General features: G+C 72.5%; 209 protein-coding genes, 1 tRNA gene and 4 pseudogenes (2 of these 214 cut by a window edge). 133 read left to right on the top strand and 81 right to left on the bottom strand.

The window, feature by feature from the left end:
- Positions 1-776, top strand: the 3' portion of a protein-coding gene (locus ACF1G2_RS05005) for a TIGR03842 family LLM class F420-dependent oxidoreductase (protein ID WP_391796885.1). The gene continues 241 nt to the left of window position 1, outside the view; only the last 776 of its 1,017 coding nucleotides appear in the window; the start codon falls outside the window, past its left edge; the stop codon is at positions 774-776.
- Between the two features lie 98 nt (positions 777-874).
- Entirely contained in the window at positions 875-1,630 is a 756-nt protein-coding gene (locus ACF1G2_RS05000) for a YhjD/YihY/BrkB family envelope integrity protein (RefSeq protein ID WP_391796884.1), read from the top strand.
- 65 nt (positions 1,631-1,695) lie between these two features.
- Here the strand turns inward: ACF1G2_RS05000 and ACF1G2_RS04995 are convergent, their stop codons facing one another.
- Entirely contained in the window at positions 1,696-2,076 is a 381-nt protein-coding gene (locus ACF1G2_RS04995) for a winged helix-turn-helix transcriptional regulator (RefSeq protein WP_391796883.1), read from the bottom strand.
- 119 nt (positions 2,077-2,195) lie between these two features.
- Between ACF1G2_RS04995 and ACF1G2_RS04990 the strand changes: the two genes are divergently transcribed.
- On the top strand, positions 2,196-2,603 hold the full coding sequence (locus tag ACF1G2_RS04990; protein WP_391796882.1) for a RidA family protein: 408 nt from the start codon (positions 2,196-2,198) through the stop codon (positions 2,601-2,603).
- Between the two features lie 21 nt (positions 2,604-2,624).
- On the opposite strand, the gene ACF1G2_RS04985 is transcribed toward ACF1G2_RS04990, so the two are convergent.
- Together ACF1G2_RS04985 and ACF1G2_RS04980 are read right to left on the bottom strand one after the other, a co-directional pair.
- Positions 2,625-2,918 (bottom strand): hypothetical protein, encoded by a 294-nt coding sequence (locus ACF1G2_RS04985; protein WP_391796881.1) that lies wholly within the window; start codon positions 2,916-2,918, stop codon positions 2,625-2,627.
- A 161-nt stretch (positions 2,919-3,079) separates the two neighbouring features.
- A complete protein-coding gene (locus ACF1G2_RS04980) occupies positions 3,080-3,463 on the bottom strand; it encodes a hypothetical protein (RefSeq protein ID WP_391796880.1) in 384 nt (127 codons plus the stop codon).
- A gap of 172 nt (positions 3,464-3,635) precedes the next feature.
- On the opposite strand from ACF1G2_RS04980, the gene ACF1G2_RS04975 reads away from it, so the two are divergent.
- Positions 3,636-4,052, top strand: coding sequence for a helix-turn-helix transcriptional regulator (locus ACF1G2_RS04975; protein WP_391796879.1), 417 nt, complete (start codon positions 3,636-3,638; stop codon positions 4,050-4,052).
- Between the two features lie 133 nt (positions 4,053-4,185).
- Here the strand turns inward: ACF1G2_RS04975 and ACF1G2_RS04970 are convergent, their stop codons facing one another.
- A complete protein-coding gene (locus ACF1G2_RS04970; RefSeq protein WP_391797046.1) occupies positions 4,186-4,734 on the bottom strand; it encodes an SRPBCC family protein in 549 nt (182 codons plus the stop codon).
- A gap of 188 nt (positions 4,735-4,922) precedes the next feature.
- Here ACF1G2_RS04970 and ACF1G2_RS04965 point away from each other — a divergent pair, with 188 nt between their 5' ends.
- The 6 genes and pseudogenes from ACF1G2_RS04965 (at position 4,923) to ACF1G2_RS04940 (ending at position 9,694) form a co-directional block, all read left to right on the top strand.
- Positions 4,923-5,459 carry an isochorismatase family cysteine hydrolase gene (locus ACF1G2_RS04965; RefSeq protein ID WP_391796878.1) on the top strand — a complete coding sequence of 179 codons (537 nt, stop codon included), beginning with the start codon at positions 4,923-4,925 and terminating at the stop codon, positions 5,457-5,459.
- 74 nt (positions 5,460-5,533) lie between these two features.
- Positions 5,534-6,214 (top strand): HemK2/MTQ2 family protein methyltransferase, encoded by a 681-nt coding sequence (locus ACF1G2_RS04960; protein ID WP_391797045.1) that lies wholly within the window; start codon positions 5,534-5,536, stop codon positions 6,212-6,214.
- Positions 6,198-6,458: pseudogene (locus ACF1G2_RS04955) on the top strand (CDGSH iron-sulfur domain-containing protein); the annotation flags it as partial. The gene ACF1G2_RS04960 and the pseudogene ACF1G2_RS04955, both read left to right, overlap by 17 nt.
- A 231-nt stretch (positions 6,459-6,689) precedes the next feature.
- The gene (locus ACF1G2_RS04950) at positions 6,690-7,667 is read left to right on the top strand and encodes an iron-containing redox enzyme family protein (protein ID WP_391797044.1); all 978 of its coding nucleotides are present in this window, start codon (positions 6,690-6,692) and stop codon (positions 7,665-7,667) included.
- A 2-nt stretch (positions 7,668-7,669) separates the two neighbouring features.
- Positions 7,670-8,161, top strand: a complete 492-nt coding sequence (locus ACF1G2_RS04945) for a flavin reductase family protein (RefSeq protein ID WP_391796877.1) — start codon at positions 7,670-7,672, stop codon at positions 8,159-8,161.
- An 81-nt stretch (positions 8,162-8,242) separates the two neighbouring features.
- A complete protein-coding gene (locus ACF1G2_RS04940) occupies positions 8,243-9,694 on the top strand; it encodes an amidase (protein ID WP_391796876.1) in 1,452 nt (483 codons plus the stop codon).
- 16 nt (positions 9,695-9,710) lie between these two features.
- Here the strand turns inward: ACF1G2_RS04940 and ACF1G2_RS04935 are convergent, their stop codons facing one another.
- Complete coding sequence (locus tag ACF1G2_RS04935) at positions 9,711-10,766, bottom strand: biotin/lipoate A/B protein ligase family protein (protein WP_391796875.1); 1,056 nt, start codon at positions 10,764-10,766, stop codon at positions 9,711-9,713.
- Positions 10,767-10,887: 121 nt separating this feature from the next.
- Between ACF1G2_RS04935 and ACF1G2_RS04930 the strand changes: the two genes are divergently transcribed.
- From ACF1G2_RS04930 to ACF1G2_RS04920, 3 genes are all read left to right on the top strand, one after another.
- Positions 10,888-11,724 (top strand): inositol monophosphatase family protein, encoded by an 837-nt coding sequence (locus tag ACF1G2_RS04930; RefSeq protein WP_391796874.1) that lies wholly within the window; start codon positions 10,888-10,890, stop codon positions 11,722-11,724.
- Between the two features lie 64 nt (positions 11,725-11,788).
- Positions 11,789-13,210, top strand: coding sequence for a phytoene desaturase family protein (locus tag ACF1G2_RS04925; RefSeq protein ID WP_391796873.1), 1,422 nt, complete (start codon positions 11,789-11,791; stop codon positions 13,208-13,210).
- A gap of 7 nt (positions 13,211-13,217) precedes the next feature.
- On the top strand, positions 13,218-13,736 hold the full coding sequence (locus tag ACF1G2_RS04920; RefSeq protein ID WP_391796872.1) for an O-acetyl-ADP-ribose deacetylase: 519 nt from the start codon (positions 13,218-13,220) through the stop codon (positions 13,734-13,736).
- A 31-nt stretch (positions 13,737-13,767) separates the two neighbouring features.
- Here ACF1G2_RS04920 and ACF1G2_RS04915 read toward each other — a convergent pair whose 3' ends face one another.
- Entirely contained in the window at positions 13,768-14,229 is a 462-nt protein-coding gene (locus tag ACF1G2_RS04915; RefSeq protein WP_391796871.1) for an Lrp/AsnC family transcriptional regulator, read from the bottom strand.
- Between the two features lie 138 nt (positions 14,230-14,367).
- On the opposite strand from ACF1G2_RS04915, the gene ACF1G2_RS04910 reads away from it, so the two are divergent.
- Complete coding sequence (locus ACF1G2_RS04910; RefSeq protein WP_391796870.1) at positions 14,368-15,366, top strand: DMT family transporter; 999 nt, start codon at positions 14,368-14,370, stop codon at positions 15,364-15,366.
- The gene (locus ACF1G2_RS04905) at positions 15,359-16,540 is read left to right on the top strand and encodes an aromatic amino acid transaminase (protein WP_391796869.1); all 1,182 of its coding nucleotides are present in this window, start codon (positions 15,359-15,361) and stop codon (positions 16,538-16,540) included. Before ACF1G2_RS04910 ends, ACF1G2_RS04905 begins: the two co-directional genes overlap by 8 nt.
- A gap of 29 nt (positions 16,541-16,569) precedes the next feature.
- Here ACF1G2_RS04905 and ACF1G2_RS04900 read toward each other — a convergent pair whose 3' ends face one another.
- Positions 16,570-18,489, bottom strand: coding sequence for a cellulase family glycosylhydrolase (locus ACF1G2_RS04900; protein ID WP_391796868.1), 1,920 nt, complete (start codon positions 18,487-18,489; stop codon positions 16,570-16,572).
- A gap of 180 nt (positions 18,490-18,669) precedes the next feature.
- On the opposite strand from ACF1G2_RS04900, the gene ACF1G2_RS04895 reads away from it, so the two are divergent.
- Entirely contained in the window at positions 18,670-20,727 is a 2,058-nt protein-coding gene (locus ACF1G2_RS04895) for a SpoIIE family protein phosphatase (protein ID WP_391796867.1), read from the top strand.
- 34 nt (positions 20,728-20,761) lie between these two features.
- Here ACF1G2_RS04895 and ACF1G2_RS04890 read toward each other — a convergent pair whose 3' ends face one another.
- A complete protein-coding gene (locus ACF1G2_RS04890) occupies positions 20,762-23,587 on the bottom strand; it encodes a SpoIIE family protein phosphatase (protein WP_391796866.1) in 2,826 nt (941 codons plus the stop codon).
- Positions 23,588-23,832: 245 nt separating this feature from the next.
- Between ACF1G2_RS04890 and ACF1G2_RS04885 the strand changes: the two genes are divergently transcribed.
- Together ACF1G2_RS04885 and ACF1G2_RS04880 are read left to right on the top strand one after the other, a co-directional pair.
- On the top strand, positions 23,833-25,314 hold the full coding sequence (locus tag ACF1G2_RS04885; RefSeq protein WP_391796865.1) for an AlkA N-terminal domain-containing protein: 1,482 nt from the start codon (positions 23,833-23,835) through the stop codon (positions 25,312-25,314).
- A gap of 15 nt (positions 25,315-25,329) precedes the next feature.
- Positions 25,330-25,827: a methylated-DNA--[protein]-cysteine S-methyltransferase gene (locus ACF1G2_RS04880; RefSeq protein ID WP_391796864.1), complete on the top strand. Its 498-nt coding sequence runs from the start codon at positions 25,330-25,332 to the stop codon at positions 25,825-25,827.
- Positions 25,828-25,846: 19 nt separating this feature from the next.
- On the opposite strand, the gene ACF1G2_RS04875 is transcribed toward ACF1G2_RS04880, so the two are convergent.
- A complete protein-coding gene (locus tag ACF1G2_RS04875; RefSeq protein WP_391796863.1) occupies positions 25,847-26,566 on the bottom strand; it encodes an NAD-dependent deacetylase in 720 nt (239 codons plus the stop codon).
- Positions 26,567-26,632: 66 nt separating this feature from the next.
- Between ACF1G2_RS04875 and ACF1G2_RS04870 the strand changes: the two genes are divergently transcribed.
- Together ACF1G2_RS04870 and ACF1G2_RS04865 are read left to right on the top strand one after the other, a co-directional pair.
- Entirely contained in the window at positions 26,633-26,842 is a 210-nt protein-coding gene (locus ACF1G2_RS04870) for a type II toxin-antitoxin system VapB family antitoxin (protein WP_391796862.1), read from the top strand.
- A gap of 4 nt (positions 26,843-26,846) precedes the next feature.
- Positions 26,847-27,353 carry an NUDIX hydrolase gene (locus tag ACF1G2_RS04865; protein ID WP_391796861.1) on the top strand — a complete coding sequence of 169 codons (507 nt, stop codon included), beginning with the start codon at positions 26,847-26,849 and terminating at the stop codon, positions 27,351-27,353.
- Positions 27,354-27,363: 10 nt separating this feature from the next.
- Here the strand turns inward: ACF1G2_RS04865 and ACF1G2_RS04860 are convergent, their stop codons facing one another.
- A complete protein-coding gene (locus ACF1G2_RS04860) occupies positions 27,364-27,858 on the bottom strand; it encodes an NUDIX domain-containing protein (protein ID WP_391796860.1) in 495 nt (164 codons plus the stop codon).
- Positions 27,855-28,922: an ADP-ribosylglycohydrolase family protein gene (locus tag ACF1G2_RS04855; RefSeq protein ID WP_391796859.1), complete on the bottom strand. Its 1,068-nt coding sequence runs from the start codon at positions 28,920-28,922 to the stop codon at positions 27,855-27,857. The genes ACF1G2_RS04860 and ACF1G2_RS04855 overlap by 4 nt, the downstream gene beginning before the upstream one ends.
- A 169-nt stretch (positions 28,923-29,091) precedes the next feature.
- On the opposite strand from ACF1G2_RS04855, the gene ACF1G2_RS04850 reads away from it, so the two are divergent.
- On the top strand, positions 29,092-30,246 hold the full coding sequence (locus tag ACF1G2_RS04850; protein WP_391796858.1) for a glycerate kinase: 1,155 nt from the start codon (positions 29,092-29,094) through the stop codon (positions 30,244-30,246).
- Between the two features lie 108 nt (positions 30,247-30,354).
- Here the strand turns inward: ACF1G2_RS04850 and ACF1G2_RS04845 are convergent, their stop codons facing one another.
- Positions 30,355-31,554: a PucR family transcriptional regulator gene (locus ACF1G2_RS04845; RefSeq protein WP_391796857.1), complete on the bottom strand. Its 1,200-nt coding sequence runs from the start codon at positions 31,552-31,554 to the stop codon at positions 30,355-30,357.
- 179 nt (positions 31,555-31,733) lie between these two features.
- Here ACF1G2_RS04845 and ACF1G2_RS04840 point away from each other — a divergent pair, with 179 nt between their 5' ends.
- From ACF1G2_RS04840 to ACF1G2_RS04815, 6 genes are all read left to right on the top strand, one after another.
- Positions 31,734-32,549: an ABC transporter ATP-binding protein gene (locus tag ACF1G2_RS04840; RefSeq protein ID WP_391796856.1), complete on the top strand. Its 816-nt coding sequence runs from the start codon at positions 31,734-31,736 to the stop codon at positions 32,547-32,549.
- Positions 32,546-33,337 carry an ABC transporter ATP-binding protein gene (locus ACF1G2_RS04835; protein ID WP_391796855.1) on the top strand — a complete coding sequence of 264 codons (792 nt, stop codon included), beginning with the start codon at positions 32,546-32,548 and terminating at the stop codon, positions 33,335-33,337. Before ACF1G2_RS04840 ends, ACF1G2_RS04835 begins: the two co-directional genes overlap by 4 nt.
- The gene (locus ACF1G2_RS04830; RefSeq protein ID WP_391796854.1) at positions 33,334-34,224 is read left to right on the top strand and encodes a branched-chain amino acid ABC transporter permease; all 891 of its coding nucleotides are present in this window, start codon (positions 33,334-33,336) and stop codon (positions 34,222-34,224) included. The genes ACF1G2_RS04835 and ACF1G2_RS04830 overlap by 4 nt, the downstream gene beginning before the upstream one ends.
- The gene (locus ACF1G2_RS04825; protein ID WP_391796853.1) at positions 34,217-35,344 is read left to right on the top strand and encodes a branched-chain amino acid ABC transporter permease; all 1,128 of its coding nucleotides are present in this window, start codon (positions 34,217-34,219) and stop codon (positions 35,342-35,344) included. Before ACF1G2_RS04830 ends, ACF1G2_RS04825 begins: the two co-directional genes overlap by 8 nt.
- Entirely contained in the window at positions 35,341-36,612 is a 1,272-nt protein-coding gene (locus ACF1G2_RS04820) for an ABC transporter substrate-binding protein (protein WP_391796852.1), read from the top strand. Before ACF1G2_RS04825 ends, ACF1G2_RS04820 begins: the two co-directional genes overlap by 4 nt.
- Positions 36,613-36,746: 134 nt before the next feature.
- A complete protein-coding gene (locus tag ACF1G2_RS04815; RefSeq protein WP_391796851.1) occupies positions 36,747-37,328 on the top strand; it encodes a GNAT family N-acetyltransferase in 582 nt (193 codons plus the stop codon).
- A gap of 79 nt (positions 37,329-37,407) precedes the next feature.
- Here the strand turns inward: ACF1G2_RS04815 and pssA are convergent, their stop codons facing one another.
- From pssA to ACF1G2_RS04770, 9 genes are all read right to left on the bottom strand, one after another.
- Positions 37,408-38,280, bottom strand: coding sequence for a CDP-diacylglycerol--serine O-phosphatidyltransferase (pssA, locus tag ACF1G2_RS04810; RefSeq protein ID WP_391797043.1), 873 nt, complete (start codon positions 38,278-38,280; stop codon positions 37,408-37,410).
- Positions 38,273-38,929, bottom strand: a complete 657-nt coding sequence (locus tag ACF1G2_RS04805) for a phosphatidylserine decarboxylase (RefSeq protein ID WP_260226710.1) — start codon at positions 38,927-38,929, stop codon at positions 38,273-38,275. The genes pssA and ACF1G2_RS04805 overlap by 8 nt, the downstream gene beginning before the upstream one ends.
- A 180-nt stretch (positions 38,930-39,109) precedes the next feature.
- The gene (locus ACF1G2_RS04800) at positions 39,110-40,315 is read right to left on the bottom strand and encodes an acyl-CoA dehydrogenase family protein (RefSeq protein ID WP_015037484.1); all 1,206 of its coding nucleotides are present in this window, start codon (positions 40,313-40,315) and stop codon (positions 39,110-39,112) included.
- 2 nt (positions 40,316-40,317) lie between these two features.
- Positions 40,318-40,842, bottom strand: a complete 525-nt coding sequence (locus tag ACF1G2_RS04795; RefSeq protein ID WP_030320137.1) for a MaoC family dehydratase — start codon at positions 40,840-40,842, stop codon at positions 40,318-40,320.
- A gap of 5 nt (positions 40,843-40,847) precedes the next feature.
- Positions 40,848-41,813, bottom strand: a complete 966-nt coding sequence (locus ACF1G2_RS04790) for a CoA ester lyase (protein WP_260226713.1) — start codon at positions 41,811-41,813, stop codon at positions 40,848-40,850.
- Positions 41,810-43,822, bottom strand: coding sequence for a protein meaA (locus tag ACF1G2_RS04785; protein WP_391796850.1), 2,013 nt, complete (start codon positions 43,820-43,822; stop codon positions 41,810-41,812). The genes ACF1G2_RS04790 and ACF1G2_RS04785 overlap by 4 nt, the downstream gene beginning before the upstream one ends.
- A 14-nt stretch (positions 43,823-43,836) precedes the next feature.
- Positions 43,837-45,174, bottom strand: coding sequence for a crotonyl-CoA carboxylase/reductase (gene ccrA / locus ACF1G2_RS04780; RefSeq protein WP_391796849.1), 1,338 nt, complete (start codon positions 45,172-45,174; stop codon positions 43,837-43,839).
- Between the two features lie 391 nt (positions 45,175-45,565).
- A complete protein-coding gene (locus ACF1G2_RS04775; protein ID WP_391796848.1) occupies positions 45,566-46,417 on the bottom strand; it encodes a TetR family transcriptional regulator in 852 nt (283 codons plus the stop codon).
- A gap of 121 nt (positions 46,418-46,538) precedes the next feature.
- The gene (locus ACF1G2_RS04770; protein WP_391796847.1) at positions 46,539-48,320 is read right to left on the bottom strand and encodes a 3-hydroxyacyl-CoA dehydrogenase family protein; all 1,782 of its coding nucleotides are present in this window, start codon (positions 48,318-48,320) and stop codon (positions 46,539-46,541) included.
- A 311-nt stretch (positions 48,321-48,631) separates the two neighbouring features.
- Here ACF1G2_RS04770 and ACF1G2_RS04765 point away from each other — a divergent pair, with 311 nt between their 5' ends.
- Entirely contained in the window at positions 48,632-49,228 is a 597-nt protein-coding gene (locus ACF1G2_RS04765) for a HEAT repeat domain-containing protein (protein WP_391796846.1), read from the top strand.
- On the opposite strand, the gene ACF1G2_RS04760 is transcribed toward ACF1G2_RS04765, so the two are convergent.
- A complete protein-coding gene (locus ACF1G2_RS04760; RefSeq protein ID WP_391796845.1) occupies positions 49,225-50,868 on the bottom strand; it encodes an alpha/beta hydrolase in 1,644 nt (547 codons plus the stop codon). The genes ACF1G2_RS04765 and ACF1G2_RS04760 overlap by 4 nt on opposite strands.
- Positions 50,869-50,978: 110 nt before the next feature.
- Positions 50,979-52,004: an Rv2578c family radical SAM protein gene (locus ACF1G2_RS04755; protein ID WP_391797042.1), complete on the bottom strand. Its 1,026-nt coding sequence runs from the start codon at positions 52,002-52,004 to the stop codon at positions 50,979-50,981.
- Positions 52,005-52,165: 161 nt separating this feature from the next.
- On the opposite strand from ACF1G2_RS04755, the gene ACF1G2_RS04750 reads away from it, so the two are divergent.
- Both ACF1G2_RS04750 and ACF1G2_RS04745 read left to right on the top strand, forming a co-directional pair.
- Positions 52,166-52,609, top strand: a complete 444-nt coding sequence (locus tag ACF1G2_RS04750; RefSeq protein ID WP_391796844.1) for an SRPBCC family protein — start codon at positions 52,166-52,168, stop codon at positions 52,607-52,609.
- A 237-nt stretch (positions 52,610-52,846) separates the two neighbouring features.
- Positions 52,847-55,258: an MFS transporter gene (locus tag ACF1G2_RS04745; protein WP_391796843.1), complete on the top strand. Its 2,412-nt coding sequence runs from the start codon at positions 52,847-52,849 to the stop codon at positions 55,256-55,258.
- A 94-nt stretch (positions 55,259-55,352) separates the two neighbouring features.
- On the opposite strand, the gene ACF1G2_RS04740 is transcribed toward ACF1G2_RS04745, so the two are convergent.
- Entirely contained in the window at positions 55,353-56,408 is a 1,056-nt protein-coding gene (locus ACF1G2_RS04740; protein ID WP_391797041.1) for a hypothetical protein, read from the bottom strand.
- 266 nt (positions 56,409-56,674) lie between these two features.
- On the opposite strand from ACF1G2_RS04740, the gene ACF1G2_RS04735 reads away from it, so the two are divergent.
- The 14 genes from ACF1G2_RS04735 to ACF1G2_RS04670 all read left to right on the top strand — a co-directional run bounded on the left by ACF1G2_RS04735 (position 56,675) and on the right by ACF1G2_RS04670 (position 74,572).
- Complete coding sequence (locus tag ACF1G2_RS04735) at positions 56,675-59,086, top strand: collagenase (protein WP_391796842.1); 2,412 nt, start codon at positions 56,675-56,677, stop codon at positions 59,084-59,086.
- Between the two features lie 133 nt (positions 59,087-59,219).
- Positions 59,220-60,410 (top strand): NAD(P)/FAD-dependent oxidoreductase, encoded by a 1,191-nt coding sequence (locus ACF1G2_RS04730; protein WP_391796841.1) that lies wholly within the window; start codon positions 59,220-59,222, stop codon positions 60,408-60,410.
- Between the two features lie 37 nt (positions 60,411-60,447).
- The gene (locus tag ACF1G2_RS04725) at positions 60,448-60,762 is read left to right on the top strand and encodes a (2Fe-2S)-binding protein (RefSeq protein WP_391796840.1); all 315 of its coding nucleotides are present in this window, start codon (positions 60,448-60,450) and stop codon (positions 60,760-60,762) included.
- Positions 60,743-62,227: an NAD(P)/FAD-dependent oxidoreductase gene (locus tag ACF1G2_RS04720; protein WP_391796839.1), complete on the top strand. Its 1,485-nt coding sequence runs from the start codon at positions 60,743-60,745 to the stop codon at positions 62,225-62,227. The genes ACF1G2_RS04725 and ACF1G2_RS04720 overlap by 20 nt, the downstream gene beginning before the upstream one ends.
- Positions 62,228-62,297: 70 nt before the next feature.
- Positions 62,298-63,206: a dihydrodipicolinate synthase family protein gene (locus ACF1G2_RS04715; RefSeq protein ID WP_391796838.1), complete on the top strand. Its 909-nt coding sequence runs from the start codon at positions 62,298-62,300 to the stop codon at positions 63,204-63,206.
- 88 nt (positions 63,207-63,294) lie between these two features.
- Complete coding sequence (locus ACF1G2_RS04710; protein WP_391796837.1) at positions 63,295-64,299, top strand: proline racemase family protein; 1,005 nt, start codon at positions 63,295-63,297, stop codon at positions 64,297-64,299.
- Between the two features lie 38 nt (positions 64,300-64,337).
- A complete protein-coding gene (locus tag ACF1G2_RS04705; RefSeq protein ID WP_391797040.1) occupies positions 64,338-65,726 on the top strand; it encodes an aldehyde dehydrogenase family protein in 1,389 nt (462 codons plus the stop codon).
- Between the two features lie 72 nt (positions 65,727-65,798).
- Positions 65,799-66,530, top strand: coding sequence for a GntR family transcriptional regulator (locus ACF1G2_RS04700; protein ID WP_391797039.1), 732 nt, complete (start codon positions 65,799-65,801; stop codon positions 66,528-66,530).
- Positions 66,531-66,647: 117 nt separating this feature from the next.
- On the top strand, positions 66,648-67,481 hold the full coding sequence (locus tag ACF1G2_RS04695) for a M55 family metallopeptidase (RefSeq protein WP_391796836.1): 834 nt from the start codon (positions 66,648-66,650) through the stop codon (positions 67,479-67,481).
- Positions 67,474-68,811 carry a M20/M25/M40 family metallo-hydrolase gene (locus ACF1G2_RS04690; RefSeq protein ID WP_391796835.1) on the top strand — a complete coding sequence of 446 codons (1,338 nt, stop codon included), beginning with the start codon at positions 67,474-67,476 and terminating at the stop codon, positions 68,809-68,811. The genes ACF1G2_RS04695 and ACF1G2_RS04690 overlap by 8 nt, the downstream gene beginning before the upstream one ends.
- A gap of 59 nt (positions 68,812-68,870) precedes the next feature.
- The gene (locus ACF1G2_RS04685) at positions 68,871-70,862 is read left to right on the top strand and encodes a prolyl oligopeptidase family serine peptidase (protein ID WP_391796834.1); all 1,992 of its coding nucleotides are present in this window, start codon (positions 68,871-68,873) and stop codon (positions 70,860-70,862) included.
- On the top strand, positions 70,859-71,791 hold the full coding sequence (locus tag ACF1G2_RS04680; RefSeq protein WP_391796833.1) for an LD-carboxypeptidase: 933 nt from the start codon (positions 70,859-70,861) through the stop codon (positions 71,789-71,791). Before ACF1G2_RS04685 ends, ACF1G2_RS04680 begins: the two co-directional genes overlap by 4 nt.
- A 132-nt stretch (positions 71,792-71,923) precedes the next feature.
- On the top strand, positions 71,924-73,693 hold the full coding sequence (locus ACF1G2_RS04675; RefSeq protein WP_391797038.1) for a CocE/NonD family hydrolase: 1,770 nt from the start codon (positions 71,924-71,926) through the stop codon (positions 73,691-73,693).
- Positions 73,694-73,846: 153 nt separating this feature from the next.
- The gene (locus ACF1G2_RS04670; RefSeq protein ID WP_391796832.1) at positions 73,847-74,572 is read left to right on the top strand and encodes a GNAT family N-acetyltransferase; all 726 of its coding nucleotides are present in this window, start codon (positions 73,847-73,849) and stop codon (positions 74,570-74,572) included.
- A 71-nt stretch (positions 74,573-74,643) separates the two neighbouring features.
- On the opposite strand, the gene ACF1G2_RS04665 is transcribed toward ACF1G2_RS04670, so the two are convergent.
- Together ACF1G2_RS04665 and ACF1G2_RS04660 are read right to left on the bottom strand one after the other, a co-directional pair.
- Positions 74,644-75,756: an adenosine deaminase gene (locus ACF1G2_RS04665; RefSeq protein WP_391796831.1), complete on the bottom strand. Its 1,113-nt coding sequence runs from the start codon at positions 75,754-75,756 to the stop codon at positions 74,644-74,646.
- 68 nt (positions 75,757-75,824) lie between these two features.
- The gene (locus tag ACF1G2_RS04660) at positions 75,825-76,574 is read right to left on the bottom strand and encodes a GntR family transcriptional regulator (protein ID WP_391796830.1); all 750 of its coding nucleotides are present in this window, start codon (positions 76,572-76,574) and stop codon (positions 75,825-75,827) included.
- Between the two features lie 157 nt (positions 76,575-76,731).
- On the opposite strand from ACF1G2_RS04660, the gene ACF1G2_RS04655 reads away from it, so the two are divergent.
- From ACF1G2_RS04655 to ACF1G2_RS04640, 4 genes are all read left to right on the top strand, one after another.
- Positions 76,732-78,168, top strand: coding sequence for an MFS transporter (locus tag ACF1G2_RS04655; protein ID WP_391796829.1), 1,437 nt, complete (start codon positions 76,732-76,734; stop codon positions 78,166-78,168).
- A gap of 124 nt (positions 78,169-78,292) precedes the next feature.
- Complete coding sequence (locus tag ACF1G2_RS04650) at positions 78,293-78,451, top strand: hypothetical protein (RefSeq protein WP_391796828.1); 159 nt, start codon at positions 78,293-78,295, stop codon at positions 78,449-78,451.
- A complete protein-coding gene (locus ACF1G2_RS04645; RefSeq protein WP_391796827.1) occupies positions 78,448-78,801 on the top strand; it encodes a hypothetical protein in 354 nt (117 codons plus the stop codon). Before ACF1G2_RS04650 ends, ACF1G2_RS04645 begins: the two co-directional genes overlap by 4 nt.
- Positions 78,802-78,970: 169 nt before the next feature.
- Entirely contained in the window at positions 78,971-79,513 is a 543-nt protein-coding gene (locus tag ACF1G2_RS04640; protein WP_391796826.1) for a GNAT family N-acetyltransferase, read from the top strand.
- Here ACF1G2_RS04640 and ACF1G2_RS04635 read toward each other — a convergent pair.
- Positions 79,497-79,829 carry a DUF6204 family protein gene (locus ACF1G2_RS04635; RefSeq protein WP_391796825.1) on the bottom strand — a complete coding sequence of 111 codons (333 nt, stop codon included), beginning with the start codon at positions 79,827-79,829 and terminating at the stop codon, positions 79,497-79,499. The genes ACF1G2_RS04640 and ACF1G2_RS04635 overlap by 17 nt on opposite strands.
- Before the next feature lie 102 nt (positions 79,830-79,931).
- Between ACF1G2_RS04635 and ACF1G2_RS04630 the strand changes: the two genes are divergently transcribed.
- Complete coding sequence (locus ACF1G2_RS04630; RefSeq protein WP_391796824.1) at positions 79,932-80,837, top strand: arginase family protein; 906 nt, start codon at positions 79,932-79,934, stop codon at positions 80,835-80,837.
- Between the two features lie 40 nt (positions 80,838-80,877).
- A complete protein-coding gene (locus tag ACF1G2_RS04625) occupies positions 80,878-82,830 on the top strand; it encodes a DUF5107 domain-containing protein (protein WP_391796823.1) in 1,953 nt (650 codons plus the stop codon).
- 59 nt (positions 82,831-82,889) lie between these two features.
- Here ACF1G2_RS04625 and ACF1G2_RS04620 read toward each other — a convergent pair whose 3' ends face one another.
- Entirely contained in the window at positions 82,890-84,278 is a 1,389-nt protein-coding gene (locus ACF1G2_RS04620) for an FAD-binding protein (protein WP_391796822.1), read from the bottom strand.
- 149 nt (positions 84,279-84,427) lie between these two features.
- Here ACF1G2_RS04620 and ACF1G2_RS04615 point away from each other — a divergent pair, with 149 nt between their 5' ends.
- On the top strand, positions 84,428-84,637 hold the full coding sequence (locus ACF1G2_RS04615) for a helix-turn-helix domain-containing protein (RefSeq protein ID WP_315894318.1): 210 nt from the start codon (positions 84,428-84,430) through the stop codon (positions 84,635-84,637).
- Entirely contained in the window at positions 84,637-85,194 is a 558-nt protein-coding gene (locus ACF1G2_RS04610; protein WP_391796821.1) for a Clp protease N-terminal domain-containing protein, read from the top strand. The genes ACF1G2_RS04615 and ACF1G2_RS04610 overlap by 1 nt, the downstream gene beginning before the upstream one ends.
- Positions 85,195-85,263: 69 nt before the next feature.
- Here the strand turns inward: ACF1G2_RS04610 and ACF1G2_RS04605 are convergent, their stop codons facing one another.
- The 3 genes from ACF1G2_RS04605 to ACF1G2_RS04595 all read right to left on the bottom strand — a co-directional run bounded on the left by ACF1G2_RS04605 (position 85,264) and on the right by ACF1G2_RS04595 (position 87,086).
- On the bottom strand, positions 85,264-85,611 hold the full coding sequence (locus ACF1G2_RS04605) for a VOC family protein (RefSeq protein ID WP_383166508.1): 348 nt from the start codon (positions 85,609-85,611) through the stop codon (positions 85,264-85,266).
- Positions 85,612-85,632: 21 nt separating this feature from the next.
- Positions 85,633-86,469 (bottom strand): methyltransferase domain-containing protein, encoded by an 837-nt coding sequence (locus ACF1G2_RS04600; protein WP_391796820.1) that lies wholly within the window; start codon positions 86,467-86,469, stop codon positions 85,633-85,635.
- Positions 86,470-86,567: 98 nt separating this feature from the next.
- Entirely contained in the window at positions 86,568-87,086 is a 519-nt protein-coding gene (locus ACF1G2_RS04595) for a GNAT family N-acetyltransferase (RefSeq protein ID WP_391796819.1), read from the bottom strand.
- Positions 87,087-87,223: 137 nt separating this feature from the next.
- Between ACF1G2_RS04595 and ACF1G2_RS04590 the strand changes: the two genes are divergently transcribed.
- The 3 genes from ACF1G2_RS04590 to ACF1G2_RS04580 all read left to right on the top strand — a co-directional run bounded on the left by ACF1G2_RS04590 (position 87,224) and on the right by ACF1G2_RS04580 (position 91,707).
- Positions 87,224-89,074: a transketolase gene (locus ACF1G2_RS04590; protein ID WP_391796818.1), complete on the top strand. Its 1,851-nt coding sequence runs from the start codon at positions 87,224-87,226 to the stop codon at positions 89,072-89,074.
- Positions 89,075-89,363: 289 nt separating this feature from the next.
- A complete protein-coding gene (locus ACF1G2_RS04585; protein ID WP_391796817.1) occupies positions 89,364-90,596 on the top strand; it encodes an aminotransferase class I/II-fold pyridoxal phosphate-dependent enzyme in 1,233 nt (410 codons plus the stop codon).
- Positions 90,597-90,636: 40 nt separating this feature from the next.
- On the top strand, positions 90,637-91,707 hold the full coding sequence (locus ACF1G2_RS04580) for an MBL fold metallo-hydrolase (RefSeq protein ID WP_391796816.1): 1,071 nt from the start codon (positions 90,637-90,639) through the stop codon (positions 91,705-91,707).
- Here ACF1G2_RS04580 and ACF1G2_RS04575 read toward each other — a convergent pair.
- Entirely contained in the window at positions 91,687-92,361 is a 675-nt protein-coding gene (locus tag ACF1G2_RS04575; RefSeq protein WP_391796815.1) for a DedA family protein, read from the bottom strand. The two genes, ACF1G2_RS04580 and ACF1G2_RS04575, sit on opposite strands and share 21 nt — an antisense overlap.
- Positions 92,358-93,131, bottom strand: a complete 774-nt coding sequence (locus ACF1G2_RS04570; RefSeq protein ID WP_391796814.1) for an MBL fold metallo-hydrolase — start codon at positions 93,129-93,131, stop codon at positions 92,358-92,360. Before ACF1G2_RS04570 ends, ACF1G2_RS04575 begins: the two co-directional genes overlap by 4 nt.
- Before the next feature lie 307 nt (positions 93,132-93,438).
- Between ACF1G2_RS04570 and ACF1G2_RS04565 the strand changes: the two genes are divergently transcribed.
- From ACF1G2_RS04565 to ACF1G2_RS04540, 6 genes are all read left to right on the top strand, one after another.
- A complete protein-coding gene (locus ACF1G2_RS04565; protein ID WP_352188096.1) occupies positions 93,439-93,843 on the top strand; it encodes a recombinase family protein in 405 nt (134 codons plus the stop codon).
- Between the two features lie 128 nt (positions 93,844-93,971).
- Entirely contained in the window at positions 93,972-96,152 is a 2,181-nt protein-coding gene (locus tag ACF1G2_RS04560) for a phage holin family protein (RefSeq protein WP_391796813.1), read from the top strand.
- A gap of 65 nt (positions 96,153-96,217) precedes the next feature.
- Entirely contained in the window at positions 96,218-97,690 is a 1,473-nt protein-coding gene (locus tag ACF1G2_RS04555; RefSeq protein WP_391796812.1) for an amino acid permease, read from the top strand.
- Positions 97,691-97,776: 86 nt separating this feature from the next.
- Positions 97,777-98,133: a hypothetical protein gene (locus ACF1G2_RS04550; RefSeq protein WP_391796811.1), complete on the top strand. Its 357-nt coding sequence runs from the start codon at positions 97,777-97,779 to the stop codon at positions 98,131-98,133.
- Between the two features lie 50 nt (positions 98,134-98,183).
- Positions 98,184-98,330: a hypothetical protein gene (locus ACF1G2_RS04545; RefSeq protein ID WP_391796810.1), complete on the top strand. Its 147-nt coding sequence runs from the start codon at positions 98,184-98,186 to the stop codon at positions 98,328-98,330.
- Between the two features lie 56 nt (positions 98,331-98,386).
- Positions 98,387-100,201: an alpha/beta hydrolase gene (locus tag ACF1G2_RS04540; RefSeq protein ID WP_391796809.1), complete on the top strand. Its 1,815-nt coding sequence runs from the start codon at positions 98,387-98,389 to the stop codon at positions 100,199-100,201.
- A gap of 12 nt (positions 100,202-100,213) precedes the next feature.
- Here ACF1G2_RS04540 and ACF1G2_RS04535 read toward each other — a convergent pair whose 3' ends face one another.
- Both ACF1G2_RS04535 and ACF1G2_RS04530 read right to left on the bottom strand, forming a co-directional pair.
- A complete protein-coding gene (locus ACF1G2_RS04535) occupies positions 100,214-101,419 on the bottom strand; it encodes a low temperature requirement protein A (protein ID WP_391796808.1) in 1,206 nt (401 codons plus the stop codon).
- A gap of 125 nt (positions 101,420-101,544) precedes the next feature.
- Complete coding sequence (locus ACF1G2_RS04530; RefSeq protein ID WP_391796807.1) at positions 101,545-102,219, bottom strand: beta-glucanase; 675 nt, start codon at positions 102,217-102,219, stop codon at positions 101,545-101,547.
- Between the two features lie 256 nt (positions 102,220-102,475).
- Between ACF1G2_RS04530 and ACF1G2_RS04525 the strand changes: the two genes are divergently transcribed.
- Together ACF1G2_RS04525 and ACF1G2_RS04520 are read left to right on the top strand one after the other, a co-directional pair.
- Entirely contained in the window at positions 102,476-102,871 is a 396-nt protein-coding gene (locus ACF1G2_RS04525) for a cyclic nucleotide-binding domain-containing protein (protein WP_391797037.1), read from the top strand.
- A gap of 160 nt (positions 102,872-103,031) precedes the next feature.
- On the top strand, positions 103,032-103,448 hold the full coding sequence (locus ACF1G2_RS04520; RefSeq protein WP_391796806.1) for a hypothetical protein: 417 nt from the start codon (positions 103,032-103,034) through the stop codon (positions 103,446-103,448).
- Here ACF1G2_RS04520 and ACF1G2_RS04515 read toward each other — a convergent pair.
- The gene (locus ACF1G2_RS04515) at positions 103,438-104,247 is read right to left on the bottom strand and encodes a helix-turn-helix domain-containing protein (RefSeq protein WP_391796805.1); all 810 of its coding nucleotides are present in this window, start codon (positions 104,245-104,247) and stop codon (positions 103,438-103,440) included. The two genes, ACF1G2_RS04520 and ACF1G2_RS04515, sit on opposite strands and share 11 nt — an antisense overlap.
- Positions 104,248-104,338: 91 nt before the next feature.
- On the opposite strand from ACF1G2_RS04515, the gene ACF1G2_RS04510 reads away from it, so the two are divergent.
- Both ACF1G2_RS04510 and ACF1G2_RS04505 read left to right on the top strand, forming a co-directional pair.
- Positions 104,339-104,644 carry a 4a-hydroxytetrahydrobiopterin dehydratase gene (locus ACF1G2_RS04510; protein ID WP_391796804.1) on the top strand — a complete coding sequence of 102 codons (306 nt, stop codon included), beginning with the start codon at positions 104,339-104,341 and terminating at the stop codon, positions 104,642-104,644.
- 36 nt (positions 104,645-104,680) lie between these two features.
- Positions 104,681-105,424: a class I SAM-dependent methyltransferase gene (locus tag ACF1G2_RS04505; protein WP_391797036.1), complete on the top strand. Its 744-nt coding sequence runs from the start codon at positions 104,681-104,683 to the stop codon at positions 105,422-105,424.
- Here the strand turns inward: ACF1G2_RS04505 and ACF1G2_RS04500 are convergent.
- Both ACF1G2_RS04500 and ACF1G2_RS04495 read right to left on the bottom strand, forming a co-directional pair.
- Complete coding sequence (locus ACF1G2_RS04500) at positions 105,411-105,878, bottom strand: hypothetical protein (RefSeq protein WP_391796803.1); 468 nt, start codon at positions 105,876-105,878, stop codon at positions 105,411-105,413. The genes ACF1G2_RS04505 and ACF1G2_RS04500 overlap by 14 nt on opposite strands.
- The gene (locus tag ACF1G2_RS04495) at positions 105,875-106,354 is read right to left on the bottom strand and encodes a hypothetical protein (RefSeq protein ID WP_391796802.1); all 480 of its coding nucleotides are present in this window, start codon (positions 106,352-106,354) and stop codon (positions 105,875-105,877) included. Before ACF1G2_RS04495 ends, ACF1G2_RS04500 begins: the two co-directional genes overlap by 4 nt.
- Before the next feature lie 39 nt (positions 106,355-106,393).
- Between ACF1G2_RS04495 and ACF1G2_RS04490 the strand changes: the two genes are divergently transcribed.
- Positions 106,394-107,443: a helix-turn-helix transcriptional regulator gene (locus ACF1G2_RS04490; protein WP_391796801.1), complete on the top strand. Its 1,050-nt coding sequence runs from the start codon at positions 106,394-106,396 to the stop codon at positions 107,441-107,443.
- Here the strand turns inward: ACF1G2_RS04490 and ACF1G2_RS04485 are convergent.
- Positions 107,397-108,233: an NmrA family NAD(P)-binding protein gene (locus ACF1G2_RS04485; RefSeq protein WP_391796800.1), complete on the bottom strand. Its 837-nt coding sequence runs from the start codon at positions 108,231-108,233 to the stop codon at positions 107,397-107,399. The two genes, ACF1G2_RS04490 and ACF1G2_RS04485, sit on opposite strands and share 47 nt — an antisense overlap.
- Before the next feature lie 99 nt (positions 108,234-108,332).
- Between ACF1G2_RS04485 and ACF1G2_RS04480 the strand changes: the two genes are divergently transcribed.
- Both ACF1G2_RS04480 and ACF1G2_RS04475 read left to right on the top strand, forming a co-directional pair.
- A complete protein-coding gene (locus tag ACF1G2_RS04480; RefSeq protein WP_391796799.1) occupies positions 108,333-109,265 on the top strand; it encodes a cupin domain-containing protein in 933 nt (310 codons plus the stop codon).
- A gap of 62 nt (positions 109,266-109,327) precedes the next feature.
- Positions 109,328-110,191 (top strand): class I SAM-dependent methyltransferase, encoded by an 864-nt coding sequence (locus ACF1G2_RS04475; RefSeq protein WP_391796798.1) that lies wholly within the window; start codon positions 109,328-109,330, stop codon positions 110,189-110,191.
- A gap of 15 nt (positions 110,192-110,206) precedes the next feature.
- Here ACF1G2_RS04475 and ACF1G2_RS04470 read toward each other — a convergent pair whose 3' ends face one another.
- Positions 110,207-110,671 (bottom strand): RICIN domain-containing protein, encoded by a 465-nt coding sequence (locus tag ACF1G2_RS04470; protein WP_391796797.1) that lies wholly within the window; start codon positions 110,669-110,671, stop codon positions 110,207-110,209.
- Positions 110,668-111,702: a GlxA family transcriptional regulator gene (locus ACF1G2_RS04465; protein WP_391796796.1), complete on the bottom strand. Its 1,035-nt coding sequence runs from the start codon at positions 111,700-111,702 to the stop codon at positions 110,668-110,670. The genes ACF1G2_RS04470 and ACF1G2_RS04465 overlap by 4 nt, the downstream gene beginning before the upstream one ends.
- A 105-nt stretch (positions 111,703-111,807) precedes the next feature.
- On the opposite strand from ACF1G2_RS04465, the gene ACF1G2_RS04460 reads away from it, so the two are divergent.
- A complete protein-coding gene (locus ACF1G2_RS04460) occupies positions 111,808-112,764 on the top strand; it encodes an NADP-dependent oxidoreductase (RefSeq protein ID WP_391796795.1) in 957 nt (318 codons plus the stop codon).
- Positions 112,765-112,818: 54 nt separating this feature from the next.
- Here the strand turns inward: ACF1G2_RS04460 and ACF1G2_RS04455 are convergent, their stop codons facing one another.
- The 6 genes from ACF1G2_RS04455 to ACF1G2_RS04430 all read right to left on the bottom strand — a co-directional run bounded on the left by ACF1G2_RS04455 (position 112,819) and on the right by ACF1G2_RS04430 (position 121,618).
- Complete coding sequence (locus ACF1G2_RS04455; RefSeq protein WP_391797035.1) at positions 112,819-113,658, bottom strand: aldo/keto reductase; 840 nt, start codon at positions 113,656-113,658, stop codon at positions 112,819-112,821.
- Between the two features lie 105 nt (positions 113,659-113,763).
- Positions 113,764-114,516, bottom strand: a complete 753-nt coding sequence (locus tag ACF1G2_RS04450; RefSeq protein ID WP_391796794.1) for an ABC transporter ATP-binding protein — start codon at positions 114,514-114,516, stop codon at positions 113,764-113,766.
- On the bottom strand, positions 114,513-117,272 hold the full coding sequence (locus ACF1G2_RS04445) for an ATP-binding cassette domain-containing protein (protein WP_391796793.1): 2,760 nt from the start codon (positions 117,270-117,272) through the stop codon (positions 114,513-114,515). Before ACF1G2_RS04445 ends, ACF1G2_RS04450 begins: the two co-directional genes overlap by 4 nt.
- A 13-nt stretch (positions 117,273-117,285) precedes the next feature.
- Positions 117,286-118,554 carry an ABC transporter substrate-binding protein gene (locus ACF1G2_RS04440; RefSeq protein WP_391796792.1) on the bottom strand — a complete coding sequence of 423 codons (1,269 nt, stop codon included), beginning with the start codon at positions 118,552-118,554 and terminating at the stop codon, positions 117,286-117,288.
- Between the two features lie 112 nt (positions 118,555-118,666).
- A complete protein-coding gene (locus ACF1G2_RS04435) occupies positions 118,667-120,490 on the bottom strand; it encodes an AMP-dependent synthetase/ligase (RefSeq protein ID WP_391796791.1) in 1,824 nt (607 codons plus the stop codon).
- A 237-nt stretch (positions 120,491-120,727) separates the two neighbouring features.
- A complete protein-coding gene (locus ACF1G2_RS04430; protein ID WP_391796790.1) occupies positions 120,728-121,618 on the bottom strand; it encodes a LysR substrate-binding domain-containing protein in 891 nt (296 codons plus the stop codon).
- Positions 121,619-121,744: 126 nt separating this feature from the next.
- Between ACF1G2_RS04430 and ACF1G2_RS04425 the strand changes: the two genes are divergently transcribed.
- The 3 genes from ACF1G2_RS04425 (at position 121,745) to ACF1G2_RS04415 (ending at position 123,895) form a co-directional block, all read left to right on the top strand.
- A complete protein-coding gene (locus ACF1G2_RS04425) occupies positions 121,745-122,788 on the top strand; it encodes a bile acid:sodium symporter family protein (RefSeq protein ID WP_391796789.1) in 1,044 nt (347 codons plus the stop codon).
- Positions 122,789-122,960: 172 nt separating this feature from the next.
- Complete coding sequence (locus ACF1G2_RS04420) at positions 122,961-123,482, top strand: isochorismatase family protein (protein ID WP_391796788.1); 522 nt, start codon at positions 122,961-122,963, stop codon at positions 123,480-123,482.
- Positions 123,479-123,895, top strand: coding sequence for a (2Fe-2S) ferredoxin domain-containing protein (locus ACF1G2_RS04415; RefSeq protein ID WP_391796787.1), 417 nt, complete (start codon positions 123,479-123,481; stop codon positions 123,893-123,895). The genes ACF1G2_RS04420 and ACF1G2_RS04415 overlap by 4 nt, the downstream gene beginning before the upstream one ends.
- 86 nt (positions 123,896-123,981) lie before the next feature.
- Here the strand turns inward: ACF1G2_RS04415 and fdhD are convergent, their stop codons facing one another.
- Together fdhD and ACF1G2_RS04405 are read right to left on the bottom strand one after the other, a co-directional pair.
- Entirely contained in the window at positions 123,982-124,830 is an 849-nt protein-coding gene (fdhD, locus tag ACF1G2_RS04410; RefSeq protein ID WP_391796786.1) for a formate dehydrogenase accessory sulfurtransferase FdhD, read from the bottom strand.
- Between the two features lie 4 nt (positions 124,831-124,834).
- Positions 124,835-124,957 (bottom strand): annotated as a pseudogene (locus tag ACF1G2_RS04405) (Fe-S-binding domain-containing protein); the annotation flags it as partial.
- Between the two features lie 171 nt (positions 124,958-125,128).
- Here ACF1G2_RS04405 and ACF1G2_RS04400 point away from each other — a divergent pair.
- From ACF1G2_RS04400 to ACF1G2_RS04305, 20 genes and pseudogenes are all read left to right on the top strand, one after another.
- Positions 125,129-126,076 carry a beta-ketoacyl-ACP synthase III gene (locus ACF1G2_RS04400; RefSeq protein WP_391796785.1) on the top strand — a complete coding sequence of 316 codons (948 nt, stop codon included), beginning with the start codon at positions 125,129-125,131 and terminating at the stop codon, positions 126,074-126,076.
- A 183-nt stretch (positions 126,077-126,259) separates the two neighbouring features.
- Positions 126,260-126,907, top strand: a complete 648-nt coding sequence (locus tag ACF1G2_RS04395; RefSeq protein ID WP_391796784.1) for a GntR family transcriptional regulator — start codon at positions 126,260-126,262, stop codon at positions 126,905-126,907.
- 267 nt (positions 126,908-127,174) lie between these two features.
- A complete protein-coding gene (locus ACF1G2_RS04390; protein WP_391796783.1) occupies positions 127,175-127,948 on the top strand; it encodes a hypothetical protein in 774 nt (257 codons plus the stop codon).
- 74 nt (positions 127,949-128,022) lie between these two features.
- Positions 128,023-128,667, top strand: a complete 645-nt coding sequence (locus ACF1G2_RS04385) for a class F sortase (RefSeq protein WP_391796782.1) — start codon at positions 128,023-128,025, stop codon at positions 128,665-128,667.
- A 164-nt stretch (positions 128,668-128,831) separates the two neighbouring features.
- Positions 128,832-130,013: an ROK family protein gene (locus ACF1G2_RS04380; RefSeq protein ID WP_391796781.1), complete on the top strand. Its 1,182-nt coding sequence runs from the start codon at positions 128,832-128,834 to the stop codon at positions 130,011-130,013.
- Between the two features lie 202 nt (positions 130,014-130,215).
- On the top strand, positions 130,216-131,736 hold the full coding sequence (locus tag ACF1G2_RS04375) for a sugar ABC transporter ATP-binding protein (RefSeq protein WP_391796780.1): 1,521 nt from the start codon (positions 130,216-130,218) through the stop codon (positions 131,734-131,736).
- Positions 131,733-132,740: an ABC transporter permease gene (locus tag ACF1G2_RS04370; RefSeq protein ID WP_391796779.1), complete on the top strand. Its 1,008-nt coding sequence runs from the start codon at positions 131,733-131,735 to the stop codon at positions 132,738-132,740. Before ACF1G2_RS04375 ends, ACF1G2_RS04370 begins: the two co-directional genes overlap by 4 nt.
- Positions 132,741-132,852: 112 nt before the next feature.
- Positions 132,853-133,890 (top strand): substrate-binding domain-containing protein, encoded by a 1,038-nt coding sequence (locus tag ACF1G2_RS04365; RefSeq protein WP_391796778.1) that lies wholly within the window; start codon positions 132,853-132,855, stop codon positions 133,888-133,890.
- Positions 133,891-133,981: 91 nt separating this feature from the next.
- Positions 133,982-135,208 carry a Gfo/Idh/MocA family protein gene (locus ACF1G2_RS04360; RefSeq protein WP_391796777.1) on the top strand — a complete coding sequence of 409 codons (1,227 nt, stop codon included), beginning with the start codon at positions 133,982-133,984 and terminating at the stop codon, positions 135,206-135,208.
- A gap of 13 nt (positions 135,209-135,221) precedes the next feature.
- The gene (locus ACF1G2_RS04355) at positions 135,222-136,226 is read left to right on the top strand and encodes a sugar phosphate isomerase/epimerase family protein (RefSeq protein ID WP_391796776.1); all 1,005 of its coding nucleotides are present in this window, start codon (positions 135,222-135,224) and stop codon (positions 136,224-136,226) included.
- A 275-nt stretch (positions 136,227-136,501) separates the two neighbouring features.
- Positions 136,502-140,185, top strand: coding sequence for a ThuA domain-containing protein (locus tag ACF1G2_RS04350; RefSeq protein WP_391796775.1), 3,684 nt, complete (start codon positions 136,502-136,504; stop codon positions 140,183-140,185).
- Between the two features lie 82 nt (positions 140,186-140,267).
- Complete coding sequence (locus tag ACF1G2_RS04345) at positions 140,268-141,380, top strand: inositol-3-phosphate synthase (RefSeq protein ID WP_391796774.1); 1,113 nt, start codon at positions 140,268-140,270, stop codon at positions 141,378-141,380.
- A complete protein-coding gene (locus tag ACF1G2_RS04340; protein WP_391796773.1) occupies positions 141,377-142,399 on the top strand; it encodes an SCO3242 family prenyltransferase in 1,023 nt (340 codons plus the stop codon). Before ACF1G2_RS04345 ends, ACF1G2_RS04340 begins: the two co-directional genes overlap by 4 nt.
- Entirely contained in the window at positions 142,396-143,286 is an 891-nt protein-coding gene (locus tag ACF1G2_RS04335) for a sugar phosphate isomerase/epimerase family protein (RefSeq protein ID WP_391796772.1), read from the top strand. The genes ACF1G2_RS04340 and ACF1G2_RS04335 overlap by 4 nt, the downstream gene beginning before the upstream one ends.
- The gene (locus tag ACF1G2_RS04330) at positions 143,280-143,834 is read left to right on the top strand and encodes an EboA domain-containing protein (protein WP_391796771.1); all 555 of its coding nucleotides are present in this window, start codon (positions 143,280-143,282) and stop codon (positions 143,832-143,834) included. The genes ACF1G2_RS04335 and ACF1G2_RS04330 overlap by 7 nt, the downstream gene beginning before the upstream one ends.
- The gene (locus tag ACF1G2_RS04325) at positions 143,834-144,682 is read left to right on the top strand and encodes a TatD family hydrolase (protein ID WP_391796770.1); all 849 of its coding nucleotides are present in this window, start codon (positions 143,834-143,836) and stop codon (positions 144,680-144,682) included. The genes ACF1G2_RS04330 and ACF1G2_RS04325 overlap by 1 nt, the downstream gene beginning before the upstream one ends.
- A gap of 12 nt (positions 144,683-144,694) precedes the next feature.
- Positions 144,695-145,864 carry a metabolite traffic protein EboE gene (eboE, locus tag ACF1G2_RS04320; RefSeq protein WP_391796769.1) on the top strand — a complete coding sequence of 390 codons (1,170 nt, stop codon included), beginning with the start codon at positions 144,695-144,697 and terminating at the stop codon, positions 145,862-145,864.
- Complete coding sequence (locus ACF1G2_RS04315; RefSeq protein ID WP_391796768.1) at positions 145,861-147,258, top strand: alkaline phosphatase family protein; 1,398 nt, start codon at positions 145,861-145,863, stop codon at positions 147,256-147,258. Before eboE ends, ACF1G2_RS04315 begins: the two co-directional genes overlap by 4 nt.
- A gap of 49 nt (positions 147,259-147,307) precedes the next feature.
- The gene (locus ACF1G2_RS04310) at positions 147,308-148,387 is read left to right on the top strand and encodes a sugar phosphate isomerase/epimerase family protein (protein WP_391796767.1); all 1,080 of its coding nucleotides are present in this window, start codon (positions 147,308-147,310) and stop codon (positions 148,385-148,387) included.
- A gap of 114 nt (positions 148,388-148,501) precedes the next feature.
- Positions 148,502-148,836 (top strand): annotated as a pseudogene (locus ACF1G2_RS04305) (aldehyde dehydrogenase family protein); the annotation flags it as partial.
- Between the two features lie 15 nt (positions 148,837-148,851).
- On the opposite strand, the gene ACF1G2_RS04300 reads toward ACF1G2_RS04305, so the two are convergent.
- Complete coding sequence (locus ACF1G2_RS04300) at positions 148,852-150,120, bottom strand: DUF2254 domain-containing protein (protein WP_391797034.1); 1,269 nt, start codon at positions 150,118-150,120, stop codon at positions 148,852-148,854.
- A 271-nt stretch (positions 150,121-150,391) separates the two neighbouring features.
- Here ACF1G2_RS04300 and ACF1G2_RS04295 point away from each other — a divergent pair.
- Positions 150,392-150,476, top strand: a tRNA-Leu gene (locus ACF1G2_RS04295).
- Positions 150,477-150,609: 133 nt separating this feature from the next.
- Here the strand turns inward: ACF1G2_RS04295 and ACF1G2_RS04290 are convergent.
- The 3 genes from ACF1G2_RS04290 to ACF1G2_RS04280 are packed head-to-tail and all read right to left on the bottom strand — an operon-like array spanning position 150,610 to position 152,235.
- Entirely contained in the window at positions 150,610-151,323 is a 714-nt protein-coding gene (locus tag ACF1G2_RS04290; RefSeq protein ID WP_391796766.1) for a class I SAM-dependent methyltransferase, read from the bottom strand.
- Positions 151,292-151,792: a hypothetical protein gene (locus ACF1G2_RS04285; protein ID WP_391796765.1), complete on the bottom strand. Its 501-nt coding sequence runs from the start codon at positions 151,790-151,792 to the stop codon at positions 151,292-151,294. The genes ACF1G2_RS04290 and ACF1G2_RS04285 overlap by 32 nt, the downstream gene beginning before the upstream one ends.
- 5 nt (positions 151,793-151,797) lie before the next feature.
- The gene (locus tag ACF1G2_RS04280; protein WP_391796764.1) at positions 151,798-152,235 is read right to left on the bottom strand and encodes an ATP-binding protein; all 438 of its coding nucleotides are present in this window, start codon (positions 152,233-152,235) and stop codon (positions 151,798-151,800) included.
- Positions 152,236-152,495: 260 nt separating this feature from the next.
- On the opposite strand from ACF1G2_RS04280, the gene ACF1G2_RS04275 reads away from it, so the two are divergent.
- From ACF1G2_RS04275 to ACF1G2_RS04265, 3 genes are all read left to right on the top strand, one after another.
- Positions 152,496-153,359 (top strand): helix-turn-helix domain-containing protein, encoded by an 864-nt coding sequence (locus ACF1G2_RS04275; protein ID WP_391796763.1) that lies wholly within the window; start codon positions 152,496-152,498, stop codon positions 153,357-153,359.
- On the top strand, positions 153,360-153,596 hold the full coding sequence (locus ACF1G2_RS04270) for a DUF397 domain-containing protein (protein WP_137992288.1): 237 nt from the start codon (positions 153,360-153,362) through the stop codon (positions 153,594-153,596).
- Positions 153,597-153,673: 77 nt separating this feature from the next.
- Positions 153,674-154,480 carry an SAM-dependent methyltransferase gene (locus ACF1G2_RS04265; protein ID WP_391796762.1) on the top strand — a complete coding sequence of 269 codons (807 nt, stop codon included), beginning with the start codon at positions 153,674-153,676 and terminating at the stop codon, positions 154,478-154,480.
- 176 nt (positions 154,481-154,656) lie between these two features.
- Here the strand turns inward: ACF1G2_RS04265 and ACF1G2_RS04260 are convergent, their stop codons facing one another.
- Both ACF1G2_RS04260 and ACF1G2_RS04255 read right to left on the bottom strand, forming a co-directional pair.
- Positions 154,657-156,528, bottom strand: coding sequence for a M64 family metallopeptidase (locus ACF1G2_RS04260; protein ID WP_391796761.1), 1,872 nt, complete (start codon positions 156,526-156,528; stop codon positions 154,657-154,659).
- Positions 156,529-156,630: 102 nt separating this feature from the next.
- Entirely contained in the window at positions 156,631-157,974 is a 1,344-nt protein-coding gene (locus ACF1G2_RS04255; protein ID WP_391796760.1) for a 6-phospho-beta-glucosidase, read from the bottom strand.
- Between the two features lie 17 nt (positions 157,975-157,991).
- Between ACF1G2_RS04255 and ACF1G2_RS04250 the strand changes: the two genes are divergently transcribed.
- The gene (locus tag ACF1G2_RS04250; protein ID WP_391796759.1) at positions 157,992-158,378 is read left to right on the top strand and encodes a VOC family protein; all 387 of its coding nucleotides are present in this window, start codon (positions 157,992-157,994) and stop codon (positions 158,376-158,378) included.
- Between the two features lie 13 nt (positions 158,379-158,391).
- Here the strand turns inward: ACF1G2_RS04250 and ACF1G2_RS04245 are convergent, their stop codons facing one another.
- A complete protein-coding gene (locus tag ACF1G2_RS04245) occupies positions 158,392-160,185 on the bottom strand; it encodes an FAD-dependent oxidoreductase (RefSeq protein ID WP_391796758.1) in 1,794 nt (597 codons plus the stop codon).
- Between the two features lie 168 nt (positions 160,186-160,353).
- Here ACF1G2_RS04245 and ACF1G2_RS04240 point away from each other — a divergent pair, with 168 nt between their 5' ends.
- Complete coding sequence (locus tag ACF1G2_RS04240) at positions 160,354-160,815, top strand: YchJ family protein (protein ID WP_391796757.1); 462 nt, start codon at positions 160,354-160,356, stop codon at positions 160,813-160,815.
- A 55-nt stretch (positions 160,816-160,870) separates the two neighbouring features.
- On the opposite strand, the gene ACF1G2_RS04235 is transcribed toward ACF1G2_RS04240, so the two are convergent.
- Both ACF1G2_RS04235 and ACF1G2_RS04230 read right to left on the bottom strand, forming a co-directional pair.
- Entirely contained in the window at positions 160,871-162,958 is a 2,088-nt protein-coding gene (locus ACF1G2_RS04235; protein WP_391796756.1) for an MDR family MFS transporter, read from the bottom strand.
- Positions 162,959-163,060: 102 nt separating this feature from the next.
- On the bottom strand, positions 163,061-163,312 hold the full coding sequence (locus ACF1G2_RS04230; RefSeq protein ID WP_391796755.1) for a hypothetical protein: 252 nt from the start codon (positions 163,310-163,312) through the stop codon (positions 163,061-163,063).
- Positions 163,313-163,761: 449 nt separating this feature from the next.
- On the opposite strand from ACF1G2_RS04230, the gene ACF1G2_RS04225 reads away from it, so the two are divergent.
- Positions 163,762-165,684, top strand: a complete 1,923-nt coding sequence (locus tag ACF1G2_RS04225) for an AMP-dependent synthetase/ligase (RefSeq protein ID WP_391796754.1) — start codon at positions 163,762-163,764, stop codon at positions 165,682-165,684.
- A gap of 3 nt (positions 165,685-165,687) precedes the next feature.
- Here ACF1G2_RS04225 and ACF1G2_RS04220 read toward each other — a convergent pair whose 3' ends face one another.
- Positions 165,688-166,746 carry an ATP-dependent DNA ligase gene (locus tag ACF1G2_RS04220; protein ID WP_391796753.1) on the bottom strand — a complete coding sequence of 353 codons (1,059 nt, stop codon included), beginning with the start codon at positions 166,744-166,746 and terminating at the stop codon, positions 165,688-165,690.
- A gap of 52 nt (positions 166,747-166,798) precedes the next feature.
- Here ACF1G2_RS04220 and ligD point away from each other — a divergent pair, with 52 nt between their 5' ends.
- The 4 genes from ligD to ACF1G2_RS04200 all read left to right on the top strand — a co-directional run bounded on the left by ligD (position 166,799) and on the right by ACF1G2_RS04200 (position 170,080).
- Positions 166,799-167,818, top strand: coding sequence for a non-homologous end-joining DNA ligase (ligD, locus tag ACF1G2_RS04215; protein ID WP_391796752.1), 1,020 nt, complete (start codon positions 166,799-166,801; stop codon positions 167,816-167,818).
- Positions 167,819-168,063: 245 nt separating this feature from the next.
- Entirely contained in the window at positions 168,064-168,813 is a 750-nt protein-coding gene (locus ACF1G2_RS04210; protein ID WP_391796751.1) for a class I SAM-dependent methyltransferase, read from the top strand.
- A gap of 78 nt (positions 168,814-168,891) precedes the next feature.
- Positions 168,892-169,698, top strand: a complete 807-nt coding sequence (locus tag ACF1G2_RS04205; protein WP_391796750.1) for a VOC family protein — start codon at positions 168,892-168,894, stop codon at positions 169,696-169,698.
- Between the two features lie 100 nt (positions 169,699-169,798).
- Positions 169,799-170,080 (top strand): WhiB family transcriptional regulator, encoded by a 282-nt coding sequence (locus tag ACF1G2_RS04200; RefSeq protein WP_391796749.1) that lies wholly within the window; start codon positions 169,799-169,801, stop codon positions 170,078-170,080.
- A 96-nt stretch (positions 170,081-170,176) separates the two neighbouring features.
- Here the strand turns inward: ACF1G2_RS04200 and ACF1G2_RS04195 are convergent, their stop codons facing one another.
- From ACF1G2_RS04195 to ACF1G2_RS04185, 3 genes are all read right to left on the bottom strand, one after another.
- Positions 170,177-171,151, bottom strand: coding sequence for an acyl-ACP desaturase (locus tag ACF1G2_RS04195; RefSeq protein ID WP_391796748.1), 975 nt, complete (start codon positions 171,149-171,151; stop codon positions 170,177-170,179).
- A 283-nt stretch (positions 171,152-171,434) separates the two neighbouring features.
- The gene (locus tag ACF1G2_RS04190) at positions 171,435-173,069 is read right to left on the bottom strand and encodes an ABC-F family ATP-binding cassette domain-containing protein (RefSeq protein WP_391796747.1); all 1,635 of its coding nucleotides are present in this window, start codon (positions 173,067-173,069) and stop codon (positions 171,435-171,437) included.
- Positions 173,070-173,358: 289 nt separating this feature from the next.
- On the bottom strand, positions 173,359-173,769 hold the full coding sequence (locus tag ACF1G2_RS04185; RefSeq protein WP_391796746.1) for an SsgA family sporulation/cell division regulator: 411 nt from the start codon (positions 173,767-173,769) through the stop codon (positions 173,359-173,361).
- Between the two features lie 183 nt (positions 173,770-173,952).
- Here ACF1G2_RS04185 and ACF1G2_RS04180 point away from each other — a divergent pair, with 183 nt between their 5' ends.
- Positions 173,953-175,062: a WD40/YVTN/BNR-like repeat-containing protein gene (locus tag ACF1G2_RS04180; RefSeq protein WP_391796745.1), complete on the top strand. Its 1,110-nt coding sequence runs from the start codon at positions 173,953-173,955 to the stop codon at positions 175,060-175,062.
- Positions 175,063-175,072: 10 nt separating this feature from the next.
- Here ACF1G2_RS04180 and ACF1G2_RS04175 read toward each other — a convergent pair whose 3' ends face one another.
- Entirely contained in the window at positions 175,073-175,372 is a 300-nt protein-coding gene (locus ACF1G2_RS04175) for a YciI family protein (protein WP_352188189.1), read from the bottom strand.
- Positions 175,373-175,474: 102 nt separating this feature from the next.
- On the opposite strand from ACF1G2_RS04175, the gene ACF1G2_RS04170 reads away from it, so the two are divergent.
- From ACF1G2_RS04170 to ACF1G2_RS04160, 3 genes are read left to right on the top strand one after another with little or no spacing between them, the layout of a single operon-like run.
- Positions 175,475-176,170, top strand: a complete 696-nt coding sequence (locus ACF1G2_RS04170; RefSeq protein WP_391796744.1) for an endonuclease V — start codon at positions 175,475-175,477, stop codon at positions 176,168-176,170.
- 57 nt (positions 176,171-176,227) lie between these two features.
- Entirely contained in the window at positions 176,228-176,362 is a 135-nt protein-coding gene (gene mmpA, locus ACF1G2_RS04165; RefSeq protein ID WP_391796743.1) for a morphogenic membrane protein MmpA, read from the top strand.
- The gene (locus tag ACF1G2_RS04160) at positions 176,359-176,733 is read left to right on the top strand and encodes a VOC family protein (RefSeq protein ID WP_391796742.1); all 375 of its coding nucleotides are present in this window, start codon (positions 176,359-176,361) and stop codon (positions 176,731-176,733) included. The genes mmpA and ACF1G2_RS04160 overlap by 4 nt, the downstream gene beginning before the upstream one ends.
- Before the next feature lie 59 nt (positions 176,734-176,792).
- On the opposite strand, the gene ACF1G2_RS04155 is transcribed toward ACF1G2_RS04160, so the two are convergent.
- The gene (locus ACF1G2_RS04155; protein WP_391796741.1) at positions 176,793-177,998 is read right to left on the bottom strand and encodes a saccharopine dehydrogenase family protein; all 1,206 of its coding nucleotides are present in this window, start codon (positions 177,996-177,998) and stop codon (positions 176,793-176,795) included.
- Between the two features lie 70 nt (positions 177,999-178,068).
- Entirely contained in the window at positions 178,069-178,293 is a 225-nt protein-coding gene (locus tag ACF1G2_RS04150) for a hypothetical protein (RefSeq protein ID WP_391796740.1), read from the bottom strand.
- A 91-nt stretch (positions 178,294-178,384) separates the two neighbouring features.
- Here ACF1G2_RS04150 and ACF1G2_RS04145 point away from each other — a divergent pair, with 91 nt between their 5' ends.
- From ACF1G2_RS04145 to ACF1G2_RS04130, 4 genes are read left to right on the top strand one after another with little or no spacing between them, the layout of a single operon-like run.
- A complete protein-coding gene (locus tag ACF1G2_RS04145) occupies positions 178,385-179,542 on the top strand; it encodes a CaiB/BaiF CoA transferase family protein (protein ID WP_391796739.1) in 1,158 nt (385 codons plus the stop codon).
- Positions 179,539-180,681 carry an acyl-CoA dehydrogenase family protein gene (locus ACF1G2_RS04140; RefSeq protein ID WP_391796738.1) on the top strand — a complete coding sequence of 381 codons (1,143 nt, stop codon included), beginning with the start codon at positions 179,539-179,541 and terminating at the stop codon, positions 180,679-180,681. The genes ACF1G2_RS04145 and ACF1G2_RS04140 overlap by 4 nt, the downstream gene beginning before the upstream one ends.
- Positions 180,682-180,726: 45 nt before the next feature.
- Positions 180,727-181,944, top strand: coding sequence for an acetyl-CoA C-acetyltransferase (locus ACF1G2_RS04135; protein WP_391796737.1), 1,218 nt, complete (start codon positions 180,727-180,729; stop codon positions 181,942-181,944).
- Positions 181,945-181,978: 34 nt separating this feature from the next.
- Positions 181,979-184,153, top strand: coding sequence for a 3-hydroxyacyl-CoA dehydrogenase NAD-binding domain-containing protein (locus tag ACF1G2_RS04130; RefSeq protein WP_391796736.1), 2,175 nt, complete (start codon positions 181,979-181,981; stop codon positions 184,151-184,153).
- 427 nt (positions 184,154-184,580) lie between these two features.
- Here ACF1G2_RS04130 and ACF1G2_RS04125 read toward each other — a convergent pair whose 3' ends face one another.
- A complete protein-coding gene (locus tag ACF1G2_RS04125) occupies positions 184,581-185,360 on the bottom strand; it encodes a MerR family transcriptional regulator (protein WP_391796735.1) in 780 nt (259 codons plus the stop codon).
- A gap of 123 nt (positions 185,361-185,483) precedes the next feature.
- Here ACF1G2_RS04125 and ACF1G2_RS04120 point away from each other — a divergent pair, with 123 nt between their 5' ends.
- The 3 genes from ACF1G2_RS04120 to ACF1G2_RS04110 all read left to right on the top strand — a co-directional run bounded on the left by ACF1G2_RS04120 (position 185,484) and on the right by ACF1G2_RS04110 (position 187,066).
- Entirely contained in the window at positions 185,484-185,966 is a 483-nt protein-coding gene (locus ACF1G2_RS04120) for an Appr-1-p processing protein (RefSeq protein WP_391796734.1), read from the top strand.
- Positions 185,967-186,068: 102 nt separating this feature from the next.
- Complete coding sequence (locus tag ACF1G2_RS04115; RefSeq protein WP_391796733.1) at positions 186,069-186,596, top strand: hypothetical protein; 528 nt, start codon at positions 186,069-186,071, stop codon at positions 186,594-186,596.
- A 14-nt stretch (positions 186,597-186,610) separates the two neighbouring features.
- Positions 186,611-187,066 carry an SUKH-3 domain-containing protein gene (locus ACF1G2_RS04110; protein WP_391796732.1) on the top strand — a complete coding sequence of 152 codons (456 nt, stop codon included), beginning with the start codon at positions 186,611-186,613 and terminating at the stop codon, positions 187,064-187,066.
- A 254-nt stretch (positions 187,067-187,320) separates the two neighbouring features.
- On the opposite strand, the gene sph is transcribed toward ACF1G2_RS04110, so the two are convergent.
- Complete coding sequence (gene sph, locus ACF1G2_RS04105; protein WP_391796731.1) at positions 187,321-188,295, bottom strand: sphingomyelin phosphodiesterase; 975 nt, start codon at positions 188,293-188,295, stop codon at positions 187,321-187,323.
- A gap of 174 nt (positions 188,296-188,469) precedes the next feature.
- On the opposite strand from sph, the gene ACF1G2_RS04100 reads away from it, so the two are divergent.
- Complete coding sequence (locus ACF1G2_RS04100) at positions 188,470-188,958, top strand: hypothetical protein (protein WP_391796730.1); 489 nt, start codon at positions 188,470-188,472, stop codon at positions 188,956-188,958.
- 282 nt (positions 188,959-189,240) lie between these two features.
- Positions 189,241-190,080, top strand: a complete 840-nt coding sequence (locus ACF1G2_RS04095) for an oxygenase MpaB family protein (protein ID WP_391797033.1) — start codon at positions 189,241-189,243, stop codon at positions 190,078-190,080.
- On the opposite strand, the gene ACF1G2_RS04090 is transcribed toward ACF1G2_RS04095, so the two are convergent.
- The 7 genes from ACF1G2_RS04090 to ACF1G2_RS04060 all read right to left on the bottom strand — a co-directional run bounded on the left by ACF1G2_RS04090 (position 190,055) and on the right by ACF1G2_RS04060 (position 198,934).
- Complete coding sequence (locus ACF1G2_RS04090; protein WP_391796729.1) at positions 190,055-191,422, bottom strand: GH1 family beta-glucosidase; 1,368 nt, start codon at positions 191,420-191,422, stop codon at positions 190,055-190,057. The genes ACF1G2_RS04095 and ACF1G2_RS04090 overlap by 26 nt on opposite strands.
- 254 nt (positions 191,423-191,676) lie before the next feature.
- Positions 191,677-192,516: a carbohydrate ABC transporter permease gene (locus tag ACF1G2_RS04085; RefSeq protein ID WP_391796728.1), complete on the bottom strand. Its 840-nt coding sequence runs from the start codon at positions 192,514-192,516 to the stop codon at positions 191,677-191,679.
- On the bottom strand, positions 192,513-193,481 hold the full coding sequence (locus tag ACF1G2_RS04080) for a carbohydrate ABC transporter permease (RefSeq protein WP_391796727.1): 969 nt from the start codon (positions 193,479-193,481) through the stop codon (positions 192,513-192,515). The genes ACF1G2_RS04085 and ACF1G2_RS04080 overlap by 4 nt, the downstream gene beginning before the upstream one ends.
- A gap of 149 nt (positions 193,482-193,630) precedes the next feature.
- Positions 193,631-194,938, bottom strand: a complete 1,308-nt coding sequence (locus ACF1G2_RS04075; protein ID WP_391796726.1) for an ABC transporter substrate-binding protein — start codon at positions 194,936-194,938, stop codon at positions 193,631-193,633.
- 157 nt (positions 194,939-195,095) lie between these two features.
- Entirely contained in the window at positions 195,096-196,124 is a 1,029-nt protein-coding gene (locus ACF1G2_RS04070) for a LacI family DNA-binding transcriptional regulator (RefSeq protein WP_391796725.1), read from the bottom strand.
- 113 nt (positions 196,125-196,237) lie between these two features.
- The gene (locus tag ACF1G2_RS04065) at positions 196,238-197,224 is read right to left on the bottom strand and encodes a hypothetical protein (protein WP_391796724.1); all 987 of its coding nucleotides are present in this window, start codon (positions 197,222-197,224) and stop codon (positions 196,238-196,240) included.
- A gap of 165 nt (positions 197,225-197,389) precedes the next feature.
- Entirely contained in the window at positions 197,390-198,934 is a 1,545-nt protein-coding gene (locus tag ACF1G2_RS04060; RefSeq protein ID WP_391796723.1) for a M1 family metallopeptidase, read from the bottom strand.
- Positions 198,935-199,149: 215 nt separating this feature from the next.
- On the opposite strand from ACF1G2_RS04060, the gene ACF1G2_RS04055 reads away from it, so the two are divergent.
- The 3 genes from ACF1G2_RS04055 to ACF1G2_RS04045 all read left to right on the top strand — a co-directional run bounded on the left by ACF1G2_RS04055 (position 199,150) and on the right by ACF1G2_RS04045 (position 204,301).
- Positions 199,150-201,150: a Xaa-Pro dipeptidyl-peptidase gene (locus ACF1G2_RS04055; RefSeq protein WP_391796722.1), complete on the top strand. Its 2,001-nt coding sequence runs from the start codon at positions 199,150-199,152 to the stop codon at positions 201,148-201,150.
- On the top strand, positions 201,147-202,466 hold the full coding sequence (locus ACF1G2_RS04050; protein WP_391796721.1) for a M14 family metallocarboxypeptidase: 1,320 nt from the start codon (positions 201,147-201,149) through the stop codon (positions 202,464-202,466). Before ACF1G2_RS04055 ends, ACF1G2_RS04050 begins: the two co-directional genes overlap by 4 nt.
- Positions 202,467-202,636: 170 nt before the next feature.
- A complete protein-coding gene (locus ACF1G2_RS04045; protein WP_391796720.1) occupies positions 202,637-204,301 on the top strand; it encodes a BCCT family transporter in 1,665 nt (554 codons plus the stop codon).
- 61 nt (positions 204,302-204,362) lie between these two features.
- On the opposite strand, the pseudogene ACF1G2_RS04040 reads toward ACF1G2_RS04045, so the two are convergent.
- A pseudogene (locus ACF1G2_RS04040) lies at positions 204,363-205,324 on the bottom strand (FAD-dependent oxidoreductase).
- A gap of 219 nt (positions 205,325-205,543) precedes the next feature.
- Between ACF1G2_RS04040 and ACF1G2_RS04035 the strand changes: the two are divergent.
- The 3 genes from ACF1G2_RS04035 to ACF1G2_RS04025 are packed head-to-tail and all read left to right on the top strand — an operon-like array spanning position 205,544 to position 208,313.
- A complete protein-coding gene (locus ACF1G2_RS04035) occupies positions 205,544-207,181 on the top strand; it encodes an ABC-F family ATP-binding cassette domain-containing protein (protein ID WP_391796719.1) in 1,638 nt (545 codons plus the stop codon).
- Entirely contained in the window at positions 207,181-207,909 is a 729-nt protein-coding gene (locus ACF1G2_RS04030; RefSeq protein ID WP_391796718.1) for a 2-phosphosulfolactate phosphatase, read from the top strand. The genes ACF1G2_RS04035 and ACF1G2_RS04030 overlap by 1 nt, the downstream gene beginning before the upstream one ends.
- Entirely contained in the window at positions 207,906-208,313 is a 408-nt protein-coding gene (locus ACF1G2_RS04025) for a hypothetical protein (protein WP_391796717.1), read from the top strand. Before ACF1G2_RS04030 ends, ACF1G2_RS04025 begins: the two co-directional genes overlap by 4 nt.
- 62 nt (positions 208,314-208,375) lie before the next feature.
- Here ACF1G2_RS04025 and ACF1G2_RS04020 read toward each other — a convergent pair whose 3' ends face one another.
- Together ACF1G2_RS04020 and ACF1G2_RS04015 are read right to left on the bottom strand one after the other, a co-directional pair.
- The gene (locus tag ACF1G2_RS04020) at positions 208,376-210,772 is read right to left on the bottom strand and encodes a Tex family protein (RefSeq protein WP_391796716.1); all 2,397 of its coding nucleotides are present in this window, start codon (positions 210,770-210,772) and stop codon (positions 208,376-208,378) included.
- A gap of 93 nt (positions 210,773-210,865) precedes the next feature.
- Positions 210,866-211,729: a hypothetical protein gene (locus ACF1G2_RS04015; RefSeq protein ID WP_391796715.1), complete on the bottom strand. Its 864-nt coding sequence runs from the start codon at positions 211,727-211,729 to the stop codon at positions 210,866-210,868.
- A gap of 125 nt (positions 211,730-211,854) precedes the next feature.
- Between ACF1G2_RS04015 and ACF1G2_RS04010 the strand changes: the two genes are divergently transcribed.
- Both ACF1G2_RS04010 and ACF1G2_RS04005 read left to right on the top strand, forming a co-directional pair.
- Entirely contained in the window at positions 211,855-212,838 is a 984-nt protein-coding gene (locus ACF1G2_RS04010; RefSeq protein ID WP_391796714.1) for a GlxA family transcriptional regulator, read from the top strand.
- Between the two features lie 10 nt (positions 212,839-212,848).
- Positions 212,849-213,490: a DJ-1/PfpI family protein gene (locus tag ACF1G2_RS04005; protein ID WP_391796713.1), complete on the top strand. Its 642-nt coding sequence runs from the start codon at positions 212,849-212,851 to the stop codon at positions 213,488-213,490.
- A 52-nt stretch (positions 213,491-213,542) separates the two neighbouring features.
- On the opposite strand, the gene ACF1G2_RS04000 is transcribed toward ACF1G2_RS04005, so the two are convergent.
- Entirely contained in the window at positions 213,543-214,295 is a 753-nt protein-coding gene (locus ACF1G2_RS04000) for an enoyl-CoA hydratase/isomerase family protein (protein WP_391796712.1), read from the bottom strand.
- Between the two features lie 303 nt (positions 214,296-214,598).
- Between ACF1G2_RS04000 and ACF1G2_RS03995 the strand changes: the two genes are divergently transcribed.
- Positions 214,599-215,123 carry an ATP-binding protein gene (locus ACF1G2_RS03995; protein WP_391796711.1) on the top strand — a complete coding sequence of 175 codons (525 nt, stop codon included), beginning with the start codon at positions 214,599-214,601 and terminating at the stop codon, positions 215,121-215,123.
- Here the strand turns inward: ACF1G2_RS03995 and idi are convergent.
- The 3 genes from idi to ACF1G2_RS03980 all read right to left on the bottom strand — a co-directional run bounded on the left by idi (position 215,089) and on the right by ACF1G2_RS03980 (position 218,238).
- Positions 215,089-215,697 carry an isopentenyl-diphosphate Delta-isomerase gene (gene idi, locus ACF1G2_RS03990; RefSeq protein ID WP_391796710.1) on the bottom strand — a complete coding sequence of 203 codons (609 nt, stop codon included), beginning with the start codon at positions 215,695-215,697 and terminating at the stop codon, positions 215,089-215,091. The two genes, ACF1G2_RS03995 and idi, sit on opposite strands and share 35 nt — an antisense overlap.
- 142 nt (positions 215,698-215,839) lie before the next feature.
- Positions 215,840-217,126 (bottom strand): bifunctional class I SAM-dependent methyltransferase/N-acetyltransferase, encoded by a 1,287-nt coding sequence (locus tag ACF1G2_RS03985; protein WP_391796709.1) that lies wholly within the window; start codon positions 217,124-217,126, stop codon positions 215,840-215,842.
- A gap of 170 nt (positions 217,127-217,296) precedes the next feature.
- A complete protein-coding gene (locus ACF1G2_RS03980) occupies positions 217,297-218,238 on the bottom strand; it encodes a cation diffusion facilitator family transporter (RefSeq protein WP_391796708.1) in 942 nt (313 codons plus the stop codon).
- A gap of 407 nt (positions 218,239-218,645) precedes the next feature.
- Here ACF1G2_RS03980 and ACF1G2_RS03975 point away from each other — a divergent pair, with 407 nt between their 5' ends.
- The 8 genes from ACF1G2_RS03975 to ACF1G2_RS03940 form a co-directional block, all read left to right on the top strand.
- Complete coding sequence (locus ACF1G2_RS03975) at positions 218,646-220,469, top strand: DUF5941 domain-containing protein (protein ID WP_391797032.1); 1,824 nt, start codon at positions 218,646-218,648, stop codon at positions 220,467-220,469.
- Positions 220,466-221,203, top strand: coding sequence for a sugar phosphate nucleotidyltransferase (locus ACF1G2_RS03970; protein WP_391796707.1), 738 nt, complete (start codon positions 220,466-220,468; stop codon positions 221,201-221,203). The genes ACF1G2_RS03975 and ACF1G2_RS03970 overlap by 4 nt, the downstream gene beginning before the upstream one ends.
- Complete coding sequence (locus ACF1G2_RS03965) at positions 221,191-222,252, top strand: iron-containing alcohol dehydrogenase family protein (RefSeq protein ID WP_391796706.1); 1,062 nt, start codon at positions 221,191-221,193, stop codon at positions 222,250-222,252. The genes ACF1G2_RS03970 and ACF1G2_RS03965 overlap by 13 nt, the downstream gene beginning before the upstream one ends.
- On the top strand, positions 222,230-223,009 hold the full coding sequence (locus ACF1G2_RS03960) for a CDP-alcohol phosphatidyltransferase family protein (RefSeq protein ID WP_391796705.1): 780 nt from the start codon (positions 222,230-222,232) through the stop codon (positions 223,007-223,009). The genes ACF1G2_RS03965 and ACF1G2_RS03960 overlap by 23 nt, the downstream gene beginning before the upstream one ends.
- 77 nt (positions 223,010-223,086) lie before the next feature.
- Entirely contained in the window at positions 223,087-223,965 is an 879-nt protein-coding gene (locus ACF1G2_RS03955) for a glycosyltransferase family 2 protein (RefSeq protein WP_391797031.1), read from the top strand.
- Between the two features lie 48 nt (positions 223,966-224,013).
- Entirely contained in the window at positions 224,014-224,943 is a 930-nt protein-coding gene (locus ACF1G2_RS03950) for an ABC transporter permease (protein WP_391796704.1), read from the top strand.
- Positions 224,936-225,721, top strand: coding sequence for an ABC transporter ATP-binding protein (locus ACF1G2_RS03945; protein ID WP_391796703.1), 786 nt, complete (start codon positions 224,936-224,938; stop codon positions 225,719-225,721). Before ACF1G2_RS03950 ends, ACF1G2_RS03945 begins: the two co-directional genes overlap by 8 nt.
- 120 nt (positions 225,722-225,841) lie before the next feature.
- Positions 225,842-226,180, top strand: partial view of a TetR/AcrR family transcriptional regulator gene (locus ACF1G2_RS03940; RefSeq protein WP_391796702.1) — the 5' portion only. It continues 333 nt past the right edge of the window; the window shows 339 of its 672 coding nt (coding positions 1-339); the start codon lies at positions 225,842-225,844; the stop codon falls past the right edge of the window.

The following is a 226,180-nucleotide window of genomic DNA, read 5'->3' as shown; positions in this document are numbered from 1 at the left end:
TCAACGACATGTACGGCAACCGGACCGTCTGCGGCATCGGCCGCGGCGACTCCGCCATGCGCGTCGCGGGGCGCAGGCCCAACACCCTGGCCAGGCTCGGCGAGGCCATCGACGTCATCCGCGACCTCGCCGAGGGGCGCGAGGCGCTCGTGGACGGCAACCCGGTCCGCATCCCCTGGGTGGCGGGCGGGAAGCTGCCGGTCTGGATGGCCGCGTACGGCCCGAAGGCGCTGGCGCTCGCCGGACAGAAGGCGGACGGCTTCATCCTCCAGCTCGCCGACCCGTTCCTCACCGAGTGGATGGTGAAGGCGGTCCGTCAGGCGGCGGTGGACGCGGGCCGTGACCCCGACGCGCTCGCGATCTGCGTCGCCGCCCCCGCGTACGTCACCGCCGACGACTCGCCCGAGGCGCTGGCCCACGCGCGCGACCAGTGCAGGTGGTTCGGCGGCATGGTCGGCAACCACGTCGCCGACCTGGTCGCCAAGTACGGCGAGCACTCCGGCATGGTTCCGGACGCGCTCACCGCGTACATCAAGGACCGGCACGGCTACGACTACAGCCACCACGGCCGCGCCGGGAACCCCTCCACGGACTTCGTCCCCGACGAGATCGTGGACCGCTTCTGCCTCCTCGGCCCGGCCGAGGCGCACGTCGAGAAGCTGAGGAGGCTGCGGGAGCTCGGCGTCGACCAGTTCGCCGTCTACAACATGCACGACGCGCGGGAGGTGACGATCGACGCGTACGGCTCCGACGTCATCCCCGCTCTCAACGCCTAGCCCCGGGAGGCGGGATGTCGTGGTCGACCCGGGTGCGGAGGTTCCGGACCGGGGCCGAGAGCCGGTTTCCCGTTCTCACCGAGGTGACGAGCAGGCTGGTGAGCGGGAACCTCCTGGACTCGGGCACCAGGCTCGCCGCCACGGCGTTCCTGGCCGCGGTGCCGCTGCTGTTCGTCCTGTCCGCGTTCGCTCCCAAGAGCGTGCGCGACCAGATGCACGAGTCGCTGCGCGCGATGTTCGGGCTGACGGGGCCGTCGGACCGCGAGCTCCAGCAGGTCCTCGACCCCTCCGCACCCGACGCGGTGCGGGAGACCACCGGTGTCGTCGGCGCGCTCGTGGCCCTGGTGTCGGCCACGAGCTTCAGCCGCGCCATGGCCAGGGTGTGCGAACGGGCGTGGCGTCTCCCCAGGGCACGGACCCGGATCGCCGCCTGGCGCTGGGCCGTGTGGCTGCTGGCCCTGATCCTGCTCGTGCTCCTCCAGGCGCCGATCAGGGGCGGTTTCGGAGTGGGGCTGTGGCTGGGCACGCCCGTGTTCTTCCTGGTGAGCACGGGCATGTGGCTGTGGACCCAGCATCTCCTGCTGGTCGGCCGGGTCCCGTGGCTGCCGCTCCTCCCCGGCGCCCTCCTCGCCGCGACGGCCACGACGGTCCTCGGGCTCACGGCACGGCTCTACATCCCCGGCGCGCTCAACCGGGCACTGGCGGAGTACGGCTCGCTGGGACTGGTCCTGACGATGTTCTCGTGGCTCATCGTGGTCTGCGCCTCCGTCACGTTCGCGTTCACCATCGGCGCGGTACTGGCGGTGGAACCCCCGCTGAACCGGCGCTTCGGCCTGGACCGTCCCGACACCTGACGCGTCCGGCCCCCCGCCGGCGACCCGAGCGGCCGGGGGCGGTCCGGGCGGGCGGTCGCCGGATGTCAGGTGTCGAAGCGGCGGCGGGATTCCTCGATGTGGCCGAGGTTCTGGTGGGTCCAGTCGCACAGGCCGTCGATGGTCTTGCGCAGGGCCCGGCCCGGCTGGGTGAGGGCGTACTCGACCCGCGGTGGCACGGTGGGGTGGACGGTTCGGCTGACCAGGCCGTTGCGCTCCAGCATGCGCAGGTTCTGGGTCAGCATCTTGTGGCTGATGCCCTCGACCTCGTTCCGCAGCTCGCTGAAGCGCAGGGTGCGTTCACCGAGGAACTCGATGATCAGAAGCGCCCACTTGTTGGCGACGTCCGAGAAGATCTCCCGCGCCAGCGAGTCCGCCCGCGCCAGGTCCGAGTCCTGGGGCGAGCCCCTGAACTGCTTGGTCACCATGTGGTTCCCCAGTCACCGAAAAGTGCGTTCTTCCATGTCAGGGGTCACTCTCCTACGGTTTCCAAGTAACCACAAGAGACCGAGTTCCGACCGGGGCTCGTGTCAAAGGAGGCGGACACATGGCCATCACCCTGGTGAACCCGAGCGGGCTGCCCGCGGTCGACGCGTACCGGCAGGTGTCGATCGCGACCGGCTCGAAGCTGGTCTTCGTCGCGGGACAGGTCGCCTGGGGCGCCGACGGCGTCACGGTCGGCGAGGGCGACCTCGCCGCACAGGTCGAGCAGTGCTACGTCAATGTCGCCACCGCCTTGACCGAGGTCGGCGCCTCCTTCGACGACGTGGCGAAGCTGACCGTGTACGTCGTGGACTGGACGCCCGACAAGATGCCGCTGCTCATGGACGGCATCGCTCGGGCGACCGCGAGGCTGGGCGTCACTCCCGTACCGCCCGCCACGCTGCTGGGCGTCGCGGCGCTCGACGTGCCCGACCACCTCGTCGAGATCGAGGCCACCGCGGTCGTCGACTGAGAAGGGAGCCGCGCCCGGGCGTCAGGCGGCGGCGCCCGAGGGAGCGGGGCCCGGGTCCGGTGTGGAGAGCCGGGCGGGGCCGACCACGGTCAGCGGGATGCCCAGGTGCTCGCAGAGGCGCCGGGCGCGCGTGAGCGCGCTCAGCGAGGCCGCCGAGGGATCGCGCGTGGGCAGCTGCACACGCACGTGTCGGGGGCGATGGGCGTGCACGAGCGCCTCGGTCTCCAGAGAGGCGGCCGCCCGGCTGCTGACATCGAGGTCGCGCAGAAACGTCACGTGCAGGACGCCGTCCTCGATGGCGTGGGTGATCAGCATTGACGGTCTCCTTCTGTGCCGACGCCCCAGCTGGACGGGACGTTCCATGCCCGACGGGGCGGCTCGGAGTAGGCCACCAACGAGTCATTCTCCGAGGAAACCGAGGTTCCCGCACGCTGCCGGGCGACGCCCGGAACGGGCCGTCGCGCCGATGCCGCAGGTCAGGAGGTGTCGCCGGGGCGCCTCTCCTGGCGCGAGGCGTGGGGGAGGTGCGTGATCCAGAGAGCCCCGGCTTCGAGCTGTTCCTGGTCGAGCCCGGTCTCCTGGCTGAGGGCCGCCATGCTGAGGCCCTGATGGTGCCGGCCCATCGCGCGGGTGATCTTCGCGAACCACAGTTCGGCGTCGTGGTACGGCCGCCCCCTCAGCTCCTCCTCGAGGAGCGCGAGATGCTCGACGCTGCAGGCCAGCAGGGGACGCTGGCCGTCGTGGAGGGGATCGTCGGGGTCGACGTACGAGGAATCGGGTGCGCGGCCGTTGTGCGGGCGGGGGCCGAGCGGGCATCCGCAGACCGCACACGGGGTGTGGCGGCGGGCTTCGGTGGTCATCGTGCACACCCCCCAGCAGGGTGGCGGGCGGCGAGTGCCGCCTGAGTCCGGTCGGATTCCGTGGGGAAGCTTCACTCGTCATGGTGCGCGTGCCCCAGACATACGTCAAGGATTACCTGAAAATCAGGACGTATAGAGCATGGATCGCGGTCGGTGCGGGCACAGGTAAGTCATGGCCGATGGTGCCCGCCACCACCCGAGCTGGACGTTTCTCACCAACCACGCTCGGGTGCTCCTGATGCTCTCCCGCGATCCAGGGATCCGGCTGAGAGATGTCGCCGCCGAGTGCGGGGTGACGGAGAGGACCGTGCAGGCGATCGTCGCCGACCTGGAGGCGGACGGATACGTCACCCGCGGGCGCGGTGCGGACGGCCGGCGGAACCGTTACGAGATCAACCCCAACGCCCGGTTCCGCCACCCCGCCGAGGCGGGGCACGAGATCGCCGGACTCCTCGACCTGCTGGGCGCCCACGTGCACTCCGGACCGCCCCACGGCGACCCCGAGCACGACCGTGTCGCGGCGGCCGGCGGAGGCGGTGGACCCGGCAGCCCGACGCGGGGCACCCCGCGGCGCGACCGCGAGACGTGAGCCCCCGGGGGCGGCGCGCCACAGGCGGGCGCGCGACGGACCGAGGGTGGCCGCCGACCCCGCGGGGTCGGCGGCCACCCTCGGTAGACAGGGCGATCGCGTAGGCCCGTCGGGCCCGCGAGGCCGCGCGAGGTCAGCCGTGCCGCATGTCGTCCGGGTCCACCGGCATCCGGCCGGGGCCCGGCATCGGAGGCGCGTCGCGGCCGGCCTGCCCGGACATGGCGTCGCGTTCCGCCGGCGTGATCCGGCCGCGCCATCCGCCGGTCTCCCGGCCGCGCTCCTCGATGAAGCCCTTGAACCGCTTCAGGTCGCCCTTCACCCGCCGGTCGAGCACGCCCAGCGCGTCTCCGGCCTTCTCCGCCATGCCCTCGGGCTGGAAGTCCATGGCCAGAATGACCCGGGTGTGGCCGAGGTCGATCTGCTCGAACGTGACGACACCCTTCTGCTGTACGTCGCCGCCCACCGTGCGCCAGGAGATCCGCTCGTCGGGCAGCTGGTCGACGATCTCGGTGTCGAACTCCCGCTGGACACCGGCGACCTTCGTCCTCCAGTGACAGTGCTGATCGTCCAGCTGTCGTACCGTCTCCACGCCCTCCATGAAGCTGGGGAACTCCTCGAACTGCGTCCACTGGTTGTAGACATGACGCAGCGGGACGTCGACTTCGATGGATTCCTTCACCATGCTCACGAGTCTCCTCCTTCACTGCTCCGGCCGGACATCTCCGGCCAAACGGTCGGCTGCCCGCCCTGTGGGCCTTCAATCCCCCGTCGTGCCGGAGCGCCCCGATCGGCCGGTTCAGGGGCGCCACTCGGCCCACCGCGCGGCATCGCCGCCCCGGCCGTGGCCGGGGCGTCTGCGAGGTTGGGGGGATGAGGAAGTCCGCGCTGGTCGTCGTCGACATGCTCAACCCGTACGAGCACGCCGACGCCGACCTCCTTCTGCCGTCCGTGACAGAGATCGTCCCCGTCGTCGAGGAACTGCTGCACCACGCTCGGGAGCACGGCGTCCCCGTGATCTACGCGAACGACAACTTCGGGCAGTGGCGCTCGCACCACGGCGAGATCCTCGACACCGCCCTCGCGGGCAGGCGCCCCGACCTCGTCGAACCGGTCAAGCCCGACGAGGACTCCCTGTTCGTGGTCAAGGCCCGCCACTCGGCTTTCTACGAGACGCCTCTCGCCTACCTGCTCGGCAGTCTCGGCATCGACCACCTCGTCCTCTGCGGACAGGTGACCGAACAGTGCATCCTCTACTCGGCCCTGGACGCCCACATCCGGCACCTGTCGGTGACGGTGGCCGAGGACGCGGTCGCCCACATCCATGAGGACCTCGCCCGGGCGGCGCTGCGGATGATGGAGCGGAACATGGCGGCGAGGGTGCTGCGCGCGGCGGACGTCGACTTCTGACGTCAGGGATATGTTCCACGCTTCGGGGAAGCCGCCGTGCTGATCGCCCCCTACATCGGAGGTGCCCGGTGTCCCTGACCGCCTCATCTGCGAGAAGCAGGCCCGAGCGGCTCGTCACACTGCCCGGTGTGTACCGCCCGCAGGCAGACACACGGCTGCTCGCCGACGCCCTCAGCCGCGAAGACCTGGGGCCGGAGAAGCACGTCGTGGAGATCGGCACCGGCACGGGCGCGCTCGCGTTGAGCGCGGCTGCGACCGGCGCGCACGTCACGGCGATCGACGTCTCTCTGCAGGCCGTCATCGCGGCCCGCATCAACGCGCTGCGACGTGGGCTGACGCTCCGTGTGCTGCACGGGGACTTCGCGGCCCGCACGCGAGGCCGCCGCTTCGACCTCGTCCTGGCCAATCCGCCGTACGTCCCGTCCCCGCATGCCCGGCCGCCGTCGCACGGCGCCGCGCGGGCGTGGGACGCGGGGCCGGACGGACGGGAGCTCATCGACCGGATCTGCGAGCGCGCCCCGGCTCTGCTGTCGCCGGGCGGCGTTCTCCTGCTCGTCCACTCGGAGATGAACGGGGCGGCGACCACGGTGCAGCGCCTGCGGCGCCTGGGCCTGCAGGCGCGCGTGACGCGGCGCGCCGTCGTTCCCTGGGGGCCGGTACTCCGGTCGCGGCGCGCCTGGCTGGAGCGGCAGGGACTTGCCCGAGCTGTCGAGGACCGGGAGGAATTGGTGATCATCCGTGCGCAACGCTCCTGAGCGCCACCCCGAACCCGAACGGCCGGACCGTGCTTCCGAGCCGGACGGTGCCCCCGAGGCCGACCGGGCGCACGATGCCCCGGCGGGCCCGTCTCCCCGCCGCGTGGCCGTGGATCCGCAGGGGCCGGTACTGGTCGAGGGGCCGGTGGAGACCGTACGGGACGACGGCACCGTGGTGCGATCGGACCGGTTCATGGTGGCCGTGTGCACGTGCCGCCGCAGCCGGACCCAGCCGTGGTGCGACACCAGCCATCGACACCGCCGGCGACCGGGCCCCGAGCGGCCGGATTCCGAGCGGCAGCCCTCCGAGCCGGAGCACTCCGAGCGACCGCGCCCTGGGGCTTCGGCGCCCGGGGCTTCGGCGCCCGAGCGCTCGGCCGCCGCCCTGCGCCCGAGCACGTCGCCCGCGCCGGCACCCGCGGACACCGGGCGGCGGACGAGCGGCCGCCCCGTCCTCCCCCGGGCGCGGGGGGAACTGTCCGAGGCCGTACGGGACGCCCTGTGTACGGGCTCCCCGCCCTCGTACGACCCCCGGGCCCTCCTGACGGCCGACCCCTGGGGGGAGGACCTCCAGCTCGCGCTCCATCTGCTGTACGAGCTCCACTACCGGGGCTTCGACGGGGTGGACGACGCGCGCGAATGGGATCCCGACCTGCTGCGGCTGAGGCAGGGCCTGGAGACCCGGTTCCTGCACGCCCTCCGTACCGAAGTGCCGGACGGCGACCGCTCGGTCGACGAGGTGTTCGCACCGCTGTTGGAAGAGCCGGTCGACCTGGGCGGCAGCGTCAGCCGCTTCCTCGAGACCGACGGCAGGCTCCAGCACCTGCGGGAGTACGCGGCGCTCCGCTCGGTCTACCACCTCAAGGAGGCCGACCCGCACGCGTGGGTCATCCCCCGGCTGACCGGGCGGGCCAAGGCGGGCATGGTGGCGATCGAGTACGACGAGTTCGGCGCCGGGCGGGCTCCGGACATCCACGCGCGGCTCTTCGCCGACCTGATGGAGGACCTGGGTCTCGACCCGGCCTACGGCACGTATGTGGACCACGCGCCCGCACCCCTGCTGGCCACCGTCAACGTCATGTCCCTGTTCGGTCTCCACCGCGCCCTGCGCGGCGCGCTGGTCGGGCACTTCGGCTGCGTCGAGGTCACCTCCTCGCCCGGCTCACGGCGTCTGGCGCGAGCGATGCGCCGCTGCGGCGCGGGGCCGGCCGCCGAGCGGTTCTACACCGAGCACGTCGAGGCCGACGCCGTCCACGAACAGGTCGTACGGCGCGAGGTCGTCGGCGGCCTTCTCGCCGACGAGCCCGGCCTGGAGGCCGACGTCGTCTTCGGCTGCGCCGCGACGGTCATGCTGGAGGACCGGCTGGCGGCGTTTCTGCGGGAGTCGTGGGACCGGGGACGCTCGGCCCTGCGGGTACCCCTGGCGCAGGAGCCTCGACGGACGGGAAGCTGACGGTGACCGACCTGGACGCCTTCACGGCGCTGCTCGACCACCCCGTGTGCGTGGTGACGACCGCGGCGCCGGACGGCGAGCGCGGCGGCTGCCTCGTCGGATTCGCCTCCGCCTGCTCCATCCGTCCGCCCCGCTTCGTCGCCTGGCTGTCGCGGGAGAACCACACCTACCGGGTCGCCTGCCGCGGCGAGTTCCTGGCGGTCCACGCCCTGGGGCCGGGGCAGCGGGAGACGGCCCGGCTGTTCGGTGAGGAGACCGGAGACCGTGTCGACAAGTTCGCGCGCGCCGCCTTCGCACCGTCCGCCTACGGGGGAGTGCCCGTCCTCTCCGACTGCCTCGCCTGGTTCGTCGGGCGGGTGGAGGCGCGGCTCGACGGGGGAGACCATGTGGGCTTCCTCCTGGCGCCCGTCGCCGAAAGCCCTCCCGGGAAGCCGGACGCGGCCCTGATCCGGCTGAGCGACGCGGTGGGCTTCGCACCCGGCCATCCGGCCTGAGCTCCCGGACGCCAGGCGGGTGGTGACAGGGAAGTTACGCTCCAGTAGGGTTCCGGCAGCCGAAGCGAGGAGGAGGCTGCCGTGACCGCGGGAGACCACACCGGACTGGCCGAACAGGCGCGGCAGTTGGCGGAGGGGACCGTCACCTCGACCGCCCTCGTCCAGGCCGCGCTCGACCGGATCGAGGCCACGCAGCCCACGCTCAACGCCTTCCGCTGCGTCCGACCGGAGGCCGCCCTCGCCGAGGCCGCCGACGCCGACCGCAGGCTGGCCGCGGGCGAGCGGCTGCCGTTGCTCGGCGTACCGATGGCCGTCAAGGACGACACCGACGTGGCCGGCCTGCCCACCCGCTTCGGCTGTGCCGGAGACATCCCCGACGCCACCGAGGACGGCGAGGCCGTGCGGAGGCTGCGGGCCGCCGGGGCCGTCATCGTCGGCAAGATCAACTCCTGCGAACTGGGCCAGTGGCCGTTCACCGAGGGCCCCGCCTTCGGTGCCACCCGCAATCCCTGGAACACCGCCCACACTCCCGGCGGTTCCTCCGGAGGCTCGGCCGCGGCCGTGGCCGCCGGTGTCCTGCCCGCCGCCCTCGGCTCCGACGGGGCAGGCTCCATCCGCATACCCGCCGCCTGGACCCACCTGGTCGGCATCAAGCCGCAGCGCGGCCGGGTCTCCGTCCACCCGTACGACGACTGCTTCCAGGGCCTCACCGTCAACGGACCGCTCGCCCGGACCGTCGGCGACGCCGCTCTGCTCCTCGACGCGGTCGCCGGGCCGCATCCCGGCGACCGCTTCCAGCCGACCGCCGTCGACGCCTCGGCCGCGGCGCGCCGGGAGCCCGGCCGGCTGCGGATCGCGCTCGCCTGGCGCGCGCCGTTCACGGCCACGTACAACCCCCTCGACGCAGGTGTGCGGCGGGCCGTCGCCGATCTCGCCGAAGCGCTCGCCGGACTCGGCCACACGGTGGAGGAGGCGCGCCCGCGCTACGGACTCATCGGGCTGAGCTTCCTGCCGCGCGCGACCGCGGGCATCGCCGAATACGCCGACCGGCACCCCCGGCCCGCGCTGCTCGACCCGCGCACCCGCAGCGCCGCCCGCAACGGCCGCCGCCTCGCCGGACGGGCCCTGCGTGCCGCCCGCGGCCGCGAGGCGCACCAACACCGCAGGATCGGCGCGCTCTTCGACACGTACGACGTCCTGATCGCCCCGACGACGGCGGTGCCGCCGCCCCGGATCGGCACCTTCGACGCGATGCCGGCCTGGCGCACCGACCTGACGATGGCGTCCGCCTGCCCCTACGCCTGGCCGTGGAACGTCCTCGGCTGGCCGGGCGTCAACGTCCCCGCGGGCTTCACGCCGGACGGCCTGCCGGTCGGCGCGCAACTCCTCGGCCCCGCCGGCAGCGAACCGCTGCTGGTCTCGCTGGCGGCCCAACTGGAGGACGACCGGAAGTGGTTCGCCCACCGCCCGCGGCTCGCCGGAGCAGGGGCGGGAGAAGGAGCGGGGGCCGGGGGCACGGCGGCGGCCGGCTGAGACAGGCCCTACGGGACTACGGGACCCGGGCCGTCCACTCCTGCGTCGCGAACTTCGACGCGGCCAACTCCTTTGCCAGCGCCGTCTCCTCGGCCGTCACCCCGCCTTCCGTCAGGCCGTACCGGTTCCGGAAGGAGTCGATCATCCGCTCGATGACCGCCACGCGCGGCAGGCCCGTCTGGCGGCGGAGCGGGTCCACCCGCTTCTTCGCGCTCCTGGTGCCCTTGTCGGAGAGCTTCTCGCGACCGATCCGCAGCACGTCCGTCATCTTGTCGGCGTCGATGTCGTACGCCATCGTCACGTGGTGCAGGACCGCGCCCTCGCCCGCCACCATCCGCTTCTGCGCCGCGCCCGCGATCTTGCCCGCGTCCGTCGCGATGTCGTTCAGGGGCTGGTACCAGGCCTTGACGCCCATGTCGCCGAGCGCGCCCAGGACCCAGTCGTCCAGATAGGCGTAGCTGTCCGTGAAGGAGAGCCCCTGGACCAGCGCGTCGGGGACGGAGAGCGAGTACGTGATGGTGTTGCCGGGCTCGATGAACATCGCCCCGCCGCCGCTGATCCGGCGCACCACCTCGATGCCGTACCGCTCGGCCGCCGCCCGGTCGACCTCGTTGCGCAGCGACTGGAAGCTGCCGATCACCACGGCCGGCGCGCCCCACTCCCAGACCCGCAGGGTCGGCGGGCGCCGGCCGGCCGCGACCTCGGCGGTGAGCACCTCGTCCAGGGCCATGTGCAGCGCGGGGGGCTGCGGCGGCTCGTGGATCAGCTGCCAGTCGTAGTCGGTCCAGTCCGTGGCGTGCGCGAGCGCCCGGCGCACGGCCACCCCGATGCCCTCCGTGGTGAGCCCGTACATCTCGGTGCCCGGGGGGAGCGCCGCGTCGATCCGGGCCGCGAGGCCGGACGCGTCGGTGTCGACGGGGGCGCCTTCGAGTGCGCGGTCGATGGCGAGGATGGCCTCGTCCGGCTCCAGGAAGAAGTCGCCCGCGACCCGGACGTCCGTCAGGACACCGTCACGCGCCTCCAGGTCGACGACCACCAGCTTTCCGCCCGGAACCTTGTACTCGCCGTGCACGGACCCTCCCTCGCCCGATATCCCCGTAAGGGGTGAACCGGTCCAAAGCGTACTCCGTGGGGAAACGGAGGGTTAAGGGACGGTCTCCCGGAATGTCAGAGCGTCGTGCTTAGCTGGACGCATGATCGAAGACTTCCTTGACCACGTCCTCTCCGGCGGCACGACCGAGGTGGAGGAGGCTGTCCGCAAGGCGGCCGCAGCCGAGATCACACCGCGCTTCCGCCAGCTCGCCGCGCACGAGATCGTCGAGAAGAACGGGCCGCACGACCTGGTGACGATCGCCGACCGGGCCGCGGAGGAGCACCTGACCGCGTCCCTGACGCAGCTGTTGCCCGGTTCCGTCGTCGTCGGCGAGGAGGCCGTCCACGCCGACCCGGCGATATACGACGCCCTTCAGGGCGACGCCCCGGTCTGGATCGTCGACCCCGTCGACGGCACCCGCCAGTTCGTGCGCGGCGAGCCCGGGTTCTGCACCCTCGTCGCGCTCGCCCGCCGGGGGGAGCTGCTCGCCTCCTGGACGTTCGCACCGGCGCTCGACCAGATGGCGGTCGCGGTGCGCGGCCGCGGCGCCACGCTCAACGGGCAGCCGATACGCTCCGGCTCGCCGGCGCCCGGCGCCGTCCTGGACGTCGCCACCTCCCACCCCGACTACACGACCGCGGACCAGAAGCGTGCCCTGCTCGGTCTCGACACCGAAGGTGTGCGCCCACGCCCCTGCGGCTCGGCCGGACTGGAGTATCTGGACGTGGCCAGGGGCCTCCTCGACGGCATCGCCTTCTCGTGGGAGTACTCATGGGACCACGCGGCCGGGCTGCTCCTGGTGACCGAGGCGGGCGGTGCGCACACGACGATCGCGGGCGAGCCGTTCCGTGTCACCGGTGGCAACGCGCTGCCGTTCACCGCGGCACGCGACCAGGCCACCGCCGACCGGATCCGGACACTGCTGCGGGGGCGATGAGGGCCGCGGGGGCCCAGGAAATATCCTGGGAGCCTTGGCCATCGGCTGACGAAGGAGTCCGAAGGTGCCATCGATGCTCGACGCCGTCGTCGTGGGGGCGGGCCCCAACGGACTGACCGCCGCTGTGGAGCTGGCCCGCCGGGGTCTCTCCGTCGCCGTGTTCGAGGCCAAGTCCACCGTGGGCGGCGGCGCCAGGACGGAGGAGCTGACCCTCCCCGGCTTCCGCCACGACCCCTGCTCCGCCGTGCATCCGCTCGGGGTCGGCTCGCCCGTCTTCAAGACGATGCCGCTCGACCGGTACGGCCTCGAATGGCTGCACCCGCGACTCCCCATGGCCCACCCCTGGGACGACGGCACGGCCGCCGTGCTCTCCCGGTCGGTCGCCGAGACCGCCGCGTCCCTCGGGCCGCGCGACGCCGGGGCGTACCGCCGCCTCGTCGCCCCGTACCTCGGCAAGTGGGACACCCTGGCACGGGACTTCATGTCCCTGCCGCTCACCGCACTGCCCCGGGACCCCGTCACGCTCGCCCGCTTCGGCATCGACGGACTGCGGCCGTCCACCTGGCTCATGCGCCGCTTCCAGGACGACAAGGCGCGTGCGCTCTTCGCCGGGCTCGTCGGCCATGTCATCGCCCCGTTGGGCGGGTTCGCCACCTCGGCGGTCGGTCTGGTCTTCGCGCTGGCCGCGCACGAGGGCGGCTGGCCGATGCCCCGCGGCGGCTCCCAGGCGATCTCGGACGCCCTCACCGCGTATCTGAAGGCGCTGGGCGGCGCGGTCCACACGGACTACGAGGTCAAGCGCCTCGACGACCTCCCGCCGGCCCGCGCCTACGTCTTCGACACCTCGCCGACCGCCCTCGCCAGGATCGCCGGGTTCGGCGGCACGTACGACCACTACCGCTACGGCGCGGCCGCGTTCAAGGTCGACTACGCGCTCGACGGCCCCGTGCCCTGGACGGCGAAGGAGGCACGCGAGGCCGGTACCGTCCAGATCGGGGCCGGGATGCGGGAGATCGGCACCGCCCTGGACCAGGCCTCCTCGGGTACGGCCCCCGGAAGGCCGTTCCTCATCACCGCGCAGCCCAGCCTCGTCGACCCGAGCCGAGCGCCCGAGGGCAAGCACGTCTTCTGGGCGTACGGCCATGTGCCGAACGGCTGGGAGGGCGACCTCACCGAGGCGATCGAGCGTCAGATCGAGCGCTTCGCCCCGGGCTTCCGCGACCGGGTGCTCGCGCGCGCGACGGCCGGGCCGGCCGAACTGGCCTCCCGCAACGCCAACTACGTGGGCGGCGACATCGCCTGCGGTGCCGCCCGGGGCCTTCAGCTGCTGCTGCGTCCCAGGCTGTCCCTCTTCCCGTACGCGACCCCGCACCCCGCCGTGTTCCTCTGCTCCTCCGCCACCCCGCCGGGCCCCGGCGTGCACGGCATGTCCGGCCACAACGCGGCCAAGGCCGTCTGGCGCAGCCTGCGCCGGGCGGGGCGATGATGACCGTATGAGTACAGAACCGGCCCTCGTCCTCGTCCGCGGCGACATCACCGAGCAGCAGGTCGACGCGATCGTCAACGCGGCGAACTCCTCGCTCCTCGGCGGAGGCGGCGTCGACGGCGCCATCCACCGCCGGGGCGGTCCCGCCGTCCTGGAGGAGTGCCGCAAGCTCCGCGCGGGCCACTACGGCCACGGGCTCCCCACCGGCCGGGCGGTCGCCACGACCGCCGGCCGGCTCGACGCCCAATGGGTCATCCACACCGTGGGCCCGGTCTGGTCCCGGGAGGAGGACCGCTCCGGGCAGCTGGCCTCCTGCTACCGCGAGTCGCTCCGGGTGGCCGACGAGCTGGGAGCCCGTACCGTCGCGTTCCCCGCCATCTCCACCGGGATCTACGGCTGGCCCATGGACGACGGCGCCCGCATCGCCGTCGAGACGGTGCGGGCCGCCGTGACGTCGGTGGCCGAGGTGCGGTTCGTCCTCTTCGACGCGGCGGCCTACGCGGCCTTCGAGTCCGCCGCCGGCTGACGCGAGGGTACGCGGGGGCCTCGCCCGGGCCTCACTTCACCGGCGCGCCGGGACGTGGATAGATCCGGGACTGCTTCACGCTGCCGAAGGCGAAGCTGGACTCGATCGACGCGATGCCCGGGATGGCGTGGATCCGGTTGCGCACCAGCGCCTCGTACGCCTCCAGGCTCTCGATCACGACCCTGAGCAGGTAGTCGCTGCTGCCCGCCATCAGATAACAGTCCTGGATGTGCTCGATCTCGCCGACGTGCCGCTCGAAGACGTTGACGGCCTCGGCGGTGTGGCGTTCCAGCCGGATCCGTACGAAGACGGTGATCGGCAGCCCGAAGGCGACCTGGTCCACCATGGCCGTGTAGCCGCGGATCAGCCCCGCCTCCTCCAGCCGGCGGACCCGGCGCAGACAGGGCGAGGGGGAGAGCCTGATCCGGTCGGCGAGGTCCTGGTTGGACAGCCGGCCGTCCTGCTGCAACTCGTGGATGATCTGCAAGTCCACCGCGTCCAACGTCGCTCCCTCGTCGCTTCCCGCACCGCTCCGCCCATCCTTGGCAGATTCTGCTCCCACGCTAGGGCTGGGGGGCATAACTGGCAATCGCCTGCCCCGCCGAAAGCTCTACCGTTGCGGGGATCAGTGGTGAACGAGCGGGAGGACCCTTCGGTGGGCGGGATACGTACGGCGGGGGCACCGCCCGTGGAGCCGGCACGCCGTGCCGGTCCGACCGGCAGGGCGCTCTCGCCGCAGACTGTGGGCCTCGTGGCCCTGCTCCTCACCGTGGCGATCTGGGCCGCGTTCGCCCTGAGCGCCCGGGCCCTGAGCACCTCGACGCTGCTGCCCGCCGACGCCGCGCTGCTGCGTTTCGGTGTCCCCCTCGCCGTCCTCGCACCCGCCCTGTGGCGGCGCAGGCGCCGGCTGGCCGCGGTCCGTCCCGGTCCCGCCCTCAAGATCGTCTGTGGTGCGGGCGTGCCGTTCTTCCTCGCCGCCATGTACGGCGGTTCGCTGACGTCGGCCGCGTTCGTCGGGGCGATCGTCCCCGGCATGGTCCCCCTCTTCGTCTCCGCCCTCATGGTCGCCGGCGGCAAGAGCGCCCCGCGCGGTACGCAGTCGGCGGGCCTCGCCCTGATCGTGGCCGGAGTCGCGGCCCTGGTCTGGCGCTACACCGCCGCCCTCGACGCGGACGTCCTGCTCGGCGCGGGAACGCTCCTCGTCGCCAGCGGACTGTGGGCGCTGTACACCGTGGGCCTGCGCGAGGTGGACCTCGACCCCGTCGGCTCCATCGGACTCCTCTGCCTGCCCTCCTTCGCCGTGATCGCACTCCTGGTCCTGACCGGCGTCCTGCCCACCGGCATCGCCCACGCGGCCGGTTCCGACATCGCGCTGTTCCTCGTCGTCCAGGGCCTCGGCGTCGGCCTCTGCGCCGGACTGCTCTACGCGTTCGCCATCCGCCGCCTCGGCCCGGAGCGCAGCTCGGTCGTCGGCAGCCTCAGCCCGGTCGCCGTCGTCCTGCTCGCCGTCCCCCTCCTCGACGAGTCGCCGACCCTGCCCGTCCTGATCGGCGTCCCCCTCATCACCCTCGGCGTCGCACTCGCCAACCGCCGCCCCCGCACCCGAACCGAGGTCTCCGCCGATGCTTGAGCTTCTCGCCGCCCCGCCCGTCGACCCGCTCTGGGACCTGTCGGCCGAGTACGCCGCCGACCCCCGTCCCGAGCGCCTCGACCTCGTCCTCGGCGTCTACCGAAACCACAACGGCGTCACCCCGGTCATGGCGGCGGTCAAGGAGGCCGAGATACGCCTCGCGGACCGCTCCGACTCCAAGGAGTACCGCGGACTCTCCGGCCACACGGCCTTCAACCGGGCCATGCTCTCCATGGTCCTCGGCACCGAGGCCAGGACCGCGCGCGCGACGGCCGTCCAGACCGTCGCGGGCACCGGCGCCCTGCGGCTCCTCGCCGACCTCGTACGCCAGACCCGGCCCGGCACGACGGTGTGGATCAGCGATCCCGCGTACGTCAACCACCGCCCCATCCTGGAGGGCGCCGGGCTCTCCGTCCGGACGTACGGCTGCGGCGACGGCATGCTCGACGACCTGCGCGCCGCCCGGCGGGGCGACGTCGTCCTGCTCCAGGGCTGCTGCCACAACCCCACGGGGATCGACCCCGACGCCGGGACCTGGGAGGCGCTGGCAGGACTCGCCGCGGCACACGGCTGGGTCCCCTTCGTCGACCTCGCCTACCACGGGCTCGGCGACGGCCTCGACGCCGACCTGGGGGCCACCCGCATGCTGGCCGACCGGCTGCCCGAGGTGCTGATCGCCGTCAGCTGTTCCAAGAACTTCGGCCTCTACAGCGACCGCACCGGATGTGCCATCGTGCTGGGCCCCTCGCGGCAGACGCTCCGGCACGTCGAGACGGCCCTGCAGAACGCCGCGCGCGTCATGTACTCCATGCCGCCCGACCACGGCGCCGCCGTCGTCGCCACCGTCCTGGACGACCCGGGGCTGCGGGCCGTCTGGCGCGAGGAGCTCGACGCCATGCGCGGACGCATCACGGCCAACCGGGCGGACCTCGTGGCGCACCTGGAGGCCCTCGGGTGCCCGGACGCGGCGGCCTCGCTCCGGCGCCAGAAGGGCATGTTCTCCATGCTGCCGCTGACACCGGAGCAGATGCGCCGGATGCGCCGCCAGTCCGCCATCTACGGCACGAACGCGGGCCGCATCAACATCGCGGGCGTCTGCGCGCATCGCATCCCGTTCCTGGCGCAGGGCATCGCCGCCGCTCTGGAGACGCCCCGCGCCGTTCCCGCGCTCTGAGCCCTGAGGCCTGTCCTTCGGATCAGGCCCTACGCCTCCGGGGGTGCCGGGCGGCACAGCAGGGCGGCCGGGGAGGGCCGGGAGCCGAACCGGGTGGTGAAGGCGATGCCGGCCGCGTACTCGGTGGGCAGGCACTGGCCCTTGTAGTGGCCGCTCGCGTACTCCCCGCCCGGCGCCCCCGCCGGCCGGTTGTCACCCCGGTCGAACCACACCGTCCGGCCGGCGCCCGCCGGGAGCGCCGTACGGGCCGGGGCGCACAGGGCGGCGGAGACCCGCTCCCCGCGCACGCTGTAACCGATCACGAACCCGCCCGCCGGGCACTGGAACTTGGTGTAGCCGCCTGCCCAGTCGCCGCCCGCGGGGACGTACGACTCGTCGCGGACGACCGTGTGCCCGCCGGCGCCCGCCCGCAGGCCCGAACTCGCGCAGAGCCCGCGGCCTCCGGTGTGGCTGAGCCCGGCCAGCCGGGAGCCGTCCGGGCAGACCGCCTTGCGGGCGCCGCTGTCCCAGTCCCCGCCCGCCCGGACGCGCAGCGAGGCGTTGTGGTCGCGGTGGTCGGTCGTCAGCTGGTACCAGGAGGGCGTGACGGGGACGGCTCCGGTGCGGCCGGGCGCGTCCGTCAGCCCGGTCCACAGCGGGGTGCGCCAGTCGCCCGCGTCGAGGACGCCGGTCCGCCGGCCCTCGGAGTCGTACCGCAGCAGCGCCCAGCTGTCCCCGCCGCCACCGCTCCAGCCGACCAGCGGCCAGTAGGCGTAGTCCACGTCGGCGTCGGCGAACAGCTCGGTCAGGTTGCGGAACCAGTCGCGCGGGCGGCTGTTCGCCTCGTCGGCCCCGATGCCGAACTCGCTGACCCAGACCGGTGCGGTGAAGTGCCGGCCGGTCTCGGCGGAGACGTAGAGCGCCTGGTCGTGGACGGTCCGGCGGAGCTGCTCGCGGGTGAGGTCCTGGTAGCGCAGGTCGCTGGTCTCGCCGATGCCCGTGGCGCCGCTGTGGTTCGGGCCCGTGTAGCCGTAGAAGTGGGCCGAGTAGACGAGCTTGCCCGACACCACCAGGGTGTGCGAGAGGGTACGGACCGGAGTGAGGGTGGGGCGGCCGTGCGGGAGACCGTCCACCGGAATGCCCTGCCAGTTGATGCCCTCGACGACGATCAGCAGGTCCGGGTTGGCCTCGGTCAGGATCCGGTCGCCGGCCTCCTGCGCGGCGGCGTGCCAGTCGCGGTTGTCGCCCAGGCCCCAGTTGGGGTCGTCCCAGACGTCACGGCGGACCTCGTTGTAGAGGTCCGCGCCGACCACGCGCGGATCGGCGCGGTAGCGCTTCGCCATGAAGACCCAGTCGTCGGCCCACCGGGCGGTGGACTGCCCGCTGCTGTTCCAGCGCTCGTTGCCGTCCACGCCGCAGCACCAACGGGTCGTCACGGTGTGGTTGTTGAGGATCACCGCGAAGCCGTCGGCGGTGAGTGCGGCGACGACGGCGTCGAAGACCTGGAGCGGCGTCCTGCCCCGCAGGGCCGGGTTGGCCGCGACGGCGCCGTCCGGCACGGGAGCCGTCGCCCGCAGCATCTCGTTGGAGAAGGGCAGCCGGATGCTGTTCAGACCCAGGGCACGGAAGTCGGCGAGGAGCGTCGGCAGCGGGGTGCGGTCCAGGCCGACCGGGATGCCGTGGGCGTTCTGTCCGGCGTGGTGGTTGGCCGGGTCGGCGATGTCTCCCGAGCCGTTCCAGGATCCCTGGGCGCCGTCCCAGTTGGCGGAGCGCAGCCGGAAGCGGTCGCCGTCCGCGTCGACGATGTGCCGTCCGCGGGTGGACAGCGGCGGTGTCCAGTCGGGGGCGGCGGTGGCGGCCGGTGCGTCGGCGGGTGGGGCGGGCCGCGCCGTGGCGGAACCCGGCAGGACGGGGACGAGGAGGGCGCCCACCAGAAGGGCGCCTCGGACCGTACGTAACAAGCGCTGCATCGGGTACCTGCCATGCCGTGGGGGAGTGGGCGGCGCCAAGTTACCGGCGGGTCGCCCAGGGAGGAACCCCCTGGCCGAAACGGGGCCACCACCGTCCGGAGCCGTACCGCAGGGCCCCGCGTCGAGGGCTCGGCTAGGGTGATCGGGTAGGAAGGCACCCCCCGGGGACAGGTCGGATCGTTGGACACTACGCAGTCGCCGAGCGAGACGCCGGAGCGACCACCGGCGGCCATCGGTTACGCCGGTGTCCTGCGCGAACTCCTGCCGATCGCCCTGTGGCGGGAGGACGCCGACGGGCGGGTCGTCGAGTGGTCGCTCGCCGCCCAGGACCTGCTCGGATACCGCCCCGACGACGTGCTCGGACGGGTCGCGACGCCCATCCTGGTGCCGGATGCCAACCGGGAACTCGCCGGACAGCTGACACGGCGGGTCCAGTCCGGCGAGACCGTGGTCGGCACCCTTCCCGTACGGCACCGCGACGGTCACGAAGTGACCATGGAGATGTGGATCGTCCCCGACGTCGACCCCCGGGGGCGGCCGGGTGCCATGCTCATCGCGGTCGAGACCTCCGAGGTCCTGCGGATGCGGGACTCGCTCGCCGCGCTCCAGAGCCTCTTCACCCAGTCCCCGATCGGCCTCGGGACCCTCGGCACCGACCTGCGCTTCATCCGCGTCAACGACGCCCTGGCACGGATGAACGGAGTCTCCGCCGCCGAGCACGTCGGCAGGCGGCTCACCGAGGTCGTGCCCGGCGTCAACGCCGTCGCCCTCGAAGCCACCATGCGCGAGGTCCTGGAGAGCGGCCGGGCCTCCGTCGACGTGCGCCGCACCGGCCGGACCCCGGCGGACCCCGACCACGACCGGACCTGGTCCTGCTCGTACGCCCCGCTCCTCGACGGGTCCGGCCGGCGGCTCGGGCTGATCGCCTCCCTCATCGACATCACCGAGGGCCAGCGCGCCCTCGTCGAGGCCGAACGGGCCAGGCGCCGCTTCGCCCTCCTCGCCGAGGCGGGCACCCGGATCGGCACCACCCTCGACCTGCTCCAGACAGCCGAGGAGATCGTCCAGGTCCTCGTGCCGCAGCTCGCCGACTCGGCCGACGTCCAGCTGCTCGAAGCCGTGCTCGAACCCGACGAGGCGGCCGCCACGCAGGGCCTGCTGCGCCGCCTCGCGGCCGTCTTCCCCGACCCCACCGCCCCCACGGCGCTGCTCACCCCGGGACAGACCTTCCAGATCCCGCTCGACACCGTGTACGAGCGGGTCATCAACGCCGCCCTGCCGCTGAACCTCTACCACTCCGACCTGCCCGCGCTCTTCCCCGACCCCCGCAGCGCACCCCTGCGCGACTACTTCGAGTCGCACATCGGATCGGCACGCCTCGTGCCCCTCGTCGCCCGTGGCACGGTGCTCGGCGCCGTCACGGTCACCCGGCTCAACGAGCGCGAACCCTTCGACGAGCAGGACTTCGTCCTCATCGACGAACTCGTCGCCCGCGCGGCCCTGAACATCGACAACGCCCGCATGTACACCACCCAGCGCGAGGCCGCCCTCACCCTCCAGCGCAGCCTCACCAACGACGCCCTGCCCACGGTCGACGGCCTGGAACTCGCCGGCCGCTACCTCCCGGCGAGCGACCACGACGTCGGCGGCGACTGGTACGACGTCATCCCGCTGCCCGAGGGGCGCACGGCGCTCGTCATCGGCGACGTCATGGGCCACGGCATCCACGCGGCGGCCGTCATGGGCCAGCTCCGTACGGCGGTACGGACCCTCGCCCGGCACGGCGTGCCGCCCGCCGAACTCCTCAGCTCGCTCGACGCGGTCGTCGCCGACGTGGGGGAGGACGAGATGGCGACCTGTGTGTACGCCGTCCACGACCCGGAGACCGGCCGCGTCGTCATCGCCCGGGCCGGTCACCCGCCACCGGCCGTCGCCACGGCCGACGGGGCGATCACCTTCCTGGAGGGGCCGCCCGGCACCCCGCTCGGCACCGGCGGGCAGGAGTTCGGGACCGAGGAGCTCCTGCTCCCGCCCGGCAGCCTGCTGGTGCTGTACACCGACGGCCTCATCGAGGCCAGGGACCGCGACCTCGACCAGGGCATGGACCAGCTCGCCGAGGTGCTGCTCCACCTCGAACAGCCGCTCAGCCGGCTCTGCGACGACATCCTCGAACAGCTGCTGCCTTGTGCCCCGGGGGACGACGTCGCGGTCCTGCTCGCCCGCACCGCGCTGGGCTGACCCGCGCCGGGGCGACCCGCCCGGCGCCGTCGGCTCACCAGGCGAGGTCCTCCAGCGCGTCCAGGTCCGGCGCCAGGGCCGGCAGCTTCGCGTCCTCGGTGGTCAGGGGCAGCTCGGCCCAGATGACCTTGCCCCTCTGTGTGTAGCGCGTGCCCCAGCGCTCGGCGAACTGGGCCACCAGGAACAGGCCGCGGCCGCCCTCGTCGGTGGTCGCCGCGTACCGCAGGTGCGGAGCCGTACTGCTGCCGTCGGAGATCTCGCAGATCAGCCTGCGGTCCCGCAGCAGCCGGACCCGGATGGGCTCGGCGCCGTACCTGATCGCGTTGGTGACCAGCTCGCTCAGGATGAGCTCCGCCGTGAACGCGATGCCGTCCAGCCCCCACGAGGCCAGCTGCGCCGCGCCCGCGTTGCGGATCCGGGAGACGTCCGCCGGATCGGGCGGAACGTCCCACTCCGCGATCCGCGCGGCCTCCAGCCGGCGGGTGTCGGCGACCAGCAGGGCGATGTCGTCGTCCGGCGCGGGCCCCAGCAGGGCCGTCAGCGCGTCCCCGCAGGCCTGCTGCGGACTGCGGCCCGTGGTGGCCAGCGCCTCGGCCAGCAGCCCGAGACCGGTGTCGAAGTCCCGGTCGCGGTCCACGAGCAGGCCGTCCGTGAACAGGACCAGCCGGCTCCCCTCGGGCAGGTACAGCTCCGTGGTCTCGAACGGCATCCCTCCCACCCCGAGCGGCAGCCCGGCGGGCAGCTCGGGAAACTCCACCCGGCCGTCCGGGTGGACGAGCGCGGGTCCCGGATGCCCGGCCCGGGCCATGACGCAGCGGCCGTCGGCGGGGTCGTAGATCACGTACAGACAGGTGGCGCCGGTGATCCGCTCGCTCCCCTCCTCGCCCTCGGCCGAGCCGTCCGCGGCCGAGGCGCCGTCCGCCGCACGGCCGGGGTCCGTACCGTCCGACCCCTCGGAGCCGCCCCCCGATCCGCCCGCCGGCTCGCCGTCCGATCCGCGGTCGATCCGGTCGATGCGGTCGATCAGCTCGTCCAGGTGGCCCAGCAGCTCGTCCGGCGGCAGATCCAGGGTGGAGAAGTTGTGCACCGCCGTACGCAGCCGCCCCATCGTCGCCGCCGCGTGCAGCCCGTGCCCGACGACGTCGCCGACGACCAGCGCCACCCGCGCGCCCGGCAGGGGGATCACGTCGAACCAGTCGCCGCCCACCCCGGCCTTGGCGGGCAGATACCGGTACGCGACGTCCACGGCGGACAGGTCCGGCAGGATCCGCGGCAGCAGGCTGCGCTGGAGCGTCACCGCCATCGCGTGCTCACGGGTGAACCTGCGGGCGTTGTCGATGGAGACCGCGGCGCGCGCGGTCAGCTCCTCGGCGAAGTTCAGATCCTCGTCCCCGTACGGCTCCTGCGTCTCGGCCCGCCAGAAGTTCGCCATCCCCAGGACCACCCCCCGGGCCAGCACCGGCACCGCGACGAGCGAATGCAGCCCGTACGCGAGCGCCTCGTCCGCGCCCGGGGGGTCCTGGGCGCGCCAGCCGTCGGCCTCGTTCAGCTGCTCCACCAGGACCGCGTGGCCGCTGTCCAGCGCCATCGCCATCGGTGTGGTCGGCACGATGCAGCGGATCAGGTCGCCGACCGGCTGGAACGGATGCTCGGCGCGGACGCCCGTCAGCGCCGTCCTGCGCATCTCGGTGAACGCGCCCGAGGGCTCCTCGCCCCGGAGCACCGGTTCGAGCAGCTCCACCGTGACGAAGTCGGCGAACCGGGGGACGGCGACCTCCGACAGCTCCTCCGCGGTCCGCACCACGTCCAGGGTGGTGCCGATCCGCACCCCTGCCTCGTACAGCAGCTGCAGCCGTCCCCTGGCCACCTCGGCCCGCCCCGAGATCGTGGCGAGTTCGGTCGAGTCGCGCAGCGTCATCACGGTGCCCGTGGGCCGGCCGCGATACGGGGCCGTGGGACGTACGTTGACGGCGAGCAGCCGGTCGCCCGCCAGGTGCACCTCGTCGGTGACGACCCGTCCGGAGGAGAGCAGCGCGGCGGTACGGGGATCGAGGCCCAGCTCGTTCACGTGCCGCTGCTCGGCGTCGGGAGCCAGGTCGAGCAGTCGGCGGGCCTCGTCGTTGGCGAGCAGCAGCCGCAGGTCCGCGTCGATGATGAGCACCCCCTCGCGAACGGCGTGCAGCACGGCCTCGTGGTGTTCGTTGATCCGGGTCATCTCGACCGGGCCCAGGCCGTGTGTCTGGCGCCGCAGCCGCCGGCTCACCAGGGCCGCGCCGCCCACCGCGAGCGCCAGGGCGCCCGCGGCCGTGCCGAGCAGCAGCGGCAGCTGGTCCTCGACCACGTTGCCGACGTTCTCGACCTCGATACCGGTGCTGACCAGGCCGACGATGTCGCCGTCCTCCGTACGGACCGGAACGATCGCGCGGACGGCGTCCGAGGGCTCCCCGTGGAAGATCTCCGTGAACGACTCGCCCTCGCGGGCGCGCGCGAAGTCGCCCGTGGAACGCTGGCCGATCAGCTCCGGCCGGGAGTCGGTGTAGCGGATCCCGTCGGGGGTCATCACGGCGAGGAAGTCGAGGCCCGAGGCCCGCCGGGCGTTCTCGGCCCGGGTCTGGAGCAGGGCGGTCGGATCGTCGGCGCGCAGGGAGTCGACCAGACCCGGGGCGTGCGCGAACGCCTCCGCCGCGGCGAGGGAGCGGTTCCGGGCGTCACGCTCCGTGTCGTAGCGGGCCTGGAAGATCAGGGCCAGCGCGCCCACGGTGACGAGCAGCACCACGATGATCGCCTGGAGGGCGAACACCTGTCCGGCGACGCTGCGCAGCCCAAGCCCCTTGGGCCGGTGGCCAAGCCGTCCGGTCATGGGGTGTCTCTCGCTGATTCGGCTGTCGTCGGAGCTGCTGGCGTCAGGGATTCTGCACTCACCCGTCCACTTCCTCGGTTCCTCGGCCCGCCGGCGGCGTCGGGAATCCGCTCCTTCCATGCTGCTCCAGTGTCGGCGGGATATCGAGACGGGGCGAGTCGCGACACCCGGACCGGGCTCGCTGCCGGAAGGTCCATGTCGTTTTCTCGCCAGCGACGGCCCCTCCGGTCCCCGACCATGGAGGCATGCACACCGACACCGAGCGCTGCGTGCGGGCCGTCCGTTCGAAGGACGCCCGCTTCGACGGCGTGTTCTTCACCGCGGTCCTCACCACCCGGATCTACTGCCGTCCCAGCTGCCCGGTCGTGCCGCCCAAGGCCGAGAACATGGTCTTCCACCCGAGCGCCGCCTCCTGCCAGCGCGCCGGGTTCCGCGCCTGCAAGCGCTGCCGCCCGGACACGAGCCCCGGCTCCCCTGAGTGGAACGTCCGCGCCGACGCCGTCGCCCGGGCGATGCGGCTGATCCAGGACGGGATCGTGGACCGTGAGGGTGTCCCGGGCCTCGCCGCCCGGCTCGGGTACTCCACCCGGCAGATCGAACGCCAGCTCCTCGCCGAACTCGGCGCCGGGCCGCTCGCCCTGGCCCGCGCCCAGCGCGCCCAGACCGCGCGGCTGCTCATCGAGACGACGCCGATGCCGATGGCCGAGATCGCCTTCGCCGCGGGCTTCTCCTCGATCCGGACGTTCAACGACACCGTCCGCGAGGTCTTCGCGCTCGCCCCCGGGGAGCTGCGTGCCCGGGCCACGCGGTCGCGGGCGGCCGACCGGGCCCCGCGCACCCCGGGCGTGATCGCGCTCAGGCTGCCGTACCGCTCGCCCCTCAACCCCTCCAACCTCTTCGGCCACCTCGCCGCGACCGCCGTCCCCGGGGTGGAGGAGTGGCGGGACGGCGCCTACCGCCGCACCCTCACCCTCCCGCACGGGCACGGCATCGTGTCCCTCGCGCCCCGGTCCGACCACATCGCCTGCCGGCTCTCGCTCACCGACCCCCGGGACCTGACCCTCGCCATCAGCCGCTGCCGCTGGATGCTCGACCTCGACGCGGATCCGGTCGCCGTCGACGAGCAGTTGCGTACCGACCCGCTGCTGGCGCCGCTCGTGGAGCGGGCGCCCGGCCGACGCGTGCCCAGGACCGTCGACGCGGCCGAGTTCGCCGTACGGGCCGTGCTGGGCCAGCAGGTCTCCACCGCCGCCGCCCGTACCCACGCGGCCCGGCTCGTCACCGCGCACGGCGTGCCGGTGGAGGACCCCGAGGGCGGGCTCACCCACCTCTTCCCGGCCCCCGAGGCGCTCGCCGGCCTGGATCCCGAGTCCCTCGCGCTGCCCCGCAGCCGCCGCGCCACCCTCCTCACGCTCGTCGAGGCCCTCGCCGACGGCTCACTCGGCCTCGGCCCGGCCACCGACTGGGACGAGGCACGGGCGCGGCTCCTGGCCCTGCCCGGCTTCGGCCCCTGGACGACGGAGGTCATCGCGATGCGGGCGCTCGGCGACCCCGACGCCTTCCTCCCCGGCGACCTCGGTGTCCGGCGCGCCGCCGAGGGCCTCGGCCTGCCCTCCACGCCCGCCGCGCTGACCGCCCGCGCCGCGCTGTGGCGGCCCTGGCGCGCGTACGCCGTCCAGTACCTCTGGGCCACCGACAGCCATCCGATCAACCACCTCCCCGCATAAGGAAGTCGTCCCGCCATGACCGCCGTCCGGCACACCGTCATCGACAGCCCGTACGACCCGCTGACCCTGGTCGCGGTCGACGGCGAGCTGAGCCGTATCCACATGACCGAGCAGCGCCACCGGCCCGCCGAGGAGACCTTCGGCGAGCCGGACCCACGCCCCTTCGGCGAGGTGATCCGCCAGCTCGACGCCTACTTCGCCGGTGAACTGACCGACTTCGACCTGCCGTTGAGGCTGATCGGCACCCCGTTCCAGCTCCGGGTGTGGGAGCGGCTGCGCCGCATCCCGTACGGCGAGACGCGCACGTACGGGGAGTTGGCGGAGGCCCTCGGCAGCCCCGGCGCCTCCCGGGCCGTCGGCCTCGCCAACGGAAGGAACCCGGTCAGCATCGTCGTACCGTGCCACCGCGTCGTCGGCGCGGGCGGCTCGCTGACCGGGTACGGCGGCGGGCTCGGCCGCAAGCGGCGGCTGCTCGCCTTCGAGTCGGGCGCGGAACCGGACGCGCTCTTCTAGCGGAGAGGCGGGGGCCGCTTCAGCGCAGCCCCTCGAGGAGCGCGGGCAGGGAGGTGCCGATCGGCTCGCGCACCACCTCGTCGGCGAGCGCGTCGTACGGCGTGGGCTCGGCGTTCACGATGATCAGCCGGGCCCCGTTCTCGGCGGCCACACCGGCGAGCGAGGCGGCCGGCTGGACCTTCAGGCTCGTCCCGGCGGCGATGAAGACCTCCGCCGCCTTGGCGATCGACATCGCCTCGCCCAGCACCCGCGGATCGAGCCGCTGCCCGAACATGACGGTCGCCGACTTCAGGATCCCGCCGCACACCCGGCACGGCGGATCCTCCTCCCCGGCCTCCACGCGTGCCAGCGCCTCGCCCATGGTGGAGCGGTCGTGGCAGGCCGTGCAGACCACCGACCGTGCGGTGCCGTGGAGTTCGACGACCTTGCGGTCCGGCATCCCGGCGAGCTGATGGAGCCCGTCCACGTTCTGCGTGAGGACGCGCACGGCGACCCCGGGCGCCTTTTCCAGCTCGGCGACGGCCAGATGGGCCGCGTTGGGCCGGGCCTTGAGCGCCGGGCTGGTCCGCCGCATCTGCCAGGCACGGCGGCGGATCTCGGGGTCGGCCATGTAGAAGTCGTACGTCACGAGCTTCTCGGCCTCGGGGTCCCGCCGCCAGAGGCCCTGCGGGCCGCGGTAGTCCGGAATCCCGGAGTCGGTGGACACCCCGGCCCCGGTGAGAATCGCCACGAGAGTCATACGACGAGCGTAGGCAGGCCGTGGAACCCACCGCGAGCCGATTTCGGCGGGTGCTAGGTTCCCGCCATGGCCAAGGTGAACGTCGAACTCGACGCCGAACTCGTCGTGGAAGTCATGGTCCTCGCGGGTGTCAACAACCCGCAGGACGCGGTCGAGGCCGTCGTCCGCGACTACATCGCCCGCGGACACCGCACGGAGGCCCGGGTGGCCACGCGCGAGGCCGAGGCCCCTCCCCGCGGCGGCAACCCGCTCACCACCGAACCCCCGCAGGGCTGACGCGATGCAGACGCCACGACGCACCCCGCGACGCGCCGCCCGGGTCGCCGTGCTGGACCCCGACGGCGCCGTCTTCCTCTTCCGCTACGACAACGAGGAGGTCGGCGTGCACTGGGCCATGCCCGGCGGCGGCCTCGAACCCGGGGAGAGCCCGCGCGACGGAGCCGTGCGCGAGCTCCGGGAGGAGACCGGCTGGGAAGGCATCGAACCGGGCGAGCTGCTCTGCACCTGGGAGCACGACTTCACCCGCGCCGGCGTCCCCGTGCGCCAGCACGAACACATCTACGTGGCGTACGGGCCGCGCCGTGAGCTCGCCGGTGACCTCGCGGCCGCGCACGCGGAGGACCGCATCCAGCTCGGGCGCTGGTGGAGCCCCGAGGAGCTCGCCACGGCCGACGAAGCCCTCTGGCCGCCGGACCTGGCGGACCGGCTCGCCCGGTTCGGGGCGTCGGGCGGTGACGGCGGCCGTAGTGGCGACGGCAGTGGTGAGGCCGGCGGGGGAGCGGTCTGAGCGGACGGGGTCACCCGCCGGCGGGGCGTCCGTTCTCCAGCTCTGCCGGGCCACGGCCGGAGCCGACGGCGTGGAGGGCCGCCAGGACGCGCGGCCCCAGAGCGCCCAGGAGATGGCCGGTCACCTCGGCGGGTTCGATCAGCTTCCAGGAGAGCAGTTCCTCCTCCTGGAGGCGGATCGCGCCGAGCCGCTCCTCGGACAGCACCCCGCCGTCGTACACGTAGGCGACGATCGGCGGCCGCCCCACGCCGAGCACCCAGTCGACCGCCAGGAGCGCCCCCGGCTCCACGTCGAGACCGATCTCCTCCGCCGTCTCCCGGCGCGCGGCCCCACGGGGCGTCTCGCCCTCGTCGGACTCGATGGTGCCCCCGGGAAGCGCCCAGCCCTCGCGGTAGTTCGGCTCGACGATCAGGACGCGGCCCGCCGCGTCCCGGAAGAGCACGGCGGCAGCGGCGAGGACACGCGGGAGGCCGGCGATGTACGTGGCGTAGTCGGTCGTCGTCATTCCGTCAGCGTAGCCAGCCGGAGCGTCCGCTCGGCCAACTCGCTGATCCGCACACCGTCGAAGCCGAACACGGCGCTGCGCACCCGGTCCCGCAGCGGCTCCGACCACTGCGGCGGGATCGCCGCCGCCCCGCACAGCACCCCGGCCACCGAGCCCGCCGTGGCCCCGTTCGAGTCCGTGTCCAGGCCGCCGCGGACGGTGAGCGCGATCGTGGTGGTGAAGTCACCGCCGCCGTACAGCAGTCCGGCCGTCAGGACCGCCGCGTTGGGGATCGTGTGGATCCAGCCGAGCCCGTTCGTCCGCTCGGCGAGTTCGGCGAGGGCGGCGGACCACTCCACGCCCGACTCGTGGAGCGCGATCGTGTGCCGCACCGTGCGCGCGAGGCGGCTGCTCGCCGGGATCCGCTCCAGCGCCGTCTCCAACGCGGCGCGGATGTCCGGCGCCGTGAAGGCGGCGGCGATGAGCGCGGCCGCCCACATCGCGCCGTAGACGCCGTTCCCCGTGTGCGACAGCACCGCGTCACGGCGGGCCAGCGAGGCGGCGCGGCGCGGGTCGCCGGGGGAGGTCCAGCCGTACACGTCCGCCCGGATCAGCGCGCCGATCCACTCCTGGTGCGGGTTGTCGTACGTCGCGGTGAGCGGTGGCTTCAGACCGTTCGCGAGATTGCGGTACGCGGTCCGCTCGGCCGTGAAGGTCTGCAGGTACGGCAGGCGCAGCAGCCAGAGCTCGCCCAGCTGCTCGGTGGTGAACGCGAAACCGTGCGTCTCCAGGAGGTGCAGACCCAGAACGGAGTAGTCGACGTCGTCGTCCCGGCAGCTTCCGTCGATCCGCCCGCGCACGCACCGGGGCCACTCGGGCCGCAGCTCGAACCCCGCGACGTCGGCGGGCGGCGGGGGCAGGTAGTCGGTGAGCGGCAGCGCGTCCGTCAGCCGCAGATACCGGTCGATGTGCTCGGGCGTCCAGTGGTCGCCCCGCTCGACGGGCTTGCCGAGCATGTTCCCCGCGATCCGTCCTGTCCAGCCGCCGAGGATGCGATCGGCGAGTTCGCCGTGCGTGAGCGCCATACGTCCGGTGTACCGAATCCCCGGCCCCGGCGCGCGCCGACGCGTTCGCGCGCCGATATGGACCCACTATGGTCCGGAATATCGTCTTATCCGGGGGTGGCATGGCGCCGGGGGGTCCGGATAGGGTCGGCTCGGCGCGACTGCACGTTCGAAAGCAAGGGATGCAAGGGTGACGGACGGAGCAGTAACTGAGGTCGCACGCGTACTCGTCGCGGCCGACAAGTTCAAGGGCTCGCTCACGGCCGTACAGGTCGCGGAGCGCGTCACAGCAGGTCTGCGACGGGTCGTCCCGGAGCTGGAAGTGGAGACCCTGCCGGTTGCGGACGGCGGCGACGGTACGGTCGCGGCCGCGGTGGCGGCCGGTTTCGAACGCCGTGAGGTACGGGTGGCCGGGCCCCTCGGCGAGCCGGTGACGGCGGCGTTCGCGCTGCGCGGGACCACGGCCGTCGTGGAGATGGCGGAGGCCTCCGGCCTCCAGCTCCTGCCGGCGGGTGTGTTCGCGCCACTGACCTCGACGACGTACGGCTCGGGCGAGCTGCTGCGCGCCGCGCTGGACGCGGGCGCCACGACGATCGTCTTCGGCGTCGGCGGCAGCGCGACGACGGACGGTGGTGCGGGGATGCTGGCCGCGCTCGGCGCGGTCTTCCTGGACGGCGCGGGCGAGCCGGTCGGACCCGGCGGAGCGGCGCTGGCCGCTCTCGCCTCCGCGGACCTGTCGGGCCTCGACCCGAGGTTCGCGTCGGTCGAGCTGATCCTCGCCAGCGACGTCGACAACCCGCTCACCGGGCCGAAGGGCGCGCCCGCGGTCTACGGTCCGCAGAAGGGCGCGACGCCGGAGGACGTCCGGACGCTGGACTCGGCGCTCGCGCACTTCGTGACCGTCCTGGAGAAGGCGATCGGCCCGAAGGCGTCGGAGTGCGCGGTCGCGCCCGGCGCGGGCGGTGCGGGCGGTATCGGCTACGGGGCGCTCGTCGGCCTGGACGCGAGCTTCCGCCCCGGCATCGAGCTCATGCTCGACGTCCTGGGCTTCGCCCCGGCGCTCGAGCGGGCCACGCTCGTCATCACGGGCGAGGGCTCGCTCGACGAGCAGACCCTGCACGGCAAGGCCCCGGCGGGCGTCGCGGCGGCTGCGCGTGCGGCGGGCAAGGAGGTCGTCGCGGTCTGCGGCCGCCTGGCCCTCCCGCCCGAGGCCCTGGGCAAGGCGGGCATCCGCCGCGCCTACCCCCTGACCGACCTCGAACCCGAGCCGGCCAAGTCCATCGCCAACGCGGGCCCGCTCCTGGAACAGGTGGCCTCCCACATCGCCCGGGACTTCCTGGCGTAACCCCGCGGTCCGCGGCCCACCCACCCCGGCGAGCCCTACCGCCCCGCCGGGGTGCGCCCCGTCGTCCGTTGCGGCGCGGGGTGGTGGGTGCCGCCCCGGACCACCCCCTCACGCCGTCGGCGTCAGCCGGAACGCGTCCAGGGCCAGGGTCATCTCCGTCAGGTCCCGGGGACGGGACAGGGACCTCGACGTGAGTTGTTCCAGGCGGCGCAGGCGGTTGAAGACCGTGTTGCGGTGGCAGTACAGGCGCGAGGCCGCCCGCCCCGCCGAGCCCTCGCAGTCGAGCCAGACGTCCAGCGTCTCCAGCAGGACCGCCCGGTCCGCCGGATCCAGTTCCAGCAGGCCGCCCAGCACGTCCGCCACCAGCAGACCCGCCAGTTCCGGCTGCCCCACCACCAGCGCCCCCGCCATCCGGCGGTCCAGGCGGACGATCTGCCGGGAGTCCGGCGGACTCGTCCGCAGCGCCAGCTCCGCGAGCCGCCGCGCCCGGCCGAGCTCCGCGAGCCCCGTCACCACCGGGCTGATCCCGCCCGGCCCCGGGCACCGCCCCTGAAGCAGCTCCGACAGCGCGTCCAGACCCGTGCCCTCCGCCAGCGACACCACCCCGATCTCGCAGTCCGCGCCCATCCGCCACAGGAACCGCACCCCGGCCCCCTGCACCCGCCGGTGGAACGGCTCCGGCACCTCCCGGCGGTCGTGCCGCAGCACCACCACCGCGTACCGCCCGTGCTCCGGCAGATCCAGGCCCGCCGCCGCCTGCGAGGTCACCTCGGGCGAGCGCTGCCCCTGCAGCAGCGCGTCGAGCAGCGCCTGCAGCTGCTCGTCCGTACGGCGCCGCAGCTCCAGCTCCGTCGCCCGGTACGCCTCCGACGCCGTGTCCGCCTGCGCGTCCACCGCCGACCAGACGATCGTCGCCGACTGCGTCAGCGCCGCGAGCCTGGGCGGGAACGCCGAGGCGTCCTCGATCAGCGCGTCCCACACCAGATGCCCGGCGTGCCGGTACGCGTGCACCACCAGCTCCAGCGGCATCCCCTGCTCGGCCCGCCGCCGTCCCATCTCGTCCGCGTGCTCCAGGTCCCGCCGGGGCGAGTCCCTCGGCGCCGAGATCATCTCGATCCCGATCCGCATCGCCTCATGGGCCTCCTGCCAGTGCTGGTCGTACGGCACGATCCGGCCGTACGCCGGCTCGTACCCGTGCAGGTCTCTCAGATGCTCGTCCACCAGCTCCGGCAGCCGCTCCAGAAGTGCCGTGCACGCCTCGGCAAGCAGCTTCCAGTCGTCACCGGTCCGCGGTCTGCGCCGTCCCATGCCCGGAGGATGCCACCCCCGACCCCGTCCCGACAGGCCCCTGACACGCGGTGTTGTGCGCGTGCACAACCCACCCCGGCGCCCGCTGGTCACCGGCAGCGTTTCGGCCGCCGCACGTGGACGGGCGGCCGTCCCGGTGCTGGGGTGAGCGCCACTGAACGGGCCACGGAAGGGGAACCATGGGAGGGACCGCACTCGCCCTCGAGGTCGCGGACCTGTCGGCGGGGTACGGACCGGTACGCGCTCTGAGGCAGGTGTCGCTCACCGTGCCGGAGGGCGACGTCGTCACCGTCCTCGGCGGCAACGGAGCGGGCAAGTCCACACTGCTGCGGGCCGTCTCGCGCACACTGTCGTTCCACGGCGGGGCCGTCACCTCGGGCACCGTGACCTACGGCGGTCGCCCCATCGGCGGGCTCCCGCCCGACCGGGTGGTCGCCGCCGGTGTCTGCCAGGTACCGGAGGGACGGCGGGTCTTCGCCCGGATGACGGTCGAGGACAACCTGCGGGCGGGAGCGCTCGGCGCACGGGGCGACCGCGCCGCGAAGACGGCGGCCCTGAAACGCGTCCACGAACTCTTCCCCGTCCTCGCCGACCGCGCCCACCAGCACGCCGGACTCCTCTCCGGCGGCGAGCAGCAGATGCTCGCCGTCGGCCGCGCCCTGATGGCCTCGCCGAAGCTGCTGCTCCTGGACGAGCCCTCCCTCGGCCTCGCCCCGCTCATGGCCGCCCGGATCGCCGACACGATCCGCGAGATCAACTCCCAGGGCACGGCCGTCCTCCTCGTCGAGCAGAACGCCGCGCTCGCGCTGCGGCTCGCCTCCCGGGCGTACGTCCTGGAGGTCGGCGAGGTCACCCTCTCCGGTCCGGCAGCCGAACTGGCCGCCTCCGACGAGGTGCGCCGCCGCTACCTGGGCGTCGTCGACGAGGACGCCGCGGCCGACGCGGCGACCGCCACCACCGCCCACCCCGTCCTCTCCCGCTGGGAGGGCCGATGACCGCGGCCGCGGAGCCCGTCCCCGCCCTCGACGTCCGCGACGTCACCGTCCGCTTCGCCGGACTCACCGCCCTCGACTCCGTCTCCTTCACCGTCCGCCCCGGCACGGTCCACGCCGTCATCGGCCCCAACGGTGCCGGCAAGTCCACCTGCTTCAACGTGCTCTCCGGTGTGTACAGGGCGACCTCCGGCAGCGTCCGCTTCGGCGCACACGAACTCACCGCCCTGCCCCCGCACAGGATCGCCGACCTCGGGGTCGCCCGGATCTTCCAGAACCTCGCGCTGCCGCCCCGCGCCACCGTCGAGGACAGCCTGATGCTCGGCCGCCACCGGCTGACCCGGAGCGGTTTCCTCGCCGCCGGGCTCCGGCTGCCCTCCGCGGCCCGCGAGGACGCCCGGCACCGCGCCCGCGTCCGCGAGATCGCCGCCTTCGTCGGACTGGAGAAGCAGCTCGCCCAGCCCGCCGGCTCGCTGCCGTACGGGCAGCAGAAGCTGGCCGAGCTCGCCCGTGCCCTCTGCATGGAGCCCAGGCTGCTCCTCCTCGACGAACCGGTGGCCGGCATGACCGCCGACGAGCGGCGCCGTACCGCCGCCGTCATCGCCGGCGTCCGCGACAGCCTCGGGATCTCCATCGTCCTCGTCGAACACGACATGGGGGTGGTGATGCGGCTCGCCGACGCCGTCACCGTCCTCGACTTCGGCCGTCGGATCGCCGACGGCGCCCCCGGCGACGTACAGAACGACCCGGCGGTCGTCCGCGCCTATCTCGGAGAGGAGACCGCCGAGTGACCACCTTCGCCGAACTCCTGCTCAACGGAGTCTCGTTGGGCTCGATCTACGCCCTCATCGCACTCGGCTTCGTGGTGATCTTCCGCGCCACCGAGGTCGTCAACTTCGCCCACGCCTCCCTGCTGCTCGCGGGCGGCTACTTCACGGCCGTCCTCCACGAGGACATCGGCTTCTGGCTCGCGCTGCTCGTCGGCATCGGCTGCGCGGCCCTGGTCGGCGCGGCCGTCGAGTTCCTCGTCATGCGCCGCTACCGCGGCTCCGACCACAGCGTCCTCGCCATCGTGACCATCGGCGTCGACATCCTGCTCGCCACCGAGCTGACCCGCCGCATCGGCACGGACATCCTCGCGCTCGGCGACCCCTGGGGCGACGCCGTCGTCACCTTCGGGCCGGTCAGCCTGGCGCAGACCCGGATCGCGGCCTTCCTCGCCGCCGCGCTGCTCATCGCCGCGTTCCTGCTCGCCTTCCGCCACACCTCCTGGGGCGTCGCCATGCGCGCCGCCGCCGAGAACCAGGAGACCGCGGCCCTGATGGGCATCCGCCTCGGCCGGGTCTCCCTCGGCGCCTGGGCGGTGGCCGGCGGACTCGCCGCCGTCGCCGCACTCTTCCTCACCGTCTTTCCGACGCCCGGCCTGGAGCGCAGCACCTCGTTCGCCGCGATGAAGGCCTTCCCGGCCGCCATCCTCGGCGGCCTCGACTCCACGAACGGCGCCCTCGTCGGCGGCCTCCTGGTCGGCGTCACCGAGTCCCTCGCCACCGGCTACCAGGGCGATCTGACCTTCCTCGGCCGGGGCATCGGCGACCTCGCCCCGTACCTGGTGATGGTCGCGGTGCTGCTGATCCGTCCGGCCGGACTCTTCGGCACGAAGGAGCCGGCCCGTGTCTGACGCGCTTCCCCGCCGTGGCGTCGCCACGCTCTCCCGCCCCCGTGTGTACGGCTGGGCAGCCGCCGGTCTCGTCCTCGCGGCCTTCCCCTTCTACCTGGACCGCTTCTGGCTCCAGGCCGGGCTCTTCGCCATGGCGGCCGCCATCGGCGCCATCGGCATCAACCTGCTGACCGGCGCCACCGGCCAGCTCTCCATGGGCCACGCCTTCTTCCTCGCCGTCGGCGCGTACGGCTACTGCGCCTTCGCCGGCGACGGGACGGACGGACTCGCCGGACTCGGCCTGCCGGGCTGGCTCGCCGCCGTCCTCGCCGTCGTCCTCGCGGGCCTGGCCGGCGGGGTGTTCAGTCCCATCGCGGGCCGGCTCACGGGGGCGTACCTCGGTATCGCCACCCTCGCGCTGATCTTCATCGGCCAGCACGTCCTCTTCAACGCGCACGACCTCACCGGCGGATTCAACGGACGGGCGGTCCCCCCGCTCAGCCTCTTCGGCCTCACCTTCGACGACACCGAACTCCTCGTCGCCCAGGTGCCGTTCGGCTCCGCGGAGAAGCTCTGGTACCTCGGTCTGATCCTCCTCCTCGCGGGCGCGCTCTTCGCCCGCGGAGTCCTCCGCGGCCGCCCCGGCCGGGCCATGAACGCGATCCGGGACCACCGGATCGCCGCCGGGGTCATGGGCATCCCCGTGGCCCGCTACCGCGCCGCCGTCTTCGTCTTGTCGTCCATGTACGCGGGCCTGGCCGGCGTCCTGCTCGCGCTGGTCTTCCAGCGGACCGTGCCGGAGTACTTCGGCATGCTGCTCTCCCTCGAATACCTGGCCATGATCGTCATCGGCGGTCTCGGCTCGGTCGCCGGCGCGGTGGTCGGAGGCGTCTTCGTCTCCCTGCTGCCGCAGCTCCTCAACCGGTACAGCGACGCTCTGCCGCTGGTCTCCGCCCCCGGGACGGGCGGGATCGCACCGGGGGAGGCCGCCCGCTATCTCTACGGCGCCGCCGTCGTCGCGGTGGTGCTCTTCCTGCCCGGAGGCCTGGTCAGGCCGGGCTTCCGCAGACCCGCCCGTACAACCGCCCACGCAACCGAGCGAACCGCCCAACCCTCGCACTCCTCTGGGGAGGAACGATGATCCACCGACGACAGGCGACCAGAACCATGGCCGTCGCGCTCGCCACCCTCGTCGCACTGACCGCCGCCGGCTGCAGCTCCAAGGCCAAGAGCGGCGACGAGAAGGGGACCGGCGCGGGCGGGGTGAAGGCCGGCACGGGCGTCACCGACAAGTCCATCGCGGTCGGCGCGCTCACGGACATGACCGGCGTGTACGCCACGCTCGGCAAGAGCGTGACGCAGGCACAGCAGCTCTACGTGAAGCAGGTCAACGCGGCCGGGGGGATCTGCGGACGGAAGCTGGAGCTGACCGTCCGCGACCACGGCTACGACCCGCAGAAGGCGCTCTCCGCCTATACCGAGCTGGAGCCGAAGGTCGCCGGCTACATGCAGTTCATCGGTTCCCCGTTCGTCGCCGCCGTCAAGCAGCGCGTCGACGGCCAGGACAAGGGGCTGGTGCTGCCCCAGGCCTGGTCGGCCTCGCTGCTCGGCTCCCCGTACATCCGCGTCCTCGGCTCCACGTACGACGTCGAGACGATCAACGCCGTCGACTTCCTGGTGAAGGAGAAGGGCCTGAAGTCCGGCGACAAGCTCGGCCACGTCTACTTCGAGGGCGACTACGGTGAGAACGCGCTGGCGGGCTCGAAGTACGCGGCCGGGAAGGCGGGTCTGACGGTCGTCGAGCAGAAGATCAAGCCCACCGACAACGACATGTCGGCCCAGGTCGCGGCGCTCAAGCAGGCAGGGGTGAAGGGCATCGTCATCAGCGCCGGCCCGCGCCAGGCCGCGTCCCTCGTCGGCGTCGCGGCGGCGACCAAGCTCCTGGTGCCGGTCATCGGCAACAACTCGGCCTTCGCACCGCAGCTCCTCGGCACCCAGGCGGGCCCCGCGCTGGAGAAGATGTACTGGTTCGCCTCCCCGAGCCTGCCGATCGGCGCGGACACCCCCGCGGCCAAGAAGCTCGTCGCCGACTACCAGGCCGCGTACCCGGGCGACAGCCTCGACAACGGCATCGTCGCGGGCTGGACGGCGGCGAGCGTCTTCGGCGAGGCCCTGAAGAAGGCGTGTGACGCCAAGGACCTCAGCCGCGAGGGCATCGACAAGGCGCTGCTGACGCTGAACGCCTACGACGCCGGATTCGGCATGCACGACTTCAGCGACCCGAAGGCCCCGTCCTCGCGCGAGTCCGTCATCCTCCAGCCGGACAAGTCGGTCCCGGGAGGCATGCGCACGGTCCGCGAGCCCTTCGTCTCCGACGCGGCGAAGGAGTTCACCCCCAAGGTCGGCTGAGCCGGAGCACGACGGACGCCCCGCCGCGCGGTGTGCGCGGCGGGGCGTCCGTCGTGCCCGCCTCACCGCGCGCCGGCGGACGGCACGGACCGCCGTGTCACCCCGGGGAAACACCGGCGTGTGAGGCTCGGCCCATGAGCACACCCGTCACCCCGCCGGCAGCCCCCGGCGCCCCCGCCCCCGCCGTGCCCGCCCCCTCGGCCGTGCGGCTCGACCCGTCCACGATCCGCGCCCAGGCCTCCGACGGCCTCGCGGACCTCCTCGTCGACGCCGTCGAGGGCGGAGCCTCCCTCGGCTTCCTCGCGCCCCTGGACAAGGCCGAGGCGGCCTCCTGGTGGCAGACGGTCGCCGAGGAGGCCGAGCGGGGCGTCCGGGACGTCTGGGCGTCCCTCGGACCCGCGGGCGAGGTCCTCGGCGCGGTGACGCTCGTGCGGACCGAGAAGCCGAACGGCCGCCACCGCGGCGAGATCGCCCGCCTGATCGTCCACCGCGAGGCCCGGGGCCGGGGTCTGGGCGGCCGCCTGCTGGCCGCCGCGGAGGCCCACGCGGCCCGCGAGGGTCTCACGCTCCTGATCCTGGACACCGAGACCGACAGCCCCGCCGAGGGGCTCTACCGCAAGGCGGGCTGGACCCCGGCCGGAACGATCCCCGACTTCGCCGCGGACCCGGCCGGGACCCTCCGTCCCACCACGCTCTACTACAAGCGCCTGCCCTGATCCGGTGCCCTGATCCGGACACGACGAAGGGCCCGGGTGCTTCCCGCACCCGGGCCCTTCGTCGTCGTACACGTACCGCCTACGGCAGCTGAGCCGCCTCCGCCTGCCGCGCCTCCCGGCTCTCACGCCGGTTGTCGCGGAAGGTGTTCACCCGCCGGGCCGTGGCGAAGAGGGGGATCACGGCGCCCAGCACGACCTGCAGCGCGCAGCCGGTCTGGAGCAGCAGCTGTCCGCCGGGGGCGTCGAACGCCCAGGCCGCCAGCATGCCCATCGCACCCACGATCCAGCTGAGCATCGCCACCGCGAGGATGCCCCGCGGCTTGGGGTACTCGACCCGGCTCACCATCAGCCATGCGACACCGATGATCGCCAGCAGCGTCGGGATGAACGGCAGCTCGAGAAGGACGATCGAGACGACCGTCAGCGCGCCGAAGGGGCTCGGCATGCCCTGGAACATGCCGTCCTTCATCGTCACGCACGAGAATCTCGCCAGCCGCAGCACCACCGCGAGCAGCACCACGATCGCGGCCACCGCCGAGACCTTCTGCTGCGCGCCGGGCGTGACCATGCCGTACACGAGTACGAAGTAGGCCGGGGCCAGACCGAAGCTGATCAGGTCCGAGAGGTTGTCGAGCTCGGCGCCCATCGGCGACGAGCGCAGCTTGCGCGCCACGATGCCGTCGAACAGGTCGAAGATCGCCGCGGCCAGCATGAGGATCACGGCGGTGGCGGCGCTGTTGCGCGCCATGCCGGTCTCGGTGCTGCCCGTGAGGTGCGGGATGAGGATCCCGGTGGTGGTGAAGTACACCGCCATGAATCCACACGTCGCGTTACCGAGCGTGAGGGCGTCCGCTATGGACAGCCTCAACGACAGCGGCATCTCCTCGTCCTCGGCCTCCTCCGCGTCGCCGTCGGCGACCCAGTCGGCGGCCCGGGTGTCGGGATCAATCACGGTCAATGCGAGTCACCCCCGCGGTCGTGGTCTGACCGACCTCGACGGCGACGTCCACACCTTCCGGAAGGTAGATGTCAACGCGGGACCCGAAGCGGATCAGACCGATGCGCTCGCCCTGCTCGACCTTCGTCCCCTGGGGGATGTAGGGCACGATGCGCCGGGCCACTGCCCCGGCGATCTGCACCATCTCGATGTCACCGAGCTCGGTGTCGAAGTGCCAGACAACGCGCTCGTTGTTCTCGCTCTCCTTGTTGAACGCCGGGACGAACCCGCCGGGGATGTGCTCCACGGACGTCACCGTGCCGGCCAGCGGCGCGCGGTTGACGTGGACGTTCAGCGGGCTCATGAAGATGGCGACCCGGGTGCGTCCGTCCTTCCACGGCATGATGCTCTGCACCACACCGTCGGCGGGGGAGATGACCCGGCCCTGAGCGATCTCGCGCTCGGGGTCGCGGAAGAACCACAGCATGCCCGCCGCCAGAGCGGTGGTGGGCACGGCGATGGCCGCGGCGCGCCGAGACCGGCGCGCACGCACGAGGCTCAGCGCCGCGGTGGCGACGGTCGGCAGAAGCCACGGCGATGCTCCGCGTGCGATGCGTACGCCGGCGAGGCTGTCGCGAGGTGCAGAGGTTTGGCTGTGGGGCATGGATGACCTTCGTAGCGGATGATGCCGCACTGGCAACGGGGGACGGCGGCTTTCCATCGATGCTATCGGGTGGGAGCCGCAACTGGGTAAGCCAGAAGCCGAGTCGGTCGGCCGGAAACGCTCAGAGAACGCTGACAGGGTGTGATCTTCTTCGCGGCCGAACCGACTCAAAAGCGACAATCAACCCTGGAACCGGTACTCCTCGAGCAACCGGCGGCCAATGATCATTTTCTGGATCTCGGCGGTACCTTCACCGATGAGCAGCATCGGGGCCTCGCGGTAGAGGCGCTCGATCTCGTACTCCTTCGAGAATCCGTATCCACCGTGGATACGGAAGGCGTCCTCGACGACTTCCTTGCAGTATTCGGAGGCGAGGTACTTCGCCATCCCTGCTTCGAGGTCGTTTCGTTCCCCGGAGTCCTTTTTGCGTGCTGCGTTCACCATCATGGCATGAGCGGCCTCGACCTTGGTAGCCATCTCGGCCAGCTTGAACTGAATCGCCTGGTGCTGGGCGATCGCCTTGCCGAAAGTGTGACGTTGCTGGGCATAAGAGACACCCAGTTCGAAGGCACGCTGCGCGACACCGCAGCCACGGGCCGCGACATTCACGCGGCCGACCTCCACGCCGTCCATCATTTGGTAAAACCCTCGGCCGGTGACCCCGCCGAGGACCCGATTGGCCGGAATGCGCAGTCCGTCCATGATGAGTTCGGTGGTGTCGACACCCTTGTAACCCATCTTGTCGATCTTCCCGGGGATGGTGAGGCCGGGGCGGACCTCTCCGAAGCCGGGCTCCTTCTCGACGAGGAAGGTCGTCATCGACTTGTGGGGCGCGGTGCCCTCCGGGTGTCCTTCGTCACTTCGGACGAGAACGGCGACCAGCGTTGACGTTCCGCCGTTCGTCAGCCACATCTTCTGGCCGTTCAGGACGTACTCGTCGCCGTCCTTGACCGCCTTCGACGTGATCGCCGACACATCCGAGCCGAGGCCCGGCTCCGACATCGAGAACGCGCCACGCGTCTCGCCGGCCGCCATCCGCGGGAGGAAGTAGTCCTTCTGCTCCTGCGTGCCGTGCTGCTTGAGCATGTACGCCACGATGAAGTGGGTGTTGATGATGCCGGAGACCGACATCCAGCCGCGGGCGATCTCCTCCACGCACAGCGCGTACGTGAGCAGCGACTCACCCAGACCCCCGTACTCCTCGGGGATCATCAGACCGAAGAGGCCGAGCTCCTTGAGCCCGTCGACGATCTGCTGCGGGTACTCGTCGCGGTGCTCGAGCTCGGTCGCGACCGGGATGATCTCCTTGTCGACGAACTCCCGGACGGTCTTGAGGATCTCCTGCTGGACATCCGTGAGCCCGGCGGTCTGGGCGAGTCGGGCCATGGCTACTTCTCCGTCTTCTTCGCGGGCTCGATGAGCTCGGGGCGGCCGGGCTGCTCGCCGCCGCGCTCCTTGATGTACGTCTCGGTGGGGACCATCACCTTGCGGCGGAAGACGCACACCAGGGTGCCGTCCTGCTTGTAGCCCTTGGTCTCGACGTAGACGATGCCGCGGTCGTTCTTCGACTTCGACGGGGTCTTGTCGAGGACCGTGGTCTCGCCGTAGATGGTGTCGCCGTGGAAGGTCGGGGCCACGTGGCGCAGCGACTCGATCTCCAGGTTGGCGATCGCCTTGCCCGAGACGTCCGGGACGGACATGCCGAGCAGCAGGGAGTAGATGTAGTTGCCGACGACGACGTTCTTGCCGAAGTCCGTCGTGTTCTCGGCGTAGTTCACATCCATGTGCAGCGGATGGTGGTTCATCGTCAGCAGGCAGAAGAGGTGGTCGTCGTACTCGGTGACCGTCTTTCCGGGCCAGTGCTTGTAGACGGCGCCGACTTCGAACTCTTCGTAGGTGCGGCCGAACTGCATCGGACTCAGGCCTCCGGGATCTCGAACTTGGTGGTGCGCTCCATGCCGGCGGCGCGGCCCTTGCCGGAGATGACCAGCGCCATCTTGCGGGAGGCCTCGTCGATCATCTCGTCGCCGAGCATGGCCGAGCCCTTCTTGCCGCCGGCCTCGGAGGTGTAGTAGTCGTACGCGTCCAGGATCAGCTCGGCGTGGTCGAAGTCCTCCTGCGACGGGGAGAAGATCTCGTTCGCGGCGGCGACCTGGTCCGGGTGCAGCACCCACTTGCCGTCGAAGCCGAGTGCCGCGGCGCGGCGGGCGACCGCCTGGTAGCCCTCGGGGTTGCGGATCTGCAGGTAGGGGCCGTCGATCGCCTGGAGGTTGTTGGCGCGGGCGGCCATCAGGATCTTCATCAGGATGTAGTGGTAGGCGTCGGCGTCGTAGCCGGGCGGCTGCTCGCCGACGACCAGGGACTTCATGTTGATGGAGGCCATGAAGTCGGCCGGGCCGAAGATGATGGTCTCGACGCGCTGCGAGGCGGTCGCGATCGCGTTGACGTTGTTGAGGCCCTGGGCGTTCTCGATCTGCGCCTCGATACCGATCTTGCCGACCTCGAAGCCCATGGTCTTCTCGATCTGCGTCAGCAGCAGGTCGAGCGCCACGATCTGCTGGGCGTCCTGGACCTTCGGCAGCATGATGCAGTCGAGGTTCTGGCCGGCGCCCTCGACGACGGTGACGACGTCCCGGTACGTCCAGTGGGTCGTCCAGTCGTTGACGCGCACGACACGGGTCTTGCCGGTCCAGTCGCCCTCGTTGAGGAACTTGACGATGGTGTGGCGGGCCTCGGGCTTGGCGAGCGGCGCGCAGGCGTCCTCCAGGTCGAGGAAGACCTGGTCGGCGGCGAGCCCCTGGGCCTTCTCCAGGAAGCGCGGGTTGGAGCCGGGGACCGCCAGACACGAGCGACGCGGGCGGAGTCGGTTCACGGGGCTGGTCATGCGGGGACCTCCAGGGGGTCGAGCTTGTTCGCTTTGCGGATCTCGTCGACGATACGGCCGATGATCTCCGTGATACCGAAGTCCTTCGGCGTGAAGACGGCGGCCACACCCGCACGCTTCAGTTCTGCGGCGTCGGCGTTCGGGATGATCCCGCCGACGATGACCGGCACGTCGGTCGCCCCCGCCTCGCGGAGACGGTCGAGGACGTCCGGGACCAGCTCGGCGTGCGAGCCGGAGAGGATCGACAGACCCACGCAGTGCACGTCCTCCGCGAGGGCCGCGTTGACGATCTGCTCGGGCGTCAGCCGGATCCCCTGGTAGACCACCTCGAAACCGGCGTCACGCGCGCGCACGGCGATCTGCTCGGCCCCGTTGGAGTGCCCGTCCAGGCCCGGCTTGCCGACCAGGAGCCGCAGTCGCCCGGAGCCCAGCTCCGTGGCCGTCCGCGCCACCTTCTCCCGTACGAGGGCCAGCGGGGTACCCTCCTCGGCCGTCACCGCCACGGGGGCGGAGGAGACGCCGGTGGGGGCGCGGAACTCGCCGAAGACGTCCCGCAGCGCCCAGGACCACTCGCCGGTCGTGACACCCGCACGGGCGCACTCCAGGGTGGCGGCGAAGAGGTTGCCGTCCCCGGCCGCCGTGGCCTTGAGGGCCGCGAGCGACTCCTGGGCCCGGTTCTCGTCACGGTTGTCGCGCCACTCGTGGAGCTTGGCGACGACCTTGGCCTCGTTGGCCGGGTCGACGGTCATGATCGCCGTGTCGAGGTCCGAGGTGAGCGGGTTCTCCTCGGTCGACTGGAAGATGTTCACACCGACGATCTTCTCGTCGCCGGCCTCGATCCGCGCGCGCCGCTCGGCGTGCGAGGAGACGAGCTGCGACTTGAGGTAGCCGGACTCGACGGCGGCCATCGCGCCGCCCATCTCCTGGATCCGGTCGATCTCGGCCAGGCACTCCTCGACGAGCGAGTCGACCTTCGCCTCGATCACGTGCGACCCGGCGAAGATGTCCTCGTACTCCAGCAGGTCGGACTCATGGGCGAGCACCTGCTGGATGCGGAGCGACCACTGCTGGTCCCAGGGCCGGGGCAGGCCGAGTGCCTCGTTCCAGGCGGGCAGCTGGACGGCGCGCGCGCGGGCGTCCTTGGAGAGCGTGACGGCCAGCATCTCCAGGACGATCCGCTGGACGTTGTTCTCCGGCTGTGCCTCGGTCAGACCGAGCGAGTTGACCTGGACGCCGTAACGGAACCGGCGCTGCTTGTCGTTCTCGATGCCGTACCGCTCACGCGTGACCTTGTCCCAGATGCGGCCGAAGGCGCGCATCTTGCACATCTCCTCGATGAAGCGGACGCCCGCGTTCACGAAGAACGAGATGCGGGCGACGACTTCGCCGAAGCGGTCCGCCGGGACCTGGCCGGAGTCCCGGACCGCGTCGAGCACCGCGATCGCGGTGGACATCGCGTACGAGATCTCCTGGACCGGAGTGGCCCCCGCCTCCTGCAGGTGGTAGCTGCAGATGTTGATGGGGTTCCACTTCGGGATGTTGTTCACCGTGTAGGTGATCATGTCCGTCGTGAGGCGCAGCGACGGGCCGGGCGGGAAGACGTGCGTCCCGCGCGACAGGTACTCCTTCACGATGTCGTTCTGCGTGGTGCCCTGGAGCCGGGTGACGTCCGCGCCCTGCTCCTCCGCGACCACCTGGTAGAGCGCCAGCAGCCACATCGCCGTGGCGTTGATGGTCATCGAGGTGTTCATCTGCTCCAGGGGGATGTCCTGGAACAGCCGGCGCATGTCACCGAGGTGCGAGACCGGGACCCCGACCCGGCCGACCTCGCCGCGGGCGAGGATGTGGTCGGGGTCGTAGCCGGTCTGCGTGGGCAGGTCGAAGGCGACCGAGAGTCCGGTCTGTCCCTTGGCCAGGTTGCGCCGGTACAGCTCGTTGGACGCCTCGGCGGTCGAGTGACCGGCGTAGGTCCGCATGAGCCACGGCCGGTCCTTCTGACGCTCTGTCATGTACGGTCCCGGGCTCAGATGTTACGGAAGCGGTTGATGGCGTCGATGTGCTTCGCGCGCATCTCCGGGTCGCGCACGCCGAGGCCCTCCTCGGGGGCGAGCGCGAGGACGCCGACCTTGCCCTGGTGCAGGTTCCGGTGGACGTCGTACGCGGCCTGGCCGGTGTCCTCCAGGGAGTAGACCTTGGAGAGCGTCGGGTGGATCTTGCCCTTGGCGATCAGGCGGTTGGCCTCCCACGCCTCGCGGTAGTTGGCGAAGTGCGAGCCGATGATGCGCTTGAGCGACATCCACAGGTAGCGGTTGTCGTACTCGTGCATGTAGCCCGAGGTGGAGGCGCAGGTGGTGATGGTGCCGCCCTTGCGGGTGACGTAGACGCTCGCGCCGAAGGTCTCGCGGCCCGGGTGCTCGAAGACGATGTCGATGTCCTCGCCGCCGGTGAGCTCGCGGATGCGCTTGCCGAAGCGCTTCCACTCCTTCGGGTCCTGGGTGTGCTCGTCCTTCCAGAACTTGTAGCCCTCGGCGTTGCGGTCGATGACCGCCTCGGCGCCCATGGCCCGGCAGATGTCGGCCTTCTCGGGGGAGGAGACGACACAGATCGGGTTGGCGCCGCCGGCCAGCGCGAACTGGGTGGCGTACGAGCCGAGCCCGCCGCTCGCGCCCCAGATCAGGACGTTGTCGCCCTGCTTCATGCCGGCGCCGTTGCGGGAGACGAGCTGGCGGTACGCGGTGGAGTTGACGAGACCGGGGGAGGCCGCCTCCTCCCAGCTCAGGTGGTCGGGCTTCGGCATCAGCTGGTTGGACTTGACGAGCGCGATCTCGGCCAGGCCGCCGAAGTTGGTCTCGAAGCCCCAGATCCGCTGCTCGGGGTCGAGCATCGTGTCGTTGTGGCCGTCCGAGGACTCCAGCTCGACCGAGAGGCAGTGCGCGACGACCTCGTCGCCGGGCTTCCACGAGTTCACGCCGGGGCCGGTGCGCAGCACGACGCCCGCGAGGTCGGAGCCGATGATGTGGTACGGCAGGTCGTGGCGCTTGCTCAGGTCGGAGAGGCGGCCGTAGCGCTCCAGGAAGCCGAAGGTGGAGACCGGCTCGAAGATCGAGGTCCAGACCGAGTTGTAGTTGACCGAGCTGGCCATGACGGCGACCAGGGCCTCGCCCGGCCCGAGCTCGGGCAGCGGAACGTCGTCGAGGTGGAGCGACTTGCGCGGGTCCTTGTCGCGGCTCTCGAGGCCGCTGAAGATCTCGACCTCGTCCTTGTGGACGGTCACGGCTCGGTACGACTCGGGGAGCTCGATGTTGGCGAAGTCCGAGGACGTGGAGTCCGGGGACTGGATCGCGTCCAGGATGTCCTTCACGGGGTGCCTCCGGCGGTGCGGCGTCTGAGGGAGACGCGCTGAGGGTTACGTCTTGGAGTGCTGCTCTGGAGGTGTGCCGTCGGTTCGGCGGGGTGGTGCGGTGGCGGCGCCGGGTGGGCGCTGTGGGTTGCCTGTGACGCAGGCGTCCGGGCGCACAATCACGATGGCTTGTGGGGACAGCCGGCGCACGAGGAGACCTCGGCGCGCCGGCCGCCCGGACAACATCAACGTATGGCACCGCGTGTCACCTGACAAGGCACTGCGTGCCAACAATTTCACTCATATGCAATCTGCCCGTCACACATGAGCGATGATCGATCGAATGGCGGGGCAAAACGGGACGAGGGCCGCCCCCACCGGGGGCGGCCCTCGTCGTGCGTGAGTCCGGTGGTCAGTCGCGGTTGAGCGCGTCCTGGATGGTCCGCATGACCTCGTCGAGCGGAGCGTCCGTACGCGCCACCGCCACGAGCACCCCGCCCTCGGCGGACGCGGTGGCCGCGGGAGCCTGCGGGGCCGTCTGGGAGCCCTGGACGGCCGTCTGAGGGCCCGGCTGCGGGGCCGAGGCCGGCCGGGCGCCTATGCCCGTACCGAACGTCTCCCGCACGATGGCGAAGGCGTGGTCCAGCTGCGCCTCCACGTCCCCCTGGCCGCCGGCCCGCAGCCAGCGGCGCAGTACGTGGTTGTGGGCCGTGACGACCGCCGAGGCGGCCACCTCGGCCAGCAGCGGGTCGTCGTTGCCGTCGTGGTGGTCGCGCTCGTCGAAGTGGCCCAGCAGATAGCGGGTGAACAGCCGCTCGTAGCGGGCCACCGAGGCGATCTCGCGCTCCCGCAGAGTGGGCACCTCGCGGGTGAGCCGGTACCGCTCCACGGAGACCGCAGGGGACCCCGCGTACATCTTCATGACTTCCTTGATGCCCCGGCAGACGGTGTCCAGCGGGTGCTCGTGCGACGGGGCGGCGTTCAGCACCGCCTCCGCCCGCACCAGGGTGTCGTCGTGGTCGGGGAAGATCGCCTCTTCCTTGGAACGGAAGTGGCGGAAGAAGGTCCGGCGGGCGACCCCGGCGGCAGCGGCGATCTCGTCGACCGTCGTGGCCTCGTACCCCTTGGTGGCGAAGAGCTCCATGGCCGCGGCGGCCAGCTCGCGGCGCATCTTCAGCCGCTGTGCGGCCGCACGGGTGCCCGCCGCACTCTCCTGACCGTCGGAGGTGGACGTGGCACGGGGTGACTTCGCGGCCTTGGACATGTCCTGAACGTACTGCATCAGTGCGGGAGTGTGCCCAGGTGGGGGAGGGTCGCCCGGGCCCGTGCCGGGGGTGCCGTTGGCACTCCCGGGGCTCAGCAACCCTCCCCAGCCCGCGTAGGGCTCAGCGTCGGGCATATTCGCGGAAGCCGCGCCCCGTCTTGCGGCCGAGGCAGCCGGCCGCCACCAGGTGCTCCAGGAGAGGCGCCGGAGCCAGGCCCGGGTCGCGGAACTCACGGTGCAGGACCTGCTCGATGGCGAGCGAGACGTCCAGGCCGACGACGTCGAGCAGCTCGAACGGACCCATCGGGTAGCCGCCGCCGAGCTTCATGGCGGCGTCGATGTCGTCCAGGGTCGCGTAGTGCTCCTCGACCATCTTGATCGCGTTGTTCAGGTACGGGAAGAGCAGCGCGTTCACGATGAACCCGGCCCGGTCGCCGCAGTCCACCGGGTGCTTGCGGATCTTCGCGGTGACCTCGCGGACGGTGGCGTGGACGTCGTCCGCGGTCAGGACCGTACGGACGATCTCCACCAGCTTCATCGCGGGCGCCGGGTTGAAGAAGTGCATCCCGATGACGTCCTGCGGGCGCGAGGTGGCGCGGGCGCAGGCGACGACCGGCAGCGAGGAGGTCGTGGTGGCGAGCACCGCGCCCGGCTTGCAGATCTTGTCGAGCCGGGCGAACAGCTCCTGCTTGACCGCCAGGTCCTCGGCGACCGCCTCCACGGCCAGGTCCACCTCGGCGAAGGCGTCGAGCGAACCGGCCGGGGTGATCCTGGCCAGCGTCTCGTCGCGGGCCTCGCCGCTCATCCGGCCCTTGTCGACGGAGCGCGCGAGGGACTTCGCGATCCGCGCCTTGGCGGTGTCGGCCTTCTCCTGGGAGCGGGCGGAGAGGACGACGTCGTACCCGGCCTTGGCGAAGACCTCGGCGATCCCGGAGGCCATCGTGCCGGAGCCGGCGACGCCGACCGAGCGGACCTCGCGGCCCCCGCCGGCGGCGGCGCTCTCCAGCGGGGTCAGCGCGTCGCGGACGACGGTGGCCGAGCCGGGCGCGTCGTACGTGTAGAACCCGCGGCCCGACTTGCGGCCCGTGAGACCGGCCTCGCTGAGCTGCTTGAGGATCGGGGCGGGGGCGTGGAGCCGGTCGCGCGACTCGCTGTACATCGCCTCCAGGACGGTGCGGGCGGTGTCGATGCCGATCAGGTCGAGCAGCGCCAGCGGGCCCATCGGCAGACCGCAGCCGAGCCGCATGGCGGCGTCGATGTCCTCACGGGAGGCGTACTTCGCCTCGTACATCGCCGCGGCCTGGTTGAGGTAGCCGAAGAGCAGGCCGTCCGCGACGAAGCCGGGGCGGTCGCCGACCGCGACGGGCTCCTTGCCCAGGTCGTGCGCGAGCGCGGTGACGGCCTCGACGGCCTTCGGCGCGGTGAGGACGGAGGAGACGATCTCCACCAGCTTCATGGCCTGGACCGGGGTGAAGAAGTGCAGGCCGAGCACGCGCTCCGGGTGGGCGGAGTCGGCGGCGAGCCGGGTCACCGAGAGGGCGTTGGTGCCGGTGGCGATGATCGCGTCGGGCCGGACGACGGCGTCCAGGGCCCGGAAGACCTCCTGCTTGGCCTCGTACGACTCGGGCACGACCTCGATCACGAGGTCGGCGTCGGCCGCCGCCTGCAGGTCGGAGTAGGTGCGGAAGCGGGCGAGGACGTCCTGCCGCTCCTCCTCGGTGATCCGCTCGCGGGCCACCGCACGGGCGGTGGACGCCTCCAGGGCGGCGACGGCCTGGGTGGCGGCGGCTTCGCTGATGTCGATGCCGATGACCTCGCGGCCGGCCCGGGCGAGGACATCGGCGATGCCCTTGCCCATGGTGCCGAGACCGACGACGGCGATGGTGGAGAGAGGGGTGTCCATCAGGGGACTCCAGGAGGGAAGAGTGACGACTGAAGGCGGCGCGTGCGGGCGCGAACGGATCGCGAACGGAAAGCGCGGAGAGTTCGCGAGGGAAGCGCGAAGAGGTCGCGTGGAAAAGGCGATGGACTCTGTCCCGGAGTCACATCGAAAACTGCCGAACCGACAAACTCGATCTCACGACGGCTGCGTCACCAGGCCGTTGTGAGCTTGCGGGGGTTACCCGCTCACCTGAGATTAACCGGCGGGTAACGAGCACGCCAGTCCCGGGGAGTTCGGAAAATGTGATCTGGATCGCGGATACGCTGACGGCCATGGAAATCGCCCAGGACCCCGAATTCTGCTCGATGATCGATCGATTGCGGGACGAGATCCACGACGGTACGGAAGGTGATCGAAAGGCATTCGAAGAACTCGCCGCCACCGAGGACCCCGAGGCGTTCGCCCGCGTCCTGACCGCGCCCGGACAACCTCTCTGGGCCCGCGAGATCGCAGCCTTCCGGCTCGGCATCGGCCGCGACCCCCGCGCCTTCGAAACCCTGGTCCTGCTCCTCAACCACCGCGACCCCGCGCGCTGCGTCTCCGCCGCGTACGCCCTGGCCCGGCTCGGCGACCCGCGCACCGCGCGTGCGGCCGCCGCTCTCGCCACCAACGAACTCCGCGTCGCCTACGCCCTGTTGCCGGTGCGGCTGCTCGCCGACCTGCGCGCGCCCGAGTCCGTGCCGGCCCTCGTCACCGTCCTGGAACGGCGCCTGGGGACCGACGACCCGCACTGGCGTGTGGGCGTCGCCTGCGCCGAGGGGCTCGGCGCCCTCGGCGACCCCCGCGCCCTGCCGACGCTCCAGGCGGCCCTCCCCCACCCCCGCCTCGGCCGGGCGGCCGCGGAGGCCCTCGCCCGGCTGGCCCGCTAGCGGGCCGCGTGGCCGAGAAGCCCGTGCAGGACCGCGCCGGCCTGCCGGTCGGCCGCCGTGGCGCTCGTCCCGTCCGGCGCCGTGCCGTCCGCCGCCCTGCCGTGGCGGGGAGTGGAGCTCGCCTTGAGCGGCTTCGGCTCGGGGAGCGCCTCGCAGACCGCGTCCGCCTCCGACAGTCCGTCGCCCCGCGGCACGGTTCCCGTGGCGAGGTAGTCCGCGAGGTGCTCGTCCAGGCAGTCGTTGCCGGCCAGCGTCACTCCGTGGTTCCCGCCGCCCTCCTCGACCACCAGGCTGGAGCCCCGCACCATCCGCCGCAGCGCGAGGGCGCCCTCGTACGGGGTGGCCGCGTCGTCCGTCGCCTGGAGGATCAGGACCGGTGCCACCTCGTCGTTGGTGACGTCCGGGGGCGTCAGCGAGTCCACCGGCCAGAACGCGCACGGAGCGTTGTACCAGGCGTTGTTCCAGGTGGCGAAGGGCGCCTTGGCGTGCACGTCCCAGTTGTCCGTACGCCAGGTGCTCCAGTCGCGCGGCCACTTCGCGTCCCGGCACTGGACGCTCGTGTAGACCGAGTAGCCGTTGTCCGACGCCTTGTCCGGGGCCGCGTAGCTCTCGTACACCCGGGTCAGCGGGACCGCGTCGGCGTCGTTGACGTACGCCGAGAACGCCCCGGCGAGCGACGGCCAGTAGCCGTTGTAGTACCCGCCGGGCAGATAGGTGTCCTCCAGTTCGCCGGGGCCGACCTTGCCGCCCGCCGGGGTCTCCCGCAGCGCGTCCCGCATCCGGTACCAGGCGGCTTCGACCGCCGCCGGGTCCGAACCGAGCTTGTACGTCGCGTTCTGGCGGGCCACCCAGGCCATGAAGTCCTTGTGGCGCGTGTCGAAGGCGAGGTCCTGCGCGAGGTTGTCCTCGTACCAGACACCCTGCGGGTTGACGACGGAGTCCAGCGCCATCCGGCGCACCCGCTCCGGATGGAGCCGCGCGTACACGGCGCCGAGGTAGGTGCCGTAGGAGTACCCGAGGTAGTTGAGCTGGGGCGCGCCGAGCGCCTCGCGGATCGCGTCCATGTCCCTGGCCGCGCTGACCGTGTCGATGTACGGCAGGACGTCGGCGTACTTCTCGCCGCACGCCGCCGCGAAGGCCCGCGCGCGCTCGACGCCCCGCTGCTCGGCCTCCGCGCCGCTCGGGAGCGAGTCGGGGCGTACCGGGGCGAAGTGGCCGGGCCTGCAGTCGAGTGCGGGCTCGCTCCTGCCGACCCCGCGCGGATCGAAGCCGATCACGTCGTACTGCGCCGCCACGGCCGCGGGAAGTGAGGCGGCCACGTACCCGGCCAGGGTCCGTCCGCTGCCGCCCGGTCCGCCCGGGTTGACCAGCAGCGGCCCCTGGGACTCCTTCGCCGAGTGCGGGATCCGGGTCAGCGCGAGCGTGATGCTCCGGCCGGCCGGGTCGTCGTGGTTCAGCGGCACCTCGAGCGTGGCGCACTGGAGCTTCGGATACGCCGAGGTGGCGCAGCCGCTCCAGACGAGCGGCGCGATCGGACGGGGGGTCGGCTCGGGCCGGGGGGCCGCGGACGCGGGCAGGACGGTGGCCGTCCCGGCGACCAGCGCCCCAGCGGCGAGCAGCATTCCTGCGCGTGTGGTCATAGGGCGTCCGTGCCCCGGCAAGCATCCGGAAGGACCTGTTCCGGCGAGAGTTGACCCGATCAGGCGATCCGTCCGAGCCGTTCAGATCCTCCGGGGTCCGTGATGCGCCGTCAGAGGAGGCTGAGCTGCTCGGGCGCGCCGGCGAGCGCGGGCTCCTCCGGCACGGGGATCCGGCGTGGCGTGCCCCGGCGGGCCGGACCGATGCCGAACTCCGCGGCCAGCTCGTGCACCTGACGGGTGATCCGGCGCTGGTACCAGGTCGGTGCGTAGGCCCCGGCCGCGTACATCCGCTCGTACCGCCCCACCAGATGCGGGTGGTGCTGCCGCAGCCAGGTGAAGAACCACTCGCGTGCGCCCGGCCGCAGATGGAGGACGAGCGGGGTCACGGAGGTCGCGCCCGCCTCCGCGACGGCGCGCACGGTCTCCCGCAGCTGCTCGGGGCGGTCGCCGAGGAAGGGGATCACCGGCGCCATGAGCACCCCGCATCCGATGCCGTGCTCGCCGAGCGTGCGGACGACGTCCAGGCGCCGCTCGGGGGAGGGCGTCCCGGGCTCGACCGTGCGCCACAGCTCCCGGTCGGTGAAGCCGACGGAGACGGAGATGCCGACCTCGGTCACCTCCGCGGCCTGCACGAGCAGGTCGAGGTCGCGCAGGATCAGGGTGCCCTTGGTGAGGATGGAGAACGGGTTGGCGTGGTCCCGCAGGGCCTCGATGATCCCCGGCATCAGGCCGTAGCGTCCCTCGGCCCTCTGGTAGCAGTCGACATTGGTGCCCATCGCGATGTGCGCGCCCTGCCAGCGGCGGGAGGCGAGCTGGCGGCGCACCAGCTCCGGCGCGTTGACCTTGACCACGATCTGGGAGTCGAAGCCGAGGCCGGTGTCGAGGTCCAGGTAGCTGTGGGTCTTGCGGGCGAAGCAGTACACGCACGCGTGCGTGCAGCCGCGATACGGGTTGACCGTCCACTCGAAGGGCATGCGGGAGGCGCCCGGCACCCGGTTCACGATCGAGCGGGCCCGCACCTCGTGGAACGTGATCCCGCGGAACTCCGGTGTGTCGAACGTACGGGTGGTGACCGCTTCCGTACCGAACAGAGCGGCCCCGGCGGCGCTGTCGTCGCCCAGGTTGTCCCAGCGCATGGACGCCTCCTCGGTAGCTGTCGCCTCGGTCCAGGACACAGAATAGAACATCTGTTCCCTTGATCGCCGCAAGCCGGTGGGGAGCCCGGATTTGGGGGGCCCGCGCCCAGGTGGTTGGCTGGTGCCACACCCCTGAGGAACCGAGTGCTGGAGGAAGTGCAATGGCGCAGGTCGAGGCCACCACGGAGCGGATCATCGCGGCGGACGCGGAGACGGTGTTCGACGCTCTGGCCGACTACAGCGGCACCCGCGCGAAGGTGCTGCCGGAGCACTTCAGCGAGTACGAGGTGCGGGAGGGCGGCGACGGCGAGGGAACCCTCGTCCACTGGAAGCTCCAGGCCACCAGCAAGCGGATCCGTGACTGCCTCCTGGAAGTCACCGAGCCCACCGACGGACAGCTCGTCGAGAAGGACCGCAACTCCTCCATGGTCACCACCTGGACCGTCACCCCGGCCGGGGAGGGCAGGTCCCGGGCCGTCGTCACCACCGTCTGGAACGGCGCCGGAGGCATCGGCGGCTTCTTCGAGAAGACCTTCGCGCCCAAGGGGCTCGGCCGCATCTACGACGCCGTGCTGGCCAACCTCGCCGCCGAGGTGGAGAAGTAACGCTCCGGCGCTCACCGATTCGAGTGGTCTTCGCGCGACCCCCGCCCCGGCGCCCCGTGCGCCCGGGGGTCGCGCGGTTCTCCGCAAACGCGCTGATGAGCGCCCCAAGTGCGCCGCCTCGCAGGCCCGTTCGCAACCGCGGGTGTGGCTGACCACCCGTACCGCCCGACTTGCTCCCGCTTCGCGCCCAATGCGAAGAATGACGCGGCGCTGAAGCCGTGACGAGGGGAGCAGCACGTGGGTGCGATCACGCTGGTGAAGGACGACGTACCGCACGTCGCGGACGATCCGCCCTCCGGCCAGGTGCCGGCGCCCCCGGCCGAGGACGGCGCCCTCGATCCCCGCCGCGTCCGGCTCGTCTTCTCGGGCCTCATGCTCGCGCTGCTGCTCGCCGCGCTGGAGCAGATGATCGTCGCCACCGCCCTGCCGAAGATCGTCGGTGAACTCCAGGGCCTGGACCGGATGTCGTGGGCGATCACCGCCTATCTCCTGACCGCCACCATCGGCCTGCCGATCTACGGAAAGCTCGGCGACCTCTTCGGCCGCAAGGGCGTCTTCCTCTTCGCCATCGTGGTCTTCGTCATCGGATCGGCCCTGGCCGGCTGGTCGCGCTCCATGGACGAACTGATCGCCTTCCGCGCCGTGCAGGGCGTCGGCGCGGGCGGCCTGATGATCGGCGTCCAGGCGATCATCGCGGATATCGTCCCGGCCCGCGAACGCGGCCGGTACATGGGGCTCATCGGCGCCGCCTTCGGGCTCGCCTCCGTCGCGGGCCCTCTGCTCGGCGGCTTCTTCACCGACCACGTCTCCTGGCGCTGGTGCTTCTACTTCAACGTGCCCTTCGGGCTCGTCACCCTCGCCGTGGTCGCCGCGGTGCTCAAGCTCCCCAGGCCGCGGACCCGGGCCAGGCTCGACGTCCTCGGCTCGGTCCTGCTCGCCGCCGCCTCCACCTGCCTGGTCCTGCTCACCAGTTGGGGTGGCACCGAGTACGCCTGGGACTCGCGGCTCATCATCGGCCTCGGCGCCGGCGCGGCCGCAACGACCCTGCTCTTCCTCGTCGTCGAGCACCACGCGCCCGAACCCCTCATCCCGCTCAGGCTGTTCCGCGACTCGGTCTTCACCGTCACCAGCCTCGTCGGCGCGGTCGTCGGCATCGCGCTCTTCGGCGCCGCCAGCTATCTGCCGACCTTCCTGCAGATGGTGGAGGGCGCCAGCGCCACCGAGTCCGGCCTCCTCATGCTGCCGCTGATGGGCGGCATCGTCCTCGCCTCGATCGTCTCTGGCCAGCTGATCACCCGCACCGGCCGCTACCGGATCTACCCGGTGCTCGGCGGCGCCGTGTCCGTCGTCGGGATGTGGCTGCTCTCCCGGATGGAGGCGGACACCCCGCGCCTGCACCACAGCGTCTGGCAGGCCGTCCTCGGCGTCGGCATCGGCCTGGTCATGCCGGTCCTGATCCTCGCCGTCCAGAACTCCGTACGCCCCACCGACCTCGGCACCGCCACCAGCGCGCACAACTACTTCCGCCAGATCGGCGGCAGCGTCGGAGCCGCGGTCTTCGGCACCCTCTTCGCCTCACGCCTCGACGACGCGCTCGCCGACTCCCTGCCCCGCACGGGCGGGGCGTCGCTGCCGGCCGCCGAATCGATCACTCCCCAGGCGGTGCACACCCTTCCGCCCGCCCTGCGCGACGCCTACATCCAGGCGTACGCGGACGCGATGCCCCGCATCTTCCTCTACCTCGTGCCGGTACTGGTGCTCGGCCTCGTCCTCGCCTTCTTCCTCAAGGAGCAACCGCTGGTGTCCCACCACACCCCCACCACCGAGGCCCCCACCGCCGTTCCGCGCGCCCGTGCGGCCGCCGCCCCCGCCGGCTCCGGCGCGTACACCGCGGGACTCCCGGTCTGCGGCACGGTCCAGCACCACGACGGCAGCCGCGTCCCGCGCGCGGCCCTGACGCTCATCGACGTCCAGGGGCAGCAGATCGGCCGCGGCGGCAGCGGCGAGGACGGGCGGTACGCCCTCAGCGTCCCCGGGCCCGGCTCGTACGTCCTGATCGCGGCGGCCGGCGGCCACCAGCCGCAGGCCGTCTCCGTCACCGTCGGCGAGCGGCCGGTGGAGCTCGATCTCGTGCTCGGCGGCGCGGGCCGCCTCGCCGGTTCCGTCGTGACCGCCGACGGCACCCCTGTACGGGACGCGGCGGTCACCCTCACCGACGTGCGCGGCGAGGTCGTCGCCTCGACCCGCAGCGGACGCGAGGGCGGTTACGTCATCACGGAGCTGGTGGCCGGGGAGTACACGCTGGCCGCCAGCGCCCCGGCCTTCCGCCCCGCCGCCCTGCCGGTGAGCGTGCAGGCCTCCCGCGAGACCCGCCAGGACATCGAGCTGGCGGGCGGCGCGGTGCTGCGCGGGACGGTGCGCGCGGGTGGCGGACAGCCCGTGGGAGACGCACGCGTCACGCTGCTCGACGCGGCGGGGAACGTCGTCGACACCCTGACGACGGGCCCGGACGGCACCTTCCGGTTCGTGGACCTGTCCTCGGGCGAGTACACGGTGATCGCGGCGGGCTATCCGCCGGTCGCGACCGTGCTGCAGGTCGCGGGCGGCGGACGCACCGAGCGCGACCTCCAGCTCGGTCACGAGGACTGACGGCCCACCCCACGGGCACAAGGGCGACGCCCCCTCCGGGACGATCGGAGAGGGCGTCGCCCGGTGCCGCTGCCGGGTGCGGGGCGCCGGAGGGTCAGGACGCGGCGGTCGCCCTGCGGAGGGTGTCGATGCAGGTGCCGATCGCCGTCTGCAGGGCTTCGAGCCGCTGGAGCATGTCGTCCTCCATGACGTCCTCCTCCAGCACCTCGTCGAGCGTCAGCTCCTCGAAGACCTTCGTCGCCTTCTGCAGGCTGTTGTAGAACTTCGTACGGCGTTCCTGGACGCGCAGTTCGGGATCCGCCTCGACGGCCTCGGCGACCATCTCCTTCACCGCGTCGTAGGCCTCGCCGGCCCACTCGCCCGCGCCCTCGGCGTCGTCGAGCTCGTCGATCAGGGAGAGGTGCCGCTCGGCCTCGGCGCGCAGCGCCGGCGGCGCCTCGACCGTCTGCCCCGCGGGCGTCCTGATCCGGCCCTTCTCCGCGACCTGACGGACGTACGCGATGCGGTCGGCCGTCTTGGCCTCGCCGGCGACGGCCTTCTTCAGCTCGTCGGTCCGCACGATGGCGCGGGCCATCCCGGTCTGCAGCGCCGGATCCTCCTTCATCCGGTCGAGCAGCGCGCCGCGCGCGGCCTCGGCCGTACCGGGGTCGGCGAGGATCGCCGCCCGCAGGGCGGTGGGGTTCTCGGCGACCTCCAGCGCCTTCGTCGGCCGGATGCCCTCGGCCTCGGCCGCGGCGGTGATCGCGTGACCGCGCACGGAGGCGGCGCTGGAGCGGGAGGAGTAGTACGACAGCCAGACGTCGGCCTCGGGAAGCTCGATGTCCTCGCCCGGGACCAGAGCCTCGAACTGCGGGACGACGCCGTCGTCGGCGGCCATGTCCCAGGCCTTGTAGTACCGCATGACGCGCTCGGGGGAGCACTCCGCCAGCTCGGCGAAGGCCTTGGCCGACACCTTCGCGCCGGAGATCCCGGACTCGTCCGCCGCCTGCCCGCCGGGCCTGACGCTGCGGGCCACCTTCAGTGCGAAAGCCCAGCCGCCGGTGCGGGCGTAGGCCCCGAACTCGCGGGCGTCCCTGACCACGACGTCGGGCACGTCCTGGACGACGAAGTCCGTCGTCCCGGCTTCGGGGGCGGCTTCGGCGGCGGCGATCGCGGTGGTCAACGCGGGGACTCCTGACGGCTCGGGGGCGGGGTCCGACAAGCCTATACGCACCCGGGGGGGAGATTTGACCCGGTTCGTGCCGGGAGGCTCGGCGGGGGAGGCCCGGAAACTCGTGCGACCCGAGGGGTTGTCAGTGCAATTTCACATTACTATGTTACAGCGCACACGGCAGGGTGAGCCTCCGTCACATGCCGTGCGAACCACAACAGTTCCCGCTCCACCCCCACAGCCACCCCCTCACAGCAGGAGTTCTGTTGTCCATCCACAGACGTGTGCGCTCGTCCCTGCTCGCCTCCGCGATAGCGGTCACCCTCCTGGCCTCCGCCGGCCAGACCGCCGTCTCCGCGGCCGGCACGGACTCCCCGCCCGCCCCCGCTCCCGCCGCCCCGGCCCGGGCGCTCGGTGCGGCCGCGCCGCAGGCCGGCCAGGGCGCCAACCCCTTCGACGAGGTCGAGCACCTCGCCTCCGCCCCGCGCCGGACCTTCGGCCCCGCGCCCGCTCCCGGCGGCCTCGCCACCGGCCGTGTCCCCGGCCGCGCGCCGGCCGCCTCCGCGGCGAAGGCCGATGCCGCCACCGCGAAGGCCGATGCCGCCACCGCGAAGGCCGGTGCCGCGGCCGTCGCCACCGCCACCGCAGCCGGCGTCCCCTGCACGCTCGACGGGATCACGGGACTCGCCCCCGAGGCGTTCGCCGACTTCCTCGCCGATCCGGCCGTCACCGCCGACGGCTGTCTGCGCGGCCTCGTCTGGACCTGGGACGCCCGACTGACGCCCGTCATGTCCGACGCCCATGTGCAGGCCGTCTCCCGCCGGATATCGAGCCTGGCCGCCTCCCACGACGGCCGGAACTCCTCCCGCCTGGAGGAGATGTTCACCTACCTGCACGCGGTCGCGTACCACGACTTCTCACGCGACGAGATCGACGTCACCGACGCCCCGACCGTCGACGCCATGCGCCGCGCCGTCGCCGACTTCGGCGGCGCCGCCCGCACCTTCGACGTCACCCCGAGCAACGCCCGCACCCTGCGGGAGGCCCTGTACGCCGCCAGCGCCCCGGGCCTGCGCCACCACCAGCTCACCCTGATCAGGAACGTGCTGGCCACCATGGGACCCGACCGCCCGGCCACCCACCAGGACGCCGGCTGGGCGGGCGCCGCCCTCGCCGCCCTCTCCGTCAACTACCTCGGCGTCTACCCGGGCAACCGGGACACCGCCTTCCACGCGGCCGCCGCCGCCGACCCCGCCTACCGCGCCGCCTTCAAGGCCTTCGCCGGATACACCCACCTCAAGGGCGGGGCCAACGCCTGGGTGACCCGCGACGCGCTCGGCGAGTACGGCCGGTTCGGCCAGATCGAAGGGCTGAAGGACGCCGTCGTCGCCGACCTCGGCAGCCTGATCGGCCCGGTCCGCAGCGACTGGGGCGCCGGCAGCGCGCCCTGGGCCACCCTCGTCTCCTGGCTCAACTTCTACGAGGCGTGCAGGCCCTACGGCGTGTGCAAGGAGGACATCGAGAAGCAGCTCTTCCCGTACACGTACACCTACGACAACGGGGCGATCAAGGTCCGCACCGGTCTCGACCGTGCCACCGTCGACCAGTTGTACTACGCGAGCAAGCAGGTCAAGGCGCAGTACCACCGGGTCCTCGGCACCGAGCAGCCGCTCGCCGGCGACCCCAACACCTCGCTGAACATCGTGCTGTACGCCTCGCGCGCCGACTACGAGAACTACCACCCGATCCTGACCGGGATGGACACGAACAACGGCGGCATCTACATCGAGCGGGGCGCCACCTTCTACACGTACCAGCGCCGCGTGCCGCAGGACTCCTCCCTCACCCTGGAGGAGCTGTTCCGGCACGAGTACGTCCACTACCTCAACGGCCGGTTCGCCGTCCCCGGCTTCTTCGGCGAGGGACCCTGGTACGAGGGCGACCGCACGACCGCGATGGACGAGGGGACGGCCGAGTTCTTCGACGGCGCGACCCGCGACAACGGCATCGCCGTCCGCAAGTCGCTGGTGCGCAGCATCATCGCCGACACCGCCGGCGGCAAACCGCGCATGAACGTGGAGCAGATCCTCAACGCCACCTACGACGGCGACGGCTTCCGCTTCTACAGCTACGCCGGCACGTTCTTCGAGTACCTCTGGACCGAGAAGCCCTCGCTGCTCCGCGAGATGTACACCCACCTGCGCGACAACGACGTCCAGGCGTACGACTCCTGGCGGCACCGGACGGGCGCCGACACCTACGTCCAGCGCGGCTACGACCGCTTCCTCGACGCGCAGATCGCCAAGGTCGACGACCTCTACGTCCCGAACACCACGTACACGCCCAACGACCGGCTGCGCGACTCCACGCTCGCCGCCGTCAGGTCCTCCTTCGCCTCCGCCACCTACAACACGCCCGACTGCGTGGAGAACGGCGACCCGGGCAAGCGCCGGTTCACCTGCACCGGCCGGATCACGGCCAACCTCTCCAGGTGGTCGAGCGACGACCAGAACTTCAAGGACATGTCCGAGACGGTCGACTACTTCCTCCTCGACCGTGCCGGTGCGGCCTCCACCAACCTGGCCGACATGAACTGCAGCTTCGGACCCGTGGAGATCTGGTCCAACAAGGTCGCGGGAACATCGAGCTACAGCTGTGAGGGCCCGCTGCGCAGCTGACCCGCCCCGGCGAAGCGCCCCGGCAGCCCCGGCCCCGCGACGCGCGGGGCCGGGGCGAGGCGCTTCAAAACCGGTTCCCCGGGTTTTCGCGCGGAGTCTTGGCGAACAGTGTGCCATGTGAAATATTACTGACGTGCTCACGAGAAACAGCTCGGACGTGATCGTCGTCGGCGCCGGCGTCGTCGGCGCGGCCTGTGCCCACTACGCAGCCCGGGCCGGCCTCACCGTCACCGTCGTCGACCGCGGGCCCGTCGCGGGCGGCACCACGGGCGCGGGGGAGGGGAACCTCCTGGTGTCCGACAAGGAGCCCGGCCCCGAGCTCGAACTCGCTCTACTCTCCGGAGTGTTGTGGCGCGAGCTGGCCGAACTGCTGCCGCAGGGAATCGAGTACGAGGCGAAGGGCGGCCTCGTCGTCGCGAAGGGGGAGGGCGGGCTGGACGCCCTGCGCGCGTTCGCCGCCGGACAGTCCGACGCCGGGGTCGACGCCAGGGAGGTCCCGGCCGAGCTGCTGCACGAGTTCGAACCGCACCTGGCATCCGGCCTCGCCGGTGGTTTCCACTATCCGCAGGACGCCCAGGTCATGCCCGCCCTCGCCGCCGCACACCTGCTGCGAGCCGGCGGGGCCGGAGGGGCCGGTGGAGCCGACGAGGCCGGCGGGACCGTCCGGCTCAGGCTCGGCGAAGAGGTCCTCGCGGTGCTCACCGGATCCTCGGGCGAGGTGCGCGGAGTCCGCACGCCGACGGGCGAACTCCACGCCCCACACGTGGTGAACGCCGCCGGAACCTGGGGCGGTGACCTCGCGCGCCTCGCCGGGGTCGAGCTGCCCGTCCTGCCCCGGCGCGGCTTCGTCCTGGTCACCGAACCGCTGCCGCGCGTGGTCCGCCACAAGGTCTACGCGGCCGACTACGTGGCCGACGTGGCCAGCGGATCGGCGGCCCTGCAGACCTCGGCGGTGGTCGAGGGGACCCCGGCCGGCCCGGTCCTCATCGGCGCCAGCCGGGAGCGCGTCGGCTTCGACCGCACCCTCTCCACCGAGGTGCTGCGGCGCCTCGCGGCCGGGGCCACCGAGCTCTTCCCGGTGCTCGCCGGGGTCCGGGCGATCCGGACGTACGCGGGCTTCCGCCCCTACATGCCGGACCATCTGCCGGCGATCGGGCCGGACCCGCGCGTCCCCGGCCTGCTGCACGCCTGCGGCCACGAAGGGGCCGGGATCGGTCTCGCTCCGGTGACCGGACAGATCGTCGCCCGCTGTCTCACCGGCGGCGAACCCCCGCTCGACATCACGCCGTTCAGGCCCGAGCGATTCGCCTCCGCGTCCCTCTGAGTCCATAGCGTCCACCCGTCCCGAGAGGAGAGGCCCCGTGGCCCGTACCCCCACCGACCTGGTCGGGGCGCAGCCCGGTCCGCCGTTCGAGTTCACCTTCGACGGCCGCCCGATCACCGCCCTGCCCGGCCAGTCCGTCGCCGTCGCGCTGTGGGCTGCCGGAGTCCTCGCCTGGCGCACGACCAGAAGGGACGGCCGGCCGCGTGGCGTGTTCTGCGGCATCGGCCAGTGCCACGACTGCCTCGCCACGGTCAACGGGCAGCCCAACCGACGGGCCTGCCTCGTCCCGGTCCGGCCCGGCGACGCGATCACCACGCAGGAAGGGCACGGCCATGACAACCTCGGGGTGTGAACGGGACGAGCCGTACGACCTCGCGGTCATCGGCGCGGGCTGCGCCGGAATCGCCGGGGCCGTCGCAGCCTCCGAACTCGGCCTGACCGTCGCCCTCGTGGACGACTCGCCGCAGACCGGCGGGCAGTTCTACCGGCATCCGGCACCGGCGCTGGGCGCCGTACGGCCCGAAGCGCTGCACCACGACTGGTCCGCGTTCCGCGACCTGGACCGCCGCCTGGCAGCGGGCGACGTGACCCGTCTGGCGGGGCACCACGTATGGAGCCTGACCAGGAGTGACGCCGCGCCCGGCGGTCTGTGGACCGTGCACGCCGTCACCGGATCCGACGGTACGGAGGAGGCCCCCGCGACGGTACGCGCCCGCGCCGTACTGCTCGCCACCGGAGCGTACGAGCGTCAACTGCCCTTCCCGGGCTGGACCGTGCCCGGAGTCGTAGGGGCCGGGGGAGCGCAGGCCATGCTCAAGTCCGGCCTGGTGCTCCCCGGCAGGCGGATCGTGGTGGCCGGCAGCGGCCCCCTGCTCCTCGCGGTCGCCTCGTCGCTGGCGGCGGCCGGGGCGCGGGTGCCGACCGTGGTGGAGGCCTCCGGGTATCTGCGGTACGCCCGGAGTCCGCGGGCGCTCGCGACCAGCCCGCGCAAGGCCGTCGAGGCCCTGCGGCACGGCGGCGCGCTGCTGCGGCACGGCGTACGGCTCCGGACGCGCAGCGCCGTCACCGAGGTCCACGGCGCCGACCGGGTGGAAGGCGTCACCGTCTCGCGTCTCGACCGTGACTGGCGGCCCGTACGGGGGTCGGGCCGGCTGATCGCTTGCGACGCGCTGGCCGTCGGGCACGGGCTGGTTCCGCAGATCGAACTGGCCACGGCGCTCGGCTGCGCCACCCGTCGACTGCCCGACGCCACTCTCGCCCTGGCCCTGGACGGACTCCAGGAGACCTCGGTGCGCGGGCTCTGGGCGGCGGGCGAGCCGGCAGGGGTGGGCGGTGCCGAACTGGCCCGTACGGAAGGTGAGCTGGCCGGAATCGCGGTGGCGGCACGGCTGCGGGGGCGCGGCGCGCCCGGCGGCAGGGTCCGTGAACTGCGCCGCCGCCGTGACCGGATGCGCGCCTTCGCCGACGTCATGACCGCCGCCCATGCGCCCGGCCCGGGGTGGTCGCGGTGGATGACGGACGAGACGGAGGTGTGCCGCTGCGAGGAGGTCACCGCCGGCGGGGTCCGTGAGGCGGTCGCCGACCTCGGAGCGCGCGACGCGCGGACCGTCAAGCTGTTCACCCGGGCCGGCATGGGCTGGTGTCAGGGCCGGATGTGCGGGACGGCCGTGGCCTGCCTGGCCGCCTCCGGCGGCGCGGCCGCCACGCCGGAGGCTCCGGCCCCCGTCGCGTCTGCCTCCGAACCTCCTGCCGAACGTCGCCCGTTGGCCGTCCCCGTCCCGCTCTCGGCGCTGGCCTCGCTCGACGAGGAGTCCTAGGCGGCCTGCCCCTTGTGGGCGCCTCGGAACGCTCAGTAAAATGTCACACTTTACAGAAAGGTTCGTCGACATGACCGGAACTTCCTGGACCGCCACCACCCCCTGGCGCGGCATCATGGTCGCCACCACCCTGCCCCTGCGCGACGACCTCTCCGTCGACCACGACGCCTACGCCGAGCACGTCCGACGGCTCATCGACAACGGCTGCGACGGAGTCGTCCCCAACGGCTCGCTCGGCGAGTACCAGACCCTCACCGACGAGGAGCGCGCCCGCGTGGTCCGCACCGCCGTCGAGGCGGCGGGCGACGGGGCACGCGTGATGCCCGGCGTCGCCGCCTACGGCAGCGCCGAGTCCCGGCGCTGGGCGGAGCAGGCCGCCGAGGCCGGCTGCGGCTCGGTGCTCCTGCTGCCGCCGAACGCCTACCGCGCCGACGAGACGGCCGTGCGCGCCCATTACGCCGACGTGGCCGGCGCGGGGGTGCCGGTGGTCGCGTACAACAACCCGATCGACACCAAGGTCGACCTCACCCCCGACCTGCTGGCCCGGCTGTACGACGACGGCTCGGTCGTCGCCGTGAAGGAGTTCAGCGGCGACGTCCGCAGAGCGTACGAGATCGCCGAACTCGCCCCGGAACTCGATCTGTTGATCGGTGCCGACGACGTCCTGCTCGAACTGGCCCTCGCCGGGGCCGTCGGCTGGGTGGCCGGCTATCCCAACGCCTTCCCCGCCACCTGCGCGGAGCTGTACCACGCCGCGGTCGCCGGAGACCTGGCCACCGCGCTGCCGCTCTACAAGTCCCTGCACTCGCTGCTGCGCTGGGACTCCAGGACGGAGTTCGTCCAGGCGATCAAGCTGTCCATGGACATCGTCGGTCTCCCCGGCGGCCCCACGCGTCCGCCGCGCCTCCCGCTCACCGGCGAGACCGAGGCCCGCGTGCGGACCGCCACCGAGAAGGCCGTCGCCGACGGCCACCACTGACCACGGCTCACCGGACCAGGCCTTCTCCCGTGACCAGGGCCCACCACCGGCCACGGCCCACCCCACCCCGTCCAGCGAAAGGAAGCCCGTGCGGACCCGTCATGTCTTCCACGCCGTCGACTCGCACACCGAGGGCATGCCCACGCGTGTGATCACCGGCGGCGTCGGAGTGATCCCCGGCGCCACCATGGCCGAGCGCAGGCTGCACTTCATCGAGCATCTGGACCACCTCCGGACGCTCCTGATGTACGAGCCGCGCGGACACGCCGCCATGAGCGGAGCCGTCCTCCAGCCGCCCACCCGGCCCGACGCCGACTACGGCGTCCTCTACATCGAGGTCTCCGGGCTGCTGCCGATGTGCGGACACGGCACGATCGGCGTCGCGACCGTCCTCGTGGAGACCGGCATGGTGCCGGTGACCGAGCCGGTGACCACCGTGCGGCTCGACACCCCGGCGGGCCTCGTCGCCGTCGACGTACAGGTCGAGGACGGCGCCGCGAAATCGGTCACCTTCACCAACGTGCCCGCGTTCTGCGTCGGCCTGGACCGCAAGGTCACCGTGCCCGGGTACGGAACGGTCACCTACGACCTCGCCTTCGGCGGCAACTTCTACGCCTTCGTCCCCCTGGAGGACCTGGGACTGCCCTTCGAACGCGCCCGCAAGGACGACCTCCTGGCCGCCGGACTCGCCGTCATGGAGGCGGTCAACGCCTCATCCGACCGCCCCGTCCACCCCGCACAGCCGGAGATCGCAGGGGTCAAGCACGTCTATCTCGCGGCCCCAGGCTCCGACGCCCGCCACTCCCGCCACGCCATGGCGATCCACCCCGGCTGGTTCGACCGCTCCCCGTGCGGAACCGGCACATCGGCGCGGATGGCTCAGCTCCACGCCCGGGGCGAGCTGCCGCTCGACCGCGACTTCGTCAACGACTCCTTCATCGGGACGAGCTTCACCGGCAGGCTCGTCGCCGAGACCGAGGTCGCCGGAGTGCCCGCTGTCGTACCGACCGTGACGGGCCGGGCCTGGATCACCGGCACGGCGCAGTACTTCCTCGACCCGGACGACCCGTTCCCCGGAGGCTTCCTCCTGTGACCGCCCACCGCACCGACCGCAGCACCCTCACCGATCCCCTGGCCCTCACCGACGCCCCGGTCCTCACCTCCGTCAACCCGGCCGATCCGGCCGACGTCGTCCTGCGCATCCCGACCCCCGGCGCCTTCGCGGTGGCCGACGCGGTCGAACGGGCCCGCGCCGTCCAGGCCGACTGGCTGCGCGGCGGGGCGGCGGCCCGCTCCGCCGCCCTCGGAGCCGTCGCGGCGGCCGTCGAGGCCGCAGGGCCCGAACTCGCCTCGCTCGCCGTACGCGAGGTGGGCAAGCCGCTGACCGAGGCCAGGGCCGAGGTCGCCCGGACCGTCGCGATCTGGCGCTACTACGCCCAGGCCCCCTTCGCGCCCACCGGGGCCGTCCACGAACCCGCCGCCGGGCCCGGGCTCCTCCTGACCCGGCGCCGGCCGCACGGCGTGGCGGGGCTGATCACACCGTGGAACTTCCCCTTCGCCATCCCGAGCTGGAAGGCCGCCCCGGCCCTCGCCGTCGGCAACGCCGTGGTCCTCAAACCCGCCCCCGAGGCCACCGCGTGCGCGCTGCGCCTGGCCGAGATCGTCCGGAAGGAGCTGCCCGAGGGAGTGTTCACGGTGCTGCCCGGCGGGGCGACCGAGGGCAACGCACTCGTCTCCGCGGCCGACGTCGTCTCCTTCACCGGCTCGACCTCGGTCGGCCGGGCCGTCGCCGCGTACGCCATGGCCCGGGGAGTCCCGGTCCAGGCCGAGATGGGCGGTCTGAACGCGGCGATCGTGCTGCCGGACGCCGACATCGGCCAGGCCGCGGCCCACATCGCCGCGGCGATCGCCGGGTACGCGGGTCAGAAGTGCACCGCCACCGGCCGGGTCGTCGCCGTCGGAGCCGCCCTCGACCCGCTGCGCGAGGCCCTCACCGAGGCCCTGCGCGCCCTCCCGGTCGGCGACCCCGCCGACCCTGGCACCGTCTGCGGCCCGCTCGTCGACCGGCGGGCCCGCGACCGGGTCGCCGCGGCCTGGGAGGGGCTGCCCGCGCTCGCCGGCGGCACACTCCCCTCCGGGGGACCCGGCTGGTACGCGGCACCGACGCTGGTCGAGAAGGTCGCCCCCGAACACCCGCTGCTGCACGAGGAGGTCTTCGGCCCGATCGCCGCCCTGCTGCCTGCCGACGATCTGGCCCAGGCCGTCCGGATCGCCAACTCCGTGCCGTACGGCCTGGTCACCTCGGTCCACACCGCCGATCTGACCACCGCCCTGCACGGCCTCGACGCGCTCGACACCGGGATGGTCCGGGTCAACGCCCCCTCCAGCGGGGTGGACTTCCACCTGCCCTTCGGGGGGTCCAAGGAGTCGAGCCTCGGGGCGCGCGAACAGGGCGGGGCGGCGCTCGACTTCTACACGTCGAGTCGCACCTACACCCTGTCACCTGCGGAAACAACGTGACATTGTACGGTGGTGGTTCAGAACCGAACCAACGGACCCGGTCCGGACCCGAACGAAGGGACCACCGTCACCATGGGGCATCTGACCCACCGCGACCTCAACGCCTCCGTGGAGCGGCTGCGCGACCAGGTCGCCCATGCCCTGCGGGCGGCGCTGATCTCCGGCGAACTGCGGCCCGGTGTCGTCTACTCCGCGCCGACCCTGGCGGAGGACTTCGGGATCTCCGCCACCCCCGTCCGTGAGGCCATGCTCGACCTGGCGCGCGAAGGCCTGGTCGAGCCGGTCCGCAACAAGGGGTTCCGGGTCACCGAGGTGGACGAGCGCGACCTCGACCAGTACACCGAGATCCGCGCGCTCATCGAGATCCCGGTGGTCGGACGGGTCGCCCGCACCGCCGCCCGGGAGGACCTGGAGGCGCTGCGGCCCGTCGCCGAGGAGATCGTGCGCGCCGCCAGGGAGCACGACCTCATCGGCTACCTGGAGGCCGACCGGCGGTTCCACCTCACGCTCCTCGGGCTCGCCGGCAACGAGCGCCTCGTCGAGACCGTCGGCGAGCTGCGCAAGCGGTCCCGGCTGTACGGGCTCACGGCGCTGGACGAGCGCGGCGAGCTGATCCCGTCGGCCGAGGAGCACCTGGAGCTGCTCGACCTGATGCTCGCGGGGGACGCCAAGGGAGCGGAGCGGTGCATGAAGAGGCACCTGGGACATGTCCGCTCCCTGTGGGCCACGAGCGACCGGGCCACGAGCGACCGGGCCACGAGCGACCGGGCCACGAGCGACCGGGCGGCGCACACCACCGGGTGACGCCGGCCCTGGACGATGCCCGGCCCCGGCACCCGCCCGGTCACTCGTGCCGGACCTCCTTCGCACCGAGCGTTTTCGCACTTAAGGTGGGGCTGTGTCGAGGAGACCGGGAGCACGATGAAGATCCTGATCAGCGCCGACATGGAAGGCGCCACCGGTGTCACCTGGCCGGGGGACGTGCTGCCGGGTACGCCCCAGTGGGAGCGGTGCCGGGCCATGTTCACCTCCGATGTGAACGCCGCGGTGCTGGGGTTCTTCGACGGGGGCGCCGACGAGGTGCTCATCAACGAGGCCCACTGGAGCATGCGGAACCTGCTGCTCGAACAGCTCGACGAGCGCGCCGAGATGATCACCGGGCGGCACAAGACGCTGTCCATGGTCGAGGGAGTGCAGCACGGTGACGTGGACGGCATCGCCTTCGTCGGCTACCACACCGGGGCCGGCACCGAGGGCGTCCTCGCCCACACCTACCTCGCCAACTCCGTCACGGGCGTCTGGCTGAACGGAGTCCGGGCGAGCGAGGGGCTGCTCAACGCCCATGTGGTGGCGGAGTACGGCGTGCCCGTCGTCCTCGTCACGGGTGACGACCTGACCTGTGACGACGCCCTCGGCTACGCGCCCGAGGCGCGCAAGGTCGCCGTCAAGGACTACGTCTCGCGGTATGCGGCGGTGTGCCGGACCCCGAAGCGTACGGCGAGCGACATCCGGGCCGCCGCGCAGTCCGCGGCCGCCCTCGCCGTACGGTACGAGCCGGAGCCGGGCGGGCCGTTCACGATCGAGCTGGAGTTCGACGCCGAGCATCTGGCGGGCGCCGCCACCGTCGTCCCGGGCGTGGCCCGGACCGGCGAGCGCCGGGTCGCCTACACAAGTGAGGCGATGTACGAGGGCATTCGCACGTTCAAGGCGGTCACCACGATCGTCTCCGCAGCGGTGGAGGAGCAGTATGGCTGAGCCTGCCCAGGACGGCCCGGACGCCGCGGCGCTGGACGAGGTGGTCACCTTCACCTCCGAGCTGATCCGCGTCGACACCACCAACCGGGGTGGCGGGGACTGCCGCGAGCGGCCCGCCGCCGAGTACGTGGCCGAGCGCCTCGCCGCCATCGGCCTGGAGCCCACGCTCCTGGAGCGGACCCCCGGCCGTACCAACGTGGTGGCCCGGATCGAGGGCACCGACCCGTCCGCCGACGCCCTGCTCGTCCACGGCCATCTCGACGTCGTCCCGGCCGAGCCCGCCGACTGGGCCGTCCACCCCTTCTCCGGAGAGGTCCGCGACGGGGTGGTCTGGGGGCGCGGCGCCGTCGACATGAAGAACATGGACGCGATGGTCCTCGCGGTCGTCCGCTCCTGGGCACGCCAGGGCGTCCGGCCGCGCCGGGACATCGTCCTCGCCTACACCGCGGACGAGGAGGCGAGCGCCGTGGACGGCTCGGACTTCCTCGCCGAGCGGCACCCCGGGCTCTTCGACGGCTGCACGGAAGGCATCAGCGAGTCCGGCGCGTTCAGCTTCCACCCGAGCCCCGGCATGACGCTCTATCCGATCGCCGCGGGCGAGCGGGGCACCGCCTGGGTCAAGCTCACCGCCCACGGCCGCGCGGGCCACGGCTCCAAGGTCAACACCGCCAACGCGGTCACCCGCCTCGCCGCGGCCGTCGCCCGCATCGGCGCCCACACCTGGCCCGTACGCCTCACCGCGACCGTACGGGCCGCGCTCACCGAACTCGCCGCCCTCCACGGCATCGAGACCGACGTGAACGCCGAGGGATTCGACGTCGACCAGCTCCTGGAGAAGCTCGGACCGGCCGCCGCCCTCGTCGAACCGACCGTGCGCAGCAGCGCCAACCCGACGATGCTGGAGGCCGGTTACAAGGTCAACGTCATCCCCGGCCACGCCGTCGCCTACGTCGACGGCCGGATGCTGCCGGGCGGCGAGGAGGAGTTCGCCGAGACGATGGACCGGCTCACGGGACCGGACGTGGAGTGGGAGTTCCACCACCGCGAGGTCCCCCTGGAGGCTCCGGTCGACTCGCCGACCTTCGCCCGGCTGAGGGCCGCCGTCGAGCACTTCGACCCGACCGGGCACGTCATCCCGTTCTCCATGTCCGGCGGCACGGATGCCAAGCAGTTCTCCCGGCTCGGCATCACCGGCTACGGCTTCTCCCCGCTGAAGCTGCCCCCGGAACTCGACTACGGAGCACTGTTCCACGGCGTCGACGAGCGGGTTCCGGTCGAGGCCCTGCACTTCGGCGTCCGAGTCCTCGACCGCTACCTGAGGTCCGCGTAGCTTCGGTCGGGTTCGAGCACGTCACATCACGTCCGCGTATCCGCGTAAAGGAAGTCGCGATGGTCCCCACGGGCGCCTACGGCACCTGGCCCTCCCCGATCGACGCCCCGCTGGCCGCCCGCCACGACGGCCGGCCCGAGTACGTCGGCGTCGTCGGCGACGAGGTGTGGTGGACCGCGCCCCGCCCCGCCGAGGGCGGCCGCCGCGCGCTCGTACGCCGACGGGCCGACGGCACCGAGGAGTCGGTCCTCCCCGCCCCCTGGAACGTCCGCAGCCGGGTGATCGAGTACGGCGGACAGCCCTGGGCGGGCCTGGCGCGCGAGGACGGCGGACCGCTCGTCGTGTTCAGCCACTTCGACGACCAGCGGCTCTACGCCTACGAACCCGACGCCGGTACGGAGAGCGGACCCGGCCCCCGCCCCCTCACCCCCGTCTCCGCCGTGGGCGGCGGACTGCGCTGGGTCGACCCGGTGCTCCACCCCGAACGCGGCGAGGTCTGGTGCGTCCTGGAGGAGTTCACCGGCCCCGCGCCCACCGACGTGCGCCGCGTGCTCGCCGCCGTACCCCTCGACGGTTCGGCGGCCGACGACCGGGCAGCGGTCCGCGAACTCTCCGACGGACGGCACCGGTTCGTCACCGGCCCCCGGCTCTCCCCGGACGGGCGGCAGGCCGCCTGGATCGCCTGGGAGCATCCCCGGATGCCCTGGGACGGCACGGAGGTGCTCCTCGCCGACGTCACCCCCGAAGGCGCCCTGCGTGAGGCCCGGCCCGTCGCAGGCGGCCCCGAGGAGTCCGTACCGCAGGTCGACTGGACCGCCGACGGGCAGCTGCTGTACGTGAGCGACCGCAGCGGCTGGTGGAACCTCTACCGAGCGGAACCCGGGGGTGAACCGGTCGCGCTCTGCCCCCGCGCCGAGGAGTTCGGCGGACCGCTGTGGAAGATCGGGCTCAGCTGGTTCCAGCCTCTGGCGAACGGCCTCGTCGCCGTCATCCACGGCAAGGGCGCCACCGCACTCGGCATACTCGACCCCGAGAGCGGCGAACTCGTCGACGCCGCCGGCCCCTGGACCGAATGGGCCGCCACCCTCGCCGTGCAGGGCGACCGGGTCGTCGGCGTCGCCGCCAGCCCCCGCAGCGCCTACGAGGTCGTGGAACTCGACACCCGCACCGGGCGGGCCCGGGTGATCGGCTCGGCCCACGACGACCCGGTCGACCCGTCGTACTACCCCGAGCCCCAGATCCGCACCTTCACCGGGCCGGACAACCGCGAGATCCACGCCCATGTGTACCCGCCGCACAGCCCCGACCGGATCCCGCCCGGCCAGGAACTGCCGCCCTACGTGGTGTGGGCCCACGGCGGACCGACCGGCCACGCGCCGCTCGTCCTCGACCTGGAGATCGCCTACTTCACCTCGCGCGGCATCGGCGTCGCCGAGGTCAACTACGGCGGCTCCACCGGCTACGGACGCGAGTACCGCGACCGGCTGCGCGAGCAGTGGGGCGTCGTCGATGTGGAGGACTGCGCCGCCGTCGCCGAGGCACTCGCCGCCGAGGGCACCGCCGACCCCGCCCGGCTCGCCGTCCGCGGCGGCAGCGCGGGCGGCTGGACCACCGCCGCCTCCCTCGTCACCACCGACGTCTACGCCTGCGGCACGATCATCTATCCCATCCTCGACCTCCTGGGCTGGGCCACCGACGAGACCCACGACTTCGAGTCCCAGTACCTGGAGTCGCTTGTCGGCCCGCTCGCCGACGTGCCCGCCCGGTACCACGAGCGCTCGCCGCTCCACCACGTCGACCGGATCTCCGCGCCGTTCGTGCTGCTCCAGGGTCTTGACGACGTGATCTGCCCGCCGGCCCAGGCCGAGCGGTTCCTCGCGCGGATGGCCGGGCGGGGAATCCCGCACGCCGCCCTCACCTTCGAGGGCGAGGGCCACGGCTTCCGCATGGCCGAGACGATGGAGCGGGCCCTGGAGGCCGAACTCTCGCTGTACACACAGACCTTCGGCATCTCCCGATCCGACGTCCCCCTCCTGGAGCTGAAGAAGTGACCGTGACCCCCCTGATCCGGCCCCCGCGGCTCCGCCCCGGCGCCCGGGTCGCCGTCGTCGCGCCCAGCGGGCCGATCCCGGAGGAGCGGCTCGCCGCGGGCCTGGACATCCTGCGCGGCTGGGACCTGGAACCGGTCGTGGCGCCCCATGTCCTGGTCGTGCACCCGGAGTTGGGGTACCTCGCCGGCGCGGACGAGAGCCGGGCCCGTGACCTCCAGGAGGCCTGGTGCGATCCTGCGGTCTCGGCCGTGATCTGCGCCCGGGGCGGCTACGGCGTCCAGCGGATGGTGGACCTGGTCGACTGGACGGCGATGCGGGCGGCGGGCCCCAAGGTCTTCGTCGGCTACAGCGACGTCACCGTCCTCCACGAGGCGTTCGCCGTCCGCGCCGGGCTCGCCACCCTGCACGGGCCGATGGCCGCCGCGTCCACCTTCCTCAAGGACCCCCGCACCCAGGAGTCCCTGCGGGCCACCCTCTTCGAGCCCGAGTCCGTGCGGACCCTCGGCCTGGCCACCGCACGTCCGCTGGCCCCCGGCCGGGCCCACGGCGTCACCCTCGGCGGCTGTGTGAGCCTCCTCGCCTCCGACCTCGGCACCCCGCACGCCCGCCCCTCCGCCCGCGGCGGGCTGCTGCTCCTGGAGGACGTGGGGGAGGAGCCGTACCGCCTGGACCGGATCCTCACCCAACTGCTTCGCTCCGGATGGCTGGACGGGGTCGCCGGCATCGCCCTGGGCTCCTGGGCGGAGTGCGGCCCCTACGCCGAGGTCCGCGCGGTCCTCGCCGACCGGCTCGGCACTCTCGGCGTGCCCGTGGTGGAGGAGCTGGGCTTCGGGCACAGCGAGACGGCGCTCACCTTCCCGCTGGGCGTGCCGGGTGTGCTGGACGCGGAATCCGGGACGCTGACGCTGGACGTGCCGGCGCTCGGCTGACCCTCCCCGACTTTCACTGAATCTCCGTCAACAACTACTGTCCGGCGCGTTGACGAGATCTGACACGTGTCACACGATGGGCCCGGTTCGGTACTTACCAGTCGGTATCCTCAGCGTGGAGGCCCCGTGTTCGTGTCCCGTGCGCTACCGCTCTCCCGGAAACTCCTCGCTCTGGCCGCGAGTTCGGTGCTCGCCGCGCCGCTCGCCCTCGCCGGCCCCGCGAGCGGCGCCGAGCCGGAGCCGTACACCGTCACCCCGCTGACCTTCACCGTCGAGGCGGGCGGGCGGACCTGCGCGGTCGACGCCGATCTCTACCGGCCCGCCGGTGTCGACGCCGCGCATCCGGCGCCCGCCGTCCTCGCCACCAACGGCTTCGGCGGGAGCAAGGCCGACGGCTCCACCGACGCCATCGGGAAGGCCTTCGCCGCCCGTGGCTACGTCGGACTCGTCTACTCCGGACTCGGCTTCGGCGCGTCCGGCTGTCTGATCTCCCTCGACGACCCCCGCATCGACGGGCGGGCCGCCGCCGCGCTCGTCGACTTCCTCGGCGGCACCCGTGCGGCCGACGACGGCTCCCGCGCGGACTTCGTCACCCGCGACGGCGCAGGCGACCCGCGCGTCGGCATGATCGGCGGCTCCTACGGCGGCGCCGTCCAGCTCGCCGCCGCCTCCGTCGACCCCCGGCTCGACGCGCTCGTCCCGCTCATCACCTGGAACGACCTCGCCTACTCCCTCGCCCCCAACGGGGCCGACCGCGACACCCCCGGGGTCTTCAAATGGCAGTGGGCCAACGGCTTCTACCTGATGGGCGAGGGGCAGCCGCTGCTCGTCCCCTCGCTCGACCCCACGCGCATCAACAGCCTCCGCTGTCTGCACTTCGTCACCGCCGCCTGCGACACCGTCCGGCTGCTCAACTCCGGCCGCTACCGCGACGCGGACACCCGGAAGATGCTGGACTTCGCCCGGAGCGTCTCCCCGGTCTCCTACCTCGACCGGGTCAAGGCCCCGACGCTCCTCGTCCAGGGCCAGTCCGACAGCCTCTTCAACCTCAACGAGGCCCAGGACACCTACGATCGGCTCCAGGCGCGCAGTGTCGAGACCAAGATGATCTGGCAGTCGTGGGGGCACAGCGGGGGACAGGCGCCCGGTGAACTCGACCTCGGCCAGGGCAACCTGGAGACCAGCTACGTCGGGCAGCGCGTCCTCGCCTGGTTCGACCGGTACCTGAGGCGCGACGGAAGCGCCGACACGGGGGCGGAGTTCGCCTACTACCGCTCCTGGCAGAGCGGTTACGGCACGGCGTCCCGGGTACCGGCCCTCAGCCGGAAGCTCTACCTCTCCGGGGACGGCAAGCTCGTCGACAACCGCGCCAAGGTCGCCCGGGGCTCGCGCGAGTACCGCAACCTGCTGGTCCCCACGAGCCATTCGGAGTCCTCGCTCACCGGGCTGATCGGACTGCCCGACCGTCAGCCGTACGACCTCGAGGGCACCCATCTCGGCTGGACCAGCGCCCCGCTGACGGCCCCCGTCGACGTCGTCGGCTCCCCGAAGGCCACCCTCCGGGTCGTCTCCCCGAGGACCGAGCGCGTCCAGGACTCCGGCGACGCCGCCGACAAGCTGGTGCTCTTCGCCAAGGTGTACGACATCGCCCCGGACGGCAGGAAGACCCTGGTCAACCGGCTCGTGGCGCCGGTACGGGTACCGGACGTCACCCTGCCCTTCACGGTGGAACTCCCGGGCATCGTGCACCGCTACGAGACCGGCCACCGGCTGGAGTTCGTGATCGCCGCGAGCGACGACGCCTACTCCGGCAACCGGGGCGTCAAGCCCGTGACGGTCACCGCCGCACCCGAGGACACGGGCACCCTGGAGCTGCCCGTTGTCAAGGGCCAGGTGGGGTAGCAGCCAGAAGGGTGGATTCACGCGACCTTCGGGTGTTCTTTACCTGTTCTTTTCCCACTCTGCGGGCAGTGGGACGGAGACTGTGCCTCCGCCTTCGCGCCGTGACGTCGGTGCGGGGCGCAGCTCCCTCCTCGCAGAAGGACCGAAGGCCCCGTGCCACTTCCCGTTGTGCTGTCCGGCCGCACCGTACGGCTGGAACCCCTCGCACCACAGCACGCCGCCGCGATCGCCGCGGCCGGCTCCGAGGACCGTACGACGTACGCGTTCACGCCCGTCCCCCACAATCTGGACGCGGCAGAGATCTATATCGAACGTGCCCTGGCCGAACAGGCCGCGGGCCGAGCGCAGCCCTTCGCCGTCGTCAGTACCGCCGACGGGCGGATCGTGGGATCGACGCGGTTCCTGGAGCTGGACTACTGGCAGGGGCCCCTGGTCTGGCCCTCGGTGCCGGGCGTCCCGCACGGTGATCCGCTCACCTCCGTCCCGGACGCGGCGGAGATCGGCAACACCTGGCTCTCCCCCCGGGCCCAGGGCACCGGCGTCAACACCGAGGCCAAGCTGCTGATGCTCCGGCACGCCTTCGAGGCGTGGGGCGTCCGCCGGATCTCGATGCGCGCGGACGCCAGGAACCTGCGTTCCCGGACGGCCATCGAGCGGCTCGGTGCCACCTGCGAGGGTGTGCGCCGGGCGCATTCGCGCGGCCTCGACGGGGCCGTACGGAGCACCGCCTTCTACTCGGTCCTGGACGAGGAGTGGCCCGCGGTGCGGGCCCACATCGAGGCGCGGCTCGACCGTGCCGCCATGCTCGGCCGCCCCGCCCGCTTCGACACGGTGCCGGGCCTCGACACGGCGCCGCGAGGGCCTCTGGTCCCGGCCTAAGCGGGCCGGCGCCACAGCGCGAAGAGCCCCCGTCCTGCGCAGGACGGGGGCTCTTCGCGTGGCCTGCGGCGTTACACGCGCGCCGCGAGCGCCGCGTAGCCGGGGCGGACGACCTCGTCGATCAGCCGCCGCCGCTCCGGCAGCGGCAGGAAGGCCGCGTCGAGCGCCGCGACGGTGAACTCCTCGAAGACCTCCGGGCCGTAGCCGAAGGTGTCCGCCATGTGCTGGAACTCCTCGCTCATGGTGGTGCCGGAGACCAGCCGGTTGTCCGTGTTGAGCGTGATCCGGAAGCCGAGGCGGCGCAGCTCGTCGATCGGGTGCGAGGCGTAGTCCTTGGCCGCGCCCGTCTGGAGGTTGGAGGTCGGGCAGACCTCCAGGGCGATCCGGTTGTCGCGGACGTACGCGGCGAGGTGGCCGAGCGTCCCGTCCTCGGCGATGTCGTCCGTGATCCGCACGCCGTGACCGATCCGCTCGGTGCCGCAGACCTGGACGGCCTCGTGGATCGACTCCGCGCCCACGGCCTCGCCGGCGTGGATCGTGAAGTGGCAGTTGTGCCGCTTCAGGTGCTGGAAGGCCGGGAGGTGGCGGGCCGGCGGGTTGCCGATCTCGCCGCCGGCGATGTCGAAGCCGGCGACGCCGTTCCCGCGGTGGGCGACCGTGAGCTCCGCGATCTCGAGCGACCGGTCGGTGTGGCGCATGCCGGTGAGGAGCGTACGGACGGTGATGCGGCCGCCGGAGCGCCGCTCGCCCTCACGGAAGCCGTCGTTCACGGCCTCGACGACCTCGTCGAGGGTCAGCCCGGCCGCAAGGTGCTGCTCGGGGGCGTAGCGGATCTCGGCGTAGACGACACCGTCCGCCGCCAGGTCCTCGGCGCACTCGGCCGCGATGCGGTGCAGCGCCTCGCGGGTCTGCATCACCGCGCAGGTGTGGGCGAAGGTCTCCAGGTACCGCTCCAGCGAGCCGGAGTCGGCGGCGTCCCGGAACCAGACCGCGAGCGCGGCCGGGTCCTCGGTGGGCAGCGCGGTGTAGCCGCACTCCCGGGCCAGTTCGACGATCGTGGCGGGGCGCAGGCCGCCGTCCAGGTGGTCGTGGAGGACGGCCTTCGGTGCGCGGCGGATCCACTCGGCGACGGGTATGGAGACCGGGCTGCTGAGCGTGGCGGCAGGGTTGTCAGACAAGTGCATGGCGCGGAAGTGTACGCCACGCCGGGGGCGGGCCGCTGTGACGGCGGTCGCCCCGGGTGCCGGGACCCTCAGTTGGACTGGAGCACTGGCAGGGCGGGGGCGCCCGTGGGGAGCATGTGCTTGGCCGCCAGGATCGGGGTGTCCCCGACCCGTACCACCTGGGTGACGAGCACCGCCGGGGTGTCGGCCGGCCGGCCGAGCTGCTCGCCGCGGCGCTGTCCGAGCAGCGTCGCGGTCACGCTGCTGTGCGCTCCGAGCGGCATCCCGCGTGAGGCTCCGGCGAGCACCGCGAGCATCGAGGTCCGCTCCGGCGCGGGCGCCGTGCGCAGCGCCTCGGCGAAGTCGGGATGCGTCGCCTCCAGGACGTCGTCGGCCGCCGCCCACTCCTGGCTGAGCGCGGCCGCCGCACCCTCTCCGGCCAGCAGCGACTCCCAGAAGCGCAGCTCGGCCCTGGCGGGGGCGAGCAGGTGCTGGGTGGTGAAGTCGGTGGGCTCCTCCACCGCCCGGAGCAGGGCGCGGACGCGCAGCGGGGCGCCCGCTCCGATCAGCTCCTCCAGGGGCTGGATGTGCTCGAAGCCGCGGCGCGGCGGGTGGTCGTTGACGGTCCGGCCGACCCCGCGCCGGACGGAGAGCAGGCCGTCCTCCTGGAGCAGCAGCAGGGCCTCGCGCAGGGCGGGCCGGCTGACGCCGAGCTCGCCGGCGAGCTTCGGCTCGGAGGGGAGGGTCGAGCCCGGGGGATAGGTGCCGTCGTGGATGGCGTCCGCGATCCGTTCGTAGAGCACCACGACCGGTCGCCGCTGCTGTCCGCCGACTGCCACTGCCCCTCCTCCGCTCGGTTGTCGGCAAGTGAACGGTATTCGGAATCACAGGTCAAAGGGACTTGACGTTTTACGCGCGTAGAACTCACTCTGTCTGGGCGTTGCTTGTCTGACAAGCTCGGTTTCATCGAATGACATCCACGGCAAAGGGGCCCACATGTCAGCCACATCCGACCTCAAGGGCCGCGGGCCCATGCTCCTGGCGATGGTGCTCGCCGTCCTCGGGTACCAGATCAACGCCACGATGCTCAGCCCCGCCCTGCCGGATGTCATCGAGCGCCTGGGCACGACCACGGCCGCCGCCGGTCTCTCGCAGACCCTCTTCTTCCTGATGGCGGCCATCGGCCAGGTCACCCTCGCCCGCCTCAGCGACCAGCGCGGCCGCAAGCCGATGATGATCGTCTGTGCCGTCGTCCTGATCGCCGGCAACCTGCTCTGCGTCTTCGCGCCGAACATCGAGATCTTCATCGCGGGCCGCATCCTCCAGGGCATCTCGGCCGCGATGTTCACCCTCGCCTTCCTCACGCTGAACCAGCTGCTCACCCCGGCCGGCTTCGGGAAGGCCGCGGGCATCATCACCGCCGTCAACGGCGGCCTCGCCGGCGTCGACGCCATCGCCGGCGGCCAGATCGCCGACACCATCGGCTTCCGCGGCATCTTCGTCTGCTCCACCGCGATCGCCGTCGCCGGCCTGATCGGCGTCCGGAAGTACGTCCCCGACGTCCCGGCCACCGCCGCCGACGGCCGCTTCGACTCCCGTGGCATCGCCGCCCTCGCGCTCGGTCTCACCGGCGTCCTCGTCGGCCTCGCCCAGGGCGGCGCCTGGGGCTGGACCTCCGTCCTCACCCTCGGCTTCCTGCTCGGCGGCCTCGCCTCGCTCGTCTTCTTCGTCGTCTCGCAGAAGACCGCCGCCAACCCGGTCATCGACATCGAGGTCCTGGCCTCGCGCCGCGCCTGGCCGCTGCTGCTCACCACCGTCTGCACGCTGGGCGGCGCCTTCGGTGCCGTCGCGCTGACCATCCCGCTCTTCTCGCAGGACGGCCGGGTCGGGCTCGGCCTCTCCGCCGTGACGGCGGCCGTCCTCTTCCTCACCCCGATCCAGCTCATCGGCGTGATCTCCGCCCCGCTGACCGGGCGCCTCGGCCCGAAGATCGGCTGGCGCAGGATCGTCGTCACCGGTGCGATCGCCAACTTCGCGATCTTCCTCGTCGCCACCTTCTTCCTGCACGACGAGTGGATCCTCGTCGCCTCGCTCGCGGCCCTCGGCGTGACGTACGGCGGCTTCATGCTGACCGGCCTCAACGGCCTCGCCGTCACCACGGCACCCAAGGACAAGCCCGGCTCGCTCTCCGGCCTCAACGGTGCCTGCTTCGGCATCGGAGCCTCCCTCGGCATCGCCCTCGCCTCCGCGATGATCACCGCGGGCAGCGACGCGGGCGGTCCGACCGAGGCGGGCTACCAGCACGCGATGTACACGGCCCTCGCCCTGCTCGGCATCGGCGTGGTGACCGCGCTGCTCATCCAGCGCCCCGGCCCGGCAGAGGCGGCCGAGGCGGACGCCGACGAGCCGCGGCTGGTCCTCGCCCACCACTGACCGGGCACGACGGGAGAGGCCGCACCCTCACCCGTACGGCCCCTTCCACCGCCCCCGTCGGGACCGGATCCCTCCATCCTGGTCCCACGGGGGCGGTCGCGTACGACGGAGGAGAGGTCCGGGCATGAGTCCCACCGAGACAGCGAGCGCCGGCGGCCACCGGCGCTCCGGACCCCTCTCGTGCGGCTGCGCCGCGGCACCGGCCGTGCCCGGCCGCGTCGCGCGGACGAGCGTGCCGGGCGAGGCGTGCGGCCGCCACGCGGCGGACCGGCGGCGCTCATGAGGAAGGCGGCGCTCCTAGGCGCGGGCGCCGTGGTCGCGCTCGCGGCCATGGCGGTCGCGTCGGTGGAGGAGGCACCGGCGGAGAAGGCGCCGGGGACGGACGACCGGCCGATGCCCGAGCTCCTCGGCAGGGGCCTCTGGCGGGTCTTCACCGCCCTCGATCCCCGTACCCGCCTCGACATCCATGACGTCGGCGGTCGCGACCGGCGGGTGCTCTGGCCGCCGAACTGGCAGGTGTGCACGCAGTACCCGACCGAGGGCGCGGTGATCGACGGCCGGACGACGGTCGTGATCGGTGTGGTGAAGAAGGGCGAGAGCTGCCCGGCCCGGGTCACCTCGGCCCGCCGCTGACCCGGCGCCGGTCCGGCCCGCTGACCCGGCGACGGTCCGGCCCGCTGACCTGTCGCCGCCCGGTCCGGCCGCTGCCCCTCGCGCCGCCCGGTCCGGCCGCTGACCCGTCGCCGCTCCCGCCTGCCGGAGCCTTCTGCGCCGGCGATCCCGGTCCCCGTAGCCTGAGGGCATGTCCGACGATCTTGGTCAGTACCTCACCGGCGGTCCCCGGGTGGGCCTGCGGCCCTACTCCCTCGACGACGCCGAGGAGTTCACCGCGCGGGTGCGCGAGAGCCGGGAGCTGCACCGCCCCTGGCTCTTCCCGCCCGACCGGCCCGAGACCTTCGCCGCCTACGCGCGCACGCTGACCGACGACCCCGCCAGGGCCGGATTCCTCGTGTGCGACCGCGGGGCGCGGGGCGGGATCGCCGGGTTCGTCAACATCAACAACATCGTGCGCGGCGCGTTCCTCAGCGGAGCCCTCGGCTACGGGGCCTTCGCGCACGCGGCGGGGCGGGGCCTGATGGGCGAGGCCCTCGGCCTGCTCCTCCCGTACGCCTTCGGGCCGCTGGGCCTCCACCGGCTCGAGGCCAACATCCAGCCCGGCAATGCCGCCTCCCGCGCGCTCGTGTTCCGGGCCGGCTTCCGGCTCGAAGGCTTCTCGCCCGCCATGCTCCACATCGACGGCGCCTGGCGGGACCACGAGCGCTGGGCGGTCACCGCTTGTAGTTGATCTTCATGGTGTCCATGTCCGTGACGGTGGACCTCAGCTCGCCGTGGCCGTGCCCGAGTTCCCGCAGCGCCGTCTCCACCCGGTCCTCGGCGATCGCTCCGGCCATCTCCGCGCCGTCCGCCGCGTCCGAGACGACGACCAGGCGGTACGAGAAGTGCTTCAGCGTTCTGTCGTAGGCGAGCGAGCCCTCCGGGGTGAACCGCATCGCCGACATCCCGTGCGCGTCGACCTCGGCGAGCAGCCGGGACCGGTTCTCCTCCGGGAGCCCCTCGAACGTGCCGCGCACGATCACCCGGTAGGTGTGCTGGGTGGTCATTCTCCTGGTCCTCACGTCGTTCTTCCCGCAGCGCGGTTCCGCACGGAGCGCGGTTCGTCAAAGGCGTTGAAGATCCAGAGTACGGCGGCGAGGATGAGGCGCATGCGGAATATCGTCGCCCTCGACGCACCGTCCAACCTCGGCCTGCGTCCGCCGGTCCCCGGCACCGTCCCCGGCTGTCACAAGCTGGCCGGAGCCCTCCGCGAGAACCGGATCGTGCAGCGGCTCGGCGCCCTGGAGGGCGGCGTGGTCGTCCCGCCGCGCTACGACCGGGGTGACTGGCAGGAGGGCGACGGCGTCTTCAACGCCGCCGCGCTCGCCACGTACACCCGCACTCTGGCGGACCGGATCGAGCGCCACGTACGGGCCGGTGACTTCCCGCTCGTCCTCGGCGGTGACTGCTCGATCCAGCTCGGCGCCTCGCTCGCCCTGCGCCGCATCGGACGCTACGGGCTCGCCGCCGTCGACGCCTCCCCCGACTTCCGCCACCCCGGCAACTCCGACGGCGTCGGTGCCGCGGGAGGCGAGGAGCTGGCCCTCGCGACCGGGCGCGGCCAGGCCGACCTCACCGACCTGGAGGGCCTGGGGCCCTACCTCCGCGAGGAGGACGTCCGGCTCTTCGGCATCCGTGACGCGTACCAGGACGATCCCGAACTCGTCGAGCTGCGCGCCCTGAAGGTCCCCGTCGTCACCGTCGCCGACCTGCGCGCCTGGGGCCCGGCCGACCTCGCCGCCGCCACGGTCACGGCGTTCGGGGCCCCGGAGCTCGACGGCTTCTGGGTGCACCTGGATGCCGACGTCCTCGACCCCGCCGTGATGCCGGCCGTCGACAGTCCCGACCCCGAAGGCCTCTTCCCCGACGAACTCGTCCCCCTGCTGCGGACCTTGGTCCGCGCCGAGCGCTGCGTCGGGCTCAACGTCACGATCTACGACCCCGATCTCGACCCCGACGGCACCGCCGGAGCGCTGCTCACGGACGTCGTGGTCGCCGCCTTTGCCGAAGCCTGACGGACAGACCCCCTGGTCGGCCGCCCGTCCGCCGTGTTCCATGGCCGACATGACGACCGTACGACGTGCCGTAGTGACCCTGCCCGCCGCCCCGTTGGGCCCGGACAACCCGCTGCCCGCCCTGCGCACCCTCGACGGGACCCCGACGGTCGACGCCCGGGCCGCGGAGGGGCTGCCGCGTGACATGGCCCGGCAGCTCGGGTACGCACCCCTGCGCACCGTGCTGCCCGTCCCGGTCCGGGACGGCTACGAACGCGAGCGCGTGGACACGGAACTCGACGCGATCGTCGTCGAGAACGACCGGCTGCGCGCGACCGTGCTGCCCGGCCTGGGCGGTCGCGTCCACTCCCTGCGCCACAAGCCCAGCGGTCGTGAACTCGTGCACCGCAACCCGGTGTTCCAGCCCGCCGCCTTCGCCCTCAACGGCGCCTGGTTCGCCGGTGGCATCGAGTGGAACATCGGCGCCACCGGCCACACCACCCTCTCCTGCGCGCCGCTGCACGCCGCGATCGTCCCGTCCCCAGACGGCGGGAAGATGCTCCGGCTGTGGGAGTGGGAGCGACTGCGCGACCTGCCCTTCCAGGTCGACCTGTGGCTTCCGGAGGGCTCCGACTTCCTCCACGTGGGCGTGCGGATCCGCAACCCGCACGAGCGGGCCGTCCCGGTCTACTGGTGGTCCAACACCGCCGTCCCGGAAGCCCGCCGGGTCCTCGCCCCCGCCGACGGGGCCTGGTTCCACGGATACGAGCGGGGCCTGCGCCGCGTCACCGTCCCGCGCGGGGATGACGGCGCGGACCACACGTACCCGGAGCACGGCGCCCTGCCCGCCGACTACTTCTACGACCTCGCCGATCCGCAGCGGCGATGGATCGCCGCCGCCGACGACAGCGGCGCGGGGCTCGTCCAGACGTCGACCGACCTGCTGCGCGGGCGCAAGCTGTTCCTCTGGGGCTCGTCCCGCGGCGGGCGGCGCTGGCAGCGGTGGCTCACGGAACCCGGCGCGCCCGGCTACGCCGAGATACAGGCGGGTCTCGCCCGTACCCAGCTGGAGCATCTGAAGCTGGAGGGCGGAGCGGAGTTCAGCTGGCTGGAGGCGTACGGGCCGCTGGCCGCCGAGCCCGGGGCCGTGCACGGAGAGGACTGGGCGGCGGCCCGTGCGGAGGTGGAGCGGTCCCTGGAGTCCGCCCTGCCGCGCGCGGCCGTCGACGCCGCCCACGAGGCGTGGCGGAACGGCTCTGCGGACGCCGAACCGGTGACGGTGCTCGGCGTCGGATCGGGCTGGGGAGCCCTCGAAGTCCTCTGCTCGGGGCATGAGCTGCCCGGTACGCCGTTCCCCGAGTCGACCCTGGGGGAGGAGCAGAAGCCCTGGCTGGAGCTGCTCCGCACCGGCGCCCTGCCACCGTCGGCCGACGGCGCCGTCCCCGGCCCGCCGCTGGTCGCGGACCACTGGCGGGACATGCTGGAGACAGCTCCCGCCACGGCTCCGACCGAGTACCACCTCGGGCTCGCGCAATGGCGCGCCGGCGATCTCGCCCAGGCCGTACGGAGCTGGGAGCGCGGGCTCCGGCAGGAGGGCATGCGCTGGCCCCTGCTCTACTGCCTGGCCGTCGCCGACCGGGACGGCGGACACCCGGTGCGCGCCGCCGAACGGTACGCCGAGGCCTTCGATGCCCTGCCCGCCGAGGCCGACGAGGTGCTGACCGGGGCCCTGGGCCGCGAGGCCCTCACCGCGCTCCTGGCGGCCGGGAGTGTCGCCGGGGCCCGCGCGCTCCGTGACGCCCTGCCGGAGGCGGTGCGCGCCCGTGGCGCGTTCCGTCTCCTGGAGGCCCGCCTCCTCCTCGCCGAGGGCAGGAAGGCCGAGGCCCGTGCCGTCTTCGACGAGGGCTTCGAGGTGGCGGACCTGGGGGAGGGCGCCGAGACCCTGGGCGAGGTCTGGTCGTCCCTGACGGACGAGCCGCTGCCGGACTTCTACGAGTTCCGTATGCGTCCCTGAGCCCCCCGGTGCCGGCCGGTCCCGCCGGCCCCCGGAGGTCCCCGCCGGCGTTCTCCCGGTCAGAAGATGTGCTGGCCGGGGGTGAGGACGCCGTCGGGGTCGTAGCGGTGCCGCGCGGCCTCGAACTCGTCCCAGAAGCCGCCGAAGTGGCGCACCCAGTCGTCCTTCGTGAGCGGGACCGACCCGATGGGGTACCAGCAGCCCCCCGCCTCGACCGTGGTGTCGTACTGGCGGCGGTTCGCGGCGACCATCTCCTCGGCGGAGTCCGCACCCGGGGAAGCGGTCCTGAGGATCGAGAAGAGGTAGGCGAGCTCCTCGCCCGGCATGACCGGAAGCGGGGTGCGGCACTTGGCGGTGAGCACCGGGTAGAGCAGGATGACCGCGCTCGCTCCGATGGCCTGGGGCTTGAGTCCGGCGAGCGTCTCGGTGACGACGCCGTTCACCGCGGAGGCGGGGAGCAGACCGTCGTACCAGGGGTGGGGGCGTGTCCACTCGCCCATGGCCGTGAGGACGTCCACCGTCTCGGCGAGCCGGTTGACGAAGTCGAGGTACGGGACGTCCTGGGCCTCGACGGAGGCGGCCCCGAGGTCGTCCGTGAGCCGGGCGTCGTCGGCGGTGGTTCCGTCGTGGGAGGCCGCCTCCATCATGTACGTCCAGCCGTCCGGGGTGGGCAGGGCCTGACCGACGAGGTAGTCGAACCGCCCTTCGCCGATCAGCTGGGCCTGCCGGGCCGTGAGTTCCGTGACGCTTCGGAACATCAGGGTGTAGAGCCGGACCGAGCGGGGCGCGGGGATCAGGGCGAGCGTGGCGCGGGTGATGATCGCGCACTGACCGAGGCCGCCGAGGGCGGCGCGGAAGAGGTCGGGGCGCTCGGCGGGGGAACAGGTGGCGATCTCTCCCTCTCCGGTCACGACCTGGAGTTCGAGCACGTTGTCGGCCTGCGTGCCGTGGTGGCCGATCTGCCCGCCCAGGCCTCCGGCCGACAGGGTGCCGCCGACGGACAGCTCCAGGTAGTCGGTGAAGGCCGGCGGGGTGAGGCCGCGGGCCAGGGAGGCCCGGACCACGGAGCTCCAGAGCGCCCCGGCCTGGACCACGGCGGTGTCGTCGCGGACTTCGACGGAATCCAGCGAGCCGAGGTCGACGACCAGCCCGGAGGGGACCTGTGCCTGACCGTTGGTCGAGTGTCCCTGGCCGCGGGGGGCGACCTTCAGCCCGCGCTGCCGGCAGTGGCGCACCATCGTGGCGACGTCCTCGACCGAGCCGGCTCGGAGGACCGCGGCGGGCGGCCGACGGACCAGGCCGCCGAAGTCGCCGGACGCCGCGTCCAGTGCGGCGGAGTCGAAGCGCAACTCCCCGTCCAGCGCGGGAACCGCCTCGAAGGCGGCAGGGGCTGCGCCCGCACCGTCGGCCGGGCCGGGCTGTGACTCAGGGAGATGAGGAGGCGTCATGGTGACTCCAGATCGACGTGGTGAAAGGAACTCGGCATGAGTGCACAGTTCCCTCACAATGTGATCATTTTTCGGCCGAACTGGTCATCGGATTTCTCGAATGTCAACCTCGGTTGACACGGTGGATGGTGTCAACGTAGGTTGACACCATGACCGATGCGACCGATCTCGCGGCGCGGGCGGGTGACCGGGATCCCCGGGTCGGCCTGCGCGCCGTGTCCGCCCTGAGGCGGCTCCTCGAACAGTTGGAGGCCGTCCAGGTCCGCAGTGCCCGCGCACAGGGCTGGTCCTGGCAGGAGATCGCGGCCGAGCTGGGAGTGAGCCGTCAGGCCGTGCACAAGAAGTACGGGAGGCATTGATGTTCGAGCGATTCTCGGCAGGGGCTCGGGCCGCGGTGATCGAGGCCGTGGAGCTGGCCCGGCGCGGCCGGGCCGCCGCGGTCACCGAGGAGCACCTGCTGCTCGCGATGCTCGACGCGGAGGGGACCAAGGCGTCCTTCGTGCTCCGGGCCCTCGGCGCGACCGACCGGCGTGCCTCGCTGGAGGCGGGGCTCTCCGTCGCTCATCGGCGGGGCGGCCTGTCGAAGGCCGACATGGAGGCGCTCGCGGGTCTCGGGATCGACGTGCCGGAGATCGTCGCCCGCGTCGAGGAGGCCCACGGCCCAGGGGCCCTCGCGGACGACCGTGAGGGGGGTTCCCGGCGCTTCGGAAGGCCCGCGTTCAGCCGGGAGGCGGCGAGCGTCCTGGAGCGCGCCCTGCGGATCTGCCTGGGCCGGCGCGAGGCGGCGATCGGCGACGAACACCTGCTGCTGGCCCTCACCGCCCGTCCGGGCGTCGTCGCCGAGGTCCTCGCCGACCACGGCGTCACCTACGCGGCGGTGGAACGCGCCCTCGGGCAGGGTGCGTCCTCCGCCTGAGCCGTATGCGACCGCGCCGTCGTGTCAGGGAAGGGGATCGCCCGACGCCCGCCGCCTGCTGCGGGCGGCTCAGGACCGCCGGTCGACGTACTCGAAGACCGAACCGTCCGGGTGGACCGCGATCAGGTTGCGGCCCACCGGCGTCGGGACCGGGCCGGCCAGGATCTTGGCGCCCGCCTCCGCCAGCGCGGTGAACGCCGCGTCCACGTCCTGGACGGAGATGGTCGCGGCGACCTTGCGCAGGACCTCCAGCTCCGCCTCCGGCCCGCTCATCAGGAGGAAGCAGCCGACGGCCGCCACCGACACCCCGCCCCGCTCGAAGCGGAGGGCGGGGGAGCCGGTGAGCCGCTCGTAGAAGTCCACGGCCGGTTCGAGCTCGTCGACGCAGACACGAAGAGTGGTCCCCAGAATCTCCATGCGGACGAGCCTAGTTGAGGATCAGGAGACCCGGCAGAGGATCTCGCCGTGCGGGACCATGAACCAGGCGTCCTCCTGCCGGCCCCACTCGCGCCACGCCTCGGAGATCGCGTTCAGCGTGTCCGGCGTCGCGTGGCCGCCCTCCACCACCAGCTTCGCGTAGACCGACTCCGTCGTCCGGTCCGCCCACAGCCCGCTCCACCACGCCCGCTCCTCCGGCGTCGCGTAGCACCACGTGGCGGCCGTCGTCGTGACGTCCGTGAACCCCGCCCGCCGTGCCCAGGAGAACAGCCGCCGCCCGGCGTCCGGTTCGCCGCCGTTGGCCCGCGCGACCCGGTGGTACAGCTCCTGCCAGACCTCCAGGGCGGGCGGCTGCGGGTACCAGGCGAAGGCGGCGTAGTCGCTGTCCCGTGCGGCGACCACGCCGCCCGGACGGCAGACGCGCCGCATCTCGCGCAGCGCCCGCACGGGGTCGCCGACGTGCTGCAGGACCTGGTGGGCGTGGACGACGTCGAAGGAGTCGTCCGGGAAGTCCAGGGCGTGGACGTCCGCGACCCTGAACTCCACGTTCTTCACGCCGCGTTCGGCCGCCACGGCACGCGCCTTGTCCAGGATGTCCTCGGCGGCGTCGACCGCGGTCACCCGCCCCGGCGCGACCAGCGCCGCCAGATCCGCGGTGATCGTGCCCGGGCCGCAGCCCACGTCCAGGACGTCCAGGCCGGGCCGCAGCTCGGGCAGCAGATACGCCGCGGAGTTCGCGGCGGTGCGCCAACTGTGCGAGCGCAGCACCGACTCGTGGTGCCCGTGGGTGTACACGGCGGTCTCGTGAGGACTGGACTCTTCGGCGGCATGCGTCATGACCGGACTCCCTCATGTGAGTGGGTACGGCAACGGTACGCGCATCACCCGCATGGTGAGACCGAAATCTCGCCATATGGACGACGATCATGGTCGGCTCAGGTGAACAAGCGCCTCCGGTAACGGAGTTCGTCGAGGGTCCGGCCCGCCGTCGTGTCCTGGACGACCGTTCCGTCCGGCCGCCAGCCCGCCGCCTCGTAGAAGCGGCGCCCCCGTGCGTTGCCCGCGAGGACCCACAGCGCCGCCTCGCGGAACCCGTCCGCGGCCAGCGCCTCCTCGGACGCGGCGAGGAGACCCCGGCCCACCCCCGAGCCCCACACCTCCGGGAGCGCGTAGAGCGCGGCGATCTCCCCGGTCGTGGCGGCGTCGAGGTCGTCGTCCGGCCACGCCCGGAAGCAGCAGAACCCGACCACCCGTCCACCGGCCTCGGTCGCCACCAGCACCGGCGCGGGCGCAGGCGCCGCCAGCCGGGCCGACCAGACGGCGGCGCGCTCCGCGACGTCCAGACCGTCGAGGTACGGGTGCGGGAGCAGGTCGCGATAGGCCGCCTGCCAGGACCGGACATGGGCGGCGGCGATCGCCGCCGCGTCCGCGGGGAGTGCTGCACGGATCGACATGGCCCACATTCTCGACGCGTGCCGGCGCCGCAGGCGAGCGGATATCCCCGGGCATACGGGGCGCAGGCCTGGGTAGCCGGGCGGTGTGGGACCGCCGGCGGCCGGCCGCCGCCCATGCAGGCCGAGGAAGGCTTTCGATGCGGTACGAAACGATGTCCTCGCTCGCCCAACAGCTCCGTGTCGACGCCGTGCGCGCCACCGACGCGGCTGGCTCCGGCCATCCGACGTCCGCCATGTCGGCCGCCGAGATCGGCGCCGTTCTGCTCACCCGGCATCTGCGCTACGACTTCGACCGCCCCGACCACCCCGGCAACGACCGGCTCGTCCTCTCCAAGGGGCACGCCTCGCCCCTGCTCTACGCCATGTACCGGGCCGCCGGCGTCGTCGGCGAACCGGAGCTGCTGACCTTCCGGCAGGCGGGCAGCCTCCTCGAAGGCCACCCCACGCCCCGGCTGCCCTGGGTCGACGTCGCCACCGGCTCGCTCGGGCAGGGGTTGCCCGTCGGCGTCGGCATGGCGCTCGCGGGGAAGTTCCTCGACCGCGTCCCCTACCAGGTGTGGGTGGTGAGCGGCGACAGCGAGATGGCCGAGGGCTCCGTCTGGGAGGCCGTCGAGCACGCCGCGTACTGCGGTCTCGACAACCTCACCCTGATCGTCGACGTCAACCGGCTCGGCCAGCGCGGCCCCACGCGCCACCAGCACGACCTCGGCGCCTACGCCGGCCGCCTGGAGGCCTTCGGCTGGCACACCGTACGGATCGACGGCCATGACGTGCAGGCCGTCGACGAGGCCCTTCGCGAGGCGCGCGCGACCGTCGGCCGGCCCACGGCCGTCCTCGCCGCCACCCGCAAGGGCCGTGGCGTGGCCGCCGTCGAGAACCGCGAGGGCAAGCACGGCAAGCCACTCCCCGACGCCGAGGCCGCCATCACCGAGCTCGGCGGGTACCGGGACCTGAGCGTCCGCGTGACCGACCCGCCCGCCGCCCTGGTGTCCCGGCCGGCCCCCGGCGGCGCGCCGGACCTCCCGACGTACGACCGGGGCGAGAAGGTCGCCACCCGGGACGCCTACGGACAGGCTCTCGCCGCCCTCGGGCAGGCACGCGGCGACGTCGTCGCGCTCGACGGCGAGGTCGGCGACTCGACCCGCACCGAGAAGTTCGCCAACGCGCACCCCGAGCGCTACTTCGAGTGCTGGATCGCCGAGCAGCAGCTCGTCGGGGCCGCCGTCGGCCTCCAGGCGCGCGGCTATGTCCCGTACGCCTCGACCTTCGCCGCGTTCCTCACCCGCGCCCACGACTTCATCCGCATGGCCGCCGTGAGCAGAGCCGGGATCAACCTGGTCGGCTCGCACGCCGGTGTCTCGATCGGTCAGGACGGGCCGAGCCAGATGGGACTCGAGGACCTGGCGATGATGCGCTCGGTCCACGGCAGCACCGTCCTCTACCCGTGCGACGCCCACCAGACGGCGCGGCTCGTCGCGACCATGGCCGACCTGGACGGCGTCCGCTACCTGCGCACCACGCGCGGGGCCACGCCCGTGGTCTACGGGCCGGACGAGGAGTTCCCGGTCGGCGGGAGCAAGGTGCTCCGCAGCCACGGCGAGGACGACCGGGCGACGATCGTGGCGGCGGGGGTGACCGTGCCGGAGGCCCTGAAGGCCGCCGACCGGCTGGAGGGCGAGGGGCTGCCGGTGCGGGTGATCGACCTCTACTCGGTCAAGCCCGTCGACACCGCGACCCTCGACGACGCGGCGGGGACGACCGGCTGCGTCCTGACCGTGGAGGACCACCGGCCCGAGGGCGGTCTCGGCGACGCCGTGGCCGAGGCGTACGCCAACGGCCACGGCGGGGTGCCCCGCCTGGCCCGGCTCGCCGTCCGCTCCATGCCCACGTCGGCGACCCCGGACGAGCAGCTCCATGACGCGGGCATCGACGCGGACGCGATCGTCTCCGCGGTCGAGCTGATGCTCGAACGGGTCCTGGTCCGCTGAGCGCGTACGCGGTCCACGCGTCCCGCCCCGCTCGGCCCGGCGCTCACCCGAACGGCCCTGCGCGTCCCCACCGGGGACGGGGACCCGGCCTCCCGGGGCGGCGGGGCGGGGCCTCCGGCAGCTCAGCCCCCGGCTCCGGCGGCGCACGACCCCGCACCCGCTCCCGTGTCCGCGGCCATGTCCGCGGCCGGGTCGGTCCCCTCCGGAGCGGCGAACCCCCGTCAACCTTCGTATAAAGGGCATTGAGGCGCCGTACGGGGCGGCGGCCGGTGTTCGGGAGGTGCGGGAGATGCGGCAGACGGCCCCGGAAGGGCGCGGCCCGGTGCGCTACGGACCACCCGCCCCGGAGCCCGGTCTGCCCGTGCTGCCCGGGCTCGCCGCGATCCTGGCCGCCGCCGCGGGGCGCACCGCCGTCGAACCGCCCGGCGGCGGACCCGTGCTCCGCGAGGCCGCGAGCGGCTACTGGTGGCGGCGCGGCCTGCGGACCCACGCCGAGGACGTCGTCGCCGCGCCCGGTGCCCAGCCCCTCATGCTCGCCCTGATCGCCGCCCACGGTGGCGACATCCTGCTGCCCCGGCCCTGTCCCGCCTGGTGGACCCCGCAGGCCCGGCTCCTCGGCCGCCCCGCCTACCACGTACCCACCCCCGCCGAATGCGGCGGCGTGCCGGACCCGTACGCCCTCCTCGAAACCGTCCGGAGGGTCCGCGCGGAGGGCGGCCGGCCACGGCTGCTGCTGCTCTCCGTCGCCGACGACCCCACCGCCACCGTCGCCCCGCCCGAGCTGGTCCGCGAGGCGTGCGAGGCCGCCGTCGCCGAGGGACTGCACATCATCAGCGACGAGACCTGGCGCGACACCCTGCACCGCCGCCACGACACCGTGGTCCTCAGCCCCGCCGAGATGTGTCCCGACGACGTGACCGTCCTGTACGACCTGGCCGGCGCCCTCGCCCCGGCCGCCTGGCCCTGCGCCGTTGCCCGCTTCCCGCCCACCGGCCCCGACCGTGCCGACCGGTACACCGACCCGCGCGCCCGCACCCTGGACATCCTCACCGCGCTCGGTGCCTTCGTCGCCGGACCCGTCGCCCCCGCCGCCGCCCACGCCCTCGACGAGCCGGAGGAGGTCGCCGTACGGGCCTCCCTCGCCGCGGCCCTCTACGCGCGCGTGGGCACCGCCGCCCACCGCGCCGTCCTCGGCGCGGGCGCCCTCGCCAGGCCGCCCCAGGCCGGCCGGCACCTCTACGCGGACCTGGGACCGCTGCGGTCCGGACTCGCCGCGCGGGGCGTCACCGACTCCATGGAGCTGGAGAACCACCTCGGCCGGCGGCTCGGCACCCCCGTCCCCGGCGGCCACCGCTTCGGCGACGAACTCGGCGCGCTGCGGGTGCGTTTCGACACCGGCGCCTTCCTCGGCTCGACCGAGGAGGAGCTCACGGAGGCCCTCACCTCCGCGAACCCGGTCGAACTGCCGCACGTGGAAAGCGCGTTGATGTCATTCGGAGAGGCTCTGGAGGAACTCCGGTGACACGACCGTCCCGACGAACCGCGTAGAACGGAGCCCGCAGATGACGGAACGGACGGCACGGCCGACGCAGGCCCCGCACTCCGTACGCGACGGCCGGACCACCACCGCCCCTACCCCCGCCGCCACCCCCGCGCCCGTCCCGTCCCCGGTCCTCCAGCCCCTCGGCCGGATCCGGACCGACTGGCCCCGCTCCTTCGTCGAGCGCCTCACCGCCCCGCTCCCCGGCGTCCGCGCCATGGCCCGGCTCGCCCGCGAAGGCGCCGTGCGCCCCGACGCCGAAGGGCTCCGCGACATCCCGCTGCTGCCCTTCGCCCCCGGCCCGCTGCCCGACGCCGGCCCCGACACCCTCGCCGTCACCTGGGCGGGCCACGCGAGCTGGATCCTGCGCGTCGGCGGCCTCACCGTGCTCACCGACCCCGTCTGGTCCCGCCGCATCCTCGGCACCCCCGCCCGGATCACCCCCGTCGGGGTCCGCTGGGAGGACCTGCCGCCCGTGGACGCCGTCGTCATCAGCCACAACCACTTCGACCACCTCGACGCCCCCACCCTCCAGCGCCTGCCCAGGGAAACCCCCGTCTTCGTCCCCGCCGGTCTCGGCCGCTGGTTCGTCCGCCGCCGGTTCAGCCGCGTCACCGAGCTCGACTGGTGGGAGGCGGCCGAACTCGACGGCGTGCGGATCGAGTTCGTCCCCGCCCACCACTGGTCCAAGCGGACCCTCCTGGACACCTGCCGCTCCCTGTGGGGCGGCTGGGTGCTCACCGACCGCGCCGGGCACACGGTGTACTTCGCCGGAGACACCGGCTACGGCCACTGGTTCGCCGAGATCGGCGCCCGGCACCCCGGGCTCGATCTCGCCCTGCTCCCGATCGGCGCCTACGACCCGCGCTGGTGGCTCAGCGACGTCCACACCGACCCCGAGGAGGCCGTCCGGGCCTTCCAGGACCTCGGCGCCCGCCGGATGGCGCCCATGCACTGGGCGACGTTCGTGCTCTCCTCCGAGCCGGTCCTGGAACCGCTCACCCGGGTCAGAGCCGCCTGGGAGCGGGCCGGGCTGCCCCGCGAGGACCTCTGGGACCTCCCGGTCGGCGGCTCACGCGTGCTCGTTCCCTGACCCGCCGCCCCGCCCGGAACCCCGTACCCGATGCCCCGCTCCCCGTACCCGCCGCCACAGCGCCGGAGCCAGGCTGATCAGGACCGTGAGCGCCACCGCCGCAAGCACGCCCTGCCACGGCTCCGGAAACAGCGAGCCGCCCAGGATGCCGATCAGCCCGTACGTCGCCGCCCAGGCCAGGCAGGCCGGCAGGTCCCCGCGCACGAACCTCCGCAGCGGCACCTCCGCGAGGAGGCACGCCAGCATCACCGGGATCCGGCCCGCGGGAATCAGACGGGACAGCACGAGCACCGACACCTGATGCGTGTCGAGCTTCTCCTGCGCCTGTGCGAGCCGGTCGGGGGCCGCCCGCCCCCGCAGCACCGACAGCCACCGGGAGCCGTTCTTCGAACGGACCCCGCGCTGTCCCAGCCAGTACAGCGCCACATCCCCCAGGAGCGCGGCGGAGGCCGACACCAGGAAGACGGCGAGCAGGGTGAGGGGAGCCGTCTGATGGAAGGCGACCACCGCCGCAGAGCTGACGATCGCCCCTGTCGGTACGACCGGCACCAGCGCCCCGAGCGCCACGAGCAGGAAGAGGGAGGGGTAGCCGACCGCGTGCTGGGTCGACTCGGTCGGCAGGTCGCCCGCCGCGCGCAGCAGAGCGTCTATCACCGGGCGACCTCGGGCCGCACGCTCTCGCCGTGTCCGAGCAGATGCACCGCCACCTTCGGCGCGAGCCGCGCCGCGTGCCGCACGAACTCCTCGCCCGGTGCGTGGAACTCGTGCGGTCGCACGGCGTCCATCCCGATCGGCCAGTACGTGCCGTAGTGCACCGGGACCGCCGCCGCCGGGCAGAGCTCCGCGAGCGCCCGCGCCGCGCGCCCCGCGTCCAGATGGCCGTGACCCAGATACGGCCCCCAGCCGCCGACCGGCAGCAGCGCCACGTCCACCGGCCCGACCGCCTCGGCCATCCCGTCGAAGAGTCCGGTGTCACCGGCGAAGTACGTCCGCGCCTCGCCCTCGACGACGTACCCGAGCGCGGGGGCGCGGTGCGGCCCGACGGGCAGGCGCCGTCCGTCGTGCAGCGCCGGAACGGCCCGTACCGTCACGCCCTCCACCGTCACCGAGTCACCGGGGCCGACCTCCGTCAGCCGCAGCCCCCGCCCGTGGAGCCGGCGCAGGCCCGCCACCGACGCGGGCGCACCCCGCGGCACGATCAGCCGCGTCCCGGGCGTCAGGCGGGCGAGCGACGGCAGATGCAGATGGTCGGCGTGCAGATGGGAGACGAGCACCGCCTCGGCGCGCCCGGCCTCGGGCGGCGGCAGCGCGCCGCGCCTGCGCCGTAGATGCGCCAGCCGGCGGGCGAAGAGCGGATCGGTGAGGAAGCGGACCCCGGAGTCCTCGACCGTGCAGGTGGCATGACCCCACCAGGTGACCTCCACCGGCCCGCCGCCCTTCCGCTCGGCACTCCACTTGTCACGAGGGTAAATGTCCGAAGCGGGCGACGCGGGGCGTCTACGGTGGTTCGCGGGGGTAGCCATCCGTCAGCAAGGGGATGGGAGTCGCGGTGAGCACGATGGGGACGACCTGCAATTCGGCGCAGTGTCCGCGCTGCGGGGGCGTCCTCGCCGTCACCCAGGACGGCTGGAGGATCTGCCACACCTGCGGCTACTCCTCACCGCCCTGAGGTCCGGCCGGACCCCCCGGAGGGTCCTCCTCGGGTCCCCGCGATCGGAGTAGGGTCGGGCCATGGACGACGTTCGGGTGGCGGCGATCGCCAGCCTCACCCCGCTCGAGGAACTCGACAGCGACCCCTTCCTGGTCGACACACGAAGCCAGCACGCCATGTGCGCCCGCTGGGCCCTGGACAAGGGCTACGTGGTGGCGAGACAGCTGCTCTTCTACGGGATCCGGCCCGACCACGCGGCGCTCTGGGCGGACGTGGACGACGGCCACGTCGACCTCTTCGTCGCGCCCAACGAACGCGTCCTGTCCCGGGCGTTGACCGACGTGCCGGGGTTCGTCGCGGAGTGCGGGCGCCGTGGCGTACGACTGGAGACCGCGGGTCTCGACGAGCCGTCGTACGACGCCGCGGCCAAGGCCGACGTGCACCGCCGCCTCTCCATGCCCACCGCCGGCTACGACGGCTGTTAGAGGGCGCCCCGCCGGGCGCCCCGCCGGGCGCGAGGCTCCGCCCTGGCTGCGCCCTGCCCCGCCCTGGCTGCGCCCCCGGGGCGATGTGCCACGCTGGAGGCAGGTAACGGGTGAAGGGTGAACCACGCGTGGGTGACGGGCGATGGCGTACCGCCGGCCGCTGGCGGACCGCGGGGAGCGCCCTGGTGCGGGTGATCGTGGTCTGGGCGGTCTCCACCCTGACCATGCTGGCCCTCGCCGGACTGCTGCCCGACTTCGAACTCCAGTCGCCCGACGGCGACAGCATCACCCGCACCGCCCTCACCGCCGTATGGGCCGCCGGCGCCTTCGGTCTCCTCGGCGCGCTGGTGTGGCCCGTCGTCGTCCGCGCCCTGCTGCTCGTACCGGCCCTGGTCCTCGGCCTGTTGGTCTTCTTCCTCAACGGCTCGCTGCTGCTGATCGCGCTCTGGCTGATCCCCGACGGGCGCGGCGCCGCCGACCCCGAGACCGCCGTCGTGGTCGCCGCCGTCATGTCGGCCGTCGCCTCGGCGACCTCCACCGCGCTCGCCGTGCGCGACGACGACGCCTACCGCCGCCGCCTCTACCGACTCGCCGCCCGCACGCGCCGACGGGCCGTCACCGGGGGCCCCGAGCCCGTCCCCGGCACGCTCTTCCTGCAACTCGACGGCGTCGGCCACCGGGTGCTCCGCGACGCCGTCGCCGATGGTCTGATGCCGACCGTCGCCGCCTGGCTCGACACCACCCACCGGCTCACCCCCTGGCGCACCGACTGGTCCAGCCAGACCGGCGCGAGCCAGCTCGGCATCCTGCACGGCTCCAACGAGGACGTGCCCGCCTTCCGCTGGTACGAGAAGGACACCGGCCGGCTGATGGTCTCCAACCGGCCCGCGAGCGCCGTCGAGCTCCAGCGACGGGCCATAGCCCGCACCGGGGAAGGCGGGCTGCTCACCGTCGACGGCGCCTCGCGCGGCAACCTGTTCAGCGGCGGCGCCGACCAGCTCGCGCTCGTCCTGTCGATGGCCGCCCGCCGAGGCCGCCGCAACCGTTCCCGGGCCGGCTACTTCGCGTACTTCTCCGACCCGGCCAACGCCGTCCGCACGGCCGGCTCCTTCGTCGCGGAGGCCGTCCGCGAGGTGTCCCAGTCGACGCGGGCGCGGCTGCGCAAGCAGACCCCGAGGGTGTCGCGCGGCGGCACCTATCCCTTCATCCGGGCCTTCGCCACCGTCGTGGAACGGGACGTGGTCGTGGCAGCGGTGATCGGGGACCTGCTGGCCGGGCGGACCGCCGTCTACGCCGACCTGGTCGCGTACGACGAGGTGGCGCACCACTCGGGCCCGCACGGCCACGACACCGACCGGGTCCTCGCCCGCCTCGACCGCTCGATCGCGCTGATCGCCAAGGTCGCGGAGCACGCGCCCCGCCCGTACCGGATCGTGCTCCTCTCCGACCACGGCCAGAGCCCCGGCGCGACGTTCGAGGGGGTGTACGGGCTGTCCCTGCGGGATCTCGTACGCGCCGGGTGCGGGCTGCCCGTGCCGCGCCGCGTCCGGCGCACCCGCTGGGGGCACCCCCAGACGGAGCCCGGGGGTGGCTCCGAGGCCCGGGTCGCGGCCCGTGACGCGCTGCGCAGCGCCCTGCACCGGCCGGTCGGCGAGGACGGGGAAGGGGTGGGCGAGCCGGTGGGCCCGCGCGAGCGGGACGAGGCCGAGCCGATCGTGCTCGCCTCGGGAAACCTGGGGCTGATCTCGTTTCCCGGAGTGCCGCACCGGCTGACCCGCGAGGAGATCGACCGCCGCCACCCCGGGCTGCTGCGTACTCTCGCCGACCATCCCGGCGTCGGCTTCCTGCTCGTCGCGAGCGCCGAGCACGGTTCGGTCGTCCTGGGGCGCGACGGGGCGGAGGTACCGGTCGCCGAACTCGCCGACGACGGGCCGCTCGCGGTCTTCGGGCCTGGCGCGGCGGACGCGGTCCGGCGCACCGACCGCTTCCCGCACGTCGCCGACATCATGGTCAACTCGATGTACGACCCCGCCAGGGGCACGGTCCACGCCTTCGAGGAGCAGATCGGCTCGCACGGCGGCCTCGGGGGCGAGCAGGGACGTCCCTTCCTGCTCTCGCCCGTGGACCTCTCCGCGCCGGTGCGGGACGGGGGCGAGCTGGTGGGCGCGGAGCAGCTGCACCAGGTCCTGAGGCGCTGGCTGCGGGAGTGCGCGGGTCCGCAGGTGCCGCTGGAGATTTCCCCGCCCGGCGGCGGTGCGGAAGCGTTTCTTCCGGTTGACGGGCCGGTCGTACGGGAGAAAAAGAGCTGATTTGGTGGTGCGTCTCACGTGCCGGACCATGTCCGGGTTTGCACGACGAGAGGCGCACCACCCCCATGAGCACGGCCCTGTCCGACCGGTCCACGGTCGATGTCCCGGACACCTCCGACACCTCAGCCACCTCGGAAACCTCAGTCACCTCCGAGACGTCCGGCGGCCACGGGGAACGGAACAAGCACGCCCGGCGGTTCGGACTGCCGATCGCCACGGCCCTGGTCATGGGCAACATCATCGGCGGCGGAATCTTCCTGCTTCCCGCCTCCGTCGCCCCGTACGGCACGATCAGCCTGGTCGCCTTCGGCGTCCTCACACTCGGGGCCATCGCCCTCGCCCTCGTCTTCGGCCGGCTCGCCCACCGCCACCCGCAGACCGGCGGACCCTACGTCTACGCCCGTGCGGCCTTCGGCGACTTCGCCGGCTTCCTCGCCGCCTGGTCGTACTGGATCACCGCCTGGGTCTCCAACGCGGCCCTCGCCGTGGCCGCCGTCGGCTACCTCGACGTGCTGATGCCCGTCCACGAGTCGACGGCCGCCACCATCGCCGCCGCGCTCACGCTCCAGTGGCTGCCGGCGCTCGCCAACCTCGCGGGCACCCGCTACGTCGGCGCCGTCCAGCTGGTGGCGACCGTCCTCAAGTTCGTCCCGCTCCTCCTGGTCGCCGTCGGCGGGCTGTTCTTCTTCGACAGCGCCAACCTCGGGCCCTTCCAGGCCGGGGACGGCGGCGCGCTCGGCGCGGTCTCCGCCTCCGCGGCGATCCTGCTCTTCAGCTACCTCGGCGTGGAGTCCGCGGCCGTCAGCGCCGGCGAGGTCCGCGACCCGCGGCGCAACGTCGGCCGTGCCACCGTCCTCGGCACCCTGGGCGCGGCCGCGATCTACCTCCTCGGCACGGTCGCCGTCTTCGGCACGGTCGCCCACGACCGGCTGGTCGACTCCTCCGCACCGTTCTCGGACGCCGTGAACGCCATGTTCGGCGGCTCGTGGGGCGGCACGGCCATCGCCTGCATGGCCCTCGTCTCCATGCTGGGCGCGCTCAACGGCTGGACGCTGCTCAGCGCCCAGACCCCGTACGCGGCGGCGCGCGACGGGCTCTTCCCGAGCGTCTTCGCGCGCAAGCGGCGCGGCGTCCCGACGATCGGCGTGATCGTGACCGTCGTCCTCGCCTCGCTCCTGACGGTCTACAACTACACGGTCGGCACCGAGGGCGTCTTCGAGATCCTGGTCCTCGTCACCACCTTCACCGCCACCGTCCCGTACCTCCTCTCCACCGCCGCCCAGATCTACTTCCTCCTCTCCGGCCGCTCCGAGCGCGTCGACCGCGGCCGTCTGGTCCGGGACGGGGTCCTGGCCGCGGCCGCCTTCGGCTTCTCCATGTGGCTGGTGGCGGGCTCGGGTTACGCGGCGGTCTACCAGGGCGTGCTGTTCCTCTTCGCCGGGGTCCTCGTGTACGCCTGGATGTCGGCGCGCAAGGCACGGCGCGAGGCGTGCGAGGAGCATCCGACGGAGCAGCAGACGGCGCGTCCGAGCGCGTGAATCCGGGCCGGCCCGCGTAGGCCGCCCGGGCGGAACCACCGCTCTCACCGGCACGTCGGGCCCTCCACGGGGCAGTACGCAAGTCCATGAGCCCCGCGCCCGAGCCCCGCACCGAACCCGCCGCCCCGGCGGGCGTGGCCCGGCGCGCCGTGCTCGTCCTGACGCTGGTGCTCGCCGCCCTGTTCGGCGTGGGCGCGGGTGCCGTCTGCCCGGCGGGCGCCGAGGCCAGGCCTGCTTCCGCGAGTCAGGCGCCCGACCTGGGCGGGGAGACGCACGAGGCCGCCGAGGCCGAGGCCACGGCGCCCGGACGGCTCCGTCGGCGGTACGGCGACATCCGCGTCCGCGTCGCGCGCCCGGCCCCGGCCGCAGTCCGGGCCGTCACCCCCGTACCCGTACCCCGCCCGCGTGGCGAGGCCCGCAGGTGCGTGGTGATGCGCTGCTGAGAGGCCCTACCTCTCCCAGCACCTCACCCCCCACCGCAAGGAGCTTCACCATGCCCGTCGACCCCTTCGTCGTGCTGCGCGCCCTGCTGCGTGCCGAGGCCGCCCGCGACGCACGCGTCGCGCCCGGAGAGCCGGAACGCGCGGCGGTCCGAGAACCCGAACCCGCACCCGCCCGCGACGAGCGCCCCGCAGGCTAGGAGGGCGCCGGCGGACCGCATTGCGGAAACGCTGCCCGGTGAGCGAGGCTGAGCCGATGACCTCGACCGACCGGCACACGCCTCCCGATCGGTCCGCCGGCCCCGCCGGCCGCCGCGCCCCACTCCCTCCGAAGGCGCTCGGGGCGCTCGGCACCCGGCTCGTCTCCGTCGCCCGACGCCCGTACTGGGACCGCCCCGACCCCGCGTACCTGATCCGCCGCTGGCCCGACCTCACCGCGCTCGGCGTCGCCACGCTCTTCTTCTGGGCCTCCCTCACCCCCTCGCTGGTCCCGCGTCCCTGGTACCTCCAGGGCGTCGTCGGCGGCATCACCGCTGCCATCGGCTACGCACTGGGTTCCTGTGCCGCCTGGCTGTTCCGGGCGCTCGTGCGCCGACGCCCCGGCGAGCGGACACGGGCCAGGTGCTGGCAGGCGTACTGGGTGATCGCCGTGGTCCTCTCGGTCCGGCTCATCTCCGAGAGCGCCCGGATGCAGCGTCAGCTCCGGGTCCTGCAAGGCCTGCCGCCCGCGCTCACCTGGCACACCCCGATGATCGCGCTCATGACGCTCGCGCTGCTGCTCGCGCTCCTCCTCGTGGCCCGCACCGTCCGGCTCGGCTCCGCCAAGCTGATCCGCCGGCTCGGCAGGCACCTGCCCAGGCCTGTCGCCTTCGCCGTCGGGGCGGTCCTCTCCACCCTCGCCGTCCTCGTCGGCGTCCGGGACGTGGTCTTCGACCGGGGAGTCGTGGACATCGCCGACCGGATCGCCGAGGCGACCAACGGCGGTACGAAGGACGGCATCCACCGCCCGGTCTCCCGGTACGTCTCCGGCGGCCCGGGCTCCCTCATCCCCTGGCAGGACCTCGGCTACCAGGGCCGCAACTTCACCGGCTCCGTCCCCACCCGCGCCCGCATCACCGCGGTGAGCGGACGACGCGCCGCCGCCGACCCCGTCCGTGTCTACATACCCTCCGCGCTGCCGGCCGCCTTCGAGGACGAACGCCCCTTCGCCGCCCAGGCCCGGCTCGCCGTCCGCGAACTGGAGCGCACCGGCGCCTTCGGCCGCCGGGTGCTCGCCGTCGCCGGCACCACCGGCACGGGCTGGGTCAACCCCAACGTGGCCGAGCCGCTGGAGTTCATGTACGGCGGAGACACCGCGATCGTCGCCGTCCAGTACTCGTACCTGCCCAGCTGGGTCTCCTTCCTCGTCGACAAGGAGAAGGCGGGCCAGGCCACCCGCGCGCTCGTCCGGGCCGTACGCGCCCGCGTCGACGCGCTGCCCGCCGAGCGGCGGCCCCAGCTCCTGGTCACCGGCGAGAGCCTCGGCGCGTACGCGATCGAGGCGTCCTTCGACGGCCCCGACGACCTCCTTGCCCGAACCGACGGGGCCCTGCTGCTCGGCACCCCGAACTTCTCCCCGATCTCGGAGGAGATCCGCCGTGACCGCGACCCCGGCAGTCCGGTGTGGCGCCCCCAGTACGAGGGCGGCGCGCGGGTGCGCTTCGCGCAGTTCCCTGCGGCCGACCTCGGCCGGCCCCCGGCCCGCTGGCAGTGGCCCCGCGCGGTCTATCTGCAGAACGCCTCGGACCCGGTCGTCTGGTGGTCGCCGGACCTCCTCCTGGACCGCCCCCAGTGGCTCGCGGACCCGCTCGGCCCGGACATCACCCCCGAGATCGACTGGTTCCCGTTCGTCGCCTTCTGGCAGACCTCCGTCGACATGGCCGTCTCGTACGGCGTGCAGGCACCGCACGGCCACCGCTACGGCGCCGGGGCCGTGGACGGCTGGGCGGCGGTGGCCCCGCCGGAGGGCTGGACGGCCGCCGACACGGCCAGGCTGCGCGCCTACATCCAGCAGCGGGACGCCGCCTACTGACGCGAAGGGGCCTCAGGCCGCGCCGTGGGCGCTCTGCGCCCGAGCGCCCCTGCCGTGGAGGAGAACCAGCGTCGTCAGACCGGCGGCGAGCAGCACCAGCGCCACCATGGCCGGGACCAGACCGACGAGCGCGCCCGACGCCAGCGCGCACACCCCGCCCACGGCGAGGACCGTCGGCCTGCGGCCCGAGGTGCGCAGCACGATCGCGGCGCCGCCGAGCAGGAAGACGCCGACACCGCCCGTCAGCGACCAGGCCACGACGCCGTGCAGCGGCTCGGCGAGGTCGTAGTGGCCGGTGTCGGCGACCTGTTGCAGGACCTTCTTCATCCCGAGCGCGCAGAGCACCACACCCGCGACCAGCGGAAGGTGCAGGAAGGTGTACACGTCCCGGGCGAACCGGGTCCGCTCGTCGCCGTCGAGCCCGGCCAGCCGGTGCTCCGCCCCCTCCGCGAGCCGCCGGAAGTACAGCGCCCAGAGCGCGGCCGAGAGCAGCAGCCCCGCAGCGGAGGCGCCCAGGACGGCGACCGTGACCGGGAGGCCGGACACCCCGACGCCCATCGCCACGATCGACTCGCCGAGCGCGATGATGACGATCAGACCGTGCCGCTCGGAGAAGTGCCCGGGGGAGTTGACCCGCCAGCCCGAGGCTCCCGTGACGTAGATCCCGCCGTAGTCGATGACCACCGCGCCCAGCCACAGCAGGAGCTGGACCTTCCCGGAGTACGCGGAGCCGATCAGCAGCAGCACCATCGGCGGAGCCACGGACAGCAGCGCCGTGCGGCGCAGCGTGGCCCGCAGGGCGGCGTCACCGGGGCTGGAGATCCAGTACGAGACCAGATGGAGCGTGCGCACGGCTCCGTAGCAGAGCACGAACAGGAGCGGAGCCGAGAGCCCGCCGGGAGCGTCCGCGAACACCTCGGGCACCACGAGCGACACGATGAAGACGACGGCCATCACGACCACGAGCACCGCGAACAGCGCACCGGAGTCGGCCCGGACGACATTGCCCAGCCACGCGAAGCAGCACCAGCACCACCACAGCAGGGCGAGCACGATCATCGCGCCGAGCACGCGGATCACCGACGGATCGGCGGCCATCAGGGCGGTGACCTGCGTGATCGCGTACACGAACACCAGGTCGAAGAAGAGCTCGGCCGGCGTCACCCGGTGTTCGTCCCCGGCAGCCACCATCCCCGCCCGGTCCCTGCGCCACGCCATGTGCGTCTCCCGCCGTCCCGTGGGCGGCCCCCGCCACCACGGCGCGAACAATACCCATACACCGCACGCGAGTTGCGGCTGGACGGCCCCCGTCCCGGCGGGGCGGTCCGGCGGCCGGGCCCCGCTCACCCGCCCGGCCGGTACACCCGCAGGTCACGTACCTCGAACGACATCTCGTCGGTGTCCGCGTCCGGTGCCGGATGGTAACGGCCCGCGCAGACCGACAGATTGACGATCAGACAGGCGTGCCAGGAGTGGCCGACCCCGCGGCGGTCGTCGAACACCCGCACGCCGTCCAGCCACCACACCACCGAACGCGCTCCGAACTCCGTCCGCAGCGTGACCCAGCCGCCGGGGCGCACCGAGGGGGAGCGGTGGTAGCGGTGGGCGCCGCGCACGCGGTTCGACAGTTCGAGCAGGTCGGGATTGTCCGGGTGGTACTCGAAGACGTCGATCTCCTGTCCGCCGTCGCGCCAGGTCCAGATCGCCGGCCAGGCCCCGGTCTCCTCGGGCAGCCGGACCCGCGCCTCCAGCACGTCCCCCGCGCGCACCTCGAACCCCTGGGGGCTGCCCTCCGTCGTCAGCAGTCCGCTGTCCCACAGCCCGTCGGCGCGGCGGGTCGCGCGGAAGACGCCGGAACGGCTGTAGGCGGGGTCCTCCACCAGGTGGTCCAGCTTGTTGTCGCCCGGGTTGACCGGACCGCCGTCGGGATAGGCCCACGAACGGCCGGCGACCCACTGCTCAGGAGAGCTGAAGTCCGCGATGAAGACCGGCTCGGAGGCCGGAGGCGAGGATGACATGGGAGGCTCCCCGGGTAGGACGGTCGTGCCACAGGCGTTCTGCCCTCAGCGGCCGCCGCCATGCGGAGTTCATCACTCCGTGTCGAGAACTCGTCACGAAGAGCAGTCGGCGGTTCGACCGGGCCCCGTCCCTGAGGTGACGGCGCCCGCATCGGGGCATAGTGGAGACACACCCCCGGTGAGGAGGTCTGCCGTGGCCCCGCCAGCATCCCCCCGAAACCTTTCCGTCGCTCTCGGCGACCACCGCGAACGCCTCATGGCCGGCGCCCGTCCGGTGGACTTCCCCGAAGGCACCCGGCTCTTCGAGGAAGGGGGAATCGCCGACCAGTTCTGGATCATCCGCACGGGTACGGTCACCCTCGACGTCCAGGTGTCCGGCCGTTCCGCCGCCGTCGTCGAGAGCGTGCGTGCGGGCGAACTGGTCGGCTGGTCCTGGCTGTTCCACCCCTATCGCTGGCATTTCGGCGGAGAGGCCATGACCCGTGTGCGGGCCTTCGAGTTCGACGCCCCCTCCGTGCGGCGGGAGATGGCCGAGGACCCGGCGTTCGGCTACGCCCTGGAGCACGCCGTGGGCCAGATGCTGGCGCACCGCCTGGTCTCCGCCCGAACCCGCCTGCTGGACCTCTACGCCCCGCACCGAAGCCGCCTGTGAGCACGGGCCCACGCGGTTCCGAACCCTCATTACCTCGCACGTAATCGACCCGCGGCAGGACCGGCGGCATCGTGGTGTCCACCGGAACTCGGCCGGCGCACTCCGGCCGGGCTCCGGCCCCACCATCAGCGGTTACGTCCCCCAAGGAGGGTGATCCGCCATGTCCCAGGCCCTGCTCGCCGGCCTCTCCCGCACCACTCGGCCCCTGTCCACGCTGCGCCGGTTCCTCGCCCTCGACGCCCTCGTCACGGGCGCCAACGGGCTCGCCTATCTCGGCGCCTCCGGGCCGCTCGGCGAGCTGTTCGGCGTCGACCCCGGGCTGCTCCTCGCCCTCGGCGCCCTCCTCACCGCGTACGCCGCCGCCGTGGCCTGGGTCGGCGGCCGGGCCCGCCCGCCCGTCCTCGGCGTCAGGCTCGTCGTCGACGTCAACGTCCTCTGGACCGTGCTGAGCGTCGTCGCGCTCGTCGCCTGGCTCGAGCCGACCACGGCGGGGACCGTGTGGACCCTGGCACAGGCCCTCACCGTCGCCGGCTTCGCCGTCCTCCAGTGGTCGGCGCTGCGCGCCGCTACCCCGTGAGCGACCGCAGATAGTCGACCGTCGCCGGGTCGGCCGGGAGCAGCGTCTCGATGGCCAGCTCGGCGACGGTCACGTCCGTCGGGGTGTTGAACGTGGAGATCGAGGAGACGAAGGACAGCACCCGCCCGTCGTGCTCGATCCGCAGCGGGAGCGCGAAGTACGGATACGGCTCCGGGTCCTCCCGGTCCCCGGGGTCCGAGGCGCCCTCCGGCAGCGGGTACGCCGCCACCTCCTCGTACAGCGTCCGCAGCGCGGGCGAGCGGGAGAGCGCGATCTGGCGCTCCATCTGGGCCAGCAGATGGCCCCGCCACTCCCGGAGGTTCCGGATCCGCGGTGCCAGCCCCTCGGGGTGGAGCGTGATCCGCATCGCGTTCAGCGGCGGCGTCAGCAGGTGCTCCGCCACGCCGGAGAGCAGCACGCCGATGCCCTCGTTCGCCGCCACCACCGTGTACGAACCGTCCACCACGAGCGCCGGATACGGGTCGTAGCCGCGCAGCAGCTGCTCGATGCCCGCCCGCAAGGTCTCCAGCTGCGGGTCGTCGAGCGCCGACTCGGTGTACTTCGGGGCGTACCCCGCCGCGAGCAGCAGCGCGTTCCGCTCCCGTACGGGCACCTCCAGGTGCTCGGCGAGGCGGAGGACCATCTCCTCGCTCGGCCGGGCCCTGCCGGTCTCGATGAAGGAGATGTGCCGGGCCGAGGAATCGGCCAGCAGCGCCAGCGCCAACTGGCTCAACCGCCGCTGCTCGCGCCAGCCGCGCAGCAGCGGCCCTACTCCCGTGTCGGTCGCGACTGTTGTCATGACCCGACGCTATCCCAGGTGTCGGCCGGGGTATCGAACCCCCGGGACCGTATCGTCACCGTGAGCAACCCCGACCGGAGGGAGTACGGACATGCCCACAGAGCCGCTGTCGCAGAAGGAGATCGAGGACCGCCTGCGAGAGCTCCCCGGCTGGTCCCTGACGGACGACCGGATCACCCGCACGTACAGCCTCGGCGACCACTTCGCGGCCACCGCGATGGTGGTCCACGTGGCGCAGATCCAGCAGGAGCTCAACCACCACTCCGATCTGACCCTCGGATACAACACGGTCGCGGTCTCCGTGAACACGCACTCCGCCGGACCCGGCATCACGGACAAGGACTTCGAACTGGCCGCCCGGGTCGACGCCGTCGCCCCCGGCCACGGCGCGAGCTGACCTCCGCGGACTAGGCTCTCCCCCATGGGGGAGACGTTGCTGGACTACGACGCCGAGGCGGACCGTTACGACGAGACGCGCGGCGGAGTCCCGCGGGCGCGGGCAGCCGCCGAGGCGGTACTGCGACTGGTGCCGCCCGGCGCCCGCACCCTGCTCGACCTCGCCTGTGGCACCGGGCTCGTCACCGAGCGGCTCACCCGCCCGGACCTGCGCGTCTACGGCGCCGACGCCGCATCCGGCATGGCGCGCAGGGCCGTTCGGCGCGTCCCGGGCGGGATCGTCCTCGCCGACGCCCGGCGGCTCCCGTTCCCGGACGCCTCCGTGGACGCGGTCAGCGCCGTCTGGCTGCTGCACCTGGTCCCCTTCACGGCCGCGATCGTCGCCGAGGCGGCCCGGGTGCTGCGCCCGGGGGGCGTCCTGATCGTCACGGTCGACAAGGACGCCGCCCACGACGTCGGCAGCGACATCGACGCCGTCCTCGCGTCGCACCGTTCCTACGAGGCGAGCACCGACCGGGCCGATCTGGTCGCGGCCCACGCGGCCGCGCACGGCCTCGAACCGGCCGGCGCCACCCGTTTCACCGGCCACGGCCAGGGCAACACCCCGCGCGCCACCGTCGAGAAGCTGCGCCGCGGCTACTTCGCCTCGTGGTTCGGCGGCTCCCCGGAGACGGCGGCCGCGCTCGCCGCCGAGCTCGGCGCACTGCCGGACCAGGACCGCCCCCGTGACGACCCCGATTACCGGCTCGTGTCCTACCGGCGCCCCGTCAGGCGCGTCTGAACTCCATCACCCAGTTCGTCACCCACTCCCCGCCGTCGACCGCGAACGCCTGCTCCCAGCGCGCCGTGCCGGCCGAGATGCCCGACCAGCGGAAGCGCACCCGCACGTCCGTGCCGGCATAGGTGTCCACACCGTGGAACTCCCCGGTGCCGTCCTCGGACCACCGCCCCCTGACCGGCGGTTCGAGGCGGCCCGTACGGCTGTTGGACCAGTTCAGGGTCCACTCGCCCGTCTCGGGTTCGTACAGCCTCAGCGTCAGCCCGCTGAACCCCTTCGACGGGAAGACGATCTCGTCGACATGGGCCCGTCCGCCCCAGTGGAGACGGCCCGAGGTGTGCCCGTCGAACTCCTCCCAGCCGCTCGCGGGATCGAGGAAGTCGGCGAGGCGGCGGTTGCGGACGTTCCAGTCGCCGTCGAGGAAGTCGAAGCCGTCGACGTGGTCCCCGCCGCTCACGCGCGGTCTCCCGTCGTGCCGGCGGGCAGGGAGTCGAGCACATAGCCGTCGAGGTCGGGCGTGTCCGGCGCCAGCATGTGCCGTACCCAGGCGTCCCGTTCGTGCAGGATCGGCGGGAGCTCCCAGACACAGCCGATCCACGGCTTCGACGTCTTCACGAAGTGGGTGGGGTCGGTGTCCGGGCAGCCGAGGACCGGCTGACCTGCTGCCGCGCCGCCGAAGTGGAGCACGTTGTCCCACACCCAGCTGTACGCGTTCAGGTAGGCGCCGGTGTCGCCGCCCCGGTGGAGGACGACGAAGCTCGCGGGCGGTGTCCCGTCCGCCTCGGGGAGCAGGTCGGGCAGCAGGGCGTAGGCCGCCTTCTCCACCTCGGGCTCGATCCCGGCCGGGTCCAGGGTGACGTGGTAGCGCTTGATGCGACGGCCGCCCACCTCGAGGGACGGCGGAACGAAGAGCAACTTCTCTGCGAAAGCCATGGCTGGACTGTAGGAGGGCTTCACTGACATCTTGTGTCAGTGAAGTCCAGCCGTCTGATCTCGGTCCTTCTGCTGCTCCAGACCCGGGGCCGGATGACCGCCGCCCAGCTCGCCGAGGAGCTGGAGGTGTCCGTGCGGACCGTCTACCGCGACGTCGAGGCGCTGCACGCGGCCGGAGTCCCGCTCTACGGCGACGCGGGCCACTCCGGCGGCTACCGGCTGCTCGCCGGCCACCGCTCACGGCTGACCGACCTGTACACGGGCGAGGCCGAGGCGCTCTTCCTCGCCGGGATCCCCGGGGCCGCCGCCGAACTCGGCCTCGGGGCGCACTTCGTCGACGCCCAGCTCAAACTGCGGGCCTCCCTGCCCGCGCCGCTGCGCGACCATGTCGACCGGCTGCGGGCCCGCTTCCACATCGACGCCCCCGGGTGGTACGCGGAGGACACCGACGCGCCCTTCCTGCCCCAGGTCGCCGAGGCCGTACGGGCCGGCCGGGTGATCGCCGTCCGCTACCGGCGCTGGAAGGAGCCCACCGACGTCGACCGACGCCTCGAACCGTACGGACTCGTCCTCAAGGCCGGCCGCTGGTATCTGGTCGCGGGCCCCGGACCGCGCACCTACCGGGTGGACCAGATCCTCGCCATCGACGTCACCGACGAGGAGTCCGGGATTCCGGAGGGCTTCGACCTGGCCGCCCACTGGCGGGCGTCCCAGGCCGGGTTCCACGCCCGGCTCCACGCCGGCGACGCGCTCGTCCGCCTCTCGCCGGACGGGGTGAAGCGCCTCACGGGGGCGGCGGCCCGCGCGGTCGCCGCGAGCGGATCCGCCGAGCCGGACGGCTGGACGCGCGCCACGCTCCCGATCGAGTCCCTCGCCCACGCCCACGACACCTTCCTGGGGCTCGGCACGGACATCGAGGTCCTGGAGCCCGCCGAACTCCGTGCCCGCATCGCCGATACCGTCGCCCGCCTCGGCGCCCGCTACGGAACCGCCACCCCACCGACGGCGAGCGCTTCGCCGGGCGTCACGCCTCCGCCCGCCGTCACGCCTCCGCCGGGCGCCCCCACGCCTGCGCCGCGAACGCCGTGAAGTCGCGCGGCTCGCGGCCGAGGACCCGCTTCACACCGTCCGTGACCGACGCGTTGTGGCCGTCGAGCAGCATCGCGAACAGCGCCGCGAGCCACTGCGCGTCCTCGGCGGGCAGCCCGAACGTGCCCAGCAGCGCCGCGTATTCGCCCTCTCCCATCGGGATGTACACGACCTCACGGCCGGATGCCCGGGAGACCTCCGCCGCCACCTCCGCGAAGGTCAGCGTCCGGGGACCGGTCACCTCGTGCACCAGGCCCGCGTGACCGTCCCGCGTCAGCGTCTCGGCGATGACCTCCGCCAGGTCGTCCGCGTCGATGAACGGCTCCGCCGTGTCGCCCGCGGGGAACGCGATCACGCCCTCCGCCACGCCCTCCGCCATCGCGCCCTCGGTGAAGTTCTGTGCGAAGAACGCGGCCCGTACGACGGTCAGTTCGGCTCCCGAGGCGCGCAGCGCCTCCTCGGCGCGGACCGCGTCCGGCTCGCCGCGCCCGGAGAGCAGCGTCAGCCGCCGCACGCCGCTCGCCACGGCCAGTTCGCCGAAGGTCTTCATGGCCTCGACCGCGCCGGGCGCGGCGAGGTCCGGGTAGTAGTTCACGTACGCGGAGTCCGCGCCCCGCAGCGCCCCGGCCCAGGTGGTCACGTCCTCCCAGTCGAACCGGGTCGTACCGGAGCGGGAGCCCGCCCGGACGGTCGCGCCGCGGGCCGCGAGCAGCTCCGCCACCCTCCGGCCCGTCTTGCCCGTCGCGCTCGTCACCAGAATCGTCCGCGTGTCGTTCGTGTTCGTCGTCATGGCTCAAGACTCGCGGGATCCGGGCGCGTTTCCCATGTTCCACAGGCTCACGCCCATACGCCTCCGTCCACAACTGCCCTCCGTCTACGCTTGCGCTCCATGGACGCTCTCGCCGGACTCCTCGACGGACCGCGGGCCAAAGGGGCCTTCCTGCTGCGGATGATCATGGAGCCGCCGTGGTCCGTCCGGATCGAGGACCGCGCGCCGCTCTGTCTGATGTGCGTCACCGAAGGGGAGGCCTGGATCGTCCCGGACCGGGGCGAGCCCGTCCTGCTGCGGCCCGGCGACGTCGCCGTCGCCCGCGGCCCGGAGCCGTACACCGTCGCCGACGCCCCCGACGCCCCGCCGCGCGCGACCATCGGCCCCGGCGGCGTCTGCACCACCCTGAGCGGCGAGCCGCTCGCGGAGTCGATGCACCTGGGCGTACGGACCTGGGGCAACGCCCTCGACGGCTCCACCACCGTGCTCGTCGGCACCTACCAGATGGACGGCGAGGTCAGCCGACGCCTCCTCGACGCGCTGCCGCCGCTGCTCCATCTCCCCGCGGACGCCTGGAACTGTCCCCTGATGCCGTTTCTCGACGAGGAGATCGCCCGCGACGATCCCGGACAGAGCGTCGTCCTCGACCGTGTCCTCGACTTGCTCCTGATCGCCGTCGTCCGGACCTGGTTCTCCCGGCCCGGCGGGCAGGCCCCGGCCTGGTACCGCGCGATGGCCGACCCCGTCGCGGGCCGCGCCCTGCGCCTGCTCCAGGACGACCCGGCCCACCCCTGGACCGTCGCCTCTCTCGCCGCCAAGACCGGCGCGTCGCGCGCCGGCCTCGCCCGCCGTTTCACCGAGCTCGTCGGCGAGCCGCCCATGGCGTACCTGACCGGCTGGCGGCTCGCGCGCGCCGCCGACCTGCTGCGCCAGACGGACGCGACGGTCGAGTCCGTCGCCCGCCAGGTCGGCTACAGCACGGCCTTCGCCCTGAGCGCGGCGTTCAAGCGCGTGCGGGGCGTCAGCCCGCAGGAGTACCGCCGACGGGAGTGATGCCCTTTGCCGGAACGGCAAGAATTCTCGCGTTCTCCGGGGATCGGCCGCACGCTGGCGCCATGACTCACGACCACCAGCACACCCACCTCGACTGGGCCGCGATGGCGCCGCTCCTGGAGCGCCAGGCCGAACTCCACAGCCCCCTCTACACCCGCGCCGCCACCTGGCTCGGCGAGCTCGTCCCGCCCGTCGCCGTCCGTCGCGTCCTCGACGTCGGCAGTGGTCCCGGCGTCGTCACCACCCTGCTCGCCGAGGCGTTCCCGGCCGCCGAGGTCGTCGCCGTGGACGCGTCCCCGGAGCTCCTGGAGCGGGCGCGTGACCGCGCCGAGGCCCGCGGCCTGGCCGGCCGGGTCACCACGCTCCGCGCCGAACTGCCGGAGGACTTCGACTCCCTGGGCGCAGCCGACCTGATCTGGGCCGGCAACTCCACGCACCACATCGGCGACCAGCGGGCCGCTCTCGCCTCCTTCGCCGGAGTGCTGCGGCCCGGCGGCCTGATCGCCCTCGTCGAGGGCGGGCTCTACGCCCGCCATCTGCCCGCGAACATCGGCTTCGGCCGCCCCGGCCTGGAGACCAGGATCGAGGCGGCGCACGCCGACTGGTTCGCCGAGATGCGGACCGATCTGCCCGGCAGCAAGGACGAGCCGGACGACTGGCGCGAGCTCCTCGCCTCCGCCGGACTCGCGCCCAGCGGCACCCGCTCGTTCCTCACCGACGTCCCCGCGCCCGTACCGCCCTTCGTGCGCGAACAGGTCGTCGCCCACTTCACGCGTCTGCGGCACCCGCTCGCGGAGCGGATCGACGCCGAGGACGTCGCGACTCTCGACCGGCTGCTCGACCCGGCGGAGCCGCTCTCCCTGCACCGCCGCACGGACCTCTTCCACCTCTCCGCCTCGACGATCCACACCGCCCGCAAGGGCTGAGCGGCCCGCCGAGGGTCAGGACACCGGCTCCAGCTGCCACCACTGGGAGGGGGAGTCGGTGTCCTCCCACTGCCGTACGTTGCCCCCGTCGTCCATCGAGCCGTCCTCCACCTCCAGCAGCAGCCCGCTGATGAAGCTCACCAGCGCGACCGTGCCCGGCGACTGGAGGTCCTGTTCGATGATCCACTCCTGCGCGCCGAAGTTGTTCGCCTTCCACTGCTGGATGTTGGCGCCGTTCTCCGTCGAGGCGTTCGCCACGTCGAGCCGCTTGCCGCTGGCCGCGCTCACCAGGTGGTAGAGGCCGCCGCCGTTCGGTACGGGCACGATGTGCCAGTGCTGTCCGGGCGTACCGTTCTCCTTGCCCTGCTGGACGTTGGCGCCGCTGCGGCTCGATCCCTCGAACACCTCCAGCAGCAGCCCGCTGGCCACGTTCCGTACCCGGTAGAGCCCCTCGTCGACCGGCGCGGGCGAACCGCTCACTGTGCGAACTCCTTTTCCCTGGTGGTGAGATGGAAGGCGCGCCGGTAGGCGGCCGGGGAGATCCCGACCAGGGCGCGCATGTGCTGACGCAGCGAGTTCCCGCTGCCGAAGCCCGTGCGGTCCGCGATGTGATCGATCGTCAGGTCGCTGGTCTCCAGCAACTGCTTCGCCAGCTCGACCCGTTGGGCGGTGAGCCACTGCCCGGGCGTCGTACCGGCCTCGTCGCGGAAGCGGCGCGTGAAGGTCCGTACGCTCATCCGGGCGTGCTCCGCCAGCTCGGTCAGCGTCAGCGGCCGGTCGAGCCGTTCGAGCGCCCAGGCGCGGGTCGGTGCCGTGGTGGCGGTGGTCGGCTCGGGGACCGGGCGCTCGATGTACTGCGCCTGGCCGCCGTCCCGCCACGGCGGGACGACACAGCGCCGCGCGACCGCGTTGGCCGTGGCGCTGCCGTGGTCCTTCCGCACCAGATGCAGACAGAGGTCCACGCCGGCCGCCGCCCCCGCCGACGTCAGGACGTCCCCGTCGTCGACGAAGAGCACGTCCTCGTCGAGCAGGACTTCGGGGAAGAGCGAGCGGAAGTGGGCGGCCTCCCACCAGTGCGTGGTGGCCCGGCGGCCGTCGAGCAGTCCGGCCGCAGCCAGCGCGTACGCGCCGGTGCAGATCGACACCACCCGGGTGCCCGGCCGGATCAGCCCCAGCGCCTCCCGCGTCATGTCGGCCAGGCGGCCTTCGTCGGCGAGCGTCCGCAGCTCGTACGTGGGCGGAACGACGACGGTGTCGGCCGCCGCCAGCTCCTCGGGCCCGCGCTCGGCCACGATCGAGAAGCCGTCGGAGGTGCGGACCGGGGCGCCGTCGAGCGTGCACACGCGGACGTCGTAGAGGGGCGTGCCGTCCCTGGTGTACGCGGCGCCGAGAATCCGGGAGGGGATGCCCAGCTCGAACGGGATCACCCCGTCGAGAGCGAGCACGGCGACCCGGTGGGGCGGCGGCGACTCGCGCGGGGGGCTCTCCGCTGCCGGCACGAATGTGGTCATGGCCAGATTCTGTCACATCATGGCTATCTGGCCAGTACCGGTGAGTGGGAACCTCGCGGAGTCTGGGAGTCGACCAGGAAACACCGGCACCAGGAGCCCCTCCCCATGAACGACACCGCCACCGCAGCCCCCGCCACCATGCGCGCCATCACCGCCACCGCGTGGGGCGGACCCGAGGTCCTGACCGAGGACCGGATCGCCCGGCCCGAGCCGGGCCCGACCGAGATCCTCGTCCGGGTCCACGCGGCGGGTCTCAACCCCGTCGACTGGAAGTCCCGCGCCACCGGCGGCTTCGGCATGTGGGGCGAGACCCCGGTCCTCGGCTACGACGTCTCCGGCGTCGTCGAGGCGGTAGGACTCGGCGTGACGCTGTACGAGCCCGGCGACGAGGTCTTCGGCATGCCCCGCTTCCCGGAGCAGGCGGGCGGTTACGCCGAGTACGTCACCGCTCCCGCCCGACACTTCGCCCGCAAGCCCGCCGGCCTCACCCACGTCGAGGCGGCCGCGCTGCCCCTCGCCGGGCTCACCGCCTGGCAGGCGCTCGTCGAGACCGCCGCTCTGCGCGACGGACAGCGGGTCCTGATCCACGCGGCGGCCGGCGGTGTCGGCCACCTCGCCGTGCAGATCGCCAAGGCCCGCGGCGCGTACGTCATCGGCACGGCGAGCGCCGCCAAGCACGACTTCCTGCGCGGTCTCGGCGTCGACGAGCCGATCGACTACACCACGACCGACTTCGCCGAGGCCGTACGGGACGTGGACGTGGTCCTCGACGCCATCGGCGGCGACTACGGCACGCGCTCGCTGCCCGTGCTGCGCGACGGCGGCACGCTGGTGACGCTGCCGTCGCCCGACGCCGTACCGACGGCCCCCGGGCGCGGCATCCGCACCGGGTTCACCCTCGTCGAGCCGGACTACGCCGGGCTGCTCGCTCTCGCCGACCTGGTGGAGACGGGACGGCTGCGGCCCGAGGTCGACACCGTCCTGCCGCTGGCCGACGCGGCCAAGGCACACGAGCTGGGCGAGTCGGGCCGGACGCGCGGCAAGATCGTCCTGACCGTCTGAGCCGGAACGTGCGTGGGGGCGCCGGAATCCGGCGCCCCCACGGCCCACGCTCGATCAGGCGCCGGCGTTGAACTCGCCCGGGTGCGGACCCAGGCGCCGGTCCTCGTCGAGGACGGCGATCGCCGCCATGTCCTCGTCGTCCAGTTCGAAGCCGAAGACGTTGATGTTCTCCCGGATACGGGACGGGGTCACCGACTTCGGGATGACCACGTTCCCCGTCTGCAGGTGCCAGCGCAGCACCACCTGGGCCGGCGTGCGGCCGTGCTTCTGCGCGACGGCGACGATCGCCGGCACCTCCAGCAGACCCCGGCCCTGCCCCAGCGGCGACCAGGCCTCGGTCGCGATGCCGTGACGGGCGTGCGCCTCGCGCGAGGCCGCCTGCTGCAGATGCGGGTGGAGCTCGATCTGATTGACCGCGGGAACGACGGAGGTCTCCCCGATCAGCCGCTCCAGGTGCTCCGGAAGGAAGTTGGAGACGCCGATCGCCTTCGCCCGGCCGTCGGCGTAGATCTTCTCGAACGCCCGGAACGTGTCGACGTAGGCGTCCTTCGCCGGTACGGGCCAGTGGATCAGGTACAGGTCGACGTAGTCCAGGCCCAGCTTGTCGAGCGAGGCGTCGAAGGCCTTCAGCGTCGTGTCGTGGCCCTGCTCGCTGTTCCACAGCTTGGTGGTGACGAACAGCTCCTCGCGGGGGATGCCGGACTCGGCGATCGCCCGGCCGGTGCCCGTCTCGTTCTCGTAGATCGCGGCCGTGTCGACGGAGCGGTAGCCGGCCTCCAGGGCCGTCGCCACCGCCCGGGTCGCCTCGTCGTCCGGCACCTGCCAGACGCCGAAGCCGAGCTGCGGCATCTCCACGCCGTTGTTCAGGGTGAGGGAGGGGACCCTGCTGTCCATGCTCACGTGCGGTCGATCCTTACGTCGTCGGGTGGTACTCCCCACGTCAACGGTCGAAGGCGCTGTCGCATTCCGCCGGTCCGGGGGCCGTGTCGGTCTCGTCGATCACGTGTCCATGACCGTGCCCGGTGCGGAGCCGAGGTACGCCTCCCGCACCGCGGCGTCCGCCCGGACCTCTGCCGCGCTCCCCTCGGCGAGGATCCGGCCGAGGTCCAGGACCACGACACGCGAGCACAGCTCCATCACGAAGGCCACGTTGTGCTCGACGAGCAGCACCGCGCAGTTCTCCTCGTCGGCCGCGTGGCGCACGACGGCGGCGAGCTGACGGCGCTCCTCGGCGGTCGTGCCGGACGCGGGCTCGTCCAGCAGGAGGACCCGGGGCGGGTCGGCGAGCGCCCGGGCGAGTTCGACCATGCGGGCCTGCCCCACGGGGAGCGCACCCGCGTACGAGCCGGCGAGCGCGTCGAGCCCGCACCCGTGGAGCACGGCGGCGGCCCGCTCCCGGTGGCCGCGCGCACCCCGGCGCGGCCCGCCCCGCCAGTCCTGGGCCACGACCAGATTGTCCGTCACCGTCAACTGCCCGAAGAGCTGCTGGCGTTGGAAGGTGCGGCGGATGCCGTGGCGGGCCCGCCAGACGGGGGAGCGCCGGGTGATGTCCGTGTCGGCGTACTGGATCGAGCCGGCGTCCGGCCGTCTGATCCCCGACAGGACGTCGAAGAGGGTCGTCTTGCCCGCGCCGTTGGGGCCGATGAGACCGCAGATCTCACCGGGGCGTACGGCGATGGTCACGTCGCGCAGGGCGTGGACGCCGCCGAAGCGCACGTCGATTCCCTCCGCACGGAGCAGCGCACGGGTCATCGGCGGACTCCCGTCCCCAGGTAGGCCTCGGCGAGCCGGTCCGGATCCACCTCGGAGCGAGGCCCCGACCAGGCGATCCCGCCCTGCGCCAGGTACGCGACGGTGTCGGCGATGCCGAGCACCTCGGCCGCCTTCTCCTCGACCAGGACCAGCGCGGTGCCGTGCGCGCGGAGCTCGGTGAGGAGCCGGAAGACCTCGTCCACGACTCGGGGGGCGAGACCGAGGGAGGGCTCGTCGGCGACGAGGACCTCCGGCGGGTGCTGGAGCAGCGGCGCGAGCGCGAGGAGCTGCTGCTCCCCGCCCGAGAGCGACCCGGCGTGGACCGTGCGGCGGGCGGCGAGCACGGGGAAGCGGGCGTAGACCGCCTCCCGGTCCCCGGGGGCCGGCAGCTGCAGGGTCAGGTTCTCCTCGATCGAGAGCCCGGCGAAGATCCCCCGGCCCTCCGGCGCGAGCCGGACCCCGCGCCGCGCCCGGTCGACCGCGCCGTCCCGGGTGCCGTCCGCTCCCCGTACCCGTACCAGACCGCCGGCCGGCCGCAGCAGGCCCGCGGCCACCCGGCACACGGTGGACTTCCCGGCCCCGTTCGGGCCGAGCAGGACGAGAACCTCGCCGCCGCGCACCGCGAGATCCACGCCGTGCAGCACGGACGCGCCGCCGTATCCGGCCCGTACACCCCGCAGTTCGAGGGCGTACGGCTGCGAAGGGGGCCCGCCCGTGGCGGCGACCGTGGCGCGGGTCGCGGCGGGCTCGGAGACGCCGGCCGGGGCGGGCCCTGCCGTACCGGCCGTGGCGGCCGTGTCCGTCCTACCCGTATCCGTACCCGTACCCGCACCCGTCGCCGTCGTGCGGGCGCGCGCCCGCGCCGCTCGTCTGGACGGCAGCGCCGCGCAGTACCCGTCCGGGTCGTTCGCGAGGGCGAGGCCCGCCAGACCGAAGAGGATCACCGGCAGATGCGCGGACTCCGTCACGTAGGTCGCCAGAAGATGAGGGACCACCGCGAAGACCAGCCCCGCCACCACCGCGAACTGCGGCCTGCGGACCCCCGCCGCGACGACGACGGCCAGCCACACCAGCCCCGTCATCGCCGTGAAGTCGGTCGCCGTGATCCGCGTGCTGTACGAGGCGTACAGCACGCCCCCGAAGCCCGCGAGCCCCGCCGACACCGTGAAGAGCAGGAGCTTCGTCCGCACCACCGAGACGCCCGACGCCGCGGCGGCCTCCGGCGCCGAACGGACCGCGAGGATCGCCCGGCCCCACCGGGAGCCGCGCAGCCAGGTCAGCCCCGCCACCACCGCGCCGCAGAGCACCACGAGCGCGAGCCCCAGCGCCCGGTCGTCCGCCAGGTCCACCGGACCCACCACCGGCCGGGGGATCTCCCACCCGGTGTCGCCGTTGCGCAGCCACCCCAGCTGGAAGAGCACCTGGTCCGCGAGGAAGGCGAGGGCCAGGGTGGCGAGGGCCAGCGACCGCCCGCCGAGCCGCAGCGCGGGCAGCGCGACCACCGCGCCCAGGAGCGCCGCCGCGGCCGTGCCGACCGCCGCGGCGGCCACGAACGGCCAGCCCTGGCTCATCAGCAGTCCCGCGACGAGGGCGGCCCCGGTCACGAACGTCGCCTGGGCGAGCGACACCATCGCTCCGAGGCCGGTCACCACGGTGAAGGACATGAACACCAGCCCGATCGCCAGCCCTTGGGCCAGGATCCCGCTCCAGAACGGTGTGGTGACGGTGTAGAAGGCCGTACCGAGCAGCACGGCCGCCACGATCCAGGCCCCCCAGCGGCGCCGCCGGTCCTTCCCGGCCAGGTAGTCGACCGGCGGCGGGTCCGCCGCGGCCGTGCCCGCCGCGCGCCTGCGCTGTGCGAGGACGACGAGGCCGGCGAAGAGGATGAGGAACGGTACGGCGGTACGGAAACCGGTGAGGTCCTCGGCGAAGGAGGAGTACCCGGCGACGAGGTTCTGCAGCACCCCGAGCCCGAGCCCGCCCGCGAACGCCAGCGGCACCGAGGCGAAACGCCCGAGGACCGCCGCCGTCGCGGAGACGAAGAGGAACAGGGTGTAGTCATGGGCGGAGAGCCCGAGGAGCGGGGTCGCGAGGACGCCGGCCAGGCCCGCGAGACCGGACGAGAGCATCCACGCGATCGAGGACAGCCGGTCCGCGCTGACGCCCCGCAGCTCGGTCAGCGAGCGGTTGTCGACGGCCGCCCGCAGCAGCAGCCCGAGCCGGGTGTGCCGCATCAGCACCCACAGTCCGGCCGCCGCGAGCGCCGTCGCGACCCAGGTGATGAGCTGGTCGGAGTCGATGCCGACGCCGTCGAGCGGCTGCCAGGACACCGCGGGGCTCGGGCCGACACCGGGCAGCCCGAACTGGTTCTCCGCCGGCAGGACCGGTGCGCCGGCCCGCTCCAGCAGCTCGACCACCCACAGCCCGGCCGCCGGCAGCGCCACCAGCAGGCCGATCGTGGCCACGATCTGTGCCGTCTCCCCGACCTCGGCGAGTGTGCGGAACATCAGCCGGTCGAGGCCCCAGCCGAGCGCGGGCGCGACCACGAGCACCAGCAGCAGGGCGGTGGGCACGGCGGGCCAGCCGAAGCCGGAGTGCAGCTCGTAGAAGGCCAGCGCGCAGAGGTAGGCGGTGGCGCCGTGCGCGAAGTTGAAGAGTCCGGAGGCGGAGTACGACAGGACGAGCCCGGTCGCGAGCAGCGCGTACAGCGCGCCCGAGACCAGCCCGCTCAGGACGAAGCCCAGCAGGTCACCCACGCGAACGCGCCTCTCAGCCGAAGGGGATCGGCGGATAGCACTTGAAGGGCACCGCCACCTCGTACCGCCCGTTCTTCAGCCGGACCAGCGCCCCGCAGCCGAAGCTCTCCTTCTGCCCCTTGGGCTCGGCCCGGTCGCCCACGAGGGTCCCGGTGTCGGAGAAGCCGTTCGCGGCCCGCTGGAAGGACTCCACGGTGAGGTCCTCGCCCGCCTTCTCGGCGATGGAGAGGAAGAGGTCGGCGCTCATGTATCCGGTCATCATGTGCATGTTGAGCGGAACGTCCGTGCCGCCCGCCGCCTTCCTGATGTCCGCCTTGAACTGCCGCATCGCGGGGCTGTCGGCCTCGAACGGCTGGAACTGCAGCAGCACATGGACCCCGTCGAGCGCCTGCTTCGTCGCGTCCTTCGTGAGCAGCCCGGGATCGTAGTCCGTCGGGTCGGAGAGCAGGCCCTTGTACCCGGACCGCTTCAGTGCGGTGAACAGGCCGATGTTGTACGGCGTCTGCATCACGGAGACCACGGCGTCGGGGGCCCCGCCGCCCGGGCCCGAGCGCAGGATCTCCTTGGTGTACGCCGACCAGTCGCTGGGCATCGAGGTCGCGGGCACCACGGCCTTCGCGTAGGGGACGTCGAAGCCCGCCGCCTTGAATCCCTGGGTGAATGTGCGGATGCCGAACTTTCCGGCGTCGTTGTCACCCGCGATGAGCGCGACCGACTTGCCGCGCGCACCGCCGAGCACGGCGGCCAGGCCCTCGGGCCAGGTCTGGTTGAGCGTGCCGCCGGGGGTCGGGACGAGGCAGCCGTTGAAGCCGTAGATGTGCTTCGGGCCGCAGAACGACGGGAGCGTGCCCCAGCCCACGGTCGGGACCTTCTGGCCGTCGAGGAAGTCGGCTCCGGCGAAGGTGACCGAGCTCATGGGGGAGACCGCGAAGACCTTGTCCTGCTGCACGAGCTTGCGGGCCGCCGCCAGGTTTTTGGCCGGGTCCTGGCCGTCGTCCTCGGCGCCCAGGTAGTCGATCCTCCGGCCGTTGATCCCGCCCTCGGCGTTGGCCCGGTCGTAGCGGGCCCTGGCGCCGAGGTCGGTGTCCTTCTTGGAGTAGCCGCTCGCTGTGGTCATGGAGACGATGCCGCCGACCTTGATCGCGTCGGCGGTGACTCCGCGTGCGGAGGATCCGGAGGAGCCGGGCGTCTCCGAACTCCCGCCGGTGGAGGCGGAGTTGCAGGCTGTGGCCAGGAGCAGGGCCGCCGCAGCGGCGGCGAGGGTGCGGATCGGTCGCGGCACGTCGGTCGTCCCTCCGTCGGGTGACCGCATTCTGTGACCGGGCTGATGAACCGTCAATAACTGATACAGCGTCAATTGATGATGCGTCAGAAACCCTTGACCGCAGCCCCGGTCAGCCGTACAGCGCCTCGACCTCCGCCGCGTACGCCTTCTCGATCGCTTTGCGCTTCAGCTTGAGCGAGGGGGTGAGCAGTCCGTGCTCCTCGCTGAACGGATGGGCCAGGATCCGGAAGGTCCGGATCGACTCCGCCTGCGAGACCAGGGTGTTGGCCGCCACCACCGCCCGCCGGATCTCCGTCTCCAGGGTCGGGTCGCGCACCAGGTCGGCCGCCGGCAGCGGCGCACGCCCCTGCATCGCCAGCCAGTGGTCGACCGCCTCCTGGTCCATCGTCACCAGCGCGGCGATGTAGGGCCGGTCGTTGCCCACCACGATGCACTGGGCGATCAGCGGATGCGCCCGTACACGCTCCTCCAGGCCGGCGGGCGAGACGCTCTTGCCGCCCGAGGTCACCAGGATCTCCTTCTTGCGCCCGGTGATGGTCAGAAAGCCGTCCTCGTCGAGCATCCCCAGGTCGCCGGTGGCCAGCCAGCCGTCGTTGAGGACGGCCGAGGTGGCCTGCGGATTGTTGAGGTACCCGGAGAAGACCTGGCCGCCGTGCAGCCACACCTCCCCGTCCTCGGCGATGTGCACCGTCGTCCCCGGCACCGGCTGCCCGACCGTTCCGTACTTGACGCGCTCGGGCGGGTTCGCCGTCGCCGCCGCGGAGGACTCCGTCAGGCCGTACCCCTCGAAGACGGTCACCCCGGCGCCCTCGAAGAAGAGGCCGAGGCGCCGGTCCATGCCCGAGCCGCCCGACATCGCGTGCCGGACACGCCCGCCCATGGCGTCACGGACCTTCCCGTACACGACCTTCTCGAAGAACTGGTGCTGCATCCGGAGCCCGGCCGACGGCCCCGGACCGATGCCGAACGCCTTGTGCTCCATCGCCTCGGCGTACTTCACCGCCACGTCGACGGCCTTGTCGAACGGGCCCGCCTTCCCGTCGCTCTCGGCCTTGCGGCGGGCGGCGTGGAAGACCTTCTCGAAGATGTAGGGCACGGCCAGGATGAACGTCGGCCGGAAGGAGGCCAGGTCCGGCAGGAGCGCGGACGCCGCCAACACCGGCTGGTGCCCCATCTTCACCCCGCTCTGCACCGCCGCGACCTCCACCATCCGCCCGAAGACATGGGCGAGGGGGAGGAAGAGCAGGGTCGAGGCCTCGTCGCCCGGCTTGGAGTGGAAGACCGGCTCCCAACGGCCGACCAGCATGTCCGTCTCGAACATGAAGTTGGAGTGGGTGATCACGCAGCCCTTGGGGCGGCCCGTGGTGCCCGAGGTGTAGATGATCGTGGCCACCGACTCCGGTGTCACCGCGCGGCGGTGCCGCTGTACCACCTCCTCGTCGATCTCCGTACCCGCCGCCATCAGCTCGTCCACCGCGCCCGCGTCCAGCTGCCACAGCCGCTGGAGCCGCGGCAGCCGGTCGACCACCGAACCGATCGTCATCGCGTGGTCCTCGTGCTCCACCACGCAGGCGGTGACCTCGGCGTCGTGCAGCATCCAGTAGACCTGCTCGGCCGACGAGGTGGGGTAGATCGGCACCGACTGGGCGCCCAGCGTCCAGAGCGCGAAGTCGAACAGGGTCCATTCGTAGCGGGTCCTGGCCATGATGGCGACCCGGTCGGCGAACCGCACGCCGTGCGCGATCAGCCCCTTCGCGAGCGCGAGCACCTCGTCCCTGAACTGCGCCGAGGTCACGTCCTGCCACTCGCCCGCGGCATCCTTGCGGCCGAAGGCGACCCGGTCGGGCGTCTGTTCGGCGTGGTCGAACACGGCGTCCGCCAGGCCGCCGACCTGAGGCGCCGCCTCGATGGGCGGCACGGTGAACTCGCGCAAAGACCTGCTCCTCGACCGCTCGTTGTCGCGCTCCGTACGGCGCGGGTGACGGTACCCCACCCGACTGGCGGGCGGGAGGGCCTTCACCAAGCCGGGACATTGGGTGTTGTCACAGGTCAGGGGAGGGGAACAGGGCAAGTGGCGGGTGGCCGGGGGTCGTTACTGACCGTGGGGTAAGTACGTCGAGTGGGAATCTCCACGGAATCTGTACCGGCCGCTCACTCGCTCGCCCAGGGTTCAGGGGCCGAGCGGTCCGGCGGCCGGGCGGGGCCGGTGCAACCGGTCGCCACCCGCGAGGATCGCCGAGGCCAGGGCGTCGGCCGCCTCCTGCGCCTCACCGCGCTGCCGCCCCTTGCGCAGGACGAAGTCGACGTCGCCCAGGTCCGGCAGCCCCGCACGGGCCGGCAGTTGCGACAGACCGGGTGGTACCAGCCCACGGGTGTGCGCCATCACCCCCAGACCGGCCCGCGCCGCCGCGATGTTCGCGCTCAGACTGCTGCTCGTGCACGCGATCCGCCAGGCCCGCCCCTGCGCCTCCAGGGCTTCAAGGGCCCGGGCACGGGTGATGCCCGGCGGCGGGAAGACGATCAGCGGCACCGGACGGTCCGGGTCGAGACGGAGCCGCGGCGCGCCGATCCAGATCAGCGAGTCCTGCCAGACCAGCTCGCCCGCACTCTCCTCCGTGCGCCGCTTGGCGAGGATCAGGTCGAGCCGGCCCGCCTCCAGCCGGGCGTCGAGCGTCCCGGACAGCTCGACCGTCAGCTCGAGATCCACCTCGGGGTGCTCGCGCCGGAAGGTCTCCAGGATCTCGGGCAGCCGGGTCACCACGAAGTCCTCGGATGCCCCGAAGCGCAGCCGCCCGCGCAGCCGGGTCCCGGTGAAGTAGGCGGCCGCCCGCTCATGGGCCCGGAGGATCGTCCGGGCGAAGCCGAGCATCGCCTCGCCGTCCTCCGTCAGCTCGACCCTGTGGGTGTCGCGCGTGAACAGCGGACGCCCGGTGGCGTCCTCGAGCCGCCGCACATGCTGGCTCACGGTCGACTGCCGCACCCCGAGCCGGCGGGCGGCCTGGGTGAAGCTCAGCGTCTGCGCGACGGCGAGAAAGGTACGGAGCTGCGCCGGTTCGTACACAGCGCCCAGGTTAGCGCGGTCATCGCGCAACGTGATGACAGTCAGAGCGCTGTACGGGATTCCCGATCGCCGGGCCGGGGAGCAGGATGGGGAGGCACGATCTGTCGCCCGAGAGCAGTGGAGCACATGAGCCGCCGTACCCCCCTCCTGCCGTCCCGGCTGCCGGTCGACCCGTACATCGCGGCCCTGCTCGCGACGGTCGGCATCGCGGCGCTGCTGCCCGCCTCCGGCGCGGCCGCGACGGTCGCCGACGGGGCCTCGACGGCGGCCATCGCACTGCTCTTCTTCCTGTACGGCGCGCGGCTGTCCACCCGTGAGGCGCTGGACGGGCTCAAGCACTGGCGGCTCCACGCCACGGTCCTCGCGGCGACCTTCGCCGTCTTCCCGCTGCTCGGACTGGCGGCGAAGGGGCTGGTCCCGGCCGTTCTCACGCCCCCGCTCTACAGCGGCCTGCTCTTCCTCTGCCTGGTGCCGTCCACCGTCCAGTCCTCGATCGCGTTCACCTCGATCGCCCGGGGCAACGTCCCCGCCGCGATCTGCGCGGGGTCCTTCTCCTCGCTGGCCGGCATCGTTCTCACCCCGCTGCTCGCCGCCGTGCTCCTCGGTGGCGGAGCGGGCGGATTCTCGGCCGACTCGCTCCTGAAGATCGTGCTCCAGCTCCTCGTGCCCTTCCTGGCGGGACAGGCGCTGCGGCGCTGGGTCGGCGGGTTCGTCGTCCGGAGGAAGAAGGTGCTCGGGTACGTCGACCGGGGCTCGATCCTGCTCGTCGTCTACACGGCCTTCAGCCACGGCATGGTCGCCGGCATCTGGCACCAGGTCACCCCGGTGCGGCTCGGACTGCTGCTCGTCGTCGAGGCGGTGCTGCTCGCCGTGATGCTGGCCCTGACCTGGTACGGCGCGAGGCGGCTCGGTTTCGGCCGCGAGGACCGGATCACGATCCAGTTCGCGGGCTCGAAGAAGAGCCTGGCGGCCGGGCTCCCGATGGCGAGCGTGCTGTTCGGAGCGCAGGCCTCCCTGGCGGTCCTGCCCCTGATGCTCTTCCACCAGATGCAGCTGATGGTCTGCGCGGTCGTCGCCGGACGCCGCGCCCACGACCCGGAACAGCCCCCGGAGGCCGCAACGCCCCTGCCCGACCGAGCCCCGGAGCCCGCGACGGCCGTGAGGCGCTGAGGCCGCGCCCGGTGGGCGGCGAGGGGGGCCGGCGTCCCGCCGCGGGCGGCGGCGGGGCGCCGGGTGACTCGCCGTGGCCGTTTGCGGGACGTCGGCCGACCCGCCGTGGGCGTTGGCGGGATCACGTCCCCGGGCCCACCGCGGTGATCATCCCGCCCGCTACGGTGCTCCCATGCCCGCACTCGATCCCGGCCGCACCGCGCTCGTCCTCGTCGACCTGATGGAACGCATCGTCGCGCTGCCGCTCGCCCCCCGCCCCGGAACCGACGTCGTCGCCGCCGCGCACCGACTCGCCGACGCCTTCCGGGCCGTCGGCGCACCCGTCGTCCACATCAGGGTCGAGCGCCCGAACGTCCGGACCCAGCCGCCCGGCAGCGACCTCGTCCCCTCCCTCGTCCACGACGGCGACCACATCGTCGTCAAGCGGACCATCGGCGGATTCCAGGACACCGGCCTCCATGCACTCCTCGCCGCCCGCGAGGTCACCACCCTCGTCTTCGCCGGCATCGCCACCAACCTCGGCGTCGAGTCCACCGCCCGCGCCGCCTGCGACCTCGGCTACGAACCGGTCTTCGCCGAGGACGCCATGACCGCCCTCACCGCCGACGAGCACCACGCCTCGGTGAGCCTGGACTTCCCGCGCCTCGGCACCGTCGCCTCCGTCGGCACGATCACCCTGGACGGACCCGAGTGACCCGCGTCCCGATACGTTACGGCGCCCGCCCCTGCTCCCTGGTCGTCTGCCGCGGCTGCTGCTGCGGCGACGCCGGCAAGAACCCGGGCGTCGACCATGAGGGCCAGCTCGCCCGGCTCCGCGAGGCCGCGGCACGCTCCGGCGGCCGGCTGGCCGTCCGTACGAGCGACTGCCTCGGCCCCTGCGCACAGGCGAACATCGTCGTGGTCCAGCCCTCCACCGAGGGCCGTCGGCGCGGCGGACGCGCCGCCTGGATCGGGTTCACGGCGGACGACGACTGCCTCGACGACATCCTCGCCTGGACGGCCGCGGGCGGCCCCGGCATCGCCGAACCCCCGGCGACCCTCACGCTCCAGATGATCGACCCGCCGACCGGGACGACCAGCACCCGTGCGGGACGGCGCGCCCGGTAGGGCGCATCCGAGGGGTGCGGGACCGGCCGGCGCAGGGGGCGCTCCCCGCCGGCCGATGGCCCGACCCGTGCAGCGCGCGGAGCCCGTCAGCGCCGGGTGGCCGCGGCCCCGAGGGCGATCCGGTGCTCGCCCGCGTACACGTTCATGTCCTGCCCGCGCAGGAAGCCGACCAGTGTGAGACCGGTCTCCGCGGCCAGGTCCACCGCCAGCGAGGACGGCGCCGAGACCGCCGCGAGCACCGGGATGCCCGCCATGACCGCCTTCTGCGCCAGCTCGAACGACGCCCGCCCGGAGACCAGCAGCACCGCCCGCTCCAGCGGCAGCCGCCCGTCGCTCAGGGCCCGGCCCACGAGCTTGTCCACCGCGTTGTGGCGCCCCACGTCCTCCCGGACGTCGAGCAGCTCGCCGTCCTCGGAGAACAGCGCCGCCGCGTGCAGACCCCCGGTCCGGTCGAAGACACGCTGCGCCGCCCTCAGCCGGTCGGGGAGCCGGGCGAGCAGCTCGGGCGTGAGCCGGACCGGGGGAGTGTCGGCCATCGGGAAGCGTGCCGTGGTCCGGACCGCGTCCAGGCTGGCCTTGCCGCACAGCCCGCACGACGAGGTCGTGTAGACGTTCCGCTCCAGCGTGATGTCCGGGACGGGGACCCCGGGCGCCAGCTGCACGTCCACCACGTTGTACGTGTTCGTGCCGTCTTCCGTGGCGCCCGCGCAGTACACGATGTTCCGTACGTCGGAGGCGGCACCGAGCACCCCCTCGCTGACCAGGAACCCGGCGGCGAGCGCGAAGTCGTCGCCGGGCGTGCGCATGGTGATGGCCAGCGGCCGGCCGTTCAGCCGGATCTCCAGCGGCTCCTCGGCCACCAGCGTGTCCGGGCGTTCGTTGACGGCCGCGCCCCGGATCCGGATGACGCGCCGTCGCTCGGTGACCCGTCCCATGTGGTTACACCCGATTCTGTACGTGCTGGAAGCCGAAGCGGCCCTTGATACAGAGGTTGCCATGGGTCACCGGGTTGTCGTGCGGGGAGGTGACCTTGACGATCTCGTTGTCCTGAACATGCAGGGTCGGGAGGCCGCCCGCTCACTGCCGTTGTCGCGGTCTCCCAACAGGTACGGGCGAATCTTGGTGGTTTACGTGCCCGGTTACCGATCAGTCGCTGGCGAGACTGGGTGGTCCTGCTTCCGCTTGAACCGCGCAAGCGCACCATGCGTCACCTGAACCAAGGGGGTCCCGGGCATGACGGGCACTCGTATCGCCGCGCTCGGGCACTACCAGCCGGCCAAGGTCCTGACCAACGATGACCTGGCGAAGCTCGTCGACACCAGCGACGAGTGGATCAGCAGCCGCGTCGGCATCAGGACCCGTCATATGGCAGGACCCGACGAACCGGTCGACGAACTCGCCGCCCATGCCGCGGGCAAGGCGCTCGCCGCGGCCGGTCTCGGCCCCGACGACATCGACCTGGTCCTCGTCGCCACCTCCACGGCGATCGACCGCTCGCCCAACACCGCGGCCCGCGTGGCGGCCCGGCTCGGCATGGGCTCGCCCGCCACCATGGACCTCAACGTGGTCTGCGCGGGCTTCACCCACGCGCTGGCCACCGCCGACCACGCGATCAGGGCGGGCGGCTCCCGGCGCGCGCTGGTCATCGGCGCCGACAAAATGACCGAGATCACCGACTGGACCGACCGCACCACCTGCGTGCTCGTCGGCGACGGCGCGGGTGCGGCGGTCGTCGAGGCCGTGGAGGACGGCGCCGGGCCCGGAATCGGCCCGGTGCTCTGGGGTTCCGTACCGGAGATGGGCCACGCCGTCCGCATCGAGGGCACCCCGCCGCGGTTCGCGCAGGAGGGCCAGACCGTCTACCGCTGGGCCACCCAGCAGCTGCCCGCGCTCGCCCGCAAGGTGTGCGAGCGATCCGGGATCGCGCCGGAGGAGCTCGCCGGCGTCGTGCTGCACCAGGCCAACCTGCGGATCATCGAGCCGCTCGCCGCGAAGATCGGCGCGGTCAACGCGGTCGTCGCCCGTGACGTGGTCGAGTCCGGCAACACCTCGGCCGCCTCGATCCCGATGGCGCTCGCCAAGCTGGTCGAGCGCGGGGAGCTCGTCTCGGGGGCGCCGACCCTGCTCTTCGGCTTCGGCGGCAACCTCTCGTACGCGGGGCAGGTCGTCCGCGTTCCGTAGCCGGCGCTGCGCCGGCTCGCGTTGTGTGGCTCGTCTCTCGCGGCGCGTGTTCCGGCCGAGATCACGCGGGGCCGTATGCCTGGACATGGGCGCCGGTAGACGGTAACCGGTAGCCAATCCGTGCTGATCGCCTACGGCGTACGAGGGGCCGCGACGTTGTCCGCAGGACTGCCGCAAGGGGCCGTGCCCAGGCTGGAGCGGCCGGGGCCGCTGCGCGACCGGGTCTACGAGGCGCTCCTCGAACTCATCACCACCCGAGCCCTGCGTCCCGGTCAGCATCTGGTCGAGAGCGAGCTGGCCGGACACCCCGGGGTCTCCCGCCAGCCGGTCCGTGAGGCGCTCCAGCGGCTGAACACCGAGGGCTGGGTCGACCTCCGGCCCGCGCAGGGAGCCTTCGTCCACGAGCCGACCGACGAGGAGGCCGACCAACTGCTCTCCGTCCGTACGCTCCTGGAGGCGGAGGCCGCCCGGCTCGCCGCCGCGAACTCCGGCTCGGCCGGGATCGCGGCCCTGGAGGAGCTCTGCGCGAAGGGCGAGCGGGCCGTGGCGGACGACGACGTCGACCTGGCCGTGGCGACGAACGCCGCGTTCCACGCCAAGGTCATGGAACTGGCCGGGAACGTCGTCCTGTCCGAGCTGGCCGGCCAGGTCGACCGCCGCGTCCGCTGGTACTACGCGCCGGTCGCCCGGCAGCGCGGCGAGCGGTCCTGGCAGGAGCACCGGGAGCTGATCGCCGCGATCGCCGCCCGTGACGAGGCCCGCGCCACGACGGTCATGCGCGCCCACACGGAGCACACCCGCGCGACCTACCGCGAGCACAGCCAGGGCTGAGGGGCCCGCCGGGCTCCCCGGTCCGCGACCGCCCCCCGCGATCGCCGATCGCTGGCCGCCGATCGCTGGCCGCTGGCCGCCGGCCGCCGGCCGCCGGCCGCCGATCCTCGAACCCGGTCCGCCGTTTGCCGTTCCCGTTCCCCGTTCGGCGGGAGCCCGGTGGCGGCGCGCCCGGGCCCGCCCTAGCTTCGGACGGGGCGAGGGACATCACCCGCCGTACGCGGCAACGGGCCGCCGGGCGTTCCTCGTGTGATCTGGAGGATCGCCATGCGCGCGATACGTGTTGCTCCCGCGGCCCTGCTCGCCACGGCCGCCCTGTCGCTCGGGGCGGCGACGGCCGCCCTGGCCGACGAGGGGACCGGGAGCGACGCGACGCCGGGCGTGGGCGCGCAGGCCGGCGGTGCGGCGGGCGATCCGACGGACGCCGGCGGCGCTCAGGTGGACCCGGCCGACCCGGTCGATCCCCTCGACCCGGTGGACCCGGCAGTCCCCGTGGACCCCCCGGACCCGGCCGATCCCCTCGGCCCCGCGGAGGCCGGCGCGTCCGGCGGCACCGTGCCGCCGTCGACGGACGCCGTCCCGTCGACCGAGGGCACCGCGAGCGACGTCACGTCCTTCGGTTTCTCCGTCACGCCGGCGACCGTCGCCCCCGGCGGCTCGGTCACCCTCAAGACCGACGGCTGCGAAGCTCCTTCCGTCACCGTCTCCTCCGGTGTCTTCGAGACCGTCACGCTCACCGAGGGCCGCGCGGGCACCGCCACCATCGACGTCGAGGCGAAGATCGCCGCGGAGTACCAGGTGACCTTCGACTGCAAGGGCGAGAAGGGCACCGCGCCCCTCGTCATCGCCGCCGGCTCCACCGGCCACCCGACGGGCGGCCATGACACCGGCGCGCACAAGGGCGTCAAGGCAGGCTTCGGCGGCGGCGCCGGAGAGCTCGGCGCCACGGAGGTCGTCATCGGCACCGCGCTGATCGCGGGCGCGCTGGGCGGCGGCGGGGTGCTCCTGACGCGCCGTCGCCGAGCCGACGACCTCGCCTGAATCGGCTCCTTCGCCCCGGGATGACGAGGTCCGGGGCGGGGGAGCACCGTCCACGTACAACGGGAGTGCGGATCGTGCACGGGTCGAGCGGACTGTCCAGGCGCGGCGCCTGGGGCGTCGTCGCCGTCGTCCTGCTCGTGGGCGTCCATCTGGTCCGCGGCGGTACCGAGGAGTGGCGCGCCGGAGGCCCCCCGCAGCCGCTCGCCGCCGCGGCCCCGCAGCACGCCGCCGCCCTCGCTCCCGCGCCGGGCCCCGGCGCACTGCCCGCCTCCCGCCCCACGCGCGTCCGCGTGCCCGGCATCCGCGTCGACGCGCCCGTGACGCCGGTCGGACTCGACACCGAGGGCTGGATCGGCACGCCGCCCGCGCACGAGACCAACCTCGCCGGCTGGTTCACCGGCGCCGTCACGCCCGGCGAGAAGGGCACGGCGGTCGTCGTCGGCCATGTCGACACCCCCGAGGGACCGAGCGTCTTCTACGCACTCGGAGCGCTGGCCAAGGGTCAACGCGTCGAGATCGCCCGGCAGGACGGACGGACCGCCGTCTTCTCGGTGTACGGCATCGAAGTCGTCCCGAAGGAGGGCTTCCCGGCCGAGCGGATCTACCGGGCCGGTTCCCGCCCCGAGCTGCGTCTTCTCACCTGCGGCGGCGGCTTCTCCCGGCAGAAGGGGTACGACGGCAACGTCGTCGTCTCCGCGCGCCTCGTCGAGGTGCGCTGACCCCGGGCCGGAAGGCTTTGTCCTCACTCGGGAAAAAGTCGGACCGGATTGCTGCGCAACTTCTTCCCACTCCCGGACGCCACTGCTACGTTCCCCTCGAAAGCCCGGCGGCGAGCCGACCGAAGGGCTTCGCCGACTCGTCAGGGGAGGGGCGCGTGAGACGCATGACGGCACGACCCGCCAACGCGCACCAGGCGCGGCTGCTCCGCCTGCTGCGCGACGGGGGCCCCAACTCCCGTGCGCAGCTGGGCGATCAGATCGACCTGTCCCGCTCCAAGCTGGCCGTCGAGGTCGACCGGCTCCTGGAGACCGGCCTCGTGGTCGCCGACGGACTCGCCGCCTCCCGCGGTGGCCGCCGGTCGCACAACATCCGGCTCGCTCCCGAACTCCGCTTCCTCGGCATCGACATCGGCGCCACGTCCGTCGACGTGGCCGTCACCAACGCCGAGTTGGAGGTGCTCGGACATCTCAACCACCCCATGGACGTCCGCGAGGGCCCGGTAGCCGTCTTCGAACAGGCGCTCGCCATGGCGTCCAAGCTGCGCGCCTCCGGCCTCGCCGAAGGCTTCGACGGGGCCGGCATCGGCGTCCCCGGCCCGGTCCGCTTCCCCGAGGGCGTCCCGGTCGCGCCTCCGATCATGCCCGGCTGGGACGGCTTCCCCGTACGGGAGGCGCTCAGCCAGGAACTGGGCTGTCCTGTGATGGTCGACAACGACGTGAACCTGATGGCCATGGGGGAGCAGCACGCCGGCGTCGCCCGCTCCGTCGGCGACTTCCTCTGCGTCAAGATCGGTACGGGCATCGGCTGCGGCATCGTCGTCGGCGGGCAGGTCTACCGTGGTACGACGGGCAGCGCCGGGGACATCGGGCACATCCAGGTGGAACCCGACGGCCGCTCCTGCGCGTGCGGCAACAAGGGCTGCCTGGAAGCCCACTTCAGCGGCGCCGCCCTGGCCCGCGACGCCGAGGACGCGGCGCGCGCGGGCCGGTCGGACGAGCTCGCCGGACGCCTCGCGGCGGCCGGGCGGCTCACGGCGGTCGACGTCGCCGCGGCGGCCGCCGCGGGCGACGCCACCTCGCTCGCCCTCATCCGTGAGGGCGGCAACCGGGTCGGGCAGGTCATCGCCGGACTCGTCAGCTTCTTCAATCCCGGTCTGGTGGTGATCGGCGGCGGGGTCACCGGCCTCGGTCACAACCTCCTCGCCAGTGTCCGCACCCAGGTCTACCGCCAGTCTCTTCCGCTGGCCACCGGCAACCTCCCCATCGTGCTGGGCGAGCTCGGCCCCACCGCCGGAGTGATCGGCGCGGCCCGCCTCATCAGCGACCACCTCTTCTCCCCGGCGTAGCCGTTCTCCGGATGGCCGTGATCTCCCGTGCCGCCGGGGCGGCACCGGAGGGCACGGTCCGCCCCACCGGCCCGCACCCGCCCGTGCCTCCTCACCCCGCACCCGCCCAGGCGCACACCCGCGTCAGCCGGCCCGCCCACCCATCCCCACCCCGTCACCACTCGCCCAGGCGCCACCCGCACCCGCCGAGGGGACCCCCGTCATGCCCCCAGAACAGCCACCCCTGCTCACCATGTCCGCCATCACCAAGTCCTTCCCCGGCGTCCGCGCCCTCGACGGCGTCGACCTCGATGTCGCCCCCGGGGAGGTCCACTGCCTCCTCGGCCAGAACGGCGCCGGAAAGTCCACCCTGATCAAGGTCCTCGCCGGCGCCCACCAGCCCGACGGAGGCAGCATCACCTGGCGCGGAGAAACCGTCCAGCTCCGCTCCCCGATCGCCGCGATGCGCCTCGGCATCGCCACCATCTACCAGGAACTCGACCTCGTCGAAGGGCTCTCCGTCGCCGAGAACGTCCACCTCGGCCACGAACCCACCACCGCCGGATTCGTCGTCCGCGGCCGCGCCGCCAAGGCGTCCACGGCGGCCCTCCTCAAACGGCTCGGCCACCCCGAGATCGACCCCGCCCGCCGCGTCGGCGACCTCTCCGCCGCACAGCAGCAGATCGTCTCGATGGCCCGCGCCCTCTCCCACGACGTCCGTCTCATCGTCATGGACGAACCGTCCGCCGCCCTCGACCCCGACGAGGTCGACAACCTCTTCCGCATCGTCGCCGACCTCACCGCCGACGGCGTCGCCGTCGTCTACATCTCCCACCGCCTGGAGGAGATCCGCCGCATCGGCGACCGGGTCACCGTCCTCAAGGACGGCCGCGCCGTCGCGGGCGGCCTGCCCGCCGCCTCGACGCCCACCCGGGACATCGTCGCCCTGATGACCGGCCGCAACGTCGAGTACGTCTTCCCGCCGCGCCCCTCCCAACCGCCGGCCGCCACACCCGTGCTCCAGCTCCAAGGCCTCGCCAGGGAGGGTGAGTTCGCCCCCGTCGACCTCGAAGTGCGGCCCGGGGAGATCGTCGGTCTCGCCGGGCTCGTCGGCTCGGGCCGCTCCGAGATCCTGGAGACGGTCTACGGCGCCCGCAAAGCCACCGCCGGACGCGTCGTCGTCGACGGCCGCACCCTGCGCCCCGGCAGCGTCCGCGACGCCGTCCGTGCCGGGCTCGGTCTCGCCCCCGAGGAGCGCAAGGCGCAGGGGCTGCTCATGCTGGAGTCCGTCACCCGCAACGTCTCGGTCTCCACGCTCGCCCGCTTCTCGCGCGCCGGCTGGATCGACCGTACCGGCGAACGCGAGGCCGCCCGCGCGGCCACCAGGGAGCTGTCCCTGCGGCCCGACAACCCCGACGCCCCGATCCGTACCCTCTCCGGCGGCAACCAGCAGAAGGCCGTCCTCGCCCGCTGGCTCCTGCGCGGCTGTCGTGTCCTCCTGCTCGACGAGCCGACCCGCGGCGTCGACGTCGGTGCCCGCGCCGAGCTCTACGCCGTCATCCGCCGCCTCGCCGACGACGGCCTCGCCGTCCTCCTCGTGTCGAGCGAAGTGCCCGAGGTCCTGGGCCTGGCCGACCGCGTCCTGGTGCTCAGGGAGGGCCGTGTCGTCCACACCGCCCCCGCCCGTGAGCTCGACGAACACCGCGTACTCGACCTCGTGATGGAAGGGAGCCCCACGTCATGACGCTGTCCACCGCCAAGGACACCACGGCGCCTGCGCAGGAGGGCGGCAGGCGCCCGCTCGGGCTGCGGGCCGACGTCCGCAACCTCTCCCTGCTCGGGGTGCTCGCCGTGCTGATCGCGGTCGGCGGCTTCACCCGGCCCGACGAGTTCCTCGCCGTCTCCAACCTCCAACTCGTGCTCACCCAGGCGTCCGTGATCGGCGTCGTCACCGTCGGCATGACCTTCGTCATCACCAGCGGCGGCATCGACCTCTCCGTCGGCGCCATCGTCGCCCTCGCCTCCGTCTGGGCGACCACACTGGCGACACAGGAGTACGGATTCGCCGGCATCCTCTTCACCGCGGTCGTCGTGGGCGTGGGGTGCGGCCTGGTGAACGGGCTGCTCATCGCGTACGGCGGGATGGTCCCCTTCATCGCGACCCTCGCCATGTTCGCCTCGGCACGAGGTCTCGCGCTCCAGATCACCGACGGGCGCACGCAGATCGTCACCGTCGACTCCGTCCTCGACCTCGGCATCCCCGACGCCTACATCCTGGGCGTCCCGCCGCTCGTCCTCGTCTTCGCCGCCGTGACCGTCGCGGGCTGGCTCATCCTCAACCGGACCACCTTCGGCCGGCGCACGGTCGCCGTCGGCGGCAACGCGGAAGCCGCCCGCCTCGCCGGCATCGACGTACGCCGCCAGCGCCTCTACCTCTATCTGCTCTCCGGCCTGTGCTGCGGCATCGCGGCCTTCCTGCTGATCATCCTCTCCGGCTCGGGCCAGAACACCAACGGCAACCTGTACGAACTCGACGCCATCGCCGCCGCGATCATCGGCGGAACGCTCCTCACCGGCGGTCGCGGCACGATCGTCGGCTCCGTCCTCGGTGTCCTGGTCTTCACCACGATCACCAACATCTTCGCGCTCAACAACCTGCAGAGCGACGTCCAGCAGATCGCCAAGGGCGCGATCATCGTCGCCGCCGTCCTGGTCCAGCACCGCACCGCGCGCCACGGCGAGACCTGACCCCCGCCTGACCTCCCCCTGACCTCCGCCTCACCCGGTCCCACCTCCTCCCGGCTCAGCCGCCCCATCCGCCCCCCGATTTCCTCCCTCACCCCCGAAGGGATTCACCGCCATGCCAGAAACCAGCCGCAGAGGCCTGCTTTTCGGCTCCGCCGCCGTCTCGGCCGGCGCACTCCTCACGGCCTGTACCAGCAACGAGCCCAAGAACGCGGCCCCGGCCGCGAGCAACGCCCCCGCCGCCGACGACAAGCCCGGCACTCCCGTGACGATCGGCTTCGCCGGTCCCCAGGCCGACCACGGCTGGCTCAACGCCATCAACCAGAACGCCAAGGAGCGTGCGAAGAAGTACTCCGAGGTCACCCTGGAGATCACCGAGGGCTCCAACGACACGGCGACCCAGATCGGCCAGATCCAGACCCTCATCAACAAGAAGGTCGACGTCCTGGTCATCCTGCCCGCCGACGGCAAGGCGCTCACCCAGGTCGGCCTCCAGGCCATGAAGGCCGGCATCCCGGTCATCAACCTGGACCGCATCTTCGCCTCCCCGCAGGCCTACCGCTGCTGGATCGGCGGCGACAACTACGGCATGGGCCTCAACGCCGGCCGCTACATCGGCGAGCAGCTCAAGGACAAGCCGGGCGCCACCGTCATCGAACTCGCCGGCATGGACAGCCTGGAGCTGACCAAGCAGCGCACCCAGGGCTTCGACGACGCCCTCAAGAACTACCCCAACATCCGCAAGGTGGCCCGTCAGGCCGCCGACTTCACCGTCGAGTCGGGCCAGGCGAAGATGGCCCAACTCCTCCAGGCGCAGCCGAAGTTCGACGCACTCTGGAATCACGACGACGACCAGGGAGTGGGCGCGCTGCGGGCCATCGCGCAGGCCGGCCGCAAGGACTTCCTGATGGTCGGCGGCGCGGGCGCCAAGTCCGCGATGGACGCCATCAAGGCGGACGACGGGGTCCTGAAGGCCACCGTCCTCTACCCGCCCACCATGGCCGCCTCCGCCATCGACCTGGCCCGCGCCCTCGGCCAGAAGAAGGGCGTCGGGGGACTCGCCGAGCTGGAGATCCCGGCCTCCCTCACCCTCTACTCGGCCGTGGTGACCAAGGAGAACGTGGACGAGTACCTGCCCACCGGCTTCAGCTGACCGGGGTGGTCCGGCCGCCGGCCCTCGGGGGTGGCCGGCGGCCGCCCCGAGCCCGGCACCCCCCACCGTGCAACCGATGAGGAGGAACCGTATGGAACAGCGGGAGAGCGAGGCCGGCCCGACCGGTCAGGCCGGCGAGGCCGCGTTGCCGTCACTCGGCATCGGCATGGTCGGCTACGCGTTCATGGGCGCCGCCCACTCCCAGGGGTGGCGGACCGCGGGGCGTGTCTTCGACCTGCCGCTGCGGCCCGTGCTCGCCGCCGTCGCCGGCCGTGACCGGGCCGCCGTCCGGGCGGCGGCGGCCAAGCACGGCTGGGCGGCCGCCGAGACCGACTGGCGCGCCCTCGTCGCACGCGACGACGTCCAGCTCGTCGACGTCTGCACTCCGGGCGACAGCCACGCGGAGATCGCGATCGCCGCCCTGGAGGCGGGCAAGCACGTCCTGTGCGAGAAGCCGCTCGCCAACTCCGTCGCCGAGGCCGAGGCGATGGTCGCGGCGGCGGAGGCGGCGGCCGCCCGGGGCCAGGTCGCCATGGTCGGCTTCAACTACCGGCGGGTGCCGGCCATCGCGTACGCCCGTGGGCTCGTCGCGGAGGGCAGGCTCGGCGCCCTGCGGCACGTACGGGTCACCTATCTGCAGGACTGGCTCGTGGACCCGGGGTTCCCGCTGACCTGGCGCCTGGAGCGCGAGCACGCGGGGTCCGGGGCCCTCGGCGACCTCGGCGCGCACGCCGTCGACCTCGCGCAGTACCTGGCGGGGGAGCTCCTGGTCGGGGTCTCGGCGCTCACCGAGACCTTCGTACGGGACCGGCCGCTGCTCGCGGGCGTGTCGGCCGGACTCGCGGGCGCCGCGGCGGGCGGGGCGTACGGGGCGGTGACGGTCGACGACGCCGCGCTGTTCACCGGACGGCTCGCCTCCGGGGCGCTCGCCTCCTTCGAGGCGACCCGGATGGCCGCGGGCCGGAAGAACGCCCTGCGACTGGAGATCAACGGCGAGAAGGGTTCGCTCGCCTTCGACCTGGAGCGGCTCAACGAGCTCTCCTTCCACGACCACACGTTGCCGGCCGCCTCCGCGGGCTTCCGCCGGATCCTCGTGACCGAGCCGGACCATCCGTATCTGGAGGGTTGGTGGCCGCCGGGCCACGCGCTCGGATACGAGCACACCTTCGCCCACCAGGCCCGTGACCTGGTCCTCGCCGTCGCGTCCGGAACCGCGCCCGCGCCGACCTTCGCCGACGGGCTGCAGGTCCAGCGCGTGCTCGCCGCGGTGGAGGAGAGCGCCGAGAAGAACGCCGTCTACACCCCCGTACAGGTCTAGGAGGCCGTCGACCGTGACCCGTCCCTTCACCCTCTTCACCGGCCAGTGGGCCGACCTGCCGCTGGAGGAGGTCTGCCGGCTCGCCCGTGACTTCGGCTACGACGGCCTCGAACTCGCCTGCTGGGGAGACCACTTCGAGGTGGACAAGGCGCTGGCGGACCCGTCGTACGTCGACGGCCGCCGTGCCCTTCTCGACAAGTACGGCCTGAAATGCTGGGCGATCTCCAACCATCTGGTGGGCCAGGCGGTCTGCGACCATCCGATCGACGAGCGGCACGAGGCGATCGTGCCCGCCCGGATCTGGGGCGACGGCGAGCCCGAAGGCGTACGGCAGCGGGCCGCCCGCGAGCTGGCCGACACCGCGCGGGCCGCCGCCGCACTCGGCGTCGACACCGTCATCGGCTTCACCGGCTCGTCGATCTGGCATCTGGTGGCGATGTTCCCGCCGGTCCCCGAGCGCATGATCGAGCGCGGCTTCGAGGACTTCGCGGAGCGCTGGAACCCGATCCTGGACGTCTTCGACGCCGAGGGCGTCCGCTTCGCGCACGAGGTCCATCCGAGCGAGATCGCGTACGACTACTGGACCACGCAGCGGGCCCTCGAGGCCGTGGACCGGCGTCCCGCCTTCGGGCTGAACTTCGACCCGAGCCACTTCGTCTGGCAGGACCTGGACCCGGTCGGCTTCCTCTGGGACTTCCGCGACCGTATCTACCACGTGGACTGCAAAGAGGCCCGCAAGCGGCTCGACGGGCGCAACGGGCGGCTCGGCTCGCACCTGCCGTGGGGCGATCCGCGGCGCGGCTGGGACTTCGTCTCCGCCGGGCACGGTGACGTGCCGTGGGAGGACGTCTTCCGGATGCTCCGCTCGATCGGCTACGCGGGACCCGTCTCCGTGGAGTGGGAGGACGCCGGGATGGACCGCCTGACCGGCGCTCCGGAAGCGCTTTCTCATCTCAAGCGGTACGACTTCGACCCGCCGACCGCCTCGTTCGACGCGGCCTTCGGAGGCCGCGACTGACCTGACACGGCAGGTGAGCGCCCGGCGGCGGTGACGTCACCGGGTTGCTCCGCCGTGCCCTCCGCGGGCTTTGTCCTGTCGCGGTGAAAAGTTCGACGAGGTCCGTGCGCAAGGGCTTTCCGCTGAGGACGAACCCCGCTACGGTCCCTGATGTGTACATGACTTAACCAGCCAGAATCGTGCTCGACCCCGCTCCACCGTGCTTCGAGACCAGCGTGACGGCGCGCGCCGGTCCCCGGACACCCGCACACCCGGCCCTACTCCGGAGGACATCCGTGCACAGCAAACGACTCCGAGCCAGAAAGACACTCGCCCTTCTCGCCGTCGGACTCCTCACCCTCGGGGGCCAGCAGGCCCTCGCGGCCGAGACGAACGGCGGCGCCGGCACCGCCGCTGCCGCCGAGGAGTTCCAGCAGGTCACCCTCGCCAAGGGCGGTGAGGAGGTCGGCGAACCCATGTCGCTGGCCGTCCTCCCCGACCGCAGCGTCCTGCACACCTCGCGGAACGGCGAGCTGCGCCGCACCGACGCGGCGGGCAACACCGCCGTCATCGGTACCGTCCCCGTCTACTCCCACGACGAGGAAGGCCTCCAGGGCATCGGGCTCGACCCGGACTTCGCCCGGAACAAGGCCATCTACCTCTACTACGCCCCGCCGCTCGACACCCCCGCCGGAGACGCCCCCGAGAACGGCACGGCGGCCGAGTTCGCGAAGTACGACGGCGTCAACCGCCTCTCCCGGTTCACGCTGAAGGCCGACGGCACGCTCGACAACGCGAGCGAGAAGAAGGTCATCGACATCCCCGCCACCCGCGGCATCTGCTGCCACGTCGGCGGCGACATCGACTTCGACGCCCAGGGCAACCTGTACCTGTCGACCGGCGACGACTCCAACCCCTTCGCCTCCGACGGCTTCACCCCCATCGACGAACGCCCCGGCCGCAACCCCGCGTTCGACGCGCGGCGGACCTCCGGCAACACCAACGACCTCCGCGGCAAGATCCTGCGGATCAAGGTCGCCGAGGACGGCTCGTACACCGTCCCCGACGGCAACCTCTTCGCCCCCGGCACCGCGAAGACCCGCCCCGAGATCTACGCGATGGGCTTCCGCAACCCCTTCCGCTTCAGTGTCGACAAGGCGACGGGCGTCCTCTACGTCGGCGACTACGGCCCCGACGCGGGCGCCGCCGACCCCCAGCGCGGACCCGCCGGACAGGTCGAGTTCGCCCGCATCACCAAGCCGGGCAACTTCGGCTGGCCCTTCTGCACCGGCAAGAACGACGCCTACCGCGACTACGACTTCGCGACCAAGGTGTCCGGAGCGGCCTTCGACTGCGCCGCCCCGAAGAACGACTCGCCGTACAACACCGGACTCGTCGACCTCCCGCCGGCCGAGCCGGCCTGGATCCCGTACAACGGCGGCTCCGTACCGGAGTTCGGCACCGGATCCGAGTCGCCGATGGGCGGGCCCGTCTACCGCTACGACGCCGCCTCCACCTCCCCGGTCAAGTTCCCCGAGGCGTACGACGGCGACTTCTTCGCGGGCGAGTTCGGCCGGCGCTGGATCAAGCGCATCGAACAGGGCGCCGACGGTACCGTCCAGTCCATCAACTCCGTCCCCTGGACCGGCACCCAGGTGATGGACATGGCCTTCGGACCCGACGGAGCGCTGTACGTCCTCGACTACGGCACCGCCTGGTTCGGCGGCGACCACAACTCCGGGCTCTACCGCATCGAGAACGCCACCGGCGGACGCTCCCCGGTCGCCGAGGCGAGCGCGAACAAGACCTCCGGCACCTCCCCGCTGAAGGTCGCCTTCTCCTCCGCCGGCACCACCGACGGTGACGGCGACGCCCTCACCTACAGCTGGGAGTTCGGCGACGGCGGTACGTCGACGGCGGCCAACCCCACGTACACGTACCGCAGGAACGGCACCTACACGGCGACCGTGACGGCCAAGGACCCGAGCGGGCGCACCGGCTCCGCCTCCGTCCACGTCGTCGTCGGCAACACCGCGCCCAAGGTCACCCTCGAACTCCCCGCGGAGGGGGCCCTCTTCTCCTTCGGTGACGACATCCCGTTCAAGGTGAAGGTCACCGACCCGGAGGACGGCACGATCGACTGCGCCAAGGTCAAGGTGACCTACGTCCTCGGCCACGACAGCCACGGCCACCCCGTCACCTCGGCCAACGGCTGCTCCGGCACCATCAAGACGTCCTCCGACGGCGGCCACGACGACGACGCCAACATCTTCGCCGTCTTCGACGCCGAGTACACCGACGGGGGAGGCGGCGGCCAGGCCGCCCTCACCACCCACGACCAGGCCAAACTCCAGCCCCGCCACCGCCAGGCCGAGCACTTCGACGCCCAGAACGGCGTCAACGTCTTCGACAAGACCGAGGCCAACGGCGGACGCACCGTCGGCGACATCCACGACGGCGACTGGATCTCCTTCAAGCCCTACAACCTGAGCGGCGCCACCAAGCTCACCGCCCGCGTCTCCTCCGGCGGCGTCGGCGGCTTCCTCGAAGTCCGCACCGGCTCGCCCACCGGAACGCTCCACGGCTCCGCACCCGTCCCCGTCACCGGCAGCTGGGAGACGTTCCAGGACATCGACGTACCGCTGCGCACCGTGCCCCGCACCACCACCGAACTCTTCCTCGTCTTCAAGGGCGGCTCAGGCGCGCTCTACGACGTCGACGACTTCACCTTCTCCAACGCCCCGGTGAACCGCGACGCCAAGCGCGTCCTGGTCTTCTCGAAGACCGCCGGATTCCGGCACGACTCCATCGGCACCGGCATCACGGCCCTCAAGGAACTCGGCGCCGGCAGCGGCATCACCGTCGACGCCACCGAGGAACCCCGCCAGTTCACCACCAACAACCTCGCCCGCTACGACGCCGTCGTCTTCCTCTCGACGACCGGTGACGTCCTCAACGCCGAACAGCAGACCGCCTTCGAGAACTACGTCTCCACCGGCGGCGGCTACATGGGCATCCACGCCGCCGCCGACACCGAGTACGACTGGGAGTTCTACGGCGGCCTTGTCGGCGCCCACTTCGCCTCCCACCCGCAGATCCAGCCCGCGACCGTACGCGTCGAGGACCACGAGCACCCGGCCACCGCACACCTCGACGGCCCCTGGCAGCGGACCGACGAGTGGTACAACTACCGCACCAACCCGCGCGGTCAGGCCCGGATCCTCGCCACCCTCGACGAGACCACCTACCAGGGCGGCACCATGAAGGGCGACCACCCGATCGCCTGGTGCAAGACCTACGGGGGCGGCCGCTCCTTCTACACCGGCGGCGGTCACACCAAGGAGTCGTACGCCGAGCCGGCCTTCCGGCAGCACCTCCTCGGCGGCCTCGCCTACGCCACCGGACAGACCGCGGCCGACTGCCGGCCCCAGACCGGCTACCGCGAGCTCTTCAACGGCGAGACCCGCGAGGGCTGGAAGCAGGCGGGGCCCGGCGGGTTCGACATCGCCGACGGTGAACTCCGCTCGGTCGGCGGCATGGGCATGCTCTGGTACCAGGCCAAGGAGTTCTCCTCCTACTCCCTCACGCTCGACTGGAAGGCGGCGGGCGACGACAACTCCGGCATCTTCGTCGGCTTCCCCGCCTCCGACGACCCCTGGTCCGCGGTGAACAAGGGCTACGAGATCCAGATCGACGCGACCGACGCCGCCGACCGGACCACCGGAGCCGTCTACGGCTTCAAGTCCGCCGACCTGGCGGCCAGGGACAGCGTGCTGCGACCGCCCGGCCAGTGGAACAGCTACGAGATCCGCGTGCGCGGCGAGCGGCTCCAGGTGTTCCTCAACGGAGTGAAGATCAACGACTTCACCAACACCGACCCGGCCCGCAGCCTCAAGGACGGTCACATCGGCCTCCAGAACCACGGGGCCGACGACCAGGTGTCGTTCCGCGACATCAAGCTCAGGGAGCTCCCCTCGTAGAGCTCCCGCTCAGCCGGCGGCGGGCGGGGAGGCGCCGTACCCCCCGCCCGCCGTCTCCACCACAGTCCAGGGAGGCAGGGTCGTGACCACAGGAACCCGTACGGGAGTCTGGCTCATCGGGGCGAGAGGCTCCGTGGCCACCACCGCGATCGCCGGCTGCGCCGCGACCACGGCCGGCCTCCACCCACCGACCGGCATCGTGACCGAGACCGACGCCTTCGCCGCGGCCGGTCTCCCGCCCCTCACCTCCCTCGTCTTCGGCGGACACGACACGGCGACGTGCCCGCTGCCCAAACGCGCCGAGGAACTCACCGCCGCGGGCGTCCTCCCGCACGGCCTCCGCCCCGCCGTCGCCACCGAACTCGCCGCCGCCGAGACGGAGATCCGCCCCGGCGGACCGCCGCCCGGCGCCGGACACGAGGAGGGCGAGCTCATCGCCTCCTTCGCCGCCGACATGACGGACTTCCGGACCCGGCGGGACCTGGACCGGGTCGTCGTCGTCAACGTGGCGTCCACGGAGCCGGCGCCGGGGGGCGCCGCGCTCCCACCCAGCTCCCTCTACGCGGCCGCCGCCCTGCGCGCCGGCTGCCCCTACGTCAACTTCACCCCCTCGACCGGGCTGCGCCACCCCGCGCTCGCCGACGCACTCGCCGCGAGCGGCCTCCCCCACGCGGGCCGCGACGGGAAGACCGGCCAGACCCTGCTGCGCTCCGTCCTCGCCCCGATGTTCCTCCAGCGGTCCCTGACCGTACGCGCCTGGTCGGGCACCAACCTGCTGGGCGGCGGCGACGGGGCCGCCCTCGCCGACCCGGCCGCCGCCGCGGCGAAGAACGCCGGCAAGGAACGGGTCCTCGCGGACGTCTTCGGCCACGTCCCCGAGGGCGAGGTCCACATCGACGAGGTCCCCGCGCTGGGGGAGTGGAAGACGGCCTGGGACCACATCGCCTTCGACGGCTTCCTCGGCTCCCGGATGACCCTCCAGACCACCTGGCAGGGCTGCGACTCGGCCCTCGCCGCACCCCTCGTCCTCGACCTGGCCCGGCTGACGGCCCGCGCCCACGAACGCGGCCTCGCTGGCCCGCTGGAGGACCTCGCCTTCTACTTCAAGGACCCGGAGGGCGAACCGCCCGCCGGCCTCGCCGACCAGTACGCGCGCCTCGTGGCGTTCGCCGCGCGCCTGGGGGAGGTCCGGTGAGCCGGGCGCGCGGGCGCGTGGCCGCCTGGGCGGAGCTGCTGCGCGTCTCCGCGCTGGCCACGGTGCCGGGCGACGCCCTGGCGGGCGCGGCCGCCGCAGGCCTGCGCCCCGACCGCTCGACCCTTCTCGCCATCGGCTCCTCCCTCTGTCTGTACGAGGCCGGCATGGCGCTCAATGACTGGGCCGACCGTGAGGAGGACGCCGTCGACCGCCCCCACCGACCCCTTCCTTCCGGCCGCGTCACCCCCCGAGCCGCCCTCGCCGTCTCCGCCGCCCTGACCGCCGTCGGCCTCACCCTCGCCGCCCGCGCCGGACGACCCACCCTCGCGACCGCCACCGCCCTCGCCGCGACGGTCTGGTCCTACGACCTCCACCTCAAGCACACCCCCGCCGCCCCCGCGACCATGGCGACAGCCCGCGCGCTCAACCTCCTCCTCGGCGCGATCGCGACCACGACCGGCTGTCCGGCCGTGCGCCGCGGCGCCCGCGCTTCCCTCCCCGCAGCCCTCCCGTCGGCCGCTCTTCTGGGCGCCCACACCTACGCCGTGACCTCGGTCTCCCGCCACGAGACCCAGGGCGGCTCGACCCGCACCCCCCTCCTGGCCCTCGCCACGACCACGGCCCTGGCAGCCGTCACCTCCCGCCCCCGCGCCCCGGGCGGGCGCGCGGGCGGCGAGAAGCCGAGCGGCGCCGGCCCGGGCGGGCCGCCGGCACACCCCGGCCCGAGCGGGCCGACGATCAACCCGGGACCGAGCGGGAACGGCACCACCCCTCTCACCCCGCTGATCACGGCCGCCCTGGCCGCCGCCTACGCCCGGACCCCGGCCGTCCCTCTCCTCCACGCGGCCCTCAACCCGTCACCTCCCCTCACCCAGCGCTCCGTCGGCGCCGGTATCCGTGCCCTGATCCCCCTTCAGGCGGCCCTCGCCGCCCGGGCCGGCGCGCCCGGCACCGCGCTCCTGGTGCTCGGCCTCGCCCCGCTCGCCCGAGCCCTCGCCCGGAAGGTGAGCCCGACATGAGCCCGACCCCACCCGCCGTCCGCTTCGGCTACGGCACCAACGGCCTCACCGACCTCCGGCTCGACGACGCCCTCGCCCTCCTCGCCGACCTCGGATACGACGGCGTCGGGCTCACCCTCGACCACATGCATCTCGACCCCCTCGCCGCCGACCTCCCCGCCCGCACCGCCCAGCTCGCCCGTCGCCTCGATGCGCTCGGCCTCGGGGTCACCGTCGAGACCGGCGCCCGCTACGTCCTCGACCCGCGCCGCAAGCACGGCCCCTCCCTCCTCGACGCGGACCCCGACGGCCGGGCGGCACGTGTCCGCCTCCTCCTGCGCGCCGTCCGCGTCGCCGCCGACCTCGGCGCCCACGCCGTGCACTGCTTCAGTGGCATCACCCCTGCGGACACCACCGACGAGACCGCCTGGAAACGACTCGCCTCCTCCCTCACTCCCGTTCTCGAAGCCGCGGCCGCCGCCCGCGTCCCCCTCGCCGTCGAACCCGAACCCGGTCACCTCCTCGCCACCCTGGACGACTTCCACACGCTCCGCGGCCTCCTCGGCGACCCCGACCCACGGCATCTCGGCCTCACGCTCGACATCGGCCACTGCCAGTGCCTGGAACCCGCGTCCCCCGCCGACTGCGTCCGCGCCGCCGCGCCCTGGCTGCACCACGTCCAGATCGAGGACATGCGCCGCGGCGTCCACGAACACCTCCCGTTCGGCGACGGCGAGATCGACTTCCCACCCGTCCTCGCCGCCCTCGCCGAGGTCACCGCCGCCGGCTACCGGGGCCTGACGGTCGTCGAACTGCCCCGCCACTCCCACGCCGGACCCGAACTCGCCCGCTCCTCCCTCGCGTTCCTGCACCGCAACCCCGCCCCACGGGAGGCCCCGGCATGCTGACCACCACCGCACAGGCCTGGCTGGACGAGGCCCTCGCGGCCGCCACTGCCCGCACCACCCTCTGGGAGCTGCGCTTCGCCTCCGCCGGCCGGCACTGCGGCGCCGAGCACGCCGACTCCGTCCGCGTCCTCCTCCTCAAGGCGGCCCGCGCCGACACCCCCGTCCTCACCCGCCTCTACCACCACGGCTCCGCCGCCGAACGCCGCGCCGTGCTCCTCGCCCTCCCCTCACTCGTCGCAGGGCCCGAGGCCCTGCCCCTCGTCGAAGACGCGCTGCGCGCCCACGACACCGACCTCGTCGCCGCCGCCCTCGGCACCTACGCGGCCACCCACCTCGCCCCGCACGCCTGGCGCCACGCCGTCCTCAAGTGCCTCTTCACCGGCGTCCCCCTCGACACCGTCGCCGGACTGCACGAACGCGCCCCCGGCGACGCCGAACTCGCCCGGATGCTGACCGACTACGCCGCCGAACGCACCGCCGCCGGCCGCACCGTCCCCGCCGACCTCCACCGCGTCCTCGACCTCACCGCCCCCACCGAGGAGTCCTGATGCGCATCTTCGACCCCCACATCCACATGTCCTCGCGCACCACCGACGACTACCAGGCGATGTACGACGCCGGAGTCCGCGCCGTGGTCGAGCCCTCCTTCTGGCTCGGGCAGCCACGCACCTCACCCGCCTCCTTCCTCGACTACTTCGACTCGCTCCTCGGCTGGGAACCCTTCCGGGCCGCCCAGTACGGCATCGCCCACCACTGCACCCTCGCCCTCAATCCCAAGGAGGCCAACGACCCCCGCTGCACCCCCGTTCTCGACGTCCTGCCGCGCTACCTGGTGAAGGACAACGTCGTCGCCGTCGGCGAGATCGGCTACGACTCCATGACCCCCGCCGAGGACACCGCCCTCGCGTCGCAGCTCCAGCTCGCCGCGGACCACGGCCTGCCCGCCCTCGTCCACACCCCGCACCGCGACAAGCTCGCCGGCCTGCGCCGGACCCTCGACGTCGTCCGCGAGTCCGGCCTCGCCCCCGAACGGGTCCTGCTCGACCATCTCAACGAGACCACCGTCAAGGAGGCCGCCGACAGCGGTGCCTGGCTGGGCTTCTCCGTCTACCCCGACACCAAGATGGACGAGGACCGCATGGTCGCCGTGCTCAAGGACCACGGGCTCGACCGCGTCCTGGTGAACTCGGCCGCCGACTGGGGCAAGAGCGACCCGCTCAAGACCCGAAAGGTCGGCGACGCCATGCTCGCCGCCGGGTTCTCCCCGGACGACGTCGACCAGGTGCTGTGGCGCAACCCCGTCGCCTTCTACGGCCTCAGCGGCCGCCTGCGGCTCGACCCCCCATCACCCGACACCTCCCACGAGGGCAACTCCATCCTCCGCGGCGGGGAATGAGGCGGCCCGCCCATGCGCTTCCGCCACCCCGACGGCTCCACCGTCCACCTCGCCTACTGCACCAACGTCCACCCCGCCGAGACCCTCGACGGTGTCCTCGCCCAGCTGCGTGACCACTGCGAGCCCGTCCGCCGGCGGCTCGGCCGGGACCGGCTGGGCATCGGACTCTGGCTCGCCCGCGACGCCGCCCAGGCCCTGATCACCGACCCGGGCTCCCTGCGCGCGCTGCGCGCCGAGATCGACCGCCGCGGCCTCGAAGTCGTCACCCTCAACGGCTTCCCCTACGAGGGATTCGGCGCCGCGGAGGTCAAGTACCGCGTCTACCAGCCGGACTGGACCCGCCCCGAACGTCTCGCCCACACCACCGACCTCGCCCGTCTCCTCTCCGCGCTCCTCCCCGACGACGTCACCCAGGGCTCCGTCTCCACCCTGCCGCTCGCCTGGCGCACCCCCTTCGACTCCCGCGCCGCCGACACCGCCCGCGCCGCCCTGACCAGCCTCGCCGAGCGTCTCGACGCCCTGGAGGAACTCACCGGAAACAGCATCCGGATCGGACTCGAACCGGAACCCGGCTGCACCGTCGAGACCACCGCCGACGCCATCGCCCCGCTCACCGCCGTCTCAAGCCCCCGCATCGGCGTCTGCGTCGACACCTGTCATCTCGCCACCTCCTTCGAAGATCCGCACACCGCCCTGGACGCCCTCGGCGCCGCCTCCATACCCGTGGTCAAGGCCCAGCTCTCCGCGGCCCTGCACGCGGAGCACCCCCACCTCCCCGAGGTCCGCGCCGCACTCGCCGCCTTCGCCGAGCCCCGCTTCCTCCACCAGACGCGCACCCGGACCGCCGCCGGCCTCCGGGGCACCGACGACCTCCCCGAAGCCGTCTCCGGCCGCGCCCTCCCCGACGGCGCCCCCTGGCGCGCCCACTTCCACGTCCCCCTGCACGCCCCACCCGAGCCCCCGCTCACCTCCACTCTCCCCGAGCTCAGGGCGACACTCGCCCACCTGGTCGGCGGCCCCCGTCCCCGCACCCATCACCTGGAGGTCGAGACCTACACCTGGCAGGCACTGCCGGCCGACCGGCGCCCCCGCAACCGTGCCCGCCTCGCCGACGGAATCGCCGCCGAACTCATCCTGGCCCGCGACCTGCTGACCGATCTCGGCCTCAAGGAACTGCCATGACCAGCCCCCGGAGCGACACGCGACCCACCCCCCTTCTCGTCCTCGACGTCGTCGGTCTCACCCCCCGCCTCCTGGAGCACATGCCCCGCCTGCAGGCCCTCGGCCGCGCGGGCTCACAAGCGCCCCTCACCACCGTCCTGCCGGCCGTCACCTGCACCGCCCAGACCACCTTCCTCACCGGCACCCTCCCCTCCGAGCACGGCATCGTCGCCAACGGCTGGTACTTCCGTGAACTCGGCGACGTCCTCCTCTGGCGCCAGCACAACGGACTCGTCTCCGGCGACCGTCTCTGGGACGCCGCCCGCCGCTCCCACCCCGGCTACACCGTCGCCAACATCTGCTGGTGGTACGCCATGGGCGCCGACACCGACATCACCGTCACACCCCGTCCCGTCTACTACGCGGACGGCCGCAAGGAGCCCGACTGCTACACCCGGCCCCCAGCCCTCCACGACGAACTCACCGACAGGCTCGGCACCTTCCCCCTCTTCCACTTCTGGGGTCCCGGCGCGGATCTGGTCTCCAGCCAGTGGATCATCGATGCCACCCGCCACATCCTCCGCACCCGCCGCCCCGACCTCGCCCTCGCCTACGTCCCCCACCTCGACTACGACCTCCAGCGCTACGGTCCCGACGACCCGCGCGCCTTCCGAGCCGCGGCCGAACTCGACGCCGCCCTCGCCCCTCTCCTCGACGACGCACGCGCCGAAGGCCGCACCGTCGTCGCGCTCTCCGAGTACGGCATCACCCGCGTGAGCCGCCCCGTCGACATCAACCGGGCCCTGCGCCGCGCCGGCCTCCTGGAAGTCCACACCCAGGACGGCATGGAGTACCTGGACCCGATGACCTCGCGGGCCTTCGCGGTCGCCGACCACCAGCTCGCCCATGTCTACGTCCGACGTCCCGAGGACCTCGACGCCGTCCGGGAGACGCTCGCCGAACTCCCCGGCATCGAGCGCCTTCTGGACGACGAGGGCAAGAAGGAGAACGGCCTCGACCACCCCCGTTCCGGAGAGCTCGTCGCCCTCGCCGAACCCGCCGCGTGGTTCACGTACTACTACTGGCTCGACGACACGCGCGCCCCCGACTTCGCCCAGCTCGTCGAGATACACCGCAAGCCCGGCTACGACCCCGTCGAACTCTTCATGGACCCGCTCGATCCCTACGTACGGATCAAGGCGGCGAAGGCGATCGCCCGCAAGAAGCTGGGCATGCGCTACCGGCTGGCGGTAGTCCCCCTGGACCCCTCACCTATTCGCGGCAGCCATGGCCGCCTCCCCACGAGCGACGACGAAGGTCCGCTCATTCTGTGCTCCACCCCCCGCGCTGTGAGCGGCCGCGTAGCGGCCACCGATGTGAAGTCCCTCTTGCTCCACCTGGCCGGTCTTCACTGACCGGACTCCAGTGAAGCAGACCTCACCGACAACAAGGAGTTATCCACAGATGACCCGCGCCCGCCGCCTCTCGCACTCGACACCCGACCCCGAGCTCACCCACAAGCTCAGCAGACGGAACATGCTCGGCGTCGCCGCAGGCGCCACCGCCGCGGCCCTCCTCGGCGCCACCGCCCCCACCGCCGCCGCCGCGGAAGCCGGCCCCACGGACGCCGACCGAGGGCACGGCCACGACCACGGCAAGGGCCGCCCCGTCCTGCCGCCCGGCCGCCTCGGCATCCAGCTCTACTCGCTGCGCGACAAGGTCGCCACGCTCGGCTTCGCCACCGTCTTCGCCGAACTGAGCAGATACGGCTACGACGAGGTGGAGTTCGCCGGTTACACCCAGGGCTCCGCGGGCCCGATCACCCTCGCCGAACTCCGGCGGCTCACCCGCGATCACGGCCTGCGCGGCATCGGCAGCCACGTCGGCTACTACTCCTCCGACCCCGACGCCTACACGTTCGCGCAGAACCTCGACAAGGTCCTCGACGACGCCCAGGCCCTCGGTCTGCCGCACATCGGCACCGCCTCCGGCCCATGGCGCTACGGCTCCACCGTGGACGGATGGAAGCGCTGCGCCGAGGAGTTCAACCAGTACGGCGCCGAGGCGAAGAAGCGCGGCATGAAGTTCTACCAGCACAACCACGCCGAGGAGTTCTCCTTCGCCACCGACCGCCCCGACGTCCGTCTCTACGACGTCCTGCTCGCCGAGACCGACCCCGAACTCGTCCACCTCGAAATGGACGTCTACTGGGCGTACGTGGCACAGCATCGTTTCTCCCGGCGCGTCGACGGAACCCCCGCTCCCTTCGACCCGCTGCGCTACGTCCTCGCCCAGCCCCACCGCTATCCGCTCTTCCACGTCAAGGACGGCGAACGCGACGAATCCGTCCGCGACGGCTACCGCATGGCGGACGTCGGGGACGGAGACATCGACTACCGGCGCTTCATCTCCGCGGTGAACCGCACCCACCACGGGTACCGGTCCCACCACTGGCAGGCCGAACACGACAACCCGGTCGAGTCCTTCGCGTTCGCCCGTAAATCCAGCGCGCACCTGCATTCCCTGCGCGAGGAGCACCGCTGAACCGAGGGCCCGTGACGCTCACGCGTCCCGGCTGATCGGTCGCGGGTTCGCCGTCGTCCGGCGGGCCCGCGGCCGCCCCGGCGGGCGCAGGAACACCGCGACGCAGCCGGCGACCACGCCGAGCCCTTCGGCCCGGTCGACACGATCGTCCTGGTCGACACCGAGGCGGAACTCCGCCGCGATCAACGCCTCCAACAGGGCGCTCGTGGCCACGCTCGCCACCGACGACCCGGAGACGTACGAGCGGCTCGCGCCGCAGATCCGGGCCTACAAGACGGGCCACGGCACCCCCCCGCTCCCGGGGCGACCGCGACGAGCTGTTCGGCGGCTTCGGCGCCTCCTGGCGCGGGGCCTTCCTCGGCGGCGAGCTGCTCGTCAAAGCCGTCACCGAAGGAGCCGACGGCGAGCGGCTCCCCGGCAACTTCCCCGACCACCACCTGATGCCGTAGCAGGTGCCGGACCGATCACCCGATTCCCTGGCGGTCGCCCTCCAGCGCGAACGCGCGGTCGGCCGCCTCCGGCGCCGTACGCTCCACCAGCTGCGTCAGCAGCGTGCGGTGCCGGACCAGCGGCTCCCGGCGCTCGGCCGGGACCATCGAGAGCAGATCGTCGATCCCCGCCAGCATGCGTCGCGACACCTGGGGGCTGCCCGGCGCACAGCCCCGGATCTCGGTGAGGCCGAGATCCACCAGGTCCGTCCAGTCCGGTACGTCCTGCACCAGCCGGACCGTGCCCCGGCGGTCGCGGTGGTGGACGGCGCCCAGCGGGCGGTCCGCCACCGCCGCCAGGATCTGGGTGATCCGGTCGAGACACTGCACGGCCGTCGTCGGGTCGTTGACGGCGGGGGAGAGAGCCCGCAGCCCGATATCCGCGAGCTGGCGGAGGCCGAAGCCGAGGTCCTGGTGGAACGTCCGCTCGACCCCGACGGAGACCGCCGCCCCGATCCGGCGGGGCACCGTTCCCCCGTGCACGGCCAGGATCGGCGTCCCCGGCACGACGAAGTCCCCGATCCGCGGCAGCATGCGCAGCACCACGCCGTGGCGCTCGGCGATGCGCACGAGGAGCGCGACGTTGACGTCCCTCAGCACCCCGGCGCGCCCCCGGTGCGGGACCTGGTCGGTCGCCTCGCCGAGATCGGCGAGCTCGCCCATGTACCACGGCTGTTTGGCGAGGACGCCGAAGGACTCCCGGGTGATCAGGTCCACCACGTGCCCCACACGCATCAGCCGCAGCGTCGAGTTCACGTACGCCACGAAGAGCAGCAGGCTCAGCGCGACCATGAACAGGGTCAGCAGCGACGACACGAGCGGCACGGTCGACACGTACCGAGGGTCGGTCTCGCTGTCGTAGGAGGTGAGGACGAGCAGCGAGAGCGCGAACGTCGCCAGGAAGACGGAGAAGGCCGCCTTGGTGATGCGGCTCCGGATGAAGATCCGGACGATCCGGGGGCTGAACTGCCCGCTGGCCATCTGGACGGCCACCAGCGAGATGGAGAAGACGACGCCGATGAAGGTCATCATGGCGGAGCTGATCGTCGTCACGATCGTCTTGGCGTCCTCGACGATTCCGATCAGCTCGGTGACCTCGGCGTACGCCCGCTCGTCCTGCAGATACCCGATGATGGCGGAGTCCACCGCGGAGGCGATCAGCCACAGCACGAAGATGCCGACCAGCGCGACGACCGGGGCGAACCAGAAGGTGTCCCGCAGATGCTCCCGCATGGGCGACAGCATCCGCGGCCGGCGGTACGTGGACCCGCGGCCGGGCGCCTCGCTGTCTTCGAAGAGGTTGCTCACCCAGCGCAGGCTAGGCGGCGGGGGCGGCGACTCCCCGTATGCGTACGACGACACTCTGTGCGCCGAAGCGACGCGCCCGGGCCCGATCAAGGACTCCGGCGTCGCCGCACCTCACTGACCACGGGAAACGTGGGTGAAAGGCACCTCAAACCCCTGGTAGAGTTATCCATGTCGCCGCGGGGAACACCCCGGGACGACACAACACCTGGTCCGGGTGGCGGAATGGCAGACGCGCTAGCTTGAGGTGCTAGTGCCCTTTATCGGGCGTGGGGGTTCAAGTCCCCCCTCGGACACGTGAAGCGGAACGGCCCCAGTTCATCTGGGGCCGTTCCGCGTTTCCGCCCTGGGGGCGTCGCGCCATCACTCGGCCCGGGCGTCAGGGTGCCCCCACCCCCTATGCAGGTCCTCGACCTCCGCGGCGCCCCGCTACCGCTTCCGTGCCACCACCAGTCGGCACCTCGGGCTGCCGTTCTCCTGGCGGCCCAGGGGCTCCAGGGACTGTGTCTCCACCGTGAAGCCCGCGCGCGTCAGGCGGTCTCGGACGTCCGCGAGGCGGAACGTGCGGTAGTACATGACGAAGGGTGGCCGCCACAGCGCGTTCCGTACCCGCATGGCCGTGTCGAAGCCCAGCAGCGTCCAGTACGGGAGTGAGCCGACGCGGGGCGGGGCCGGGAGGGGGAAGGCGAGAACGCCGCCGGGGCGGAGGGCCGCGTGGGCCTGGCGGAAGAGGGTGAGCTGGTCCTTCGGGACGAAGTGGCCGAAGGCGCCGAAGCTGACCGCCAGGTCGAATGCCGGCGCGAAGGGGAGCGCCAGCACGTCCGCGCGGATCAGGGTGGCCTTGGGGTGGGCCCGGCGGGCCTCCGCCAGCATGCCCGCGCTGAAGTCGACGCCCGTGACCCGGCCGCCCGCGCACAGCGGTCGCAGGACGGAGAGGCCCGCGCCCGTGCCGCAGCAGAGGTCGAGGCCCGCGTCGAACGGGCCGAGCGGGCGCAGCGCGTCCGTCACCGCCGACAGCACCGGGTCCGGCGTGCGGAACGGCGTCGCGTCGAACTTCGTCGCCAGCAGGTCGTAGCCGTGCTCCACCGAGGAGAGGGCCTGGACGGTCAGCTCACGGACGGTCGGGCCCAGAGGGGTGAACATGCCCCGACACTACGCCGTCACCCGCCGTGCGCAGGGCCGTCCAGGAGGGCGCGATCCCGGTCAGCTGGCAGGTCAGCAGATAGAGAGGGATGGGCGGGGTGTACGGGGAGGTGCCGTCGGGGTGGTGGATCAGCCGGGGGCCGCGGTCGGGGACCTCCGCGCCCGGCGCGTAGCAGGACGGCAGCGGCCAGCTCACGTCCAGGTCGGAGCCGGTCGGGACCAGCCACCACCACCAGTCCGTGTCCGCGTAGACACAGCCCTTGGCGGGCAGCCGGGACAGGATCCGGAAGCCGTAGCGCGCTGGCACGCCGACCGCGTCGCAGCCCAGCGTCGTCCGGAACTCCTGCGGGACCACCAGGCGGGTCGACGCCGCCGTGCCGAGCGCCGTGTCGCTGGACGAGCCGGTCGACGAGCCTGTCGATGAGATCTCCGAGGTTCGGCGCGACCTCGGAGTCAGGAGGGTCGCCATCGACCTCAGCACGTGTACCCCATGCCGTGGGCCAGCTCGGCCCAGACGATCCGCGCCGTGCCGTGTCCCGTGCTGTCGGCCCCCCATGCGTGGGACAGCGCCTCCACGAGCACCAGGCCCCGGCCGCGCTCCTCCTCGCCGCAGTCCCGGATCCGGGGGTCTCCCAGGCCGCCCTCGTCCCGTACCGCTATGCGCAACTGCTCTTCCCCCTCGCGCAGTTCACAGACCACGTGACTGCTCGCGGTGTGCACGACCGCGTTGGTGACCAGCTCGGAGACGATCAGCGTCACCGTCTCGCGTATGCCGGGCGCGCATCCCCAGAGGATGAGCCGCTCCTCCGCCAGTCTGCGGGCGCGGGAGACGGATTCCGTGCGGGCGGGCAGTTCGAAGGCGAAGCGTCGGACGTCGTGACGGAGAGCATCGGTGCGTGGGCGCTGCTGCATGACGCGGGGGCTCATAAGACCTGAGGGAAGCGCGTTACCAGAAGCCACGACCGGTTCCTCACAACAGTGGGTAAGCAGCGCCGTGGTCCGCCTCCCCCCGAGGCGGGCGCGCGGCAGCAGCGCGTACTGGTTCACCGGAATACTTTGCTCCCGAGTCGGACACTTGGCAAGTGGCACTCTGAAAATTGCAGAGTGCGGTGTTCTCTCTGGCCGTGTTCGTGGCACACTCAGGCGAAACAGCGCGTCGGGGAGGTCTGAGAGTGAGCGAGCCGCGGTCCGCCCCCACGGTGGGACAGGTCGTTCTCGGCAAGCGTCTGCAGGATCTGCGCGAGCGGGCCGGCCTGAAGCGGGAGGAGGCCGCGAAGATCCTCCGTGTCGCCCCGGCCACCATTCGTCGCATGGAGACCGCGGAAGTCGCGCTGAAGATCCCGTACGTACAGCTGCTGCTGAAGGCGTACGGCATCACGGACTCCGAGGCCGAGGCGTTCGTCGCGCTCACCGAGGAGGCCAACCTCCCCGGCTGGTGGCAGCGGTTCCACGACGTGCTGCCCGGCTGGTTCTCCATGTACGTCAGCCTGGAGGGGGCCGCGAGCCTCATCCGGGAGTACGAACCCCAATTCGTCCCCGGTCTGCTGCAGACCGAGGGGTACGCCCGCGCCATTCTGTGCAGCGGGGCGGTCGGCGGCAGCGATGCCGAGGAGATCGAACGCCATGTAGCCCTGAGGATGGAGCGTCAGTCCCTGCTGACCAGGGAGGACGCCCCGAAGTTCTGGGTGATCATGGACGAGACGGTCTTCCGCCGACCGGTCGGCGACGGGCCCGAAGTGATGCGCGACCAGCTCGACCGGCTGCTCGAAGCGTCCGAGCTGCCGAACGTCACCCTGCAGATCGCGGAGTTCTCGTCCGGCCATCACCCCGGCACCTACGGACCGTTCGTCCTCTTCCGCTTCGCCGTGCCCGAACTCCCGGACATGGTCTACAGCGAGTACCTCACGGGCGCCGTCTATCTCGACGCGCGCCCGGAGGTGGCCTCCCATCTCGAGGTCATGGACCGAATGGCGGCCCAGGCCGCGACTGCACAACGCACGAAGGAGATCCTCCGGGGTCTCCGCGAGGAGCTGTGAATGGATCGCATATACAACGGCATGCCCGCCGCGGATCTCGGTGCCGAGGGATGGCACAAGCCGTGGAGCGGCGGGAACGGGGGCAACTGCGTGGAGGCCATGAAGCTGGCCGACGGCAGAGTCGCCGTGCGACAGTCCGCAGACCCTGAGGGACCCGCGCTCATCTACACCCACGGCGAGATCGCCGCGTTCATCCAGGGGGCGAAATCCGGTCAGGCCGACTTTCTGCTCACCTGACCCCTTCCGTCGCACCCCTACCGTCGCGTAACTCTTGCTGCAGTGCCAGTAGTTCCACTCCCGGACCAGGAGCCCCGATGACCCAGGACCCCGCAACCGTACGGATAGACACCAGCAAGCCGCACCCGGCGCGGATGTACGACTGGTTCCTGGGCGGCAAGGACAACTACCCCGTCGACGAGGAGATGGCCAAGCAGCTCCTCACCGTGGACGCGCGCGGCCGGGACATGGCGCGGGTCAACCGGGCCTTCATGCACCGCGCCATCCGGTGGCTGAGTGCCAACGGCGTACGCCAGTACCTGGACATCGGCACCGGCATCCCGACCGAGCCGAACCTGCACCAGATAGCCCAGGAGGCCGCGCCCGACTCGCGGATCGTCTACTGCGACAACGACCCGATCGTGCTCGCGCACGCGGCCGCGCTGCTGCGCTCGACGCCCGAAGGGGCGACCGAGTACATCCAGGCGGACGCGCGCGACCCCGAGGTCATCCTGGAAAGGGCCGGAAAGGTCCTTGATTTCGACCAGCCCATAGCCCTGTCGATGCTCGCCCTGCTGCATTTCGTCGGGGATGAGGACGGGGCGTCCGACCTGGTCCGCAAGCTCGTCGACCAGCTGGCGCCGGGCAGCTACCTCGTGCTCTCGCACGTCACCGGGGACTTCGACCCGGAGGGCGCCGCGAAGGCGGTCGGCATGTACAAGGCCCGCGGGCTGACGCTGCGGCCGCGCTCGCGCGACGAGCTGGCCGCGTTCTTCGACGGTCTGGAGCTCGTCGAGCCCGGGGTCACGCTCACCGCCGAGTGGCATCCGGAACTCGGCGAGGTCGTCCCGGTCCAGGGCGACGACCCGATCCCGGGCTGGGCCGCCGTCGGCCGCAAGGTCTGACGGGACCCCGCCGTACGAGACAGGATCCGCTGTACGAGACAGGATCCGCCGTACGAGACAGGATCCGCTGTACGAGCCGGCTCTCGCGGCATCGAGACGGCACCCGCCGTACGTGCGAAGGCCCGCGGACTCTTCCGGTCCGCGGGCCTTCGCGCGCCCACCGCAGGCCTGGCCCGTCAGTCGCGCGGCTCGACCAGCGTCACCAGGAACGACTTCGCCCCGCCCACATTGCCCGCCGCGTCGATCGTCCGGTACTCGACCGTGTGCGTGCCGTAGTCCGGCGTCGCGTCGTCCCACGGCACCGCCCGGCTGCGGCCCAGCTTTCCGTAGACGAGGTCGTCGACGACCGTGCCGCCCGGCGAGAAGCGGAACGGCGCCTCGGCGTCGGTGGGCCAGCCGTAGTACGTGTACCAGCCGTCGCCGTCCACCCGGAACTGGCGCACCACGGCGCCCGGTTGATCGTCACGCGCTGTCAGCCGCATCGTGAACTCGCCGTCGTAGACGTACTCGACCGGACGGCCCGGTCGGCTCACCGTCCGCAGGGGTTCGGACAGTTCGTACGCTCCCGTCGCCGGGCGGGCGTCCACCGTCCACCTCAACTCGGTGTCCGTGCCCGGGATCCCGGCCGTCAGCGTGTGGGTGCCGGGCGACAGGCGCAGAGAACGCAGTTCCAGATCACGGTCGTTGCCCGGGTTGGCGACCTGCCGGCCGTCGAGGCGCCAGCGGACGGAAATCGTCCGGCGCGTCGGGTGGGTGGTGTCGGCATGGACCACGGAGCGGGCGCCGACCGGGGACGTCGTCGGGGTGTGGCCCGTGAAGGCCGGGTCGACGTTCTCCTCCGGGGTGGTCAGGGAGCGGTCGACCCTCCAGCTCACGGTGCGGGTCAGCGCCGACGAGCCGCGCACCGCCGGGTCGCGTACGAAGGGTGTCGGGTCGCTGACCGTCGCCGTCAGGGTGTGTGCGCCGGACGGGAGGGAGAGCGAACGAAGGTCGACCGTACGGGCGTTGTGGGTGCGGAGCGCCCGGCCGTCCAGCCGCCACACCACGTCGAGCTCCCCGCCGAGCGGATGCAGGGTGTCGACCCAGACCGTCCGGTCGGCCCCGATCGGACGCGCGTTGCCCGTGTGCCCCTGCACGAGGTTCACCTTCGCCGAGATCGCCTTCACCATGACCTCGCGCTCGACCTGGTCGAAGGCGTAACCGAGCGTCTTCATGATCGAGTGCCTGCTCGGCCGCCACACGCCCTTCGTGCTGTACAGCCCGCCCTCGTGCCGGCCGATGACACCGCCCGCCTCGCTCGGTTCGCCCAGCCAGCGCCACCACTTTGCGCGTTGCTCCCGCATCCGCTCTTCGGTCAGCAGGGTGTGGTGCGCCGACGAGGGTTCCGTCCCCTCGTACGTGCCGCCGGCGACGCCGCGCGCGTAGTAGTCGTACTCGTCCTGGAGGCCGCCCAGGGAGTGGCCGATCTCGTGCGGGGTGATCAGTGAGGAGAGCGCGTTCCCGCCGGAGGCGGTGGCGTAGCTGCCGCCCGCGCCGCCGTAGGTGTCGCTGTTCGCGAGCGCCACGATCTGGCGGTTGGCGGGGCTCGTGCCGGGCACGAGACCGGCGAGCGCTGCCGCCTTCGCGCTGTCGACGGTCAGCAGCCGCTGCACACTGTCCGGGTTGCAGCCGCCCCAGAAGCCCATGTCGAGCGGAGTGTCGCGCCGGGGCGCGTCGAGCCCCGGATCGCAGTCGACCCCGGACTCCGGCGAAGGGACCTCCACCGCCCAGACGTTGATGTACGAGCGGTAGGAGGCGAACGGCTCGATGCTCCACAGCACGCCCAGGTGGGTGTCGACGTCCGCCCGGAACTCGGCCGACTCCTCGGAGGTGTAGCCGTCGCCCATGATCACCAGGTTGAACCGCCTTTCGGCGGGACCCGTGAGCTGGACGGGGACGACCTTCGCCGCCGCGAGGGCGGTGTCGGCGGGCACGGCGGACTCGGCGACCGCCGGTCCGGTGCCCACCAGTCCGGCGGTCATCAGACAGCCCGCGACGAGACGGACCATCGTCCTTCGAAAGCGTGTGCCAGGTGAGTCCATGGGGCGCGAGCGTAGGCCGCGCCCTCTGGGACGTAAAGATGTTCGCCGGACAGTCGTCCGGCCGCCGAATCAGCGTCGCAGGTACGCCAGCTCCGCGTGTTCGGCGGTGTAGCCCTCGACGAGACGGCGGGCCACCGACACCGAGTCGACCAGGGGGTGCAGGGCGAACGCCTTCACCGCCGTGGCCCGCGATCCGCTCGCCGCCGCCGCGAGCACCTCCCGATCGACCGCCTTCACCGCCGTGACCAGACCCACCGCGTGGTACGGCAGGGGCGCCACCGAGACCGGATGGGCACCGGCCGCGTCCACGAAGCAGGGCACCTCGATCACCGCGTCCGCGTCGAGGACCGAAAGGGTCGCGCCGTTACGGATGTTGAGGATCAGCGTGGCCCGTTCGTTGCGGGCGATCGCCCGCATCAGCGCCAGCGCCACCTTCTCGTACCCGCCCGACTCCAGATCCTCCTCGTCCCGCTCGCCGACCCCCGCCGCCTCCCGGTTGGCGGCCATGTAGGTCGCCTCGCGGTCGGCGAGCGTACGGTGCCAGGTGGCCAGCGCCGGCGTGGCCGGCTTGCCCATCTCCCCGTAGAAGCCCGCCTGCTGGTCGCGGAGATAGGCGCCCCGCGTCCGCTCGGCCTGCTGGTAGGCGCGCACGGCCTCACGGTTGAAGTAGTAGTAGTGCAGGTATTCGTTGGGGATCGCGCCCAGTGTGCGCAGCCACTCCGGGCCGAAGAGCCGCCCCTCCTCGAAGGAGCCGAGGGCCTCCTCGTCCGCGAGCAGCCTGGGCAGCTCGTCCCGTCCACCGACCCGCAGGCCTCGCAGCCAGCCGAGGTGGTTGAGGCCCACGTAGTCGATCCAGGCCTCGTCCGGGTCCGCGCCGAGGAGCCGGGCGACCCGGCGGCCGAGCCCGACGGGGGAGTCGCAGATGCCGACGACCCGGTCGCCGAGGATCCGGGACATCGCCTCCGTCACCAGACCGGCCGGGTTGGTGAAGTTGATGACCCAGGCGTCCGGGGCGACGACGGAGATCCGACGGGCGATGTGCTCGGCGACCGGCACGGTCCGCAGCCCGTACGCGATGCCGCCCGCCCCGACCGTCTCCTGGCCGAGGACCCCCTCGGCGAGGGCGATCCGCTCGTCGGCCGCCCGGCCCTCCAGGCCGCCGACCCGGATCGCCGAGAAGACGAAGTCCGCCCCCCGCAGCGCCTCGTCCAGATCCGTCGTCGCCGTCACCTCGGGTGCGTCCGGCACCCTCGCCGCCTGCTCGGCGAGGACCCGGGCGATCGCCGAGAGCCGGCCGCCGTCGAGGTCGTGGAGCGTCACACGGGTGACCCGCCCCTCGGCGTGGTCGCCGAGCAGCGCGCCGTACACCAGCGGGACCCGGAATCCGCCGCCTCCGAGAATCGTCAGTTTCATGGTCGTACGCTACTGCGATGCACGTATTGAGCAGCCGGATCCTGCTCCGGCCGTCCGACCCCGAGACCTCCCGGCGCTTCTACGGAGAGCTGCTCGGCCTCCCGGTGTACCGCGAGTTCGGCACCGGACCCGACCGGGGCACCGTCTACTTCCTCGGCGGCGGCTTCCTGGAGATCTCCGGCCGCGCCGCCCCGACCGAGCCCCAGCCACGGCTGCGGCTCTGGCTCCAGACGGCGGATGTGCGGGCGGCGCACCGGGAGCTCGTGGACCGGGGCGTCGGGATCCGGCGGGAGCCGCTGACCGAGCCCTGGGGGCTGGTCGAGATGTGGATCACGGACCCCGACGGCGTGGAGATCGTCGTCGTCGAGGTCCCCGAGGACCATCCGCTGCGCTACCGCCCCTGAGCGGCGTGCCGGATCACCCGACGTCGAGGGCGTTGCGCAGACCGAGCCGGTACCTCAGCCGGTCATGTCGCTTGAGCGCCTCCATCTCGGGCGCGCGGAACAGGGGCTCGACGGTGCAGCGCGCCGCCGTCGAACCCGTACGGTCGAGGAGCGCGTTGACGGCCTGCCGGGCCGAGGCGTTGGCCCCCTCCATGGTGGCCAGGTCGATGTCGACGGCCACGTAGTCGCCGGCCAGATAGAAGTTGGGCACCTTCGTGGCGGCCTGGGGGCGGTTGTGGAACGTGCCGACCGGGTGGATCAGGAGCTGGTCGTCGTTGGTCGGGTTCGGTGTGCCCAGACCGTCCACCCCCGGGTCCAGGAACCACGAGTGCAGGGCGCCGTCCTTGAGCACCGTACGGCCCGTGTCGTTGAACGCGGCCTTGAGCTGCGCCCACACCTCCCGCGCGACTTCCGTACGGGTGCACTGCTTGGCGGTCTTTCCGTAGAGGACGCCGGGCACGTCCCACTCGGAGACGTCCACCGACAGGCAGTCCACGACCGAGCCGTCGCCGTAGTCCGCGGGGAAGTCACGGGTCGGCCAGTGGTGGGCCTGCTGGATGCAGGTCAGGGACCAGGGGGAGTCGATCAGGTTGGCGTGCCCGGCGAGCAGCGGCGCCCGTTCGGTCAGATAGAACTGGATGCCCGTCATCCAGTCCGTCTCCAGCCTGTCGCACCGGGCCAGCTGCGGATCGGCCGCCCGCAGCGCGGCGCCCCAGGTCCTGCGGGCGTGCTCCACCGGCATGGCGGAGACGTAATGGTCCGCAGTGACCCGGCGGCGGACGCCGTCCGGGTCCTCGATCACGGCGGCGGAGATCCGGCCGCCCGTGGCGTCGTACGCCATCTCCCGTACGGTCCAGCCGACGCGGAACTCCACGCCGAGCCCCGTCAGATGGGTGACCCACGGGTCGATCCAGGCCTCGTTGGTGGGCAGGTCGAGGATCCGGTCGAGAGGCCCGTCCGCGCCGCGCCCGAGCGCGTTGAAGGCGAAGGCCTCGAGGAGTGTGGCGACCGTTCGGGTGCTGGCCTCCTCCGCCTTGGTGGCCACGATGTTGCGGGTGAGCCCGACGGCGAGGATGCGCTGGTAGTCGTAGCTCATCCGCTCGGCCCGCAGGAACTCCCACCAGGGGGTGGCCTCCCAGGTTCCGTTCCGCCGCTCGTCGCAGCTGGTGAGGAAGACCAGGAAGCGGTTGACGAAGTACGCGGCCTCGTGGAGAGGGATGGACCGGGCGGTCTCCAGGAGCGCGGTCAGGGCCCGGCGGATCTCGTCGAGGGTGAGCTCGGCGGGCCGGTGACCGGGCCAGGGGAGCGGGATGCGGAGGTCCTCGCGGCCGGTGCGGGAGAACGCCATCTCGGCCGGGGCGACGAGGTTGCCCCAGACGCCGTCGGCGTTCCCGGGGAAGGGGATGCGCCGCATCGTGTCCGGGAGGTTGTGGTAGATCCCGGGGATGAACCGGAAGCCGTGCTCGGCGGGAAGCGGTCTCCGTCCGCCGCGCGCGCTCTCGGGCACGTCCATCGAGCGGGCCTTTCCGCCGAGGGCCCGGCGCTCGTAGACGGTGACGCGGAACCCGCGCTCGGCCAGTTCGTGGGCGGCGGTCAGGCCGGCGACGCCACCGCCGAGGACGGCGACGGACAGGGGAGCGGCGGGAGCGGACGGCGTCTCGGCGGCCGCCGTGGCCGGTGCGGCGCCGACGGTGGCCGTGGCGGTGGCCGCGGTGACGGCGGCGGCCGTGGTCACGAAGGTGCGTCGCGAGGTACCCGTACGGTGCATGTCCCAGCCCCTTTGGCTTACCGGCGGTAACTGTCACGTCCGGCGCAGGAGCATAAGGGCCTCCCTCCCACCCCGGAAGCATCGTGCGGGCCACTCCCGGCACATGGCGCGATCCCGCCCCTCCGTACACGCGACGATCCCGCCCTCCGTACACGCGACAATGACGTCATGTCCCGACGCACCACCGGCCCCAAGCGGCGCCCCGCCACCCCCACCGCACCCTCCGCGCCCGCCGTCACCGCGGGCTCGCCCTGCCCGTGCGGCCTGCCCGCGACGTACGGCGAGTGCTGCGGACGCTTCCACTCCGGGCCCACCGCCGCGCCCACCGCCGAGCTGCTGATGCGCTCCCGCTACAGCGCCTTCGTCGTGCGCGACGCCGCGTATCTGCTGCGGACCTGGGCTCCGGAGCACCGCCCGGGGGAGGTCGACTTCGACCCCTCGATGCGCTGGGCGGGGCTCGAGATCCGAGACACCGCCGACGGCACGGCCTTCCACCAGTCCGGGACGGTGACCTTCGTCGCCCGCTACACCCACGACGGCGAGCCCGGCTCGCTCCACGAACGCAGCCGTTTCCGGCGCCACGAGGGCGCCTGGGTGTATGTGGACGGCGACTTCATCGACGAGCCCTGACGCCCGGACCGCCGACAGGTCCGGTAGTCGGGCAGTGGAGCCCGTGCCCAGGGCCTCAGGAGGTGACGCCCACCGGCTCCCGGTCGCGTCGCGGCAGGCCCTGCGCCAGGTCCTCCGCGATCAGCTTCTTCGTGATCGCGTCCGTCGCGGCCCTGAGCTCCGGTCCGGTCGGCCGGCCGGTCTCCCGCTCGACCCGGTCGCTGAGCCAGTCGCCCCAGGCGTGGGTGATGACCTCGGCCTCCCGCCGCCCCGCCGGGGTGTGGGAGAGGAGCGAGCCGTCCCGGGTCAGGAACCCCTCGTCGACCATGCGGTCGAAGACCGGCAGCAGGACCTCCGGGGGGACCCGCCGGCCGGCGGAGATCAGACCGAGACTGGCGTGTCCGACCGTACGGGTGAAGAGCTCGACCTGCATCACCGCCCACGCGCCCGCCGTGTCGAGCCGGGTGTCCGAGCCGGAGACGATCCGGCGCGCGGTCGCCAGATCCGTCTTCTGCAGGATCCTTCCCACGGCGAGTTCGAGCAGTTTCGCCGAGTCGCCCGACATCGTCGGAGACCCGAAGCCCTCGCCCATGTCGGGCGCCGAGGCCCGGGCCGTGTCCCGGAGCGCGACCTGCTTGAGGAAGAGCGCCACGACGAAGCCGATCGCCGCGACCGGAACGGTCCAGAGGAAGACCGTGTGCAGAGTGTCCGCGTACGCCTGGACGATCGGTGCCGCCACGTCGTCCGGCAGCCCGTGCACCCCGTCCGGGCTCTGTGACGCCGCCGCGATCGCGGCCGGGTCCATGGCCGGCCCGGCGACCGCCGCCGCCGCCTCGACCCCCTGCGCCAGGTTGGGCTTCAGGGAGTTGGCGTAGATCGTGCCGAAGACCGCCGTGCCGAAGGAGCTGCCGAGCGTACGGAAGAAGGTGACGCCCGAGGTGGCGGTGCCGAGGTCGGCGTAGTCCACCGTGTTCTGCACCGCGATGGTCAGCACCTGCATGCACAGACCGATGCCGGTGCCCAGCACGAACATGTACAGGGACTCCAGCCAGGCACTGGTCCCGGTGTCCATCAGGGACAGGAGGAAGAGGCCGACGCCCATCACCGCACAGCCCACGATGGGGAAGATCCGGTACGTGCCGGTCTTGCTGACCACGTTGCCGCTGTAGACCGAGGCGATCAGCAGGCCGACGACCATCGGCAGCGTCCGGATGCCCGAGACGGTGGCCGAGTCCCCGTCGACGTACTGCAGATAGGACGGCAGGAAGGTCATCGAGCCGAGCATGGCGAAGCCGACGACGAAGCTCAGGACGGAGCAGACGGTGAACACCGGGTTGGCGAACAGCCGCATGGGCAGCATCGGTTCGGCGGCCCGGGTCTCCACCCAGCAGAACAGGGCGAGCGCGATCAGGCCGCCGACGAAGAGCCCGATGACGACGGGGGAGCCCCAGGCGTACTCGTTCCCGCCCCAACTGGTGGCCAGGATCAGGGCGCTGGAGCCGACCGCGACCAGCGCGATGCCCGTGTAGTCGATGACCGGCTTGCTCGCCGAGCGTACGGAGGGGATCGTGCGGGCGGCGGCGATCACGACCAGGATCGCGATGGGGACGTTGACGTAGAACGCCCAGCGCCAGGTCAGATGGTCGGTGAAGAGCCCGCCGAGCAGCGGGCCGATGACGGTGGAGACGCCGAAGACGGCGCCGATCGCGCCCTGGTACTTCCCTCGGTCGCGCAGCGGGATCACATCGGCGATGAGCGCCATGGAGGTGACCATCAGGCCGCCGGCGCCGATGCCCTGCAGCCCCCGCCAGACGATCAGGAGGGTCATGTTGGTGGCGAGTCCGCAGAGGAACGAGCCGGTGATGAAGACGATCGCCGAGACCTGGAAGATCACCTTGCGGCCGAACAGGTCACCGAACTTGCCGACCAGGACGGTGGCGACCGTCTCGGCCAGGAGGTACGAGGTGACCACCCACGACATGTGGGCGGCGCCGCCGAGGTCCGAGACGATGGTCGGCAGCGCGGTGCCGACGATCGTCTGGTCGAGCGCGGCCAGCAGGACTCCGAGCATGATCGTGCCGAAGACGATGTTGCGGCGACGGCTGTCGAGCACGGGAGGCCCGGCGGCCGGGGGCGCGGGGGCGGCTTCGCTGGTGGTCGTCACCCTCGCAGCCTCACACCGGGTGGCGCGCCCCGCATGCGGGGGACGTCCGAACCGGTGCGGCGCCGGGTCCGCGCCCCGAACGGGCTAACGGGGCCCCGGGGACTAGTGGGTGACCGGAAGCAGCGGGTGGTGCTTGGCCAGGATCTTGTTCGCCCGGGCGAGCGTGGAGAGTGCGTGCTCCCGGTCCGCCCGGTCCTCCGCGCAGAGCGGCCCCCGGAAGCGCAGCACCTCGCGCGCCGCGCAGTCGGCGTCGATCTCCGCCTGCAGGACGTGCAGCGGCAGGCAGGACCCGATCATGGCGGCCACACGGTCGGGGATCGGGACGGGTACGAGGGGCGAGGGCGAGGTGATCACGGGCCAGTCCTTGTGGGTACGGATGTCGGGGGTGGGGTCTCCCTCTCCAATACGTACAGGATGGCGTTCCGGGTTCGGAGACGGGTATGTCTCCGTGAGGCAACGGTGTGTCCTCCGTTCGGCGAGGTGTGCGGACGAGCCGGACCCGGCCCGGGTACCCGCCGCACCGCGCCTTCCGGTGTTCCCGCAGGTGCGCGCCGCGGGGGGCGATCTTCCTTCTGAAACGACCCTCTGTATCGCTCGGTTGTCCACCGAACGCGAGATCGGGCGGCCGGGTGGGAGTGTGAAGCATCTCACTCCCGGCGCTGCGGCCCGTCGCGTGTGCCTCTCGTGCGGAGCGATCGTGTGGGGGCGGTTGAAATCTGGTTACGGTCAAGTAAGTTGACTTGTCGGTAAGTCCGGAGGTCCCGCACACTCCCCGCCCGCTCGCCGCGAACAGGAGCCACGTCATGGGCGTACGCAAGGACTTGAGGCAGGCCAGGAAGCGCCCCGAACTGCGCGACCGGTTCCCCGTCGAGCTCGTACGCGAGGACGGGGTCGTACGCGAGGCGCGCACGGCTCTCCCGCCCGGGCCGCCGCCCTCCGGCACCCCTGCGGACATCCCCTTCGCCCACGCGGCCGTGGACCCCGGTGCGGTGGTCATGCGCCGCCGTGAGCACGGGAACTGGCGGACCGTCACCGCGGCCGAGTTCGCCGGGGACGTCCTGGCCGTGGCGAAGGGGCTGATCGCCGCCGGAGTCGAGCCCGGCGGACGCGTCGGGCTGATGGCGCGTACGAGCTATGCCTGGGCCGTGCTCGACTTCGCCGTCTGGTCGGCCGGCGCGCAGACCGTCCCGATCTACCCCACCTCCTCGGCGGACCAGATCACCTGGATCCTGGAGGACTCCGGCGCCCGCCACGTCGTCACCGAGACCGCCGAGCACACCGCCACCGTCCGCGCGGCGGCCGCCGCGCTGCCCGCACCGTCCGAGCCGGTCCGCGTCTGGCAGACCGACTCCGGCGGCCTCGCCGAACTCGCCGCGCTCGGTACGGAGGTCGCGGACGAGGCGCCGGCCAAGCTGCGCGCCGCCCTCGCGGCGGACACCGTCGCGACGCTCTGCTACACCTCCGGCACGACCGGCCGCCCCAAGGGCTGCGCCCTCACCCACGGCAACCTCCACGCCGAGGCCCGCGCCACCGTCGAGCTGCTGCATCCGGTCTTCAAGGCGGTCACCGGCCAGGCGGCCTCCACCCTCCTCTTCCTGCCGCTCGCCCACATACTCGGACGCGTCATCCAGCTCGCCTGCCTCATGGCGCGCATCGAGATAGGCCACTTCCCCAGCATCACGCCCGACGAACTCCGGCCCGAACTGCGCCGGTTCCGGCCGACCTTCGTCGTCGGCGTGCCCTACCTCTTCGAGAAGATCCACGACACCGGCCGGGCCACCGCCGAGAAGCTCGGCCGCGGTGCCTCCTTCGACCGGGCCGACGCCGTCGCCGTCCGCTACGGCGAGACGGTCCTGCGCCACGTCCTCGGCGAGGGCCCCCGCCCCGGTCCTGGACTGTCCGCCGCCTGGGCGCTCTACGACCTGCTCGTCTACCGGCGCATACGCAAGGAGCTGGGCGGCAACCTCCGGTACGCCATCAGCGGCGGCTCCCCGCTGGACGCGCGCCTGAGCCGGTTCTTCTACGCCGCCGGTGTCCTCGTCTACGAGGGCTACGGCCTCACCGAGACGAGCGCGGCCGCCACCGTCACCCCGCCGCTGCACCCGCGCCCCGGGACGGTCGGCCGCCCTGTGCCCGGCATCGCCGTGCGCATCGCCGACGACGGAGAGGTGCTGATCAAGGGCCCCATCGTCTTCACCGCGTACTGGAACAACCCCGAGGCCACCGAGGAGGTGCTGCGGGACGGCTGGCTGGCCACCGGCGACCTCGGCGCCCTCGACGACGACGGATATCTCGTCATCACCGGCCGCAAGAAGGACATCCTGGTCACCTCCGGCGGCAAGAACGTCTCCCCGGCCGTCCTGGAGGACCGGCTGCGCAGCCGCCCGCCGGTCGGCCAGTGTCTCGTCGTCGGTGACAACCGTCCGTACATCGCGGCGCTCGTCACCCTCGACCCGGAGGCGATGCGGCACTGGCTGTCCGTACGCAGGCGCCCGGCGGACACCCCCACGGCCGTGCTCCGCGAGGATCCCGAGCTGCTCGCCGACATCCAGAAGGCCGTCGACCACGCCAACCGCGCCGTCTCCCGGGCCGAGTCGATCCGCCGGTTCCGTGTCGTGGAGGGGGAGTTCAGCGAGGAGAACGGGATGCTCACCCCCTCGCTCAAGGTGAAGCGGCACGCGGTCACGGCCGCGTTCGCGGCGGAGATCGAGGCGCTGTACCGCTGACGGCTACGCCAGCACCTCGGCGAGGTCGTACGAGACCGGCTCCTCCAGCTGCGCGTAGCCGCAGGACTCCGGCGCGCGGTCCGGCCGCCAGCGCTTGAACTGGGCCGTGTGCCGGAAACGGTCGCCCTCCATGTGGTCGTACCCCACCTCGCAGACCCGTTCCGGGCGCAGGGCCACCCAGGAGAGGTCCTTCTTGCCCGACCAGCGGCTCGGCGCGCCCGGCAGCCGCGCCCCCGCGTGTGCCGCCTCCTCCGCCCAGGCCGCCCACGGGTGTCCGTCGGGCGGGTCCATCCGCAGTGGTTCCAGTTCGGTGATCAGCTCCTCGCGACGCTTGGCCGTGAAGGCCGCGCAGACCCCGACGTGCTGGAGCGTGCCGCCGTCGTCGTACAGGCCGAGCAGCAGTGAGCCGACCACCGGGCCGCTCTTGTGGAAGCGGTAGCCGGCCACGACCACGTCGGCCGTGCGCTCGTGCTTGACCTTGTACATCAGCCGGGCGTCCGGCCGGTACGGCAGGTCCAGCGGCTTGGCGATCACCCCGTCGAGGCCCGCCCCCTCGTACTGCTCGAACCAGCGCGCCGCGAGCTCCGGGTCCGTCGTCGCCGGCGCCAGATGGACCGGGGCGTCGACCCCGCGCAGCGCCTCCTCCAGGGCGGCGCGCCGGTCGGTGAGGGGCGTGTCGAGCAGCGAGTCGTCGCCGAGGGCGAGCAGGTCGAAGGCGATGAACCGGGCCGGGGTCCTCTCGGCCAGCATCCGCACGCGCGAGTCGGCGGGGTGGATGCGCTCGGTGAGCCGGTCGAAGTCGAGCCGCCCGTCGTGCTCGATCACGATTTCGCCGTCGACCACGCACCGCTGGGGGAGCCGGGGGAGCAGGGCCTCGACGAGCTCGGGGAAGTAGCGGGTCAGCGGCTTGCCCGTACGGCTGCCGATGACCAGCTCCGGTCCGTCGCGGTGCACGATGGCCCGGAAGCCGTCCCACTTGGCCTCGTACTGCATGCCCGGCGGAATCTTCTTTACGGCCTTGGCCAGCATCGGCTTCACGGGTGGCATCACCGGCAGATCCATGGGCCGATTGTCCGGTATGCGAGGAATGTCGGCGAGCTCTACGCTGACTCGCATGGCGACCAAGGCGGCAGCGGTGGAGCTGGAAGTCGGAGAGCGGACGGTACGCGTCTCCAATCCGGACAAGGTGTACTTCCCCGAACACGGCTACACCAAGCTCGACATGGTCAGCTACTACCTGGCTGTCGGCGACGGCATCACCCGTGCGCTGCGGAACCGGCCCACGACCCTGGAGCGTTACCCCGACGGAGTGACCGGCGAGTCGTTCTTCCAGAAGCGCGCCCCCAAGTACCTGCCGGAGTGGATCCCCACGGCGCACATCACCTTCCCCAGCGGCCGGTCCGCCGACGAGATGTGCCCGACCGAGCCCGCGGCCGTGATCTGGGCCGCCAACCTCGGCGCCGTGACCTTCCACCCGTGGCCGGTACGGCGCGAGGACACCGACCACCCCGACGAACTGCGCATCGACCTCGACCCCCAGCCCGGCACCGACTACGCCGACGCCGTACGCGCCGCCCACGAGCTGCGCGCCGTCCTGGACGAGCACGGACTGCGCGGCTGGCCCAAGACCTCGGGCGGGCGCGGGCTGCACGTCTTCGTGCCGATCGAGCCGCAGTGGACCTTCACCCAGGTCCGCCGTGCCGCCATCGCCGTCGGCCGCGAGCTGGAGCGCCGGATGCCGGACCAGGTGACGATCAAGTGGTGGAAGGAGGAGCGCGGCGAGCGGATCTTCGTCGACTACAACCAGACCGCGCGCGACCGCACGATCGCCTCCGCCTACTCCGTGCGCCCGCGCCCGCACGCCCCCGTCTCCGCACCGCTGGACTGGGACGAGATCGACGACGCGACACCACGGGACTTCGACATCAGGACGATGCCGGCCCGGTACGCGGAGGTGGGCGACGTCCACGCCGGCATGGACGACCACCGGTTCAGCCTGGAGAGCCTGCTCGAACTGGCCCGCCGTGACGAGGCGGAGCACGGACTCGGCGATCTGCCGTATCCGCCGGAGTACCCGAAGATGCCGGGCGAACCGAAGCGGGTCCAGCCGAGCAGGGCGAAGAAGAGCGACTGAGGAGGACCGGCTGCGGAAGACCACCGAGAAACCCCGCCCGGAGCGGCTCGGAAAGGCCTTCCGACGGCCCTCGACGGGGGTCTCCGCACGCGCGCACGGGTGATCACGAGTGGGTGGACCGGCCCTCGCGCCCGCTCCCCGCCGAAGGCCGTACACGGCCTTCGGTGTCACTCCTGAAATGGGCTCTGACCTGGGCTTTCGACGTGATTCCCACTACCGTTCAGGCATCGGGAAAGGGGTGCCGGATGGACCGGAACATACGTGACGTCGACGATGTGCTGAGGCTTCTCGACGGGCTCTTCGCACCGGAGGCCGACCGCTGGACCGCCGAGGCGGCCGGCTGGTGGAACGGCTTCTACGGCGACCGCACCAAGCCGGTGCCCTTCTTCGTCGCCAAGCCGGACGAGAGCCTCGTCTCGTACGTCGACCGGGGGTGGGTCGCACCCGGCCGGGCGCTCGACCTGGGCTGCGGCCCGGGACGCAACTCCCTGTATCTCGCCTCCCAGGGTTTCGAGGTGGATGCCGTGGACCTCTCCGACGAGGCGATCGCCTGGGCCCGGGAGCGCACCCAGGAGGCCGGCGCGCAGATCCGGTTCCATCACGGAGACGCCTTCGAACTGGCCGGGAGCGCGCTCGCCGGCCCGTACGACCTGATCTACGACTCGGGCTGCTTCCACCACCTGCCGCCGCACCGACGCGTCAGCTACCTCGCCCTCGTCGAGCGGCTGCTCGCGCCCGGCGGGCGGCTCGCCCTGACGTGCTTCGCGTCCGGGGCGATGGGCTCGGAGCTCGCGGACGCCGACTTCTACCGTGAGCCGGGACTCCACGGCGGCCTCGCCTACACACCGGAGTCCCTGCGCTGGATCTTCTCCGACCTGACGGAGGTCGAACTGCGGCGCATGCGGGACGAGCCCGCCGAGTCCCCGCACTTCGGCGAGGACTTCCTCTGGACGGCCCTGTTCCGCCGCGAAGACGCCCCGGCCCCGCTCACCTGACCGCGCGCGGACCCCGCGTCCGGGGGAGACTCGGAGACACCACCGCACACGCCCAGGGAGCTCCGAAGGAGCAGCGCCATGCTCACCACGCGCTACGTCACCGGATCGCCGAACTGGATCGACCTCGGCACCCCGGACATCGAGCGGGCGGCCGCCTTCTACCAGGGCGTCTTCGGCTGGGACTTCGTCTCCGCGGGGCCCGAGGCGGGCGGGTACGGCATGTTCCGCTCCGACGGCAGGACGGTCGCCGCCGGCATGCAGGTCGAGCCCGGGCAGGGCGGCCCGCCCGCCTGGACCGTGTACTTCCGGTCGGCGGACGCGGAGGCGACCGCCAAGGCCGTCCAGGCGGGTGGCGGCACGGTGCTGTTCGAGCCCATGGACGTCTTCGACTTCGGCCGTATGGCCGTCTTCACCGACCCCGCGGGCGCCGGCTTCGCCACCTGGCAGCCGGGTACGTTCCAGGGCCTCGACCTGGTCGACGGGCCGAACTCCCTGACCTGGGCCGAGCTCCACACCCCGGACGTGGACGCGGCCGTCGCGTTCTACCACTCCGTCTTCGGCCTCGAGAGCGCCGAGATGCCGATGCCGGAGGACACCGGGGCGTACCTCACCCTCTACCCGGCGGGTCTGGGGGAGGAGGGGATGTTCGGAGGTGTCGTCCCCCTGGACCTCGACCCCGTCGAGGCGGAGGGCGGTCCGGGCTGGCTGGTCTACTTCGAGGTCCCGGACACCGACGCGGCGGTGGCGGCGGCCGAGCGCCTCGGCGGCATGGTGCGGCTGGCCCCGATGGAGCTGGAGGCCGTCGGCCGCATGGCGAAGCTCGCAGACCCGTTCGGCGCGCGATTCGCGGTGATCACGAGCACCCCGCTCGACGAGGCGGCGTGAAGCGTCGAGGCGGCCGGAGAGTGGCGCGTGTGACCGCCCGGCGCGCCGCATTGATCGAACGTTGATGGACCGTTTACGGCCGAACGGCAGCGTATCGGCCATGCAGACCGACACCACTGTGATGACCGCCCCGGCCGCCCCCGACATGTCCTGGCAGGAGAACGCGCTGTGCGCCCAGGCCGGGCCCGAGTTCTTCTTCCCCGCCCCCGGCTCCTCGACGCGCGAGGCGAAGCAGCTCTGCGGGGCGTGCGAGGGCCGGGTGGCGTGCCTCCAGTACGCGCTGGAGCACGACGAACGGTTCGGGGTGTGGGGCGGCCTCTCGGAGAAGGAGCGGGGGCGGCTCAAGCGCACGGAAGGCGCCCGCCGCCACCTGCGTCCCTGAGACGGGTCGGCCTGATACAGGTCGGCCCGGTACGGGGCAGCCCGAAACGGGTCGGCCCGATACGGGTCAGCCCGAAACGAGTCGGCCCGCTACGGGTCAGCCCGCCGCGCGGGCCGCCATGCGCGCCTTGCGCGCCGCCAGCTTCTCGTCGAACTTCGCGGCCTCGCTGTCCAGGCCGTTCATGTACAGCCCCAGCTCCTCCTGGGCCTTCAGGCCCTCGGGGCCGAGGCCGTCGATCTGGAGCACCTTGAGGAAGCGCAGCACCGGCTGCAGCACGTCGTCGTGGTGGATGCGCATGTTGTAGATCTCGCCGATCGCCATCTGCGCCGCCGCCCGCTCGAACCCGGGCATGCCGTGACCCGGCATCCGGAAGTTCACGACGACGTCCCGCACGGCCTGCATCGTCAGGTCGGGGGCGAGCTCGAAGGCCGCGCCCAGGAGGTTGCGGTAGAAGACCATGTGCAGGTTCTCGTCGGTGGCGATGCGCGCCAGCATCCGGTCGCAGACCGGGTCGCCGGACTGGTGGCCGGTGTTCCGGTGCGAGATGCGGGTCGCGAGCTCCTGGAAGGCGACGTACGCGACGGAGTGCAGCATCGAGTGCCGGTTGTCCGACTCGAAGCCCTCGCTCATGTGGGCCATCCGGAACTGCTCCAGCTTGTCCGGGTCCACGGCGCGCGAGGCCAGCAGGTAGTCGCGCATCACGATGCCGTGGCGGCCCTCTTCGGCGGTCCAGCGGTGCACCCAGGTGCCCCACGCGCCGTCGCGCCCGAAGAGGGAGGCGATCTCGTGGTGGTAGCTGGGCAGGTTGTCCTCGGTGAGCAGGTTCACCACGAGGGCGATCTTGCCGACCTCGGTGACCTTGGACTGGGACGGGTCCCAGGCCTCGCCGTCCTCGAAGAAGCCCGGGAAGTTCCGGCCGTCGGACCATGGGACGTACTCGTGCGGCATCCAGTCCTTGGTGACCTTGAGGTGCCGGTTGAGCTCCTTCTCCACCACCTCTTCCAGCGCGTAGAGCAGCCGCGCGTCGGTCCACCCTGTCGAGCTGCCGAGGTGGGGAGAGGTGAGCGTCACGGGAAACTCCTGGGGACGGAGAGAGGGCATACGGGATTACCTACGGATTCGTAGGTTACGAGACCGTAGGTTAAGGCCCCGTAAGGCCTCGGCCAAGCCCGTCCGGGCGATGTCCGGTTACGTTCCGTTATGTGCGCTGCTGATGACGGCGAACGGAGAGGCAGGTCACGGCGCCGGGCGCACCGGGGGTGGCGTGATCATGGCTACGGAGAGCAGGCGGCCGGTCTCAGCGCGCGTACCGCGGAGACCGGCGCCGCCGAGCGCGCGACCGCCCTCGTGGGCGTCACCGAACCGCCGAACCGACCTCCTCCGCGCTCGTCGCCCGCAGCTCGCCGTCGAGCAGCAGCCAGCGGGTGATCCCCAGCGACTCCAGGAACGGCACGTCGTGGCTCGCCACGATCAGCGCCCCCTCGTACGCCTCCAGCGCGGCTGTCAGCTTCCGCACCGACGCCATGTCCAGGTTGTTGGTCGGCTCGTCCAGCATCAGCAGCTGCGGGGCCGGCTCGGCGAGCAGCAGCGCCGCCAGCGTCGCCCGGAACCGCTCCCCTCCCGACAGCGTCCCGGTCGGCCGGTCCGCCCGCGCGCCCCTGAACAGGAAGCGTGCGAGCCGCGCCCTGACGGTGTTCGCGGTCGCCTCCGGCGCGAACCGGGCCACGTTCTCCACCACGCTGAGCTCGTCGTCGAGGACGTCGAGCCGCTGTGGCAGGAACCGGAGCGGCACATGGGTCTCGACCGTGCCGGTGACCGGCTCCAGCTCTCCGGCGATCGTCCGCAACAGGGTCGACTTGCCGGCGCCGTTCCGTCCGACGAGCGCGACCCGCTCCGGTCCGCGCAACTCGAACTCGCCGGCGACCCGGGCGCCGTACCGCAGCTCGAGACCGCTCAGTCGCAGCACCTCGCGGCCGGGGTGGACCATGGTGCGCGGCAGCTCGATGCGGATCTCGTCGTCGTCCCGTACCGCCTCCTCCGCCAGGTCGAGCCGCTCGCGCGCCTCCGCCAGCCGCTCGGTGTGCAAGGCGCGGTGCTTGCCCGCCGACACCTGGGCGGCGGCCCTGCGGTTGTTGGCGACGATCTTCGGTACGACCTTGTTCTCGAAGCTCTTCTGCCCGTACCGCTTGCGGCGCGCCAACTTCATCTGGGCGTCGGAGAGTTCGCGCTTCTGACGCTGGACGTCGGCCTCGGCGACCCGCACCATCCTTTCCGCGGCCTCCTGTTCGGCCGCGAGCGCCTCCTCGTAGGCGGAGTAGGTCCCGCCGTACCAGGTCACCTCGCCCTCGCGCAGATCGGCGATCTGGTCGACGCGCTCCAGGAGTTGACGGTCGTGGCTCACCACCACCAGCACGCCCGACCAGGCGTCCACCGCCTCGTAGAGCCGGGCGCGGGCGTGCAGGTCGAGATTGTTGGTCGGCTCGTCGAGCAGCAGGATGTCCGGCCGGGCGAGCAGCAGCGCCGCGAGCCGCAGCAGGACCGACTCGCCGCCGGACACCTCGCCGATGGTCCGGTCGAGGCCGATGTGCCCGAGCCCGAGCTGATCGAGCGTGGCGCGGGCCCTTTCCTCCACGTCCCAGTCGTCGCCGACCGCCGCGAAGTGCTCCTCCGCGACATCGCCGGCCTCGATGGCGTGCAGCGCGGCACGGGTCGCCGCGATCCCCAGCGCCTCGTCGACCCGCAACGCGGTGTCGAGGACGAGGTTCTGCGGGAGGTAGCCGACCTCGCCGACCGTACGGATCGTGCCCTCGGCGGGTGTCAGCTCACCCGCGAGGAGCTTGAGGAGCGTCGACTTGCCGGAGCCGTTCAGGCCGATGAGACCGGTCCGGCCGGGGCCGACCGCGAGCCGGAAGTCGTCCAGGACCTCGGTGCCGTCCGGCCAGGAGAACGAGACGGAGGAGCAGGTGATGAAAGTGGGATGGGTCGCCATGGGGGCCTCCCTGTTGCATGAGCGCGGGCTGGGGCAACGGGTGAGACACCGGGGCGCGGGCAGGCGGAAATGCTCGTACGCCGAGGGCGAAGACGGCACACGCGGCGCTGCGTGAAGCAGCTCAGGGGCACGCGCGGCACGGTGTCTCGCATCCTCAGACGAGCAACGGCCTTCTCCGATCGGGCGACAACAGGGCCAGGTCAGGACGGTACGCCTGAGGCCGGGTGGCGGCAATCGATTTAACGGGCCGCCGTCGTACGCGGCGCGTCGCGGACGGGCCCGCGGGCGGTCAGCCGTCGAGCAGCTGCGCCAGATCCTGGTCCCAGTCCAGATACTGGTGCTCACGCCCGGCCGGCACCAGATGCTGCGACCGCTTCAGGAAGAGCCGCAGCTCGGACGTGCGCACATGCACCACGGCCACCCCCTCGGGCGCGTGGAACTCGACGACCGTGCGGTCGTAGCCGTACGGACGCACCCGGACGTCCCCGAGCCCGGCCGGCCCGTCCATGCCCTCGGCGAGCAGCTCTCGCGCGAAGGCCCACGACACCTCGACGCCCTCCAGCGTCGCGGGCGGCGGGAACGCCATGCTCACCGCGAAGGGATCCTCGCGGTCGTACCGCAGCGTGGCGGGGACGGTTTCCATCCGGGGAGCGGATGCGACCAGACGGGCCTGAACGGCCTGCTCGATGACGGTGGACAAGGCCAGCTCCTGTCGCGCGGCTTCGGTTCCTGACGTCTCCCTGACACAAGGAAGGACGAACGACGGGGCCGGAACGTGCACTGGGGGGTCACGTGACCTGTGTCACCGCCGCGCTCGCCGCCCGTCGCACGCGACACGAGGCGCTCTGGACGGCGTCCGCGGGGTGGGCTAGCTTCCGGCGCCATGACGTCCAAGGGGAAGACGAGACGAATGATGTCGGCGGGGCTGAGCGGGGCGGCTCTCGCGCTGGCCCTGACGGCCCCCGCGCACGGCGCGCCGTGGCCCGCACCGGATGCGGGGGCTCCGTTCACGGCGCGGGGTGCCGGCTGGCAGCTGACGGAGACCGGCACCGACGCCCGGTTCCGGGGGCTCGCGGCCGTCGACCGCAGGACCGCCTGGGCCGCGGGATCGAAGGGGACCGTCCTGCGCACCACGGACGGCGGCCGGAGCTGGCGGAACGTCTCACCACCCGGTGCGGGGGAGCTGGAACTCCGTGACGTGGAGGCCTTCGACGCCCGGCGCGCCGTGGTCCTCGCGATCGGTGAGGGCGAGGCGTCACGGGTGCTGCGCACCGACGACGGCGGCGCCACCTGGACGGAGTCCTTCCGCAACACCGACCCGCGGGCCTTCTACGACTGCATCACGTTCTTCGACCACCGGCACGGACTCGCCATGAGCGACCCCGTCGACGGGAAGTACCGCATCCTCTCCACACGGGACGGCGGCCGGTCCTGGGCGGTGCTGCCGGACGCGGGGATGCCGGCCGCGCTGCCCGGTGAGGCCGGCTTCGCGGCGAGCGGGCAGTGCCTGGTCTCCTCCGGACCGAGGGACGTCTGGCTCGCGACCGGCGGCGGGGCCACCGCACGCGTGCTGCACTCCCGCGACCGTGGGCTGAACTGGACGGTCACGGAGACGACCGTCCCGGCGGGCGACCCGGCGCGGGGCGTCTTCGGGCTCGCCTTCCGCGACCGTACGCACGGGATCGCGGTCGGTGGCGACTACCGCAAGGACCAGCCGTCGCCGCAGGCGGCCGCGGTCACCGCGGACGGCGGCCGCCGGTGGCGCGCCGCCTCGGCCCCGCCGCCCGCGTACCGCTCGGGCGTGGCCTGGCTCCCGCACTCCTCCTCGGCCGCGCTCGCGGTCGGCCCGACCGGCACGGACCTGACGACCGACGGAGGCCGTACCTGGCGGACCGTCGACACCGGCTCGTACGACACGGTCGACTGCACGCGGGACGGCGCGTGCTGGGCCTCCGGGGAGAAGGGCCGTATCGCCCGCCTCGGCAGGCGCTAGCGGGATAGGGCTAGGAAGGCAGCTGCTCGCGGTACGGAGCGAGTGCGTCGGCCGTCTTGGTCGCGTAGAACTCGGTGATCCGGTAGGCGCAGACGCCCTCGACCGTGAACGGGTCGGCCGCCACGATCTTCTCGATCGTCGCGCGGTCGACCCCCGAGGCGAGGACGATGCCGCCGTCGCGCGGGTTCTTGCGCCCGGAGGCGATGAACACGCCGGCGGCGTACTGCGCGTCGAGCCACTCGACGTGCGCGTCGAGCAGCGCGTCCGCTCGCTCGACAGGGGCGGTATAGGTCAATTCCAGTACGAACATGCCCGCAGGCTACCCGGCGGCCTCCCAAGGGCGGGAGCACGCCCGCCAGTCGGACGGAGGGGTGCCGGGTGCCCGGTGACGGGCCGTAGGGTGACCGTCATCATGATGATCATCGACCTTCCCGACGGCTGGCCCACCGACGAGACGGCGGCCCGCGCCGTGCAGGGAGAGCTGCGCTCCCGGCTCGTGCTCGACGAGCCGGGACCGCCGCCCGGCACGGGCCATGTGACGGGGCTCGACGTCGCGTACGACGACGAGCGCGACCTCGTCGCGGCCGCGGCCGTCGTGCTGGACGCCCGGACGCTCGACGTGGTGGAGGAGGCGACGGCGGTCGGCCGGGTGTCGTTCCCCTACGTCCCCGGGCTGCTCGCCTTCCGCGAGATCCCGACCGTGCTCGCCGCGCTCGCCTCGCTGACCGCCGACCCCGGGCTGCTCGTCTGCGACGGATACGGACTCGCCCACCCGCGCCGCTTCGGACTCGCCAGCCACCTCGGTGTGCTCACCGGGCGGCCGTCGATCGGCGTCGCGAAGAACCCCTTCACCTTCGCCTTCGACCGACCCGGACCGGAGCGCGGCGACTTCAGCCCGCTCATGGCCGGTGAGGAGGAGGTCGGCCGCGCCCTGCGCACCCAGGCCGGAGTGAAGCCCGTCTTCGTCTCCGTCGGCCATCGGGTCTCCCTCGCCAACGCCTGCGCCCACACGCTGCGGCTCGCCCCGCGCTACCGCATCCCCGAGAGCACCCGGCACGCCGACTCCCTGTGCCGCCGCGCCCTACGGGACGCCCTGGGAGCTGAGTAGGCGACTGAGTAGGCGTACGGATGGCGGGGCACGATCATGGACGGCAGGCTGGGGTCCATGACGAGCCCCGTACCCCTCCCGCCGAAATCAGCCGACCGCGGACTGGTCGCGATGCTCGCCACCGCCGGCATCGCCGCCCTGGCATGGCTCTGCGCCATGGTGTACGTCGTCGCCGCGTGGGTGACGGCGTGATCGGTACGCTCCAGTGCGTCGTCCTGGACTGCACCGATGTCATGGAACTGGCCCGTTTCTACCAGCAGTTGCTCGGCGGTGAGATCAACCGGCCCGACGCCCAGTGGGCCGTCGGCGAAGCCTGGGCCACGCTCCACGACGCCGCCGGTGCCCCGGTGCTCGCGTTCCAGGGGGTGGCGGACCACAGACCGCCCGTCTGGGGCGCGGCGGAGCAGCAGTTCCACCTGGACGTCCGGGTGGCCGATCTGGCGGCCGCCCATGACGCGGTCGTCGAGCTCGGTGCGTGGCTGCTCGACGACGGGGGCGGCGACCAAGCCTGGCGGATCTACGCGGACCCGGCCGGCCACCCCTTCTGTCTCGTACGCCACTGAGGCGGGCGTCGCCCGGAAGCTCCGTGGCAGGGCATCGGCCCTGGCTCTGCGGCCAGGCGTCAGCCCCGGTGCGCCACCCGGAAGCGGATGCCGGCCTCGCGGAGCCGGCCGAGCAGGGCGTCGCCCATCGCCACGGCCGTGGTGAGCTGCCCCGAGGTCTTCGGCAGGTCGTCCAGGGCGAGACAGAGCGCGGACTCGGCGAGGATCTTCGCCGTCTCGCCGTACCCCGGGTCGCCGCCCGAGACCTCCGTGAAGACCCGCCGTCCGCCGCCCTCGCCGACGAAGCGCACCGAGAACCAGCTGCGGGCGCGCCGCTCGGCGCTCGGGCCCTGCCCCGGCTCGTAACGGTCCATCAGCCAGCGCCGCACGGGCGCCAGTTGGGCGGCGGCCACGCCCGCGCCGATGACGGCGGTGCCGCCGAGCGCCATCGGAAGGGTCTTGACCGAGGCGTAGTGCCGGTAGCGGAAGTCGGGTCCGTACGCCTCAAGGGCCCGTGCCGAGCGCTCCACCACCTGGGCGTCGATGGTCGGCAGCGGAAGCGCCCAGGTGCCGGTCTCCCGGCTGAAGCGCGGTCCGCCGAGCGGCGCACGGGCCCGGCGGCCCACCAACCGGGGCTCGTGCAGGCGCCGTTCGTGCGCGGCGCGGAGGATCTCCCGGCCGCGTCCCATCGCCGTCAGGGCCGATGCGAACGTACCGCCCGAGAAGACGGCACCCGCCCGTACGAATCCGTCGATCCGCAGGGGCACGTCCTCGGGCAGCTGCTGGACGGTGTAGAACACGCCCAGGTCGTGCGGTACGGAGTCGAAGCCGCAGGCGTGCACGATCCGCGCCCCCGTCTCCCTGGCCCGCGCGTCGTACTTCACGTACATCTCGTCGACGAACTCGCTCTCGCCGGTGAGGTCGACGTAGTCCGTGCCGGCCTCCGCGCACGCCGCCACCAGCCCCTCGCCGTACCAGACGTACGGGCCCACGGTGGTGGCCACCACCCGCGTGGACGCGGCGAGTTCACGCACCGCGTCCGCGTCCGCGGAGTCCGCGACCACCAGCGGCAGCTCCGCGCACCGGGGCCATCGCGCCGCCAGCCGCTCCCGCAGCGCGGTGAGCTTGGCGCGGCTGCGCCCGGCGAGCGCCCACCGGCACCCGGCCGGCGCGTGCTCCGCCAGATACTCCGCGGTGAGCTCGCCCACGAACCCCGTCGCCCCGAAGAGGACGACGTCGTACGTCCGCTCCCTCGCGTCCCGTCCCGTGCCGTTCCCGGTGTCCATCCAGCCCCTCGCCTTCACGTACGGCTTCCCCTGAGACGGCGGAGCCTAGCGGTAGCTCGCGCGTGGTCCGTCAGCGGTAGTCGTCGGGGTGGCCCTGCATCCAGGTGTCGATCCGGTCCCGCGTACCGGGGAGCAGGGTCTCGTGCTTCTTCAGGTCGGCGAACGAGCGGTCGCCGCCCAGCGTGGTCCGCAGCTTCTCGATCCAGGCGATCGGTTCCGGGAGGTGACCGGGCCCTTCGGATCCGCCTTCACCGGCGCAAGATCGGGATCTCTTCCTCCCGGACGGAATTTCCAAGCGCTTGCTCGGCCGGGGGGCTTGTGCGGAGTGGAACGTGTTCCTAGCATCACCGGTGTTACATCATTGGTGTCACACAGCTGGGGGCTTGATGGCGGCGTCGACGGAACCGACCCGGACCGCCCGGAACGGGCCGCTCGCCGGGGTGCGCGTGGTGGAGCTGGCGGGGATCGGCCCGGGGCCCTTCGCGGCCATGCTCCTCGGCGACCTCGGCGCCGATGTCGTACGGATCGACCGGCCCGGCGGCTCGGGGCTCGGCATCGACCCCTCGTACGACCTCACCAACCGCAACAAGCGCTCCGTCCTCGTGGACCTCAAGGCCGACGGCGGCCCCGCGACCGTCCTCGACCTGGTCGAACGGGCCGACATCCTCATCGAGGGCTACCGCCCCGGCGTCGCCGAGCGTCTCGGTGTGGGCCCGGACGCCTGCCTCGCCCGCAACCCGAAGCTCGTCTACGGCCGGATGACCGGCTGGGGACAGGACGGGCCGCTTTCCGCCACCGCGGGACACGACATCGCGTACCTCGCGATCACCGGCACCCTCGGGATGATCGGCCCCGACCCGGAGGGCCCGCCCACCGTCCCCGCCAACCTCGTCGGCGACTACGCGGGCGGCTCGCTCTACCTCGTCGTCGGCGTCCTCGCCGCGCTCCAGCACGCCCGCGCGCACGGCGAGGGGCAGGTCGTCGACGCAGCCATCGTCGACGGGGCCGCCCACCTCGCGACCATGATCCACGGCATGCTGGCGTCCGGCGGCTGGCAGGACCGGCGCGGCGTCAACCTGCTGGACGGCGGCTGCCCCTTCTACGGCACCTACGAGACGTCCGACGGGGGGTACATGGCCGTCGGAGCCCTGGAGCAGCAGTTCTACGACGAGTTCGTACGCCTCCTCGGCATCGAGGACCTGGCCCCCGCCCGCAGGGACTTCGGACGCTGGGCCGAGCTGCGCACCGCCGTCGCGGAACGCTTCCGCACCCGTACGAGAGACGAGTGGACGGCCGTCTTCGACGGGACCGACGCCTGCGTGGCGCCGGTCCTCTCGCTCCGGGAGGCCCCCGCCCATCCGCACCTCGCCGCCCGGGCCACCTTCGTCGAGCACGCCGGCCAGACCCAGCCCGCACCCGCGCCCCGCTTCTCCGCCACCCCCGGCACCGTGCGCACCGGCCCCGCCCTGCCCGGCGCCGACACCGACGAGGTCGCCCGCGACTGGGCCGTCACCTCCCTCACCTCCAAGGAGCCGCAGGCATGAAGCGCCAGCTCTACACCGCCGACCACGAGGCGTTCCGCGAGACCGTCCGCACCTTCCTCGCCAAGGAGGTGCTGCCCCACTACGAGCAGTGGGAGAAGGACGGCATCGTCGCGCGCGAGGCCTGGCGTGCCGCCGGACGGCAGGGGCTGCTCGGGCTCGCCGTCGACGAGGAGTACGGCGGTGGCGGCAATCCCGACTTCCGCTACAGCGCGGTCCTCGCCGAGGAGTTCACCCGGGCCGGCGCACCCGGCATAGCCCTCGGCCTGCACAACGACATCATCGGCCCGTACCTCACCTCGCTCGCCACCGAGGAGCAGAGGCGCCGCTGGCTTCCCGGGTTCTGCACCGGAGAGCTGATCACCGCCATCGCGATGACCGAGCCCGGCGCCGGCTCCGACCTCCAGGGGATCAGGACCAGCGCCGAGGACCGGGGCGACCACTGGGTGCTCAACGGCTCCAAGACGTTCATCTCCAACGGCATCCTCGCCGACCTGGTGATCGTCGTCGCGAGGACGACCCCGGAGGGCGGCGCGCACGGGCTGTCGCTGCTGGTCGTCGAGCGCGGCATGGAAGGCTTCGAGCGCGGCCGGAACCTCGACAAGATCGGCCAGAAGTCCCAGGACACCGCCGAACTGTTCTTCCACGACGTCCGGGTCCCCAAGGAGAACCTCCTCGGCGAGCTCAACGGCGCCTTCGTCCACCTCATGACCAATCTCGCCCAGGAGCGGATGGCCATCGCCGTGGCGGGCATCGCCGCCGCCGAACACCTCCTGGAGATCACCACGCGCTACGTGAAGGAGCGCGAGGCCTTCGGACGCCCACTGGCCAAGCTCCAGCACATCCGCTTCGAGATCGCGGAGATGGCGACCGAGTGCGCCGTCACCCGGACGTTCCTCGACCGGTGCATCGTCGATCACTCGAACGGGGAACTCGACGCCGTCCACGCCTCCATGGCGAAGTGGTGGGCCACCGAGCTGCAGAAGCGGGTCGCGGACCGCTGTCTGCAACTGCACGGGGGATACGGCTACATGGCCGAATTCCCGGTCGCCCGTGCGTTCACCGACGGCCGCATCCAGACCATCTACGGCGGGACGACCGAGATCATGAAGGAGATCATCGGACGTTCCCTGCTGGGCTGACCCCTCTCTCCTCATCCTCATCGCTGAATCGTTGAAAGGCTTCTCGTGAGCACCGAAGCGTATGTGTACGACGCGATCCGCACCCCGCGCGGCCGCGGCAAGGCCAACGGCGCCCTGCACGGCACCAAGCCCATCGACCTGGTCGTCGGACTCATCCACGAGATCCGGGCCCGGTTCCCCGGACTCGACCCGTCCGCGATCGACGACATCGTGCTCGGTGTCGTCGGCCCGGTCGGCGACCAGGGCTCCGACATCGCCCGGATCGCCGCCATCGCCGCGGGTCTCCCCGACACCGTCGCCGGTGTGCAGGAGAACCGCTTCTGTGCCTCCGGTCTCGAAGCCGTCAACATGGCCGCGATGAAGGTCCGCTCGGGCTGGGAGGACCTCGTACTCGCCGGTGGCGTCGAGTCCATGTCCCGCGTCCCGATGGCCTCCGACGGCGGCGCCTGGTTCGCCGACCCGATGACCAACTACGAGACCGGCTTCGTGCCCCAGGGCATCGGCGCCGACCTCATCGCCACCATCGAGGGCTTCTCCCGCCGCGACGTCGACGAGTACGCCGCGCTCTCCCAGGAGCGCGCCGCGGCCGCATGGAAGGACGGCCGCTTCGACCGCTCCGTCGTCCCCGTCAGGGACCGCCACAGCGGCCTGCTCGTCCTCGACCACGACGAGTTCATGCGTCCCGGCACCACCGCCGACTCGCTCGCCGCCCTCAAGCCCTCCTTCGCCACCATCGGCGAGATGGGCGGCTTCGACGCGGTCGCGCTGCAGAAGTACCACTGGGTGGAGAAGATCGACCACGTCCACCACGCGGGCAACTCCTCCGGCATCGTCGACGGCGCCTCGCTCGTCGCCATCGGCTCCAAGGAGGTCGGCGAGCGGTACGGGCTGACCCCGCGCGCCCGCATCGTCGCCGCCGCCGTCTCCGGCTCCGAGCCGACGATCATGCTGACCGGCCCGGCGCCCGCCACCCGCAAGGCGCTCGCCAAGGCGGGCCTCACGATGGACGACATCGACCTCGTCGAGATCAACGAGGCCTTCGCCGGTGTCGTGCTCCGCTTCGTCAAGGACATGGGCATCAGCCTGGACAAGGTCAACGTCAACGGTGGCGCGATCGCGCTCGGCCACCCCCTCGGCGCGACCGGCGCGATGATCCTCGGCACCCTCATCGACGAGCTGGAGCGCCAGGACAAGCGCTACGGCCTGGCCACGCTGTGCGTCGGCGGCGGCATGGGCATCGCCACCGTCGTCGAGCGCGTCTGACCGTCCCTCCCTTCCCACCTTCGGAGACACCACCATGAGCGAGAGCACCACCATCCGCTGGGAGCAGGACGAGTCCGGCGTCGTCACCCTCGTCCTCGACGACCCGAACCAGTCCGCGAACACCATGAACCAGGCGTTCAAGGACTCGATCGCGGCGATCGCCGACCGCGCCGAGGCCGAGAAGGACTCCATCCGCGGCATCATCTACACCTCCGCGAAGAAGACCTTCTTCGCGGGCGGCGACCTCAAGGACATGATCCGGCTGCGCCCCGAGGACGCCCGGATCGCCTTCGACACCGGCACCGAGATCAAGCGCTCGCTGCGCCGCATCGAGACGCTCGGCAAGCCGGTCGTCGCGGCCATCAACGGGGCGGCCCTCGGCGGCGGTTACGAGATCGCGCTCGCCTCGCACCACCGCGTGGCGCTCGACGCGCCCGGCTCCAGGATCGGCCTGCCCGAGGTCACGCTCGGCCTCCTCCCGGCGGGCGGCGGCGTCACCCGTACCGTACGCCTCATGGGCATCGCCGACGCCCTGCTGAAGGTGCTGCTCCAGGGCACCCAGTACTCCCCGCAGCGCGCCCTGGAGAACGGCCTCGTCCACGAGGTCGCCGGCACGCCCGAGGAGATGCTCGCCAAGGCGCGCGCCTTCATCGACACGCACCCCGAGTCGCAGCAGCCCTGGGACGTCAAGGGGTACAAGATCCCCGGCGGAACGCCGTCGAACCCCCGGTTCGCCGCCAACCTGCCGGCCTTCCCGGCCAACCTGAAGAAGCAGCTGAACGGCGCGCCCTACCCGGCCCCGCGCAACATCCTCGCCTGCGCCGTCGAAGGCTCCCAGGTCGACTTCGAGACCGCGCTCACCATCGAGGCCCGCTACTTCACCGAGCTGGTCACCGGCCAGACCGCGAAGAACATGATCCAGGCCTTCTTCTTCGACCTCCAGGCCGTCAACTCCGGCGCCAACCGTCCCCGGGGCGTCGAGCCGCGCCCCGTCCGCAAGGTCGCCGTCCTCGGCGCGGGCATGATGGGCGCCGGCATCGCGTACTCCTGCGCCCGCGCGGGCATCGAGGTCGTCCTCAAGGACGTCACGGCGGAGGCGGCGGCCAAGGGCAAGGGCTACTCCGAGAAGCTGTGCGCCAAGGCCGTCTCCCGCGGCCGGACCACCCAGCAGAAGGCCGACGAGCTGCTCGCCCTGATCACCCCGACCGCCGACCCGGCCGACCTGGCCGGCTGCGACGCGGTGATCGAGGCCGTCTTCGAGGACACCGCGCTCAAGCACAAGGTCTTCGAGGAGATCCAGGACATCGTCGAGCCCGACGCGCTGCTCTGCTCCAACACCTCCACCCTGCCGATCACCGTGCTCGCCGAGGGCGTCTCCCGCCCGGTCGACTTCATCGGACTGCACTTCTTCTCGCCGGTCGACAAGATGCCGCTGGTGGAGATCATCAAGGGCGAGCGCACCGGTGACGAGGCACTGGCCCGCGCCTTCGACCTGGTGCGGCAGATCAAGAAGACCCCGATCGTCGTCAACGACTCGCGCGGCTTCTTCACCTCCCGGGTGATCGGCCAGTTCATCAACGAGGGCGTGGCGATGGTCGGCGAGGGCGCCGACCCCGCCTCCGTGGAGCAGGCGGCCGCGCAGGCCGGCTACCCCGCCAAGGTGCTCTCCCTGATGGACGAGCTGACCCTCACCCTGCCCCGGAAGATCCGGAACGAGACGCGGCGCGCGATCGAGGAGGCAGGCGGCATCTGGGCCGGGCACCCCGCGGACGCGGTGATCGACCGTCTGGTCGACGAGTTCGGGCGTACGGGACGCAGCGGGGGCGCGGGCTTCTACGCGTACGACGAGACCGGCAAGCGGGTCGGCCTCTGGCCCGGACTCCGTGAGCACTTCACCCGGTCCGACGTCCACATCCCCTTCGAGGACATGAAGGAGCGGATGCTCTTCTCCGAGGCGCTGGACTCGGTCCGCTGCCTGGAGGAGAACGTCCTGACCTCGGTCGCCGACGCGAACATCGGCTCCATCATGGGCATCGGCTTCCCCGCCTGGACCGGTGGTGTGCTCCAGTACATCAACGGCTACGAGGGTGGGCTGCCCGGCTTCGTGGCCCGCGCGCGTGAGCTGGCGGAGAAGTACGGCGAGCGCTTCCAGCCGCCGGCGCTGCTGGTGGAGAAGGCGGAGCGGGGCGAGGTGTTCACGGACGCGTGACGTCCGCGCACCGCTGAGCGGCCCCGGCGCACCGGCCCGATCCTCCGATCGGGCGGTGCGCCGGGGCCGCCTCGCGTGGGGCCGGGGACGGAGCCCCGGATCTCTCCACACTCGCAGACGATCGAGGAGGTCGGATGCGGGACGGGACCGGTCGCTGGATCAGGGCCGTCATGCTCGCGGTGGTGGGCGCGTCGTGCGTCGCCCTGCTCGGCGGATGCGACCGGACGAGGGCGACCCGGCGGAGGAGCCGTCGCCGACGGACACCGGCAACGGCGAGGACGACGGCCCGAGCTCCGCGCCGAGCCTCACCCAGGAGCCGGTGACGCCCGCACCCGAGCGGCCGGCGAAACGCGACGCCATGTACATCGTGCGGGGGCGACGCCGTGTGGATCGGCCTGACGCCGGGAACCCAGCCGAAGCTGCTCGGCTAGTCCTCCGCGGCGGGCCCTGCGGCCGTCCCCGTACCGAACGCCGCCCGCAGCTCCTCCCGGAGGGAACGCTGGAAGGCCGTCACGAGGGCCTGGATCACCATGGGCTGCATGTGCGCGGAGAGCGACTTCATCGCGGCGAGGTGGTCCGGGTCCTCGGCCCGCTCCCGGTACGGGTTCCAGACCTCCTCGCGGAAGAGGCGGGACAGCTCCTGGGCCGCCACGCGCGCGTGCTCCAGCAGGACGGTGCGGGAGGCCAGGATCGTCTCGTGGGCGATGGGAACGTCGAGCAGCTCGACGCCGAGCCGCAGCAGCGAGGCGTCGAGCCGGAAGACGTCGGGGTCGGTGCCCCTGTCGAGGACGCCCATGGCCGCGAGGCGGTCGACGTCCTCGTCGGTGAGCGCTCGTCCGGCGCGCCGCTCCAGCTCGCGCCGGGTGATCTCCTCGGCGGACTCGGGCGCCCAGGCGGCGATCAGCGCCCGGTGCACGGCCAGGTCCCGCTCGCTGAGGTCGGGCGGCAGCTGGTGCAGATAGCGTTCGATGGCCGCGAGAGTCATCCCCTGTCGCTGGAGTTCCTCGATCAGGGCCAGGCGGGACAGGTGTCCGGGCCCGTAGTGTCCGACGCGGCGCGGACCGATGGCCGGCGGGGGCAGCAGCCCCTTGGTGCTGTAGAAGCGGACGGTCCGCACGGTGACTCCCGCCCGGGCGGCCAGTTCGTCGACGGTGAACGTCGGCGCCTGCTCGGGCTGCTCGGGCTGCGCCTCGGTCTCGGTGGCCATCTGGAGGTGCCTCGCTTCCGGTGCCGTGCCTGACGTGCCGTCCCTCGGTGCAACAGTATTGCTGTCTCACCATCGATGTAAAAGCGTGCGGCCGATGTCGGTGGTGACCTCTACGGTGAACACATGTCGGGGATCGTGTACGTACGGGGGGACGCCACCGCGCCGCAGGGCAAGGGCGTCAAGATCATCGCGCATGTCTGCAACGACCTGGGCGGCTGGGGCAAGGGTTTCGTGCTGGCGCTGTCACGTCGCTGGCCGGAGCCGGAGGCGGCCTACCGCCGCTGGCACCGGGAGCGCGCGCGGAACGACTTCGCGCTGGGCGCGGCCCAGTTCGTGCAGGTCGGGCCGTACGTCTGGGTGGCCAACCTGGTCGGCCAGCGCGGGATGCGCACCGGCCGGAGCACGGGGGCGCCCGTGCGGTACGAGGCGATCGACGCGGCGCTCGGCCTGCTCGCGGCCAAGGCGGAGGAGTTGGGGGCCTCCGTGCACATGCCCCGGATCGGCTGCGGGCTGGCCGGCGGGAAGTGGTCGCTGGTAGAGCCGCTGATCACCGAGCGGCTCACGGCGCGGGGGATACCGGTCGCCGTGTACGACTTCGGCGCGTAGGCGGTCGTGCGGGTCCCGCGTCGACCCGCGCACGGTCTGGCGTGTACCTGCCGCTAGAGTCACGTGCTTGTTCGAATTCGGGGATGAATGACTGGGAGGGTCATGTACGCGGAACTCAGGGAGACGGCAACGGAGTTGGCCGGAGTCCTGTGGCGTGAACACACCGTGTACCGGGAGCGGGGCGGTGGGGTCGTGATCCGGGGCGAGCACGTCGAGCGCTGGATCAGCCTGGCCCCGACCGGTGGCAGGAACCAGGCCCGGCTGCGCGCCGGGCGCCTCCTGGACGGTGGCACCACGGCGCCGGCGCGCTCGGAGATCGTGGTCGACCTCTCCACCGGGACTGCGGAGCTGGCGGCGGTCTGTCGTCGTCTGCTCGCCGACGTCGCCGCCGCGGACGCGCCGGCCCCTTCCCGGGCCCGCACCGGACGGGCCCGCACCGGACGCCCGGCCCGTGCCGAACGCCCGGCCCGTGCCGGACGCCCTCGCCGCGCCGGGCGCCCGCCGAAGTCCGCCCGCCCCCGCCCCGCCGGCAGACGCCATACGAGCCTCGGCTCCTGGGTGGTGGTGCTCTGCGTCGCCGGGATCGTCGGGCTCTGGGCCTACTCCCAGTTCCACGTGTACGGGTTCTAGGTCGTGACCGGCTGATGAGTGACGAGCAGAGAGCGAGGGAGGAGTCCCTCATCAGGTCGTTCGCCGGTGCCTCGCGTGTCGAGTGCGGTCCTGTGGACGTCGAGGCGGCCCGCCTGGCCTACCGGGGGGCGGGTTTCGACGTCACCGACGAGCTCGTGGAGTTCCTCGGGACGTACGGCGAGACGACGGTCTTCTGGCCATCGCACGTCACCGGGAGCGAGTCGTCGCTGACGATCTCCGTCGAGGAGGCCGTGGTGGCGTTCCCGGCGTACGTCCGCTCTTTCGAGAAGCGTCTGGGAATGTCCGCCCTGCCGGTGGGCATCGCCCTCTCGACCGAGGAGGTGGTCCTCCTCGCAGAGAACGGTGACATCGCGCTGGGTGGTGACGCAGGAGTTCAGCGGGTCGCGCACGGGTTCGAGGAAGCCGTGCGGGCCCTGATCTCCGGCGACTGGGACATGACGTTCTTCTAGTCGCCGCAGCTCTAACGATTGGTACCGGTCACAGCCATTCTCCGATCGCGGCGACAAGGACGGTGGCTTCGAAGCGGACGGCGAGTTCGTCGAATCGGCTGGCGACCGCCCGGTGTCTCTTGAGCCGGTTGATCCCGCACTCGACCGGGTTGCTCGTCCGCGAGATCTTCCCGACCCATGAACCGTGATCATCCACAGCCCAGCCCGCCGGCGCCCGGAGGCGCGGCGGGCCGGGTGGGAGCGGGTCAGGCCGTTCAGAACGCGGTGACCGGGTAGTGGTCGCTCAGGTTGGTGTACGTGTAGCGCGTGCCCCAGCTGGAGACCGTCCAGGGCGCGCTCTGCTCCAGGACCACGTTGTTCGTCCAGTTCGCCGGGCGCGCGTTGCCCGAGCGGTACAGGACGTGGTCGAGGTCCTCGCGCGGGTCGTCCGGGTAACGCTCGGAGGCGATCGAGTTCAGCTCGGTGTCGAAGGAGTACGGGTGACCCGTGCGGGCGTCCGCCCCGGCCAGGCCCGCGTCGGCGAGCATCGTCCCGTACTCGGGCGTCCGGGAGTCGACGTTCATGTCGCCGGCCACGATGACCTGCTCGTTCGCCGGGATGTTCTTGCCGTCGAGGAACGCGTCCATCGCCTTGAACTGCCGGCTGCGCATCTGCGCCGCCTCGCCCGCCGAGCAGCCCGGGTCGGTGGACTGGGCGTGGGTGCCCACGACGTGGACCCTGCTGCCGTTCACGTCGAGGACGGTGTAGACGAAGCCCTTGTTGGAGTACCAGTCCGCGCCGCAGGCGTCCTTGTAGACGTACTGCTCCTTGCGGACGATCGGCCACTTGCTGAGGATCGTCACGCCGCCGTCCTCCGGCGTCGTGGCCGAGTAGGCCCCGCCGGTCGCGTCCCAGCCCGACTTGCTGCGACCCATGACCGGGGTCTGGTACGGGTACTGGGCGGCCGAGTTCGCCTTGAGGGCGTCCGAGGAGGAGTTGTCGAAGGCCTCCTGGATCACGACGACGTCATGGCCCTGGTAGAAGGAGGCGGCGGGTATCGCCTTGGCCCGGTGGTCCTGGCCCCAGTTCGGGTAGAGCGTCTTGCTGAAGAGGAAGGCGTTGTAGCTGAGCACCTTCAGGCGCGGGGCTTCGGCGGCCGTGGCCGACGGCGCTGCGGTGGCCAGGGTCGCGGCGGCGAGCGCCAGGGACAGGGCGGCGCCGGAGGCGCGGCGGTGTGCGGCGAGCGGCACGTAAACTCCCTCTGTAGGTGGGGGGTTGGAGCGGCGCCGCACATCAAATCAGCCGTAGTTACCTTGCGGTAGCCATTGGGTGCCGGGAATCTTGCGCGATCATGTCAGCATGAACGGTCACCGCGAGCGGCCCCCGGGAAAGGGGCGCCAGGTCCGAGCGGGTAACATGCGCGCATGACCCTCGCGCAGAATTCGACGATCTTCGACATGGACCTTGGTCCGCTCAACCCGGTCACGGCTGAGCTGATCCTCGGCGTGGTCCTGTTCGCCCTCACCTTCCTGATCCTGGCGAAGGGCATCCTGCCGAAGATCAACCGCACCCTCGCCCAGCGCGAGGACGCCATCGCCGGCGGCACCGGGCGCGCCGACGACCTGCGCGCCGAGGCCACGCGGATCCGCGAGCAGTACGAGGCCGAGCTGGCCGAGGCCCGCCACGAGGCGGCCCGCATCCGTTCCCAGGCGACCGAGGAGGGCGCGGCCGCCATCGCCGCCGCCCGCGCCGAGGGCATCCGCGAGCGCGAGGCCATCCTCGCCGCCGGCACCGAGCGCATCGCCGGGGAGCGCGCCGCCGCCGAGCGCGAGCTCTCCGCCGACGTCGACGCCTGGGCCCGCGCCCTGGCCGGCCGCATCGTCGGCGAGCCGGTCGGCGCCGACCGCGGCTGACGCACCCACGCACCACCAGATCGGGGCCGTGCCCCGGGCCTCGGCCCGGCGCACGGCCCCGGACTTTTGGGCCTTTGCCGCGGCGGCCCGACCGAGGCAGGCTGAGAACGTGAGGAGAGTGCGCACGTGACCGGACCGAAGGACGCGGGCGAGGCCGCCGAGACGGTGACCGGCGCGACCGGCGCGACCGGCACCACCGGGACGGCCGGCACGGCCGGCACCGGCCGCCGGGCGGAACCCGATACGCCCGCGCCGCCGCCCGTCGGCGGAGTCCTCTGGGGCATGGCGGGGGACATCCGGGGCTTGCTGATGCTGCCCGCCGCGTTCACCCTGCAGGTCGCCCACCCCGCCGTCGGCGCCGGCGTGGACCAGTACTCCGTCTTCCGCACCGACCCCTGGGGCCGTGGTGAGCGCTCGCTGCGCTCCCTGCAGCTCTGGGTGTACGGCGGCGAGGCGGCGATCGAGGAAGGCCGCCGGGTCCGGCGGATCCACCGGACCATCCAGGGCACCGACACCCGCGGCCGCCCCTACCACGCCCTCACCCCCGCCACCTACGCCTGGGTGCACGCCACCGGGTTCCCGGTGTTCCACTACGGCCGGCGCTACCTCGCCCGCCCGCTCACCGAGGCGCAGGAACGGCAGCTCTACGCCGAGTGGCTCCAGGTCGGCCGCATCCTCGGCATCCACGACCGGGACATGCCCCCGACGATCGAGGAGTTCTGGCCGTACTACCGCGCGATGCTCGCCGAGGAGGTGGAGGCCACTCCCGTCGTCCGCGAGCTGGTCGCCGACGACCAGGAGATCCCGCCGCCCGACCGAGGACCCCTGCCGCTGCGGCTTCTGTTCCGGGCGCTCTGGCCGGTGATCATGCCCCGGTACACCCGGTTCCGCTCCTTCGTCACCGTCGGTCTGATGCCGCCGGACGCCCGCGAGGCCCTCGGCCTGGAGTGGACCGACGAGCAGGAGCGGCGGCTACGCCGCTTCACCCGGGTGGTACGGGCCGTCGTGCCCGTACTCCCCGAGCGGCTGCGCTACCTGCCCCTGGCGAGCAAGGCCCGCCGGGAGGCTCGTACGAAGGCCCGGGCGAGGGCCCGGCTCACCGGGCCAGGCCGCCGCGCCTGATCACCTCCGCGTACCAGCGCGCGCTGTCCTTCGGCGTACGGCGCTGGCTCGCGAAGTCCACGTGCACCATCCCGAACCGCTTGCCGTAGCCGTACGCCCACTCGAAGTTGTCCAGCAGCGACCAGAGGAAGTACCCCCGCACGTCGGCACCGTCGGCGATCGCGCGGTGTGCGGCCGCGAGATGGGCGTCGAGGTACGCCACCCGCTCCGGGTCGTGGACCTCGCCCTCCGGGTCGGCGTAGTCGTCGTACGCTGCGCCGTTCTCGGTGATCAGCAGCGGCACCTCCGGCAGCTCGTCACGGAGCCGGACGAGCAGTTCGTACAGACCGTCGGCGTCCACCGGCCAGTCCATCGCGGTACGCGGTCCCGGAGCCGGGACGAACCGCACCCGATCCGGCGCGCCCGGCCAGGGCGAGGGGGACTCGGAGGTGCCGGCGCCGACGACGGAGGGGGAGTAGTAGTTGATCCCCAGCGAGTCGATGGGGGTGGCGATCGCCTCCAGATCGCCGTCCCGGACGAAGGACCAGTCCGTGATCTGGGCGGTGTCCTCGACCAGATCGGCGGGGAGACGGCCGTGGAAGACCGGGTCGAGGAAGATCCGGTTGCCGACGGCGTCGATACGGCGGGCCGCGTCCCGGTCCTCGGGCGCGTCGGACAGCGGCCTGATCGCGTGGAGGTTGAGCGTCAGCGAGATCTCCGCCGAGTCGGGGACGGCCGCGCGCAGAACGCCGGCGGCGAGGCCGTGGGCCAGATTGAGGTGGTGCGCGGCGCGCAGGGCGGCCGCGTCGTCGGTGCGGCCCGGCGCGTGGACACCGGATCCGTAGCCGAGGAAGGCGGAGCACCAGGGTTCGTTGAGGGTCGTCCAGGTGGTGACCCGGTCGCCCAGTGCCTCGACGGCGAGCCCCGCGTACTCGGCGAAGCGCTCCGCCGTCGACCGTTCCGGCCAGCCCCCCGCATCCTCGAGCTCCTGGGGCAGATCCCAGTGGTAGAGCGTGGCGACCGGCCGGATTCCGGCGTCGAGCAGCTCGTCGGCCAGCCCGCGGTAGAAGTCGAGGCCCTTCTGGACGGCCGGGCCGCGTCCGGTCGGCTGGATCCGGGACCAGGAGAGGGAGAAGCGGTAGTCCGTGAGGCCCAGCTCCTTCATCAGGGCCACGTCCTCGCGCACCCGGTGGTAGTGGTCGGCGGCGATGTCACCGGTGTCGCCGTTGCGCACCTTGCCCGGCGTGCGGCTGAAGGTGTCCCAGATGGACGGGGTGCGGCCGTCCTCGGCGGCGGCGCCCTCGATCTGGTAGGCGGCTGTCGCCGCGCCCCAGCGGAAGCCGTCGGGGAAGAGAGCGTTCATGGACGGAGACCTCCAGTGAGAGGAGAGAAGGAGAGAGGTGCCCGAGTCGGCCGGCCGGCCCGTGCGGGGCGGAGGCCGGGCGGGCGAGCCCGGGCGGAGCGCGAGGGAGGAGCGCGGGCCGGGAGGCGCGGGTGGGGAAGCGGGGGCCGGGAAGCGGGGCCGGGAGGCGCGGGTAGGGAAGCGGGGGCCGGAAGGCGCGGGTGGGGAAGCGGGGGCCGGAAGGCGCGGGTGGGGAAGCGGGGGCGGGACGCGCTTCAGCCCTTGACGGCGCCCTGCATGATGCCGCCCACGATCTGCCGGCCCAGCAGGCCGAAGACGAGCAGCACGGGCAGCGTGCCCAGCAGGGTGCCCGCCATGATCACGGACTGGTCGTGGACGTACCCGCCGCCGAGCTGGCGGAGCGCGACCTGCACGGTCGGCTCCTGCGAGGAGAGCGCGATGACCGGCCAGAAGAAGTCGTTCCACGCGGCCATGAAGGTGAGCAGCCCGAGCACGGCCATCCCGGGGCGGGCCACAGGAACCACGATCGACCAGAAGATCCGCGCCGAGGAGGCACCGTCGACCCGGGCCGCCTCGATCAGCTCGTCCGGCAGGGCCTGGACCAGGAACTGGCGCATGAAGAAGACCCCGAAGGCCGAGACGAGTCCCGGCAGGATGACCGACTGCAGCTGGTTCACCCACCCCAGTTCGGCGATCAGCATGAAGAGCGGGATCACCCCGAGCTGCGGCGGGATCATCATCGTGCCGACCGTGATCGCCAACAGGGCGCCCCGGCCGCGGAAGCGCAGTTTGGCGAAGGCGAACCCGGCCAGCGTGCAGCAGAGCACCGTGCCGACGGTGACGGAGCCGGAGACCACGAGGGAGTTGAAGAGGGCCTTGCCGATGTCCGCCTCCTCCATCACCGCCTCGAAGTTGCGGAAGAGGTTCGGCCCGGGCAGCAGCGTCGGCGGCACCTGCGCGAGATCGGCGTTCGAACGGCTCGCGGCGACGATCGTCCAGTAGAACGGGAAGGCGGAGACCAGGACGGCGAGGATCAGGATCGCGTACGTGATCCGGCCTCCGTGGCCCGTACGGCCGGCGACACGCGTGGTCATGCCCGGCCCTCCTTCCGTGAACGGCGCCGCACGATCAGGGCGTTGACCCCGACGAGGACGAGGATGAGCAGGAACATCAGCCAGGCGATGGCGGCGGCGCGTCCGAGGTGGAAGAACCCCCAGCCCTGTTCGTACAGATAGAGACCGAGCGTCTGGTACTGGTGGGAGATGCCGCCCGATATGGACCCCTCGAAGAGCAGCGGCTCACCGAAGAGCTGGGTCGCGCCGATCGTGGAGACGACGGTGGTGAACACGATCGTGGGACGCAGACCGGGCAGGGTGACGTGGAAGAACTGCCGCCAGCGGGACGCCCCGTCCACCTCCGCCGCCTCGTACAGCTCGGCGGGGATGGACTGCATGCCCGCCAGGTAGATCAGGGCGTTGTATCCCGTCCAGCGCCAGATCACGATGGACGAGACGGCGATCTGCGAGGCGAGCGTGCCGTTCTGCCAGTCGACCGGGTCGAGACCGACCAGGGAGAGGGCGTAGTTGACGAGCCCGTAGTCGTGCCCGAAGAGCTGGGCGAAGACGAGGGTGGCGGCGGCGACGGAGGTCGCGTACGGCAGCAGCATCGCCGTGCGGAAGAACGTCCGGCCGCGCAGCTTGTAGTTGAGCAGGTGGGCGAGGCCGAGCGCCATCGCGAGCTGCGGCACCGTGGACAGCACACCGATCGTGAAGGTGTTGCGCAGCGCGGTCCAGAAGAACTCGTCGGTCAGCAGCGCCGCGTAGTTGCCGAAGCCGCGCCACTCCATCTCGCCGGGGGTCTGCAGCTCGACGCGGTAGAGCGAGACGAAGGCGGTGTAGATCAGCGGGAAGAGACCGAACGCCGCGAACAGGGTGAAGAACGGGGCGAGATAGGCGTACGGAACGAGGGCGGACCGTCTGCGGCGGCGGGCCGGTCCGGAGGACCGGGCCGAGGACGGCGGTACGGGCGCCTTCGTCGGCCCGGAGGCGGTCAGGGTCACGGTGCGGCCCTTCGGGTCGGATGAACAGGTGCGGTGCGCCGCGCTGCGGCGGCTTCCCCGGTGGGCGGGTCGGCGGGCGGGCCAGGGGGCGGGTCGGGGGGGGGGGGGGGGCCCGGGGGGGGGGCGGGCCCCCCCCCCCCCCGCCGGTGTCAGCCGACCGCGTTCTCGACGCCCTTCTGGGCGTTGGACCACGCCTTGTCGGGCGAGGTCCCCTTGCGCTCCACCTCGCTCAGCGCATTGGTGATCTGGTCGGCGACGTTCTTGTCGTGGACCCCGAGCACCTGGACCGGCGCGGCCTTGGCCGCGTCGCCGAAGATCTGGCCGATCGGCGCACCCGAGAAGTACGGGTCCGTCGCCGTCGCGACCTTGGCGATGGCACCCGTGGACGAGGGGAAGTTCCCCTGCTTGGTGAAGAGCGTGGCCTGCTGCTCGGGGGCGGTGAGCCACTTGATCAGCTCGTACGCCTCCTTCTTGTGCTTCGCCGCACGCGGTACGGAGAGATACGAACCGCCCCAGTTGCCGGCGCCGCCGGGCAGCTTGGCGACGTCCCACTTGCCCTTGCCGGCGTCACCGGCCTGGCCCTTGATGTAGCCCAGCATCCACGCGGGGCAGGGAAGCGTCGCGAAGGAACCGGTCGAGAACGCCTGGTTCCACTGCGGCGACCACTGGTCGAGCTTGGCGCTGAGCCCCTCCTGGGCGGCCTTGGCCGAGGTGTCCCACGCGTTCTTCACGGCGGGGCTGTCGGCGTAGACGAGCTTCCCGGAGGCGTCGTAGTACCGCTCCTTCTCCTGGCCGATCATGACCGCGTACAGGCTGCCGACGCTGTCCACCCAGGCGCTCTTGGCCGGGGCCTTGGCCTTGTACTGCTCGCCGAGCGCCAGGTAACCGTCCCAGGTGGACCACTTCTGTGCCAGCTCGGCGCGGTCCGTGGGGAGGCCGGCCTGCTTGAACAGGTCCGTGCGGTAGCACATGGCCTCCGGGCCGACGTCCGTGCCGAGCCCCAGGACCTTGCCGTCCTTGGTGGTCGCGGCGGACCACTTGGCCTCGGCGAACTCGCCCTTGAGCGCGTCCGCGCCGTACTTCGTCAGGTCCTCGAACTTGTCCGACTGCTGCTGGGTGACGGAGGCGATCCGGCCGACCTCGATGCCCTGGACGTCGGCGAGCCCGCCCCCGCCGGCGAGCCGGGTCTGGAGCGACTTCCAGTAGTCCTGCTCGTCCTCGGTGTCGGACTGCTTGATCGTCACGTTGGGGTGCAGCTTCTCGTACGCGGCGTAGAGCCCGGCCTCCTTGTAGCCGAACGAGCCGAAGAGGTCGACGGTGATCGTGACCTTTCCGCCCGCGCTGTCGGAGGAGCCGTCGGATCCCCCGGATCCGCAGGCGGCGAGCAGGGCCCCGGTGAGAACGACCGCGCCGATCCGTACGGCGGCGGTCGTTCTGGCGGCTCGGGCAGTGGGCATGGAAGGCCTCCGTCTTGAGAGCGCTCTCAGGAATGCGTCTGGAGCGTGCCTGTCGGGGTGGGTTCCCGTCAAGAGTCGAACGCGTAACAGCTCGGACTACGCCCGGACTTGTCCGCCCGCTTCAGGAGCCGTAGGCGGCGGAACCCTGGTCGGCGGGTCAGGCGGAGTCCCTGCGGACCAGCTGCGTCTCGGTGATCACCGGCTCCGCGACGCCCGTGCCGTCGAGCGTCCGCATCAGCAGCCGCACCATCAACCGGCCCATTCCCTCGATGTCCTGACGGACCGTCGTGAGCGGAGGGTCGGTCGTCCCGGCCACCGGGAGCACGTCGTCGAAGCCGACGAGCGCCACGTCCTGCGGGACCCGCCGGCCGTGCTCGCGCAGGACGCGCAGCGCGCCCGACGCCATCAGGTCGTTGGCGGCGAAGACGGCGTCCAGATCAGGGCGGCGGCGCAGCAGTTCGGTCATCGCGCGCGCGCCGCTCTCCTCCGTGAACGCGCCCTCGGCCACCAGGTTCGCGTCGGCGTCGGGCAGTTCGTCCCGGTATCCGTCGAGCCGGTCGAGTGCGGAGGTCTGGTCGCGCGGCCCGGTGATGTGCGCGATGTTCCGGCGGCCGAGCGAACGGAGATGGCGCACGGCGGTGCGGGCGCCCCCGCGGTTGTCGCAGTCGACGTACGGGACGGGCGGCTCGTCCGCGGGTCCCGTCCAGCCGGGCCGCCCGCCGAAGACCGTGGGCACCTGCGCGCGCCGGACGATCTCCGGGAGCTGGTCGTCGTTGTGGAGCGAGAAGGCGAGCGCCCCGTCGACGTGGCCGCCGCCGAGGTAGCGCGCGATCCGCTCGTGATCGCCCGGGCCCTCCACCCAGAGCAGGACCAGCTGGGCGTCGTGGGCGGTCAGTTCGCGGCTGATGCCGCGCACCTGCTGCTCGAAGAAGGGGTCGGAGAAGATCCGGAACTCGGGCTCCGCGATGATCACGGCGACGGCGCCGTTGCGCCGGGTCACCAGGGTCCGCGCGGCGTGGTTGGGCACGTACCCGAGCTCCTCGACGGCCTCGCGCACCTTCTCCGCGAGCGCCTCCCGCACTCCGGCCCCGCCGTTGACGACGCGGGACACCGTCGCCCGGGACACCCCGGCGCGCGCGGCGACGGCTTCCAGGGTCGGGCGCGTCCCGGTCGTCGTTTCGCTCAAGGCTGGCTCCCCACGGGCATGATGGTGCGACAGTGCTGACAGCGTCGAGGGTAACGCCTGGTCGGCCGGGCCAGGGCGGAGGGGAAAGCGCTCTTGGACACCCGGGAGTGCGCTCAGCGGCCGGTTCGCAGGACGTTCACGCTCGGCAGCCCCCGGTGGCGGTGGTGGGCGTCCGCGATGCCCGCGAGAGACGGGCGGCCGAGTTCCCGGTAGGCCACGGCGAGCAGCTCGTGGGCGTACGCCTCGTGCTCGGCGCGGCCGTACGAGGCCCAGTGCAGGTCCCGGCCCAGTGCCAGGGCCTCTGCCGGATCGCCGCCGTCCGCTCGTCGCAGGGCCTCGTCACGGGCCTCCCGGACCGCCTCGGCGTCGTCGAAGAGCTTCTCCATGGCGGTCCCGAAGCGGTACGCGTCGGCAGCGCCCAGCGGCGAACGGTCCAGTGCCGTCGCCCCGGAGACCAGGGCCCCCGCGCCGTCCATGGTCGTGATCCGGGCGGTGTCGACGGGCTGCCGGCGGAACACGTACGCCTCGGAATAGGCGAGTCCCCTGTCCGTACGCTCCCCGGTCTCGAAGCCGGTCAGCGCCGTCCGCAGGTGCCCGAGATCGTCGAGGCGTGCCAGCTCGTCCTCGTCCCCGTCGGCCGCGTAGTCGGCGAGATCGCGCTGCGCCGCCTCGATCCGGGCGCGGACGGCCTCCAGCGGGGTGCGGTGCGACCGCTGGATCTCGTCGCCGTCGTTCGTGTAGTACGAGGCGACCCCGTCGCACACGCGCCCGTCGTCGGACCAGAGGCCGAAGTGCAGGCCGTCGGAACCCCCGTGCAGGAAGGTGAGGAACTCCGGCGGATCGCGGTAGTACCGCCCGTGCGCCCGGATGTCGACGCCTTCCCGGGGGAGCGCCGACGGGTCGGCGAACAGGTCCGTCACGCCGGACGGAGAGAACTCCAGGTCGTTCAGCGCCCGCTGTTCGACGGGACCGAGTGCGGCGAGGAAGTCCGTGAACCTGAAGAAGGAGTCGGGCAGTTCGAGTCCCCACTCCGCTTCGACCCGCCGCGTGACGGTCTCCCGTACCGCCGGATCGCCGTACCGCTCGGCCTCCACCGCCACCGTCCGCTCCCGCCCGTCGCATCCGTACGGCAGACGAGCCTATCCAGAACGACGGGCGCGCCTCGCCCCGGGACGGGGGGCGTGGGGCGCGCCCGCGCACTCAGTGCTCGCACTCGGCCTGCGCAATCAGCGCTCGTGGTCAGCGCCTGTGGTCAGCGCCTGTGGTCAGTGCTCGTGGATCGTGTTCGTCTCCGCGATCTTCTTCCACGACCTCGGCCGCACCGGCGCGGCCGTGGAAGCAGCCGAGGAGGCAGCCTCGGATGCCGCCGCGGGCCCCGCGGCGGCCGACCGCGCCGACGCCCCCGTCCCGCCCGCCGTCGACGTGGCCGGCTTGACCGGCTGGTAGAGCCAGGTGTCGAAGAGCTCGGCCAAGGGCTTGCCCGAGACCCGCTCGGCGTACGCGACGAAGTCCGCGACCTTGGCGTTGCCGTACCGGAACTCCGTCGGCCAGCCCTTCAGGACGGCGAAGAAGTCCTCGTCGCCGATCTCGTTGCGCAACGCCTGGAGTGCCAGCGCGCCCCGGTCGTACACGGCGATGTGGAACTGGTTGTCGGGCCCGGGGTCGCCCGGCTTGACGGTCCAGAACGGGTCCTCGGCCGTCCGCGTCCCGTAGACGTAGTCCGCCAGCTCCTGGGCGGTGCCCTCGCCCTCCTTCTCCGACCACAGCCACTGGCTGTAGCGGGCGAAGCCCTCGTTGACCCAGATGTCCTTCCAGTGGTCGACCGAGACGCTGTCGCCGTACCACTGGTGCGCCAGCTCGTGGACGACCACCGACACGTTCGCCCCGTTGGCGAACTGCCGGGGGCTGTAGAACGGCCGGGTCTGCGTCTCCAGGGCGTATCCGCTGGTCACGTTGGGGACGTAGCCGCCGAGCGCGTTGAAGGGGTACGGCCCGAAGATCTCCTCCAGCCACTCGGTGACCTCGGCTGTGCGCTCGATCGACGCCCGCGCCGCGCCCGCGTTGTCACCGAGGTCCTTGCTGTAGGCGTTGAGGACCGGGAGTCCGTTGGCCGTGGTGTCGGTGGTGATGTCGAACTTCCCCACCGCCAGCGTGGCCAGATACGTCGCCTGCGGCTTGTTCGACCGCCAGTTGTAGCGCGTCCAGCCGAGCCGCGAGGACTGCGACTGCAGCACGCCGTTGCTGATCGCCTGCGTGCCGTCCGGAACGGCGACCGAGACGTCGAAGGTCGCCTTGTCCAGGGGGTGGTCGTTGGACGGGAACCACCAGGCGGCCGAGTCCGGCTCCTGGGCGGCCACACCGCCGTCGGGGGTGCGGTGCCAGGCGGTCCAGCCGCCGATCTTCACCTCGGAGGGCTTGCCCGCGTACCGCACGACGACCGAGACCGTACGGTTCTTCTCCAGCGGGGTCGCCGGGGTGATCACCAGCTCCTGCTCGCCGCTCCTGGCGAACCGTGCCTTCTTGCCGTTCACCCGCACCTCGCTGACCTTCAGTCCGAGGTCGAGGTTGAAGCGGGAGAGGTTCTGCTTCGTGGTGGCGACGATCGTCGCCGCGCCCTCCAGGAGGTCGGTCGCGGGCTGGTAGGTCAGCCTCAGGTCGTAGTGGGAGACGTCGTAGCCGCCGTTGCCACTGGCCGGGTAGTAGGGGTCGCCGATGCCCGACGCGCCGGGAACGTAGTCGGCGGCCGATGCCGGGATCGCCAGCAGGAGAGAGGCCGCGAGCGCGCTCGGAACGACAAGTCTGCGGTGCACGAGAGCTCCAAGTCGGTAAGGAGGGAAGGGTAAGGCGCCCGAAGGGTGTTCGGTCCTTAGCGACGCTATTCAGCCCCCGACGCCCCGTCACGTCCAGAGGACCTCCTTTCACACGATCGCCATTCGGCCGAAATGAACCCTCGCGCCGCAGGCGGCCCGTCCGGCCCCCGACGGCCCTCTTTTGCAAGGGAGTTGACGGGGGTACGTTCCGCCCCATGGCGATACGTGTGCGGAGAACCCGCGGAGTCCGTCTGTCGTGCAGAACCCTGGCCGTGGCCGCCACGGCCGCCCTGATGTCCGCCCTCGTCTCCCCGGCCGGCGCCACGACCCAGGCGACCGCCTCAGGGGTACGGGAGTCCCGGCCGGTCTACTCCTACGGCGATGCCGTCCGGGAGTCCGTCTGGGTGGACACGGGTCTCGACGGCGACGGCGACGGCCGCACCGACCGGGTCGCCGCCGACATCGTCCGCCCCCGCGAGACCGCGGCGACCGGCCGGAAGATCCCGGTCATCATGGACGCGAGCCCGTACTACGCCTGCTGCGGCCGGGGCAACGAGAGCCAGAAGAAGACCTACGACGCCGCCGGCAACCCCGTGCAGTTCCCGCTCTTCTACGACAACTACTTCGTGCCGCGCGGCTACGCCTTCGTCGCCGTCGACCTCGCCGGCACCAACCGCTCCGACGGCTGCGACGACGTCGGCGGCCGCTCCGACGTCCGGTCCGCGAAGGCGGTCGTCGACTGGCTGAACGGCCGCGCCCGCGGCTACACCACCCGCACCGGCTCCGAACGGGCCCGCGCCACCACCTGGTCCACCGGCAAGGTCGGCATGATCGGCAAGAGCTGGGACGGCACCATCGCCAACGGCGTCGCCGCGACCGGCGTGGAGGGCCTGGAGACGATCGTCCCGATCGGCGCGATCTCCTCCTGGTACGACTACTTCCACTCCCAGGGCGCCCCGCTCTACGACGCCAACCCCAGCTGGCTCTCCGACTACGTCAACAGCCCCGAGTCGAACGGGCGTTGCGGCGCGGTCCAGGACCGCATCGCCGCCGCCACCCCGTACAGCGGCGACTGGACCCCCGCCTGGAGCGAGCGCGACCACGTCGCTGACGCCGGGAAGGTGCGGGCGAGCGTCTTCGTGGTGCACGGGCAGCAGGACCTGAACGTCCGCGCCAACCAGTTCGGCCAGTGGTGGGACGCCCTCGCCGCCCGCGGTGTCGAACGCAAGATCTGGCTCTCCCAGACCGGTCACGTCGACCCCTTCGACTTCCGGCGCGCCGACTGGGTCCGCACCCTGCACCGCTGGTTCGACCACTACCTCCTCGGCCTCGACAACGGCATCGACCGCGAGCCGATGGCGGACATCGAGCGGGCGCCGGACCGCTGGACCACCGACCGGGTCTGGCCGCCGCGCGCCACCGATCCCACCACCCTGCGCCCCGGCACCGGCCCGGCGCCCGGTGTGGGGACGCTGACCCGTATCCCCGCCGCCGCCGGCGCCACGGAGACCTTCACCGACGACCCCGCCCTGGGCGAGACCGACTGGGCCGCGCGGATCGACGACCCCACCCCCGCCAAAGCCGGGTTCACCACGCGTCCGCTCACCCGCGACCTGCGCCTCTCCGGATCCTCCACGGTGACCGTCACGGCCACCCCGACCACCCCGACCGCGCATCTGACCGCCGTTCTCGTCGACCTCGGCCCCGACACCATCAGGGACTACGCCGCGCCCGGCGAGGGCATCACCACCCTCGCCCGGCGGTCCTGCTGGGGTGCGAGCACGAGCGGGGACAGCGCCTGCTTCAAGGAGACCGAGGCCCGCACGGCGGACGTCGGCTTCACCGTCGTCAGCCGCGGCTGGGCCGACCTGGGCACCTGGGCCGATCCGCGCAAGGGCCGGCCGCTGACCCCCGGCACCGCCTACACGATCACGCTGAAGCTGGCGGCCACGGACCACGTCGTACCGGCCGGCCACCGGCTCGCCCTGATCGTCGGCGGCACGGACCGGGACCTCCTCGACCCCCCGTCCACCACGCCGGCCCTCACCCTCGACCTCACCGGTACGTGGGCGAGACTGCCCCTCGTCGGCGGCGCCTCGGCCTTCGCTCGGGCGACGGCCGGTAGCGTCGACGCACGCTCGGCACAGGCCGGGCAGCCGCTCACCGGTGTCGGGCCCGCGCGGTCGGACATCCCTGTCCCGGGTGAGGCCCGATGACCCGCACACCGAGCCGCCGCTCCCGACGCACGACCGTCCTCGTGGCGGGGGTCGCCGCCCTCGCCCTCCCGCTCGTCGCCGTGCCCGCCGAGGCGGCCGGCGGCGCGGCCCCCGCCCCACCCCCACGGACCGGCTTCGAGCTGAGCCAGGGGGCGCGGTGGACCACCCAACGGCAGGAGGCCGACTTCCTCGCCGCCGTCGACCGGGACAGTGGCCGCGTCGCCGTGCGGACCGTCGGGACGACGAAGCAGGGGCGCCCGATCCGGCTCGCCACGGTCGGCACCCCCGGCCCCGGCGCGGCCCGCACCACCGTGCTCCTCGTCTGCTCCCAGCACGGTGACGAACCGTCGGGCCGGGAGGCCTGCCTCACCACCCTGCGCGACCTGGCGTACGCCCGGGACGCCGAGACCCGCCGCTTCCTCTCCCGTACGACCGTCCTCGTCGTCCCCACCGCCAACCCCGACGGGCGCGAGGCGGACACCCGGGGCAACGCCGACGGGATCGACGTCAACCGCGACCACATCGCCCTGGAGACCGCCGAGGGCCGTGCCCTGGCCGCCCTGATCCGGGACCGGCGCCCCGAGCTGATCTACGACCTGCACGAGTACGACGGCACCTCGCCGTACTACGACAAGGACCTGCTCGCCCTCTGGCCGCGCAACCTCAACGCCGACGCCGACGTGCACGACGAGGCCCGCACCCTGTCGGAGTCCTACGTCCGGCCGTCGGCCGGGCTCGCCGGCTTCAGCAGCGGGATCTACGGCATCTGGACCGATCCCCTGACCGGGCGGCCGGTGAAGCAGGTGGCCGGTGACGGCCAGGAGCGCATCCTGCGCAACACGGCCGGCGTCAAGCACTCCGTGGGGCTGCTCGTCGAGACCCGGATCGAGGCCCTGACCGACGCCGAGAAGGACGACGTCGCCCGCAACCAGCGCCGCCGCGTCGCCACCCAACTCAGCGCGCTGGAGGGAGCCTTCGCCTACGTGGAGGAGCGGCGCGACCGTCTCGGCGCGACGACGGCGCTGGCGCGCCACACCGGATTCGCCGACCGGGGCCCGGTGCTGCTCGGCGGCGCCGACAACGACCCGGCCGAGCCCGCGGAGATCCTCCAGGACCCGCCCTGCGGATACCGCCTGGACGCCTCGCAGTACGCCGAGTTCGGCGACGAGCTGGAGCTGCACGGGGTCACGGTCCGCAGGGCGGGCGGCGGGGCGTTCGTACCCCTGCGCCAGTCGCAGCGGGCCCTGGTCCCGCTGCTGCTCGACGGCCGGGCCGTCTACCGGCTCACCACCGGAGTGCCGGTGGAGGTCTGTTGATCGGCTGAGTTGGTCCCCGAAGTAGCGCGTCACCTGTGGTAATGCCTTACGGAGCGAGTTGAGTTTGTCCCGTAATGCCGTGAAAGGTGCCACCTGTGTCGCAGGAAGATCAGAGAGCGGGCGAACCCCGGGGCGGCGGAGGCCGGGGCGGGCGCCGTGAGGGGCTGCCGGTGACGGCGGCTCTCCCACGCCACCCCGGTCACGAACCCAAGGCACGGACCGACTGGGTCGTGTTCGGCGTCACCGCCGTCCTCACCGTCGCCTTCGTGGTCTGGGGCGCCACCGCCACGGACAGCCTGGAGAGCGTCTCCAGCAAGCTCCTCGACGGCCTGATCCGTAACTGGGGATGGGCGTTCATGCTCGCCGCCTCCGGTTTCGTCGTCTTCGCGCTGTGGCTCGCCATCAGCCGGTACGGGCGGATCACGCTGGGCCACGAGACCGAGGGGCCGGAGTTCCGGACCGTGTCGTGGATCGCGATGATGTTCAGCGCGGGCATGGGCATCGGCCTGATGTTCTACGGCGTGAGCGAGCCGCTCGCCCACTACGGCACACCGCCGCCCGGTACGAGCCCCGCCGACTCGGCGGAGCGGATGCAGGTCGCCATGGCGACCACCCTCTTCCACTGGACGCTCCACCCCTGGGCGATCTACGCCGTCGTGGGGCTCGCGATCGCGTACTCCACGTTCCGGCGGCGCCGGCGTCAGACCATCAGCGCCGTCTTCGTCCCGCTGATCGGCAAGAAGGCGGCCTACGGTGGGCCGGGCCGGGTCATCGACATCCTGGCCATCTTCGCCACCCTCTTCGGCTCGGCCGCCTCGCTGGGCCTCGGTGCCCTCCAGATCGGCAGCGGCGTCGAGGAGTTGGGCTGGCTCGAGACGACCGGCACCGGACTGCTCGTCGGCATCATCGCCGTCCTGACCGTGGCGTTCGTGCTGTCCGCCGTCTCGGGTGTCGAGAAGGGCATCCAGTGGCTCTCCAACACCAACATGGTGCTCGCCCTGGTGCTCGCCGTGTTCGTCTTCGTGGCCGGCCCGACCATCGTCGTACTCGACCTGCTGCCCACCTCGATCGCCGCCTACATCGGCGACCTGCCGCAGCTGATCGGCCGCACCGAGGTCACGGGAGGGGAGGACGTCCACGACTGGCTGGGGAGCTGGACCGTCTTCTACTGGGCCTGGTGGATCTCCTGGACGCCCTTCGTCGGCATGTTCATCGCCCGCATCAGCAAGGGCCGGACGATCCGCCAGTTCGTCGGCGGGGTCATCCTCGTCCCGAGCACGGTGAGCCTCGTCTGGTTCGCCGTCTTCGGCGGCTCGGCGATGAAGCTGAGCGAACGCGGCCAGCTGGGGGACGAGACGACCCCCGAGGGCCAACTCTTCGGCCTTCTGCAGGAGTTCCCCCTCACCGGCACGATGAGTCTGCTCGTGATGATCCTCGTCGGCATCTTCTTCGTGTCGGGCGCGGACGCCGCCTCGATCGTCATGGGCACCCTCTCGCAGCGCGGCTCCTTCGAACCCACCCGCCCCGTCGTCGTGTTCTGGGGTGTGGTGACCGGTGCCGTCGCCGCCATCATGCTCCTCATCGGAGACGGCCAGGGTGACGCGCTCGCGGGCCTCCAGAACCTCACCATCCTGGTGGCGGCGCCGTTCGTCCTCGTGATGATCGGCATGTGCGTGGCGCTCATGCGGGACCTGCGGCACGACCCGCTGATCGTCCGGGGCGAGGTGGGCGAGGAGGTCGTCGAACTCGCCGTGATCGCGGGCCACGAGAAGTACGACGGAGACTTCGAGCTGCGGATCGGGCCCGGCGCGGGGACGCCGGGGGACGCACCCTGAACCGGACCCGCCCGCTCCGGCTCGATCCCGGGATCGAGCCGGAGCCCCCGCTCGTCGGCCGTCAGCCGACGGCCAGCTCCGCCGCCCGCAGGGCGCATCCCCAGGCGACGGTCACCCCCGCCCCGCCCCGCCGTGGCCGTAGTTGTGGACGAGACGTCCGCCGCCCGCCAGCGGCTCCGCCGCGATCCGTACCCCGCCCGACCGCGCCGGCCGCAGCCCCACCCGGTGCCCGAGCACCCGGGCTTCCGCGATCTCGGGCCGCACGCGGGCACACCGCGCCACGATCGCCGCGGCCGTCGCCGGATCGGGATCCGGCCGCTCGTCGTCCTCCTGCGCCGTTCCGCCCAGGATCAGCCGCCCCGGCTGCGGAAAGAGGTACGTCGTCTCGCTCGACGCCGCGTCGGCCGCCGTGAACCACTCCTTGATCCCGGGGTTCTCCACGACCACCAACTGCCCCCGCACCGGCCGCACCCGCGCGTCGGGTACGAGCTCCCTGGCGGCCAGACCCGTGCAGTCCACCACCACCCGCGCCGCCCGGGCCGCCTCGGCGAACCCGGTCACCGTCCGGCGCTCCACCACCACGCCCGCCGCCTCCGACCGGCCGCGCAGCCAGGCCAGATGGACGGGCATGTCGATCAGCGGCAGCCGCGCCGCGAGACCCGTTCCGTACGGCCCCGGCACCTCGCCGGACGCCAGCTGCCGGAGCCCCGGGACCTCGCTCGCCCAGTCGCCCAGGTCCCCGAGGACCATGTCCGCGTGGACGCCGGCCACGATCCGCACGCCCGTCGCCGCCGAGTCGCCCGCGAGCTTCTCGTACACCCGGAGCGACTCCAGGGACCAGCCGGCCACCTCGTCGGCCGGCTCGATCCGGTACGGCCACCACAGCGCCCCCGCCACCGCGGAGGTCGTCCCCGTCACCGCGTCCCGCGACCACACCCGTACCCGAAGGCCACGCTCCGCCAGCGTCAGGGCGGTCGTCAGACCGATGACCCCGCCACCCACCACGATCACGTCGTCGCTCATGAACGGACGCTACCCCGGCCCGAGTGCCGCGCACCCCTGTGCGACCGCCGCGCGAGGGGCCGTACGCACGACCCCGTCCTCCGCCGCACCGCGGCCTTCGCCGCACCCCCGCCTTCGCCCCGGGCGGAGGCGGGGGAGACGTCCCGGTGGCCCGCACTCCCGGGGGTGTGCTGGTCGTCCCGCTCCTCCCCTGAGCGGTGGCATACGATTCGTCTCCTGATGACTGCCACTCTCGTCGCCAAGGACCTCGCCGCCGGCCACGGCGAACGCTCCCTCTTCGCCGGCCTCGACCTCGTCGTCGCCCCCGGCGACGTCATCGGCCTCGTCGGCGTCAACGGCGCCGGCAAGTCGACGCTGCTGCGGCTGCTCGCCGGACTCGACACCCCCGAGGACGGTGAGCTGAAGCTCTCGCCCCCCACCGCCACCGTCGGCCACCTCCCGCAGGAGCCGGAGCGGCGCGAGGGGGAGACGATCCGGGACTTCCTGGCCCGCCGGACGGGCGTCGCGGCCGCGCAGACCGCCATGGACGAGTCCACCCAGGGCCTGGTCGACGGGACGCCCGGCGCCGACGACGCGTACGCCGTGAGCCTGGAGCGCTGGCTCGGCCTCGGCGGCGCCGACCTCGACGAGCGGGCCGAGGAGGTCGCCGACTCCCTCGGCCTGACCGTCGGCCTCGACCAGCCGATGACCTCGCTCTCCGGCGGCCAGGCCGCCCGCGCCGGACTCGCCTCCCTCCTCCTCTCCCGGTACGACGTCTTCCTGCTCGACGAGCCCACCAACGACCTCGACCTCGACGGTCTGGAACGGCTCGAGGCCTTCGTCCAGGGACTGCGCGCCGGGACGGTCGTCATCAGCCACGACCGCGAGTTCCTCACCCGCACGGTCACCAAGGTCCTCGAACTCGACCTCGCCCAGCAGCAGATCACGCTCTACGGCGGCGGCTACGAGGCCTACCTGGAGGAGCGGGACACCGCCCGGCGGCACGCCCGCGAGGAGTTCGAGGAGTACGCCGACAAGAAGTCCGCCCTCGAAGGCCGCGCCCTGATGCAGCGGAACTGGATGGACAAGGGCGTGCGCAACGCGCGCCGCAAGGCCACCGACAACGACAAGCTCGGCCGGAAGCTCCGCGGTGAGTCGAGCGAGAAGCAGGCCGCGAAGGCCCGCCAGACGCAGCGGATGATCGAGCGGCTCGACGTGGTCGAGGAGCCCCGCAAGGAGTGGGAGCTGCGGATGGAGATCGCCTCCGCCCCGCGCTCCGGCTCGGTCGTGGCGACCCTGCGCGAGGCCGAGGTCCGGCGCGGCGACTTCCGTTTCGGGCCCGCCACCCTCCAGATCGACTGGGCCGACCGGGTCGCGATCACCGGCGCGAACGGCGCGGGCAAGTCGACGCTGCTCGCCGCGCTTCTCGGCCGCCTGGCGCTCGACGCGGGCGACGCGGTGCTGGGCTCGGGCGTCGTGGTCGGCGAGGTCGACCAGGCCCGCAAGCTCTTCCACGGCTCCGAGTCCCTGCTCGACGCGTTCTGCGCCGCCGTCCCCGAGACGGAGCCCGCCGAGGTACGGACCCTGCTGGCGAAGTTCGGCCTCAAGGCCGACCACGTCCTGCGCCCCGCCACCACGCTCTCCCCGGGTGAGCGGACCCGGGCCGCGCTCGCCCTCCTCCAGGGCAGGGGAGTCAACCTCCTCGTCCTCGACGAGCCGACGAACCACCTGGACCTGCCGGCCATCGAGCAGCTGGAGTCCGCTCTCGACTCCTACACCGGCACGCTCCTCCTGGTGACCCACGACCGGCGCATGCTGGACGCGGTCCGCACCACCCGGCGCATCGAGGTCGCCGCCGGCAAGGTGACCGAACTCTGATGGGGGTGGCCTTCGGCTGGGGTCCCACGGAGGCCGCCGCCCTCGCCCGCGACGCCGCCTGCCTGGTCGTCGTCGACGTCCTCTCGTTCACGACCTCGGTCGGCGTGGCGGTGGAGTCCGGCACCGCCGTCTTCCCCTACCGCTGGAGGGACGAGACGGCGGTGACGTACGCGGCCGGGCTCGACGCGGCGCTGGCCGTCGGCCGGAGCGAGGCGTCGCCCCGGACGCCCTGGACCCTCTCCCCGGCCGCCCTGCGGGCGGCCCCGCCCACCCCTCGCCTGGTCCTGCCGTCCCCGAACGGCTCCACGATCTCCGCGCAGGCGGGAGAGGCCACCGTGGTCGCCGCGTCGCTGCGCAACCGCACGGCCGTCGCCCGCTGGCTCGCCCGGCACGGGTACGGTTCCGAGTCACGCCCCCTCGCCGTCGTCGCCTCGGGCGAACGGTGGCCGGACGGCTCCCTGCGCCCGGCCCTGGAGGACCTCCTCGGCGCGGGCGGAGTGATCTCGGCCCTCCGCGCGCTCGGCCCGTACGCCCTCACGCCCGAGGCGCGGGCGGCGGCGACGCTCTGGGAGGCGACGGACGATCCCGTGGCGGAGCTGCACCGCTGCGATTCCGGGCGTGAACTGTACGAGTACGGCTATCCGCAGGACGTCGCGGTGGCCGCCGAGGCCGACACCTCGGAGACGGTCCCCGTCCTGAGGGACGGCGCATTCCAGGAGACACCATGACCGACCTGCTGACCCGCCTCACCGAGATGCTGGACGACCTCGACTCCGACGTCGACGAGACCATCGACCTCGCGGACGAGATCGCCGCCTCGGGCGACGCGGCGCTGCTCCCGCGGCTCCAGGCCGAACTCGACCGCGCCCTCGTCGAGCGCAACGCCTACGCCCGCGAGCTGCTCGGCGGCGTCCTCGCCGCGATCGGCGGCCCGGACGCGCTTCCGGCGCTGCTGCGGGCCTCGTCCGTCGACCTCGGCGACGACCAGGACTCCCTGGCGGCGGAGATCGTCGACCTGGTCCAGGCCGATCCACAGCGCTCCCGGGCCCTGCTCCAGCCCTTGACGCAGGACGACGACCTCACGGTCGCCCACCGCGCGGAATGGGCCCTGCGCTTCCTTCCGAACAGCTGACCCGCACCGGCGCCCGCCGGGAAGCGGAACGGGCCCGGCCGTGAGGCCGGGCCCGCATCGCGTCAGCGGCCGCGGCGCTTCCCGCCGCCGCCCTCCTGGTTCAGCAGACCCGCCTTGCGCAGGGCGTCCGCCATCGCGCTGTTCGCGGGCGCCGGGGCCGAGCCGCCCTGGGACGGAGACTGCCCGCGGCGCTGCTGCGGCGGGCGGCCACGGTCGCCGCGTTCACCACGGTCGCCGCGTCCGCCGCGCTCCCTCTTCGGAGCACCGCCGCCGGCCTCCGCCGTCGCCTCGTCGTCCAGCCGCAGCGTCAGCGAGATCCGCTTGCGCGGGATGTCGACGTCCAGGACCTTCACCCGGACCACGTCACCCGGCTTCACGACGTCCCGCGGGTCCTTGACGAAGTTCTTCGACATCGCCGACACGTGCACGAGCCCGTCCTGGTGCACGCCGATGTCCACGAACGCCCCGAACGCCGCCACGTTCGTGACCACGCCCTCCAGGACCATCCCCGACACCAGGTCGCCGATCTTCTCGACGCCCTCCTTGAAGGTCGCCGTCTTGAACGCCGGCCGCGGGTCGCGCCCCGGCTTCTCCAGCTCGCGCAGGATGTCGGTGACCGTCGGCAGACCGAAGGTCTCGTCGACGAACGCGTCCGCCCGCAGCGACCGCAGCACGCCCGTGTTGCCGATCAGCGACGCGACCTCGCCGCCCGTCGTCTTCACCATCCGCCGCACCACCGGGTACGCCTCCGGGTGCACCGAGGAGGCGTCCAGCGGGTCGTCACCGCCCCGGATCCGCAGGAAGCCCGCACACTGCTCGTACGCCTTCGGTCCGAGCCGCGCCACGTCCTTCAGCGCCTTCCGCGACCGGAAGGGCCCGTTGGCGTCGCGGTGCGCCACGATGTTCTCCGCGAGGCCCGCGCCGATGCCGGACACCCGAGAAAGCAGCGGCACTGAGGCGGTGTTGACGTCCACGCCGACACCGTTCACACAGTCCTCGACGACCGCGTCGAGGGAGCGCGAGAGCTTCACCTCGGACAGGTCGTGCTGGTACTGCCCGACGCCGATCGACTTCGGATCGATCTTCACCAGCTCGGCCAGCGGGTCCTGGAGCCGCCGCGCGATGGAGACCGCGCCGCGCAACGAGACGTCCAGCTCCGGCAGTTCCTGCGAGGCGAAGGCCGACGCGGAGTACACCGAGGCGCCCGCCTCGGAGACCATGACCTTGGTGAGCTTCAACTCCGGGTGCTTGGCGATGAGTTCACCGGCCAGCTTGTCCGTCTCGCGGGAGGCCGTGCCGTTGCCGATGGCGACCAGCTCGACCGCGTGCTGCTTCGCGAGCCGCGCCAGCTTCGCCAGCGACTCGTCCCACTTGTTCGCCGGGACGTGCGGGTAGATCGTGTCGGTGGCCACGACCTTGCCCGTCGCGTCGACCACGGCCACCTTGACACCCGTACGGAAGCCCGGGTCCAGACCCAGGGTCGCCCGCGTCCCGGCCGGGGCGGCGAGCAGCAGGTCGCGCAGGTTCGCCGCGAAGACCCGTACCGCCTCGTCCTCCGCCGCCGTCCGCAGCCGCAGCCGCAGGTCGATCCCGAGGTGGACGAGGATCCGGGTCCGCCAGGCCCAGCGGACCGTGTCGAGCAGCCACTTGTCGCCCGGGCGCCCCCGCTCGGCCACACCGAAGCGGGAGGCGACGAGGGACTCGTACGAGGACGGGCCGGGCGCGTCGGAGGGCTCCTCCGGCTCCAGCTCCAGGGAGAGGACGTCCTCCTTCTCGCCGCGCAGCATCGCGAGGATCCGGTGCGAGGGCAGCGCCGTGAACGGCTCGGCGAAGTCGAAGTAGTCGGCGAACTTCGCCCCCGCCTCCTCCTTGCCGTCCCGGACCCTGGCCGCGAGCCGGCCCCGGCCCCACATCCGCTCACGCAGCTCGCCGATCAGGTCGGCGTCCTCGGAGAACTTCTCCGTGAGGATGGCGCGGGCGCCCTCCAGCGCGGCGGCGGGGTCGGCGACACCCTTGTCGGCGTCCACGAAGGCCGCCGCGGCGGCGACGGGGTCCACCGAGGGGTCCGAGAGGAGCCCCTCCGCCAGCGGTTCGAGACCGGCCTCCCGGGCGATCTGCGCCTTGGTGCGGCGCTTGGGCTTGAAGGGCAGGTAGATGTCCTCCAGCCGCGCCTTGGTGTCGGCGGCCCGGAGCTGGGCCTCCACCTCGGCCGTCAGCTTTCCCTGCTCCCGTACGGAGTCGAGGATGGCGGCCCGCCGGTCCTCCAGCTCCCGCAGATAACGCAGCCGCTCCTCGAGCGTGCGCAGCTGGGCGTCGTCGAGCATCTCGGTCGCTTCCTTGCGGTAGCGCGCGATGAACGGCACGGTCGAGCCGCCGTCGAGCAGCTCGACGGCCGCCCTCACCTGTCGCTCACGTACGCCGAGTTCCTCGGCGATCCTGCCTTCGATGGACGTCGTCACGGTGTCCCGACTCGCCTTCTCGTGCCTCAAGCTTGCGACTGCATTCTGCCGCGTCCCCTCCCGGAACCCCGCACGCGCCCCGGTCCGGCCGTGTCAGCCCTTGTCGGCGAGGTCCGCGGGGAACGCGCCCGCGAGGAGTGCCGCGTTGCGGAAGGCCTTGCCCAGCTCCGTGAGGCGTTCCACCCCCGCCGCGCCCAGGTGCTCGTACGGGGCCGAGTCCAGACGGTCCGTGTGGTCCTCGACCGCGTCGCGCAGGGCCGTGCCCTCCAGCGTGAGCTCGCCGTCCGAGTCCAGCAGTCCGCGCTCCCGCAGGCGCGCCGCCGCCGCGTCCCAGTCGGTGCGCCGCCAGCCGCGGGCGCCCAGGGCCCAGCGCGGGTTCATGCCCGTGCCGGTGGCGGTGTGGCTGACCATCGCCTCCAGCGGGTCGAGGCCCGCGCTCAGGAGGGCCGCCAGGTGACCGTCGCCCCGGTGCTCGCGCAGGAGCGTCGCGGCGTGCCAGTAGCGCAGGTGCGGCTGCTCCGGAACGGGCAGGTCGGCATGGGCCGAGTAGAGCGGTCGGGCGTGCCGGGTGCAGGCCTCGGTGGCGCGCAGGGCGAGCTCGGCGGCCTCCGCCATCTCGGCCGACGCGAGGGCGTCCGCGCCGAGGAGCCGGCGCATCGTGGCGTCCACGGCGCGCAGCCGTGCGGCCACCACCTCCGCGGGCGAGGCGATGTCCCAGACGGCGGGCAGGTGCTGGGCCAGCATCTCGACGTTGTAGTTGGAGAAGGCCGCGGCGACCGTTCCCGCGCCGACGGCCCCCATCGCGGCGCTGCGCGAGGCGAGCCGCATGGCCGTCACGTCGTCGAAGCCGAGCGCACGGAACTCGGTGTCCAGATCGGGCGAGAAGTACACGGTGGAGTGCATCGGGTTGAGCATGTGGTGGCAGCGGCGGCCCGCGCGGGGCGGCAGAGAGGTCATGGAACGGAACGTTACCGACTGGTCGGTACGACCGGAAGGGCGGGCTCCGCCACGCGGCGGCGATGGCAGGAAAGGTGGGATCCTCGTCATTGCGGACATCCCGCGCTCCGCCAAGGATGGGACGCATGACGAAGCGACCCGTGCTCGTCGTCCTCTTCGACGACGTGCAGAGCCTGGATGTCACCGGACCGGTGGAGGTGTTCGCCGGAGCCGCCCGCGCCGTGGGCGGCGACAGCGCCTACCCGATCGTGACGGCCTCGCTCGACGGCGGCCCGGTCCGCACCCAGAGCGGTCTGCGGCTGCTCCCGGACACGACGCTCGCCGCCGCGGAGCGCCCCCACACCCTGCTCGTCCCCGGCGGCGAGGGCACCCGCCGGCCGGACCCGCGGCTGATCGCGTGGCTGCGCGCGAACGCGCCGCGTGCCGAGCGACTGGTCTCTGTCTGCACGGGCGCCCTGCTGCTCGCCGAGGCCGGCCTCCTCGACGGTCACCGGGCCACCACCCACTGGTCCGTCTGCGACCACCTCGCCCGGTGCTACCCCGAGGTGGAGGTGGAGCCGGATCCCATCTTCGTCCGCGACGGCACCCTCGCCACCTCCGCGGGCGTCACCGCCGGCATCGACCTCGCCCTCGCGCTCGTGGAGGAGGACCTGGGCCGCGACACCGCGCTGACCGTCGCCCGTCATCTGGTCGTCTTCCTGCGCCGACCGGGCAACCAGGCGCAGTTCAGCGCCCAGCTCTCCGCCCAGACCGCCCAGCGCGCGCCCCTGCGGGACCTCCAGCAGTGGATCACCGAGCATCCCGGGGGAGACCTCTCCGTCGAGGCGCTCGCCGCCCGCGCCCGGCTGTCGCCGCGCCACTTCGCCCGCGCGTTCCACGCGGAGACCGGGACGACCCCGGGCCGGTACGTCGACCAGGTCCGGCTCGAACACGCGCGCAGGCTCCTGGAGGAGACGGCCGGCGGCGTCCTGGAGGTGTCCAGGGCCGCCGGTTACGGCACCGCCGAAGCCATGCGCCGGGCCTTTGTGAAGGCGCTGGGCACCGCCCCGGCGGAGTACCGCCGCCGCTTCCACGCACCCGTACCGAACGCACCGCAGACCACCCGCTGAAGGGAATCCCATGCAGATCGCCGTGCTGCTCTACGACCGCTTCACCACGCTCGACGCCGTCGGGCCCTACGAGCTGCTCGCCCGCATCCCCGGTGCCGAGACCGTCTTCGTCGCCAAGGAGGCCGGACCGGTCCGCAACGACCAGGGCAGCCTCGCGCTCGTCGCCGACAAGACCCTCGCGGACGTGCCGAACCCGGACATCGTCCTGGTTCCGGGCGGCCCCGACTCCCGTACGGCGATGAACGACCCGGAGATCCTCGACTGGCTCCGTACCGCCGACGCCACCAGCACCTGGACCACCTCGGTCTGCACGGGCTCCCTGATCCTGGGCGCCGCGGGTCTGCTCGACGGCCGCCGCGCGACCACCCACTGGCTCGCCTTCGACGAGCTCCGGGCGGTCGGCGTCGAGCCCACCGGCGAGCGGGTCGTCTTCGACGGAAAGTACGTCACCGCCGCCGGGGTCTCGTCCGGCATCGACATGGCGCTGCACCTCATCGGCAGGATCGCCGGCGACGCGACGGCGCAGACCATCCAGCTGCTGACCGAGTACGACCCGCAGCCGCCCTACGACGCGGGCTCCCCGGAGAAGGCGCCGGCCGAGATCGTCGCCCGCTGGCGCGGTACGGCCACCGAGGACCTCCCCCAGGGCTGACCGCGAGCTCCCCGAAGGGGCGGAGCCTCGGACCTCGTACGTGAGCGGAGCCTCAGACCTCGTACGTGAAACGGGGCGCGCGGCGCTCCAGGAAGGCGGCGACACCCTCGGCGGTGTCGCCGCTGCCGCGTGCCTGCTCGGCCCAGTGCGCGTCCCGGTCGGTGCGCCCGTCCGCGAACTCCTTCGCCGCCGCCTGGGTCAGCAGGGAGCGCGTGACCAGCACCCGGGTGAACTCGGCCACCCGCTTGTCCAGTTCGCCCGCCGGGAGCACCTCGTCGACCAGGCCGGTGCGCAGCGCCCGCTCCGCGTCGATCAGCTCGCCGGAGAAGAGCAGGTACTTGGCGGCCGACGGCCCCACCAGCGCGGCCAGCCGCCGGGTCGACGAGGAGGGGTAGACGATCCCGAGCTTCGACGGGGTGACCCCGAACCGCGCGTCCTCCTCCGCGAACCTCAGATCGCAGGCCGCGGCGAGCTGGCTGCCGCCGCCGACGCAGTAGCCGCGGACGGCGGCGAGCGTCGGCTTGGGGAACGCGGCGAGCGCCTCCTCGGCGCGCACCGCGAGCGACTGCTGCTCGTCGCCCGGCTCCCGCAGGGTGGAGATGTCCGCGCCGGCGCAGAAGGTCGCGCCGTCGCCCGTGAGCACCAGAGCACGGACCGCGGCGTCGGCGGCGAGCGGCGCGAGCAGCTCGGGCAGGGACCGCCACATCGCGGCCGTCATCGCGTTGCGCTTGGCCGGGTTCGAGATGACGACGGTGGCGACCTCGTCGGCCACGACGACCTTCACGCGCGGTTCGGTGGGCTCCATGGGCCGGATGCTATCCGGGCACCCCGACCGTACGATCACGAAGGGGTTCGAGAGCAGGACAGGCCTGCCCTCCGGCAGGCGAACCGGAGACGCCGCAGGCCACACTGCCGGGCGGCGCACCGGACATCCCTCCGAAGAGGTCAGAAGAAGGTCAGGAGCAGTCGAACAACTGACGTTGGCATACTCACCCGATCGGAATGCGGTCGATAAGTGTCGACTTCTGGTCAGTAGCCCGGTCCGGACCTGCGCATTACCAAGACTCGACTCGTGGCGACAATCGAGCACGAGGGTGGGAGCCGGACTATGGAAAGCCGGGGGAGCGTCCCCGCACGGCCACCGTCCTACGAAGGGGTCTGGCGCTTCACCGCTCCCGCGGTCGACGTCTCCGTTCCGCAGGCCCGGCACGCCGTACGCGACCTGCTGATCCGTCAGGGTGTACCGGTCCATGACGACACGCTCCAGGGCCTGCTCCTGATCGTGTCGGAGCTGGTCACCAACGCCGTCAAGCACGCGGCGCTGCTCTCCCCCGAAGTGGCGGTGGAGGTGGCGATCGGCGCGGAGTGGATCCGGGTGTCCGTCGAGGACAACCACCCGTACCGTCCCAAGGCGCTGGAGGCCGACGACGGGCAGACCGGCGGCCGTGGGCTGCTCCTGGTCCGGGAGACCGCCCTGGAGGCGGGCGGGGCCTGCGACGTGGAGCACACCGCGAGCGGCGGAAAGATCATCTGGGCGGCCCTGCCCCTGGTCCCGAGGCTTCCGGCGCCGGGGCCGGCACCGGAAGCGCTGCCCGGGATCACCAGCCCCCGGCCGGACCCGTCAACTCCCTGACCGCCGGACGCGCCGCGTCGAGCACGGTCATGAACCACGCGGAGAACGGTGCGGTCGCGTGCCGCTCGTCCAGCTCCTCCGCCGTGACGAAGGCCGTGTCCTCGATCTCCTCCGGGTCGGGCCGCAGCTCGGCCTGGACCATGCCGACGAAGAGGTGGTTGTACTCCTGCTCCACCAGGCCCGACGCCGGGTCCGGGTGGTTGTAGCGGACGGTGCCCGCCTCGGCGAGCAGCGAGGGCGAGATGCCCAGCTCCTCGTACGTCCGCCGGGCCGCGGCAGCGAACGGCGCCTCGCCCGGGTACGGGTGGCCGCAGCAGGTGTTCGACCAGACGCCGGGGGAGTGGTACTTGCCGAGCGCCCGCCGCTGCAGCAACAGCCGGCCCGACTCGTCGAAGAGGAAGACGGAGAACGCCCGGTGCAGCTGGCCCGGCGCCTGGTGGGCGGCGAGCTTCTCCGCCGTACCGATGGTGATGCCGTTCTCGTCGACCAGTTCGAGCATGATCGACGCCTGGGCTGCGGTCGGCTGGACGCCGTTCGACGAGCTGTGAGCCACGCTGGCTGATGTGGTCGGCATAACCGTCCTTCGCTTCGGTCTCGGCCCGGTGGGGCTCCCTCAGTCTGCCGCACAAGAACCACTTGTCCGTACTTGGGCGGCCGGACATGGCCCGCTCCCACCGCACCGGAGTACATCCGGCGCGGCGGGAGCGGGCGGCGCGTCAGACGCCGAAGGCCGCCGGATAGCGGAGCGTGCCCGGGGGGACCGGGCCGGAACCGGCCAGGACGAGCGCCATCATCGCCTCGTCCGGAACGTCGAAGGACGGCTTGATTCCATACGCGGACGCCCGTTCGAAGCCGAACCTGGGGTAGTACTCCGGGTGCCCGAGGACGAGCACGAGCCGCTCCCCGCGCAGCCGCGCCGCGTCGAGGACGGCCCGGACGACGGCCTCCCCGGCCCCCTGCCGCTGGTGCGCGGGTGCGACGGCGACCGGCGCGAGCGCCGCCGCCGGAACACCGTCGACATGGCACCGGGTGATCAGTGCGTGCGCCGCGACCGAGCCGTCCGGGGCCTCGGCCACGAACGACAGACCGGGCAGCCAGGCCCCGGCGTCCTCGCGGAGGGCGTCGACCAGATCGGCCTCCGCTCTCGTCTCGAAGGCCGTCGCGTTGACGTCCCGCACGGCACGGACGTCGGCAGCGGTCTCCGGCCGTGTCCGCCACCGGGTGTCGGCCGGCCGCAGGACGTAGCCGGTGTAGCCGTACTCGCCGCCGTGGTCACGGCGCATGGCGAGTTCCGCCCGGGTCGCGGCGAGAGCCTCGGCCATCCCGGGGAGGGACGGGTCGGCCGCGTCGGCCCGCTCGGCGAGCGGGCCGTAGTACTCGTCCCAGTCGCTCTCGGGCTGGGAGACGGTGCCGAGGACGTGATAGCCGCCCCCGACGGCCGCGGCGGTGTTCGCCCTCCCGGTACGGAGCGGGTAGTGCTCGTCCCAGAAGGCACGGGCCTCCGGGCTCGGCTCGTCCACCGTCCACTCGCACTCGGTCAGAACGAGGGTGCCACCGGTGGGAGAGGCGAGCAGCCGGCGCCAGGAGCTCAGCGCGGTGTCGAAGCCGAGCGCGTAGGCCGAGCTCTCGGCCCAGACGAGATCGAAGGATCCGTCCGCGAACGGCAGCTCGCCCATGTCGGCGTGGACCGTACGGACACGGTCGCCGAGCCCGCGGGCCTCGGCGGCCTGCCGCAGCTCGTCGAGGAACGGCCGGTGCAGATCGACCGCCGTCACCTCGGCCCCGGCCTCGGCGGCCAGGAGCAGCGCGGAACGGCCGGGCCCGCAGCCCAGATCCAGCACGCGCGGCCGCTCGGGGAGCGGGCTGGGGGTCCCCCTACGCCCCCCAGGGGCGTAGGGGGAGAGGGCGAGCAGCCGGCGGGTGGTGGCGTCGGAGCCGGGACCCTGCCGCGGAAGACCGTGGTGCAGGGTGAAGAAAGCGGTGTGCAGAGCGTTGTCGGACAACGTGGGAAACCCTTGTGTGAGAGGGCCCCGGCCGACGTGGAACGTCAGGTCAGCCGGAAACCCGGAAGCTGAGGGAGGACCGGGCGCTGCCGCACTGGGCAGCCTCCATCGCGACGGTCATCAACCTCAGCTCCTCTCCACACCTCACGTACGTCCCGGAAGGCTAGCAGTCAGAGGCAGAGCTTCGCCTCGTGGGCGGCGTGGCCCGCGGGCTCCAGCTGGAAGGTGCAGTGCTCCACGTCGAAGTGGTCGCCCAGGCAGCCCTGCAGCTCGTGCAGCATCTTCTCGTGGCCGACGGAGTCGAGCGCCGCCTGCGACACGACCACATGGGCGGAGAGCACCGGCATCCCGGACGTGATCGTCCAGGCGTGCAGGTCGTGGACGTCCTCGACGCCCGGCAGCGCCAGTATGTGCGCCCGTACCTCCCCCATGTCGACGCCCTTCGGGGCCGACTCGAGCAGGACGTCCAGGGTCTCGCGGAGCAGCTTCACGGTGCGCGGCACGATCATCAGGCCGATGAGGATCGAGGCGATCGGGTCGGCGTACTGCCAGCCGGTGGCCAGGATGATGCCGGCGGAGACGAGGACCGTCACCGAGCCGAGCGCGTCCGCCAGCACCTCCAGATAGGCGCCCCGCACGTTGAGGCTCTCCTTCTGGCCGCGGACCAGCAGCGAGAGCGAGACCATGTTGGCGACCAGGCCGACCAGTGCGAACGCGATGGTCAGTCCGCCCCGGGTCTCGGCCGGCTCGATGAACCGCTGGACCGCCTCGTACAGGACGTAGGTGCCGACGCCGAGCAGGAGGAGACAGTTGGCCAGCGCGGCGAGGATCTCGGCCCGTGCGAAGCCGTAGGTCCGGTTCTGGGTGGGCGGGCGGTTGGCGAAGTGGATCGCCAGCAGCGCCATCGCCAGGCCGACGGCGTCGGTCGCCATGTGGGCCGCGTCGGCGATCAGGGCCAGCGAGTCCGCGACGACACCGCCGATGATCTCGACCACCGTCACGGACAGTGTGATCGCGAGCGCGATCCGCAGCCGGCCCCGGTAGGCCGCGGCCGCGGTCCCCGTGGGCGGCGGCCCTCCGTGACTGTGTCCGTGGTCGTGTCCAGCCCCCATGGCGCGGCCTCCCGGTCGTCGTCGTGTGCGGTGCCCGAGCCGCAAGTCAACTACGGGTGGGGGGTATGTGCAACACGGTACTGAAGACCGTTGTCATATCATCTGACCTGCGGTGATGCGGGCCTGGTGGGAGACCGTGCGAGGGTGGTTCCGTGGCCCCGGTGAACGCGGTTTGTGAGGCGGCCGGTGGATCACCCATGATGATCTCCGCAGGGCATGGCGCACTCGGGCGGATTCGAGTGGGCCCGGGGGAGTCCGCACCGCAAAGCCTCGGTGAACTCCCACCCTCGTCCATCCGATAGCCTCAGCCGACGTGCCGCCGCCCGATGCCGGGCGGAGCCGCCGCGCCCGGGGCCGTGCCATGGGCCCCCGCGGGCCCGCCCGTCAGCTCCAAGGAGTGAGTTCGTCTGTCGACCGCCATCCTCACCGGTCCGCCGGTACCCGGATCGTCGCTCGACGGCGATCTGCGGTCGCTCGGCTTCGACGTACGGGTCGCCTCCGGCCCGCAGGACACCGGCGCACTGCTCGCCGCCGCACCGGCGGGTGAGCGGATCGCCGTCGTCGATCCTCGTTTCGTCGGACACCTGCACGCCCTGCGGCTGGCCCTCACCGACCCCCGCTTCCCCGCCGCCGCGGCGCCCGGCGCGCTCACCGCGCAGCCCGAGGCCCGCCCGGCGCTCGCCCGCGCCCTGACCGACGCGTACGCCTCGGTGCCCGGCGCCCCGGCCGCACCCGCCTCCGCGGCCGACGGCGAGATCCTGCCCGACGCGCTCGCCGACGCCCTCGACGCCGACGGCGTCGCCGTCCACCGGCCCCAGCTCGGCACGCTCGTCGCCGCCGTTCCGACCGACGCCGAGGCCCGCCACGAGGCCCGCGCCGCCGTCGCCGCCGTCGACGACGAGGCCGTACGGCTGCGCTCCGCGGTGAAGGCCCACGACGGCTTCTTCACCACGTTCTGCGTCAGTCCGTACTCGCGCTACATCGCGCGCTGGTGCGCCCGGCGGGGCCTCACCCCCAACCAGGTCACCACGGCCTCGCTGCTCACCGCGCTGATCGCGGCCGGCTGCGCCGCCACGGGCGAGCGCGGCGGCTACATCGCCGCCGGCGTGCTGCTCCTCGTCTCCTTCGTCCTGGACTGCACCGACGGGCAGCTCGCCCGCTACTCGCTGCAGTACTCGACGATGGGGGCCTGGCTCGACGCCACCTTCGACCGCGCCAAGGAGTACGCCTTCTACGCGGGCCTCGCGCTCGGCGCGGCGCGCAACGGCGACGACGTCTGGGCGCTCGCGCTCGGCGCGATGGTCCTGATGACCTGCCGGCACGTCGTGGACTTCTCGTTCAACGAGGCGAACCACGACGCCACGGCGAACACCAGCCCCACCGCGGCCCTCTCCAGCCGGCTCGACAGCGTCGGCTGGACCGTCTGGGTCCGCCGGATGATCATCCTGCCGATCGGCGAACGCTGGGCCATGATCGCGGTCCTCACCGCCGTCACCACCCCGCGGGTCGTCTTCTGGGCCCTGATCATCGGCTGTGCCTTCGGCGCCTGCTACACCACCGCCGGGCGCGTGCTGCGGTCCCTGACCCGCAAGGCGAAGCGGACCGACCGGGCCGCCCAGGCCCTCGCCGACCTCGCGGACTCCGGGCCGATCGCCCAGTTCGTGGCCGGCCGGCCCGGGGCGGCCCGCGGCACCTGGGTGGCCCCGCTGATGGCCGCCTTCGGCACCGTCCTCGTCCTGATGGAGGCGGGCACCCAGGACGTCGGCAGCCTCTGGGTCGTCCTCGCCGCCGTGGTGTACGTCCTGGTCTCCGGCGTCGTCGTGTCGCACTCCCTCAAGGGACCCCTCGACTGGCTCGTCCCGCCGCTGTTCCGGGCCGCCGAGTACGGCACGATCCTGATCGTCGCCGCCCGCTCCGAGGTGGACGGCGCCCTGCCCGCGGCTTACGGGCTCGTGGCCGCCGTCGCCTACCATCACTACGACACGGTGTACCGCATTCGCGGCGGCACCGGCGCCCCGCCCGCCTGGCTCGTGCGTACCGTCGGCGGTCACGAGGGCCGCACGCTGCTGGTGGTCGTACTCGCCGCCCTGCTGGCGGACCGCGGCGACGACTTCACCCTGGCGCTCACCGCTCTGGCGGTCGTCGTCGCGCTCGTGGTGCTCGTGGAGTCCATCCGCTTCTGGGTGTCCTCCGGAGCACCCGCCGTACACGACGAAGGAGAAACCGCATGATCGGCCTCGTACTGGCAGCCGGTGCCGGACGGCGTCTGCGCCCCTACACCGACACGCTTCCGAAGGCCCTCGTGCCTGTCGACGGTGACACCACCGTCCTCGACCTCACGCTGAAGAACTTCGCGGAGGTCGGCCTCACCGAGGTCGCCATCGTCGTCGGCTACCGCAAGGAGGCCGTGTACGCGCGCAAGGAGGCCCTGGAGGCCGCCTACGGCGTCTCGATCACCCTGATCGACAACGACAAGGCCGAGGAGTGGAACAACGCCTACTCCCTGTGGTGCGCCCGTGACGTCCTCAAGCGCGGTGTGATCCTCGCCAACGGCGACACCGTCCACCCGGTCTCCGTCGAGAAGACGCTGCTCGCCGCGCGCGGCGACGGTCAGAAGATCATCCTCGCCCTCGACACGGTGAAGAGCCTCGCCGACGAGGAGATGAAGGTCGTCGTCGCCGACGGCAAGGGTGTCGAGAAGATCACCAAGCTGATGGACCCGGCCTCCGCCACCGGCGAGTACATCGGTGTCACCCTCATCGAGCCCGAGGCCGCCGAGGCGCTCGCCGACGCTCTGAAGGCCACCTTCGAGCGCGACCCCGACCTCTACTACGAGGACGGCTACCAGAAGCTCGCCGACGACGGCTTCAGGATCGACGTGGAGCCCATCGGGGACGTCAAGTGGGTCGAGATCGACAACCACGACGACCTCGCGAAGGGCCGTGAGATCGCGTGCCAGTACTGACCCGGCTCATCCCCTCGCCGGTCGTCGTCGACATCCGGCGCGGAGCGATGGAGGACCTCTCCACGCTCCTGGCGGACCAGCGGATCTCCAGCAACGGCCGTATCGCCGTCGCGATCAGCGGCGGCTCGGGCCTGAAGCTGCGCGAGCACTTCGCCCCCGAGCTGCCCGGCGCCGACTGGTACCCCGTCGACGGCGGCACCATCGACGCGGCCGTGAAGCTCGCCGACGCCATAAGGGGCCAGCGGTACGACGCGGTGGTGGCCCTGGGCGGCGGCAAGATCATCGACGTGACCAAGTACGCGGCGGCCCGGGTGGGCCTGCCGCTGGTCGCCATCGCCACGAACCTGTCGCACGACGGCATCTGCTCGCCGGTCTCCACCCTGGACAACGACAACGGGCGCGGCTCGTACGGTGTGCCGACCCCGATCGCGCTGGTCATCGACCTCGACGTGATCCGGGACGCCCCGGTGCGCTACGTCCGCTCCGGGATCGGCGACGCCGTCTCCAACCTCTCCGCCATCGCGGACTGGGAGCTCTCCCACCGCGAGACCGGTGAGCCGGTCGACGGCCTCGCCGCGGCGATGGCCCGCAGCGCCGGCGAGGCGGTGCTCCGCCACCCCGGCGGCGTCGGCGACGACGACTTCCTCGTCACGCTCTCCGAGGGCCTCGTGATGTCCGGCATCGCCATGTCGATCAGCGGCGACACCCGGCCCTCCTCGGGCGCCTGCCACGAGATCAGCCACGCCTTCGACCTGCTCTTCCCCCAGCGCGCCGCCAGCCACGGCGAGCAGTGCGGCCTCGGCGCCGCCTTCGCGATGCACCTGCGCGGTGCCGCCGACGGCTCGCTGGGGATCGTCGAGACGCTGCGCCGCCACGGGCTGCCCGTGACGCCCGAGGAGATGGGCTTCAGCGTGGACGAGTTCGTCCAGGCCGTGTCCTTCGCCCCGCAGACCCGTCCCGGCCGCTTCACCATCCTCGAACACCTCGACCTCTCCGACGACCAGATCAGGGACGCGTACGCCGACTATGCCAAGACCATCCGTAGCTGAACTCCGCCCGGTCGTGCACCCGGCGGGTGTGAAGGACCGGCGTAGCGGAGAGCACTGGGGCGGCCGCCTGTACATGCGCGAGATCTCGCTGCGCATCACCCGCCGCCTGGTGACCACGAACGTCACGCCGAACCAGCTGACGTACGTCATGACCCTCTTCGGCGTGCTCGCCGCCCCGGCGCTGCTCGTCCCGGGGATCTGGGGCGCCGTCCTCGGTGTCGTCGCGGTCCAGATGTACCTGCTGCTCGACTGCGTCGACGGCGAGGTCGCCCGCTGGAAGAAGCAGTTCTCGCTCAACGGCGTCTACCTCGACCGCGTCGGCGCCTACCTGTGCGACGCCGCCGTGCTGGTCGGCTTCGGCCTGCGGGCCGCCGACCTCTGGGGCGGTGGCCGCATCGACTGGCTGTGGGCCTTCCTCGGCACGCTCGCCGCGCTCGGCGCCGTCCTGATCAAGGCGGAGACCGACCTCGTCGGTGTCGCCCGCCACCAGGGCGGGCTGCCCCCGGTCAAGGAGGCGGCGAGCGAGCCCCGCTCCTCCGGCATGGCCCTCGCCCGCCGGGCGGCCTCGGCGCTGCAGTTCCACCGCCTGGTCCTCGGCATCGAGGCCTCGCTGCTGATCCTGGTCCTGGCGATCCTCGACGCGGTCCAGGGCGGGCTGTTCTTCACCCGGCTCGGTGTCGCGGTCCTCGCCGGTATCGCGATGCTCCAGACGGTCCTGCACCTGGTGTCGATCCTGGCGTCGAGCCGGCTGAAGTGAGGCCGGGGGACATGGCGAGGGCACGGACGACAGACGAGACGACGACAAGCGCGGGGAGGACGAACGTGACCACGGCGATGAAGCTGGGTGCCGTCATCATCACGATGGGCAACCGGCCCGACGACCTGCGCGCGCTGCTGGAGTCGGTGGCCAAGCAGGAGGGCGAGCCGGTCGAGGTCGTCGTCGTCGGCAACGGCGCCCCCGTCACAGGGGTGCCCGAGGGCGTTCACACCATCGACCTGCCCGAGAACCTCGGCATCCCCGGGGGCCGCAACGTCGGCATCGAGGCGTTCGGCCCCGGCGGCCCGTGCGGGCCCGTCGACGCCCTGCTCTTCCTCGACGACGACGGTCTGCTCGAACGCGACGACACCGCCGAGCTGATCCGCGAGGCCTTCGCCGCCGATCCGAGGCTGGGCATCATCAGCTTCCGGATCGCGGACCCCGAGACCGGTCTCACCCAGCGTCGGCACGTCCCGAGGCTGCGCGCCTCCGACCCGATGCGGTCCTCGCGCGTGACCACCTTCCTCGGCGGCGCGAACGCCGTGCGCAGCCAGGTCCTCACCGAAGTCGGCGGACTGCCCGACGAGTTCTTCTACGCGCACGAGGAGACCGATCTCGCCTGGCGGGCCCTCGACGCCAACTGGATGATCGACTACCGTTCCGACATGGTGCTGCTCCACCCCACCACGCCACCGTCCCGGCACGCGACGTACCACTACAACGTGGCCCGCAACCGGGTATGGCTGGCCCGGCGTAACCTCCCCGCTCTGCTCGTTCCGGTCTACCTCGGTGTCTGGCTGCTGCTGACCCTCGCGCGACGTCCCTCGGGCCCCGCGCTCAAGGCGTGGCTCGGCGGTTTCCGGGAGGGCTGGGCCACCCCCTGCGGACCGCGCCGGCCCATGAAATGGCGTACGGTGTGGCGGCTGACCCGACTGGGACGCCCGCCCGTCGTCTGACACGTGGTGCCCGACCTGCCGCGCATCTGAATACGAAAGTTCCGACCTGTGAGTGACACAACCCACGACGGCGGGGTCGCGACCAGCGCCCCGCCATCCGCCGACGACGGCCTGCCCCCGGCCGAGCTGGCCGCGAAGTACGGTCTGTCGGTCAGCGGCGCCCGGCCCGGGTTCTTCGAGTACATCCGCCAGCTCTGGGGGCGGCGCCACTTCATCCTCGCCTTCTCCTCGGCGAAGCTGACGGCGCAGTACAGCCAGGCGAAGCTCGGCCAGATCTGGCAGGTGGCGACCCCCCTGCTCAACGCGCTGGTCTACTTCCTGATCTTCGGCCTGATCCTGGACGCGGGCCGGGGCATGGAGACCAAGGTCTACATCCCCTTCCTGGTGACCGGCATCTTCGTGTTCACCTTCACCCAGAGCTCGGTCATGGCGGGCGTGCGGGCGATCGCGGGCAACCTCGGCCTCGTACGGGCCCTGCACTTCCCGCGCGCCTCGCTGCCCATCTCGTTCGCGCTGCAGCAGCTCCAGCAGCTGCTCTTCTCCATGATCGTGCTGGCCGCGGTCGCGATCGCCTTCGGCAGCTACCCCTCGATGAGCTGGCTGCTGCTGATCCCCGCGCTGTTCCTGCAGTTCGTGTTCAACGTCGGTCTGGCCATGATCATGGCCAGGATGGGCTCCAAGACCCCCGACCTCGCCCAGCTCATGCCGTTCGTCATGCGCACGTGGATGTACGCGTCCGGCGTGATGTTCTCGATCCCGGTGATGCTCGCGGACAAGCCGGCCTGGATCGCCGACGTGCTCATGTACAACCCGGCCGCCGTCTACATGGACCTGGTCCGCTTCGCGCTGATCGACGGTTACGGCGCCGAGAACCTGCCCTCGCACGTCTGGGCGACCGCCCTGGGCTGGGCCCTGGCGATCGGCATCGGCGGCTTCGTCTACTTCTGGAAGGCCGAGGAGAGGTACGGCCGTGGCTGACTCCACCCAGGGACTCGTTCCCACCGTCATCGCCGACGACGTCCACATCGTCTACCGGGTCAACACCGGTGGCGGCGGCAAGGGCAGCGCCACCGCGGCCCTCAGCCGCATGCTCGGCCGCGGCAAGGCCGAGGTCACCCGGGGCGTGCGCAAGGTGCACGCCGTGCGAGGCGTCACCTTCACCGCGTACCGCGGCGAGGCCATCGGCCTCATCGGCAGCAACGGATCCGGCAAGTCGACCCTGCTGCGCGCCATCGCCGGCCTGCTCCCCACCGAGAGCGGCAAGGTCTACACCGACGGCCAGCCCTCGCTCCTCGGCGTCAACGCGGCGCTGATGAACGACCTGACCGGCGAGCGCAACGTGATACTCGGCGGCCTTGCCATGGGAATGAGCAGGGAAGAGATCCGCGAGCGCTACCAGAGCATCGTCGACTTCTCGGGCATCAACGAGAAGGGCGACTTCATCAGCCTTCCCATGCGGACGTACTCCTCCGGCATGGGCGCCCGGCTCCGGTTCGCCATCGCGGCCGCCAAGAACCACGACGTCCTCATGATCGACGAGGCGCTCGCGACCGGTGACCGCAAGTTCCAGATCCGCTCCGAGCAGCGCATCCGGGAGCTCCGCAAGGAGGCCGGCACGGTCTTCCTGGTCAGCCACAGCAACAAGTCGATCAGGGACACCTGCGACCGCGTCCTGTGGCTGGAGAAGGGCGAGCTCCTCATGGACGGTCCCACCGAGGAAGTCCTGCGGGCGTACGAGCGCGAGACCGCGAGGTAACACGCCGAACCGCGTACGCCAGGCCCCCGCCGACCCCCGGCGGGGGCCTTCGCGTTCCCCGGGCCGCGCCCGGCCCCCACCTGGAATGTTCATGCGGTCAACATCGGGCAGGATGAGCGCATGGCAGCGATCTCGGGGGGAAAGTCCTATCACCACGGCGATCTGCGCAACGCGCTGATCTGTGCCGCCGTCGACCTCGCCACCGAGGGCGGTCCCGAACGGGTCGTGCTGCGCGAGGCCGCCCGCAGGGTCGGCGTCTCGCCCACCGCCGCCTACCGGCACTTCGACGGCCGGGGCGAGCTGCTGGGAGCCGTCAAGGTCCACGCCCAGCGGGCGCTCGCCGATTCCATGGAGCGCGCCGCCGCCCGGGTCCCGGGCGCCGACGACCCCACCGTCGCCGCCGAACTCCGCCTCGCCGCCCTCGGCCGCGGCTACGTCGGCTTCGCCGTGGACCAGCCC

The organism is Streptomyces sp. NPDC013457, assembly GCF_043089925.1.
GTDB lineage: Bacteria > Actinomycetota > Actinomycetes > Streptomycetales > Streptomycetaceae > Streptomyces.
The sequence above is the reverse complement of the archived record's forward strand: the minus strand, read 5'-3'. Positions and strand labels throughout refer to the sequence as shown.

Coding starts and splice junctions, on each gene's coding strand:
- ACF1G2_RS04995 (WP_391796883.1), bottom strand. CDS start 2,076: ATGGTGACCAAGCAGTTCAGGGGCTCGCCCCAGGACTCGGACCTGGCG.
- ACF1G2_RS04990 (WP_391796882.1), top strand. CDS start 2,196: ATGGCCATCACCCTGGTGAACCCGAGCGGGCTGCCCGCGGTCGACGCG.
- ACF1G2_RS04985 (WP_391796881.1), bottom strand. CDS start 2,918: ATGCTGATCACCCACGCCATCGAGGACGGCGTCCTGCACGTGACGTTT.
- ACF1G2_RS04980 (WP_391796880.1), bottom strand. CDS start 3,463: ATGACCACCGAAGCCCGCCGCCACACCCCGTGTGCGGTCTGCGGATGC.
- ACF1G2_RS04975 (WP_391796879.1), top strand. CDS start 3,636: ATGGCCGATGGTGCCCGCCACCACCCGAGCTGGACGTTTCTCACCAAC.
- ACF1G2_RS04970 (WP_391797046.1), bottom strand. CDS start 4,734: ATGGTGAAGGAATCCATCGAAGTCGACGTCCCGCTGCGTCATGTCTAC.
- ACF1G2_RS04965 (WP_391796878.1), top strand. CDS start 4,923: ATGAGGAAGTCCGCGCTGGTCGTCGTCGACATGCTCAACCCGTACGAG.
- ACF1G2_RS04930 (WP_391796874.1), top strand. CDS start 10,888: ATGATCGAAGACTTCCTTGACCACGTCCTCTCCGGCGGCACGACCGAG.
- ACF1G2_RS04920 (WP_391796872.1), top strand. CDS start 13,218: ATGAGTACAGAACCGGCCCTCGTCCTCGTCCGCGGCGACATCACCGAG.
- ACF1G2_RS04905 (WP_391796869.1), top strand. CDS start 15,359: ATGCTTGAGCTTCTCGCCGCCCCGCCCGTCGACCCGCTCTGGGACCTG.
- ACF1G2_RS04900 (WP_391796868.1), bottom strand. CDS start 18,489: ATGCAGCGCTTGTTACGTACGGTCCGAGGCGCCCTTCTGGTGGGCGCC.
- ACF1G2_RS04890 (WP_391796866.1), bottom strand. CDS start 23,587: ATGACCGGACGGCTTGGCCACCGGCCCAAGGGGCTTGGGCTGCGCAGC.
- ACF1G2_RS04885 (WP_391796865.1), top strand. CDS start 23,833: ATGCACACCGACACCGAGCGCTGCGTGCGGGCCGTCCGTTCGAAGGAC.
- ACF1G2_RS04880 (WP_391796864.1), top strand. CDS start 25,330: ATGACCGCCGTCCGGCACACCGTCATCGACAGCCCGTACGACCCGCTG.
- ACF1G2_RS04875 (WP_391796863.1), bottom strand. CDS start 26,566: ATGACTCTCGTGGCGATTCTCACCGGGGCCGGGGTGTCCACCGACTCC.
- ACF1G2_RS04870 (WP_391796862.1), top strand. CDS start 26,633: ATGGCCAAGGTGAACGTCGAACTCGACGCCGAACTCGTCGTGGAAGTC.
- ACF1G2_RS04865 (WP_391796861.1), top strand. CDS start 26,847: ATGCAGACGCCACGACGCACCCCGCGACGCGCCGCCCGGGTCGCCGTG.
- ACF1G2_RS04860 (WP_391796860.1), bottom strand. CDS start 27,858: ATGACGACGACCGACTACGCCACGTACATCGCCGGCCTCCCGCGTGTC.
- ACF1G2_RS04855 (WP_391796859.1), bottom strand. CDS start 28,922: ATGGCGCTCACGCACGGCGAACTCGCCGATCGCATCCTCGGCGGCTGG.
- ACF1G2_RS04845 (WP_391796857.1), bottom strand. CDS start 31,554: ATGGGACGGCGCAGACCGCGGACCGGTGACGACTGGAAGCTGCTTGCC.
- ACF1G2_RS04840 (WP_391796856.1), top strand. CDS start 31,734: ATGGGAGGGACCGCACTCGCCCTCGAGGTCGCGGACCTGTCGGCGGGG.
- ACF1G2_RS04835 (WP_391796855.1), top strand. CDS start 32,546: ATGACCGCGGCCGCGGAGCCCGTCCCCGCCCTCGACGTCCGCGACGTC.
- ACF1G2_RS04820 (WP_391796852.1), top strand. CDS start 35,341: ATGATCCACCGACGACAGGCGACCAGAACCATGGCCGTCGCGCTCGCC.
- ACF1G2_RS04815 (WP_391796851.1), top strand. CDS start 36,747: ATGAGCACACCCGTCACCCCGCCGGCAGCCCCCGGCGCCCCCGCCCCC.
- ACF1G2_RS04805 (WP_260226710.1), bottom strand. CDS start 38,929: ATGCCCCACAGCCAAACCTCTGCACCTCGCGACAGCCTCGCCGGCGTA.
- ACF1G2_RS04800 (WP_015037484.1), bottom strand. CDS start 40,315: ATGGCCCGACTCGCCCAGACCGCCGGGCTCACGGATGTCCAGCAGGAG.
- ACF1G2_RS04795 (WP_030320137.1), bottom strand. CDS start 40,842: ATGCAGTTCGGCCGCACCTACGAAGAGTTCGAAGTCGGCGCCGTCTAC.
- ACF1G2_RS04790 (WP_260226713.1), bottom strand. CDS start 41,813: ATGACCAGCCCCGTGAACCGACTCCGCCCGCGTCGCTCGTGTCTGGCG.
- ACF1G2_RS04785 (WP_391796850.1), bottom strand. CDS start 43,822: ATGACAGAGCGTCAGAAGGACCGGCCGTGGCTCATGCGGACCTACGCC.
- ACF1G2_RS04775 (WP_391796848.1), bottom strand. CDS start 46,417: ATGTCCAAGGCCGCGAAGTCACCCCGTGCCACGTCCACCTCCGACGGT.
- ACF1G2_RS04770 (WP_391796847.1), bottom strand. CDS start 48,320: ATGGACACCCCTCTCTCCACCATCGCCGTCGTCGGTCTCGGCACCATG.
- ACF1G2_RS04765 (WP_391796846.1), top strand. CDS start 48,632: ATGGAAATCGCCCAGGACCCCGAATTCTGCTCGATGATCGATCGATTG.
- ACF1G2_RS04760 (WP_391796845.1), bottom strand. CDS start 50,868: ATGACCACACGCGCAGGAATGCTGCTCGCCGCTGGGGCGCTGGTCGCC.
- ACF1G2_RS04755 (WP_391797042.1), bottom strand. CDS start 52,004: ATGCGCTGGGACAACCTGGGCGACGACAGCGCCGCCGGGGCCGCTCTG.
- ACF1G2_RS04750 (WP_391796844.1), top strand. CDS start 52,166: ATGGCGCAGGTCGAGGCCACCACGGAGCGGATCATCGCGGCGGACGCG.
- ACF1G2_RS04720 (WP_391796839.1), top strand. CDS start 60,743: ATGACAACCTCGGGGTGTGAACGGGACGAGCCGTACGACCTCGCGGTC.
- ACF1G2_RS04715 (WP_391796838.1), top strand. CDS start 62,298: ATGACCGGAACTTCCTGGACCGCCACCACCCCCTGGCGCGGCATCATG.
- ACF1G2_RS04700 (WP_391797039.1), top strand. CDS start 65,799: ATGGGGCATCTGACCCACCGCGACCTCAACGCCTCCGTGGAGCGGCTG.
- ACF1G2_RS04695 (WP_391796836.1), top strand. CDS start 66,648: ATGAAGATCCTGATCAGCGCCGACATGGAAGGCGCCACCGGTGTCACC.
- ACF1G2_RS04690 (WP_391796835.1), top strand. CDS start 67,474: ATGGCTGAGCCTGCCCAGGACGGCCCGGACGCCGCGGCGCTGGACGAG.
- ACF1G2_RS04685 (WP_391796834.1), top strand. CDS start 68,871: ATGGTCCCCACGGGCGCCTACGGCACCTGGCCCTCCCCGATCGACGCC.
- ACF1G2_RS04665 (WP_391796831.1), bottom strand. CDS start 75,756: ATGCACTTGTCTGACAACCCTGCCGCCACGCTCAGCAGCCCGGTCTCC.
- ACF1G2_RS04655 (WP_391796829.1), top strand. CDS start 76,732: ATGTCAGCCACATCCGACCTCAAGGGCCGCGGGCCCATGCTCCTGGCG.
- ACF1G2_RS04650 (WP_391796828.1), top strand. CDS start 78,293: ATGAGTCCCACCGAGACAGCGAGCGCCGGCGGCCACCGGCGCTCCGGA.
- ACF1G2_RS04645 (WP_391796827.1), top strand. CDS start 78,448: ATGAGGAAGGCGGCGCTCCTAGGCGCGGGCGCCGTGGTCGCGCTCGCG.
- ACF1G2_RS04640 (WP_391796826.1), top strand. CDS start 78,971: ATGTCCGACGATCTTGGTCAGTACCTCACCGGCGGTCCCCGGGTGGGC.
- ACF1G2_RS04635 (WP_391796825.1), bottom strand. CDS start 79,829: ATGACCACCCAGCACACCTACCGGGTGATCGTGCGCGGCACGTTCGAG.
- ACF1G2_RS04630 (WP_391796824.1), top strand. CDS start 79,932: ATGCGGAATATCGTCGCCCTCGACGCACCGTCCAACCTCGGCCTGCGT.
- ACF1G2_RS04625 (WP_391796823.1), top strand. CDS start 80,878: ATGGCCGACATGACGACCGTACGACGTGCCGTAGTGACCCTGCCCGCC.
- ACF1G2_RS04620 (WP_391796822.1), bottom strand. CDS start 84,278: ATGACGCCTCCTCATCTCCCTGAGTCACAGCCCGGCCCGGCCGACGGT.
- ACF1G2_RS04615 (WP_315894318.1), top strand. CDS start 84,428: ATGACCGATGCGACCGATCTCGCGGCGCGGGCGGGTGACCGGGATCCC.
- ACF1G2_RS04610 (WP_391796821.1), top strand. CDS start 84,637: ATGTTCGAGCGATTCTCGGCAGGGGCTCGGGCCGCGGTGATCGAGGCC.
- ACF1G2_RS04605 (WP_383166508.1), bottom strand. CDS start 85,611: ATGGAGATTCTGGGGACCACTCTTCGTGTCTGCGTCGACGAGCTCGAA.
- ACF1G2_RS04600 (WP_391796820.1), bottom strand. CDS start 86,469: ATGACGCATGCCGCCGAAGAGTCCAGTCCTCACGAGACCGCCGTGTAC.
- ACF1G2_RS04595 (WP_391796819.1), bottom strand. CDS start 87,086: ATGTCGATCCGTGCAGCACTCCCCGCGGACGCGGCGGCGATCGCCGCC.
- ACF1G2_RS04590 (WP_391796818.1), top strand. CDS start 87,224: ATGCGGTACGAAACGATGTCCTCGCTCGCCCAACAGCTCCGTGTCGAC.
- ACF1G2_RS04585 (WP_391796817.1), top strand. CDS start 89,364: ATGCGGCAGACGGCCCCGGAAGGGCGCGGCCCGGTGCGCTACGGACCA.
- ACF1G2_RS04580 (WP_391796816.1), top strand. CDS start 90,637: ATGACGGAACGGACGGCACGGCCGACGCAGGCCCCGCACTCCGTACGC.
- ACF1G2_RS04565 (WP_352188096.1), top strand. CDS start 93,439: ATGGACGACGTTCGGGTGGCGGCGATCGCCAGCCTCACCCCGCTCGAG.
- ACF1G2_RS04555 (WP_391796812.1), top strand. CDS start 96,218: ATGAGCACGGCCCTGTCCGACCGGTCCACGGTCGATGTCCCGGACACC.
- ACF1G2_RS04550 (WP_391796811.1), top strand. CDS start 97,777: ATGAGCCCCGCGCCCGAGCCCCGCACCGAACCCGCCGCCCCGGCGGGC.
- ACF1G2_RS04545 (WP_391796810.1), top strand. CDS start 98,184: ATGCCCGTCGACCCCTTCGTCGTGCTGCGCGCCCTGCTGCGTGCCGAG.
- ACF1G2_RS04540 (WP_391796809.1), top strand. CDS start 98,387: ATGACCTCGACCGACCGGCACACGCCTCCCGATCGGTCCGCCGGCCCC.
- ACF1G2_RS04535 (WP_391796808.1), bottom strand. CDS start 101,419: ATGGCGTGGCGCAGGGACCGGGCGGGGATGGTGGCTGCCGGGGACGAA.
- ACF1G2_RS04530 (WP_391796807.1), bottom strand. CDS start 102,219: ATGTCATCCTCGCCTCCGGCCTCCGAGCCGGTCTTCATCGCGGACTTC.
- ACF1G2_RS04525 (WP_391797037.1), top strand. CDS start 102,476: ATGGCCGGCGCCCGTCCGGTGGACTTCCCCGAAGGCACCCGGCTCTTC.
- ACF1G2_RS04520 (WP_391796806.1), top strand. CDS start 103,032: ATGTCCCAGGCCCTGCTCGCCGGCCTCTCCCGCACCACTCGGCCCCTG.
- ACF1G2_RS04515 (WP_391796805.1), bottom strand. CDS start 104,247: ATGACAACAGTCGCGACCGACACGGGAGTAGGGCCGCTGCTGCGCGGC.
- ACF1G2_RS04510 (WP_391796804.1), top strand. CDS start 104,339: ATGCCCACAGAGCCGCTGTCGCAGAAGGAGATCGAGGACCGCCTGCGA.
- ACF1G2_RS04495 (WP_391796802.1), bottom strand. CDS start 106,354: ATGGCTTTCGCAGAGAAGTTGCTCTTCGTTCCGCCGTCCCTCGAGGTG.
- ACF1G2_RS04485 (WP_391796800.1), bottom strand. CDS start 108,233: ATGACGACGAACACGAACGACACGCGGACGATTCTGGTGACGAGCGCG.
- ACF1G2_RS04480 (WP_391796799.1), top strand. CDS start 108,333: ATGGACGCTCTCGCCGGACTCCTCGACGGACCGCGGGCCAAAGGGGCC.
- ACF1G2_RS04475 (WP_391796798.1), top strand. CDS start 109,328: ATGACTCACGACCACCAGCACACCCACCTCGACTGGGCCGCGATGGCG.
- ACF1G2_RS04465 (WP_391796796.1), bottom strand. CDS start 111,702: ATGACCACATTCGTGCCGGCAGCGGAGAGCCCCCCGCGCGAGTCGCCG.
- ACF1G2_RS04460 (WP_391796795.1), top strand. CDS start 111,808: ATGAACGACACCGCCACCGCAGCCCCCGCCACCATGCGCGCCATCACC.
- ACF1G2_RS04455 (WP_391797035.1), bottom strand. CDS start 113,658: ATGGACAGCAGGGTCCCCTCCCTCACCCTGAACAACGGCGTGGAGATG.
- ACF1G2_RS04450 (WP_391796794.1), bottom strand. CDS start 114,516: ATGACCCGTGCGCTGCTCCGTGCGGAGGGAATCGACGTGCGCTTCGGC.
- ACF1G2_RS04425 (WP_391796789.1), top strand. CDS start 121,745: ATGAGCCGCCGTACCCCCCTCCTGCCGTCCCGGCTGCCGGTCGACCCG.
- ACF1G2_RS04420 (WP_391796788.1), top strand. CDS start 122,961: ATGCCCGCACTCGATCCCGGCCGCACCGCGCTCGTCCTCGTCGACCTG.
- fdhD (WP_391796786.1), bottom strand. CDS start 124,830: ATGGGACGGGTCACCGAGCGACGGCGCGTCATCCGGATCCGGGGCGCG.
- ACF1G2_RS04400 (WP_391796785.1), top strand. CDS start 125,129: ATGACGGGCACTCGTATCGCCGCGCTCGGGCACTACCAGCCGGCCAAG.
- ACF1G2_RS04390 (WP_391796783.1), top strand. CDS start 127,175: ATGCGCGCGATACGTGTTGCTCCCGCGGCCCTGCTCGCCACGGCCGCC.
- ACF1G2_RS04380 (WP_391796781.1), top strand. CDS start 128,832: ATGACGGCACGACCCGCCAACGCGCACCAGGCGCGGCTGCTCCGCCTG.
- ACF1G2_RS04375 (WP_391796780.1), top strand. CDS start 130,216: ATGCCCCCAGAACAGCCACCCCTGCTCACCATGTCCGCCATCACCAAG.
- ACF1G2_RS04370 (WP_391796779.1), top strand. CDS start 131,733: ATGACGCTGTCCACCGCCAAGGACACCACGGCGCCTGCGCAGGAGGGC.
- ACF1G2_RS04365 (WP_391796778.1), top strand. CDS start 132,853: ATGCCAGAAACCAGCCGCAGAGGCCTGCTTTTCGGCTCCGCCGCCGTC.
- ACF1G2_RS04360 (WP_391796777.1), top strand. CDS start 133,982: ATGGAACAGCGGGAGAGCGAGGCCGGCCCGACCGGTCAGGCCGGCGAG.
- ACF1G2_RS04335 (WP_391796772.1), top strand. CDS start 142,396: ATGAGCCCGACCCCACCCGCCGTCCGCTTCGGCTACGGCACCAACGGC.
- ACF1G2_RS04330 (WP_391796771.1), top strand. CDS start 143,280: ATGCTGACCACCACCGCACAGGCCTGGCTGGACGAGGCCCTCGCGGCC.
- ACF1G2_RS04325 (WP_391796770.1), top strand. CDS start 143,834: ATGCGCATCTTCGACCCCCACATCCACATGTCCTCGCGCACCACCGAC.
- eboE (WP_391796769.1), top strand. CDS start 144,695: ATGCGCTTCCGCCACCCCGACGGCTCCACCGTCCACCTCGCCTACTGC.
- ACF1G2_RS04315 (WP_391796768.1), top strand. CDS start 145,861: ATGACCAGCCCCCGGAGCGACACGCGACCCACCCCCCTTCTCGTCCTC.
- ACF1G2_RS04310 (WP_391796767.1), top strand. CDS start 147,308: ATGACCCGCGCCCGCCGCCTCTCGCACTCGACACCCGACCCCGAGCTC.
- ACF1G2_RS04300 (WP_391797034.1), bottom strand. CDS start 150,120: ATGCTGTCGCCCATGCGGGAGCATCTGCGGGACACCTTCTGGTTCGCC.
- ACF1G2_RS04290 (WP_391796766.1), bottom strand. CDS start 151,323: ATGTTCACCCCTCTGGGCCCGACCGTCCGTGAGCTGACCGTCCAGGCC.
- ACF1G2_RS04285 (WP_391796765.1), bottom strand. CDS start 151,792: ATGGCGACCCTCCTGACTCCGAGGTCGCGCCGAACCTCGGAGATCTCA.
- ACF1G2_RS04280 (WP_391796764.1), bottom strand. CDS start 152,235: ATGCAGCAGCGCCCACGCACCGATGCTCTCCGTCACGACGTCCGACGC.
- ACF1G2_RS04270 (WP_137992288.1), top strand. CDS start 153,360: ATGGATCGCATATACAACGGCATGCCCGCCGCGGATCTCGGTGCCGAG.
- ACF1G2_RS04265 (WP_391796762.1), top strand. CDS start 153,674: ATGACCCAGGACCCCGCAACCGTACGGATAGACACCAGCAAGCCGCAC.
- ACF1G2_RS04260 (WP_391796761.1), bottom strand. CDS start 156,528: ATGGTCCGTCTCGTCGCGGGCTGTCTGATGACCGCCGGACTGGTGGGC.
- ACF1G2_RS04255 (WP_391796760.1), bottom strand. CDS start 157,974: ATGAAACTGACGATTCTCGGAGGCGGCGGATTCCGGGTCCCGCTGGTG.
- ACF1G2_RS04250 (WP_391796759.1), top strand. CDS start 157,992: ATGCACGTATTGAGCAGCCGGATCCTGCTCCGGCCGTCCGACCCCGAG.
- ACF1G2_RS04245 (WP_391796758.1), bottom strand. CDS start 160,185: ATGCACCGTACGGGTACCTCGCGACGCACCTTCGTGACCACGGCCGCC.
- ACF1G2_RS04240 (WP_391796757.1), top strand. CDS start 160,354: ATGTCCCGACGCACCACCGGCCCCAAGCGGCGCCCCGCCACCCCCACC.
- ACF1G2_RS04225 (WP_391796754.1), top strand. CDS start 163,762: ATGGGCGTACGCAAGGACTTGAGGCAGGCCAGGAAGCGCCCCGAACTG.
- ACF1G2_RS04220 (WP_391796753.1), bottom strand. CDS start 166,746: ATGGATCTGCCGGTGATGCCACCCGTGAAGCCGATGCTGGCCAAGGCC.
- ligD (WP_391796752.1), top strand. CDS start 166,799: ATGGCGACCAAGGCGGCAGCGGTGGAGCTGGAAGTCGGAGAGCGGACG.
- ACF1G2_RS04210 (WP_391796751.1), top strand. CDS start 168,064: ATGGACCGGAACATACGTGACGTCGACGATGTGCTGAGGCTTCTCGAC.
- ACF1G2_RS04205 (WP_391796750.1), top strand. CDS start 168,892: ATGCTCACCACGCGCTACGTCACCGGATCGCCGAACTGGATCGACCTC.
- ACF1G2_RS04200 (WP_391796749.1), top strand. CDS start 169,799: ATGCAGACCGACACCACTGTGATGACCGCCCCGGCCGCCCCCGACATG.
- ACF1G2_RS04190 (WP_391796747.1), bottom strand. CDS start 173,069: ATGGCGACCCATCCCACTTTCATCACCTGCTCCTCCGTCTCGTTCTCC.
- ACF1G2_RS04180 (WP_391796745.1), top strand. CDS start 173,953: ATGACGTCCAAGGGGAAGACGAGACGAATGATGTCGGCGGGGCTGAGC.
- ACF1G2_RS04175 (WP_352188189.1), bottom strand. CDS start 175,372: ATGTTCGTACTGGAATTGACCTATACCGCCCCTGTCGAGCGAGCGGAC.
- ACF1G2_RS04170 (WP_391796744.1), top strand. CDS start 175,475: ATGATGATCATCGACCTTCCCGACGGCTGGCCCACCGACGAGACGGCG.
- mmpA (WP_391796743.1), top strand. CDS start 176,228: ATGACGAGCCCCGTACCCCTCCCGCCGAAATCAGCCGACCGCGGACTG.
- ACF1G2_RS04155 (WP_391796741.1), bottom strand. CDS start 177,998: ATGGACACCGGGAACGGCACGGGACGGGACGCGAGGGAGCGGACGTAC.
- ACF1G2_RS04145 (WP_391796739.1), top strand. CDS start 178,385: ATGGCGGCGTCGACGGAACCGACCCGGACCGCCCGGAACGGGCCGCTC.
- ACF1G2_RS04140 (WP_391796738.1), top strand. CDS start 179,539: ATGAAGCGCCAGCTCTACACCGCCGACCACGAGGCGTTCCGCGAGACC.
- ACF1G2_RS04130 (WP_391796736.1), top strand. CDS start 181,979: ATGAGCGAGAGCACCACCATCCGCTGGGAGCAGGACGAGTCCGGCGTC.
- ACF1G2_RS04125 (WP_391796735.1), bottom strand. CDS start 185,360: ATGGCCACCGAGACCGAGGCGCAGCCCGAGCAGCCCGAGCAGGCGCCG.
- ACF1G2_RS04120 (WP_391796734.1), top strand. CDS start 185,484: ATGTCGGGGATCGTGTACGTACGGGGGGACGCCACCGCGCCGCAGGGC.
- ACF1G2_RS04115 (WP_391796733.1), top strand. CDS start 186,069: ATGTACGCGGAACTCAGGGAGACGGCAACGGAGTTGGCCGGAGTCCTG.
- ACF1G2_RS04110 (WP_391796732.1), top strand. CDS start 186,611: ATGAGTGACGAGCAGAGAGCGAGGGAGGAGTCCCTCATCAGGTCGTTC.
- ACF1G2_RS04100 (WP_391796730.1), top strand. CDS start 188,470: ATGACCCTCGCGCAGAATTCGACGATCTTCGACATGGACCTTGGTCCG.
- ACF1G2_RS04095 (WP_391797033.1), top strand. CDS start 189,241: ATGGCGGGGGACATCCGGGGCTTGCTGATGCTGCCCGCCGCGTTCACC.
- ACF1G2_RS04090 (WP_391796729.1), bottom strand. CDS start 191,422: ATGAACGCTCTCTTCCCCGACGGCTTCCGCTGGGGCGCGGCGACAGCC.
- ACF1G2_RS04085 (WP_391796728.1), bottom strand. CDS start 192,516: ATGACCACGCGTGTCGCCGGCCGTACGGGCCACGGAGGCCGGATCACG.
- ACF1G2_RS04075 (WP_391796726.1), bottom strand. CDS start 194,938: ATGCCCACTGCCCGAGCCGCCAGAACGACCGCCGCCGTACGGATCGGC.
- ACF1G2_RS04055 (WP_391796722.1), top strand. CDS start 199,150: ATGGCGATACGTGTGCGGAGAACCCGCGGAGTCCGTCTGTCGTGCAGA.
- ACF1G2_RS04050 (WP_391796721.1), top strand. CDS start 201,147: ATGACCCGCACACCGAGCCGCCGCTCCCGACGCACGACCGTCCTCGTG.
- ACF1G2_RS04035 (WP_391796719.1), top strand. CDS start 205,544: ATGACTGCCACTCTCGTCGCCAAGGACCTCGCCGCCGGCCACGGCGAA.
- ACF1G2_RS04030 (WP_391796718.1), top strand. CDS start 207,181: ATGGGGGTGGCCTTCGGCTGGGGTCCCACGGAGGCCGCCGCCCTCGCC.
- ACF1G2_RS04025 (WP_391796717.1), top strand. CDS start 207,906: ATGACCGACCTGCTGACCCGCCTCACCGAGATGCTGGACGACCTCGAC.
- ACF1G2_RS04015 (WP_391796715.1), bottom strand. CDS start 211,729: ATGACCTCTCTGCCGCCCCGCGCGGGCCGCCGCTGCCACCACATGCTC.
- ACF1G2_RS04010 (WP_391796714.1), top strand. CDS start 211,855: ATGACGAAGCGACCCGTGCTCGTCGTCCTCTTCGACGACGTGCAGAGC.
- ACF1G2_RS04005 (WP_391796713.1), top strand. CDS start 212,849: ATGCAGATCGCCGTGCTGCTCTACGACCGCTTCACCACGCTCGACGCC.
- ACF1G2_RS04000 (WP_391796712.1), bottom strand. CDS start 214,295: ATGGAGCCCACCGAACCGCGCGTGAAGGTCGTCGTGGCCGACGAGGTC.
- ACF1G2_RS03995 (WP_391796711.1), top strand. CDS start 214,599: ATGGAAAGCCGGGGGAGCGTCCCCGCACGGCCACCGTCCTACGAAGGG.
- idi (WP_391796710.1), bottom strand. CDS start 215,697: ATGCCGACCACATCAGCCAGCGTGGCTCACAGCTCGTCGAACGGCGTC.
- ACF1G2_RS03980 (WP_391796708.1), bottom strand. CDS start 218,238: ATGGGGGCTGGACACGACCACGGACACAGTCACGGAGGGCCGCCGCCC.
- ACF1G2_RS03970 (WP_391796707.1), top strand. CDS start 220,466: ATGATCGGCCTCGTACTGGCAGCCGGTGCCGGACGGCGTCTGCGCCCC.
- ACF1G2_RS03960 (WP_391796705.1), top strand. CDS start 222,230: ATGCCAAGACCATCCGTAGCTGAACTCCGCCCGGTCGTGCACCCGGCG.
- ACF1G2_RS03955 (WP_391797031.1), top strand. CDS start 223,087: ATGAAGCTGGGTGCCGTCATCATCACGATGGGCAACCGGCCCGACGAC.